This window comes from Caulobacter sp. GW821-FHT11A05, from assembly GCF_058809015.1.
The window spans coordinates 1-219,713 of record NZ_JBXASF010000008.1 but is presented as its reverse complement, the minus strand read 5'-3'; the positions used below and the strand labels follow the sequence as shown (position 1 = coordinate 219,713).

At 68.9% G+C, this 219,713-nt stretch carries 229 protein-coding genes, 4 tRNA genes and 1 pseudogene (1 of these 234 running past the window's edge); 127 read left to right on the top strand and 107 right to left on the bottom strand.

Translation table 11 applies throughout. The features are described 5' to 3' along the window. From AC1RSK_RS13685 to rodA, 10 genes are all read left to right on the top strand, one after another. Positions 1–148 carry the final stretch of a glutathione S-transferase family protein gene (locus AC1RSK_RS13685; RefSeq protein ID WP_492908111.1) on the top strand. 470 nt of this gene lie to the left of the window's left edge, so the window shows 148 of its 618 coding nt (coding positions 471–618); the start codon falls outside the window, past its left edge; the stop codon is at positions 146–148. Between the two features lie 209 nt (positions 149–357). After that, positions 358–1,920, top strand: a complete 1,563-nt coding sequence (locus AC1RSK_RS13680) for a 2-isopropylmalate synthase (RefSeq protein ID WP_492908110.1) — start codon at positions 358–360, stop codon at positions 1,918–1,920. A 196-nt stretch (positions 1,921–2,116) separates the two neighbouring features. Then, positions 2,117–2,695 (top strand): O-methyltransferase, encoded by a 579-nt coding sequence (locus tag AC1RSK_RS13675; RefSeq protein ID WP_492908108.1) that lies wholly within the window; start codon positions 2,117–2,119, stop codon positions 2,693–2,695. A gap of 1 nt (position 2,696) precedes the next feature. Next, positions 2,697–3,575: a DMT family transporter gene (locus AC1RSK_RS13670; RefSeq protein ID WP_492908107.1), complete on the top strand. Its 879-nt coding sequence runs from the start codon at positions 2,697–2,699 to the stop codon at positions 3,573–3,575. Between the two features lie 78 nt (positions 3,576–3,653). Beyond that, a complete protein-coding gene (locus tag AC1RSK_RS13665; RefSeq protein ID WP_492908106.1) occupies positions 3,654–4,655 on the top strand; it encodes a hypothetical protein in 1,002 nt (333 codons plus the stop codon). 213 nt (positions 4,656–4,868) lie between these two features. Continuing rightward, positions 4,869–5,909 carry a rod shape-determining protein gene (locus AC1RSK_RS13660; protein ID WP_492908105.1) on the top strand — a complete coding sequence of 347 codons (1,041 nt, stop codon included), beginning with the start codon at positions 4,869–4,871 and terminating at the stop codon, positions 5,907–5,909. A 42-nt stretch (positions 5,910–5,951) separates the two neighbouring features. Further along, the gene (mreC, locus tag AC1RSK_RS13655) at positions 5,952–7,085 is read left to right on the top strand and encodes a rod shape-determining protein MreC (RefSeq protein WP_492908104.1); all 1,134 of its coding nucleotides are present in this window, start codon (positions 5,952–5,954) and stop codon (positions 7,083–7,085) included. Then, positions 7,082–7,597: a hypothetical protein gene (locus AC1RSK_RS13650; protein WP_492908103.1), complete on the top strand. Its 516-nt coding sequence runs from the start codon at positions 7,082–7,084 to the stop codon at positions 7,595–7,597. The genes mreC and AC1RSK_RS13650 overlap by 4 nt, the downstream gene beginning before the upstream one ends. Then, the gene (mrdA, locus tag AC1RSK_RS13645) at positions 7,594–9,654 is read left to right on the top strand and encodes a penicillin-binding protein 2 (RefSeq protein ID WP_492908102.1); all 2,061 of its coding nucleotides are present in this window, start codon (positions 7,594–7,596) and stop codon (positions 9,652–9,654) included. The genes AC1RSK_RS13650 and mrdA overlap by 4 nt, the downstream gene beginning before the upstream one ends. Next, a complete protein-coding gene (gene rodA / locus AC1RSK_RS13640; protein ID WP_492908101.1) occupies positions 9,651–10,805 on the top strand; it encodes a rod shape-determining protein RodA in 1,155 nt (384 codons plus the stop codon). Before mrdA ends, rodA begins: the two co-directional genes overlap by 4 nt. 27 nt (positions 10,806–10,832) lie before the next feature. On the opposite strand, the gene AC1RSK_RS13635 is transcribed toward rodA, so the two are convergent. Beyond that, entirely contained in the window at positions 10,833–11,291 is a 459-nt protein-coding gene (locus tag AC1RSK_RS13635; RefSeq protein WP_492908100.1) for an anthrone oxygenase family protein, read from the bottom strand. A gap of 133 nt (positions 11,292–11,424) precedes the next feature. After that, positions 11,425–12,645, bottom strand: coding sequence for a nucleotidyl cyclase domain-containing protein (locus AC1RSK_RS13630; protein WP_492908099.1), 1,221 nt, complete (start codon positions 12,643–12,645; stop codon positions 11,425–11,427). Between the two features lie 174 nt (positions 12,646–12,819). Here AC1RSK_RS13630 and crcB point away from each other — a divergent pair, with 174 nt between their 5' ends. From crcB to AC1RSK_RS13615, 3 genes are read left to right on the top strand one after another with little or no spacing between them, the layout of a single operon-like run. Continuing rightward, positions 12,820–13,197, top strand: coding sequence for a fluoride efflux transporter CrcB (gene crcB, locus AC1RSK_RS13625; protein ID WP_492908098.1), 378 nt, complete (start codon positions 12,820–12,822; stop codon positions 13,195–13,197). Continuing rightward, positions 13,194–14,177, top strand: a complete 984-nt coding sequence (locus tag AC1RSK_RS13620) for an RluA family pseudouridine synthase (RefSeq protein WP_492908097.1) — start codon at positions 13,194–13,196, stop codon at positions 14,175–14,177. The genes crcB and AC1RSK_RS13620 overlap by 4 nt, the downstream gene beginning before the upstream one ends. After that, on the top strand, positions 14,174–15,985 hold the full coding sequence (locus tag AC1RSK_RS13615) for a putative 2OG-Fe(II) oxygenase (RefSeq protein ID WP_492908096.1): 1,812 nt from the start codon (positions 14,174–14,176) through the stop codon (positions 15,983–15,985). Before AC1RSK_RS13620 ends, AC1RSK_RS13615 begins: the two co-directional genes overlap by 4 nt. On the opposite strand, the gene AC1RSK_RS13610 is transcribed toward AC1RSK_RS13615, so the two are convergent. After that, positions 15,982–17,205, bottom strand: coding sequence for a DUF1501 domain-containing protein (locus tag AC1RSK_RS13610; RefSeq protein WP_492908095.1), 1,224 nt, complete (start codon positions 17,203–17,205; stop codon positions 15,982–15,984). The two genes, AC1RSK_RS13615 and AC1RSK_RS13610, sit on opposite strands and share 4 nt — an antisense overlap. Next, entirely contained in the window at positions 17,202–18,635 is a 1,434-nt protein-coding gene (locus tag AC1RSK_RS13605; protein WP_492908094.1) for a DUF1800 domain-containing protein, read from the bottom strand. The genes AC1RSK_RS13610 and AC1RSK_RS13605 overlap by 4 nt, the downstream gene beginning before the upstream one ends. Positions 18,636–18,718: 83 nt before the next feature. On the opposite strand from AC1RSK_RS13605, the gene AC1RSK_RS13600 reads away from it, so the two are divergent. The 4 genes from AC1RSK_RS13600 to AC1RSK_RS13585 all read left to right on the top strand — a co-directional run bounded on the left by AC1RSK_RS13600 (position 18,719) and on the right by AC1RSK_RS13585 (position 21,784). Beyond that, the gene (locus AC1RSK_RS13600; protein WP_492908092.1) at positions 18,719–19,459 is read left to right on the top strand and encodes an ATP12 family chaperone protein; all 741 of its coding nucleotides are present in this window, start codon (positions 18,719–18,721) and stop codon (positions 19,457–19,459) included. A gap of 72 nt (positions 19,460–19,531) precedes the next feature. Next, positions 19,532–21,064 carry an acyl-CoA carboxylase subunit beta gene (locus tag AC1RSK_RS13595; protein ID WP_492908091.1) on the top strand — a complete coding sequence of 511 codons (1,533 nt, stop codon included), beginning with the start codon at positions 19,532–19,534 and terminating at the stop codon, positions 21,062–21,064. Between the two features lie 55 nt (positions 21,065–21,119). Next, positions 21,120–21,377: a type II toxin-antitoxin system VapB family antitoxin gene (locus AC1RSK_RS13590; protein ID WP_492908090.1), complete on the top strand. Its 258-nt coding sequence runs from the start codon at positions 21,120–21,122 to the stop codon at positions 21,375–21,377. After that, positions 21,374–21,784 (top strand): type II toxin-antitoxin system VapC family toxin, encoded by a 411-nt coding sequence (locus AC1RSK_RS13585; protein ID WP_492908089.1) that lies wholly within the window; start codon positions 21,374–21,376, stop codon positions 21,782–21,784. Before AC1RSK_RS13590 ends, AC1RSK_RS13585 begins: the two co-directional genes overlap by 4 nt. Here AC1RSK_RS13585 and AC1RSK_RS13580 read toward each other — a convergent pair. Continuing rightward, positions 21,757–22,008: a FliM/FliN family flagellar motor switch protein gene (locus tag AC1RSK_RS13580; protein ID WP_492908088.1), complete on the bottom strand. Its 252-nt coding sequence runs from the start codon at positions 22,006–22,008 to the stop codon at positions 21,757–21,759. The genes AC1RSK_RS13585 and AC1RSK_RS13580 overlap by 28 nt on opposite strands. Before the next feature lie 53 nt (positions 22,009–22,061). Between AC1RSK_RS13580 and lipB the strand changes: the two genes are divergently transcribed. Continuing rightward, positions 22,062–22,784 carry a lipoyl(octanoyl) transferase LipB gene (lipB, locus tag AC1RSK_RS13575; protein ID WP_492908087.1) on the top strand — a complete coding sequence of 241 codons (723 nt, stop codon included), beginning with the start codon at positions 22,062–22,064 and terminating at the stop codon, positions 22,782–22,784. A gap of 1 nt (position 22,785) precedes the next feature. Here the strand turns inward: lipB and AC1RSK_RS13570 are convergent, their stop codons facing one another. The 4 genes from AC1RSK_RS13570 to AC1RSK_RS13555 form a co-directional block, all read right to left on the bottom strand. Further along, the gene (locus tag AC1RSK_RS13570; protein ID WP_492908086.1) at positions 22,786–23,148 is read right to left on the bottom strand and encodes a hypothetical protein; all 363 of its coding nucleotides are present in this window, start codon (positions 23,146–23,148) and stop codon (positions 22,786–22,788) included. Positions 23,149–23,179: 31 nt separating this feature from the next. Beyond that, a complete protein-coding gene (locus AC1RSK_RS13565; protein ID WP_492908085.1) occupies positions 23,180–23,578 on the bottom strand; it encodes a DUF805 domain-containing protein in 399 nt (132 codons plus the stop codon). Between the two features lie 57 nt (positions 23,579–23,635). Continuing rightward, the gene (locus AC1RSK_RS13560) at positions 23,636–24,046 is read right to left on the bottom strand and encodes a DUF805 domain-containing protein (RefSeq protein ID WP_492908084.1); all 411 of its coding nucleotides are present in this window, start codon (positions 24,044–24,046) and stop codon (positions 23,636–23,638) included. Between the two features lie 175 nt (positions 24,047–24,221). Then, positions 24,222–26,198 (bottom strand): acetyl-CoA carboxylase biotin carboxylase subunit, encoded by a 1,977-nt coding sequence (locus tag AC1RSK_RS13555; RefSeq protein WP_492908083.1) that lies wholly within the window; start codon positions 26,196–26,198, stop codon positions 24,222–24,224. A 140-nt stretch (positions 26,199–26,338) separates the two neighbouring features. On the opposite strand from AC1RSK_RS13555, the gene AC1RSK_RS13550 reads away from it, so the two are divergent. Next, positions 26,339–27,049 (top strand): hypothetical protein, encoded by a 711-nt coding sequence (locus AC1RSK_RS13550; RefSeq protein ID WP_492908082.1) that lies wholly within the window; start codon positions 26,339–26,341, stop codon positions 27,047–27,049. On the opposite strand, the gene AC1RSK_RS13545 is transcribed toward AC1RSK_RS13550, so the two are convergent. Further along, entirely contained in the window at positions 27,046–27,366 is a 321-nt protein-coding gene (locus AC1RSK_RS13545) for a YbjQ family protein (RefSeq protein WP_492908081.1), read from the bottom strand. The two genes, AC1RSK_RS13550 and AC1RSK_RS13545, sit on opposite strands and share 4 nt — an antisense overlap. A 57-nt stretch (positions 27,367–27,423) precedes the next feature. Here AC1RSK_RS13545 and msrB point away from each other — a divergent pair, with 57 nt between their 5' ends. Further along, positions 27,424–27,903, top strand: a complete 480-nt coding sequence (gene msrB, locus AC1RSK_RS13540) for a peptide-methionine (R)-S-oxide reductase MsrB (protein ID WP_492908079.1) — start codon at positions 27,424–27,426, stop codon at positions 27,901–27,903. Positions 27,904–27,975: 72 nt separating this feature from the next. Beyond that, positions 27,976–28,536: a hypothetical protein gene (locus AC1RSK_RS13535; RefSeq protein WP_492908078.1), complete on the top strand. Its 561-nt coding sequence runs from the start codon at positions 27,976–27,978 to the stop codon at positions 28,534–28,536. A gap of 5 nt (positions 28,537–28,541) precedes the next feature. On the opposite strand, the gene AC1RSK_RS13530 is transcribed toward AC1RSK_RS13535, so the two are convergent. Further along, positions 28,542–29,426: a hypothetical protein gene (locus AC1RSK_RS13530; protein WP_492908077.1), complete on the bottom strand. Its 885-nt coding sequence runs from the start codon at positions 29,424–29,426 to the stop codon at positions 28,542–28,544. 142 nt (positions 29,427–29,568) lie between these two features. Here AC1RSK_RS13530 and AC1RSK_RS13525 point away from each other — a divergent pair. From AC1RSK_RS13525 to AC1RSK_RS13500, 6 genes are all read left to right on the top strand, one after another. Then, positions 29,569–29,653, top strand: a tRNA-Leu gene (locus AC1RSK_RS13525). A gap of 264 nt (positions 29,654–29,917) precedes the next feature. Beyond that, positions 29,918–31,339 carry a magnesium transporter gene (mgtE, locus tag AC1RSK_RS13520; protein ID WP_492908076.1) on the top strand — a complete coding sequence of 474 codons (1,422 nt, stop codon included), beginning with the start codon at positions 29,918–29,920 and terminating at the stop codon, positions 31,337–31,339. Between the two features lie 99 nt (positions 31,340–31,438). Next, positions 31,439–33,067 carry a lysozyme gene (locus AC1RSK_RS13515; protein ID WP_492908075.1) on the top strand — a complete coding sequence of 543 codons (1,629 nt, stop codon included), beginning with the start codon at positions 31,439–31,441 and terminating at the stop codon, positions 33,065–33,067. Positions 33,068–33,161: 94 nt separating this feature from the next. After that, positions 33,162–34,322: an isovaleryl-CoA dehydrogenase gene (locus AC1RSK_RS13510; protein ID WP_492908073.1), complete on the top strand. Its 1,161-nt coding sequence runs from the start codon at positions 33,162–33,164 to the stop codon at positions 34,320–34,322. Between the two features lie 39 nt (positions 34,323–34,361). Next, positions 34,362–34,595, top strand: a complete 234-nt coding sequence (locus tag AC1RSK_RS13505) for a hypothetical protein (RefSeq protein ID WP_492908072.1) — start codon at positions 34,362–34,364, stop codon at positions 34,593–34,595. A 312-nt stretch (positions 34,596–34,907) separates the two neighbouring features. Beyond that, positions 34,908–35,684, top strand: coding sequence for a methyltransferase domain-containing protein (locus tag AC1RSK_RS13500; protein ID WP_492908071.1), 777 nt, complete (start codon positions 34,908–34,910; stop codon positions 35,682–35,684). On the opposite strand, the gene AC1RSK_RS13495 is transcribed toward AC1RSK_RS13500, so the two are convergent. Both AC1RSK_RS13495 and AC1RSK_RS13490 read right to left on the bottom strand, forming a co-directional pair. Then, positions 35,681–35,905 (bottom strand): hypothetical protein, encoded by a 225-nt coding sequence (locus AC1RSK_RS13495; RefSeq protein ID WP_492908070.1) that lies wholly within the window; start codon positions 35,903–35,905, stop codon positions 35,681–35,683. The two genes, AC1RSK_RS13500 and AC1RSK_RS13495, sit on opposite strands and share 4 nt — an antisense overlap. A 33-nt stretch (positions 35,906–35,938) precedes the next feature. After that, complete coding sequence (locus AC1RSK_RS13490; protein ID WP_492908069.1) at positions 35,939–37,672, bottom strand: patatin-like phospholipase family protein; 1,734 nt, start codon at positions 37,670–37,672, stop codon at positions 35,939–35,941. 126 nt (positions 37,673–37,798) lie between these two features. On the opposite strand from AC1RSK_RS13490, the gene AC1RSK_RS13485 reads away from it, so the two are divergent. From AC1RSK_RS13485 to AC1RSK_RS13465, 5 genes are all read left to right on the top strand, one after another. Then, a complete protein-coding gene (locus AC1RSK_RS13485) occupies positions 37,799–39,406 on the top strand; it encodes a carboxyl transferase domain-containing protein (RefSeq protein WP_492908068.1) in 1,608 nt (535 codons plus the stop codon). 152 nt (positions 39,407–39,558) lie between these two features. After that, positions 39,559–40,398 carry an enoyl-CoA hydratase-related protein gene (locus AC1RSK_RS13480; protein WP_492908067.1) on the top strand — a complete coding sequence of 280 codons (840 nt, stop codon included), beginning with the start codon at positions 39,559–39,561 and terminating at the stop codon, positions 40,396–40,398. A gap of 2 nt (positions 40,399–40,400) precedes the next feature. Then, positions 40,401–41,453, top strand: a complete 1,053-nt coding sequence (locus AC1RSK_RS13475) for a DUF3667 domain-containing protein (protein ID WP_492908066.1) — start codon at positions 40,401–40,403, stop codon at positions 41,451–41,453. A gap of 6 nt (positions 41,454–41,459) precedes the next feature. After that, positions 41,460–43,355, top strand: coding sequence for an acetyl/propionyl/methylcrotonyl-CoA carboxylase subunit alpha (locus AC1RSK_RS13470; protein ID WP_492908065.1), 1,896 nt, complete (start codon positions 41,460–41,462; stop codon positions 43,353–43,355). A gap of 278 nt (positions 43,356–43,633) precedes the next feature. Continuing rightward, a complete protein-coding gene (locus AC1RSK_RS13465) occupies positions 43,634–44,041 on the top strand; it encodes a DUF1489 family protein (protein WP_492908064.1) in 408 nt (135 codons plus the stop codon). Between the two features lie 161 nt (positions 44,042–44,202). Here the strand turns inward: AC1RSK_RS13465 and panC are convergent, their stop codons facing one another. Continuing rightward, positions 44,203–45,057 carry a pantoate--beta-alanine ligase gene (panC, locus tag AC1RSK_RS13460; RefSeq protein ID WP_492908063.1) on the bottom strand — a complete coding sequence of 285 codons (855 nt, stop codon included), beginning with the start codon at positions 45,055–45,057 and terminating at the stop codon, positions 44,203–44,205. Positions 45,058–45,244: 187 nt separating this feature from the next. Here panC and mipZ point away from each other — a divergent pair, with 187 nt between their 5' ends. Both mipZ and AC1RSK_RS13450 read left to right on the top strand, forming a co-directional pair. Further along, on the top strand, positions 45,245–46,084 hold the full coding sequence (gene mipZ, locus AC1RSK_RS13455; protein ID WP_492908062.1) for a division plane-positioning ATPase MipZ: 840 nt from the start codon (positions 45,245–45,247) through the stop codon (positions 46,082–46,084). Positions 46,085–46,102: 18 nt separating this feature from the next. After that, a complete protein-coding gene (locus tag AC1RSK_RS13450; RefSeq protein ID WP_492908061.1) occupies positions 46,103–46,522 on the top strand; it encodes a J domain-containing protein in 420 nt (139 codons plus the stop codon). Here the strand turns inward: AC1RSK_RS13450 and AC1RSK_RS13445 are convergent. Next, positions 46,519–46,959 (bottom strand): hypothetical protein, encoded by a 441-nt coding sequence (locus AC1RSK_RS13445; protein ID WP_492908060.1) that lies wholly within the window; start codon positions 46,957–46,959, stop codon positions 46,519–46,521. The two genes, AC1RSK_RS13450 and AC1RSK_RS13445, sit on opposite strands and share 4 nt — an antisense overlap. Next, complete coding sequence (locus tag AC1RSK_RS13440) at positions 46,959–47,393, bottom strand: HIT family protein (RefSeq protein ID WP_492908059.1); 435 nt, start codon at positions 47,391–47,393, stop codon at positions 46,959–46,961. Before AC1RSK_RS13440 ends, AC1RSK_RS13445 begins: the two co-directional genes overlap by 1 nt. A 30-nt stretch (positions 47,394–47,423) precedes the next feature. Between AC1RSK_RS13440 and AC1RSK_RS13435 the strand changes: the two genes are divergently transcribed. Beyond that, on the top strand, positions 47,424–47,990 hold the full coding sequence (locus AC1RSK_RS13435; protein ID WP_492908058.1) for a DUF4287 domain-containing protein: 567 nt from the start codon (positions 47,424–47,426) through the stop codon (positions 47,988–47,990). Here the strand turns inward: AC1RSK_RS13435 and AC1RSK_RS13430 are convergent. The 4 genes from AC1RSK_RS13430 to AC1RSK_RS13415 all read right to left on the bottom strand — a co-directional run bounded on the left by AC1RSK_RS13430 (position 47,987) and on the right by AC1RSK_RS13415 (position 50,900). Next, a complete protein-coding gene (locus AC1RSK_RS13430; protein WP_492908057.1) occupies positions 47,987–49,135 on the bottom strand; it encodes a GNAT family N-acetyltransferase in 1,149 nt (382 codons plus the stop codon). The two genes, AC1RSK_RS13435 and AC1RSK_RS13430, sit on opposite strands and share 4 nt — an antisense overlap. Next, positions 49,132–49,905 (bottom strand): glycerophosphodiester phosphodiesterase, encoded by a 774-nt coding sequence (locus AC1RSK_RS13425; protein WP_492908056.1) that lies wholly within the window; start codon positions 49,903–49,905, stop codon positions 49,132–49,134. Before AC1RSK_RS13425 ends, AC1RSK_RS13430 begins: the two co-directional genes overlap by 4 nt. After that, positions 49,902–50,363 carry a RidA family protein gene (locus AC1RSK_RS13420; RefSeq protein ID WP_492908055.1) on the bottom strand — a complete coding sequence of 154 codons (462 nt, stop codon included), beginning with the start codon at positions 50,361–50,363 and terminating at the stop codon, positions 49,902–49,904. The genes AC1RSK_RS13425 and AC1RSK_RS13420 overlap by 4 nt, the downstream gene beginning before the upstream one ends. A gap of 102 nt (positions 50,364–50,465) precedes the next feature. Continuing rightward, on the bottom strand, positions 50,466–50,900 hold the full coding sequence (locus AC1RSK_RS13415) for a phasin family protein (RefSeq protein ID WP_492908054.1): 435 nt from the start codon (positions 50,898–50,900) through the stop codon (positions 50,466–50,468). A gap of 278 nt (positions 50,901–51,178) precedes the next feature. On the opposite strand from AC1RSK_RS13415, the gene AC1RSK_RS13410 reads away from it, so the two are divergent. The 5 genes from AC1RSK_RS13410 to AC1RSK_RS13390 all read left to right on the top strand — a co-directional run bounded on the left by AC1RSK_RS13410 (position 51,179) and on the right by AC1RSK_RS13390 (position 57,433). Beyond that, the gene (locus tag AC1RSK_RS13410) at positions 51,179–52,531 is read left to right on the top strand and encodes a D-alanyl-D-alanine carboxypeptidase (protein WP_492908053.1); all 1,353 of its coding nucleotides are present in this window, start codon (positions 51,179–51,181) and stop codon (positions 52,529–52,531) included. A gap of 130 nt (positions 52,532–52,661) precedes the next feature. After that, positions 52,662–54,956, top strand: a complete 2,295-nt coding sequence (locus AC1RSK_RS13405) for a PAS domain S-box protein (protein ID WP_492908052.1) — start codon at positions 52,662–52,664, stop codon at positions 54,954–54,956. Positions 54,957–55,004: 48 nt separating this feature from the next. After that, positions 55,005–55,247 carry a hypothetical protein gene (locus AC1RSK_RS13400; RefSeq protein ID WP_492908051.1) on the top strand — a complete coding sequence of 81 codons (243 nt, stop codon included), beginning with the start codon at positions 55,005–55,007 and terminating at the stop codon, positions 55,245–55,247. Between the two features lie 25 nt (positions 55,248–55,272). Further along, positions 55,273–56,124, top strand: coding sequence for a hypothetical protein (locus AC1RSK_RS13395; RefSeq protein WP_492908050.1), 852 nt, complete (start codon positions 55,273–55,275; stop codon positions 56,122–56,124). A gap of 55 nt (positions 56,125–56,179) precedes the next feature. After that, the gene (locus AC1RSK_RS13390; RefSeq protein ID WP_492908049.1) at positions 56,180–57,433 is read left to right on the top strand and encodes a NupC/NupG family nucleoside CNT transporter; all 1,254 of its coding nucleotides are present in this window, start codon (positions 56,180–56,182) and stop codon (positions 57,431–57,433) included. Here AC1RSK_RS13390 and AC1RSK_RS13385 read toward each other — a convergent pair. The 6 genes from AC1RSK_RS13385 to AC1RSK_RS13360 all read right to left on the bottom strand — a co-directional run bounded on the left by AC1RSK_RS13385 (position 57,430) and on the right by AC1RSK_RS13360 (position 63,381). Then, on the bottom strand, positions 57,430–58,278 hold the full coding sequence (locus AC1RSK_RS13385; protein ID WP_492908048.1) for an SDR family NAD(P)-dependent oxidoreductase: 849 nt from the start codon (positions 58,276–58,278) through the stop codon (positions 57,430–57,432). The genes AC1RSK_RS13390 and AC1RSK_RS13385 overlap by 4 nt on opposite strands. A 223-nt stretch (positions 58,279–58,501) precedes the next feature. Further along, positions 58,502–60,823: an ATP-dependent Clp protease ATP-binding subunit ClpA gene (gene clpA, locus AC1RSK_RS13380; protein WP_492908047.1), complete on the bottom strand. Its 2,322-nt coding sequence runs from the start codon at positions 60,821–60,823 to the stop codon at positions 58,502–58,504. An 11-nt stretch (positions 60,824–60,834) separates the two neighbouring features. After that, positions 60,835–61,167, bottom strand: a complete 333-nt coding sequence (gene clpS, locus AC1RSK_RS13375; protein WP_492908046.1) for an ATP-dependent Clp protease adapter ClpS — start codon at positions 61,165–61,167, stop codon at positions 60,835–60,837. A 124-nt stretch (positions 61,168–61,291) separates the two neighbouring features. Beyond that, complete coding sequence (locus tag AC1RSK_RS13370) at positions 61,292–61,648, bottom strand: DUF2332 family protein (RefSeq protein ID WP_492908045.1); 357 nt, start codon at positions 61,646–61,648, stop codon at positions 61,292–61,294. After that, the gene (locus AC1RSK_RS13365; RefSeq protein WP_492908044.1) at positions 61,602–62,108 is read right to left on the bottom strand and encodes a hypothetical protein; all 507 of its coding nucleotides are present in this window, start codon (positions 62,106–62,108) and stop codon (positions 61,602–61,604) included. The genes AC1RSK_RS13370 and AC1RSK_RS13365 overlap by 47 nt, the downstream gene beginning before the upstream one ends. Positions 62,109–62,121: 13 nt before the next feature. Next, a complete protein-coding gene (locus AC1RSK_RS13360; RefSeq protein WP_492908127.1) occupies positions 62,122–63,381 on the bottom strand; it encodes a DNA polymerase IV in 1,260 nt (419 codons plus the stop codon). Between the two features lie 116 nt (positions 63,382–63,497). Between AC1RSK_RS13360 and AC1RSK_RS13355 the strand changes: the two genes are divergently transcribed. Further along, positions 63,498–63,920 carry a DUF1801 domain-containing protein gene (locus AC1RSK_RS13355; protein ID WP_492908043.1) on the top strand — a complete coding sequence of 141 codons (423 nt, stop codon included), beginning with the start codon at positions 63,498–63,500 and terminating at the stop codon, positions 63,918–63,920. A gap of 8 nt (positions 63,921–63,928) precedes the next feature. Here AC1RSK_RS13355 and AC1RSK_RS13350 read toward each other — a convergent pair whose 3' ends face one another. Then, positions 63,929–64,831, bottom strand: a complete 903-nt coding sequence (locus AC1RSK_RS13350; protein WP_492908042.1) for an ROK family protein — start codon at positions 64,829–64,831, stop codon at positions 63,929–63,931. A gap of 97 nt (positions 64,832–64,928) precedes the next feature. On the opposite strand from AC1RSK_RS13350, the gene AC1RSK_RS13345 reads away from it, so the two are divergent. Both AC1RSK_RS13345 and AC1RSK_RS13340 read left to right on the top strand, forming a co-directional pair. Continuing rightward, positions 64,929–66,056, top strand: coding sequence for a CaiB/BaiF CoA transferase family protein (locus tag AC1RSK_RS13345; RefSeq protein WP_492908041.1), 1,128 nt, complete (start codon positions 64,929–64,931; stop codon positions 66,054–66,056). Between the two features lie 446 nt (positions 66,057–66,502). Continuing rightward, a complete protein-coding gene (locus AC1RSK_RS13340) occupies positions 66,503–67,393 on the top strand; it encodes a YihY/virulence factor BrkB family protein (RefSeq protein WP_492908040.1) in 891 nt (296 codons plus the stop codon). Between the two features lie 142 nt (positions 67,394–67,535). Here AC1RSK_RS13340 and AC1RSK_RS13335 read toward each other — a convergent pair whose 3' ends face one another. Beyond that, positions 67,536–67,763, bottom strand: a complete 228-nt coding sequence (locus AC1RSK_RS13335) for a sulfurtransferase TusA family protein (protein WP_492908039.1) — start codon at positions 67,761–67,763, stop codon at positions 67,536–67,538. 67 nt (positions 67,764–67,830) lie between these two features. Here AC1RSK_RS13335 and AC1RSK_RS13330 point away from each other — a divergent pair, with 67 nt between their 5' ends. From AC1RSK_RS13330 to AC1RSK_RS13320, 3 genes are read left to right on the top strand one after another with little or no spacing between them, the layout of a single operon-like run. Next, positions 67,831–71,082, top strand: coding sequence for an amidohydrolase family protein (locus AC1RSK_RS13330; RefSeq protein WP_492908038.1), 3,252 nt, complete (start codon positions 67,831–67,833; stop codon positions 71,080–71,082). Next, positions 71,075–71,392, top strand: coding sequence for a GNAT family N-acetyltransferase (locus tag AC1RSK_RS13325; RefSeq protein ID WP_492908037.1), 318 nt, complete (start codon positions 71,075–71,077; stop codon positions 71,390–71,392). The genes AC1RSK_RS13330 and AC1RSK_RS13325 overlap by 8 nt, the downstream gene beginning before the upstream one ends. 26 nt (positions 71,393–71,418) lie before the next feature. Next, complete coding sequence (locus AC1RSK_RS13320) at positions 71,419–72,396, top strand: NAD(P)H-dependent flavin oxidoreductase (protein WP_492908036.1); 978 nt, start codon at positions 71,419–71,421, stop codon at positions 72,394–72,396. Here the strand turns inward: AC1RSK_RS13320 and AC1RSK_RS13315 are convergent. The 16 genes from AC1RSK_RS13315 to AC1RSK_RS13240 all read right to left on the bottom strand — a co-directional run bounded on the left by AC1RSK_RS13315 (position 72,393) and on the right by AC1RSK_RS13240 (position 85,139). Further along, the gene (locus AC1RSK_RS13315; RefSeq protein ID WP_492908035.1) at positions 72,393–72,866 is read right to left on the bottom strand and encodes a hypothetical protein; all 474 of its coding nucleotides are present in this window, start codon (positions 72,864–72,866) and stop codon (positions 72,393–72,395) included. The two genes, AC1RSK_RS13320 and AC1RSK_RS13315, sit on opposite strands and share 4 nt — an antisense overlap. After that, on the bottom strand, positions 72,863–73,567 hold the full coding sequence (gene gspN / locus AC1RSK_RS13310; RefSeq protein ID WP_492908034.1) for a type II secretion system protein N: 705 nt from the start codon (positions 73,565–73,567) through the stop codon (positions 72,863–72,865). The genes AC1RSK_RS13315 and gspN overlap by 4 nt, the downstream gene beginning before the upstream one ends. Beyond that, positions 73,564–74,031: a type II secretion system protein GspM gene (gene gspM, locus AC1RSK_RS13305; RefSeq protein WP_492908033.1), complete on the bottom strand. Its 468-nt coding sequence runs from the start codon at positions 74,029–74,031 to the stop codon at positions 73,564–73,566. Before gspM ends, gspN begins: the two co-directional genes overlap by 4 nt. Beyond that, complete coding sequence (gene gspL, locus AC1RSK_RS13300) at positions 74,028–75,116, bottom strand: type II secretion system protein GspL (protein ID WP_492908032.1); 1,089 nt, start codon at positions 75,114–75,116, stop codon at positions 74,028–74,030. The genes gspM and gspL overlap by 4 nt, the downstream gene beginning before the upstream one ends. Continuing rightward, the gene (gene gspK / locus AC1RSK_RS13295) at positions 75,113–76,096 is read right to left on the bottom strand and encodes a type II secretion system minor pseudopilin GspK (protein ID WP_492908031.1); all 984 of its coding nucleotides are present in this window, start codon (positions 76,094–76,096) and stop codon (positions 75,113–75,115) included. Before gspK ends, gspL begins: the two co-directional genes overlap by 4 nt. Beyond that, positions 76,093–76,692, bottom strand: coding sequence for a type II secretion system minor pseudopilin GspJ (gspJ, locus tag AC1RSK_RS13290; protein ID WP_492908030.1), 600 nt, complete (start codon positions 76,690–76,692; stop codon positions 76,093–76,095). The genes gspK and gspJ overlap by 4 nt, the downstream gene beginning before the upstream one ends. Further along, positions 76,689–77,051, bottom strand: coding sequence for a type II secretion system minor pseudopilin GspI (gene gspI, locus AC1RSK_RS13285; protein ID WP_492908029.1), 363 nt, complete (start codon positions 77,049–77,051; stop codon positions 76,689–76,691). The genes gspJ and gspI overlap by 4 nt, the downstream gene beginning before the upstream one ends. Then, a complete protein-coding gene (locus AC1RSK_RS13280) occupies positions 77,041–77,478 on the bottom strand; it encodes a GspH/FimT family pseudopilin (RefSeq protein WP_492908028.1) in 438 nt (145 codons plus the stop codon). The genes gspI and AC1RSK_RS13280 overlap by 11 nt, the downstream gene beginning before the upstream one ends. 4 nt (positions 77,479–77,482) lie before the next feature. Then, complete coding sequence (gspG, locus tag AC1RSK_RS13275) at positions 77,483–77,923, bottom strand: type II secretion system major pseudopilin GspG (protein WP_492908027.1); 441 nt, start codon at positions 77,921–77,923, stop codon at positions 77,483–77,485. A 4-nt stretch (positions 77,924–77,927) separates the two neighbouring features. Then, positions 77,928–79,133, bottom strand: a complete 1,206-nt coding sequence (gene gspF, locus AC1RSK_RS13270) for a type II secretion system inner membrane protein GspF (RefSeq protein ID WP_492908026.1) — start codon at positions 79,131–79,133, stop codon at positions 77,928–77,930. Further along, the gene (gene gspE, locus AC1RSK_RS13265; RefSeq protein WP_492908025.1) at positions 79,120–80,607 is read right to left on the bottom strand and encodes a type II secretion system ATPase GspE; all 1,488 of its coding nucleotides are present in this window, start codon (positions 80,605–80,607) and stop codon (positions 79,120–79,122) included. Before gspE ends, gspF begins: the two co-directional genes overlap by 14 nt. Beyond that, a complete protein-coding gene (gene gspD, locus AC1RSK_RS13260; protein WP_492908024.1) occupies positions 80,604–82,625 on the bottom strand; it encodes a type II secretion system secretin GspD in 2,022 nt (673 codons plus the stop codon). The genes gspE and gspD overlap by 4 nt, the downstream gene beginning before the upstream one ends. Continuing rightward, positions 82,622–82,987, bottom strand: a complete 366-nt coding sequence (locus AC1RSK_RS13255; protein WP_492908023.1) for a type II secretion system protein N — start codon at positions 82,985–82,987, stop codon at positions 82,622–82,624. The genes gspD and AC1RSK_RS13255 overlap by 4 nt, the downstream gene beginning before the upstream one ends. A 223-nt stretch (positions 82,988–83,210) precedes the next feature. Next, positions 83,211–83,969, bottom strand: coding sequence for a prepilin peptidase (locus AC1RSK_RS13250; RefSeq protein ID WP_492908022.1), 759 nt, complete (start codon positions 83,967–83,969; stop codon positions 83,211–83,213). Further along, complete coding sequence (locus AC1RSK_RS13245; RefSeq protein ID WP_492908021.1) at positions 83,966–84,487, bottom strand: DinB family protein; 522 nt, start codon at positions 84,485–84,487, stop codon at positions 83,966–83,968. Before AC1RSK_RS13245 ends, AC1RSK_RS13250 begins: the two co-directional genes overlap by 4 nt. A gap of 1 nt (position 84,488) precedes the next feature. Beyond that, on the bottom strand, positions 84,489–85,139 hold the full coding sequence (locus tag AC1RSK_RS13240; RefSeq protein WP_492908020.1) for an FABP family protein: 651 nt from the start codon (positions 85,137–85,139) through the stop codon (positions 84,489–84,491). Between the two features lie 189 nt (positions 85,140–85,328). Here AC1RSK_RS13240 and AC1RSK_RS13235 point away from each other — a divergent pair, with 189 nt between their 5' ends. Next, a complete protein-coding gene (locus tag AC1RSK_RS13235; RefSeq protein WP_492908019.1) occupies positions 85,329–86,741 on the top strand; it encodes an ankyrin repeat domain-containing protein in 1,413 nt (470 codons plus the stop codon). Here AC1RSK_RS13235 and AC1RSK_RS13230 read toward each other — a convergent pair. The 3 genes from AC1RSK_RS13230 to AC1RSK_RS13220 form a co-directional block, all read right to left on the bottom strand. Next, positions 86,723–87,631: a hotdog family protein gene (locus tag AC1RSK_RS13230; protein ID WP_492908018.1), complete on the bottom strand. Its 909-nt coding sequence runs from the start codon at positions 87,629–87,631 to the stop codon at positions 86,723–86,725. The two genes, AC1RSK_RS13235 and AC1RSK_RS13230, sit on opposite strands and share 19 nt — an antisense overlap. A 124-nt stretch (positions 87,632–87,755) precedes the next feature. After that, a complete protein-coding gene (locus AC1RSK_RS13225) occupies positions 87,756–89,807 on the bottom strand; it encodes an alkaline phosphatase D family protein (protein ID WP_492908017.1) in 2,052 nt (683 codons plus the stop codon). Between the two features lie 77 nt (positions 89,808–89,884). Further along, positions 89,885–89,974: transfer RNA gene (locus tag AC1RSK_RS13220), tRNA-Ser, on the bottom strand. A gap of 121 nt (positions 89,975–90,095) precedes the next feature. Between AC1RSK_RS13220 and AC1RSK_RS13215 the strand changes: the two genes are divergently transcribed. The 6 genes from AC1RSK_RS13215 to AC1RSK_RS13190 are packed head-to-tail and all read left to right on the top strand — an operon-like array spanning position 90,096 to position 94,447. Further along, positions 90,096–90,911: a septal ring lytic transglycosylase RlpA family protein gene (locus AC1RSK_RS13215; RefSeq protein ID WP_492908016.1), complete on the top strand. Its 816-nt coding sequence runs from the start codon at positions 90,096–90,098 to the stop codon at positions 90,909–90,911. 34 nt (positions 90,912–90,945) lie between these two features. Further along, positions 90,946–91,584, top strand: coding sequence for a dTMP kinase (gene tmk, locus AC1RSK_RS13210; protein WP_492908015.1), 639 nt, complete (start codon positions 90,946–90,948; stop codon positions 91,582–91,584). Beyond that, on the top strand, positions 91,577–92,575 hold the full coding sequence (locus tag AC1RSK_RS13205; RefSeq protein ID WP_492908014.1) for a DNA polymerase III subunit delta': 999 nt from the start codon (positions 91,577–91,579) through the stop codon (positions 92,573–92,575). The genes tmk and AC1RSK_RS13205 overlap by 8 nt, the downstream gene beginning before the upstream one ends. Continuing rightward, the gene (locus AC1RSK_RS13200) at positions 92,575–93,357 is read left to right on the top strand and encodes a TatD family hydrolase (protein ID WP_492908013.1); all 783 of its coding nucleotides are present in this window, start codon (positions 92,575–92,577) and stop codon (positions 93,355–93,357) included. Before AC1RSK_RS13205 ends, AC1RSK_RS13200 begins: the two co-directional genes overlap by 1 nt. Beyond that, positions 93,354–94,163 (top strand): MBL fold metallo-hydrolase, encoded by an 810-nt coding sequence (locus AC1RSK_RS13195; RefSeq protein WP_492908012.1) that lies wholly within the window; start codon positions 93,354–93,356, stop codon positions 94,161–94,163. Before AC1RSK_RS13200 ends, AC1RSK_RS13195 begins: the two co-directional genes overlap by 4 nt. Further along, entirely contained in the window at positions 94,160–94,447 is a 288-nt protein-coding gene (locus tag AC1RSK_RS13190; RefSeq protein WP_492908011.1) for a DUF1330 domain-containing protein, read from the top strand. Before AC1RSK_RS13195 ends, AC1RSK_RS13190 begins: the two co-directional genes overlap by 4 nt. Before the next feature lie 64 nt (positions 94,448–94,511). On the opposite strand, the gene AC1RSK_RS13185 is transcribed toward AC1RSK_RS13190, so the two are convergent. After that, positions 94,512–95,276: a carbon-nitrogen hydrolase family protein gene (locus tag AC1RSK_RS13185; RefSeq protein ID WP_492908010.1), complete on the bottom strand. Its 765-nt coding sequence runs from the start codon at positions 95,274–95,276 to the stop codon at positions 94,512–94,514. Positions 95,277–95,383: 107 nt separating this feature from the next. Between AC1RSK_RS13185 and AC1RSK_RS13180 the strand changes: the two genes are divergently transcribed. After that, complete coding sequence (locus AC1RSK_RS13180; RefSeq protein ID WP_492908009.1) at positions 95,384–96,001, top strand: TetR/AcrR family transcriptional regulator; 618 nt, start codon at positions 95,384–95,386, stop codon at positions 95,999–96,001. Positions 96,002–96,034: 33 nt separating this feature from the next. Continuing rightward, a complete protein-coding gene (fabA, locus tag AC1RSK_RS13175; RefSeq protein WP_492908008.1) occupies positions 96,035–96,565 on the top strand; it encodes a bifunctional 3-hydroxydecanoyl-ACP dehydratase/trans-2-decenoyl-ACP isomerase in 531 nt (176 codons plus the stop codon). A gap of 15 nt (positions 96,566–96,580) precedes the next feature. On the opposite strand, the gene AC1RSK_RS13170 is transcribed toward fabA, so the two are convergent. The 3 genes from AC1RSK_RS13170 to AC1RSK_RS13160 all read right to left on the bottom strand — a co-directional run bounded on the left by AC1RSK_RS13170 (position 96,581) and on the right by AC1RSK_RS13160 (position 98,669). Then, positions 96,581–96,859 (bottom strand): hypothetical protein, encoded by a 279-nt coding sequence (locus tag AC1RSK_RS13170; RefSeq protein WP_492908007.1) that lies wholly within the window; start codon positions 96,857–96,859, stop codon positions 96,581–96,583. A 38-nt stretch (positions 96,860–96,897) separates the two neighbouring features. Continuing rightward, complete coding sequence (locus tag AC1RSK_RS13165; protein WP_492908006.1) at positions 96,898–98,274, bottom strand: amidase family protein; 1,377 nt, start codon at positions 98,272–98,274, stop codon at positions 96,898–96,900. A 122-nt stretch (positions 98,275–98,396) separates the two neighbouring features. Continuing rightward, entirely contained in the window at positions 98,397–98,669 is a 273-nt protein-coding gene (locus tag AC1RSK_RS13160) for an HU family DNA-binding protein (RefSeq protein ID WP_492908005.1), read from the bottom strand. 139 nt (positions 98,670–98,808) lie between these two features. Between AC1RSK_RS13160 and AC1RSK_RS13155 the strand changes: the two genes are divergently transcribed. The 3 genes from AC1RSK_RS13155 (at position 98,809) to mazG (ending at position 101,617) form a co-directional block, all read left to right on the top strand. Next, entirely contained in the window at positions 98,809–99,294 is a 486-nt protein-coding gene (locus tag AC1RSK_RS13155; RefSeq protein ID WP_492908004.1) for a hypothetical protein, read from the top strand. A 123-nt stretch (positions 99,295–99,417) separates the two neighbouring features. Beyond that, positions 99,418–100,833, top strand: coding sequence for an MFS transporter (locus tag AC1RSK_RS13150; protein WP_492908003.1), 1,416 nt, complete (start codon positions 99,418–99,420; stop codon positions 100,831–100,833). Continuing rightward, on the top strand, positions 100,808–101,617 hold the full coding sequence (mazG, locus tag AC1RSK_RS13145) for a nucleoside triphosphate pyrophosphohydrolase (protein ID WP_492908002.1): 810 nt from the start codon (positions 100,808–100,810) through the stop codon (positions 101,615–101,617). Before AC1RSK_RS13150 ends, mazG begins: the two co-directional genes overlap by 26 nt. 151 nt (positions 101,618–101,768) lie before the next feature. Here the strand turns inward: mazG and AC1RSK_RS13140 are convergent, their stop codons facing one another. The 5 genes from AC1RSK_RS13140 to AC1RSK_RS13120 all read right to left on the bottom strand — a co-directional run bounded on the left by AC1RSK_RS13140 (position 101,769) and on the right by AC1RSK_RS13120 (position 106,202). Further along, positions 101,769–102,113: a hypothetical protein gene (locus tag AC1RSK_RS13140; RefSeq protein ID WP_492908001.1), complete on the bottom strand. Its 345-nt coding sequence runs from the start codon at positions 102,111–102,113 to the stop codon at positions 101,769–101,771. Beyond that, positions 102,113–103,639, bottom strand: coding sequence for a GMC oxidoreductase (locus tag AC1RSK_RS13135; protein WP_492908000.1), 1,527 nt, complete (start codon positions 103,637–103,639; stop codon positions 102,113–102,115). The genes AC1RSK_RS13140 and AC1RSK_RS13135 overlap by 1 nt, the downstream gene beginning before the upstream one ends. A 60-nt stretch (positions 103,640–103,699) precedes the next feature. After that, positions 103,700–105,178: a M56 family metallopeptidase gene (locus AC1RSK_RS13130; protein WP_492907999.1), complete on the bottom strand. Its 1,479-nt coding sequence runs from the start codon at positions 105,176–105,178 to the stop codon at positions 103,700–103,702. Continuing rightward, positions 105,168–105,536 (bottom strand): BlaI/MecI/CopY family transcriptional regulator, encoded by a 369-nt coding sequence (locus AC1RSK_RS13125; RefSeq protein ID WP_492907998.1) that lies wholly within the window; start codon positions 105,534–105,536, stop codon positions 105,168–105,170. The genes AC1RSK_RS13130 and AC1RSK_RS13125 overlap by 11 nt, the downstream gene beginning before the upstream one ends. A gap of 276 nt (positions 105,537–105,812) precedes the next feature. Next, complete coding sequence (locus AC1RSK_RS13120; RefSeq protein WP_492907997.1) at positions 105,813–106,202, bottom strand: hypothetical protein; 390 nt, start codon at positions 106,200–106,202, stop codon at positions 105,813–105,815. A 305-nt stretch (positions 106,203–106,507) separates the two neighbouring features. Between AC1RSK_RS13120 and AC1RSK_RS13115 the strand changes: the two genes are divergently transcribed. Both AC1RSK_RS13115 and AC1RSK_RS13110 read left to right on the top strand, forming a co-directional pair. After that, a complete protein-coding gene (locus tag AC1RSK_RS13115) occupies positions 106,508–106,996 on the top strand; it encodes an Hsp20 family protein (RefSeq protein ID WP_492907996.1) in 489 nt (162 codons plus the stop codon). Positions 106,997–107,080: 84 nt separating this feature from the next. Next, positions 107,081–107,446, top strand: a complete 366-nt coding sequence (locus AC1RSK_RS13110) for a hypothetical protein (protein WP_492907995.1) — start codon at positions 107,081–107,083, stop codon at positions 107,444–107,446. A 118-nt stretch (positions 107,447–107,564) separates the two neighbouring features. On the opposite strand, the gene AC1RSK_RS13105 is transcribed toward AC1RSK_RS13110, so the two are convergent. The 12 genes from AC1RSK_RS13105 to AC1RSK_RS13050 all read right to left on the bottom strand — a co-directional run bounded on the left by AC1RSK_RS13105 (position 107,565) and on the right by AC1RSK_RS13050 (position 121,607). After that, positions 107,565–109,010, bottom strand: coding sequence for a B12-binding domain-containing radical SAM protein (locus tag AC1RSK_RS13105; RefSeq protein WP_492907994.1), 1,446 nt, complete (start codon positions 109,008–109,010; stop codon positions 107,565–107,567). Positions 109,011–109,350: 340 nt separating this feature from the next. Further along, on the bottom strand, positions 109,351–109,749 hold the full coding sequence (locus tag AC1RSK_RS13100; protein ID WP_492907993.1) for a hypothetical protein: 399 nt from the start codon (positions 109,747–109,749) through the stop codon (positions 109,351–109,353). 67 nt (positions 109,750–109,816) lie between these two features. Then, complete coding sequence (locus AC1RSK_RS13095) at positions 109,817–110,350, bottom strand: GNAT family N-acetyltransferase (RefSeq protein ID WP_492907992.1); 534 nt, start codon at positions 110,348–110,350, stop codon at positions 109,817–109,819. Beyond that, entirely contained in the window at positions 110,347–111,663 is a 1,317-nt protein-coding gene (gene hflX, locus AC1RSK_RS13090) for a GTPase HflX (protein WP_492907991.1), read from the bottom strand. Before hflX ends, AC1RSK_RS13095 begins: the two co-directional genes overlap by 4 nt. Beyond that, positions 111,660–111,905: an RNA chaperone Hfq gene (hfq, locus tag AC1RSK_RS13085; protein ID WP_166576241.1), complete on the bottom strand. Its 246-nt coding sequence runs from the start codon at positions 111,903–111,905 to the stop codon at positions 111,660–111,662. Before hfq ends, hflX begins: the two co-directional genes overlap by 4 nt. A 110-nt stretch (positions 111,906–112,015) precedes the next feature. Further along, the gene (locus tag AC1RSK_RS13080) at positions 112,016–112,879 is read right to left on the bottom strand and encodes a D-amino-acid transaminase (protein WP_492907989.1); all 864 of its coding nucleotides are present in this window, start codon (positions 112,877–112,879) and stop codon (positions 112,016–112,018) included. Next, on the bottom strand, positions 112,879–114,270 hold the full coding sequence (gene ntrX / locus AC1RSK_RS13075) for a nitrogen assimilation response regulator NtrX (protein WP_492907988.1): 1,392 nt from the start codon (positions 114,268–114,270) through the stop codon (positions 112,879–112,881). Before ntrX ends, AC1RSK_RS13080 begins: the two co-directional genes overlap by 1 nt. Further along, positions 114,260–116,515, bottom strand: a complete 2,256-nt coding sequence (locus AC1RSK_RS13070) for a sensor histidine kinase NtrY-like (RefSeq protein ID WP_492907986.1) — start codon at positions 116,513–116,515, stop codon at positions 114,260–114,262. The genes ntrX and AC1RSK_RS13070 overlap by 11 nt, the downstream gene beginning before the upstream one ends. Positions 116,516–116,606: 91 nt before the next feature. Then, entirely contained in the window at positions 116,607–118,028 is a 1,422-nt protein-coding gene (locus AC1RSK_RS13065; RefSeq protein ID WP_492907985.1) for a sigma 54-interacting transcriptional regulator, read from the bottom strand. Continuing rightward, positions 118,025–119,134 (bottom strand): two-component system sensor histidine kinase NtrB, encoded by a 1,110-nt coding sequence (locus AC1RSK_RS13060; protein WP_492907984.1) that lies wholly within the window; start codon positions 119,132–119,134, stop codon positions 118,025–118,027. The genes AC1RSK_RS13065 and AC1RSK_RS13060 overlap by 4 nt, the downstream gene beginning before the upstream one ends. Further along, positions 119,131–120,135, bottom strand: coding sequence for a tRNA dihydrouridine synthase DusB (gene dusB, locus AC1RSK_RS13055; protein WP_492907983.1), 1,005 nt, complete (start codon positions 120,133–120,135; stop codon positions 119,131–119,133). The genes AC1RSK_RS13060 and dusB overlap by 4 nt, the downstream gene beginning before the upstream one ends. A 62-nt stretch (positions 120,136–120,197) precedes the next feature. Further along, positions 120,198–121,607: a LytR/AlgR family response regulator transcription factor gene (locus tag AC1RSK_RS13050; protein WP_492907982.1), complete on the bottom strand. Its 1,410-nt coding sequence runs from the start codon at positions 121,605–121,607 to the stop codon at positions 120,198–120,200. Between the two features lie 110 nt (positions 121,608–121,717). On the opposite strand from AC1RSK_RS13050, the gene AC1RSK_RS13045 reads away from it, so the two are divergent. Beyond that, positions 121,718–123,148: an alpha/beta fold hydrolase gene (locus AC1RSK_RS13045; RefSeq protein ID WP_492907981.1), complete on the top strand. Its 1,431-nt coding sequence runs from the start codon at positions 121,718–121,720 to the stop codon at positions 123,146–123,148. Between the two features lie 23 nt (positions 123,149–123,171). Here AC1RSK_RS13045 and AC1RSK_RS13040 read toward each other — a convergent pair whose 3' ends face one another. Beyond that, complete coding sequence (locus AC1RSK_RS13040) at positions 123,172–123,948, bottom strand: helix-turn-helix domain-containing protein (protein WP_492907980.1); 777 nt, start codon at positions 123,946–123,948, stop codon at positions 123,172–123,174. A gap of 222 nt (positions 123,949–124,170) precedes the next feature. On the opposite strand from AC1RSK_RS13040, the gene AC1RSK_RS13035 reads away from it, so the two are divergent. Continuing rightward, positions 124,171–125,382 (top strand): alpha/beta hydrolase family protein, encoded by a 1,212-nt coding sequence (locus AC1RSK_RS13035; protein WP_492907979.1) that lies wholly within the window; start codon positions 124,171–124,173, stop codon positions 125,380–125,382. Between the two features lie 54 nt (positions 125,383–125,436). After that, positions 125,437–126,582 (top strand): bifunctional 2-C-methyl-D-erythritol 4-phosphate cytidylyltransferase/2-C-methyl-D-erythritol 2,4-cyclodiphosphate synthase, encoded by a 1,146-nt coding sequence (locus AC1RSK_RS13030; protein ID WP_492907978.1) that lies wholly within the window; start codon positions 125,437–125,439, stop codon positions 126,580–126,582. Here the strand turns inward: AC1RSK_RS13030 and AC1RSK_RS13025 are convergent. Further along, positions 126,521–129,328, bottom strand: coding sequence for a fused MFS/spermidine synthase (locus AC1RSK_RS13025; protein WP_492907977.1), 2,808 nt, complete (start codon positions 129,326–129,328; stop codon positions 126,521–126,523). The genes AC1RSK_RS13030 and AC1RSK_RS13025 overlap by 62 nt on opposite strands. Before the next feature lie 83 nt (positions 129,329–129,411). Here AC1RSK_RS13025 and AC1RSK_RS13020 point away from each other — a divergent pair, with 83 nt between their 5' ends. The 4 genes from AC1RSK_RS13020 to AC1RSK_RS13005 all read left to right on the top strand — a co-directional run bounded on the left by AC1RSK_RS13020 (position 129,412) and on the right by AC1RSK_RS13005 (position 133,353). Continuing rightward, positions 129,412–129,900, top strand: a complete 489-nt coding sequence (locus AC1RSK_RS13020; protein ID WP_492907976.1) for a CinA family protein — start codon at positions 129,412–129,414, stop codon at positions 129,898–129,900. 12 nt (positions 129,901–129,912) lie between these two features. Next, a complete protein-coding gene (locus tag AC1RSK_RS13015; protein ID WP_492907975.1) occupies positions 129,913–130,308 on the top strand; it encodes a VOC family protein in 396 nt (131 codons plus the stop codon). 55 nt (positions 130,309–130,363) lie between these two features. Continuing rightward, positions 130,364–131,401, top strand: coding sequence for a ThuA domain-containing protein (locus AC1RSK_RS13010; protein ID WP_492907974.1), 1,038 nt, complete (start codon positions 130,364–130,366; stop codon positions 131,399–131,401). 125 nt (positions 131,402–131,526) lie between these two features. Beyond that, positions 131,527–133,353, top strand: a complete 1,827-nt coding sequence (locus AC1RSK_RS13005) for an ABC transporter ATP-binding protein (protein ID WP_492907973.1) — start codon at positions 131,527–131,529, stop codon at positions 133,351–133,353. Here AC1RSK_RS13005 and AC1RSK_RS13000 read toward each other — a convergent pair. After that, positions 133,350–135,569, bottom strand: a complete 2,220-nt coding sequence (locus AC1RSK_RS13000; protein WP_492907972.1) for a glycoside hydrolase family 3 C-terminal domain-containing protein — start codon at positions 135,567–135,569, stop codon at positions 133,350–133,352. The genes AC1RSK_RS13005 and AC1RSK_RS13000 overlap by 4 nt on opposite strands. A 181-nt stretch (positions 135,570–135,750) precedes the next feature. Here AC1RSK_RS13000 and AC1RSK_RS12995 point away from each other — a divergent pair, with 181 nt between their 5' ends. The 6 genes from AC1RSK_RS12995 to AC1RSK_RS12970 are packed head-to-tail and all read left to right on the top strand — an operon-like array spanning position 135,751 to position 141,985. After that, complete coding sequence (locus AC1RSK_RS12995) at positions 135,751–136,752, top strand: 3-oxoacyl-[acyl-carrier-protein] synthase III C-terminal domain-containing protein (RefSeq protein ID WP_492907971.1); 1,002 nt, start codon at positions 135,751–135,753, stop codon at positions 136,750–136,752. 4 nt (positions 136,753–136,756) lie between these two features. Then, positions 136,757–137,746: an NAD-dependent epimerase/dehydratase family protein gene (locus AC1RSK_RS12990; protein WP_492907970.1), complete on the top strand. Its 990-nt coding sequence runs from the start codon at positions 136,757–136,759 to the stop codon at positions 137,744–137,746. After that, positions 137,743–138,591, top strand: coding sequence for an MBL fold metallo-hydrolase (locus AC1RSK_RS12985; protein WP_492907969.1), 849 nt, complete (start codon positions 137,743–137,745; stop codon positions 138,589–138,591). Before AC1RSK_RS12990 ends, AC1RSK_RS12985 begins: the two co-directional genes overlap by 4 nt. Beyond that, on the top strand, positions 138,581–139,834 hold the full coding sequence (locus AC1RSK_RS12980; protein ID WP_492907968.1) for a cell division protein FtsA: 1,254 nt from the start codon (positions 138,581–138,583) through the stop codon (positions 139,832–139,834). The genes AC1RSK_RS12985 and AC1RSK_RS12980 overlap by 11 nt, the downstream gene beginning before the upstream one ends. Continuing rightward, complete coding sequence (locus AC1RSK_RS12975; protein ID WP_492907967.1) at positions 139,827–140,972, top strand: ATP-grasp domain-containing protein; 1,146 nt, start codon at positions 139,827–139,829, stop codon at positions 140,970–140,972. Before AC1RSK_RS12980 ends, AC1RSK_RS12975 begins: the two co-directional genes overlap by 8 nt. Then, positions 140,969–141,985 carry a Rieske 2Fe-2S domain-containing protein gene (locus AC1RSK_RS12970; RefSeq protein WP_492907966.1) on the top strand — a complete coding sequence of 339 codons (1,017 nt, stop codon included), beginning with the start codon at positions 140,969–140,971 and terminating at the stop codon, positions 141,983–141,985. The genes AC1RSK_RS12975 and AC1RSK_RS12970 overlap by 4 nt, the downstream gene beginning before the upstream one ends. On the opposite strand, the gene eno is transcribed toward AC1RSK_RS12970, so the two are convergent. Continuing rightward, positions 141,982–143,262: a phosphopyruvate hydratase gene (eno, locus tag AC1RSK_RS12965; protein ID WP_492907965.1), complete on the bottom strand. Its 1,281-nt coding sequence runs from the start codon at positions 143,260–143,262 to the stop codon at positions 141,982–141,984. The genes AC1RSK_RS12970 and eno overlap by 4 nt on opposite strands. Before the next feature lie 80 nt (positions 143,263–143,342). Further along, positions 143,343–143,834: a hypothetical protein gene (locus tag AC1RSK_RS12960; protein WP_492907964.1), complete on the bottom strand. Its 492-nt coding sequence runs from the start codon at positions 143,832–143,834 to the stop codon at positions 143,343–143,345. An 87-nt stretch (positions 143,835–143,921) separates the two neighbouring features. Here AC1RSK_RS12960 and AC1RSK_RS12955 point away from each other — a divergent pair, with 87 nt between their 5' ends. Further along, positions 143,922–144,692, top strand: coding sequence for an enoyl-CoA hydratase (locus tag AC1RSK_RS12955; RefSeq protein ID WP_492907963.1), 771 nt, complete (start codon positions 143,922–143,924; stop codon positions 144,690–144,692). A 160-nt stretch (positions 144,693–144,852) separates the two neighbouring features. On the opposite strand, the gene rpmF is transcribed toward AC1RSK_RS12955, so the two are convergent. Both rpmF and AC1RSK_RS12945 read right to left on the bottom strand, forming a co-directional pair. Then, entirely contained in the window at positions 144,853–145,035 is a 183-nt protein-coding gene (gene rpmF / locus AC1RSK_RS12950; RefSeq protein WP_271065044.1) for a 50S ribosomal protein L32, read from the bottom strand. Positions 145,036–145,113: 78 nt separating this feature from the next. Then, positions 145,114–145,341 (bottom strand): hypothetical protein, encoded by a 228-nt coding sequence (locus AC1RSK_RS12945; protein ID WP_492907962.1) that lies wholly within the window; start codon positions 145,339–145,341, stop codon positions 145,114–145,116. A gap of 131 nt (positions 145,342–145,472) precedes the next feature. On the opposite strand from AC1RSK_RS12945, the gene AC1RSK_RS12940 reads away from it, so the two are divergent. Further along, entirely contained in the window at positions 145,473–145,913 is a 441-nt protein-coding gene (locus tag AC1RSK_RS12940; RefSeq protein ID WP_492907961.1) for an STY0301 family protein, read from the top strand. Here the strand turns inward: AC1RSK_RS12940 and AC1RSK_RS12935 are convergent, their stop codons facing one another. The 3 genes from AC1RSK_RS12935 to secG all read right to left on the bottom strand — a co-directional run bounded on the left by AC1RSK_RS12935 (position 145,914) and on the right by secG (position 148,613). Next, positions 145,914–146,441 carry a YkgJ family cysteine cluster protein gene (locus AC1RSK_RS12935; protein WP_492907960.1) on the bottom strand — a complete coding sequence of 176 codons (528 nt, stop codon included), beginning with the start codon at positions 146,439–146,441 and terminating at the stop codon, positions 145,914–145,916. It abuts the gene before it with no gap. A gap of 15 nt (positions 146,442–146,456) precedes the next feature. Then, the gene (pyrG, locus tag AC1RSK_RS12930) at positions 146,457–148,106 is read right to left on the bottom strand and encodes a CTP synthase (RefSeq protein ID WP_492907959.1); all 1,650 of its coding nucleotides are present in this window, start codon (positions 148,104–148,106) and stop codon (positions 146,457–146,459) included. Between the two features lie 69 nt (positions 148,107–148,175). Further along, complete coding sequence (secG, locus tag AC1RSK_RS12925) at positions 148,176–148,613, bottom strand: preprotein translocase subunit SecG (protein WP_492907958.1); 438 nt, start codon at positions 148,611–148,613, stop codon at positions 148,176–148,178. Between the two features lie 121 nt (positions 148,614–148,734). On the opposite strand from secG, the gene AC1RSK_RS12920 reads away from it, so the two are divergent. The 3 genes from AC1RSK_RS12920 (at position 148,735) to AC1RSK_RS12910 (ending at position 151,356) form a co-directional block, all read left to right on the top strand. Beyond that, complete coding sequence (locus AC1RSK_RS12920) at positions 148,735–149,250, top strand: GNAT family N-acetyltransferase (protein WP_492907957.1); 516 nt, start codon at positions 148,735–148,737, stop codon at positions 149,248–149,250. Positions 149,251–149,377: 127 nt separating this feature from the next. Beyond that, positions 149,378–150,703: a diguanylate cyclase domain-containing protein gene (locus AC1RSK_RS12915; RefSeq protein WP_492907956.1), complete on the top strand. Its 1,326-nt coding sequence runs from the start codon at positions 149,378–149,380 to the stop codon at positions 150,701–150,703. Then, entirely contained in the window at positions 150,700–151,356 is a 657-nt protein-coding gene (locus tag AC1RSK_RS12910) for a DsbA family oxidoreductase (protein ID WP_492907955.1), read from the top strand. The genes AC1RSK_RS12915 and AC1RSK_RS12910 overlap by 4 nt, the downstream gene beginning before the upstream one ends. A gap of 27 nt (positions 151,357–151,383) precedes the next feature. Here the strand turns inward: AC1RSK_RS12910 and tpiA are convergent, their stop codons facing one another. Next, positions 151,384–152,133 (bottom strand): triose-phosphate isomerase, encoded by a 750-nt coding sequence (gene tpiA, locus AC1RSK_RS12905; RefSeq protein WP_492907954.1) that lies wholly within the window; start codon positions 152,131–152,133, stop codon positions 151,384–151,386. A gap of 167 nt (positions 152,134–152,300) precedes the next feature. Between tpiA and AC1RSK_RS12900 the strand changes: the two genes are divergently transcribed. Together AC1RSK_RS12900 and trpE are read left to right on the top strand one after the other, a co-directional pair. Beyond that, entirely contained in the window at positions 152,301–154,295 is a 1,995-nt protein-coding gene (locus tag AC1RSK_RS12900) for a peptidyl-prolyl cis-trans isomerase (RefSeq protein ID WP_492907953.1), read from the top strand. After that, on the top strand, positions 154,292–155,839 hold the full coding sequence (gene trpE / locus AC1RSK_RS12895; RefSeq protein ID WP_492907952.1) for an anthranilate synthase component I: 1,548 nt from the start codon (positions 154,292–154,294) through the stop codon (positions 155,837–155,839). Before AC1RSK_RS12900 ends, trpE begins: the two co-directional genes overlap by 4 nt. A gap of 163 nt (positions 155,840–156,002) precedes the next feature. Here trpE and metG read toward each other — a convergent pair whose 3' ends face one another. After that, positions 156,003–157,715: a methionine--tRNA ligase gene (gene metG / locus AC1RSK_RS12890; protein ID WP_492907950.1), complete on the bottom strand. Its 1,713-nt coding sequence runs from the start codon at positions 157,713–157,715 to the stop codon at positions 156,003–156,005. Positions 157,716–157,831: 116 nt separating this feature from the next. Here metG and AC1RSK_RS12885 point away from each other — a divergent pair, with 116 nt between their 5' ends. Genes AC1RSK_RS12885 through AC1RSK_RS12870 form a run of 4 tightly spaced genes read left to right on the top strand, consistent with a single transcriptional unit; the run spans position 157,832 to position 161,830 of the window. Then, entirely contained in the window at positions 157,832–158,944 is a 1,113-nt protein-coding gene (locus AC1RSK_RS12885) for a polyamine ABC transporter substrate-binding protein (protein ID WP_492907949.1), read from the top strand. Next, a complete protein-coding gene (locus AC1RSK_RS12880; RefSeq protein ID WP_492907947.1) occupies positions 158,941–160,131 on the top strand; it encodes an ABC transporter ATP-binding protein in 1,191 nt (396 codons plus the stop codon). Before AC1RSK_RS12885 ends, AC1RSK_RS12880 begins: the two co-directional genes overlap by 4 nt. Further along, positions 160,128–161,036 (top strand): ABC transporter permease, encoded by a 909-nt coding sequence (locus AC1RSK_RS12875; protein WP_492907946.1) that lies wholly within the window; start codon positions 160,128–160,130, stop codon positions 161,034–161,036. Before AC1RSK_RS12880 ends, AC1RSK_RS12875 begins: the two co-directional genes overlap by 4 nt. Beyond that, positions 161,033–161,830: an ABC transporter permease gene (locus AC1RSK_RS12870; protein ID WP_492907945.1), complete on the top strand. Its 798-nt coding sequence runs from the start codon at positions 161,033–161,035 to the stop codon at positions 161,828–161,830. Before AC1RSK_RS12875 ends, AC1RSK_RS12870 begins: the two co-directional genes overlap by 4 nt. Here AC1RSK_RS12870 and AC1RSK_RS12865 read toward each other — a convergent pair. After that, positions 161,827–162,657, bottom strand: coding sequence for a hypothetical protein (locus AC1RSK_RS12865; protein ID WP_492907944.1), 831 nt, complete (start codon positions 162,655–162,657; stop codon positions 161,827–161,829). The genes AC1RSK_RS12870 and AC1RSK_RS12865 overlap by 4 nt on opposite strands. A 101-nt stretch (positions 162,658–162,758) precedes the next feature. After that, on the bottom strand, positions 162,759–163,067 hold the full coding sequence (locus tag AC1RSK_RS12860; protein WP_492907943.1) for a polyhydroxyalkanoic acid system family protein: 309 nt from the start codon (positions 163,065–163,067) through the stop codon (positions 162,759–162,761). 74 nt (positions 163,068–163,141) lie between these two features. On the opposite strand from AC1RSK_RS12860, the gene AC1RSK_RS12855 reads away from it, so the two are divergent. The 8 genes from AC1RSK_RS12855 to AC1RSK_RS12820 all read left to right on the top strand — a co-directional run bounded on the left by AC1RSK_RS12855 (position 163,142) and on the right by AC1RSK_RS12820 (position 166,664). After that, a tRNA-Thr gene (locus tag AC1RSK_RS12855) sits at positions 163,142–163,217 on the top strand. Positions 163,218–163,393: 176 nt separating this feature from the next. After that, a complete protein-coding gene (locus AC1RSK_RS12850) occupies positions 163,394–163,897 on the top strand; it encodes a YaiI/YqxD family protein (RefSeq protein WP_492907942.1) in 504 nt (167 codons plus the stop codon). 52 nt (positions 163,898–163,949) lie between these two features. Continuing rightward, entirely contained in the window at positions 163,950–164,372 is a 423-nt protein-coding gene (locus tag AC1RSK_RS12845) for a DUF805 domain-containing protein (protein ID WP_492907941.1), read from the top strand. Between the two features lie 92 nt (positions 164,373–164,464). Further along, positions 164,465–164,863: a DUF805 domain-containing protein gene (locus AC1RSK_RS12840; protein ID WP_492907940.1), complete on the top strand. Its 399-nt coding sequence runs from the start codon at positions 164,465–164,467 to the stop codon at positions 164,861–164,863. Positions 164,864–164,905: 42 nt separating this feature from the next. Further along, positions 164,906–165,331 (top strand): alternative ribosome rescue aminoacyl-tRNA hydrolase ArfB, encoded by a 426-nt coding sequence (arfB, locus tag AC1RSK_RS12835; RefSeq protein ID WP_492907939.1) that lies wholly within the window; start codon positions 164,906–164,908, stop codon positions 165,329–165,331. A 79-nt stretch (positions 165,332–165,410) separates the two neighbouring features. Further along, complete coding sequence (locus AC1RSK_RS12830) at positions 165,411–165,926, top strand: c-type cytochrome (protein ID WP_492907938.1); 516 nt, start codon at positions 165,411–165,413, stop codon at positions 165,924–165,926. Between the two features lie 10 nt (positions 165,927–165,936). Next, positions 165,937–166,287: a nuclear transport factor 2 family protein gene (locus AC1RSK_RS12825; protein ID WP_492907937.1), complete on the top strand. Its 351-nt coding sequence runs from the start codon at positions 165,937–165,939 to the stop codon at positions 166,285–166,287. 29 nt (positions 166,288–166,316) lie between these two features. Next, positions 166,317–166,664: a nuclear transport factor 2 family protein gene (locus tag AC1RSK_RS12820; RefSeq protein WP_492907936.1), complete on the top strand. Its 348-nt coding sequence runs from the start codon at positions 166,317–166,319 to the stop codon at positions 166,662–166,664. Here AC1RSK_RS12820 and AC1RSK_RS12815 read toward each other — a convergent pair. Continuing rightward, positions 166,661–169,015, bottom strand: a complete 2,355-nt coding sequence (locus tag AC1RSK_RS12815; RefSeq protein WP_492907935.1) for a thiamine pyrophosphate-binding protein — start codon at positions 169,013–169,015, stop codon at positions 166,661–166,663. The genes AC1RSK_RS12820 and AC1RSK_RS12815 overlap by 4 nt on opposite strands. Positions 169,016–169,242: 227 nt before the next feature. Between AC1RSK_RS12815 and AC1RSK_RS12810 the strand changes: the two genes are divergently transcribed. The 5 genes from AC1RSK_RS12810 to AC1RSK_RS12790 all read left to right on the top strand — a co-directional run bounded on the left by AC1RSK_RS12810 (position 169,243) and on the right by AC1RSK_RS12790 (position 174,521). Then, entirely contained in the window at positions 169,243–170,712 is a 1,470-nt protein-coding gene (locus AC1RSK_RS12810; protein WP_492907934.1) for an Eco57I restriction-modification methylase domain-containing protein, read from the top strand. After that, on the top strand, positions 170,696–171,622 hold the full coding sequence (locus tag AC1RSK_RS12805; RefSeq protein WP_492907933.1) for a hypothetical protein: 927 nt from the start codon (positions 170,696–170,698) through the stop codon (positions 171,620–171,622). The genes AC1RSK_RS12810 and AC1RSK_RS12805 overlap by 17 nt, the downstream gene beginning before the upstream one ends. A gap of 87 nt (positions 171,623–171,709) precedes the next feature. Further along, a complete protein-coding gene (locus tag AC1RSK_RS12800; RefSeq protein ID WP_492907932.1) occupies positions 171,710–172,453 on the top strand; it encodes an ABC transporter ATP-binding protein in 744 nt (247 codons plus the stop codon). After that, positions 172,450–173,985 carry a hypothetical protein gene (locus AC1RSK_RS12795; RefSeq protein ID WP_492907931.1) on the top strand — a complete coding sequence of 512 codons (1,536 nt, stop codon included), beginning with the start codon at positions 172,450–172,452 and terminating at the stop codon, positions 173,983–173,985. Before AC1RSK_RS12800 ends, AC1RSK_RS12795 begins: the two co-directional genes overlap by 4 nt. Positions 173,986–174,146: 161 nt before the next feature. Next, positions 174,147–174,521 (top strand): helix-turn-helix domain-containing protein, encoded by a 375-nt coding sequence (locus AC1RSK_RS12790; protein ID WP_492907930.1) that lies wholly within the window; start codon positions 174,147–174,149, stop codon positions 174,519–174,521. A gap of 6 nt (positions 174,522–174,527) precedes the next feature. Here the strand turns inward: AC1RSK_RS12790 and AC1RSK_RS12785 are convergent, their stop codons facing one another. The 4 genes from AC1RSK_RS12785 to glpK form a co-directional block, all read right to left on the bottom strand. Then, complete coding sequence (locus AC1RSK_RS12785; RefSeq protein ID WP_492907929.1) at positions 174,528–177,764, bottom strand: efflux RND transporter permease subunit; 3,237 nt, start codon at positions 177,762–177,764, stop codon at positions 174,528–174,530. After that, complete coding sequence (locus AC1RSK_RS12780; protein ID WP_492907928.1) at positions 177,764–178,879, bottom strand: efflux RND transporter periplasmic adaptor subunit; 1,116 nt, start codon at positions 178,877–178,879, stop codon at positions 177,764–177,766. The genes AC1RSK_RS12785 and AC1RSK_RS12780 overlap by 1 nt, the downstream gene beginning before the upstream one ends. A 263-nt stretch (positions 178,880–179,142) precedes the next feature. Beyond that, a complete protein-coding gene (locus AC1RSK_RS12775; RefSeq protein ID WP_492907927.1) occupies positions 179,143–179,919 on the bottom strand; it encodes a class II aldolase/adducin family protein in 777 nt (258 codons plus the stop codon). A 228-nt stretch (positions 179,920–180,147) separates the two neighbouring features. Continuing rightward, positions 180,148–181,644 (bottom strand): glycerol kinase GlpK, encoded by a 1,497-nt coding sequence (glpK, locus tag AC1RSK_RS12770; protein WP_492907926.1) that lies wholly within the window; start codon positions 181,642–181,644, stop codon positions 180,148–180,150. A 106-nt stretch (positions 181,645–181,750) separates the two neighbouring features. Here glpK and AC1RSK_RS12765 point away from each other — a divergent pair, with 106 nt between their 5' ends. After that, the gene (locus tag AC1RSK_RS12765; RefSeq protein ID WP_492907925.1) at positions 181,751–182,863 is read left to right on the top strand and encodes a DUF2336 domain-containing protein; all 1,113 of its coding nucleotides are present in this window, start codon (positions 181,751–181,753) and stop codon (positions 182,861–182,863) included. A 34-nt stretch (positions 182,864–182,897) separates the two neighbouring features. Further along, the gene (locus AC1RSK_RS12760) at positions 182,898–183,680 is read left to right on the top strand and encodes an NAD kinase (RefSeq protein WP_492907924.1); all 783 of its coding nucleotides are present in this window, start codon (positions 182,898–182,900) and stop codon (positions 183,678–183,680) included. A gap of 207 nt (positions 183,681–183,887) precedes the next feature. On the opposite strand, the gene AC1RSK_RS12755 is transcribed toward AC1RSK_RS12760, so the two are convergent. From AC1RSK_RS12755 to AC1RSK_RS12740, 4 genes are all read right to left on the bottom strand, one after another. Further along, the gene (locus AC1RSK_RS12755) at positions 183,888–184,736 is read right to left on the bottom strand and encodes a phytanoyl-CoA dioxygenase family protein (protein WP_492907923.1); all 849 of its coding nucleotides are present in this window, start codon (positions 184,734–184,736) and stop codon (positions 183,888–183,890) included. 1 nt (position 184,737) lies between these two features. Continuing rightward, positions 184,738–185,157, bottom strand: a complete 420-nt coding sequence (locus AC1RSK_RS12750) for a DoxX family protein (protein WP_492907922.1) — start codon at positions 185,155–185,157, stop codon at positions 184,738–184,740. Positions 185,158–185,183: 26 nt separating this feature from the next. Then, positions 185,184–186,740, bottom strand: coding sequence for an AMP-binding protein (locus AC1RSK_RS12745; RefSeq protein ID WP_492907921.1), 1,557 nt, complete (start codon positions 186,738–186,740; stop codon positions 185,184–185,186). A 72-nt stretch (positions 186,741–186,812) separates the two neighbouring features. Next, positions 186,813–187,859 carry an alpha/beta hydrolase gene (locus AC1RSK_RS12740; protein WP_492907920.1) on the bottom strand — a complete coding sequence of 349 codons (1,047 nt, stop codon included), beginning with the start codon at positions 187,857–187,859 and terminating at the stop codon, positions 186,813–186,815. A 274-nt stretch (positions 187,860–188,133) separates the two neighbouring features. Between AC1RSK_RS12740 and lipA the strand changes: the two genes are divergently transcribed. Together lipA and AC1RSK_RS12730 are read left to right on the top strand one after the other, a co-directional pair. Further along, a complete protein-coding gene (lipA, locus tag AC1RSK_RS12735; RefSeq protein WP_492907919.1) occupies positions 188,134–189,090 on the top strand; it encodes a lipoyl synthase in 957 nt (318 codons plus the stop codon). A 1-nt stretch (position 189,091) separates the two neighbouring features. Beyond that, entirely contained in the window at positions 189,092–189,541 is a 450-nt protein-coding gene (locus AC1RSK_RS12730; RefSeq protein ID WP_492907918.1) for a type II toxin-antitoxin system RatA family toxin, read from the top strand. 182 nt (positions 189,542–189,723) lie between these two features. Here the strand turns inward: AC1RSK_RS12730 and AC1RSK_RS12725 are convergent, their stop codons facing one another. Further along, entirely contained in the window at positions 189,724–190,266 is a 543-nt protein-coding gene (locus tag AC1RSK_RS12725) for an outer membrane protein assembly factor BamE (RefSeq protein WP_492907917.1), read from the bottom strand. A 97-nt stretch (positions 190,267–190,363) separates the two neighbouring features. Here AC1RSK_RS12725 and AC1RSK_RS12720 point away from each other — a divergent pair, with 97 nt between their 5' ends. The 7 genes from AC1RSK_RS12720 to AC1RSK_RS12690 all read left to right on the top strand — a co-directional run bounded on the left by AC1RSK_RS12720 (position 190,364) and on the right by AC1RSK_RS12690 (position 194,906). Then, positions 190,364–190,891, top strand: a complete 528-nt coding sequence (locus tag AC1RSK_RS12720; protein WP_492907916.1) for a ubiquinol-cytochrome C chaperone family protein — start codon at positions 190,364–190,366, stop codon at positions 190,889–190,891. Then, positions 190,891–191,418: a YceD family protein gene (locus AC1RSK_RS12715; RefSeq protein WP_492907915.1), complete on the top strand. Its 528-nt coding sequence runs from the start codon at positions 190,891–190,893 to the stop codon at positions 191,416–191,418. The genes AC1RSK_RS12720 and AC1RSK_RS12715 overlap by 1 nt, the downstream gene beginning before the upstream one ends. 143 nt (positions 191,419–191,561) lie before the next feature. Further along, the gene (gene plsX / locus AC1RSK_RS12710) at positions 191,562–192,584 is read left to right on the top strand and encodes a phosphate acyltransferase PlsX (RefSeq protein ID WP_492908126.1); all 1,023 of its coding nucleotides are present in this window, start codon (positions 191,562–191,564) and stop codon (positions 192,582–192,584) included. 5 nt (positions 192,585–192,589) lie between these two features. Next, positions 192,590–193,561, top strand: a complete 972-nt coding sequence (locus AC1RSK_RS12705) for a beta-ketoacyl-ACP synthase III (RefSeq protein WP_492907914.1) — start codon at positions 192,590–192,592, stop codon at positions 193,559–193,561. Positions 193,562–193,849: 288 nt separating this feature from the next. Then, positions 193,850–194,152, top strand: coding sequence for an integration host factor subunit alpha (locus tag AC1RSK_RS12700; protein ID WP_166574719.1), 303 nt, complete (start codon positions 193,850–193,852; stop codon positions 194,150–194,152). 7 nt (positions 194,153–194,159) lie between these two features. Then, entirely contained in the window at positions 194,160–194,573 is a 414-nt protein-coding gene (locus AC1RSK_RS12695) for a MerR family transcriptional regulator (protein WP_492907913.1), read from the top strand. A gap of 256 nt (positions 194,574–194,829) precedes the next feature. Continuing rightward, a tRNA-Pro gene (locus AC1RSK_RS12690) sits at positions 194,830–194,906 on the top strand. 25 nt (positions 194,907–194,931) lie between these two features. On the opposite strand, the gene AC1RSK_RS12685 is transcribed toward AC1RSK_RS12690, so the two are convergent. The 3 genes from AC1RSK_RS12685 to AC1RSK_RS12675 all read right to left on the bottom strand — a co-directional run bounded on the left by AC1RSK_RS12685 (position 194,932) and on the right by AC1RSK_RS12675 (position 195,782). Continuing rightward, positions 194,932–195,144 carry a DUF2842 domain-containing protein gene (locus AC1RSK_RS12685; protein WP_492907912.1) on the bottom strand — a complete coding sequence of 71 codons (213 nt, stop codon included), beginning with the start codon at positions 195,142–195,144 and terminating at the stop codon, positions 194,932–194,934. Between the two features lie 60 nt (positions 195,145–195,204). Then, positions 195,205–195,459 (bottom strand): GlsB/YeaQ/YmgE family stress response membrane protein, encoded by a 255-nt coding sequence (locus AC1RSK_RS12680; protein ID WP_492907911.1) that lies wholly within the window; start codon positions 195,457–195,459, stop codon positions 195,205–195,207. 74 nt (positions 195,460–195,533) lie between these two features. After that, positions 195,534–195,782: a hypothetical protein gene (locus tag AC1RSK_RS12675; RefSeq protein WP_492907910.1), complete on the bottom strand. Its 249-nt coding sequence runs from the start codon at positions 195,780–195,782 to the stop codon at positions 195,534–195,536. Positions 195,783–196,053: 271 nt separating this feature from the next. On the opposite strand from AC1RSK_RS12675, the gene AC1RSK_RS12670 reads away from it, so the two are divergent. Continuing rightward, positions 196,054–197,085 (top strand): COX15/CtaA family protein, encoded by a 1,032-nt coding sequence (locus tag AC1RSK_RS12670; RefSeq protein WP_492907909.1) that lies wholly within the window; start codon positions 196,054–196,056, stop codon positions 197,083–197,085. A gap of 171 nt (positions 197,086–197,256) precedes the next feature. Here the strand turns inward: AC1RSK_RS12670 and AC1RSK_RS12665 are convergent, their stop codons facing one another. Next, positions 197,257–197,631: a putative quinol monooxygenase gene (locus tag AC1RSK_RS12665; RefSeq protein WP_492907908.1), complete on the bottom strand. Its 375-nt coding sequence runs from the start codon at positions 197,629–197,631 to the stop codon at positions 197,257–197,259. Between the two features lie 204 nt (positions 197,632–197,835). Between AC1RSK_RS12665 and rplM the strand changes: the two genes are divergently transcribed. The 4 genes from rplM to AC1RSK_RS12645 all read left to right on the top strand — a co-directional run bounded on the left by rplM (position 197,836) and on the right by AC1RSK_RS12645 (position 200,191). Continuing rightward, on the top strand, positions 197,836–198,309 hold the full coding sequence (gene rplM, locus AC1RSK_RS12660; protein WP_492907907.1) for a 50S ribosomal protein L13: 474 nt from the start codon (positions 197,836–197,838) through the stop codon (positions 198,307–198,309). Then, complete coding sequence (gene rpsI / locus AC1RSK_RS12655; RefSeq protein WP_271065215.1) at positions 198,309–198,773, top strand: 30S ribosomal protein S9; 465 nt, start codon at positions 198,309–198,311, stop codon at positions 198,771–198,773. The genes rplM and rpsI overlap by 1 nt, the downstream gene beginning before the upstream one ends. Positions 198,774–198,854: 81 nt before the next feature. Next, entirely contained in the window at positions 198,855–199,769 is a 915-nt protein-coding gene (gene argC / locus AC1RSK_RS12650) for an N-acetyl-gamma-glutamyl-phosphate reductase (RefSeq protein WP_492907906.1), read from the top strand. Then, positions 199,766–200,191, top strand: a complete 426-nt coding sequence (locus AC1RSK_RS12645) for a GNAT family N-acetyltransferase (RefSeq protein WP_492907905.1) — start codon at positions 199,766–199,768, stop codon at positions 200,189–200,191. Before argC ends, AC1RSK_RS12645 begins: the two co-directional genes overlap by 4 nt. A gap of 193 nt (positions 200,192–200,384) precedes the next feature. Here AC1RSK_RS12645 and AC1RSK_RS12640 read toward each other — a convergent pair whose 3' ends face one another. Beyond that, positions 200,385–200,984 (bottom strand): nuclear transport factor 2 family protein, encoded by a 600-nt coding sequence (locus AC1RSK_RS12640; protein ID WP_492907904.1) that lies wholly within the window; start codon positions 200,982–200,984, stop codon positions 200,385–200,387. 51 nt (positions 200,985–201,035) lie between these two features. Here AC1RSK_RS12640 and AC1RSK_RS12635 point away from each other — a divergent pair, with 51 nt between their 5' ends. Continuing rightward, positions 201,036–201,674, top strand: a complete 639-nt coding sequence (locus AC1RSK_RS12635) for a class I SAM-dependent methyltransferase (RefSeq protein WP_492907903.1) — start codon at positions 201,036–201,038, stop codon at positions 201,672–201,674. Between the two features lie 52 nt (positions 201,675–201,726). Here AC1RSK_RS12635 and AC1RSK_RS12630 read toward each other — a convergent pair whose 3' ends face one another. The 4 genes from AC1RSK_RS12630 to tyrS form a co-directional block, all read right to left on the bottom strand. Next, the gene (locus tag AC1RSK_RS12630) at positions 201,727–202,242 is read right to left on the bottom strand and encodes a bactofilin family protein (RefSeq protein WP_492907902.1); all 516 of its coding nucleotides are present in this window, start codon (positions 202,240–202,242) and stop codon (positions 201,727–201,729) included. Then, positions 202,223–203,374: a M23 family metallopeptidase gene (locus AC1RSK_RS12625; RefSeq protein WP_492907901.1), complete on the bottom strand. Its 1,152-nt coding sequence runs from the start codon at positions 203,372–203,374 to the stop codon at positions 202,223–202,225. Before AC1RSK_RS12625 ends, AC1RSK_RS12630 begins: the two co-directional genes overlap by 20 nt. A gap of 270 nt (positions 203,375–203,644) precedes the next feature. Next, on the bottom strand, positions 203,645–204,112 hold the full coding sequence (locus tag AC1RSK_RS12620) for a peroxiredoxin (RefSeq protein WP_492907900.1): 468 nt from the start codon (positions 204,110–204,112) through the stop codon (positions 203,645–203,647). 65 nt (positions 204,113–204,177) lie between these two features. Continuing rightward, the gene (gene tyrS / locus AC1RSK_RS12615) at positions 204,178–205,485 is read right to left on the bottom strand and encodes a tyrosine--tRNA ligase (protein ID WP_492907899.1); all 1,308 of its coding nucleotides are present in this window, start codon (positions 205,483–205,485) and stop codon (positions 204,178–204,180) included. Positions 205,486–205,685: 200 nt separating this feature from the next. On the opposite strand from tyrS, the gene AC1RSK_RS12610 reads away from it, so the two are divergent. The 3 genes from AC1RSK_RS12610 to AC1RSK_RS12600 are packed head-to-tail and all read left to right on the top strand — an operon-like array spanning position 205,686 to position 207,945. Then, positions 205,686–206,360 (top strand): DOMON-like domain-containing protein, encoded by a 675-nt coding sequence (locus AC1RSK_RS12610; protein WP_492907898.1) that lies wholly within the window; start codon positions 205,686–205,688, stop codon positions 206,358–206,360. After that, entirely contained in the window at positions 206,357–207,559 is a 1,203-nt protein-coding gene (locus AC1RSK_RS12605) for an exo-beta-N-acetylmuramidase NamZ family protein (protein ID WP_492907897.1), read from the top strand. Before AC1RSK_RS12610 ends, AC1RSK_RS12605 begins: the two co-directional genes overlap by 4 nt. Then, on the top strand, positions 207,559–207,945 hold the full coding sequence (locus AC1RSK_RS12600) for a VOC family protein (RefSeq protein ID WP_492907896.1): 387 nt from the start codon (positions 207,559–207,561) through the stop codon (positions 207,943–207,945). Before AC1RSK_RS12605 ends, AC1RSK_RS12600 begins: the two co-directional genes overlap by 1 nt. A 55-nt stretch (positions 207,946–208,000) precedes the next feature. Here the strand turns inward: AC1RSK_RS12600 and ppa are convergent, their stop codons facing one another. Both ppa and AC1RSK_RS12590 read right to left on the bottom strand, forming a co-directional pair. Further along, the gene (ppa, locus tag AC1RSK_RS12595; RefSeq protein WP_492907895.1) at positions 208,001–208,540 is read right to left on the bottom strand and encodes an inorganic diphosphatase; all 540 of its coding nucleotides are present in this window, start codon (positions 208,538–208,540) and stop codon (positions 208,001–208,003) included. After that, complete coding sequence (locus AC1RSK_RS12590; protein WP_492907894.1) at positions 208,540–209,190, bottom strand: alpha/beta hydrolase; 651 nt, start codon at positions 209,188–209,190, stop codon at positions 208,540–208,542. The genes ppa and AC1RSK_RS12590 overlap by 1 nt, the downstream gene beginning before the upstream one ends. Positions 209,191–209,331: 141 nt before the next feature. Here AC1RSK_RS12590 and AC1RSK_RS12585 point away from each other — a divergent pair, with 141 nt between their 5' ends. From AC1RSK_RS12585 to AC1RSK_RS12545, 9 genes are read left to right on the top strand one after another with little or no spacing between them, the layout of a single operon-like run. Then, on the top strand, positions 209,332–209,778 hold the full coding sequence (locus AC1RSK_RS12585; RefSeq protein WP_492907893.1) for an Rrf2 family transcriptional regulator: 447 nt from the start codon (positions 209,332–209,334) through the stop codon (positions 209,776–209,778). Continuing rightward, positions 209,775–210,902, top strand: coding sequence for a cysteine desulfurase family protein (locus AC1RSK_RS12580; RefSeq protein WP_492907892.1), 1,128 nt, complete (start codon positions 209,775–209,777; stop codon positions 210,900–210,902). Before AC1RSK_RS12585 ends, AC1RSK_RS12580 begins: the two co-directional genes overlap by 4 nt. A 3-nt stretch (positions 210,903–210,905) precedes the next feature. Next, on the top strand, positions 210,906–212,378 hold the full coding sequence (gene sufB, locus AC1RSK_RS12575; protein WP_492907891.1) for a Fe-S cluster assembly protein SufB: 1,473 nt from the start codon (positions 210,906–210,908) through the stop codon (positions 212,376–212,378). Next, positions 212,378–212,749, top strand: a complete 372-nt coding sequence (locus tag AC1RSK_RS12570) for a VOC family protein (protein ID WP_492907890.1) — start codon at positions 212,378–212,380, stop codon at positions 212,747–212,749. Before sufB ends, AC1RSK_RS12570 begins: the two co-directional genes overlap by 1 nt. Beyond that, complete coding sequence (sufC, locus tag AC1RSK_RS12565) at positions 212,750–213,496, top strand: Fe-S cluster assembly ATPase SufC (protein WP_492907889.1); 747 nt, start codon at positions 212,750–212,752, stop codon at positions 213,494–213,496. It abuts the gene before it with no gap. Further along, on the top strand, positions 213,493–214,527 hold the full coding sequence (gene sufD, locus AC1RSK_RS12560) for a Fe-S cluster assembly protein SufD (protein WP_492907888.1): 1,035 nt from the start codon (positions 213,493–213,495) through the stop codon (positions 214,525–214,527). The genes sufC and sufD overlap by 4 nt, the downstream gene beginning before the upstream one ends. Continuing rightward, positions 214,527–215,741 carry an aminotransferase class V-fold PLP-dependent enzyme gene (locus AC1RSK_RS12555; protein ID WP_492907887.1) on the top strand — a complete coding sequence of 405 codons (1,215 nt, stop codon included), beginning with the start codon at positions 214,527–214,529 and terminating at the stop codon, positions 215,739–215,741. The genes sufD and AC1RSK_RS12555 overlap by 1 nt, the downstream gene beginning before the upstream one ends. A gap of 6 nt (positions 215,742–215,747) precedes the next feature. Beyond that, a complete protein-coding gene (locus AC1RSK_RS12550) occupies positions 215,748–216,092 on the top strand; it encodes an SUF system Fe-S cluster assembly protein (RefSeq protein ID WP_492907886.1) in 345 nt (114 codons plus the stop codon). A 2-nt stretch (positions 216,093–216,094) separates the two neighbouring features. Beyond that, positions 216,095–216,484 carry a HesB/IscA family protein gene (locus tag AC1RSK_RS12545; protein ID WP_492907885.1) on the top strand — a complete coding sequence of 130 codons (390 nt, stop codon included), beginning with the start codon at positions 216,095–216,097 and terminating at the stop codon, positions 216,482–216,484. Between the two features lie 174 nt (positions 216,485–216,658). On the opposite strand, the gene AC1RSK_RS12540 is transcribed toward AC1RSK_RS12545, so the two are convergent. Together AC1RSK_RS12540 and AC1RSK_RS12535 are read right to left on the bottom strand one after the other, a co-directional pair. Then, the gene (locus AC1RSK_RS12540; protein WP_492907884.1) at positions 216,659–217,450 is read right to left on the bottom strand and encodes a lysophospholipid acyltransferase family protein; all 792 of its coding nucleotides are present in this window, start codon (positions 217,448–217,450) and stop codon (positions 216,659–216,661) included. Positions 217,451–217,474: 24 nt separating this feature from the next. Continuing rightward, on the bottom strand, positions 217,475–218,035 hold the full coding sequence (locus AC1RSK_RS12535; protein WP_492907883.1) for a TetR/AcrR family transcriptional regulator: 561 nt from the start codon (positions 218,033–218,035) through the stop codon (positions 217,475–217,477). Positions 218,036–218,117: 82 nt separating this feature from the next. On the opposite strand from AC1RSK_RS12535, the gene AC1RSK_RS12530 reads away from it, so the two are divergent. Next, on the top strand, positions 218,118–218,492 hold the full coding sequence (locus AC1RSK_RS12530) for a TfoX/Sxy family protein (protein ID WP_492907882.1): 375 nt from the start codon (positions 218,118–218,120) through the stop codon (positions 218,490–218,492). Between the two features lie 141 nt (positions 218,493–218,633). Here AC1RSK_RS12530 and AC1RSK_RS12525 read toward each other — a convergent pair whose 3' ends face one another. Next, complete coding sequence (locus AC1RSK_RS12525; RefSeq protein WP_492907881.1) at positions 218,634–219,437, bottom strand: enoyl-CoA hydratase/isomerase; 804 nt, start codon at positions 219,435–219,437, stop codon at positions 218,634–218,636. Between the two features lie 123 nt (positions 219,438–219,560). Then, a pseudogene (locus AC1RSK_RS12520) lies at positions 219,561–219,713 on the bottom strand (IS481 family transposase); the annotation flags it as partial.

The following is a 219,713-nucleotide window of genomic DNA, read 5'->3' as shown; positions in this document are numbered from 1 at the left end:
CGTCTGCGACCTCTACCTGTTCGCCATGGCCGACTGGCTGGAGGGCGACGGGGTGGACTGCCGGCGGTTCCCGAAAGTCTACGAACACCGCGAGCGGGTGAGGGCGCGGCCGGCGGTGCGGAAGGTTCTTGCTCAGCAGGCGGCGTAACGGCGCATCAGGCGCAAAACTCTTGCGCGATTCACCCCGATTGGGTACATCGACGGCATGGATCGTCAGCGCGACACCCTGCGTCTTCTTCGGCTCCTCGGGCTTAGCAGCCCCTGGATGACCGTCTAGCTGCGCATACGTCGCGGCGGGTCGCCCAGGGGCAAAATGCTCCACCCGCCCAAGCCACTCGCGACGAAAGATTTTACCCCATGAGTACCATCGTATCCGGCGCCCAGCGCGTCATCGTTTTCGACACCACCATGCGCGACGGCGAGCAGTCGCCCGGCGCCTCGATGAGCTTCGATGAGAAGCTGGAGCTGGCCAAGATCCTCGAGGAGATGGGGGTCGACGTCATCGAGGCCGGCTTCCCGATCGCCTCGAACGGCGACTTCGAAGCCGTCCGGGCCATCGCCAAGATCGTCACCGAAAGCACGGTCTGCGGCCTGGCCCGCGCCGCCGCCGCCGACATCGACCGCTGCGCCGAGGCCATCAAGCCGGCGGCGCGCGGCCGCATCCACACCTTCCTGTCGACCAGCCCGGTCCACATGAAGTGGAAGCTGCAGATGGAGCCCGAGCAGGTGCTGGAGGCGGTCAGCGCCTCGGTCAGCCACGCCCGCAACCTGTGCGGCGACGTCGAATGGTCGGCGGAAGACGCCACACGGACGGAGCGCGAGTTCCTGTACCGCTGCGTCGAGGCGGCCATCAAGGCGGGCGCCACGACGATCAATCTGCCCGACACCGTCGGCTACACCTATCCCGAGGAATACGCCCAGCTGTTCCGCGACGTGATCGCCACGGTCCCGGGCGCCGACAACGTCATCTTCTCGGCCCACTGCCACAACGACCTGGGCCTGGCGGTGGCCAACAGCCTGGCTGCCGTGCAGGGCGGGGCGCGCCAGGTGGAATGCGCCGTCAACGGCATCGGCGAGCGGGCCGGCAACGCGGCGCTGGAAGAGATCGTCATGGCCATGCGAGTACGGGGCGAGACCCTGGGCTTCGACAGCGCCGTCGATCCGCAGCACATCACCCGGGCCAGCCGCTACGTCTCGGCAATCACCGGCTTCCCGGTGCAGTTCAACAAGGCCATCGTCGGCAAGAACGCCTTCGCCCACGAGGCCGGCATCCACCAGGACGGGATGCTGAAGAACGCCGAGACCTACGAGATCATGAAGCCCGAGGATGTCGGCCAGGGCGCCAGCAACCTGGTGATGGGCAAGCATTCGGGCCGCCACGCCTTCCGCGAGAAGCTCAAGGCCCTGGGCTACGAGCTGGGCCAGAACGCCCTGAACGAAGCCTTCGTGCGGTTCAAGGAACTGGCCGACAAGAAGAAGCACGTCTTCGACGACGATATCATCGCCCTGGTCGACGACGCCCTGGCGCGCGGCTCGGAGAAGATCCGGGTGGCCCGCCTGCGGGTCGTGGCCGGCACCGACGGCCAGTCGGCCGAACTGACCCTGGATGTCGACGGAGTCGAGCGGACGGCGGAAGCCACCGGCGACGGGCCGGTCGACGCGGTGTTCAACGCCATCCACATGATCGTACCGCACGCCGCCGCCCTGCGCCTGTTCCAGGTGCATGCGGTGACCGAGGGGACAGACGCCCAGGCTCAGGTCTCGGTGCGTCTGGAGGAGGACGGCCGTATCGCCACTGGACAGGCGGCCGACACCGACACCCTGACGGCCAGCGCCAAGGCCTATGTCAACGCCCTCAACAACCTCTTCTCCCGCAAGGAAAAGAGCCGGCCGGAAACGGCCATCGCCAGCGGGTTCTGACGCTACCCAGTCGTCATCCACCACCGTCATCCTCGGGCTTGTCCCGAGGACCCATTCGTCCGCTTGCACGAACGCCCGCCCATAGGTCGGCGGTCGGCGCGGCCGCGCTCGCGCCTTGCCCAACGATGGGTCCTCGGGACAAGCCCGAGGATGACGGACGTGGGGGCGGGGGCGGGGCGCCAGGATCGGAGATCCGATGCACATCGACATCACGACGCCCGCCGGCTGGTCGACACTGGTCCAACGCACGGCCGAGATCGGCTTCGACATGCCCTCCGACCCGGCGGGCGGCGCCTTGCTGCGCATGCTGGCCGGCAGCAAGCCTGGTGGGCGCCTGCTGGAGCTGGGCACCGGCACGGGCCTGGCGACAGCCTGGCTGCTCGACGGCATGGACGCGGCCGCGCGCCTGGTCAGCATCGACAACGATGCCGCCGTTCAGGGCGAGGCGCGGGTCGTACTCGGTGATGACCCCCGCGTGGACTTTGTCACCGGCGACGGCCTGGCCTATATCCGCGGCCTGCCGCCGGGTTCGGTCGACCTGATCTTCGCCGACGCCTGGCCGGGAAAATACGAGGGGCTGGAGGACGCCCTGGCGCTGCTGGCGCCGGGCGGCCTCTACATCGGAGACGACATGCTGCCACAGCCCAACTGGCCGCCCGGCCATCAGGCCCGGGTCGATGAACTGCTGACCCGGCTGGCCGGGGACGGGCGGCTCGCCGTCCAGGCGCTGGGCTGGGGTTCGGGGTTCGTGATCGCCGCGCGCCGCGCCGCCTGACATGCTGTGGATCCCCGTCACCGTCGCCGCGGCCGCCTTCCAGGTGGCCCGCAACGCCGCCCAGCGCAGCCTGATGACCGGCTCCGGGCCGTGGGGCGCGACCCTGGTGCGGTTCCTGTTCGGCCTGCCCTTCGCCTGCGCCTTCGCCAGCGTCGCGCTGGCGGTCGCGTCGCATGCGCTCAGCTTCACGCCGGCCTTCTTCGGCTGGGCGACGCTCGGAGCTTTCGCGCAGATCGGGGCGACCGCGGCGCTGCTGGTCGCCATGCATCGCTCCAGCTTCGCGCTGGGCACCGCCTTCCAGCAGAGCGGCCTGCCGTTCGCGGCCCTGATCGGCTTTTTCGCGTTCGGCGACCACCTGAGCCCGGCGGCCTGGGGCGGCATCCTGCTGGCCACGGCCGGGCTGACGGCGCTGAGCTGGCCGCGCAGGATCGAGGGGCCGCGCGACTGGAGCGCCGCAGTCCTGGGCACCGTGTCGGGGGCCAGCTTCGCGGTCAGCGCCAACGCCTTTCGCCAGGCCAGCCATGCCCTGGACCTCAGCCATCCGATCCCCGCCGCCCTGGTGACCGTGGCGGTGGTGCAGGCCATCCAGTCGCTGGCCCTGGGCAGCTGGATGGCGCTGTTCGCCCGCCACAGCCTGATGTCGGTGCTGCGGTCCTGGCGGGTGTCGCTGGGGGCGGGGCTGTTCGGGGCCCTGGCCTCGGCCGGCTGGTTCGTGGCTCTGGCCATGGCGCCGGCGGGCTTGGTGCGGGCCGTCGGAGTGGTGGAGATGCCGATCGCCGCCCTGGCCGGCAAGCGGCTGTTCGCCGAGCACATCAGCCGCTGGCAGTGGCTGTTCGGCGGGGCGACGGCGGTCGGGGTGCTGCTGGCGGCGCTTGCCTGATCTGGGGCCTGATCCCCCAGTTTCTGGGGATGCGGCGCGGGACCCATGTCCCCATGGTGGGCATGAAGGAGACCGTGTATGCGCGCCGTCTGGCTAGCTCTCGCCCTGATGCTGTCGGCCCCGGCCGCCATGGCCGCGGAACCGACGTTCATCGAGGCGTTGGCCGCCCGGGGACCGCAGGAGCTGCGGGTCGCCGAGGGTCTCGGCCCGGTCCTGCCTGACGCCCGGGCGAGAGTGTCCGTCGAGCTCGGCGTGATGGTTATCGAGATCCGGCGCGGCAAGGACACGCCGCCCGAGGTCTTCCGATATGACGGCAAGGGCATCGATCACAGCAATCTGTGGACGGACGGTTACGCGGAACTCGACTTCAACGCCCTGTGCAACGGAGGCGGCACGGCCGACCGCTTCGAGATCCAGTGCTTCAGCCGCTCGGCGCTGAGGAGCCGGGCGCTGCGGCCGCCGCATACGATCTGGACGTTGCGACTGTCCGCCGACGGCCTGCGCGTGGTGCAGGATGGCTTTGGGCCGCGCCTGACGCTGACGCCGCTCAATCCGGCCCCGAAGGGCGCGGCCTGGCTCGAGGCCGGCGTGCCGGCCAACCTCGGTGATGCGTTGTCGCAGTTGGCGGCCCATGAGAAGGGCTATCTGTTCGGCGGATCCAGCGGCGGCGGTGACTGGTACGCCTCCGACCTGTGGCTGCGGGAGGTGAGGGGGCTCGACTTCAAGCTCGAGCGTACGGTCTGGCCCGATCGCGGCGGCCGCTCCGATCAGGTGCCGGCGACCTGGTCCTTCGACTACCAGGGGACGAACGGGAAGGACCCGTCGGTGCTGACCTGGCGCATGGTCCGCAACCGCAAGGGTGTCCGGGAGGCGGACTTCTGGTGCGTCAGCAAGCCCGTTTCGATCAGCGTCGAGGTCGCCTGCCACAAGGGCGGCAGGCCCTCCGACGTGCAGGGAAAGCCCGACATCGCCTTCAGGCTGGAGCCCTTTCCCGAGTGGAAAATCTATGTCGACGATGGCCCCGACAATCCCTTTGACTCGGTGGGAACCTCACGCCTCGAACCACTGCCGTTCCCATAACCCGGGTCCGGCGAACGAACGTTCCGTGAGTTGGTGAAACGGCGCTCAGTTTAGACCTTGAAATCAACACGTTCGCGGGGCAAACGCGTCACGTTCCGCAACGCTTTGGACCAATTTGCGAATCTGGGGGCCCCGGGGGCTAGGTTCGTGTGGTGCAGGGCTTGCAGGGCAGACCTCGCCCGTCCCGATTTGCTCCTGATACTAAGGCCCTGAATGTTCGGCTCCTTCTTCGGCGTATCCAACGATATCGCCATCGACCTCGGCACCGCCAACACCCTGATCTATCAGAAGGGCAAGGGCATCGTGTTGAACGAGCCCTCGGTTGTGGCTCTGCGCAACGTCGGCGGCCGCAAGAGCGTCCACGCCGTCGGCATCGAGGCCAAGCAGATGCTGGGTCGCACGCCGGGCCACATGGAGGCCATCCGTCCGATGCGCGACGGGGTCATCGCCGACTTCGAAGTCGCCGAGGAGATGATCAAGTACTTCATCCGCAAGGTTCACAACCGCAAGGGCTTCGTGAACCCCAAAGTCATCGTCTGTGTGCCGTCCGGCGCCACCGCCGTCGAACGCCGCGCCATCAATGACAGCTGCCTGAACGCCGGCGCCCGCCGCGTTGGCCTGATCGACGAGCCGATGGCCGCCGCAATCGGCGCCGGTCTGCCGATCCATGAGCCGACCGGCTCGATGGTCGTCGACATCGGCGGCGGCACCACCGAGGTGGCCGTCCTGTCTCTGTCGGGCATCGTCTATTCGCGCAGCGTGCGGGTCGGCGGCGACAAGATGGACGAAGCCATCATCAGCTACATGCGCCGCCACCATAACCTGCTGATCGGCGAAACCACCGCCGAGCGCATCAAGAAGGAAATCGGCACCGCCCGCTCGCCGGCCGACGGCGAAGGCCTGTCGATCGACGTCAAGGGCCGCGACCTCATGCAGGGCGTGCCGCGCGAAGTGCGCATCAGCGAGAAGCAGGCCGCCGACGCCCTGGCCGAACCGGTCAACCAGATCGTCGAGGCCGTAAAGGTCGCCCTGGAAGCGACGCCGCCTGAGCTGGCCAGCGACATCGCCGACAAGGGCATCATGCTGACCGGCGGCGGCGCCCTGCTGCGCGGCCTGGACGCCGAGATCCGCGACCACACCGGCCTGCCGGTCACGGTGGCCGATGATCCGCTGTCTTGCGTGGCCCTTGGCTGTGGCAAGGTTCTTGAACACCCCAAGTGGATGAAGGGCGTTCTGGAGAGCACGCTCGTCTAAACTTCTCGAATCGGGACCAATGGTTCCAATCGGAGTACTCGGGTGGCGTTTCGCCAGGACACGTTCGGCGATCTGAAGGTGCCCCTTGCCTGGACGGCCGGGGTCGCCCTGGTCGTCTGCGTGGTCATCGGCATCGCCCTGATGCTGTCGGACCGTCGCGGCACGGTCGAGAACACCGCCCAGCAGGCCACACAGAGCGCCGTCGACAATGTCGTGGCCCCGGTCGGCGACGTCGTCGCCCAGCCTGGCCGCTGGATCAGCGGCGGCTTTGCCTGGCTGGGCAGCTATGTCGACGCCGCCGGCGAGAACCGTCGCCTGAAAAAACAGCTGCAGGAAGCTCGCCGCATCGAGGACCGCGCCACCGCGCTGGCTCTGGAGAACGCCCGCCTGCGGACGATGCTGGACGTGCGCACCGAGCCGGCCATGCCGATGGTCACCGCCCGGGTGGTGTTTGACGGCCGCGGACCGTTCCGCCGGGCCCAGCTGGCCAACGCCGGGACCGACAAGGGCGTCGCCATCGGCTACCCCGTCATCAGCGAGCGTGGCGTCGTCGGCCGGGTGATCGGCGTCTCCTCCAACGCCAGCCGCATCCTGCTGCTCAAGGACGTTTCCTCCCGCACCCCGGTGATGATCGCCCGCAGCAACGCCCGCGCCATCCTGACCGGAGACGGCGGCGACAACCCGCGGCTCGGCAACCTGCGCGGTCCCGATCCGGTCAAGCCGGGCGACCGGGTGCTGACCAGCGGCGACGGTGGCGTCTTTCCGCGCGGCCTGCCGGTCGGGCGGGCGGTCAAGGGTCTGGACGGCAAGTGGCGGGTGGCGCTGGACAGCGACGCCACGGCGCTCGACTGGGTGCGGATCATCCAGTTCAAGGACTTCTCACAACTGACCGACGACAAGGCGCTGAGCTCCGGCGTCATGCCGGGCATCAAGACCGAGGACCCGGCGGCCCTGGCGGCCAAGACCATCCTGGCGCCGACGGTTCCCAAGCCCGCGGCGGCGGCCGGCTCGCCGACCGTCCCGCCGGCTGCGAAAACCCAGACCCCGCCCGCCGCCAAGCCGGCGGCGCAACCGGCGCCGAAGGCCGCGGCGCCGTCGACGCTGCCCAGGTCGGCCCCGCCGCCGGCCAAGACGCCCGCCCAGAAGCCGGCGACAGCCCCCGGGGGCATGCCGTGAGCCTGCAGGCCGCCCGGCCGCTCGACCCCTGGCGCTGGATGGGCGCGCCGGCGCTGATCTGCCTGGCCGCCACCCTGCTCCTGGGCCTGCCGTTCCGGCTGTTCGGGCTGCAGCTGCCCGAGCCGGTGTTTCCGATGATCTGCGCCTTCTCCTGGGCGGTGATCCGGCCCTCGATCCTGTCGCCGGTGGTCATCCTGCTGATGGGTCTCGTGCTGGACCTGCTGTGGGGCGCGCCGTTCGGTCTGTGGGGCCTGTCCATGCTGGTCGGCTATGGCCTGACCCTGGCCATGCGGGCGATGATGACCGGCCAGAGCCGGATGATGATGTGGGCCTGGTTTGTCGGCGTCAGCGCCGTGGTGCTGATCGCCGGCTTCCTGTTCATTATGCTGCATTCGGGCGCGACGCCGAACCTGATCGGCCTGGTCTGGCAACTTCTCGCCACAAGCCTGCTGTATCCGTTCGCTCACCGCCTGATCGACCGCTTCGACGACGCGGATGTGAGGTTCCGGTGAGCGAGCCGTCCATCTTCTTCAGCGAGGTCAATCGCCGCCAGGGCGACTTCAACCGGCGCGCCTTCCTGATCGGCGGCCTGACAGGGCTGGGCCTGACGGCGCTCGGCACGCGGCTGGCCTATCTGCAGGTGGTCGAGGCCCAGCGCTACCAGATGCTGGCCAGCTCCAACCAGTTCAACTTCATCATGGTGCCGCCGCCGCGCGGCCGGGTGCTGGACCGCAACGGCGTGGTGCTGGCCTCCAACCGCCCCAACTTCCGGCTGACCATCTATCGGGACGAGGACACCGACGTCGAACAGGTGGTCCATAACTTGGCCCAGCTGGTGCCGATCGACCCCGCGAAGGTTCCCAGGCTGATCAAGGACATCAAGCGGGCGCCCAAGAAGGCGCCGGTGCCGGTGATGGAGGACCTGACCTGGGAACAGTTCAGCCGCATCAACGTCCGGGCGCCGGAGCTGCCTGGCGTCTCGGCCGACATGGCCGAGGTGCGGGTCTATCCCTACGGCGGGGCCTTCGCCCACGTCATCGGCTATGTCGCCAAGGTCAACGACAAGGACATCAAGAAGGTCCGGGCGGCCGGGCAGACGCCGGATCCGCTGCTGTTCAATCCCGGCTTTCGGATCGGCCGCCAAGGGGTCGAGAAGGCCTTCGACCTGGAGCTGCGCGGCAAGGCTGGCGGCAAGAAGGTCGAGGTCGACGCCAAGGGCCGGGTGGTGGCCGAGGACCCCGGCGGCGACCTGCCGCCGATCCCCGGCGAAGAGATCAGGCTGACCCTCGATGTCGACGTGCAGCGCCGGGCGCTGGAGGTGTTCGGCGAGGAGAGCGGCGCGGCGGTGCTGATGGACTGCCGGACGGGCGATATCCTCTGCATGATGTCGGCCCCGGCCTTCGACGCCAACGGTTTCGTGCGCGGACTGTCGGGACCCGAATACCGGGCATTGGCCCAATACGAGCGCAATCCGCTGCTCGACAAGGCGCTGTCTGGGACCTATCCGGCCGGTTCGACCTTCAAGCCGACAACGGCGCTGGCGCTGCTGGCGGCCGGGGTCGACCCCAAGGAGCGGGTCGTCTGTACGGGTGGCTACCACTATGGCAACCGCACCTTCCGGTGCTGGAAAGCCGGCGGCCATGGCGCGCAGGACATGCACGACGCCATCAAGAACAGTTGCGACGTCTACTTCTACCATCTGTGCAACCGCGCCGGCATCGACCTGATCGCCGAGACCGCCAAGAAGCTGGGCTTCCAGCAGGTCTTCGACATCGGCATCCCGGGGCAGTCCCGGGGCCTGATCCCGAACAAGGCCTGGAAGAAGGAAGCCTTCAGGAAGGCCGAAAACCCCGACGCCAGGGTCTGGCATCTTGGCGAAACCCTGTCGGTGGCGATCGGGCAGGGGGCGGTGATCGTCAACGCCCTGCAGCTCTGTGTCGCCACGGCCCGCATCGCCAACAGCCGCAAGGCGCTTGAGCCCCGGCTGATCAAGTCGGTGGGCGGCAAGGACTTGCCGTCGGGGGCCGCCGTGCCCGACCTGCCGATCCCCAAGGAACACCTGGACATCGTCCGCAACGCGATGGCGGCGGTGGCCAACGACACCACGGGCGGCGCCTATCGGCAGAGCCAGCTGGGCCTCGGCGACGTGCTGATGGCCGGCAAGACCGGCACCGCCCAGTCACGGGACTACAAGCCCGGGGAGTCGCGCAAGAACGCCGGGCTGGAGTGGTCGAAGAAGGACCACAACCTCTTCATCGCCTTCGCGCCGGTGGACAATCCGCGTTACGCCCTGTCGGTCATCGTCCAGCACGGTGGCGTCAGCGGCTCCCTGGCGGCTGCGCCTCGCGCCCGTGAGATCATGCGCACGGCGCTGCTCAAGGACCCGGAAATCCGGGCGCGGATCGAAAAGCCGTTGCCGTTGCCCGAGCTCGATCCCAACGCTGATGTCGAGGGCGCGCAGCCGGCGCTGCCGACGGACGGGCTGGCGCCGCTGGCGCCGGCGCCGCAGGGCGCCCCGACCCCGACCCCCGCTCCGGCCGCCGTGCCGCCCGGAGGACCGGGCCGATGAGTGTTTCCGCCCTCTCGCGGCCCGGCGAGCGCGACCGGCCGCTGATCAAGTTCCTGGAGATCGACTGGGTCTTCTGCCTGCTGCTGTGCCTGATCGCCGGGGCGGGATCGCTGATCATGTACTACGTCGCCGGGGCGAGCTGGACGCCCTGGGCGGCGGCGCACCTGATGCGATACGGCATCTTCTTCGTGGCCATGATCGTGCTGGCCATGCTGCCGCTGCGGGTGTGGTTCGAGGTCGCCTATCCGGTCTATATCGTCGGGCTTGGCCTGCTGGTCGCCGTTGAGCTGGTGGGGGACGTTTCCAAGGGGGCCCAGCGGTGGCTGGACCTCGGTCCGGTGCGTTTCCAGCCATCCGAGATCATGAAGATCGGCATCGTGCTGGCGCTGGCCCGCTTCTATCACGGGGTCTCGGCCGAGAGCGCCCGGTTCAGCTGGTGGCTGCTGATCCCGCTGGTGCTGATCGCCCTGCCGACCCTGCTGGTCGCCCACCAGCCCGACCTCGGCACCGCCATCCTGATCGGGGCCACCGGCGTGGCCATCATGGTGCTGGCGGGGCTGGACTGGAAGCTGATCGCCGGCGGCGTGGTCGCGACCCTGGCCGCCCTGCCGCCCTTCATCTTCTTCGTGCTGCAGGACTACCAGCGGAAGCGGATCCTGACGTTCCTGGACCCCGAGTCCGACAAGATGGGCGACGGCTATCACATCCTGCAGTCGAAGATCGCCCTGGGCTCAGGCGGTTTCCTCGGCAAGGGGCTGGGCCTGGGCAGCCAGAGCCAGCTCGACTACCTGCCCGAGAAGCACACCGACTTCATCTTCTCCGCCCTGTCCGAACAGCTGGGCTTCCTGGGCGCCGCCGCGGTGCTGCTGCTCTATGCGGGCGTCATCTTCATGGCCCTGCGCATCGCCTCGACCAGCCACAGCCACTTCGGCCGCCTCGGCTCGGCCGGAGTGACGGCGACCTTCGCCCTCTATGTGCTGATCAACGGGGCGATGGTCATGGGCATGGCCCCGGTCGTCGGCGTGCCGATGCCACTGCTCAGCTACGGCGGCACGGTCATGATGACGGTGATGATCGGCTTTGGCCTGGTGCTGTCGACCCGCGTGCACCGCTACAGCGAGGTGACCAGCGGCCGGGGGAGCCTGCTGTAAACGGGGGTGGAGGCCGTCTGTTCTCGGTCAGGCCGCCAGGGCCAAAAGCGACAGGGCGAACGCCGCCAAACAGATCAACACGCGCGCCCGATGCCAGCCAGCCCAGCGCGCAAGCACCGCCGGCAGATCCTCAGCCGACACCGCGTGCCGCGCGAAGGCATCGTTCGCCGACTTGAAATAGACCATGTAGATGGCGACCAGACTCAACGCCAGGACAGCCGCGGCAATCGCCGCGGTGGTGGCCGGCCGGAGCCCGTCGGACTGCAGCACGATCTGTATCGCAGCCAGCACGGCGGCGATTGGCGCAGCCGCGGTCAGCGGCGCAAAGAAGCGGTACAGGCGCGGCCCATAGCTTGGGTGCAGCGCGTAGAACGCGTCCGCGGACAGCGTGCGCCAGTAAGGCAGCAGCAGCCTGTCTTCGGCCAGCAACGCACCAGCGAGAAGGCCAAGGCTGGCGGCCGCCATGAAAGGAAGCAGTTGGTTCACCAACCCGGTCAAACGTTTGGCCCCCAATTGAGACGGTCTCGAGGGACGGTATCGGCGGGCTGACGCAGGCTCAAGGCTTCATGGCGGGTGGTTTCGCGGAGGCGTAGCCTGCGCCCGACCGGAATCGCCGCCTCTAGGCCGCCTTGGTCATCGTCAGGCTGGGACCGCGCACCGCCGCGTGGGTCATACCGGCCACTTCCGCCACCGCGAAATAGTCGTCCGACGGAAGGCCCTGGACGGCCAGGGCCGGGGCCAGGCCGCGCGCCTGGCGACCGAATTCCAGCAGGCTGGCCGCCAGTCTGGAGGCGTCGCCGGTCAGCTCCGAGACGTCCATAGTCACGCCTGCCAGCCGGGCGCCGCGCAGCGGCTCCAGGGAGTCCTTGGCCATGCCGCCGCGCACGAAGACGCCGCGGGTGAGGGTGCGCAGCAGGCCGACGACCTCGATCAGCCGGCCCGGCGGTGTACCACGAACCACGTCGTTCAGCTCGACCAGCAGGCCGGTGCGGGCCAGGTCCGGGGCCTGGCCGGCGGCGGCGATCAGCATGCCGCGCCCCTTGCGGGCCATCATGGTGCGGAAGGAGGCCGGCAGGATCAGCGGCGTGCGGGCCCGGTCCTGGTCGGCGGGCAGGAACAGGGCGCCGTAGCTCATGGTCGCCTGGTCGATCTGTTCCAGCTCATCGTCGCTGAGCTTGAGCAGGTGGCGGGCGGCGATGATCCGGCCGCTGGCCTCGTCGGTGACGGTGGGCTCGACGCGCAGGGCGGCGGTGACGTGGTGGCGCAGGCTGACCAGGTGCTCGAGCGCGAAATCGACCCGCAGACGGGCGCCGCTGGCGGTGACGAAGGAGGCCGGGTTGCGGCGGGCCTCCTCTCGCGGATCGATGCCCATGCGGTGCGGCGAGTCCGGCGCGTCCTCGGTGCGGCGGGCGACGGCGATGACGCGGGGGTCCAGCTCAACGCAGCGTAGTTCGTCGCCGGTGACGTCGGTGACGGTGCGGATCTTCAGCTGCCAGGGTTTGGCTTCGCCGAGGAAGTGGACCAGCACCTCCTCCAGGATGCGCAGGGCGACGGCCTGGGCGGCGGCCCCGTGCTCACTGGTCATGGCGATCATGAAGTCGGTGTCGCCGATGCGCTGGAACAGGTCGCCCGGCTGCAGGTGTTCGGCCATGCGGCGCTGGACATAGGCCCAGACGGCGGCCCGGTTGCGGGCCCAACGCTCGCCGACCTTGTCGCGCACCGCCTCGACGCTGATGACGGTGATCCCACCGCGCGCGGCGAGGTCCGCGCCGGCCACGCGTTCGAGAACGGCGGCGACATCGGCGGCTGCGATGCGGTCGAGGGGCGGGGTCGTCGTCACTATGCGTCAATCTGGCGCGGGCGCGCTTAACGGGTCGTGTATGTCCCCACAATGAGGGGCAATATCGCTGTGGAGGACTATGGGCATAACCGGGGTCGCATCCTTCACGATGATCGGCGGCGGGAGGCGGAGTCTGGGGGGTGCGCGACCGGCGCACTTCGCTATAAGGCCGTGATGGACAAGCTGCTTCTGGTGGCCGCCGGCGGGGCGGCCGGTTCGGTGGCCCGGTATCTCACCGGGACGTTGACCGCGCGCTGGGGCGGCTGGCCCTGGGGTACGCTGACCGTCAACATTCTGGGCGGCCTCTTGATGGGCCTCTTGATCGGAACCCTGGCCCTGCGCGGCGGAGCCGAGCAGGAGCGCATCCGGCTGCTGGCCGGGGTTGGCTTCCTGGGTGGCTTTACCACCTTCTCGGCCTTCTCACTGGAGGTGGCCAATATGATCGAGCGCCGTGAAATGGCCGGCGCGGCCGGCTACAGCCTGGTCTCGGTGGTCGCCTCGGTGGCGGCGGTGTTCGTTGGGCTCATCCTGGCCCGGAGGGTTTTCGCGTGAGAGAGGTCAAGTCGCTGGTGGTCGCCGACGGCGAGGACGGCAGCCGCCTGGACCGCTGGCTGCGCCGCCGCTGGCCGCACCTGGGCCAGATCCAGATCCAGAAGCTGGCCCGTACCGGCCAACTTCGCGTGGATGGGGCCAGGGCCAAGCCCGACACCCGCCTGGCCGCCGGCCAGATCGTGCGCGTGCCGCCGCTGCCCGACGCCCCGCCGGCCGACGAAAGGAAGCGGATCAGCGACCGCGACGCGTCCTACGTCCGCTCGCTGGTGCTCTACGAGGACGACGAGGTTATCGCCCTCAACAAGCCGGCCGGACTGGCCGTGCAGGGCGGCACCAAGACGCCGCACCACATCGACCGGCTGCTGTCGGCCTGGGGCGAGGGGCTGGAGCGGCCGCGTCTGGTGCACCGCCTCGACCGTGACACCTCCGGTGTGCTGATCCTCGGCAAGAGCCCGGGCGCGGCGGCCAAGCTGTCCGGCGCGTTCGCCCGGCGCAAGGCCAAGAAGACCTACTGGGCGGTGGTGTCGGGCAACCCCAAGCCGGCCGAGGGGGTCATCGAACTGCCGCTGGTGAAGACCGGCGTCGGCGACCGCGAACTGGTGGTGGCGGCCGATCCGAAGGACCCGCGCGGCGATCCCGCCGAGACCGAGTACGTCACCCTCTCCCGCGCCGCCCACCGCGCCGCCTGGATGGCCCTGCGTCCGCACACCGGCCGCACCCACCAGCTGCGCGCCCATATGCAGGCCATCGGCCACCCGATCCTGGGCGATCCCAAATATTCCAACGACAAGAGCGCCGAGCTCAGCGGCGGCATCAAGCTGCAACTCCACGCCCGCCGCCTGGTCTGTCCGCACCCCAGCGGCGGCCTTATCGACGTGACCGCGCCGATCAGCCCCGAACTGCGGGCCGGTTTCGAGCGCTTCGGCTTCCATGAATCGGAAGTCGACGAAGACCCCTTTACCCGGAGATCCAAGCGTTGAGCCCCGAACAGGCCCGTCTGATGGCCACCGTCGAATATCACCTGCAGGGCGGCCGGCCGGCCCAGGCGCAGCAGGTGCTGGCCCAGGTCGAGGGCGTGCTGCCCAAGGAGCCCCGCGTCTGGTGGGCCAGGGCCACCCTGGCCCAGATGGGCGGTGATCTGGCCGGCGTCGAAAAGGCTCTCAAACGTGTCGGCGAGCTGGACAAGGACGGTCCGTTCGGCCCCGCCGCGCTGGGCGAGTTCCTCTACGAACACGGCCGGGGCGAGGAGGCCGCCAAGGCCTGGCGCGAGGCCCACAGGCGCGATCCGCGCTTTGTCTCTGGCACACTGAGCCTCGCCCAGTACCTGATCGCCACCGGCGACGCCGCCGGGGCCGTCAAGGTGCTGGACAAGAGTCTGAGTGGCGGGCCGGATCCTTCCTTCCTGACCCTCCGGGCCAGCGCCCATGGCCATCTCGGCGACACCGAGGCTGAGCTGAAGGACTACGAAGCGGCCGTCGTCGCCTCCAACACCGACCCGCTGGCGCTGCAGAACCTCGCCATGGCCCTGGGCGTGGCCGGCCGCATTGCCGATGCCGAGGCTACCATCCGCAAGGCCCTGGCCCTGCAACCCCAGTCCGGCGTCCTGACGCAGGTGCTGGGCCAGAGCCTGTTGGCGCGCGACGCCTTCGACGAGGCCCAGGCGGCCTTTGAAGAGGCGGTTCGGCTCGACCCGGCCAACCCCGGCATCCACCGCGACCTGTCACAGCTGATCTGGATGCGCACCGGCGATGTGGCGGCCGCCGCGGTCCATCTCGACGAGGCGCTGGCCGGCCTGGCCGGAAGCGACGCCGCGCCGCTGCTGGTGGTGAAGGGCAAGCTGCTGGAATACGCCGGCGACTGGGACGGCGCCCGCGCCGTGCTGGTCCCGCCCGCCGACAAGCCAGGCGCGCCCAACTACCTGCTGTGCGCCGCCTCGCAGGTGCTGCTGCCGACCGATCCGATCAAGGCGGCCATCCTGGCCGCCCAGGCGATCGCCAGGGCCCCGAACGACGCTTTCGGCCTGGCCACCCTGGTCCAGGCGCAGCTGGCGGCCGGCGACCTCGACGGGGCCGAAGCCACCGCCCAGCGCATCCGCCAGGTCGACGCCAACGACCAGCACGGCATCGCCTTGCTGGCCACCGCCTGGCGGCTGAAGGGCGATGAGCGCTACCGCCAGCTCTATGACTACCAGGCCCTCGTCTCGGCCGGCGTCGTCGAGACGCCCGAAGGTTGGGCGAGCCTGGAGGCCTGGCTGAGTGACCTGGCGGCGGCCCTGGAGCGGCTGCACGGCCTCAAGGCCCATCCGATCGGCCAGACCCTGCGCGGCGGCACCCAGACCAACGTCCGCCTCGACCGGAGCGATGACCCCGCCATCCTGGCCTTCTTCAAGGCCATCGACGCGCCGATCCGCGCCTATATCGCCCGGCTGGGTCAGGGCGACGACGCCATGCGCGGCCGGCCGCATGGCCAGGACTATCGGCTCAGCGGCAGCTGGTCTGTGCGGCTCCTGCCCGGCGGTCACCACGTCGACCACCTGCATCAGAGCGGCTGGATCTCCTCGGCCTTCTACGTCGCCCTGCCGCCCAGCGTGCGGGCCGAGGGCGACGAGGGCTCGCTGCGCTTTGGCCATCCGGGGACGGATACCAAGCCGCCGGTGGACGCGGAGTTCAGGGTCAAGCCTGAGCCGGGCCTGCTGGTGCTGTTCCCCAGCTACATGTGGCACGGCACGGAAGCCTTCAGCGGCGACGAGCCCCGCCTGACGATCGCCTTCGACGTGATCCCGGCCTAGACGAGGCCGGAGACCGGCGCCACGCCGGCGCTATCGGGGAAGACCGTCGTGTCCAGGGCGCGGCGGTCGACGCCCATGTGGTCGCGCAGCAGGCCCTTGAACAGAGCCCGGCTGTCGACTGTCGGGCGGGTGTCGCGGCCTTCGAACAGGGCGTTCTCCTTCAGGGTCGGCCAGTCGCCGATGATGCCGCCCCTCTTCAGGCCGCCGCCGAGCAGGATGGCGGTCGAGGCGGTGCCGTGGTCGGTGCCGCCGGTGCCGTTGATGCGGGCGGTGCGGCCGAACTCGGTGGCGAACACCACCACCGTCTTCGACCAGTCGGCGCCCAGGCCTTCGCGCAGGCCCTCGGCCAGGGAGTCGAGGTAGAGGAGGCGGTTGGCCAGCTGGCCCTGGGCCGCGCCCTGGTTGGCGTGGGTGTCGAAACCCTCGGCCGACAGGGCGACCAGCTGCGGGCCGCCCGGCTGGACCATGAAGCCGGCCACCGTCTGACCGATGCGTTTGGCCGAGGCCTGGCCCTGCCGCTGCAGCCCCGGCAGGCCACCGCCCGCGTAGCCGGGCGCCGGGCCCTTGGCCATGCCGACCATGGCGGTCTTGGCCATCGCCTCGGTCTCCAGGCCCTGGGCGAAGGCGGGGCCGAGCAGGGGATCGCCGGCATAGAGGTCCATCAACAGGCTGGGCAGGCGCGGGTTCTTGTCGCTGCTGCGGCCGGCCGACCAGGCGCCGGTCTGCACCGGACCGCGCAGGATCAGCGGCGAGGTGGCGCCGACCGACAGGGCAGGGACCTTGCGGTCGCCCATGGCGCTCAGGGTCCGGTTCAGCCAGCCGCTGTCGGTGGCGTAGACGCCGGCGGCGCCGGTCTCCAGCACGTCCTGGGCCTCGAAGTGGCTGCGGGCGCGGTCGGGGCTGGCCAGAGCCGGGACGATGCGGGCCTCGCCCTGTTTGGCCATGGCGTGGATGGCCGCGAGCGAGGGGTGCAGCGCGAAGGTCCCGTCCAGGCGCAGGGCGGCGTCCGGCGGGATGGCGATGCCTCGGCGCAGACCGGCGTACTCGGGATCGCCGATCGGCGGGGAGACGCTGAGGCCGTCCATGCCGCCCCGGCAGACCACCACGATCATCTTGCGCCCGGCCAGGGCGTCGTCGGCGGAGGCGTTGGCGCCCATGAAGGTGACCGACAGGCCGGCCCCGGCGACCAGCAGCGAACGGCGGGTGAGAAGGGCGGTCATCGGCGCTGGAACTCCGGGGACATCAGAAGCAGGGAAAGCGCTTCGGGTCGCGACTCGGCCCGGGCCACGGCCTTGCCGGTGCGTTCGGACAGGCGGGCGCCCAGGGCGGTGTGGGCGATGGCGCCGGGATCGCGTTCGGGGGCGACCTGGGCGGAGAAGGACTCGGCCCAGGCCATGCGCTTGATCAGGGCGTCGGGCGTCGCCCAGTAGGCGGCCTCGTCCGGCCAGCCCTTGGGCGAGGGCGGCGAATAGGCCTTCTGGCCGAGGCCGTTGAGGGTAGGGGCCAGGTGCTCGATGGCCCCGGGCTGGCCGCCGATGGCGCGGTAGGAGGAGACCAGGAACTCGTAAGGCGTCTTGAACTTGGTCGGCTCAGGGGCCCAGGCATGCGGCGAGGCGATCAGCGTCTTGGCGACCTCTCCCAGATGCCCGCCGGTGCTCAGCCAGGTCTTCTCGAGGTCGGCGACCAGGGCCGGGGAGGGGGCGTCGGCGACGAATTGGCGGGCGAGCTTGGTGCAGACGAAGCGGGCGGTCTTGGGGCTGGCGGCCAGGTCCTTCATCACCGCCGCCGCCTGGTCGACGCCGCCGTCCTTGTAGCGTTTGCCCAGCACGGTGCGATCGCCCGGTTCGTGGGCGGCCTCGCGGAAGACGAACTGGCCGAACCTGTCGGGCTCGCGCTGGTTGCCCACGCCCCAGCCGGTCATGCAGCGGGCGAACTCGGTGACATCGGCCTGGGTGTAGCCGCCCTCGATGCCGACGGTGTGCAGCTCGAGGATCTCGCGGGCCAGATTCTCGTTGAGGCCGCCGGCCCGGTTGCGGGCGTTCGGGCGCTTCGCCAGGGCCATGCCAATGCGGCTGCCGGGGCCGGTGGATTGGGCCTGGTCGAGGTAGAGCAGCATGGCGGGATGGGCACTGGAGGCGATCAACAGGTCCTCGAAGCGGCCGAACACCCGCGGCCGGATGGCCTCCTGCTCGAAGGGGCCGACCGTGACAGCGGTGAGCAGCTTGATGCCCGAGACGGTGAAGTGGTTGCACCAGAACAGCGCCCAGCGCTCGCGGAAGGAGGCGTCGGTGCTGGCGCCCAGGCGGGCGCGGACGAGGAAATCCTCGGCGGCGCCTTCGCGGATCATGGCGCGGGCGACCTGGACCGGATCCTTCTCCGCAGGCGCCTCGTCCGGCTTCATGCCTTCCTGCATCTCAGTGGCGTCGCGCCGCTGGTCGCGGCGGTCGGCGCGGAAGTTCTGGAAACCGGCGATGCGCTGGGCGCTCAGCTCATAGGTGGCGACACCGAGGTCGGCGCCGCGCCCGACGATCTGGCGGGTGAGCCAGCCTTGCGGGTCGGCGCGGGCGGCGTCGATCTCGCCCGGGCGGGCGCCGAGGCCGAACCTCGTTGCGGCGATCGACGCCATCAGGTCTTTCGAGGGCAGGGCCAAGTCACGCTCCCTTGCAACAATCGCCGGCTTGCCCCACTTCCACGGCCGCGCGACGCGCTTCCGTCGCCAGCAGGAAATGAGAGATGGCGCTCAAAGGTCCGGACGACACCGTGCAGACGGCGCGGCGGTTCTACAAGGCGGTGACCGTGGAGCCTGTCGATGGCGGATTTGCGGTCCGGCTGGACGGTCGTTCGCCGAAAAGCCCTGGCGGCCTGCCGATGGTCCTGCCGGCCCAGGCCCTGGCGCAGCTGGTCGCCGAGGAATGGGACAGCCAGAAGGAGTTCATCCTGATGGCCCGGATGCCGGCCACCCGGCTGGCCTTCACCGCCCTGGAGAAGACCGCCCCCTCGCGCGCCGCCCTGGCCGACGAGTTCGCCCGCTACGCCGGCAGCGACGCCCTCTGCTACTTCGCCGACCAGCCCAATGACCTGATCGCCCGCCAGACGGCGGCCTGGGAGCCGGTGCTGCAGTGGGCCGAGGGGGAACATAAGTTGGCCTTCGAACGCGCCGCCGGCGTGGTCCATCGTCCGCAGCCGGTCCAGACCCTGGAACAGGCCAAGGCCCTGGCCCTGGCCATGGATGACTTCAGCCTGATCGCCCTGCTCAGCGCCACCAGCCTGTTCGGCTCGGCCCTGCTGGCCCTGGCCGTCCAGCGCGGCCGGCTGACGGGGGAGGAGGCCCACCACATCGCCCGCGTCGACGAGGCCTTCCAGGAGGAGCGCTGGGGCATCGACGAGGAAGCCGCCGACCGCACGGCCAACCGGCTGGGCGAAGCGCGCATGCTGGGGGCCTGGTTCGAGGCCTTGAGATCGGCTGGGCGCTGACCTAGCGGGACGCTTGCGCCGCCCCGCCCGGCCCGTTAACCCGTCCCCTGATCATTGAGTGGGAGCAGGCGCGTGAAAGATATCCTCGCAGAGCTTGAACGTCGGCGCGAACAGGCCCGGGCCGGCGGCGGCGAGCGCCGTATCGCCAGCCAGCACGCCAAGGGCAAGCTGACCGCCCGCGAGCGCATCGACCTGCTGCTCGACGAGGACAGCTTCGAGGAGTTCGACATGTTCGTCGAACATCGCAGCCATGATTTCGGCATGCAGGACCAGCGGATCAGCGGCGATGGCGTCGTGACCGGCTGGGGCACCATCAACGGCAAGGTGGTCTTCGTCTTCTCCAAGGACTTCACCGTCTTCGGCGGCAGCCTGTCGGGCGCCCACGCGGCCAAGATCGTCAAGGTGCAGCGCCAGGCGGCCAAGGTCGGGGCCCCGATCATCGGCCTGTTCGACGCCGGCGGCGCCCGCATCCAGGAGGGGGTCGACAGCCTGGCCGGCTATGCCGACATCTTCCTTGAGAACGTGCTGTCCAGCGGCGTGGTCCCGCAGATCAGCGTCATCATGGGCCCCTGCGCCGGCGGCGACGTCTACTCGCCGGCCATGACCGACTTCATCTTCATGGTGAAGGACACGAGCTACATGTACGTGACCGGCCCGGACGTGGTGAAGACGGTCACCAACGAGGAGGTCAGCCACGAGGACCTCGGCGGGGCCCGCGTCCACGCCGCCAAGTCCGGCGTCGCCGAAGGGGCGTTCGACAACGACCTGGAAGCCCTGACCCAGGTGCGCCGCCTGATCGACTTCCTGCCCTCGTCCAACCGCGAGAAGCCGCCGGTGCGCGAGAGCTTCGACCCGGGCGACCGCGCCGAGCCCAGCCTCGACACCCTGATCCCGGCCAACGCCAACAAGCCCTACGACATGAAGGAGCTGATCCTCAAGATCGTCGACGAGGCGGATTTCTTCGAGATTTCAAGCGAATGGGCCAAGAACATCGTCTGCGGCTTCGCCCGCATGGACGGTGAGAGCGTCGGCATCGTCGCCAACCAACCGCAGGTGCTGGCCGGGGTGCTGGACATCGACAGCAGCCGCAAGGCCGCCCGCTTCGTGCGCTTCTGCGACGCCTTCAACATCCCGCTGCTGACCCTGGTCGACGTCCCGGGCTTCATGCCGGGCACCAAGCAGGAGTACGGCGGCCTGATCAAACACGGCGCCAAGCTGCTGTTCGCCTACGCCGAGGCCACCGTGCCGAAAGTCACCCTGATCACCCGCAAGGCCTACGGCGGCGCCTACGACGTGATGAGTTCCAAGCACCTGCGCGGCGACGTCAACTACGCCTGGCCGACGGCGGAGATCGCGGTGATGGGCTCGAAGGGGGCGGTGGAGATCATCTTCCGCGCCGACATCGGCGACCCGGAAAAGATCGCTGAGAAGGAAGCGGACTATAAGGCGCGGTTCGCGAACCCGTTCGTGGCGGCCAGCCGCGGCTACATCGACGACGTGATCATGCCGCATGGCACGCGGCGGCGGCTGGTTCGGGCGTTCAAGAGCCTGCGCGGGAAGGAGTTGTCGAACCCGTGGAAAAAGCACGACAACATCCCACTCTAGCCGATCGAGGTTGTTGCTGCTATTTGTATGACTTCGAATGTTACGGAGTCATACGATGACGCTGAGCATCAGGGACCGCGAGACGGATCGTCTGGCCCGCGAACTCGCGATCCGTCATGGCAAGGCCATTACCGAAGTGGTGCGAGAGGCCCTTGAGGAATTTGCAGCCAAGCCATCGAAGGCAGAGTTGGCGTCGCGAGCGGGTCGCCTGAGCGAAGTCTTCGCGCGGATTAACGCCCGCGAAGTTCCTCCGGGACCTTCAGCCAAGGACATCATGGATAGCCTGTATGATGAGGACGGTCTTCCGGCGTGATTGTCGTGGACGCATCGGCCCTCTGTGCAATCTGCCTTCGGGAGCCGGAGGCTGAGGTCTTCCAGGCATTCCTGTTGGCCAATCCTGATACGGCCATCTCCGTGGTGAATTTGTGGGAGGCGAGAGTCACCTTGGCTCGCCGAGACCCGAGCGCGCTATCAAGCCTGACCGCTATTGTGGAAGCGAGCGACATGGTGGTGGCGGCCATCGGGCCGAACGAACTGGAACTGGCCTGGAACGCCTGGCGGCAGTTTGGCAAAGGCCGGCATCCCGCCGCACTGAACATGGGCGACTGCTTCGCCTATGCGACAGCCAAAACGTTCAATGGCCCATTGCTCTACAAGGGCAACGACTTTGCCCACACCGACATCGAAGCGGCTCAGCTGCCCCCAGCCATGAAGTCATAAACATCCGCCGCCCGGGTCACGGCGATGCTGATCTTGTCGTCGTTGATCTGGATTTCGCCGCGGGCGACAGGGTGGTTGTTGGCCAGGATCCAGACTTCGTCGGTGGCCTTGGCGTCGAGCGGGATGACCGCGCCGCGGCCCATGCGCAGCAGCTGCGCCATGGGCAGCTGGGAGCGGCCCAGGACCACGGAAATCTCGACGTTGACCGACTTGACCTGGCTCACTTAGTGGCATGCCCCTCGCGCAATAACCGCGCAGGGCCCACATTGCCGGTAACATGCTTGACCACCTGTTAAACCCCGAGGCTTCCGAGCCGCTTTTCGGCCGCCAGGACGCAATTGCCGCAGGCTGGGCGGTGTCGCGCGAGCCGGTGGCCTATCGCGACGCCGTGGCGGCCATGGAGCAGCGGGCCGCCGACATCGCCGAGGGGCGGGCGGGGGAGCTGGTCTGGCTGCTGGAGCATCCGCCGCTCTACACCGCCGGGGTGTCGGCCAAGGCTGGCGATCTCAAGGACAGCACGCGGTTCCCGGTGTTCGAGAGCGGCCGGGGCGGGCAGTACACCTATCACGGGCCGGGCCAGCGGGTGGCCTATGTGATGCTCGACCTGACCAAGCGCGGCCGCGACGTGCGGGCCTTCGTCACCGCCCTGGAGGCCTGGGTGATCGGGGCGCTTGGCGTGTTCAATGTGGTCGGCGAGCTGCGCGAGGGCCGGGTCGGGGTCTGGGTCGAGCGCAAGGGGCCGGGCTGGTCGCGGGAGGACAAGATCGCGGCGGTGGGGGTGAAGCTGCGCCGCTGGGTCAGCTTCCACGGCGTCAGCCTGAACGTCGAGCCGGACCTGGCGCATTTCGACGGTATCGTGCCCTGCGGCGTCACCGAGCACGGGGTGACCAGCCTGGTTGACCTCGGCCTGCCGGTGACGATGGATGAGGCCGACGCGGCCTTGAAACGCAGCTTCGAGCGGGTGTTCGGCGCCGTCAGCGAAGCCGCGGCGCCGATCTAGGCTACTTCCCCGACTGGCAGGCCTTCCACAGCTGGAACGCCTTGCGGTCGCCGCCGCCGCGCAGGATCTTTTCGCCCCAGCCGAAGACGCTCTCGGCTTCCTGCGCGCCTTCGTTCAGCCACAGGGTCTGGTTGGACGGATCGACGATGAACTCCATGTCGGTGTCTGCCCCGACGCTGACCTTGCCGCAGACCTTGCCGTCGGCCCCGACCTTGACCTTGCGGAATTTCACCTTGTCGGTCTTGGCGTACTGCTTGGCGATGTCGACGCCCGCCTGGGCCTCGGGGCTGAGGGCTTCCTCGGCGGCCAGGGCGGCGCCGGCCGACAGGGCGAGGGCCAGAACGGCGGCGGTGACGATACGCATGTCCAACAACTCCGATATCAAGCAGGTTTAGTCAGGCAGTCTTCAGGGGGCTCTGCCCGAAACGGTTGGCCCCGGCCTCGCCGGGCATGACGCCCAGCTCGACGACGGCCCAGATGACGATGGCCGAGAAGACGAAATCGAAAAAGCCCTGCGGCCAGGGGAACACGGCGATGACCGCCAGGATGATCAGCCCGGCCCACCAGCCCGACCGGCCCCGGTCGTGCAGCCGCTTGGCCAGCAGGCAGCAGCCGCTGATCAGCAGCACCGGATAGACCACCCAGCCGGTCAGCCACTGCACCGGCCCGGGCGTGACCCAGTAGTAGAGGAAGGCGACCCCGAACAGCAGGGCGCTGGCGATCAGGAAGGGGGTGCGCGCCAACCGTCCCGTCGAGGAGAAGAAAAGCTCCGCCCAGTCCGTTTGGCCGTTCATTCGCCTTGCCTGCTCCGACTCATCGTAAGGCCCGCGGGGGCCTTTGTCGGACCCTATCTAGGCGAGGGCGGCGTCCGGGGAAAGCGCGTCGCTCGTCCGCGCCGGGCCGTAGGCATTGTTCTTGCTCTCACCGGGCCCGGTGACCAGGCTGAGCACAAGCCAGAGCTGGCCGATGACCGGCGGCATGGCGAACAGCAGCATCAGGCCGGACAGGCCCCGGTCGTGGCAGCGCTTCACCGCCGCCGCCAGGGCAATCCACACCGCATGGGCGGCCGCGACCCAGGCTGCGAAGTCGACCATCGCCTCCCAGACGCCGCGCACGCCGGTCTGGCTGGCATAGCCGGCCCCGCCGATGACGATCAGCAGGAAGGTCGCGAAATACCAGGAAACGAAGACGCCGATCAGCGTCAGCGCAAACTCGCGCCGGCCGATACGCCCTTGAAGGCTGTAGAGATGCGGAACGCCCATGTCCGTTGCACCCGTCCTGAACGGAAGCATAACGCCGAACGGCGGCGAATCGATGCGCAAATCACCAATTTGGGCGCCGAGTTGCGCCAGTCTGTCGCAGGCCTGCAACAGGTTGCGTCGGGCGGTCGACGCAACTTCGACCTAGGCGCGAGACGCCGCGAGCGTTACCCTCGCGTCAGGCGAACTCGACCAGCACCTCGTCGGCGGCGACGCTGTCGCCGGACTTGGCCGACACCGTCTTGACCACCCCGTCGCGCTCGGCCCGGATGATGTTCTGCATCTTCATCGCCTCGATGACGCAGACGATCTCGCCCTCGCGGACCTGCTGGCCCAGTTCGACGTCCATCGAGACGACCAGGCCCGGCATCGGGCTGATGATCATCTTGGAGGTGTCGGCGGCCTTTCGTTCCGGCAGCTTGGTGTGCAGGTCGGCCGAACGCGGGGTCAGCACCAGCACCTTCAGGCGGGTGGCGCGGTGGCGGATGGTGAAGCCCTCGGCCGCCGGAGCGACGGTGACGCTGAAGGCCTTGCCGTCGAGCTTCGCCTTCAGGAGGGGCTGGCCCGGACGCCACTGGATGTCGGTCAGTTCCAGGGCGCGGGCCTGCTCTGTCAGCCGGATGCTGACCGTGTCGCCGCCGCCCGAGAGGGTGACCGGAATCTGGCGGTGGCCGATGACCACGATCCAGTCGTTGCGCTTGTTCTCGCCCACCCGTTGCTGCTGCACCAGGTGCATGGCGCAGCCGGCGGCGGTCATGATGTCGAGGGCGGCGTCGCTGGGCGGCGCGCCGTGGAAGCCGTCGGGGTATTCCTCGGCGATGAAGCTGGTGGCCAGCTTGCCCGACTGGAACACCGGATGGTCCATGACCGCCGACAGGAAGGGGATGTTGTGCCCCAGGCCCTCGATGTGGAAGTCCTCCAGCGCCCGGCCCATGCCGGCGATGGCCGCCTCCCGCGTCTTGCCCCAGGTGCAGAGCTTGGAGATCATCGGGTCGTAGAACATCGAGATCTCGTCGCCCTCACGGACGCCGGCGTCGTTGCGCACGGTGTAGCCGTCCTCGAGGCCTTCCTTGGGCGGGTCGTAGCGGACCAGCCGGCCGATCGAGGGCAGGAACTTGCGGTAGGGGTCCTCGGCGTAGATGCGGCTTTCCATCGCCCAGCCGTTGATCTTCAGGTCCTTCTGCTCGAAGGCCAGCGTCTCGCCATAGGCCGAGCGGATCATCTGCTCGACCAGGTCCAGGCCGGTGATCAGCTCGGTGACCGGGTGCTCGACCTGCAGCCGGGTGTTCATTTCCAGGAAGTAGAAGCTCTTGTCCTGGCCGGCGACGAACTCGACGGTGCCGGCGCTGTCGTAATTCACGGCCTTGGCCAGGGCCACGGCCTGGGCGCCCATGGCCTCACGGGTGGCCGGGTCGAGCAGCGGGGAGGGGGCCTCCTCGATGACCTTCTGGTTGCGGCGCTGGATCGAGCATTCGCGCTCGAACAGGTGGACGACGTGGCCGTGCTTGTCGCCCAGCACCTGGATCTCGATGTGGCGCGGGTCGACGATGAATTTCTCGATGAAGATGCGGTCGTCGCCGAACGCGCCCTTGGCCTCGGCGCGGACGGCCGGGAAGCCCTCCTCGACGTCCTTTTCGTTCCAGGCCACCCGGATACCCTTGCCGCCGCCGCCGGCCGACGCCTTGATCATCACCGGATAGCCGATCTCCTCGGAGATCTTGATGGCGTGGGCGGTGTCGTCGATCTCGCCGATATGGCCGGGCACGCAGGAGACGCCGGCCGCCTGGGCAAACTTCTTGCTCTCGATCTTGTCGCCCATGGCGCTGATGGCGCCCGGATTGGGGCCAATGAAGACGATGCCCTCGTCGGCGCAGAGTTGAGCGAATTCAGCCTTCTCCGACAGGAAGCCAAAGCCGGGGTGGACGGCTTGAGCGCCGGTGTCCTTGCAGGCCTTGATGATCTTCTCGGCCACCAGATAGGACTGATTGGCCGGCGGCGGACCGATGAACACGCTCTCGTCGGCCAGCTCGACCGCCATGCTGTCGGCGTCGGCCTCGGAATAGACCACCACCGTCTTGATGCCCATGCGGCGGCAGGTCTTGATGACCCGGACGGCGATCTCGCCGCGGTTGGCGATCAGTATCTTCGAGAACATCGACCAGGCAGCCTCTTGCACGGGGTTCTTGCGCGATGCGGGTTAGACCGCCCACGCACCGTTGGCAACGGCGACGCTAGGTCACCATCTGTGGCGCCATGGCGCTTGCAGTCCCGTCGCGAATTCGTCATCCACGGGTCATGAGCCTGTCCTTCAGCCGCCGCCTGCCGGTCTACCTCCTGATCGCCACCGCCGTGCTTTCGGCCCTCCTGTTCCCATGGACCAAGGTGGCGCGGGTCTGGCTGTCGGGCGAGACCGGCCTGGTCGAGCTGGCGACGGTCGGTCTGGCGCTTTGGGGCGCCGTTACGGCCGGCCAGATCGTGGCCGACTATCGGCGCCTGCCCCACCGGATTCTGATCCCCTGGTTCGCGCTATTCATCGTCGGGCTGATCTTCTTCGCCGGCGAAGAGGCGAGCTGGGGCCAGAGCTGGTTCCACTGGGCGACGCCGACCGACTACGCGGCGATCAACCGCCAGGGCGAGACCAACCTGCACAATCTGAGCTCCTTCACCGAGGAGGCGCCCAAAACCGCCCTGCTGCTCGCCGCCCTGCTGGGCGGCATCGTCTGGCCGATCTGGGCCAGCGTGAAGAAGACCGGCCCCTACCTCGGGAGCGGCTGGTTCAGCTGGATCTGGCCCAGCAGCCTGATCTGGCCGGCGGCGGCCCTGGCCTGGGTGATGCGGATCGCCGAGCGGGTGCTGGTCAACACCGACCTCGAGGACGCCTACATGTTCGGCCACGCCGTGCGACCGCTCTACATCGCCACGCGCGAATCGATCGAGCTCTACGCGGTGGCCTTCATCCTGGCCTATCTGTGGGACGTGCGGCGCCGGATGAAGGCGGCCGGCTAGCCCAGCCTGACCGCCGTGCCGCTGGCGGTGACCATCATCATGCCGTTGTCAGCGCCGAGCGTCTCGTAGTCGAGATCGACGCCGATCACCGCCTCGCCGCCGCGCGCCTTGGCCTCGTCGCACATCTCCTGCAGGGCGATGTCGCGCGCTTGGCGCAGGGCCTTCTCATAGCCGCCGGCCCGGCCGCCGATGATGTTGGTGATGCCGGCGAAGAAGTCGCGGAAGATGTGGGCCCCGATGATCGCTTCGCCGCTGACGACGCCCAGGCTCTCGACGACCTCGCGGCCGGGGACGGTGGGGGTGGTGGAGGTGATCACGACGGCTTGCCCTTTCAGATGATTGCGGATCGGCCCGCCCGCCTTAGATTGGTAGCCATGACCGACACCGCCACCCGTTCCGCCACCGGTTACGACCTCAGCCCGCCCAGCGAGGCCGAACGCCAGATCCTCGAAGCAGACCTCAACCAGGAGGAACGCGACGTCCTGCTGCATCACGGCACCGAGGCGCCGTTCTGCGGCGGCCTGCTCGGCGAAAAACGGCCGGGGGCCTACTGCTGCCGGCTGTGCGGCCTGCCGCTGTTCCGGTTCGAGACCAAGTTCGAGAGCGGCACCGGCTGGCCCAGCTTCTATGCGCCGATCGATCCGGCCCATGTGAAGGGCATCGAGGATCGCAGCTACGGCATGCGCCGGGTCGAGACCCGCTGCGCCCGCTGCGACAGCCACCAGGGCCACGTCTTCCCTGACGGCCCGCCGCCGACCGGTCTGCGCTACTGCATCAATTCGGTGTCGCTGGAGTTCGTCGGGGCAGGGGAGCCGTTGCGCGACCCGCTGGGGCGCGGCGACGGGGTGGCCTGAAGACCCCCCATTCCGAGGACGCGGCGCGTCGCCACGCCGTGCAGAGTCTTCCGACAAACTCGGGAGACCGCCATGCACCGTCGCGCCTTCATTCTGACCTCGGCCGCCGCCGCCCTGGCCGGCCCGGCCTTCGCCGCCAAGACGCTTGTTCCACCCTTCGGCGCCACCGCCAACGGCGCGGCCGCCGCGCTGGAGGTGCAGACCGCCAAGTTCAAGCAGCAGCTCAAGGCGATGGGCTATGGCGGCGCCGACGTCTTCTATGAGCTGAAGGGAGCGGCCAGCAGCACGCGGTTCAAGGCCGCCGATGCGCTGGTCTTCACCAGTGGCGAGCCCGCCGACGTCGACCCGCAGCAGCGCTTTGGCCTGTTCCGCCTGGCCCCGGTGAAGAACACCCGCCGACTAACCACCGGCAAGGTGAACCCCTTTGGCTACGGCACGCGCAATGTGAAGAACCAGGCGGCGGTGGCTTTCACCGCCACGCGAAGCGACGCCGGCTGGACCATCCTGCCGGCCGAGCCGCTCGAGGCCGGCGAGTACGCCCTGACCAACGCGCCGAGGCTCGGCACGGGCGGCTGGGGCTGGGGCGGCGTCGGCGGGAGCCCGCAGGTGGTCGCGGCGTTTGGGGTGGACTAGTTGGCCTACGGCGTCGGTGTGGCCGGGTTGGGGGTGCTGGGGGTCGCCTTGCTGACCAGATAGCCCGCATGGCTGATGCCCAGCAGCCAGACGAAGGTCGCGCTCAGGGGCGGCATCGAGACGAGGAAGGTCTTGTCGGCGGGAATCGGAACCGAGGTCCGACAGGTCGACAGGCCAGACATGCACGCGTCGGACCCGAAGAATACCCACAGGGCCCCGGCATAGATGGCCAGCAGCGTCACGGTGATCAGGAACTGCTGGATCTTGCTGAGGTCCGCCGTCCCGCCGTCGGTGACTTCCTCGCCCCGGAACATGTCGAGCCACTGGGCATCGGTGACATCGCTCCAGCCGAGCACGTTGCCGGACGCCGCCGCGTTGGCAGGGTCTCGTCCGGTCTTCACCGCGGCGTCTGCCGCGGCCAGAGTCTGTTCCGATGTCGCGGCGCCCGCCGTCGGCTGCGTCTGCGACGACCGCACGCTCAGCACGATCGGCGCGGCCGCCAGACTCGCGGCGGAGATGCCCATGGCCGCGAGCAGAGCATCGGGAATGGTGATCGCCATCGGGCCGTCCACGCCCTCATGGGCGCGCCAGGCCGCCAGGGCGATCAGGGCGGAAATCACCGTGATGGACCAACTGAGCGCCTGGAAGCGGGCGAGGCTGACCCGATTGCGCGGATCGATCAGGATGCCGGCCCCTCGGCCCCGGATCGCGTATCCGACCAGGCCGACGAAAACGATCAGCAGCGCGGCTGTCGAGGCCCAGATCCAGGGCGTTGGGATGTCGCGGTAGAACAGGCCCTGCGAAGCGTTCATCAGCCAGATGACAGCCAGCACGACCAGGCAGCCGGCCCCCGCCAGCACGACCCGTCTCCGGACTTTCGCGGTCTCCATACTGCGTTCCTCCCCTTTGAGTTCAGGTTAACAGGGAATTTCGCAGGAGCACAACTTCTGGCCGTTAGATCGATTTCGACGGCGCGCCGCTTTCTGCTTCCCATCGCGCGCAGCTTTTGCTACCCCCCGCGCCTCACTACGAGCGGTCGTGGCGGAATTGGTAGACGCGCAGCGTTGAGGTCGCTGTGGGGCAACCCGTGGAAGTTCGAGTCTTCTCGACCGCACCATCCTGCTTCGCCCTACGGGCTTCGCAGGATTGATCTGGTGAGTGGAGGCGAAGCAGGATGCCCTGCGTAGCCTTGGCGTAGCAGGGCCGCCCGATTGGGGGCCCTGGTGCACCCCATCTACCGACGGGAAGGCCTCGCAAACGCTTGCATCTATTCAGGATGTGCCGCTATGACGCGGCTCGCTGGAGCGTCTCGACCGCGCCAGTGAATCAGGGAACTAACAGAGCGCCGATCTGACGCATCCACTTCAGCCAGGAGGCCCCCATGATCCGGGACGAAGCCGACCTGACCGACGTGCATGAAGCGCCCACCCCCGAGGACCTCGAAGACCTCGCGCTTGGCGACGACTACGCCCTCAACGCCGAATACGTCGAACTGGTGATCGACGCCGCCGATCGCGGCGACGACGAGCGGCTGCGCGAACTGGTCGGCGCCCTGCGCTCCGAAGACGTCGCCGACCTGATGGGCTTCCTGACCGCCGACTACCGCGAGCAGGTGATTCCCCAGCTGGACGCCGAGACCCTCGGCGAGGTGCTGTCCGAACTCGACACCAACCTGCGCGAAGAGGTCATGGACTCGGTGCCCAGCACCACCCTGGCCCGCGCCCTGGAGGAGATGGACAGCGACGACGCCGTCGACCTGGTCGAGGACCTGGAAGACGACCGCCGCGCCCAGGTCCTGGCCGCCATGGACCAGGAGGACCGCGACGCCATCGTCACGGCCCTGAAGTACGGCGACGAGACCGCCGGCCGGCTGATGCAGCGCGACCTGATGGCCGCGCCCAGCTTCTGGACCGTCGGCCAAGCCATCGACCACATCCGCAGCCACAGCGACGACCTGCCGGAGCTGTTCTTCGACGTCTATGTCATCGACCCCTCGCACAAGCCGACCGGGGCCGTGCCGGTCAGCATGCTGCTGCGCGCCCAGCGCGACCAGCACCTGGCCGAGATCATGGAGCCGGTCACCGAGATCGACGTCGATATGGACCAGGAAGAGGTCGCCTACATCTTCGACAAGTACCACCTGATCAGCGCCCCGGTGATCGACAGCGGCGGCCGGCTGGTCGGCCAGATCACCGTCGACGACATCGTCGGGGTCATCCAGGAAGAGACGGAAGAAGACATCCTGGCCCTGGCCGGGGTCAGCGACGCCGGCCGTGACGCCACCATCTGGGGCATCGCCCGCTCGCGCCTGCCGTGGCTGGTGGTCAACACCCTGACCGCCGCCGTCGCCGCCAGCGTCATCGGGGCGTTCCAGAACGAGATCAGCAAGATCCTCACCCTGGCCATCCTGATGCCGATCGTCGCCTCGCTGGGCGGCAACGCCGGCACCCAGACCCTGGCCGTCGCCGTGCGGGCCCTGGCCAGCCGCGAGCTGAACGCCTCCAACGCCATGCGGATCGTCTGGCGCGAGCTGGGCGTCGGCCTGCTGAACGGGGCCGTGCTGGCCTCGATCATGGCTCTGGCCGTCTTCCTGTTCTTCCGCGACCCGATGTTGTGCCTGACCATCGGCCTGGCGCTGGTCATCAACCTGTTCATCGCCGCCCTGGCCGGCATCCTGGTGCCGCTGGCGCTAGACCGGCTGGGACGCGATCCGGCGGTGTCCTCTTCGGTCTTTGTCACGTTCCTGACCGATTTCATGGGCTTTCTGTCCTTCCTGGGACTGGCGGCGTTGATTCTCCTGTAGGCTGAAGCTCTCAGTTAAGCGCTCGCGCAAACCGGCCCCTATCTTGCCCGGGGGAGGGGGAACGCATCGGCGCTCGTATCAATTTGGGTCAAAATGGGCATGACACCCCGACATCAGGTTTCGAAAGCCGCCGTCGAACTGATCAAGAAGTTCGAAGGCTACCGCTCGAAAGCGGCCCAGCTGCCCGACGGCCGCTGGACGATCGGCTTTGGCCACACCCTGACCGCCCGTGAAGGCGCCCAGGTCTCGGAACAGGACGCCGAGGCGTTGCTGCTCTACGACCTGATCGCCATCGCCCACGCGGTGAACGAGCAGACCTTCACGCCGCTGACGCAGAACCAGTTCGACGCCCTCTGCTGCTTTGCCTTCAACGTCGGGATCGACAACTTCAAGCGCTCCTCGGTGCTGCGCCGGGTCAATGAAGGCAGCCTGCTGCAGGCCGCCTGCGCCATGGAGATGTGGCGCAAGGCCGATTTCGAGGGCGAGCGCATCGTCGTCGACGCCCTGGTCCGCCGCCGCTCGGCCGAGAAGACCCTGTTCCTGACGCCGGCGGGCGGCTGGGTGCCGGCCCCGTCGCCGATCGTGCGGCCCAAGGTCGACTACGACGCCGTCAACTTCGTGCCGCGCCAGACGCCGACCGCCCTGAAGACCGACCTCACCGCCGACAAGGCCGTGGCCGAGCGGGAGGAGCCGCTGCCGGCGCCGCACGCTCCGCCATCCCAATCGAATCTTGGGATGACCGCCACGATGACGGCCGCCGCCGCCGTCACCTCGCGGCTGGCCGAGATGGTGCCCGAGCCGATCGTCGTGCCGGAACCTGTCGCAGCGCTGGAGCCGGTCGCCGAGCCGGTGGTTTCCGCGCCGGTCGCCGACGAGTCCCAGATCGCGGCGGCGCCCGAGCCTCAAGCCGAAGAGGTCGTCGCCTCGCAGACCGCCGACGAAAGCCTGGCTTGGTCGCCCACGCCCAGCGAAATGGCTCCCGTCGAGGTCGCCACCGCCGAGGAGCAGGCCGCCGAGGCCTACGATCCCTGCGACTTCGCCGACGCCGAGGCCAGCGACGCCGACCCGGTGCTGGAAATCTCCCGCACCTCGGCCGAGCCGACTCCGGTCCCGGCCGCCGACGCCCTGGCCTTCCCGCCGCCGCCGGCCCCGGTCGAGGCGCTGCCCGAGCAGCCGGAGAGCTACACCCCGTATCCGGCGACGCCGGTGCTGGCCGTCGGCAACGGCGACCGCGCCTTCGTCCTGACCCCGGCGCCCGAGCATGAAGTGGCCCACGCCGCCGACGCGGCCGATCCCTTCCGCTTCGAGGCGGCCAACGAGTCCGAGCCCGGCCTGTTCGACATCTCCAGCCAGCCGTTCGAGCCGGAAGCGACCCCAGTCCGCAGCCAGCCGCTGCTCAGCGAGGACCATGTCCGCCGGCTGGTGGAGGAGGACGAGCGCGTCCTGGCCGCCAACTTCGACCCGGCCTTCGACGCGACCCCGCTGGAACAGCCGCGCATCGCCGGTCTGCCCTGGCTGGGCGGGGCGGTGGCCGGCCTGGTGGTCTGTGGCGGCGGCATCGCCTGGGGGCTGGTCGACGGCACCGGCGACACCACGGTCAAGGTGGCGGCCTGGTCGATGGCCCTGGGCGGCGGCGGCGTGCTGCTGTTCTCGGCCTGGCGCTGGCTGTCGGCCTTCGGCCTGCCGCCGATGGACGAGGACGAGGAACAGGATCAGCCCGCCGAGTAAGGCCGAGGCTGTAGGGGGCAGTAAGCGTACAGTGGCGTTGCGTAGGCGCCCCGTGGGTCTCCCGATCCGCGGGGCGTCGTGCTATCTCGCGCCCATGACTCATTCTCCCCAGATGGACTTTGGCCTTGGCGAGACCGCCGAGGCGATCCGCGAAACCACCGCCCGCTTCGCCGCCGACCGCATCGCCCCGATGGCGGCGATGATCGACGCCGACAACCACTTCCCCCGCGAGCTGTGGCCCGAGATGGGCGAGCTTGGCCTGCACGGCATCACCGTCGAGGAGGAGTTCGGCGGCCTGGGCCTGGGCTACCTCGAGCATGTCATCGCGATGGAGGAGGTCTCCAGGGCCTCCGCCAGCATCGGCCTGTCCTACGGCGCCCACTCCAACCTCTGCGTCAACCAGATCCGCCGCTGGGCCACCCCCGAACAGAAGCGCCGCTACCTGCCCAAGCTGATCAGCGGCGAGCATGTCGGCTCCCTGGCGATGAGCGAGGCCGGCTCCGGCTCGGACGTCGTCTCGATGAAACTGCGCGCCGACCAGCGCGGCGACCGCTACGTCCTGAACGGCACGAAGTTCTGGATCACCAACGCCCCCCACGCCGACACCCTGGTGGTCTACGCCAAGACCGCGCCGGAGGAGTCGAGCCGCGGCATCACCGCCTTCCTGATCGAGAAGGGCATGAAGGGCTTCAGCGTCTCCAAGAAGCTCGACAAGATGGGCATGCGCGGCTCCGACACCGCCGAGCTGGTGTTCGAGGACTGCGAAGTCCCGGAAGAGAACATCATGGGCCCGCTGAACGGCGGCGTCGGCGTCCTGATGAGCGGCCTCGACTACGAGCGCGCCGTCCTCTCCGCGGGGCCGCTGGGCATCATGCAGGCCTGCCTCGATGTCGTCCTGCCCTATGTCCGCGACCGCAAGCAGTTCGGCAAGGCCATCGGGTCCTTCCAGCTGATGCAGGGCAAGGTCGCCGACATGTACGTCGCCCTCAACAGCGCCCGCGCCTACGTCTATGCGGTGGCCCGGGCCTGCGACGCCGGCAAGACCACCCGTTTCGACGCTGCCGGCGCCATCCTGATGGCGAGCGAGAATGCGGTGAAGGTCGCGGGTGAGGCCATCCAGGCCCTCGGCGGCGCCGGCTACACCAAGGAATGGCCGGTCGAGCGCTACCTGCGCGACGCCAAGCTGTACGACATTGGGGCAGGCACCAACGAGATTCGCCGCTTCCTGATCGGGCGGGAGCTGGTGGGCGGGTAACCGCTTGGCCTGATCGCCGGTCGGCGCTAGACCCTCGTCATGGCCCGTGAAGACGACAAGATCATCAGCCTCGAACAGCGCCGTGAGCAGGAGGCTGATCGCAAGCGCGCCAAGGCCATGGCCGATCGCGACGCGATCCGTCGCCGCCAGCTGGCGGAGCGCGGCCCGATGGCGGTGCGCAGCGGCCGGCTGGTCGGCCGGATCCTGGTCGGCCTGGTGGCGGCGACCCTGCTGGCGGCGGTGGTCTACTGGGTGTCGGGCTTTTTCGGCTAGGCCCTGAATTGGAAAGGGCCGGCCCCCTTACGAGAGCCGGCCCCACACCAAACGACGGTTGAACCGCGTCGTCAGACGACGTCACAGGTCAAAGGAGGGAAAGAACCCCGCAACCCTTCGATCCGTGAGCGGTTGCCGTGTGTTTTTGGTGAGACACTGGATCACCTCCTTTCAGCTGTTGAGAACAGGACCTCCAGGATATGGGCGCCCCGCCGTCCATTGCAAAGGAGATCACGGGCTGGATGCGCAAATGTCGCGGCCTGTGGATAACTTGCAACGACCCCCCAATCCGAAAGGGTGTAGGCCTGACCCATGCCGACCTGGGATGTCTCCGTCTACGAACGCTACAAGGCCTACCGCGACCGGCCGGCCCTCGACCTGCTGCTGCAGATTCCCGCCGACCTGAACCCGCGCGTCATCTGGGACCTCGGCTGCGGCGCGGGGGAGCAGGCGGCGCTGCTGGCGCGCCGACACCCGGCCGCCAAGGTGTTCGGCCTCGATTCCAGCCCCGACATGCTGGCCAAGGCCCGCGCCCGCCCGGAGGCGGTGACCTGGCTGCAGGGCGACATCGCCGCCTTCGACCCGCCCCAGGCGCCGGACCTGATCTTCACCAACGCCGCCCTGCAGTGGCTGCCGGACCATGGCGCCCTGTTCCCCAGGCTGGCCCAGGCCCTGGCGCCGGGCGGCGTCTTCGCCTGCCAGATGCCCACCGCCTTCGAGACCCGGCACCACCAGATCCTGCGCCGCACGGCCGACGAGGGACCCTGGGCGGCCCGCACGGCGCCGGCCCGGCTGATCGCCCCGACCCCGTCGTTCGACGACTACTACGGCTGGCTGGCGGAGCGCTGCGGCGTGGTCGACATCTGGACCACGACCTACCTGCATGTGCTGGAAGGCGAGGACCCGGTGGTCGACTGGATGATGGGCACGGCCCTGCGCCCCTACATTGACGCCCTGACCGACGCCGCCGAGCGCGACGCCTTCCTGGCCGAGTTCACCGCCCGCATCGCAAAGGCCTTCCCGCCGCGCGCCGACGGCGTCACCCTGTTCCCGTTCCCGCGCCTGTTCCTGGTGGCGCGGCGGGCTTAAGCGAACACCTCGGCGGTGTCCTCCTCAGTCCCGCTGGCGGGACCCCATCGCAGTTCGTGGTAGAGCGAGGCTGAACCAAACCCGAGGATGATGATGTTCGCCGCATTGGCCAGCGGCGTCAGGACGAAGGTCAGCATCCAGAACAGCCCGGGCGGCGCGGTCTGGTACAGCAGGGTGGGCAGAAAGGCCGCGCACAGCACCACGATGCCAGCAGCGGGCATCCTGGCCCTGCCTCGCGGCAAAGCTCAATCGGCTCAGGCCTTGGCCCGCCTTAAATCGACCACCGCCCGTTCCAGGGTCGCCAGCACTGCTTGCGTCGCCCGGAAACCCGCCCCGGCGGCGTCCTCGAAGGCCTTCCAGTCGCGGATGTCGATATGGTCGACGTCGGGCAACACCAGCACGTCGGTGGCGTCTCGCGCCGCCAGCACCTCGCGGTTGGTCGACAGGGTGGCCGAGCGCATCAAGAGGGCGACGATCGGCGGCCCCTTGCGCCACTCACCGGACAGAATCCACTTCAACAGCGACGGCATGACGATGTCGGCGGTGCTGATGCTGCGGCCGCGGGTGACGTCGACCCCGACCACCGGCCCGCGCTGGACCGAACGCATGATGTCGGCCGGGAAGTTCTTCATCACCGCCCCGTCGACCAGCACTTCGCCGGCCAGGGTCGAGGGCGGCATGACGCCGGGCAGGGCGATGGAGGCGCGCAGGGCGTGGCGCAGCACGCCGCGCTGGTGCAGCTCGTAGCTGCCCTTGGTCAGATTTGACGAGATACAGAAGAAGGGTAGCCAGAGGTCGGGAATCTCGACCTCGCCGAAGTGTTCGGCCAGCCGGTGGTTGACCTTGCGCCCGTGGGTCAGGGCGATCAGCGGCAGGGCGACATCGTCCAGCGGGCTGGTGTCGACGAAGGCCTGGCGGATGCGGCGCTCCAGCTCCGGCTCTTCCCAGCCCATCGCCACGCTGGCGCAGATGATGGCGCCCATCGAGGCGCCGCCGACAAAGTCGATCGGCACGCCCGCCTGCCGCAGCGCGCGCAGGGCGCCGATGTGGGCGTAGGCCCGCGCCCCGCCGCCCGACAGCACCAGCCCCACCGACCGTCCCGTCAACAGCCGCGCCATCCGCGCCGCGCAGGGGTCGGAATCGGCCCGCACATGGAAGAGGCGGGCCGCGCCGGTCGCGTCCATCCAGGCCCCCGAGCCCTTCGGCTGCACCAGGTTGGCCGGCTGGATGAGGATCAGGTCGACCAGCTTGTAGGCTTCCAGCGTCTCGGAGGCCTTGCCGTTGATGTCCGGCGGCGGGCGGTCGCCGCGCCCGACCCGGAACAATCGGTCGACCTGCCGGCCGACCAGGCCGCCCCAGGCGGTCTCGCCGGCCTCGGCGACGTAGAGGACGAACTCGTGATCGGCCTCGACATTGGAGAACCACTCGGTCGGGGCGCTGGCCGCCTCGGAGCCGACGACGGTGATCGAATGGCCCATCTCCGCCACGGCCCGGGCGATCTTGCCGACCAGCGGCCGGATCTTGCCGGTCTTCTCGGCCGCCACGAAGCCGAACACGCAAGGGTCGCCTGTCGAGATCCGGGTGCTGGCGTAGCGGGCCCGGTTGAGCACCAGCCTGGCGATCTCCAGCATCACATGCGGATCGCGGTCGGCGGCCTCGAAGAAGTCCTCGCCGTCGAGGGCCAGCACCTCGGAATCGCGCAGGGCGACGACCCGGGCGGTGTGGGCGGTGCCGCCGACCAGGGCCATCTCGCCGGCCGGTTCTCCGGGCCGGATGACGCCGACGAACTGCCGCTCCAGGCCCTCCTCCTTGCGGAAGGCGCCCAGCTTGCCGGCGTGGACCAGGAAGATCTGGTTGGATCGCTCGCCCGACTCGAACAGCGTCGCCCCGCCGGGCAGCGAGAACCAGCGCGCCGCGCCGGCCTCCCACTCCCGCTCGAAGAGACGGGTGAGGGCGGTGTCGTTGCGATAGGTGAAGGGCCCGGCCACGGCGTCAGGTTAGCACGAGTCTGCGCCGGCCAATCCTCCCCCAATTCGGGGTCAAACCGGGAGGAGGGCGCTCGGGTTGGATTTGCCCGGCTTCCCCGCCTCGGCGGGACAGGCTATCCCTCAGCCATGCCGAAACTGAGCACGACCGTCGACAAATCCAGCGAGGCCTTCGCCCGCAACGCCGCCGTCAACAAGGGTCTGGCCGAGGAACTGCGCGAGCGGGTCGCCAAGGCGGCGCTCGGCGGCCCCGAGACCGCCCGCCAGCGCCACGCCAGCCGCGGCAAGCTGCTGCCCCGCGAGCGCGTCGAACGGCTGCTCGACCCCGGCTCGCCCTTCCTGGAGATCGGCCAGCTGGCCGCCTTCGACCTCTACGACGGCGAGATCGCCGGGGCCGGGCTGATCTGCGGCATCGGCCGGGTCTCGGGCCGCGAGGTGATGATCGTCGCCAACGACGCCACCGTGAAGGGCGGGACCTACTACCCGATGACGGTCAAGAAGCACCTGCGCGCCCAGGAGATCGCCCAGCAGAACCGGCTGCCCTGCATCTATCTGGTCGACAGCGGCGGGGCGAACCTGCCTCACCAGGCGGAGGTCTTCCCCGACCGCGACCACTTCGGCCGCATCTTCTTCAACCAGGCCCGGATGAGCGCCGAGAACATCCCGCAGATCGCCTGCGTCATGGGGTCGTGCACGGCTGGCGGCGCCTATGTGCCGGCGATGAGCGACGAGACGGTGATCGTCCGCGGTACGGGCGAGCAGAGCCAGGGCACCATCTTCCTGGCCGGCCCGCCGCTGGTGAAGGCCGCCACCGGCGAGGTGATTAGCGCCACCGATCTGGGCGGCGCCGACGTCCATGGCCGCCGCTCGGGCGTCGTCGACCATGTCGCCGCCAACGACGAGCACGCCCTGGAGATCGTCCGCAACATCGTCGCGGGCTTGAACACTCTCAAGCCCGCCGAGATGGACGTCCGTGAACCGAGGCCCCCGGCCTTCGACCCGGCCGAACTCTACGGCATCGTCCCCTCCGACGTCCGCGCCCCCTACGACGTGAAAGAGGTCATCGCCCGCATCGTCGACGGCAGCGACTTCGACGAGTTCAAGGCCCTCTACGGGACCAGCCTGGTCTGCGGTTTCGCCCGCATCTGGGGCTACCCGGTCGCCATCCTGGCCAACAACGGCGTGCTGTTCAGCGAGAGCGCCCAGAAGGCGGCCCACTTCATCGAACTGGCCTGCAAGCGGAAGATCCCGCTGGTCTTCCTGCAGAACATCTCCGGTTTCATGGTCGGCGGCAAATACGAGGCCGGCGGCATCGCCAAGGACGGGGCCAAGATGGTCACCGCCGTCGCCTCGGCCAACGTGCCCAAGTTCACCGTCCTGATCGGCGGCAGCTTCGGGGCCGGCAACTACGGCATGTGCGGCCGCGCCTATTCGCCGAGGTTCCTGTTCACCTGGCCTAACAGCCGCATCAGCGTCATGGGCGGCGAACAGGCGGCCAGCGTGCTGGCCACCGTCCACCGCGATGCCGACAAATGGTCCAAGGAGGAGGAAGAAGCCTTCAAGGCCCCGGTCCGCCAGAAGTACGAAGACGAGGGCAACCCCTACCACGCCACCTCCCGCCTCTGGGACGACGGCGTCATCGACCCGGCCCAGACACGTGACGTCCTCGGTCTCGCCATCTCCGCCAGTCTGAACGCCCCGATCCCCGAGACCCCGTTCGGCGTGTTCCGGATGTAACCCCCTGCCGTCGGAGGCGTAATCCGGGGACACTATATAGATTTTCGACCCGGTGGCGGCCGGAAGCGGAGCGAAAATCTATATAGTGTCCCCGGATTACGGCCGGCACGGTCGGACTTCACCGACCTCTCAATCGGACCTAGAACCATCCCATGACCAACCCCATCGCCGACCCCCTCGTCGAAATCCCCGACACCGACACCCTCAGCGACCTCGTCCTCATCGAGGCCACGCAGGACGGTGTCGCCACCGTCACCCTCAACCGCGCCGACAAGCGCAACGCCTTCAACGCCGAGGTCATCGCCGCCCTGCACCAGGCCTTCGAGACCCTGCGCGACGCCGACGGCGTGCGGCTGGTGTTCCTGACCGGGGCGGGGACGTCGTTCAGCGCCGGGGCCGACCTGGAATGGATGAAGGCCGCGGTCGAATGGTCGGAGTCGGAGAACCGTGAAGACGCCATGGCCCTGGCGACCATGCTCAAGGCGCTGCACGACCTGCCGCAGCTGACCGTCGCCCTGGTCGACGGCCCGGCCTTCGGCGGCGGCGCGGGCCTGGCGGCGGCCTGCGACATGGCGGTGGCCACGGAGCGTTCGACCTTCGCCTTCTCGGAAGTGAAGCTGGGCCTCACCCCGGCGACCATCAGCCCCTATGTCATCCGCGCCATCGGGGCCCGCAACGCCAAGGTCCTGTTCGCCACCGGCCAGATGTTCAACGCAGCCGAGGCGCAAGGCTATGGCCTGGTCCAGCAGGTCGTCGCCGACGCCGCCGGCTTCGAGGCCGTCCGCGCCTCGTTGAGCACGGCCATCAAGGCCTGCGCTCCGGGCGCCGTCGCCGACGCCAAAACCCTGGTCAACGACATCGAAGGCGCCGAGATCGACCGCGGCGTCATGGAAGAGACCGCCAAACGCATCGCCGCCCGCCGGGTCAGCGAAGAGGGCAGGGAAGGCGTTGCGGCCTTCCTCGAGAAGCGCAAGCCGGGCTGGGCGGAGTAGGCATGACCGAGGGGGCGAAACCGAAGAAGCCGGCGGCCGCCAAGCCGCGCAAGCCCCGCGCGCCGAAAGCCAAAGCCGCGCCAGAGGCCGCCATGGCCACCGCCGAGGCGGCCGGGCCAACCATCGACCTGGAACACCCCAAGCCCGGACAGCCGGCGGCCCCGACCGATCCCGGGAAGACCTGCGCCAACTGCGGCACGCCGCTGCTTGGAAACTACTGCCATGAGTGCGGCCAGCAGGGGCATCTGCACAACAAGCTCGGCCATCTGCTGCACGAATTCGTCGAGGGCATCGCCCACTTCGACGGCCGCCTGTGGCGCACCCTGCCGATCATGATCCTGCGCCCGGGCCGGCTGAGCCGGGACTGGATCGAGGGCAAGCGCGCCCGCTATGTGGCGCCGCTGCACATCTTCCTGTTCGCCATGTTCCTGGTCTTCACCATTCCCAGCGTCCTGCACGCCTTCACGCCGCCCGGCGCGCACAAGGAGGAGGTGGTCTTCAAGTTCGATGGCGCGCCGATGAATCCGGCTGAACGCGAGGCCTACTTCAAGGCGCAGAGGGCCAGGATCCAGGAAGAGCTGAAGAATCCCGACAAGCAGTCGCCGTCCGACCAGTTCGCCATGAAGACGGCCCAGGCGGCGACCGAGTTCTTCGCGCCCAAGATCGGCAACAGCGAATACTACGGCTACAAGATCAAGACCCTGGCCTACAAGCTCAGCTTCCTGCTGGCCCCGATGGCGATGGGCATCCTGTGGCTGTTGCTGCTCTACAAGCGGGGTTACAGCCTCTACGACCACGGGACCGTCGCCCTCTATGGTCTGGGCTTCCTGGCGCTGGCCATCGCCGTCGGCGAATTGATGCCGTCGGGCGTGGCCGGGCTGTGGTGGCTGATCCTGATGGTGTTCGCCCCCGTCCACGCGGTCCGCCACCTCAAGGTCGCCTACGCGATGAGCTGGCCAGGCGCGATCGTCGTCGGAACGGTCATGGGCGTGCTCACCGCCCTGGCTCTGCTGCTTTTCACGATCGGCGTGTTTGCGCTCGGGTTCACAGGTTAGACCGCCATGCTTGAAAGCGTCCTCATCGCCAACCGTGGCGAGATCGCCCGGCGCATCATCCGCACCGCCCGCAAACTCGGCGTGCGCACCATCGCTGTCTATTCCGACGCCGATGCCGAGGCCCCCCACGTCCTCGAGGCCGACGAGGCCGTGCACATCGGTCCCTCGCCGGCCCGCGAGAGCTATCTGGTTCCCGAGAAAATCCTCGCCGCCGCCAAACAGACGGGCGCCGCCGCCATCCACCCCGGCTACGGCTTCCTGTCCGAGAACGCCGCCTTCGCCCAGGCCGTCATCGACGCCGGCCTGGTCTGGGTCGGCCCGCCGCCGGCTGCGATCGACGCCATGGGCCTGAAGGACGCCGCCAAGAAGCGGATGGCCGAGGCCGGCGTGCCGGTCACCCCGGGCTATCTGGGCGACGACCAGTCGGGCGAACGGCTGCAGAAGGAGGCCGACGCCATCGGCTACCCGGTGCTGATCAAGGCCGTGGCCGGCGGTGGCGGCAAGGGCATGCGCAAGGTGCTCGAGGCCGGCGAGTTCGCCGCCGCCCTGGCCAGCTGCCAGCGCGAGGCGTCGGCCAGCTTCGGCGACCAGAAGGTGCTGATCGAGAAATACGTCACCCGCCCGCGCCACATCGAGGTGCAGGTGTTCGGCGACAGCCACGGCAATGTCGTCCACCTGTTCGAGCGCGACTGCAGCCTGCAGCGCCGCCACCAGAAGGTCATCGAGGAAGCCCCGGCCCCCGGCATGGACGCGGCCACCCGCGCCGTCGTCTGCGAGGCCGCCGTCAAGGCCGCCAAGGCCGTGAACTACGAGGGCGCCGGCACCGTCGAGTTCATCGCCGACGCCTCCGAAGGCCTGAAGGCCGACCGCATCTGGTTCATGGAGATGAACACCCGGCTGCAGGTCGAGCACCCGGTGACGGAGATGATCACCGGCCAGGACCTGGTGGAGTGGCAACTGCGCGTGGCGAGCGGCGAGCCGCTGCCGCTGAAGCAGGACGAGCTGACGATCGACGGCTGGGCCATGGAGGCGCGGCTGTACGCCGAAAACCCGGCGACGGGCTTTCTGCCCAGCACCGGCCGCTTGGAGCACTTCCGGGTAAAGGAACATTACAGCCGCGTCGACAGCGCCGTGGAAGAGGACGGCGAGGTGTCGCCCTTCTACGACCCGATGATCGCCAAGATCATTGTCGGCGGGGTGAACCGCAAGGACGCGGCCGAGAATCTGGCCCTGGCCTGCAGCAAAGTGGAAGTCTGGCCTGTCCGCACCAACGCCGGTTTCCTCACCCGGTGCGCGCGCCATCCGGACTTCATCACCGGCGACGTCGATACGGGCTTCATCGGAGATCGCCTGGACGCCTTGGTCGGCCATCCCGAGCCGAGCAGCATCCTCCTGCAGGAGGCGGCCTACTGCGCGATCGACCACATGCCGCAGAATCGGGATGAGGAATCCAGCTGGTCGGCCAAATGGGGCGCGACCGGCTTCCGGTTGAATGCGCCCAGCAGATCCGAGATCAGCCTCTGGCATGCCGGCGTCGAGTATTCCGCCAAGCCTTCGTCGTTTCAGAATTACCGGCGCTCGACCCACTGGGAGGGCAAGACCGTCGTCGGGTTCGAAGACGGCGAAGTCTTCGAATTCGAGACCCGCAAACCCGTGGCCCTGGGCGACGGCGCCGCCGCCTCCGACGGCTCGATCCTCTCCCCCATGCCCGGCAAGGTCGTCTCCATCTCGGTCAAGGCCGGCGACACGGTGACCAAGGGCCAGACCCTGCTGGTCCTCGAAGCCATGAAGATGGAGCACGCCCTGGCCGCTCCCTTCGATGGCGTCGTCGCCGAGTTGTCCGCCGTCGCCGGCGGCCAGGTCAGCGAAGGGATCGTGCTGGCGAGGCTGGAGGCGGCGTAGTCCCCAAACCAACATGAATATGTCTAGACATATTGAAATCGACCCGTTTCGGGCGGCTCGCCGCCGCCGGGCAAACGTAGGTCGCGGCGGGCTTCCGTCGGCCAACATTGCCGGCCGGTCGGCCAACCTGCCGACCTACGCCCCAGGCTACATCCGCTGCGCCTCGGCCAACCCGAAAGTGACGCGATAACAATGAGCTAGACAAAATGGCCTGCGGTATAATGGTTTGCCGCTTCGATAGCCCTTTCATCCGTGGCCACATCGCTTAAATCCGCCCCATGCCGCTCCACATCATCAAGCTCTGCGTCGGCGTCGAGAGCCTGCAGGAACTGCGCGACTGGCGGGCCCAGCGCGCGGCGCAGGGCCACCCCTCCTACTGCCCGACCCGCATGGCCCCCAAACGCGCCGCGGAGATCCTCGACGGCGGCTCGCTCTACTGGGTGATCAAGGGCAACATCCTGGCCCGCCAGGTCATCACCGAGATCAAGACCGATGCGCCCGGCCACCAGCCCGTCCGCTTCATGCTCGCGCCTGAGCTGATCGAAACCGCTCCCCAGCCGCGCCGCGCCTTCCAGGGCTGGCGCTACCTCGCCCCCGCCGACGCCCCGCCGGACCTGGCCACGGCGGCCGGGGAGGCGATGGACCAGGCGCTGGCCAAGCAGCTGCGGGAGCTCGGGGCCTGGTGAAGTAGTTCCTCCCCCTCTCGGGGGAGGGGGACCGCCGCCGAAGGCGGTGGTGGAGGGGGTTCCCACCGGCGGCGGCAACAGCCGGTTTACCCGCGGACGATTGCGGTAACCCCCTCCGTCAGCCGCTGCGCGGCTGCCACCTCCCCCGGGAGGGGGAGGAACTACACCGCCCAGTTGTCGATCAGCCGGGTCTTGCCCAGCCAGGCCGCCACGAACAGCCGCGCCCCGGCCGCCACCGACCCGGGCCCCAGCCGCTCCATCGTCTCGCCATCATGCGCCTGCACATAGTCCACCGGCCCAAACCCCGCCGCCTCCAGCCGCGCCACAGCGGCGGCCTCGACCTCACGGGCCGGCACACCCTGGCGCAGGCGTTCGACCGCCTCGGCCATCGCCGCCGGGACCACGGCCGCCGTCTGGCGCTCCTCGGCCGACAGGTAGGCGTTGCGCGAGGACATGGCCAAACCGTCGGCCTCCCGCACTGTCGGCCCGCCGACGATCTCCACCGGCAGGTCCAGGTCCCGCGCCATGCGCTTGATGACCAGCAGCTGCTGGTAGTCCTTCTCGCCGAACAGGGCGACGTCGGGCCCGCACTGGATCAGCAGCTTGGCGACCACCGTGGCCACCCCGCCGAAGAACTGCGGCCGCTTCTCGCCCTCCAGCGGCCCGGAGACGCCGTCGACCAGCACCCGGGTGGCGAATCCCTCCGGGTACATGTCCTTGACCCCCGGCGCGAAGATCAGCTCGCAGCCGGCCTTGCCCAGCAACTGGGCGTCGCGGCCCTCGCCGCGCGGATAGGCGTCGAAGTCCTCGTGCGGGGCGAACTGGGCCGGGTTGACGAAGATCGAGGCGACCACATGGTCAGCCTTCTCCAGCCCCAGCTTGACCAGCGACAGGTGGCCCTCATGCAGGGCGCCCATGGTCGGGACCATGGCGATGCGCTCTCCGGCGGCGCGCCAGGCCGCGACCTGAGCGCGCAGGTCGGCGACGGTTCGGACGATGCGGGGGGCCGACGACATCGGGCGTCCTCCTTGTGGCGTAAGGGGTTTGGCTTATGACGCGCCGCCCTGGCCCAAGTCCAGACGAACCGTCGGTATCCCATCGGATGTGGACAATGGAGGCGTCCGCGTTGACCAGGGTTAACCAGGGGTGAATCGTGGACCGCCCGCGACCGGTGAGTCGCGGCCACCGGCGAAGGAGACCGCCATGCTACAGCCCCGCATCATCGTCGTGGGCAACGAGAAGGGTGGGGCGGGCAAGTCGACCATCGCCATCCACCTGACCGCCGCCCTGCTGCACGGCGGCGCCAAGGTGGCGATCATGGATCTCGACCTGCGCCAGTCCTCGCTCGCCAAGTTCTACCGCAACCGCCACATCTGGCTGGCGTCCAACCCCGACGCCGGCCTGCCCGAACCCCTGATGCGCAACCCGGCCGAGGACGGCGTCGCCCTGGCCAGGGCCGATGTCGCCGAGCAGATGGCCGCTTTCGAAACGGCCTTCGCCGCCGGCCACCAGGACGCCGACTTCCTGATCATCGACACCCCCGGGGGCGACACGGCGCTCAGCCGCGCCGCCCACGCCCGCGCCGACCTCATCGTCACCCCGATGAACGACAGCTTCGTCGACTTCGACATGCTGGGCTCGGTGAACCCGGTGACCCTGGAACTGGAAAAGCCCAGCCTCTATTCCGAGACCGTCTGGGAGGCCCGCAAGCAGCGCGCCCTGGCCGGCCAGCGCCAGGCCCTGGACTGGGTGGTGCTGCGCAACCGCCTGGCCTCGGTGGACGCCCGCAACCGCAAACGGGTCGACGACCGGCTGATGGCCCTGGCCAAGCGGGTCGGGTTCCGCACCGGGCCCGGCCTGCGCGACCGGGTCATCTACCGCGAGCTCTTCCCCTTCGGCCTGACCATCGCCGACCTGTCGGCCAAGGTGCGGCCGATCCCGGTGGCGCTCAGCCATGTGGCGGCGCGTCAGGAGCTGCGGGCCCTGATGCATTCGCTTGGTCTTTCGGCCTTCTCGGGTGATGTGTTGCTCGCCGCCGAGTAGGGCGGCGGAGCGCTTTCGATGATCTACCTCGTGACGGCCGGCGTGGTCGGGCTGCTCCTCTGGACCAGCCGGCGCAGCCTGATGAAGCTGCTGCGAATCCGCGACTGGCGCGTGGCCAGCGGGGCGCTGGGCGCCCTGGCCTTCCTGGGCGGCATCGCCGCGGCCATGCGGGGCAGCATGGTGCTGGGCGGCGGCCTGCTGGTCGTCGGCATCGGCCTGGCCTTCGGGGCGCGCACGCGCCTGCCTCCGAAGCCGACCCTGCCGAGCACCAGCGACACCCAGGCCCGCGCCATCCTCGGCGTCCCCGAGGGCGCCGACGAGGCCGAGATCCAGGCCGCCTACAACCGCCTGATCCGCATGGCCCATCCCGACAAGGGCGGCACCGCCGGCCTGGCGGCCCAGCTCAACGCCGCCCGCGACCAGCTGCTCAAGCGCTAGTTCGGGATTCTCAAGCCCGCCAGCCGCCGGTCCATCACCTCCCGGACGCTGTCGCCGGGGGCCAGCGGCATCGGCACGCCGTCGCAGATATGGGCCGCCACCCGGGCCATCTGGCTGCCTTCAGTGGGTTTCCAGTCGGTCGGCATCTCATGGGTCTCGACGGGGCTGAGCTGGGCGTCCAGCCCCCGCGCCAGCCCGTTGGCCCGAAACTGCCGCCGGCCGCAGCTCAGCTGCATCGGCATCATCGCCACCTGCACCGCCCCGTCGGCGTCGCCGTAGATCAGCACCAGCTCGAAGGTCTGGAAGCCGCCGACCATGACGATGCCGTCGAGGTCGACCACCCCCAGCCCCTCGCGGTCGTCGGCGAAGATGCGGAAATCGGCTGCCGCCGCCGGCGTGGCGACAAGCGCCGCCATCAGGGCGAGGACCGCGCGCATCAGTCCAGGGCGGCGGCGATCTGCGCCGCCAGCGCCTGCAGTTCGGCAGGATCGGCCATGCCGCCGCCGTGCCGGCCCAGCGGCTGGCCCTCCCAGCGCGGGATGACGTGGAAATGCAGGTGGAAGATGGTCTGGCCGGCCGGCGCGCCGTTGAACTGGGTGACCACCAGCCCATCGGGCTTCAGCGCCTTGGCGGCGGCGCGGGTCAGCCGCTGCACGGCGGCCATGACCTTGATCAGCACGTCCGGCTCGACGTCGAGCAGGTTGCGGGCCTTCGAGGTCTTGGAGATGACCAGGCAGTGGCCCTTGGCCTGCGGAAAGGCGTCCATGAAGGCCAGGACGTCTTCGTCCTCGAATATCTTGGCGCTGGGGATTTCGCCCCGAACGATCTTCGCAAAGATGTTGGCGTCGTCGTAGGTTCCGTCCAGACTCATCAAACTTGCTCCAACAGGGACTTGCAGACGATGGCCGAACACCTCACCGAGCGCCAGAAGAAGTGGTTCGCCTCGGTCCAGGCCAGCCTCGAGCGCGACACCGGCAAGACCCTGGCCGAATGGGTGGCCATCGCCAGGACCTGCCCGGAGACCACGCCCGGCAAGCGCACCGAATGGCTGCGCGAGCACCATGGCCTGGGCGTCAACCGCATCGCCCATATCCTGTCCGAGGCCTTCCCCTCCGACATCAGCTGGGACGATGGCCCGGCCCTGCGCGCCGCCTTGTGGAAGGACCCGGCCTCGACCGCCATCTTTGAGGCCATCGAAGCCAAGGTGAAGGACTATCCCGGCCTCGTCACCGGCCAGCGCAAGGGCTTCTCGGCCTGGTCCAAGGAGTTCCAGTTCGCCTCGGTGCGGCCCGTGAAGGGCGGCAAGGCGCGCCTGGGCCTGGCGGTCCTGCCCGAGGCTGACCCCCGTTTGGAGCCCTATAGGAACGAAGGCTGGTCCGAACGCCTGAAATCGGCCCTGACCCTGTCATCGCCGGACGAGGTCGACAGCATCGCCGACCTGCTGAAACAGGCCTGGGAGCGCTCCTAGCCCTGCCTGAACGGCGAGTACTCCTCGGCCAGCCAGTCCATCTCGCCCTGCACATTGGCCCGTTCCTGGTCGAGGTAGCGGGCGACCGGTTCGCGCAGCATGGGGTCGGCGATCCAGTGGGCGGAATAGACCGGCGAGGGCAGGTAGCCGCGGGCGATCTTGTGCTGGCCCTGGGCGCCGGCCTCGACCCGTTGCAGGCCCAGCCGGATGGCGTGCTCGATGGCCTGGTAGTAGCAGAGCTCGAAATGCAGGAACGGCCGCTCTTCCAGCGCGCCCCAGTTGCGGCCGTAGAGGCAGTCGTCGCCGATCAGGTTGAGCGCCCCGGCAATCCACTGGCCTTCCCGGCGAGCCATGACCAGCAGCACCCGGTCGGCCATCCGCTCGCCGAGCAGCGAGAAGAACCGTCGGTTCAGATAGGGGCTGCCCCATTTGCGCGAGCCGGTGTCCATGTAGAAGGCGAAGAAGGCGTCCCAGTGCTCTTCGGTCAGCTCCGCGCCGGTCAGGGCGACGATCTCGATCCCGGCCTGGGCGTCGCGCCGCTCGCGCCGGATAGTCTTGCGCCGGCCCGAGGAGAGGGCGGCCAGGAAGTCATCGAAGGTGGCGTAGCCGGCGTTGGTCCAGTGGTACTGCTGGTCCTGCCGGGCCAGCAGGCCGGCCGCGGTCAGGAACCGCCAGTCGCGTTCCTCCGGGAAGGTGACGTGCAGGCCGGACGCGCCCAGTTTCTCGGCGACCGTCAGCGCCCCACCGAGGAGCATGTTCCGGCCCTCGACCTGGTCGATGTCCGGCCTCACCAGCAGCCGCGGCCCGGTCACCGGCGAGAAGGGCGAGGCGCACTGGAGCTTGGGATAGTAGCGCCCGCCGGCCCGCTCATAGGCGTCCGCCCAGGACCAGTCGAAGACATACTCTCCCTGGCTGTGGCTCTTCAGGTAGAGCGGCATGACCGCCCCGATCTCGCCCGCCTCGTCTTCGATCGACAGGTGGTGCGGCGCCCAGCCGGTGCGGTCGGTGGCGCAGCCGCTTTCCTCAGCGATATCGAGGAAGTCGTAGGCGACGAAGGGATTGCCCTCGCCGGCGCAGGCGCTCCAGGCGGCCTTCCCGATCTCGGCAATTCGGCGGTGGATACGAACCGCCGGCTTCAAGCTCACGCGCGGAAGCCCTCGAAGATGACGTTGTCGCAGTAGGGCTCCAGCCGCTCGCCGTCCTCCAGGGTCCGCACCGTCCAGGCGATGATCGGCATGCCGCGGCTGCGGAACAGCTCGGCCCGCGGGCAGGGCAGCATCTTCGTATCGAGGGCCAGAAAGTCGGGCCGGGCGATCTCGACATGCTCCAGGTTGGCGAAGCTCTTGCGCATCTCCGGGGCCAGCTTCATCGCCGCCTCGTCGTTCCAGGCATAGCTGTCGAGTCCGCGCAGGATCTGCGGATGATGGTCGGCGAACCAGGCGTGGCTGTAGGGGTTAAAGCCGATGACGCAGGTTGGGCCGTGATGGTCGAGCAGCACCTCGCTGACCCGCTTCTCCAGGGCCCCGACCTCGCCGAACGGGGTCTTCAGCTCGATCTGCACCAGGGCCCGGTTGCCGACCTCGACCAGCGCCTCGGCCAGGGTCGGGATGGTCTCGTCGGTGCCCCCCAGGCGCAGCTCGCGCAGGTCCGCCAGGCTGCGGTCCTTCAGCTTGCCGGGGGCGCCGCACATGCGGTCCAGCGAGTAATCATGGAACACCACGGCCTCGCCATCGGCGGTCAGGTGGACGTCCAGCTCGATGCCATAGCCGGCGGCGCAGGCGGCCTGGAAGGCGCCCAGGCTGTTCTCCGGCGGCCCGTCGGGCGACCACAGGCCGCGGTGCGCGACCGGCGGGTTGAACAACAGCTCCCAGGCCTGGCCGAACGCCTCGGGCGCGGGTCGCGGGTGATGTTTCATGGCGCCAGCTCCACCACCGCATCCACCTCGACGGCGAAGTTGCGCGGCAGGCGATAGACGCCGACCGCCGAGCGGGCGTGCCGACCGGCCTCGCCGAACACCTCGACCATCAGGTCCGAGGCGCCGTTGATGATGGTTGGAATGTCGAAGAAGTCGGGCCCGGCCTGCACGAAGCCGCCGAGCTTGACGATGCGGACCACCTTGTCGAGATCGCCGGTCGCCGCTTTCATCTGGGCGATGAGGTTGATGCCGCATAGGCGGGCCGCCGCGATGGCGTCGGGAACATTGATGTCCTCGCCGACGATGCCGGTGACGCCGCCCGACGCATCCAGCGAAACCTGCCCCGAGATGTGCAGCAGATTGCCCGACCGGACGAAGGGCACGTAGTTGGCGATCGGGGCGACCGGGGCGGGCAGGGTGATGCCGGCGGCTGCCAGGCGGTGTTCGGCGTTGGACATGGCCGATAACTAGCGCCTCAAACCCCGCGCCGGAAACGGAAAAGGCCCGGATCGTCGCCGATCCGGGCCCTCACGTGTTGGTGAAGTACTGGGGGGAGAGGGCTACTTCACCGACTGCAGCTTCTCGACGGTCGCGGTGACGCGTTCGTTGAGCGGCTTCATGCTGTCCTTGACGGCGGCGGCGACGGTTTCACCCATCTTGCCGACTTCGGCCATGTAGAGCTCCATGGCGCTCTTGGCCCAGCTCGTCTGCATTTCCACGGCTTCCTGCACGCTCTTGGCGCCCGACAGGGCCTTGGCGGCGGCGACCTGGTTTTCCACGGCCGTCTTCGAATAGGCCATGTACTGCGCGCCCAGCGACTCGGCGCCCTTGGTGGCGGCGGTCACCGAAGCAACGACGGCTTCGAGGTTCTTCTTGGAGTGGGCGTTCAGCTCGTTCAGGCCGGCGAGGTTCTTCTCAACCTGGTCCTTGAAGGCTTGGTTGCCGGCGGCGGTGAACTGTTCGACGGAGGCTTTGATGGTTTCGGCGGCGGCCATGGAGAGGCTCCTTGAGGGCTTTGGCTGGAATTTGGATCGCCGGGCGTGGGAGGTTTCGGCGCACCGTCGTTTTCTCATGCTGCACTGCAGCAGTCAACGATTTATTGTGCAGTGCACAATGACACTCCTGTGAACGAAAAACGCCGTCATTTCAGGCGCCTGCGGCAAACTCGCTCAAGAGGTGTTTACTTTGGCGTAAGGCGTGGTCGTGCATGTTATGGTGCATGTCGCCGCCGAAGGGGGGTGGCGCAACCCATTGATTCATCGACGGACGCCGCATGTACCAGCCCGCCGCCCGCCGCGTAGTGTTCGCAGCTTTCGCCGCCGCCGCGATGGTTTTCGCGCCGATCGTTAACGGCTTGGCGGTCGCTCAGGTTCCCTACGCCCAGCTTCAGTCGGCCCCGCGGGCCAATCCCGCCGCCCAGCCCAAGTATGCGGCCGTCGTTGTCGACGCCAATTCGGGCGAGGTGCTCTACGCCAAGCGCGCCGACAGCCCGCGCTATCCGGCTTCGATCACCAAGGTGATGACCCTCTATCTGGCCTTCGAGGCGATCAACGAGGGCCGGCTGAAGCCCACCGACCTGATCACCGTCTCGGCCAAGGCCGCCGCCCAGCCGCCGACCAAGCTCGGCCTCACGGCCGGCGACGTGATCACCGTCGATGACGCCATGAAGGCGCTGGCGGTAAAGTCGGCCAACGACATGGCCGTCGCCCTGGCCGAGCATATGGCCAATGGCTCGGAAGCCAAGTTCGCCGCCCTGATGACCCTGCGGGCCCAGGAGCTGGGCATGCTCAACACCCGCTTCGTCAACGCCTCGGGCCTGCCCGACAGCCGTCAGGTCTCCAGCGCCCGCGACATCGCCATCCTGTCGCGCGCCGTGATGCGCGACTATCCGCAGTACTACAGCCTGTTCAACCTGCGCACCTTCACCTACCGGGGCGTCAGCATGAACAATCACAACCGGCTGCTGTTCCGCATGCCGGGCGTGGACGGGCTGAAGACCGGCTACACCAACGCCTCGGGCTACAACCTCGCCGCCTCGGGCGTGCAGAACGGCCGCCGGCTGATCGTCGTCATGCTCGGCGGCACCTCCAACGCCGCCCGTGACAACCATGTGCAGGAACTCTTGACCACCGGCTTCGACGTCCTGCGCCGCCGCGACGCCGGCGAGCGGATCATGGTCGCCCAGAGCCTGTTCGAGCCGCCGCCGCCGCCCGCGCCGCTGCAGTACGACACCGCCCAGGGCGACACAGACATGCCCCGCGCCTACTTCACCGCCGGCCCCGACGCCGGTCCGGTCGAGGTGGTCAAGAGCATGAAGGCCATCCCCGATCCGGCCGTGAAGAAGGTCTCCACGGCCAAGAAGGCCCCGCCGCCCAAGAAGCCGAAGGGCCAGTGGGTCGTCCAGGCCGGCGCTTTCAAGAGCAAGGACCAGGCGAAGACCCAGATGGGCGCCATCAAGAAGCGCTTCAGCAAGGTCCTCGACGACGCCGAGGGTGACATCGGCGGCAAGGTCGGCGGCTTCTTCCGGGTGCGCTTCACTGGCCTGACCGCCGAGGACGCCCGCGCCGCCTGCAAGGCGCTCAGCGCCAAGAAGCAGACCTGCATGGTCGTCGCCCCGGGCCGTTGATCTGGCGCCCGCGACAAAGGGCTCCTGAATCCGGCCGCCAATTGGTGCATTATCCTCCCAGGGGACAGGGCAGGGGGCCCTGGCCCGCAGCGGGTACGCCTTGCCGGACGATCAGTCGCCTTCGAAGCCGATGACGGGCGCCTTTCCACAGGCCACCGGCGCGATGGCCGAGCGCCTGCGCCGGTTCGACTGGTCGGCTACGTCCCTTGGCCCGATGGACCAGTGGCGCCAGAGCCTGCGCACCGCTGTCACCCTGATGCTCAATGCCCGCCAGCCCATGTTCCTGCTGTGGGGGCCTGAGCGGACCTACCTCTATAACGACGCCTATTCGCGCATCCTCGGCCTGCGAGACGCCAACGCCATGGGCCAGCCGGTCGCCAGGGTATGGCCGGAAATCTATGACGACGCCCGCCAGCTGATCGATCCAGCCTACATCGGCCAGCCGACCTGGGCCGAGAACGTGCGGCGGGTGGTCTCGCCCAACGGCTATCCGCAGGAGGGCTGGTACACCCTGTCCTACACGCCGGTGCATGACGAGGACGGCGTGGTGGCGGGCGTGTTCGCCACGGTCACCGAAACCACCGACCATGTCCGCACCCAGCTGCGGCTCAGTTTCCTCCTGCAGCTGTCCGAGCGCCTGAGGGCCACCTCCGACCCGGTGGAGATCACCGCCATCGCCGCCCGCGAACTGGCGCTCCACCTCGGGGTCTCCCGCGCCGGCTATGGCGAGGTCGATGCGGCGGGCGAGACGATGACCGTGCCCAGCGATTGGACCGCCGACGGCGTCGCCAGCCTCGCCGGCCGCGCCTTCCGGCTCGACAACTTCGGGGCCGAGGTGATGGATGAGCTGCGCGCCGGCCAGGCCCTGCGCATCGACGACGCCCAGAGCGATCCGCGCACCCTGCCTTACGCCGAGGCCTATCGCCGGGGCGACATCGCCGCCCAGCTCAGCGTCGGCCTGATCCGCGACGGCCGGTTCAACGCCATCTTCTTCCTGCATTCGACCCACCCGCGGGTCTGGACCGAGACCGAGGCCGCCCTCGTCGAGGACGTCGCCGCCCGCACCTGGTCGGCCCTGACCCGGGCCCGCGCCGAGGCCGCCCTGCACGAGAGCGAGAGCCGTTTCCGGGCCATGGCCGACCAGGCCCCGGCCCCGATCTGGATGACCGGCGCCGCGGGCGACCTGGAGTTCGCCAACCAGGCCTTCGGCGAATACGCCGGCGCGCCCAGCCAGAACCTGCTGGGCAATGTCTGGATCGAGATGCTGCATCCCGACGACCTGGCCGGGGTGCTCGGCGCCCGGGCCTCGGCGCGGCTGCACAACGAGCCCTACAGTTTCGAGGCCCGGTTCAAGCGTTCGGACGGCGCCTGGCGCACCATGCTGGCCAGCGCCAAGCCGCGGATGACCCCCGACGGCGTCTTCCAGGGCTATGTCGGCCTGGCCATCGACCTGACCGAGATGCGGGCCGCCGAGGCGGCCATGCGCGAGAGCGAGGCCCGCTTCCGGCTGCTGGCCGAGAGCGCGCCGGTCATGCTGTGGATGGGCGACGACCAGGGTCGATGCGTCTACCTCAACCGCAGCCTCCGCGACTTCTGGGGCGTGCCGGAGGACCTGGCCGGCTTCACCTGGGCCCAGACGCTGCTGGACGAAGACGCGCCGTCGCTGTTCGAGACCTTCGGCGCCGCCATGGACCGGCAAGCGGCCTTCGAGGTCGAGGCTCGTTATCTTCGCGCCGACGGCCAGATCCGCACCCTGTTCACCCGCGCCGAACCCCGCCACGACGCCGAGGGCCGGTTCATCGGCATGATCGGCGTCAACGTCGACGTCACCGAGGCGCGGCGGGCGCAGCAGCACCAGCAGCTCCTGATCAATGAGCTGAACCACCGGGTGAAGAACACCCTGGCCAGCGTGCAGTCGATCGCCCACCAGACCCTGCGCGCCGGCTCGGCCACCCGCGAGGCCCGCGACCTGCTCACCGCCCGCCTGCTGGCCCTGTCGGCCGCCCACGACGTCCTGACCCGCGAGAGCTGGGAGGGCGCTGACCTCGCCGAGGTGGTGGCCGCCGCCCTGCGCCCCTTCGAGGCCGGCCGTCACGGCGCCGAGGGGCCGCCCCACCGGTTGGGTCCGCGCGCCGCCCTGGCCATGGGCATGGCCCTGCACGAACTGGCCACCAACGCCCTGAAGTACGGCGCTCTGTCGGGAACCGAGGGCCATGTCCACATCGACTGGACGCCGGCCCTGGACGGCGGCCTGACCCTGACCTGGCGGGAGGCGGGCGGCCCGCCGGTCGTCCCGCCGACCCGCGCCGGCTTCGGCAGTCGCCTGCTGCGCCAGGGACTGATGGCGGAACTGGGCGGCGCCGCCGAACTGCGCTTCGAGCCGGACGGCCTGGTCTGCGTCATCCAGGTCAAGGTCCTCGACTAGCAACCTCGACACCGGCCCCGCGTTGCCGCTTTCAGACAGGAGACGAGCATGCCGGCGCAATGGCGAGTTCAGGTGTGGTTGGGCGACGACGACGCCCCCCGGTCCTGCATCCGGGATGAGACGATCACCGCCGACAGCGAGGCCGAGGCCTTGGCCATCGCCGCCCGCCGCGCCGCGGAAGACGCCGGCGGTGAGATGCTGACGGACGGCCAGGAAGAGGTCTTCTCCCGCACGGAGGTGACCACCGGGGCCGTCGAGCACGGCTCGACAGCAGGCGATTCACGAGCCTAGTCTGCCTCGTTGGGGGAGGCGCGCGTTGGGCGATATCTGGAAATTCCTCGGCCACGAGCCGGCCGTCATCGCCGGCCTGGTGCTGCTCGTCGGCGTTGTCCTGCCGGTCACGGTCATCGCCTTCAGGAGCCGACCGAGCGAGCCGCCGGCTCTGCTCCGGGACTGGGGTCAGGCGGCGGCCCTGGCCTGGGGGCTGCTGGGCCTGGGGGGCGTGATCGCCTTCCTGGGTCTGCCCTGGTACGTGATTGCCGGCGCCGTCGTCTGGCTGGCGGCCCTGCTGGCCGTTCCCGGCCAGGTCCGCGGCCGCCGCCTGACGGGCGGCGGCGCGCGCCTCGCCCTGATGGCGCCCAGCCTTGTGCTGGCCCTGATCTGCCTGCCGGCCAGCGTCGCGCTGGCGCACGGCAGCTGGAGCTTCTGGCAATTCGAACGCGAGATGGAGGCCCGGGCGGCGACGCCCGCGGTCGAGACCGGCCAATGGTTCGGCTTTCCGGCCAGCATCGAAAACATCCAGGCCCGGGTCCGCCGCGTGGAGCATGCCGGCCCGTCTCAGGTGTGGATTGTGAACCCTGGTCGCCGGCCGTGCTCCACGCTTGATCTGCCGGACCGGTCCTGGCGGGCCTGTTCAAACAAGGATGGCTTTGTTGAGCGTCTCGTGGTCGAGCCCCGGTCCAGGCCGGCGACGCGGGACCGGCAAGCCGTCAATTTCGGCAATGCCCGCCGACTCCTCTGGGTCATGACCAACGATCCCCACGACGCCGACGCCGCCAAGATCGCCAAGGATGGCAAGGCGACCGTCGAGGGTTACGACGTCGCCGTCGACGAACACGTCTCCCGGACCGGCGCGATCATCGCCACGCCGCAGCTGCAGTTCCAATAGCGGCCTTTCCCCCCGCCGACCCGATGGGCTACTCATCGGCGTCGGGGAACCACGCATGCAACAGATCCTGATCGGCCTTGGCGGCATCCTTCTGATCCTGGGCGTGGCCTTCGCCCTGTCGCGCGGTCGCCGCCGCATCAACCTGCGTATCGTCGGCAGCGCCTTCGCCCTGCAGGCGGCGATCGCCGTCTTCGTCCTCTACCTGCCGGCCGGCCGCGCCGCCATGGCGGCGGCGGCGCACGGGGTGGAGGGCCTGCTTGGCTACAGCAAGGTCGGCATCGAGATGGTGTTCGGTGGCCTGACCCAGGTCAACGGCGTCGCCAGTTTCGCCATCAACATCCTGCCCATCATCGTCTTTTTCTCGGCCCTGGTCTCGATCCTCTACTACCTGGGGATCATGCAGCTGGTGGTGAAGTGGGGTGGCGGGGCCCTGCGCTGGCTGCTTGGCGTCGACAAGGTCGAGGGCCTCTACGCCGCCGCCAACGTGCTGGTCGGCCAGTCGGAGTCGCCGCTGGTCGTGCGCGGCTACCTGCGCAGCCTGACCGACGCCCAGATCTTCGCCCTGATGGTCACCGGCATGGCCGGGGTGGCCGGCTCCATCCTGGCCGCCTATGCCCAGATGGGCGTGCGCATCGAATACCTGCTGGCCGCCGCCTTCATGTCCGCCCCCGGCGGCCTGCTGATGGCCAAGATCATCATGCCCGACGAAAAGGCGCCGCCTCCGGCCGAGGCCGACGAAGAGGTCCAGGCCATCGCCGCCATCACGCCCGCGGAGCACGAGGAAGAGCGCCCGGCCAATATCATCATGGCCGCCTTCAACGGCGCCTCGGACGGCGTTCAGCTGGCCGTCGCGGTCGGCGCCATGCTGATCGTCTTCGTGGCCCTGATCGCCATGGCCAACGGCATCCTCGGCGGCATCGGCGGCCTGTTCGGCTACCCCGACCTCAGCTTCCAGCAGATCCTAGGCTACGTCTTCGCCCCGGTGATGTTCATGCTCAACGTCCCCTGGGGCGAGGCCCAGAAGGCCGGCGAGCTGTTTGGCGAAAAGCTGATCCTCAACGAGTTCGTCGCCTACCTGCACTACAGCGAGGCGAAAGCGACCCTGTCGCCCCACACCCAGGCGGTGGTCACCTTCGCCCTCTGCGGCTTCGCCAACATCAGCTCCATCGCCATCCAGATGGGCGTGCTCGGCGGCCTGATCCCGGAAAAGCGCCCGACCATCGCGCGGCTGGGCCTGCTGGCCGTGCTGGCCGGGTCCCTGGCCAACCTGATGAGCGCGGCGATGGCGGGGCTGTTGCTGGCGGGTTAGGGGAGCAACCCCAGCCGCTTGCCGAGAATCCGGTCCATCGTCCGGCGCGGCATGACCTCGGTCAGCAGCACCTCGAACGGCGTCGGCGACACCACGTACCGCACCTTCGGCTTGGCCGTCGTCAGCGCCTTGTGGATCGCCTCGCCGATGGCTTCCGGCGGCAGGCCGTTCTTGCCCAGGGTCAGCATATAGGCCTTGATCCGGTCGAGCGCCGGGGCGAACACCGTGCCGGCATAGAGGCTGGTGTCGACCTCGTCGGCCTTGTCCCAGATCGGCGTCGCCACCGCGCCAGGCGCGACCACGACCACGTCCACCCCGTGGATCAACATCTCGCGGCGCAGACTCTCCGACAGCCCCTCCAACGCGAACTTCGAGGCGCTGTATGGCCCCATGAACGGCGCGGCGTTGCGCCCGCCGACCGAGCTGATGTTGACGATGCGGCCCTTGGGACCGGTCAGTCCGGCCTCGGCGCCCAGCAGCGGCGCGAAGGCCTGGGTGGCGATGACCACGCCGGTGACGTTGACCTCCAGCTGCTTGCGGAACTCATCGACCGGCAGGTGGAGCAGGGGGCCGGCCACGGCGATCCCAGCATTGTTGACCAGCCCCGCGAGCGTCTGGCCGTTCAGCGCCTTGCGCACCGTATCGGCGGCGGCGTTGGCGCCTTTGGCGTCAGTGACATCGAAGATCAGCGGCGTGAAGCTGTCGCCGAATTCCTGCTTCAGGCGGTCGGCGTCGGCCTGTTTGCGGACGCTGCCGAAGACGTGGAAGCCCTGGGCCGTGAGCACCTTGACGGCGCCCCAGCCGATGCCGGTGGAGACGCCGGTGACGACGACGCTGCGTTTCATGATGCTGCCCCTCAAGTGAACCCTGATCACTCAATTGGGTCAGGCGGGCTCGCATGGCAAGGCCCGGGATCATCCCTCCCCTTTATGGGGAGGGTGGCCCGAAGGGCCGGGTGGGGAAGTCGAATGCCGCCAATCCCTATTTACAGGAGACGCCGCCCACTTCCCCACCCTGATCGCTGCGCGGTCTGTCCCTCCCCATGAAGGGGAGGGAGGAATACCGTCTCTACTCCGCCAACGCCGGCTCTTCGATTTCCGGCGCGCCCGGTTCTCTCGGCTTGGGCGTGTCGATCTCGAACTCGAAGGCGATCTTGCCGTCCTTGAGCACGACCTTGACGTGGCCGCCCTTGGACAGCTTGCCGAACAGGATGTCGTCGGCCAGCGGCTTCTTGATGTGCTCCTGGATGACCCGGGCCAGCGGCCGCGCCCCATAGAGTTCGTCGAAGCCGTTCTTGGCCAGCCAGTCGGCCGCCTCGTCGGTGGTCTCGATGGTGATGTTGCGGTCGGCCAGCTGGGCTTCCAGCTGCAGAACGAACTTCTGCACCACCTGGCGGATGATGTCCTGGGTCAGCGGCTTGAAGGCCACCACGGCGTCCAGACGGTTGCGGAACTCCGGCGTGAACAGGCGCTTGAGCGCCTCTTCCTGCTCGCCGTCGTTGCGCCCGCGGCCGAAGCCGATGGTGTTTTTCTGGGCGTCGGAGGCCCCCGCGTTGGTGGTCATGATCAGGACCACGTTGCGGAAATCGACCTTCTTGCCGTTGCTGTCGGTCAGCGTGCCGTTGTCCATCACCTGCAAGAGGATGTTGTAGACGTCCTGGTGCGCCTTCTCGATCTCGTCGAGCAGGACCACGGCATGCGGATGCTGGTCGACCGCGTCGGTCAGCTGGCCGCCCTGATCGTAGCCGACATAGCCGGGAGGAGCCCCGATCAGCCGGCTGACGGTGTGGCGTTCCATGTACTCCGACATGTCGAAACGCAGGAGTTCGATCCCCAGTGTCGAGGCCAGCTGCCGGGCGGCTTCGGTCTTGCCGACGCCGGTCGGGCCGCTGAACAGGTAGCTGCCGATCGGCTTGTTGCCGTCGCGCAGGCCGGCCCGGGCCATCTTCATGGCCGAACTGAGCTGCTTGATCGCTTCTTCCTGGCCGAACACCGCTCGCGTCAGATCCGTTTCCAGCTCCTTCAGCGCCTCGGTATCCGTCTTCGACACCGACTTCGGCGGAATGCGGGCGATCTTGGCGACGACGGCCTCGATCTCCTTCACCCCGATGGTCTTCTTGCGCTTGCCCTCGGGCAGCAGCATCTGGCCGGCGCCGGCTTCGTCGATGACGTCGATCGCCTTGTCCGGCAGCTTGCGGTCGGTGATGTACTTGGCCGACAGGTCCACCGCCGTCTTGATGGCCTCGTTGGTGTACTTCAGCTTGTGGAATTCCTCGTAGTAGACCTTCAGGCCCTTGAGGATCTTGATGGTGTCGTCGATCGTCGGCTCGTTGACGTCGATCTTCTGGAAGCGCCGGACCAGGGCCCGATCCTTCTCGAAGTGCTGACGGAACTCCTTGTAGGTCGTCGAGCCCATGCAGCGCAGGGTGCCCGAGGCCAGGGCGGGTTTCAGAAGGTTGGAGGCGTCCATCGCCCCGCCGCTGGTCGCGCCGGCGCCGATCACCGTATGGATCTCGTCGACGAACAGGATGGCGTTGGGGTGGTTCTCCAGCTCCTTGATGACCTGCTTGATCCGCTCCTCGAAGTCGCCGCGATAGCGTGTGCCGGCCAGCAGCGCGCCCATGTCGAGCGAGAAGATGGTGGCGCCTTCCAGCACCTCCGGCACTTCGTGGTTGATGATCTTGCGGGCCAGGCCCTCGGCGATGGCCGTCTTGCCGACGCCCGGATCGCCGACCAGCAGCGGGTTGTTCTTGGTCCGCCGGCAGAGAATCTGGATGCAGCGGTCGACCTCGGCCAGCCGCCCGATCAGCGGGTCGACCTTGCCCTGCCGCGCCTTCTCGTTGAGGTCGACGCAATAGGCCTCGAGGGCCTCGCCGCCGGTCTTGGCGTTCGGCTTGCCGCCTTCCTCTTCGTCGGTGGCGCCCTTGACGGTCTTGGGCTCGGAAGCCCCGGCCTTCTTGGCGATGCCGTGGGCGATGTAGTTGACCGCGTCGTACCGCGTCATGTCCTGCTCCTGCAGGAAGTAGGCGGCATGGCTCTCGCGCTCGCTGAACACGGCGACCAGCACATTGGCCCCGGTCACGTCATCGCGGCCGGAGGATTGCACATGGATCACCGCGCGCTGGATGACGCGCTGGAAGCCGGCGGTCGGCTTGGCCTCCTCGCCGTCATCGACGATGAGGGCGCGGAGTTCGGTGTCGATGTAGTTGACCAGGGTCTTCTTCAGCTCGGCCAGATCGACATCGCAGGCCTTCATCACCCCGGCGGCGTCCTCGTCGTCGGCGAGGCTGAGCAGGAGGTGCTCCAGGGTGGCGTATTCGTGCTTACGCTGGTTGGCGTAGGCGACCGCGCGGTGGAGGGTTTCTTCGAGATTGCGCGAAAACGAGGGCAAATGGGGCTCCTCTAATCCTTTTCCATGGTGCACTGCAGCGGGTGCTGATGCCGTCTGGCTGCGTCGATCACCTGAGCGACCTTCGTCTCGGCGACTTCGTAGGTGAAGACGCCGCAAACCCCGACACCGTTCTGGTGCACGTGAAGCATGATCCTGGTCGCATCTTCGCGCGATTTGTTGAAAAAACGCTCAAGCACGTAAACCACGAATTCCATCGGGGTGTAGTCGTCGTTTAGAATCAGGACGCGATACAGCGAGGGCTTGGCGGTCTTGGCCTTGGTCTGTGTGACCACCGCCGTTCCCGAGCCGCCCTGGCCTGCTCCGCCTGACTTCCGTTCAGCCATACCGACCTTCGACACTCCTCGGGCGACCGCGACGCGACCGCCATTGTTGATGATTAGATATGGAAACATCGGCCGTTTGAAAGGGGCCAGATGCGACCTGCGACGCTTTGGGAGAGCGTGTGACCTAACCGCGCACCCAACGCACCCAGGCGCCGTGCGGATGCACGTCGGCGAGGTGAAGGCTGCGTCCGTCCGGCCATATGGTAAGCCGCACGGCCATTGGGAAGCCCTCCCGCGAAGGATCGGGCTCCATGCTCAGGTGGGCGAGCGGCGCGGTGCGGGTGGCTTTGGCGGCTGCGGCGGCGATGGCTTCGCCCACGGCGTTTTGAGTGCAGTGCGGCATGGATTGGCGCGTGACCGGGGGAAACAGCGCCGTCGCGATCGTTTCGAAGCGGAGAGATTCGCCGCCATGCGCATCGACGGACCCATCGCTTCTACAGCGCGGCGTTCTCCGCAATGTACTCGTCAAACTGCAGCGCATAGTCCGCCGGGATCGGAAACATCTCCTTGAACAGCGAACCGGTCCGGGGAAGGTCGATCTCCGCCCAGGTTTCCGTGATCGACAGCGCCAGCTTGAAGGCCTCCGAGTCTACGAAGCGAGAGGTCTGCGTCAGCATCCATTTGCAGTGATATCGCAGGTACCGGACGTTCGCCGGCCGGAGTTGCAGGGGGTTCTTCGGATCCGCCATCTGCTCCAGCGCCGACGCGCAGGCGTAATAGGCCGGCGCCATCCGCTCGAGACGGACGTTCAAGTCCGCAAACAGGATGTTGGCCAGCAAGGGCGCATCCGGGGACGGCCCGTCCTCGGTTGGCGGCTCAAACCGGCGCGACAGTCCGTCGAGCGCGTCCTGATAGCGCTGCTCGGCCCGAACGGCCACGGCAGCCGGTAGCCAGTCGATTGACCGCAGAGCTACCAGCATATTCCTCAACCAGCGGATCATGGCGCCACGCCCCTCACTCCTTCGCCACCTTCAGCGCCCGCCCGGTCACGAGCGCCCCCTTGCCGAACTTCTCCGCCAGCCGGTCCATCGCCGTCTCATGCTTCAGCGCCCGCGTCTCGTCCCCCGCGAAGAAGTCCTCCCCCGACGCCCCGGCGATCTCGAAATCCGACAGCCCCGCGCCGATCAGCCGGTACAGCGTCCCGTCCGTCTCCGCTGCCAGCAGCTCGCGCACCGCGTTGAACAGCGTCCGCGCCGTCTGCGTCGGGGCCGGCAGGGTGCGCCGCCGGGTGATGATCTTGAAGTCGGTCTTGCGCAGTTTCAGTACCGCCACCCGGCCGGTGATGCCCTCCTTGCGCAGCTGCCGCGCCACCTTCTCGCACAAGGGCCAGAGGATGTTCTCCAGGGTCTCGCGGTCCGAATAGTCCTCGTTGAAGGTGGTCTCGGCGCTGATCGTCTTGCGGCCCTGGCCGGGATTGACCAACCGGGCGTCCTGGCCGTGGGCCAGCTTATGCAGGCTCATCCCATGGCTGCCGAACTGTTCGGCCAGCTCCTTGAGCTCGGCCCGCGCCAGGTCGCCAACCGTGCGATAGCCGGCCTTCTCCAGGGTGGCGGCGAACACCGGCCCGACACCGGGCAGGATGCTGGCCGGCTTGGGCGCCAGCACCGAGGCCGCCTCCGAGCCCAGCACCGAAAAGCCGCGCGGCTTGTCGAGCTCCGAGGCGACCTTGGCCAGGAACTTGTTGGGCGCCAGGCCGATGGAGACGGTCAGCCCGACCTCCGCCTCGATCCGCGCCTGCAGCCGCGCCAGGGTCAGGGCCGGCGGCATGCCGTGCAGCCGCTCGGTGCCCGACAGGTCGATCCAGCACTCGTCCAGCGACAGGGTCTGCACCAGGGGCGTCAGGTCCCGGATCATGGCCATGATCCGCTTGCTCTCGTGGACGTACTTGGCGAAGTCGGGCTTGAGGATCGTCGCCTGCGGGCACAGCTTGCGGGCCCTGAACATCGGCATCGCGGACCGCACCCCGCTCATCCGGGCGATGTAGCAGCAGGTCGTCACCACCCCCCGCACCCCACCGCCGACGATCAGCGGTACATCCCGCAACTCCGGCCGATCGCGCTTCTCCACCGAGGCGTAGAAGGCGTCGCAGTCCATGTGGGCGATGCTGAGACTGGCCAGTTCCGCGTGCGCCACCATGCGCGGCGAGCCGCAGGCCGGACAGCGGCGCGGCGCCTCGTTCCCGGTCCAGAAGCAGTCGCGGCAGAAGGCCTTCACACTCGTTCGCCTGGCTGTGTCGATCTTGCCATGGGCGGCGCGGCCGACCATCGTGGCCTTCAGTATCGAGGATTGGCGGGCGATATCCCAAAGCTTTTGGCGGCGGACAATTTCATATGACCGTGCAGGAACAGATCGCGGGCTACATCGCCAGCCAACCCGAGCCGAAACGCGGCGACCTGCAGTCGTTGCATGACCTCATTCTGCAAGCGATGCCGGGATGCAGGCTGTGGTTCCTGGACGGCAAGAACGATGAGGGTAAGGTCGTCTCCAACCCCAATATCGGATACGGGTTCCAGACCATAAAATACGCCGACGGCAAGACGAGAGACTTCTATCAGATTGGCGTCAGCGCGAACACGGCCGGCATCTCGGTCTATATTATGGGCATCGAAGACAAGGCATATTTGAGGGCGGCCTATGGCGAGAGGCTCGGCAAGGCCAGCGTCACCGGCTACTGCATCAAGTTCAAAGGCCTGAAAGACATCGACCTGGATACCTTGCGGGAAGCCGTTCGCGATGGGGCAGGGCTGAAGTAGGCGTCGTCTCAGTCCAGCGGCCAGAGCCAGGCCGCGCCGCGAACACCCGAGGAATCCCCGTGCGCCGCCTTGCGGATCGGCGTCTCGAAGGTGTCCGAGAACACATGATGCGCGATCAGGGCCGGCAGCCGCTCGTACAGCTCGTCGATGTTCGACATGCCGCCGCCGAGCACGATGACGTCCGGATCGAGGATATCGCAGACCACGGCCAGGCCGCGCGCCAGGCGGTCGATATAGCGGTCCAGCACGCCGCGAGCGATCGGCTCGCCCAGCCGCGCCTGGTTGACGATATGGGCGCCGTCGAGGGGGTGGCCTGCGCTCTTGGCGAAATCCTCCAGAAAGGCGCTGCCGCTGATCCAGGTTTCAAGACAGCCCACGCGGCCGCACCAACAGCTGTGGGCGCCGGCTTCCTCCGCCGTCGGCCAGGGCAGGGGCGTGTGGCCGAACTCGCCCGAGAAGCCCGAGGCCCCCGGCCAGTCGGCGCCGCCCAGCCACAGCCCGCCGCCGCAACCGGTGCCGATGATCACCCCGAACGCCGCCTTGGCCCCTACAGCCGCCCCGTCCGCCGCCTCGGAGATGATCAGGCAGTCGGCGTCGTTGCGCAGGCGCACCGGGCGGCCCAGGGCCCGTTCCATGTCGGCCGCCAGCCGCCGGTCGTTGAGCCAGTAGCTGTTGGCGTTGCGGATCAGCCCGGTCCGCGGCGAGATCGAGCCCGGGATGCCGATCCCGACCCGTTCGAACCGTTGCCCGACCTCCTGCTCGACCGCCTCGACCACCTGGCGGGTGACCTCCAGCGAGGCCTCGTAGACGCGGGGATTGGGCAGGCGGATGCGGGAGACGAAGCGGCCTTCGCCGTCGAGGGCCGCCGCCTCGATCTTGGTGCCGCCGAAGTCCACGCCGATCCTGAGCATGTGGCGATATCGCCCCGCCGGCGGCCCTCACGCAAGGCTTGCCTGACGGTGCGGCAGTGCTTCTAGATCGCCGCAAACACCCAGTGGAGATACGCCGATGGCCCAGGGGCCCCTGTCCGGTCTGAAGATCGTCGAGTTCGCCGGAATCGGTCCGGGCCCCTTCTGCGGCATGCTGCTGTCGGACCTCGGGGCCGACGTGGTGCGCATCGACCGCAAGGGCGCCGGCCGCGGCTCGCCGTCCGATATCACCGGCCGTGGCCGGCGTTCGGTGGCCCTGGACCTCAAGAACCCCGAGGCCATCGAGACCTGCCTGAAGCTGATGGAAGAGGCCGACGGCATCATCGAAGGCTTCCGGCCCGGGGTCATGGAGCGCCTCGGCCTCGGCCCCGACGTAGCCCTGAAGCGCAATCCCAAGCTGGTCTACGGCCGCATGACCGGCTGGGGCCAGTTCGGCCCGTACGCCAAGGCGGCCGGCCACGACATGAACTACATCGCCATCACCGGCGCCCTGCACGCCATCGGCACGGACGACAAGCCGATCCCGCCGCTCAACCTGGTCGGCGACTTCGGCGGCGGCGCCCTCTACCTGGCCTTCGGCCTGCTGGCCGGGGTCATCCATGCCCGCGCCACCGGGGAGGGCCAGGTCATCGACTGCGCCATGAGCGACGGCGCGGCCTCGCTGATGGCCATGTTCTACGGCTTTAAGGCCGCCGGCATCTGGCAGGAGAAGCGCCGCTCCAACCTGCTCGACGGCGGCGCCCACTTCTACGACACCTACCAGTGCGCCGACGGCAAATGGATCTCGATCGGCTCCATCGAGCCGCAGTTCTACGCCCTGCTGCTGGAGAAGACCGGCATCACCGACCCGGCCTTCCAGGCCCAGATGGACCGCGACGCCTGGCCGGAGCTCACAGAAAAGCTGGCGGAGGTCCTCAAGACCAAGACCCAGGCCGAGTGGTGCGCCATCATGGACGCCACCGACATCTGCTTCGCCCCCATCCTCGACCTCGACGAGGCCCCGAAGCATCCGCACAACGTCGCCCGCGAAACCTTCGTCACCCTGGGCGGCGTCGTCCAGCCGGCCCCGGCCCCGCGATTCTCCGCCACGCCCGGCCAGATCCAGGGGCCGCCACCCAAGATTGGGGCCGACAACGAGGCCGCCCTCCGCGACTGGGGATTCTCCGCGGAGGCCATCAAGCAGTTGCAGGACTCGGGCGCGCTCTAAACCCGTCCACCGATCATCCTCGCGAAGGCGAGGATCCATGCATGGCCGGCGCCGCCAAAGGCGTTTCCGGCCTAGCCGCCTCGGCCAGCGCGTATCTCAACCCACGCATGGATCCTCGCCTACGCGAGGATGGTCGGGGCGAGGGGACGAGCACGCGCCAACATTTCACCCACGCAAGATTCCTGACGTCGAACCGCCTCGTTCCATTCAGCCCCGGTTCAGCCACCGGTTTGTAATTTGGCATCGTGACTGGAGGCGCCGCGCTCTCCCGTCCCTCGAAAGCGGCGCCAAAGGGCATACAGGACGAAGGCAAGGTCATCCTGGAGGCGCGCCGCTCGGTAACACGGGCGGCGCGCCGTCTTGTATTGCGCCCCGCCACTCTTGCTAAGGAGGGGGGTTGCAGGCAGGTTCCCGCGATGTCCGATACCCGCGGCCGGTTCGCGCTCATGAGTCACTGGCGAGACCTCGATCCGGCCCACTGGGCGCGGCTGACCCTCAGCGTGGCGGGCAAGTCGCTGTCGCGGCTGTGGGGGCGGGACGTCATGCTCTATGTCGGCGGGGTCAGCTTCTGGGCCATGCTGGCGGCCTTTCCGGCCATCGCCATCGGCATGGGGCTGTTCGGCCTGCTGGCCGATCCCGACCAGATCGCCCGCCGCGCCGAGTCGCTCACAGGCCTGATGCCGCCCGGCGCCCAGGCCCTGTTCGAGAGCGAGCTTGTCCGCCTGGCCCACGCCCCGCTGCAGGCCGTCTCGGCCCAGAGCGCCCTGGCCATCATCATCGGCGGCTACGCGGCCCACCGGGGCTTCAAGGCCCTGCTGGCGGGCCTGTCCTTCATCCATGACGAAGAGAACCAGCGCGGCTTCTTCAGCTTCAACTTCATGGCCCTGATCGTGCTGATCTGCGCCTTCGTGCTGATGGGGGTGGTTTCGGCCATGTTCCTGATGCTGCGGCTGATGGGCTCGGCCCTGAACATCAAGCCGCTGGCCGGCACCTTCTTCCTCAGCGAATGGACCTGGACCAGCATCGGCATCACCTTGGCGATGACCCTGATCTATCGCTACGCCATGAGCCGGGAGCCGGTCGTCTGGCGCGCCTCGATCATCGGCGGCATGGCGGCCGCGGCCCTGGCGGTCGGCGCCAGCTGGGCGTCGGCCTTCTACGTCGAACAGATCGCCCACCTGGGCGCCACCTACGGCTCGGTCTCGGCCGTGGTGGTGTTCCTCATCTGGCTCAGCTGGAACGTCAACGTCGTCTTCCTCGGCGGGGCCATCGCCACCGAGGTGGAGCTGGCTATCGCCCAGCCGACGCTGGATTTCGAGGACGCGCCGCTGCTTTGAAATGCCCTGTCATCCTCCGGGCCCGCGGAGCGGGAACCGGGGGACCCAAGCCTGGGCTGGATAGACTCCCATGAGTCTTCACGCGGAAAGTTGGGTTCCCCGGTCCGCTCCGCGGCCGGAGAATGACAGTTGAGAGAGGCGGCTAGCCCTTGCGGATAACGAAGCTCACCGCCCCGTCCGCCTCGACCTGCTCGAGCACCTCATGCCCCCCCTGGCTGGCGAAATGCGGCACGTCCACCTTGGCCATCGGATCGTCGGCGATCAGCCGAACCAACGCCCCAGGCTCGAGCCCTCCCAGCGCCCGCCGCAGCTTCAGGGTCGGCACCGGACAGCGGTGGCCGCGGGCGTCCAGAGTGAGAACAGCGCTCATCCTGTTCCGATAGCGCGCCGTGGAATCTGCCGCTAGGGTCCCGCCTCAAACTTGTGCAGGGGGCGTCATGCTTCGGGGTCTGGTAGCCGCGCTGGTCAGCGCTTCCTTCGTCGTCGGCCCGGCCTTCGCGGCCCCCAAGAAGGCCGAACCGCCCAAGTGGGACGTCAATGCCCCGCCCGGTCCGTCCAAGGACGCGGTGATCGACACCACCACCGGCACCTGGATGAGCGTCGATGTCAGCCCCGACGGCAAGGAGGTCATGTTTGACCTCCTGGGCGACCTCTACACCGTGCCGATCGGCGGCGGCGAGGCCAAGAGCCTGACCAGCGGCGTCGCCTGGGACATGCAGGCCCGCTATTCGCCCAACGGCCGCTGGATCGCCTTCACCTCCGACCGCGGCGGCGGCGACAACATCTGGGTCATGGACCGCGACGGCGGCAACATGCACGCCGTCTCCAAGGAGACCTTCCGCCTGCTCAGCCAGCCGGCCTGGTCGCCCGACAGTGAGTACGTCGTCGGCCGCAAGCACTTCACCTCCGGCCGCTCGCTCGGGGCCGGCGAGATGTGGCTCTACCACCGGGCCGGCGGCGACGGCCTGCAGCTGACCAAGAAGCGCACCGAACAGAAGGACACCGGCGAGCCGGCCTTCAGCCCCGATGGCCGCTACCTCTACTTCAGCGACGACGCCACGCCCGGCGGCCAGTTCGAGTACAGCAAGGATCCCAACACCCAGATCTATGTGATCCAGCGCCTCGACCGGAAGACCGGCGAGACCGGCCAATACGTCACCGGCCCCGGCGGCTCGATCCGCCCCACGCCCTCGCCGGACGGCAAGAGCTTGGCCTTCGTCCGCCGCGTTCGCTACAAATCCACCCTCTTCATCCGCGACCTGGAAAGCGGCAAGGAGACCCCGGTCTACGACGGTCTCGACCGCGACATGCAGGAGACCTGGGCCATCCATGGGGTCTACCCCAACATGGCCTGGACCCCGGACAACAAGGCCGTGGTGCTGTGGGCCGGCGGCAAGATCCGCAAGGTCGACGCCGCCACCGGCGCGGTCGCCGACATCCCCTTCCGTGTGAAGACCACCCGCCGAGTCACCCAGGCGGTCCGCGCCAAGGTCGACGTCGCGCCGAAATCCTTCGATGTGAAGATGGTCCGCTGGGCCGAGGTCTCGCCGCGCGGCGACAAGGTCGTCTTCGAGGCGCTCGGCAAGCTGTGGCTGCGTGACGTCGCCGGCGGCGCGCCCAAACGCCTGACCGCCCAGAGCGACCATTTCGAGCTCTATCCGGCCTGGTCGCGCGACGGCGCCTCCATCGTCTACACCACCTGGTCGGACGACAATTTCGGCACGATCCGCGTCGCCCCCGCCGCTGGCGGCGAGGGCAGGGTGGTTTCGAAAAAACCCGGCCACTACGTCGAGCCGACCTTCAGCCCCGACGGCCGCACCATCGTCTACCGCACCGTCCAGGACGGCTACCTGACCAGCGCCCTGTGGGGCGGTGAGACGGGGCTGTGGAGCGTGCCGGCGGCCGGCGGCGAGCCAAAAGAGATCACCGCCAACGGCGTCCTGCCGCAGTTCGGCGCCGCGTCCGACCGCGTCTACTTCATGAGCTACGAGGCCGAGGGCAAGCGCGCCCTGAAGTCGGCCCACCTCGACGGCGGCGACGAGAAGACCCACCTGATCAGCGCCAACGCCTCCGAATACGCCATCGCCCCCGACGAAAAGTGGGTGGCCTGGACCGAGCGCTTCAACGCCTACGTCGCCCCCCTGGTGTTTACCGGCAAGCCGGTCGAGATCGGCCCCGACAACAAGGCCCTGCCGGTCACCCGCGTGACCCGCGACGCCGGCGAATGGCTGCACTGGTCGGGCGATTCCAAGCGCCTCTGGTGGTCGCTCGGACCGGAGCTCTATAGCCGTGACCTGAAGGAGGCCTTCGCCTTCGTCGACGGCGCGCCCAAGGAGCTGCCCAAGGCCCCGGAAAGCGGCATCAAGCTGGGCTTTTCCCAGGCCTACGACGCCCCCACAGGCCGTATCGCCCTGGTCGGCGCCCGCATCGTCACCATGAAGGGCGACGAGGTCATCGAGGACGGCGTCATCGTCCTCAACGGCAACCGCATCGAGGCCATCGGCAAGCGCGGCGCGGTCAATGCGCCGGCCGACGCCAAGGTCGTCGACGTCGCCGGCAAGACCATCATCCCCGGCCTGATCGACGCCCACTGGCACGGCTCGATGGGTTCGGACGAGATCATCCCGCAACAGAGCTGGATCAACTACGCCGCCCTGGCCTTCGGGGTGACGACGATCCACGACCCCTCGAACGACACCAGCGAGATCTTCGCCCACAGTGAGCTGGAGAAGGCCGGCGAGGTCATAGGGCCGCGCATCTTCTCGACCGGGACCATCCTCTACGGCGCCACCACCCCCTTCACCGCCAAGGTCGAAAGCCCCGAGGACGCCCTCAGCCACCTGCGCCGCATGAAGGCGGCCGGGGCGTTCAGCGTGAAGAGCTACAACCAGCCCCGCCGCGACCAGCGCCAGCAGATCATCGCCGCCGCCCGGACCCTGGACATGTCGGTGGTGCCCGAAGGCGGCTCGCTGTTCGAGCACAACATGACCATGCTGATCGATGGCCACACCACCATCGAACACTCCATCCCGGTCGCCGCCATCTACGACGACGTCAAGCAGCTGTGGCCGCAGACCGGCACCGCCTACACCCCGACCCTGGTCGTCGCCTATGGCGGGGCCTGGGGCGAGCACTACTGGTATGAGACAACCAATGTCTGGGAGGACCCGATCCTCACCAAGTACGTGCCGCGCCGCATCCTCGACGCCCGCTCGCGCCGGCCCTTCAAGATCCCGCCGGAAGAGCTGAACCACATCCGCATCGCCACCGTGGCCCGCGAACTCAACGACCTGGGCGTCTCGGTCCAGGCCGGCGCCCACGGCCAGCGCGAGGACCTCGGTCTGCACTGGGAGATCTGGATGATGGCCCAGGGCGGCATGAGCCCGCTGCAGGCCCTGCGCACCGCCACCCTGAACGGGGCCCAGGCGCTGGGCATGGACCGCGACATCGGCTCGCTGGAGGTCGGCAAGCTGGCCGACCTGGTGATCCTCGACGCCAACCCGCTGGAGAACATCCGCAACACCCGGCAGGTCCGCTTCACCATGGTCAACGGCCGGCTGTTCGACAGCGACATGAACGAGGTCGGCACGCGCCAGCGGGCTCGCAAGCCGTTCTGGCACCAGCAGGCCGGCGGCGAAACCTGGGGCGGGGTGACCACCAGCGAAGCAGCGAGCCACACCGATGACTGACGCCAAACCAACCTTCGAGGTGGTCGACAACGCCGAGGGCGGGCGCTTTGAGGTGCATCTGGACGGCGAGACGGCCTTCGCCGAATACCGCCTGCTCGAAAGCGGCATCCTGTTCCCTCATACCGTCGTGCCGCCCGCCTTCGAGGGGCGGGGTGTCGGCGGCGCCCTGGTGCGTCACGCCATGGCCTATGCCCGGGAGAAGGGCATGAAGGTCATCCCGGTCTGCACCTTCTTCGCCGGCTACATCGCCAAGCACCCCGAATTCCACGACCTGGTTCACCCCGACTATCGCAAGGCGCTGGGCATCTAAAGCCCGCCCACCAACAGGAAACATCCATGAAGACCCGCATCACCGAACTCTTCGGCATCGAGCACCCGATCATCCAGGGCGGCATGCACTTCGTCGGCTTCGCCGAGCTGGCGGCGGCGGTGTCCAACGCCGGGGGGCTGGGCATCATCACCGGCCTGACCCAGCGCACGCCCGAGGACCTCTCCAAGGAGATCGCCAAGTGCCGGGAGATGACCGACAAGCCGTTCGGCGTGAACCTGACCTTCCTGCCGAGCGTCAACCAGCCGGACTATCCCGGCTATGTGAAAGCCATCCTCGACGGCGGGGTGAAGGCGGTTGAGACGGCCGGCAATAACCCGGCCAAGTGGCTGCCGCCGCTGCAGGAGGCGGGCGTCAAGGTGATCCACAAATGCACCTCGGTCCGCCACAGCCTCAAAGCCGAGGCGATCGGCTGTGACGCCGTCAGCGTCGACGGCTTCGAGTGCGGCGGTCACCCGGGCGAGGACGACGTGCCCAACATGATCCTGCTGCCGCGCGCCGCCGAGGAGCTGAAGATCCCCTTCGTCGCCTCCGGCGGCATGGCCGACGCCCGCTCGCTGGTCGCCGCCCTGGCCATGGGCGCCGAGGGCATGAACATGGGCACCCGCTTCATCGCCACCCAGGAAGCGCCGGTGCATGAGAATGTGAAGCGGGCCATCGTCGCCGCCAGCGAGCTGGATACCCGCCTGGTCATGCGCCCGCTGCGCAACACCGAGCGCGTGCTGACCAACGAAGCGGTCGAGCGGCTGCTGCAGAAGGAAAAGGACCTCGGACCGAACATCAAGTTCGAGGATATTTTCGCCGAAGTAGCGGGGGTTTATCCGCGTATCATGATCAATGGTGAGATGGAGGCTGGGGCCTGGTCCTGCGGCATGGTTGCCGGGCTGATCAACGACATCCCGACCTGCAAGGAACTGATCGACCGGATCATGAGCGAGGCCGAGCAGATCATCCGCGGGCGGCTGGAAGGGTTCCTGGCGGCCTAACTGGTCGGCTGGCAGGCGATCATCCCCGCCGCCGGCACGACGGTTTCCCAGCCGGCGGCGTCCTTCAGTTCGACCGAGCCCTCACGGGCGACGACGCCGCCGACCAGCCCCTTGGGAGCCTCGGCGCGGAAGCGGACGGTGAGGGTCAGGCCGCCGCCGGTGAAAGTCTGCTGCTCATACAGGCCCATCACCTGTTCACCGTCCCAGCCGGTCAGCGGCAGGTCGAGGGTCTTGCCCTTCATGACAACCCGGGCCGAGGCCGGGTTCAGGGTGGCCATCAGGATGCGGCGGGCCGGGTTGGTCTTGGCCCACAGGAACAGGGCGCACTGGCCGGGGGCCAGCTTTTGCTGCGCCAGCTCGCCGAACGGCACGCCGCCGTCGTTGGGGGCTGGGGCGTTCTGGGTTTTCGGCGCGGCGAGGGCGCCGGTGGCCGTCAGAACCACGGCGGCAAAGGTCAGCAGGCGGATCATGGACGTCCTTCCGATGCGCGGCGCCAACGGTCGCCGTCCTGAGTGAAGCCGGCAGCGGTGAGAGCCTGCCCTAAAGCCGGGTCGGTGGGAATGAGGATCAGTTCGGAACGCCAGGCGCCGTCGCCCGTCAGGCTCAGCCGCGCCTCGATCCGCAACCCCTGCGCCTCGCCGGCCATGGGCAGCACCCAGCGCCCGGCGCTGCACACCGGGACGCCGGTCAGGGTGACGGGCTGGGCGATGGGTCCCGTCCCGCCGAGTTGCGCCGTCGCCTTGCCCGTCGCCTGACGGCACTGGCCGCGCTGGAAGACGGCGGCGACCTTTTCTAGCCTGAGAACGCCGCCCACCGGGCCCGCGAACCCCAGGCGATCCAGCCCCAGCAGGCCGGTGATCTGGTCGGCGCCTGTGTGCTGGCCGGCGACCAGCAGCCGCCCCTTGCCGGTGAAGGCGCCGCCCCGCGCGTTGGCCTCCAGGCGAACCGCGCCGGTCAGCAGCGGCAGGATCTGGGTGCGGGTCTTCACCACGCCAAGCGACAGGCCGGAGAGCTGCGCGCCCTCGAGACGGCCGCGCCACAGCGTGCCCTCGGCCTTCTCGGCCGTCAGCCGGCCCTTGGCGGCCCCCAACGCGATCGACAGCGGCGCAAAGGCGACCAGGGCCAGCCCGAAGGCGACAAGAAACAGGATCAGGAGCCGCGGCGTCCTCATGGCGCCGGCCGCGCCAGGGTGATCTGCGCCTCCAGCAGCCCGCCGTCGGTGCGCGAGGCGGTCATCTCGCTGACGGCGATCCCCTGGGCGCGGGCCAGGCTGGTCAGCCAGGTCATCATCAGGCCGGGATCAGCCCCGGTCAGCCAGACGGTCAGCCGCCCGTCGGCCTCCTCGCGGCGCCGGTCGATGGTCAGGCCGGCGGCCTGGGCGCTGGCGTCGACGACGGCGCCGAGCGGCTGGCCCGAGGCCGTGGGCAGGCCGCCGGTCCTGGCGGCCCCGTCCAGCTGGGTGAAACGGTCGGCGGCCTTGCGCAGCCGGGCCTCTGATCCGGCGACGGCGCCGTTCAGGGGCGCCAGCACGGCGAACCAGCCGAGCACGACGACGACCACAAGAGCCATCACCGCCAGCATGATCTGTTCGCGGCGGGAGCGGGCCTCCCAGGCGACGCGCAGGGAGGCGATCATCGGGCGCTCCGGACGATCAGGTCGGTGCTGATGCGGCCGCCCTCGGTGACGGTGGAGTCCTCGGTGAGGTCGAGGCCGGCCTGGGCGGCGGCGGCCTTCAGGCTGTCGAGGTCGGAATAGTTGGCGTAGGCGACGCTGACCCTCACGGCCCCGTCCTCGCCATAGACCAGCGTCTCCATCCGCACCGGGCCGCTGGCCTGGATGACCTGGAAGGTGGCGGCCGACAGCGCGAGGAACTGGTCGGCGGCGCGGCGGGCCTCCAGCCGGGCCAGGGCCTGGCCGGCCGGGTTCTTCTGGCCGCGCAGGGAGGGAACCATGGCCACGGCCCGGCGGTCGGCGCGGTCCTCGAGGCTCAGCGCCGCGCCGGTGTTGCGGGCGATCTGGGCGCCGGCGATGAGCAGCGGCGAGATCAGCACCAGGGCGGCGAGGACGGCGGCGCGCTTCCAGCTGCCGCCCTCGCTCCGCTCGCCGCCAGGGGCGAAGGCGCCCTGCAGCAGGTTGATGGCCGGGGCCTCGGCGCCGCGGGCCAGCAGCGCGGCGGCGTCGAGGGGGGTGGCCGGGGTGGGGGCGCGCATCCCGAGCACGGCGGCCAGCAGCTCCGGCTCGCCGGAGAGGGCCAGGTCATGGCCTCGCACCGACAACAGGCCCCCGAAGCTGACCCCGACCAGCCGGTCGTCTTCCGGCGGCAGGATCAGGTGGTCGGGGGTGACGATGTCGGGCGTCACGCCCAGCGCGGCGGCGCGGTCCAGCCAGCCCCGCAGGCGCGGGGCGTCGACCACGGTGGTCAGCCGGGGCCCGTCGCCGCGCGGGCCGACGGCGATGTGCTGGCGCTCCGGGGCGGCGGCGAGGCTCTCCTCCAGCATGAAGCCGGCGGCGGAGCGGGCCTGGGCGTCGCTGGCGGCCGGCAGGTCCAGCCAGCGGGCGACGACCTCGGCCCCGGGCACGACCAGGATGGTGCGGGCAGGGGCCCAATCCTCAGCCTCGCCCTCGCGCAGGACGCCGTGGCGCAGCACCTCACCGCCCTCGGCTTCCAGCATCTCGGGCGGTCGTTCCGGATCGGCGAACAGGATGATCAGGCGGTTCATTCGTCGTGCGTCCAGCGGCGGGCGACCAGGCGGACGCCGCCGGGCGAGGGGGCTTCGAAAAGCGAGCTCAGGGTGACATCGCCGCCGGCGAAGGTCACCTCCGCGTCGAGGGTAAAATAGCGCGAGCGCAGGTCGACCTGGTTGCGCACCCCGGCGTCGGCCGGCAGCTGGGCGAAGGCCGGATGGGCCCAGAAGGCGGCGAGATCGGTGAAGCCGCCGGCCGGGCGCTGGGCCAGCACGCTGCGCGCGGCGCTGACCGAAACGCCGCCCTCGGTCAGAGCCGTGAGCACGACGGCGCGTTCGACGCCCAGGGTGTTGATGTTGACCGGCGACAGGTCGGTGGTCGGCAGGGCGCAGACATAGGGCCGGATGGCGGCGTAGACGGCCGGGGTGAAGCCGTGGACGGCGCGCAGCTCGCTCACCTCGGCCAGGGGCGCGGAAGCGGTGCGGTAGGGAGTTGGGCCCTTGAGGTAGCCGTCGTCCTCCGCGCCCGGTGCGCCGAGGCTGTTGCTGTCCATCCAGTCGGCCAGGGCGTCCGACAGCGCTTCCGGTCGCGGCTGGTTCAGGGCGGTCAGCAGGGCGGTGAACTGGCGCACGCCCTGTTCGCGCCGCACGAAGGGCTCGCCGCCGCCGGCCAGCACCAGGCTGTTCAAGTTGAAGCAGGCCGTGCCGTCGGTGACCCTGGCCAGGATCTGGCCGTTCTCGATCGGGAAGGCGATGGGGCGGCCATTCCAGCCGCCCTCCAGCGAGGTACGGGTGGCGTCGCGCTCGAGCAGGCGGGCGATGCGGGCCCGGGCCAGCTGCTCGGCGCCGATGGCGAAATACTGGCCCTGGGTCGCCGTGGCGGCGTTGAAGGTCCGACGCAGGCCGAACCGGATATCGTCCAGCACCCCGACGGCGATGGCCGACATCACCGCCACCATCAGGAGGACGGTGAGCAGGGCGACGCCTCTTTCGTGCGGCTTGCCGGGATGGGTCATTGACCGTCCCCCAGGGTCAGGAACAGCTGGGTGATCGGACCGATGCCCTGGACGGTCAGGTCGAGGCGCACCGCGCTGGGCAGTTCGACCCCCGATTGCCCCTTCCACGAAGACTGCCAGGCCCCCTGGTGCAGGAAGGCGACCTGGCCCCGGTCGACGCCATCGAGCAGCACCTGGGCCGGCCCCAGCGCCGTGCCGTCGAGGGCGGCGCGGACCCGGCGCTCGATCCGGCCACCCGACAGCCGGTACTCGACATACTGCAGGGAGGGGCGTGGGGCTTGGTCTGGGTTTTCCCAACCCCGGCGAACGACCACGAACAGGCGCTCGCTGTTGTCGCCCCAGGGATCGCCGCCGACGAAGGCGATGCCGGCCGGCGTTCCGGTGGTGTCGCGGGTCCGGCGAGGGGCGGCCTGGGCGAGGTCGGCCCGCAGGGTGGCGCGCAGGCGCTGGAAGTCGGCGAAACGCTCGACCCGGCTCTTCACCGCCGCCTGGCTGGTCAGGGTAGAGCCCATCACCGCCGCCCCGGCCGCCGCCAGCAGGCCGAAGACGAACAGCGCCACCAGCATTTCCACCAGGGTAAATCCGCCGCGCCTCATTTGACGCTCCGGAACACGGTCAGCATGCCCGTCGGTCGTGGCGTGGCGGGATCGAGCACGACGATGTCGATGCGCAGGATGTCCGGATCGGCGGTGGCCATGACCTTGCGATTCCAACGCCAGGTACGCCCACCCGCCTGTTCGGCGCCGTTGGTCACGCCGATGGCCGGCGGCCGTTCGCTGGTCAGCACCTCGACGGCGCGGTTCTCGGCGACCACGGCGGCCAGGGCCTTGGTCTCGATGCGGCCGGCGGCGCGGGTGTTCTCGCCCGACAGGTTGATCAGCGCCATGGCGGCCAGGCTGAACACCGTCAGCGCCACCAACAGCTCCACCAACGTGAACCCGGCCCTATTGCGCATCGACCCTCACATTGCCGGCCTGGTCGACGAGCACCTCGACGGCCTTGCCGCCGCGGCGGAGGGTGAAATGCGACGGCGTGGACACGCCGGTCGGGTCGAAGGTCACGCGGCGGACGTCTTTTTCGGCGGCGACGGCCGTGCCGGGCAGCCAGGACTCGGCCTCGAATGGGCCGTCGTCGAGCGGCTGCCAGGCGCCGGCCTTGCGGACGCGGAACGCGTAGCCGTCGTCGGTCATCGCCACCTCCACCGGCCGGTTCACCAGCACCGCCTCCTCCTGCGCCCGCTTCAGCCGGGCGGCGAAGCGCTCTCCCTCGGCAGCCAGGGTCATGGCGCCATCGGGAATGGCCACGACCACCACGGCCGCCATCAGCCCCAGCACCGCCAGCACCACCATCAGCTCGACCAGGGTGAAGCCGTTGCGCTTCAAGGACTTATTTCCAGTTGCCGATGTCCGCGTCATCGCCTTCGCCGCCCTCCTGGCCGTCGGCGCCATAGCTGTAGATGTCGAAGGGGCCGTGCTTGCCCGGGTAGCGGTACTGATAAGGGTGGCCCCAGGGATCGTCGGGCAGCCGCTTGATGTAGCCGCCCTCGCGGTAGCGGCTAGCGGCGACCCCGGCCGGCACGGTGGTCAAGGCCTGCAGCCCGGCCTCGCCGCGCGGGAAGACGAAGGTGTCGAGCCGGTAGCTCTCCACCGCCTGCTCGAGGGTGGCGACGTCGGCGCGGGCCTTTTCCCGCATCGCCCGGCCCTGGGCCGGCAGCACATTGATGATCACCACCGTGGCCAGCAGGCCAAGGATGACCACCACCACCATCATCTCGACGAGGGTGAAGCCGGATCGAGCAGGGCGTTTCTTTTCAACGTCTTGTGGCATCATTCTAACCAATGGCCAGGGTGTTGATCTGCAGGATGGGCAGCAGGATGGAGAGGACGATGGCGGCGACCACCACTCCCATGACGATGATGATGGCCGGCTCCAGCAGGGCGAGCGCGGCGCTGGTGAAGGTGTTGAACTCGCGCTCCAGATAGTCGGCGGCGCGCGACAGCATCATCTCCAGCTTGCCGGAGGCCTCGCCGCTGGCGGCCATGTAGAGCAGCACCGGCGGGAAGACGCCGGCCTTGCGCAGGGCCGCCGACAGGCCGCCGCCTTCGCGGATGGAGACGGTCATGTCCTCGGTGGCGCGGCGCAGGACGCTGTTGCCGACCGTGCGGGCGGTCAGGGTCAGGCCCTCGAGGATCGGCAGGCCGCTGGCCAGCATGGTCGATAGGGTGCGGGCCAGGCGGGCGGCGTTGGCTTCGCGTTGCAGCCGGCCGATCAGCGGCAGGCGCAGCAGGGCGCCGTCGACAGCCAGGCGGAAGGGCGGGCTGCGCAGGCCCTGGGCGAAGGCGATGGCGCCGACGACCAGCAGGATGGCGGCGATCCAGCCGTAGGCCTGCGTGGCGTTCGACAGGCCGATGATGACGCGGGTCAGCAGGGGCAGGGTCTGGCCCATGCTGTCGAACTGGTCGACCACCTTCGGCACCACGAACGTCATCAAGGCGATGACCACCAGGATGGCGGTGGCGGCCAGGGCCAGGGGATAGACCAGCGCCGTCGTCAGCTTGGCGCGGACGGCCTGTTCCTGTTCGAGCAGGTCGGCGAGGCGGTCGAGGATGGCGGGCAGGGACCCTGAGGCTTCGCCGGCCGCGACCATGGCCCGATAGAGCGGCGGGAAGCTGGCCGGGCGCCTGCCCATGGCCTCGGACAGGCGGAAGCCTTCGCGGATACCGCCGTGGACCTCGCCGAGGATGGCGCGGACGTGTCGCTGTTCGCTGTTCTGGGCGATGGCGCGCAGGGCCTCTTCCAGCGGGCTGACCGAAACCAGGGTCGAGAGCTGGCGGGTGATCAGCGACAGGTCCCTGGACGACAGCTTCTCGCGAAACAGGCTGAGGCCAGGGCCGGCGTCGTTGGCGGCGGTCAGCCGTACGGGGGCCAGCCGGCGCTTCTGCAGGATGGCCCGCGCGGCCCCTTCGTCGGCGGCGCTGATCACGCCGTTGCGGGCGGTCCCTTGCGCGTCGAGGGCCAGGTATTCAAACGCCGCCATGGCCCTCGGCTCCCTGGCGGGTGACGCGCAGCATCTCTTCCAGTGTGGTGACGCCGGCCAGCACCAGCTCGCGGGCGGCGGCGGCGAGGTCGCCGGCCTCCGAGAGGCCGGCGCCGAGCGCCTGCTCATCGGCGCTGGCCGCGATCAGGCCGCGCACATGGTCGTCGATGCGGATGGCTTCATAGACGCCGATGCGGCCCTGGTAGCCGCTCTGGCCGCAGTGCGCGCAGCCCTTGGCGCGGAACAGGGTCTGGCCCTCGGCGACGCCGAGGCGGCGGGCGGTAGCGGCGTCGGCGGGATGCGGCTCGCGGCAGGTCTCGCACAGCCGCCGCACCAGCCGCTGAGCCAGCACGGTGCGCAGGGTCGAGGCCAGCAGGAAGGGCTCGACCCCCATGTCGCGCAGGCGGGTGACCGCGCCGGCGGCGTCGTTGGTGTGGACGGTGGACAGCACCAGGTGGCCGGTCAGGGCGGCCTGCACGGCGATCTGAGCCGTCTCGCTGTCGCGGATCTCGCCGACCATGACCACGTCCGGGTCCTGGCGCAGGATGGCCCGCAGACCGGCGGCGAAGGTCATGCCGACCTTGGCGTTGACCTGGGTCTGGCCGACGCCGTGCATGGCGTATTCGACCGGGTCCTCGATGGTCAGGATGTTGCGGCTGGCGTCGTTGAGCAAGGCGAGGCCGGCGTAGAGGGTCGTGGTCTTGCCCGAACCGGTCGGGCCGGTGACCAGGATGATGCCGTGCGGCTCCCGGACCGCGGATTCAAACAGGCGCAGCAGCGCCGGCGGCATGCCCAGCTGTTGCAGCTGCAGCCCGGCCTGGTCCTTGTCGAGGATGCGCAGCACCACCCGCTCGCCAACCCGGGCGGGCAGGGTGGAGACCCGCACGTCCAGCGCCTTGCCGCCGAGCGCCAGGGAGATGCGGCCGTCCTGCGGCAGGCGCTTCTCGGCGATGTCGAGCCGGGCCATGACCTTGATGCGTGAGACCAGCAGTGGGCCGATGCGTTGCGGCAGGCTCAGCACCTCCTTGAGCACGCCATCGACGCGGAACCGCACCGTCACCGCCCGCTCGAACGGCTCGATGTGGATGTCGGACGCGCCCAGCCGAGCCGCCTCGGCGATCAGGCCGTTGATCAGCCGGATGACCGGCGCCTCGTCCTGCGGGTCGAGCAGGTCGGCGGTGGCGGGGATGTCGTCAAGCAGGGCGTCGAGGCCGCCCGCCATCTCAACGCTGCCCGCGCTGGAGGCGGCAAGGCCCTCGCCGGCGTAGACCTCTGAGAACTGGCGGTCGAAGGCGGAGGCCGACAGGGTCTCGATGGACAGCGGCCGGCGGAGCACCCGGCGGGCCTCGACCAGAGCCGAAGGGTCAGCGCCCTCGCGCAGGCCAACGCGCGCCGTCTCGCCAAGCGACAGCAGCAACACCCCCGCCCGCTTGGCGAAACCGTAGGACAGGGTCGGGTCGGCCAGGGCAGTCATTTCGGCGGCGCGGCTACGGGCGGCGGCGGCACGTTCGGCGGCGCCGCGCCCAGCTGGTCGACGACCATGGTGTCGAGCGCGTTCGAACCGTCCTTGTTGTTCAGCGCCGGCTGCTGGCGCAGCAGCTCATAGCGCGGGCCGGTGACGGCGCGGGCCTCCTCGTCGTTGCGGATGATGCGGGGCCGCAGGAAGATCATCAGGTTGGTGCGCTTGCCCTCGCGGGCCCGGCTCTTGAACAACTCGCCGAGGATCGGCACGTCGCTGAGCAGCGGCGTGCGCTCCAGGCTGATGGTCTCGTCCTGCTGCAACAGGCCGCCGAGCACGACGATCTCGCCGTCGCCGATGACGGCCGTTGTCTCGACCACCCGCTTGTTGAGGATCAGCTCGGGATTGTTGGTCGTCACCGTGCCGGCGATGGCCGACACCTCCTGGCGCAGGTGCAGGGTGATGCCGCCGCCGGCGTTGATCTGCGGGGTGACGGTCAGCTTGATGCCGACATCCTGGCGCTGGACGGTGCGGAAGGGGTTGGAGTTGGCGTCGCCCAGCACCTCGCCGGTGGTGATCGGGATCTCCTGGCCGACCAGGATCGAGGCCTCGCGGTTGTCGAGGGTGAGGATGTGGGGCGTCGACAGCAGCTTGGACGAGCTGTCCTCGCGCACGGCGTTGATGATGAAGCCGAACATCGTGTCGCCGCTCAAGGTGCCGGTCACCGCCCCCAGCAGGCCGTTGGAGTTGACCAGCGAATTGACCGCCGCCTCCTGCAACTGGGCCAGTAGGGCGCTGTCCTCGGGCAGGTTGTTCTGGCCGACGATGGCGCCGGTCAGGGCCAGGATGTTGGGGCCGGTGTTGGAGTAGTTGGTGGCCGCGAAGGGCACATTGCCATTGCCGCCGCCGAGGATGGTCTGGACGCCCAGCCGCTGGGCCGTGCCGTCGGACACCTCGACCACGATGGCCTCGACCAGCACCTGCTCGCGGCGCACGTCGAGCTGGCGGATGACCTCAGCCAGCATGCGCTGGGTCTCGGGATCGGCGCTGATGATCAGGGCGTTGGCGCCGGGATAGCGGGCCAGGTTGGCGCGCCGCGAGCCTGGGGTCGGCGAGGCGGCGGGGGCGGCTTCGACGGTGGCCTTGCCACCCGACGGGGCAGAGGGCTGCTGGCCGATCAGCTGTTGCAGGACCGGCAGCATCTCCTCGGCGTTGGCGTGCTTGAGGAAGACCACCTGGATGTCGGCGTTCGACTGGGCCCGGCGGTCGAGGTCGGTGATGATCGGGATCAGCCTGCCGATGGCCTCGGCGTCACCGCGCAGGATGATGGAGTTGCTGCTCTCGACGGGCACGATGGAGACCGCGCCGCGGCCGGCCTTTCCGTCGGCCCCGGGGGCGGTGGTCAGGTCGTTCAGCACCTGGGCGATCTCGCGGGCGCTGCTGTATTTGAGGGTGACGGTCTGGACCGAGGCGCGGTCCTGGTCGATCTGACCGATCAGGCCCCGGATGCGGCGGACGTTGTCGGCGTAGTCGGCGACCACCACGGTATTGCCGCGCGGGTTGGCGGTGACCACGCCCTGCGGACCCACCAGCGGCTTGATCATCTCGGCGGCCCCGGCCGCGTCGATGGTGCGCAGGCGGAAGACCTCGGTGACGAAGCCGCTGCGGCCAGCTGACGGCGCCCGAGCGGCGTTCTCGGCCGGCTCGATGCGGTAGGAGGAGGGACCGGTTGGGATGGCGATGAAGCCGTTCGAGCGCAGGGTGGCCAGGAAGACCTCGAACAGCTCCGACTTGCTCAAGGGCCCGTCGCTGGCGACGCTGACCGTGCCCTTGACGCGCGGGTCGATGATGAAGGTCAGGCCCGTGCCGCGGGCGACGTCCTGAATGAAGGCGCGGATGTCGGCGTCCTGGATGTTGAGCACCTGACCCTGGGCCAGCACGGGGGTGGTTGGGCCGAGCGCGCCGACGGAGAGGGCGGCCGCGAGGGCGAGGGTCCGGATGGTGTTCCTCAAACGGGCGGCGTCCTTACTCATCGGGCGACTTCGGGAAAGGGCAGTTTTGTCGTCGCAGCGCCCCGCGCCAGGACGACGTGGCTGTCGTGCACGGCCTGCAAGATCACACCCGGCGCGACCGTCTCGCCGACGAGGTAGGAGGCCTGTTTGCCGTCGGGTGTGCCGATGATGGCAGAGCCACGGCCGGCGGTGTCGGCGCGTACGCCGTAGAGCCGCATCGGCTGGCCGGAGGCCTGGCTGCCGGCTGGCGTGTCGGCGCCGAGGAAGGGGTTGAAGCGGGCCAGGATGGTCAGGTCCGCCTGCTGGGCCTGCGCCGCCGGAGCCGGCGGGGCGGGGGCGGTGACGGCCCAGACCAGCCGGGCGGCCTGCGTCGCCAGCAGCACGACAAGGACCGCCTCGAGCGCAACGCGACCCGATGCGAAACCTGAGCCGCCCGACATGAGGCGCTGCCAAAAGCCCACTGACGATGTTCCCCGCTGCGAGCCGGCGGTGAGGCCGGATCGCGCCGGAGCAAAGTGTTACTTGGCGCCGGGGCGGATGACAAACGCATCCCCCCATTTGGGGCGGCAAAACCCTGCGGCCTCGCGTCGCCCGTGTGGCGCCGCGCTACAGTCCCAGCGGCCCCAGCACCCAGACCATCCAGCCGCCAATCGCCAGGAACACCCCGAACGGCAGCTTCATCTCCGCCGAAACGCCGCGCCGGCGCAGGACCATGGCCAGAACGACGCTCAGGCCCGCGACCCCGGCCCAGACCACCACGCTGGGCAGGCCCTGCCAGCCGACCCAGGCTCCAATGGCTCCCAGTAGGATCGGATCGCCGCCGCCCAGCCCCTCGCGACCGCGCAGCCGCCGATAGGCGAAGGCCACCAGCCACAGGGCGCCGAACCCCGCCGCCGCGCCGATCAGGTTGTGAATCCACCATCCTTGCTGGCCGAGCAGGTGGAAGGCCACAGCCTGGATCAGCCCAACCGCGCCGAGCGGCAGGGTCAGCCGGTCCGGCAACCAGAAATGTTCCCCATCGATGACCGCGATGACCAGCAGCCACCAGCCGAGCAGGGCGCTGACCAGCGCCATCGGCCCGTCGAAGGCGAAGGCCGACCAGACGCCCAGCGCCAGGCAGCCCAGCTCCATCAACAGGTAACGACGCGGAATGGCCCCGCCGCAGGTCCGGCAACGGCCGCGCAGGGCCAGGAAACTGAGGATGGGGACGAGATCGATCGGCGACAGGGTGCGGCCGCAGTGACCACAGGCGGAACGGCCCAATGCGATCTGGCGGTCGTCGGGCAGGCGCAGGCTGACCAGGCCCAGGAAGCTGCCGGCCACCGGACCCAGGAGGATGGCGGCGAGGTCCCAGAGCCAGGTCACTGGTCGCGCACCGCATAGAGGAAGCGCGCGTAGCCGATTTCCGAGGCGTTCTTGGTCAGCTCGACATTGGCCCAGGCGACGACATCGGCGAAGGGGCGGTCCTGGAACGGCCAGCGGGTCCGGGCCGTCGCAGCCAGGTCCTCTTCCGACAACGCCTCGACGCCGGCACGCCACTGCGCCTGCAGGTCCTCGATCCGCGCCACGGCGCTCGGCGCATCGCCGGGCCAGAGCACCGCCTCGCGGGTCAACCGGCCGTCGCCGAAGCCGTGGTCCAGCGCCATCGACCACCAGAAGGTCATATGCCAGGTCAGCCAGGCGATGCTCGGCGGACCCAGATCATAGCCCTCGTGATCGGGCCAGTCGGCCCGCCAGTGTCCCTGCGCGTCCTCCGCGACATGCAGGCCGATCGCCGCCGGCCGCCAGAGGCATGCCTCCGTCGTCAGCCCGTCCAGGTGATAGCTGGCCAGGGCCCAGGCCGTGTCGAGCTGGCGCAGCAGGAGGCGGCGGGTGTCTGACATCTCAGGCTTCCGGCGCCGCCCGCAGAATCCGCGCCCAGGGGTTCAGGTCCGGCTCGCCGACCTTGCTCAGGGTGTTGCGGTCGCGGTGCAGGAAGGACGCCTCCTGGCCCCGCACCTGCAGGGTGGTGTCGGAGATATAGCTCCAAGAGCCGTCGGCGTGGAAGGTGACCTCGATGCGATAGGCGTCGGTCCGGAAGGCCTGTTCGAGGAAGGTCGTCGAGCAGATGCCGTATTCGGTCTGGCCGCGCGCCGCCGTCAGCACCAGGGTCTCGGCGTGTGGTTCGGCATGTCCGGCGGCGATGGCGACCTGGCCCCGCGGGATCGATATGGTCTGCAGGATCAGGCCCGTGGCCGGCTCCCAAAGCCAGTAGCCGACCTGGTCATGGAAGGTGAGGGCCTCTTCGACCGTGTTGACGTGGACGTGGTAGCGCAGGCCGTAGAACAGCTGCGGCCCGTTGGCCTGCGGGTCGATCGGCTGCATCTCGATGCGTTCGTAGTATTCCCGCCGCTCCGGGCCATCGGCCTTGGGGTTCACATCGACGCCCCGGCGGCCTTCCCAGATGCCCGCCAGCCGATGCAACGGCCCGAGATTGGCCAGGGTCTCGGGATCGACGTCCTCGGGCTCGGTGAAGATGTCGTCCGGGATGTCCATGCCTGCCGCTCCTTGCTGGGCGCCGCCTCTTGTGCCGCCCACCTGTGCGGGCCTAGCATGAGTCACGGCCGGTAAGGCGGCCGCTCGTCCGCGGAAAGGGCTCAGCCCGCCTTCAGCCTGATCTGATCGGTGAGCTTCACCTTTCCTGCCCCGTCGGCGGACACCGGGGCGCGAAGGAAAGGCCATGCCATGTCCATGAATGACGGCGCCCGCCGCGCCCTGCCCGAAAACCCCTCCAGCGAACACCTGCGCAAACAGGCCAAGCGCCTGGCGAAGCAGTCCGGCGTCCGGCTCGCCCAGGCCCAGCGCCAGCTTGCCTGGGACTATGGCTTCGCCGACTGGGCGGCCTTGATGACCCATGTGCGCGGCCTGGAGCCGCAAGCGCCGCGTTCGCCCCTGGCCCAGGCAGCCCGGGGCGGCGATCTGGCCCTGGTGAAACAGCTGCTCGCCGCCGGCCACGATCCCAACGATGGCGGCCCAGGCACGAGTCCGGTCTGGGAGGCCTGTTCGTCGACCGCGCCGCCGGCCGTCCGACTGGCCATGGTCCGGGCGCTGATCGAGGCCGGCGCCAGTTCGCGCAAGGCCACGCCCGGCCAGCGGCCGCTTCACATCGTCGCCGAGCGCGGGCCCTTCGCCCTGGCCGAACTGCTGATCCGTCATGGGGCCATCGAATGGGAGCCCAACGAAAAGGGCCGCTCGGCCCTCGACATCGCCCGCCGCTCGCGCGCCAGGGACAAGGCGGCCATGGTCGAGCTGCTTGACCGCCCAGTGATCCGCGATCCGTCGTTCCGGGCAGCCGTCGGGGCCATCCACGCCGGCGATGTCGCGGTCCTGGACCGTCTGCTGGACGCCGAACCTCGCCTGATGACCGAGCGCATCCGCGAACCGGACTGCTACCGCGACTCCGGCCGTGAGCAATATTTCCTCGACCCCAAGCTCTTCTGGTTCGTCGCCAACAACCCGACGCTGATCGACAGGATGCCCGCCGCCATGCCGGCGGTCGCCCGCGCCATGATCGCCCGCGGCGTGCCGCGCGAGGACCTCGATTACACCCTCGGCCTGGCCATGACCTCCAGCAGCGCCCGCGAGAACGGCCTGCAGATTCCGCTGGTCGAAGTCCTCGTCGAGGCCGGCGCCCGGGCCAAACCCGAGGACATGGGCGGCATCCTGGGCTTCGGGGAGACCGAGATCGTCGAATATCTGCTGGCCAAAGGCATGCCGCTGACCGCGCCCATCGCCGCCGCCCTGGGCCGCCTGGAGGACTTGCCGGGCCTGCTGCGGGCCGCGTCGCAGGCGGACATCGACGCCGCCCTCGACCTGGCGGTGATCAACAGCCAGACGGAAGCCGTCAAGCTGGCGCTGGAGGCCGGCGCCACCGTCAACCGGCGGTCCTCGCAGCACCGCCACGGCAACCCGATCCATCAGGCGGCGCTGCACGACAACACCGCCATCCTCGACCTGCTGGCCGACCACGGCGCGGATCTGGAGGTGGTCGATGACCTCTGGGGCGGCGTGCCCTGGGGCTGGGCGATCCACGGCGGCCAGGCCGCCGCCATCGCCTGGTTCGAGCGGAAGCTGGGCGTTCAGCCGGCGTCGGCGTAGCCGGCGTAGCTGTGTTTCAGCGTCGCGTGGTTGAGCAGCATCTCGGCCACCTGCTTCTTGCCTGACGCGTCGAAGATGCGCGTGCGGACCCAGTAGGATTCCGTGCGCTTGCTCTCGGCCAGGGCGGCGATCTCGCGGCGCAGGACATAGTCCTCGCCGACGAACAGAGGCCCGTCGATCAGCCGGATCTCCTGGTCGGCGAACAGGCCGACGGCCGGCCCCTTCACCGGAAACTTCGCCTGGTGGCTGGAGTACTCGGCCAGCACGCTGATCATTTCCAGCGGGATGATCGGCCGCCCCCAGGGCGAGCCCTTGGAATACCAGTCGGAGGTCTCGGTGATACCGGCCAGCTTCTGGTTGAGGCTGAAGGGATAGAGGGCGCCCATGTGCTGGTCGGGGTCCATCCGCACGTGCTCCTCGGCGGCGCCGGTCATGCCGACCCTCAGGTCCTCGAGGATCAACAGCTTGCCGGGCGGCCGCAGGGCCGCCATCCGCTGCTCCAGCAGGGTGAGGCCGGCGTCCGGTCCCAGGCTTGCGCTGGCCTCCAACACCGGCGTGCCGTCCGCCTTCTCCGCCCACACGCGGGTCGTCTTGACGCCCTCGGCGGGGATCTCGGCAATGGCGCGGACCTCCTCGCCCTCGACCACCATGTTCAGATAGTGGGACGAGATGCAGCCCTGCTCGAACCAGGCCTTGCCCCAGATCTTCTCCATCAGCGGCGGAAACAGGCTGAAGTGGGTCGGCCCTTCGATCGGCCCGGCCCTGAAGCCCAGCTTCTCTGCCATCTCATCGTCGTGGATCGAGGCGTGGCCGCCGTACTCCTGATCGCCCAGCATCTGGCGAGGCTTGCGCAGGGGGCCGACGAGAGACAGGGGCGTGTCGAAGGTCACGGGCGACTCCTGGGGCGCGGGCGGGGAAGGGCCCCCTCGGACCGCTCATTCAAACGAATGTTTAAGTCAGCGATCCACGGCGAGCCAGCGCAAAATTCCGCCCGGCAGGCTGCTGGCCCGTCCTTCAGATCGCCAGGCCCGGATCGCCTTCGAGAATTTCCTGCCTGAGCAGGGGATGCTCTCCGGGCTTCCAGAGAGAAACCCGATGCGCCACGCGGTAGACGAGGGGGCCGCCGTCGTCCGTTTGGCTGCGTTCGAGCGGAATTGGGATGCAGACAAATTCGGTCTCGAGCTCATGCGCCGTGGCCCGCACCGTCGTGTAGCCGTGACCGGCGTAATCGACGAACTTGAGATGCGGCGCCAGTTCAGGGTTGCGCGCCGCCCGCGCCTTGGCCGGGTCTCTCGTTTCCTTGAGCAGCAACGAGGACTTCACCCCGTGCATCAGGGTCATGCCGAAGCTGCATTCCATCGCGCCGTTCGGCTTGTCGTCGATATAGAGGGCTCTCAAGGGCCGATCCTTGGGCATGGTGAGCGCCTGCACTTCGCCCATGGTCTGCGCCGAGATCGAGCCGGTGATGAATTCGACGCCAACCGGGTCGAAGGCGCGCGGCGGCAGGGTCTTGCTGGGATAGCCGGCCCAGAAGGCATGTCGGTCGCCGGCCACGATGGCGAACCCCGCGATCCCTTCCTCGCGGATCATGTCGAAGATTTCGCCGTGCTCGACGCCGTAGGCGCCGCTGGTCACGCCATATCCCGCGCCCTTCGGCCAGCGGTCCGCGAACGCCGCCGGCAGGTTCTGGGGATCGGTGCGCCCGGTCAGCGTGCCGAACGAATGGCCCCAGATCTTCCAAGGGGCCTTGGCGGCCCGAAGACGGTCCTTGAACCAGGCCATCTGCTCGAGGCCGAGATAGGCCTCAGGCGGCGCGTTCACATGCGGATTGGGAACCTCGACATCGCCGACGCGGATGGTGGCGGGGGGCGAGCCGCCGCCATAGGCCCGGGCCTGATCCAGAATCTCCAGCATCTGTTCGGGCATGGCCCCGAACTTGATCTCCGGCAGCCCGCTGTAGTCGCCGCCCGGTGATCCGAACGACCGGTTGTCCGTCAGGATCATGTCGATGTTCTTGCCGTACCGAAACGCCCGCTGGATCTGCAGCGCCTTGATCGCGGCGAGATTGTTTGGTTCCTGCCCGACCCCTCGGGCGTCCAGCGCCGTCAGCGGCTTGTTTTCCACCTTGGGCGCCTCGAAAGCATCCCCGCTCCCCGGCTTGCGGACCCGGGCGGGCTGATACTCGTACCAGGCCTGACTGGCCGCGATCTTGAGCGTCTGGGCCGGACGGACTTTGCCGTCGATGATCTGCTGGCTCTGGTAGGACCGCCAGTTGAATTCGTGGTTGTCCCACACCGGAACGAACGGCCACTGGGCCCGGGCGTCCTGCAGATCCGGATCGGACAGATAGCCGCGATAGGCCGTGCGGTAGTCGTCCAGATCGGCCGGGATATGGAATGTGCTGACCTTTTCGCCGTGCGGGTAACGCACGATGTCGCGCAGACGCCGGCCCCGCTCGACGCCGCCCGGCCGTTCCTCGGGATACCAGACCAGTTCGTAGATGAAGTCGCCCAGATGCAGGACGAAGCCCAGCTGTTCGGTGCGCGGCCTGCGGGCGTCCTCATGGAGCATGCGCCGGTAGGCGTTCATGGCGCCCTGGGTGACGTCCTGGCAGCTGACAAAGGCGAACCGGGCCGGCCGGTCGTCCTCGTCGGCCGGCGCCGTCAGCGTGCGGCCGACCCGGCTCGTGTTCCCCGCCTCGTCGATGAAACGATACCAGTATTCCCGCGCCGGCTTCAGGCCCGCCGCCAGGAAGCGGCAGGTCCAGTCCGTCGCCGCGGTGACCGCGACCTCGCCGCGCGCCACCCGCTTTGCAAACTTCGGATCGCCCGCCACCTCGACGGTCAACCGGTGTGAGGCGACGCCGCTGTCCGGGGCCCGCCGTGTCCACAGGATCACGCTGTCGGCGCGGGGGTCGCCCGAGGCGACGCCCTGCGGAAAGAGGTCGCGACGTTCGCCGCGCACGACGGGCCTCGCCTGTGCGGAGGCCGGTCCGAACGCAAGCGCCGCGCCGAGGGCGGCGGCCTGAGCGGCGAACGCTCGCCGCGACAGTGCAGGTTTGTCCATGCTCCATCCCTCCCGAACGGAAGGTTCACGGACGACTTTCGTCCTGAGGCCGCAAGTTAACTTTCGTTCAGGCCGGCTGGCGGACAGGGTGGGATTCGAACCCACGGTGGGCTCGCACCCACGGCGGTTTTCAAGACCGCTGCCTTAAACCGCTCGGCCACCTGTCCTGGGAGCGGACCGGCGCTATAGCAGGGGAGCCTGAGGCAAAACAGCCATTTGCATCGCGTTAACCGAAACGAAGACCGGCCCTGGCATCCTCGAGGCTGAGAACTTGCGGAGGGGGCGCCGATGGGGCGCTGGCACTGGCGAAGAGGAACGGCCTTTGGACTGGCGCTGATGGCGGCGGCCAGCTTGGCCGCCTGCGCCACGCCGCGCCTGTCGCCCCGTGTCGCTGAGACCAAGCCGCCGCCGCGCTCAGGCGGCCGCGTTCCCGGCACCATGCGGCCCTATCAGGTGGGTGGAACCTGGTACAGGCCGCGCGAACAGCCCAATTACAACGAGGTCGGCGTGGCCAGCTGGTACGGCCAGCAGTTCCACAACCGCCAGACCGCCAACGGCGAGATGTTCGACATGTGGGTGGTTTCGGCCGCCCACAAGACCCTGCCGCTGCCCTCGATCGTCGAGGTCACCAACCTGGACAACGGCAGGAAGATCAAGGTGCGGGTCAACGACCGCGGCCCCTTCGTCGACGGCCGCATCATCGACATGTCGCGGGCCGGCGCCGAGGCGCTGGGCTTCGCCGGCAAGGGCACCGCCCGGGTCCGCGTCCGCTATGTCGGCCCGGCCCCGATGAGCGGCAAGGACCGCACCCTGCAGTACGCTGGCCTGGCCAAGGATTCCGAGCCCAAAGCCCTGTCCGTCCCCCGCGGCGGCGACGACTGGGTGGTCCAGGCCGGAGCCTTCGCCGAGCGGGACAATGCCGAAAAGGCGGTCAATTCCCTGCGCGACATCGGCCGGGCCAGGATCGTGCCGCTGAAGCGTGACGGCCGCACCCTCTATCGCGTGGTGATCGAATCGGGCCGCGATGTCGTCGGCGCCGGCCGCCTGCGCGACCAGGTCGCCTCGCTGGGCTTTCCCGACGCGAAGTTGATCGCCGACCGCTAGACATAAAGACCGGTTCAGCCGATGGGTTGGGCCCATGTCCCGTGGATTCTTCATCACCTTCGAGGGCGGCGAGGGCGCCGGCAAATCGACCCAGATCCGGCGTCTGGCCGAGCGCCTCAAGGGCCTTGGCCATGACGTCGTGCTGACCCGTGAGCCCGGCGGATCGCCCGGCGCCGAGGCCATCCGCGACATCGTCCTGAACGGCCCGCCAGAGCGCTGGTCGGCCGTCACCGAGACCTTGCTGATGTACGCCTCGCGCCGCGATCACATCGAACGGGTCATCCGCCCGGCCCTGGAGGCCGGCAAGGTGGTGCTCTGCGACCGCTTCGCCGACTCCACCCGCGCCTACCAGGGGGCCGGCGGCCAGGTCGACACCCGGCTGATCGACACCCTCGAAGCCACCGTGCTCGAGGGCGTGCATCCCGACCTGACCCTGATCCTCGATCTGCCGGTCGATGAGGGCCTCTCCCGGGCCCTGAGCCGCGGCGGCGGCGAGGACCGTTTCGAGGCCAAGGGCGCTGCCTTCCACGAACGCCTGCGCCAGGCCTTCCTCGACATCGCCCGGGCCGAGCCGGACCGCTGTGTCGTACTGCGCGCCGACCGCAAGCCCGAGGCCGTCGAGGCCGACATCCGCGCCGCCGTCGAGCCGCGCCTGGAGCGGGTGCATGGGTGAGGGCCTGCGGCACCCGCGCGACACCCGCCGGCTGCTCGGCCACGAGGCCCAGGAAGCGGCCTTCGTCGCGGCGCTGGACAGCGGCCGACTGCACCACGCCTGGCTGCTGACCGGCCCCGAGGGCGTCGGCAAGGCCACCTTCGCCTACCACGCTGCGCGCCGCCTGCTCGGCGCGCCAAATGATGGGGCAGGAGGTCCGCTGTCCTCCAGCCCAGACCATGTCGCCAGCCGGCTGATGGCCGCCAAGAGCCACCCGGACTTCATCGTGCTGGAGCGGATGGGCGAGGACGGCAAGGCCCGCAAGGTGATCCCGGTCGACGAGGCCCGCCAGCTGCCGGAATTCTTCTCCAAGTCGCCGGCCCAGGCTCCCTATCGCGTGGCCATCATCGACGCCGCCGACGACCTCAACGTCAACGCCGCCAACGCCATCCTCAAGACCCTGGAGGAGCCGCCGCCGCGCGGCGTGCTGCTGCTGGTCAGCCATGCGCCGGGCCGGCTGCTGCCGACCATCCGCTCGCGCTGTCGCACCCTGGCCTTCCGCGTGCCCGACACCGACACCGCCGAGACCATCGTCCGCGAGCAGTCGGGCTTGGTGGCGCATGACGCCAATCGCCTCGTAAAGATGGCGAACGGCGCCCCCGGCCTGGCCCTGAAGATGGCCGACCTCAACGTCCTGGCCATCGACGACACCGCCCACGAGCTGCTCAACCATCTCAAGCATCCCGATCCGGCCCCGCTGCTGGCCATGGCCGACAGCTTCCGCGGCGCCGAGGGGGCCGAGCGTTTCCAGATGCTGTTCGAGCGGCTCAGCGACCGGGTCCACGACATGGCCGTCCAGCAGGCGCTGAGCGGGCAGGGCGACGACCTCGACCGCTGGGCCGACGTCTGGGAGGTGCTGGAGCGCCTGCCGCGCGAGGCCGAAGCCCTCAACCTCGACCGCGCCGACAGTTTCTGGACGGCCGTCCGGGCCCTGAGAGCCGCCGCCGCCTGATGCTCATCGACAGTCACGTCAACCTGCACGCCCCCCAGTTCGCCGACGACCAGGCGCAGGTGATCGACCGCGCCCGCGCCGCCGGCATTGGCCTGATGGTCACCATCTGCGACAAGGTCAGCAGCTTCGAGGCCGTCCACGCCATCGCCATGGCCCATGACGACATCTGGGCGACGGTCGGAACCCATCCGCACGATGCCAAGGAAAATCCGTCGCTTAAGGCCGAAGAGCTCATCGGCCTGGCCCAGCGCCCGAAGGTCATCGGCATCGGCGAATGCGGCCTCGACTTCCACTATGACCTGAGCCCCCGCGACGTGCAGGCCGCCGTCTTCCGCCAGCACGCCATCGCCGCCCGCGAGACCGGCCTGCCGCTGGTCGTCCACACCCGCGAGGCCGACGAGGTCATGGGCGACATCCTGGAAGAGGAATACGCCGCCGGCCCGTTCAAGCTCCTGATGCACTGCTACACCAGCGGCCCGGACCTGGCCCGCCGGGCGGCGGCGCTCGGCGCCTGGTTCTCGGTCTCCGGCATCGCCACCTTCAAGGCGGCCCAGGAGGTGCGTGACATCATCGCCGACATCATGCCGGCCGACCGCATCATCCTCGAGACCGATTGCCCCTACCTGGCGCCCGTGCCGATGCGCGGCCGCCGCAACGAGCCGGCCTATCTGCCTCATATCCTTGAGAAACTGGCCGACATCCGCGGCTGGAGGCGCGACGAGGCCGAGCAACGAACCGAAGACGCCTTCTTCGCCCTGTTCGACCGGATACCGCGGCCGTGAGCGACCGGCTGCGCCTGACCATCCTGGGCTCCGGCAGTTCCGGCGGCGTGCCGCGCGCCGATGGCAATTGGGGCGACTGCGACCCGGCCGAGCCGAAGAACCGCCGGCGGCGCTGTTCCCTGCTCGTGCAGAGATCGGGGCAGGGGGCTTCAACCACGGTTCTGGTGGACACCTCGCCCGACTTCCGTGAACAGGCGATTTCCGCAAAGATACAGCGACTTGACGGCATTCTCTTCAGCCACGACCACGCCGACCAGGCCCACGGCATCGACGACGTCCGCGCTTTCGCTCTGAACCAGCGGGCCCGTATCCCGACCTGGATGGAGCCGGTCACCTGGCGGACGTTGCACCAGCGGTTCGGCTACATCTTCCAGAGCACCGGCGGCTATCCGGCCATCTGCGACGCCCGCGAGATGCCGGGCCTGGGCGTGCGGTTCGAGATCGACGGCCCGTCGGGACCGATCCCGGTTGTGGCTTTCGACCAGGAGCATGGCGAGATCCGTTCCCTGGGTTTCCGTTTCGGATCCGTGGCTTACTCGCCGGACGTCAACGGCCTGCCGGACAGCGCCTTCGAGGCCCTGGAGGCTGTCGACACCTGGATCGTCGACGCGCTGCGCTACACGCCGCACCCGACCCACGCCAATCTCGAGCAGGCCCTGGCCTGGATCGAGCGCCTGAAGCCGCGCCGCGCCATTCTAACCAACATGCATATCGACATGGATTTCAACCGCTTGTCCGCGGAACTTCCGGTCGGCGTCGAGCCGGCCTACGACGGCCTGACCTTTGAAGCGAGCCTGAACCCATGACCCATTACGCCGTCGCCCAGATCAACATCCACGAACCGGAAGCCTACGGCCGCTACATGGACGGCTTCATGCCGGTCCTGGCTCAGTACGGCGGAACGCTTCTGGCGGCGGACAACGCGCCGGTCGTGGCCGAGGGCGATTGGCCTTACCAGAAGCTGGTGCTGATCGGTTTCGAGGATGCCGCCGCGCTGGGGCGCTGGGCGGGATCGCCCGAGTACCAGGCGATCGCCGTGGATCGCAAAGCCGGCGCCGCCGGGGTTTTCCTGATGGTCCAGGGCGTCTGACACCCACCGGCCCATCCATTATTTCCGATAATATATCTTAGGCGCAAAACGGATACCCGTCGCCTTACGCCCTGATCGGCATGTCGAACACCAGCAGCCCTGGCCGATCCAGCGGCAGCTGAGCGACGACGTCGCCGGCTGGACCGAGCACCGCTGTCGGCCCCCACCCGATCCTTGCGTCGCGCTCGCCGGTCACGTCCGCCGACACAAGCCACAGGCCCGTCTCGCGGCATCGCTCGCCGCGAATGCGGTTATGGGCCTCCTTCCAGTCCTCGGCCGCCTTGCGCCGCATCATGTTGTTGGCCGGACAGACGATCAGCGATGCCCCCTGGTCCGCCACCTGCCGCGCGGCCTCCGGAAAGTTGGTGTCGTTGCAGATGTTGAGCCCGAACCTCAGGCCGGCGACCTCGAAGATCGGTTTGTCGCGCCCAGGCTGGAACAGGCTCTCCCCGTCCATCAGATGCGCCTTGCGATAGCGGCCGACGAGCCTGCCGCCCTCGATCACGGCGGCGGTGTTGAACAGCCGCCCGCCGTCCGTCTCGATGAGCCCCATCACGATCATCGCCTGAAACCGGCCGAGCCGGCTCAGCACGTCGGCGAATTCGGGCGAAGCCAGATCCAGCGCGTTCGCCTGCGCCGACGGCTCATCGGTCAGGTAGCCCTGCAGGAAGCCCTCGGGAAAAACCACCAGCGCGGCGCCTACGCTATCAGCCTGCCCGACGGTCGTTTCCGCCCAGGCCAGGGCTGCCGGGACGTCTTGCCGAAACTCAGGCGTCTGGGCCGCAGCGATCCGCACGGTTCTCGGGCGAGCGGTGTCGACGATGTCCATGCCGGCCAGCCTAGGTCCGAATCGGACGCTGGCCACCCTCCCCTCGACGGCGCTTGCGCTTTCCCTGACGCCGGCTAAATTGAATTCAATTCAATTTTGGATCGCCCATGTCCCCGACCAAGATCGGTACGCCGGAACGGCTGATCCGCGCCGCCCAGGAAGAGCTGATCCACAGCCATGGCCTGTTGGAGATGCAGGCGGTCGCCAAGCGGGCCAAGGTTTCGGTCGGGCTGGCCTACCACCATTTCGGATCCAAGGCGGGGCTGATCGCGGCGGTGGTCGAGGCCTTCTACAACCGGCTGGAAGACGTCGCCTTCAGCCCCTCCAAGCTCGTCTCGCCCGATTGGGCCGGCCGCGAGAAGGAGCGGATCGCCGCCTACATCGCCTTCCATTACGACCACCCGTTCGCGCCGCTCGTCGTCGGGCCGTTGAGCCGCGCCGCCGAAGTCCTCGACGTGGAACAGGCCTTCACCAAGCGGCAGCTCGCCGCCGGGGCGCACAATCTGCGGGCCGGCCAGCGGGACGGCGTCATTCCCGCCGACCTTGATCCGCGCCTGACCATCGCCCTGCTGATCGGCGGCATCCGCCAGGCCCTCATCGGCGCCCTGACCAGCAGCCACCGGCCCGACCGCCATGCGCTGACCGACAAGATCTGGGTCTTCGTCGCCGCCGCCCTGCGCCTGCCGCCAACGGCGGTCGCGAATGCGGCCGATCGGGTCGCCTGACCGTCCCAGCAAGCCCGAAGGAACCGCAACGCCATGGCCGATCCGCACGCGTTTCACACGCCCAAGTCCCACTACACGAAGGACGACCTGATCCTGTCCGGCCGGGGCGGCTATTTCGGGCCCGGCAACGCCCAGCTCCCTGCCCCGCCCATGCTGATGATGGACCGGATCACCGACCTCAGCCTCGACGGCGGCGAGTTCGGCAAAGGCCGCATTGTCGCCGAACTGGATATCACCCCGGACCTCTGGTTCTTCGACTGCCACTTTCCCGGCGACCCGGTCATGCCCGGCTGCCTGGGCCTGGACGCCATGTGGCAGATCCTCGGCTATTGGCTGGGCTGGTCGGGTTCGCCGGGCAAGGGCCGGGCCCTCGGCGTCGGCGAGGTGCGGTTTCGCGGCGACATCACGCCCGCCACCCGGATGGTGCGCTATGAGGTCAGCATCCGGCAGGCGCGGCGCGGCCAGCTGGCGCTGGGTGTCGCCAACGGCCGGCTGTTCGCGGACGACGTCTGCGTCTATGTCGCGACGGACCTGAGGGTCGGCATGATCAGGCCGACGGCCTGACACACGACGCTTGCGCTATTTCCCCTCGACGCCGTTGGGGACGATCACGGGCACGGGGCAGCCGAAGATTCTCCGATTGACGGCCAACTCCATCCGGGCCCGCGGCGCCTCGGTCAACTTCATCGGACCCTTGGGCACGTCCCGATGGACCGCCGGCTGAACCTGGTACTGACAGCGGGCCCGGAACTCGGCGATCTGTTTGGCGCGGGCCTGCTTGTCTGCTTCCGTCGGCGTGGCGGCCAAGGCCGGCGCGGCGAGACCGACGATGGCGACAACAACGAGGACAGATCTCATGGCGTGACTCCCTTTGCCGCAGCCTACCACGGCGAGCGCTAGTTGTATCCCGGCGGCGCCCTGAAGCCGCCGAAGGCCTCCTCGATCAGCCGGGCGAAATGGATGGTGGTGCGGTCCTCGAAGGCCGGGCCGATGATCTGGACGCCGATCGGCAGGCCGTCGCCGGCCAGCCCGATCGGCGCGGCGGTGGCCGGCAGGTTGGCCAGGGTGGCGATGCCGGGCCAGGCCAGCTGGTCGAAATAGGGCGTCTGCACGCCGTCGATCAGCAGCTTGCGCTCCGGGGCGTTCGGCGAGGCGTCATGCGGATAGGCGGTGCGGCCGAAGGCGGGGACGAGGATGACGTCGAAGTCCTCGAACAGCCGGGCGAAGGCGCGGCGGGTGACCAGCTGGCCGTCCTGCATGTCCATCCAGGCGTGGACGCTCAGCTGCGAGGGGCTGGGCGAGCCCCGGCTCATCACCGCGTTGAGGATGCCGCCATAGAGGTGATGCAGGCCGGCCAGGTCCGGCAGCAGGGCGCTCTCGCGGGCGACGCGGGCCCCTGCCCGCTCGACATTGCCCGCCAGAGTGTCGAGGGCGGCGCGGATCTCGCTGTCGGTGGCGGCCAGCGGGTGGCTGTCGATGACCAGCACCCGATAGTCGGCCAGGCTGGCCCCGCGCGCCGGCGGCAGGTCCAGGCGGTAGGCCTTGGCGAGGTCTTCGGTCGGGCCGGCGACGACGTCCAGGACCAGCTCCAGGTCGTCCGCCGTGCGGGCCAGCGGGCCGACGACGGCAAGCGGCACGCCCGAGCCATCGACGCCAGGCGGCTGGTGGCCGCGGCTGGGGACCAGGTCGTAGGTGGGCTTGTGGCCGAAGACGCCGCAGAAGGCGGCCGGCACGCGGATCGAGCCGCCGATGTCGGAGCCCAGCTCGATCGGGCTCATCCCGGCCGCCACCGCCGCCGCCGCGCCGCCGGAGGATCCGCCCGGCGAGCGCTCGAGGTTCCAGGGGTTCTGGGTGCGGCCGTAGATGGGGTTGTTCGACTGCCAGTCCGACAGGAAGGGCGGGATGTTGGTCTTGCCGAGGATGATGGCCCCGGCCGCCTTCAGCCGCGCGACGGCCACCGCATCGGTCGGCGCGGTCCAGTTCCCGAACAGCTCGACGCCCCAGCTGGTGCGCAGGCCGGCGACATTGTTGCTTTCCTTGACCGTCATCGGCACGCCGAGCAGCGGTCCGGTCTCGCCCCGGGCGATGGCGGCCTCGGCAGCCAGGGCGGCGTCGCGGGCCCGGTCGAAGTCGCGGACGACGACGGCGTTGAGGGCCGGGTCGCGCTCCTCGATGCGGGCGATGGCCGCCTCGGTCAGTTCCAGCGCCCCGATCCGGCGGGCGGCGAGGTCGGCGGCCAAGGCCGTGGCGGACTTGTCGAGGGGATGGGTCATAAGGCGAGGATAGCGAACGCGGTTTGCCCGGCGCCAGCCCCTTCGTCACCGACCTCCGGACAAGCGAACGCCCACGACGGTCAACCGCCGTGGGCGTCTTTAGCCTTGAAAGGCCGATACGCTTAGAGCGCGTCCTTCAGGGCCTTGGCGGCCTGGAAGGAAACCTTCTTGCTGGCGGCGATCTGGATCGTCGCGCCAGTCGAGGGGTTGCGGCCGGTGCGGGCCGGCTTGTTCTGCACCTTGAACTTGCCGAAGCCCGGGATCGAAACTTCCTCACCCTTCACAGCGGCATCTCGGATCGCGGCGAAGACGCCGTCCACGACGGCCTTGGCCTGAGCCTTGGTCAGCTTCTCGTCCTTCGACGCCACGGCGTCGATGATGTCAGCGGTATTCAATGGAATCTCTCCGTAAATCAGAATCAGCCCCAGACCCTGCCAAGGCTATGCAGCACTGTCACTAGGCAACAGCAGGCTGGCGGTTCCCTAGCGATACGCTATCTTCCTGTCGAGGGCGCGATTTGATGAGGAAGCCACCATGCGTTTCGTGATTTTGGCCGCCATGACCGTGCTGGGCGCGGCCGCTGTAACCGTCCCCGCCATCGCCGCGGAGCCCGACGTTACGGTCACCTACGGGCCCGGGATGGAGAAGAAAATCGAGGAATACGGGGCCCGCGACGTCGATCGCCTGGCCGCGGACCTGCGCAAATCGGTGCTCAAGGAAGCGGCCGGCAACCCGGCCCTGGACGGCGCCCGTATCGAGCTGGTGCTTGAGGATGTAGTGCCTAACCGCCCGACAATGCAGCAGATGTCCGACAAGCCCGGGCTCTCCTACGAAAGCTTCGGCGTCGGCGGCGCCGCGATCAGCGGCCGGGTGACCACGGCCGACGGCGCCAGCCGCCCGGTCAGCTACCGCTGGTACGAAACCGACATCCGCTGGGTCTGGCCGTCGAGCACCTGGAACGACGCCCAGCAGACCTTCAACCGCTTCGCCCGCAACCTGGCCCGGAACGGGGACCTGTAGTCCGGGCCCTGCTCAATTTGGCGTGACATGATGTCCGCCAATTCACTTGCCAGGGCCCGGCGAAGCGGATGAGATCGCCTGAACGGCGATAACATAAGCGCCGAGTTCAATTAGCGAGGCGACATGGCCGAGGGCCGACGTTCCACCTGGACCCTTGCGGCCTTCGCCGGGCCCTGCATTCCACTGGCGGCCTTCGGCCTGCCGCTGGTGATCACGCTTCCGCACTTCTACGCCAGCACCCTGAAACTCAGCCTCAGCGCCGTCGGCCTGGCCTTCATCCTGGTGCGACTGGTCGACATCATGTTCGACCCGCTGTTCGGGACGATCCTCGACCGCACCCGCTGGTCGTTCGGCCGCTTCAAGGGCTGGATGGCGATCTCTGCGCCGATCCTGATGGTGTCCATCTGGATGCTGTTCATGGCCAAGCCGGGGGTCGGCATCGGCTACCTCTGGTTCTGGCTGCTGGTGGTCTATTTCGGCTATTCGATCGCCGTGCTGTCGCACACCGCCTGGGCGGCGACCCTGTCCAAGCAGTACCATGAGCGGTCGCGAATCTACGCCTTCTGGCAGGGCGGCAACGTGCTGGGGATGATCTCCATCCTCGGCCTGCCGCTGATTCTCGCGCTTCTCCACCTGATCGACGCCAGGAACGAGACCGAGGTGGTCTCGGCCCAGGGCTGGTTCGTGGTCCTGCTGCTGCCGGTCACCATCGGCCTGGCCATCTGGCGGGTTCCGGAGACGGCGCCGAAGGAAATCATCCACGCCGAGCGCGCCACGCTGGGCGACTATGTCCGTCTGATCCGCCGGCCGACCGTGGTCCGCATCCTGGTGGCCGACCTGCTGACCGGCCTGGCCCCGGGCGTGGCCGGGACGCTGTATTTCTGGTTCTTCATGGTCGTCAAGAAGTTCAGCGGCCAGGAATCCCTGGCCCTGCTGATGATCTACTTCCTGTCGGCCATCGTCGGCGGCTTCATCTGGACCCGGCTGGCCAAGCGCACGGGCAAGGCCAAGGCGCTGATCATCGCCTGTATCGTCTACGCCGCCGTGCAGTTCGGCGTCGTCACCCTGCCGGCCGGCAACTTCCTGCTGGCCATCCCCTTCCTGATCGCCGCCGGCATCCCCTACTCGGCCGGCGCCCTGCTGCTGCGCTCGATGATGGCCGACTACGGCGACGAGGAGCGGCTGAGCTCGGGGCGCGACCGGACGGGCCTGCTCTACGCCATCCTCACCGGCACGGTGAAGGTCGGCAGCGCCCTGGCGGTGACCAGCACCATCATCCTGGCCAATCTCGGCTTCAACGCCGCCAACCCGGCGCTCAGCACCGATCTGTCGATGCAGGGGCTGATGGCGATGTATGCCGTGGTGCCCGGCGTCATCGGCCTGCTCGCCGCGGCCTGCCTGATCGGCTATCCCCTGAGCGAGGAACGCCACGCCGAGATTCTCCGCCAACTGGAGGAACGCGACGGGACGCAACCGCCCCCTCAGCCCGAAGACCTGGCCGCCATAGCTCCTGATGTCCTCCCCACCCCCGCCGAGTGACCCCAAACCCATAGATTGCCTGCTGGCCATCATGGCCGCCCTGCGGACCCCGGAGACGGGGTGCGCCTGGGACCTGGAGCAGACCTTCGCCACCATCGCCCCCTATACGGTTGAGGAGGCCTATGAGGTCGCCGACGCCATCGAGCGCGGCGATCGACAGGACCTCAAGGAGGAGCTGGGCGACCTGCTGTTCCAGGTGGTGTTCCACAGCCGCATGGCCGAGGAGGAAGGCGCCTTCGGCTTCGACGACGTCGCCGGGGCCATCGTCGATAAGATGGTCCGCCGCCATCCGCATGTGTTCGGCGAGGCCTCCGTGCGCTCGGCCCAGGAGCAGACCCAGGCCTGGGAGGTGATGAAGGCCGGCGAGCGGGCCGCCAAGGCCAAGACCGGCGTCCTGGCCGACGTGCCCACCGGCCTGCCGGGCCTGACCCGGGCGGTGAAGCTGACCAGGCGGGCGGCGCGGGTCGGCTTTGACTGGCCGACGCCGGACAAGGTCATCGAGAAGCTGCATGAGGAGCTCGACGAGCTGCGGGTCGAGATCGCGGCCGGCGACCGGGAGAAGATGCGCCAGGAACTGGGCGACCTGCTGTTCGTGGTCGCCAACCTGGCCCGCAAGCTGGACATTGAGCCGGAAGACGCCATCCGCGCCACCAACGCCAAGTTCGCCCGCCGCTTCGCCTTCATCGAAGCGCGGCTGGCCGAGGACGGCCGCACGCCCGATCAGTCGGATCTGGCCGAGATGGACGGGCTGTGGAACGACGCCAAGGCGGCCGAGAAGGGCTGAGGCTCAGGCCATCGATGTTCCCGCTGTGTTCCACGTGAAACAGCTTAGATAATCTGTTGTTTTCCTGACGAATTTCGACTGCATGACGTGGTGGTTACATGCGGTTCTCATAGGAATTTTGTTGGGGTGGCGTTGCGGTTTTGTGGGTGGGTCATGCGGGAATGAGGGTGGTCAGGGCGAACAGGGCGCCTTCGGTGTCGGAGAGGCGCCAGCCGCGGTAGCGGAACACCCTGCCCTGCCTGAAATCGGTGGCCACGCGAAGGCGGAGCTTCTCCAGCGTCGCCGGCGACCAGCCGTTCGGCGCCAGGCGTTTGTTGAGGGCGGCGGCGTTCGCGCCGGGATTCTCGGCCAGCCAGGCCTTGCCGATGCGCAGGGCGCCGGCCGGGACCGGTCCGCCCCATGCGCCGGTCGGCGTGGCGGCGTGAGCGGCGATCGGCGCCAGAGCGCCAAGGGCGGCCAGCGCCGTGAGCAGGTCTCGTCGAGCGATCGTGGTCATCAGGCGGCTCCCATCTGGTGCTTGAGGTGGTCCGACAGGCGCAGGGCCAGGGCCAGGATGGTCAGGGTCGGGTTGGCGATACCCGAGGTTGGAAAAACCGAGCTGCCGGCGATGTGCAGGTTGCCCAGGCCATGGACGCGGCCGTCGGGATCGACGACGCCCTGTTTGGGGTCGGCGTGCATCCGGGTCGTGCCCATGTGGTGGCGGGAGGCGCTGGAGAGGGCCACCAGATCCTTGCGCTCCGCCGGCCAGCAGAACCGCCCCTTGCCGCCGGCCCCCAGGGCGTCGCCGAAATGGGCGGCGGTGCGCTCCAGGCCATCGAGATCGGCGGCCGAATAGGTCCAGTCGAGGCGCGCCTTGGGCATGCCGAGGGCGTCGCGGTCGGCGGCCAGGGTGATGCGGCTGTCGGGGTTGGGGAAGTGCTCGGCCATCAGGAAGTGGCCGGCCAGCAGCGGCGCGCCCTCGTCCAGCCTGGCGGCGAGCTGGCCGACGGCGATGGTCTCCTCGCCCCTTGTACCGGCCTTCGGTCCCGGCGGCGCGGTCGGATAGAGGGTGACGGTGAAGTTGCCGCTCTTCAGTCTTTGCTGCGCCGGCAGGGCGGCGGCGAAAACGCTATGGGCGCCGCGCCGGTTGGGGTTGAGGTAGCGGCCCATCGGCTTGCCGGTTGTGAGGTAGAGGGCCGAGCCCTCGACCTCCGCGGTCTCGTCGACGGCGTAGGTCACATGGCCCTGGAAGAAGCGGCCGACCAGGTCATGGCGGTTGCCGACCCCCTCGGGCCGGACATCGTTGGAGGCTAGCAGCAGGCGGGCGTTCTCGATGCCGCCGGCCGCCAGGATGTAGCGCCCTGCCCGGGCGGTGTGGCGCGGACCGTCCAGGCAGGCGACGTCCAGCTGTTCGACCCGGTCGCCGGCCGGCGACAGGCCGATGCGGGTGACGTTGGCGTGCAGGTAGACGGTGATGTTGGGCGCGGCCGCGAACTCGGTGCGGAAGCGGTCGAAGGCCGCCTCGTCGACGCCGCCGGAGTATTTGGTGAACAGCACGGGGGCCGAGATGAAGTCGCCCTCCCCCACCTCCAGCACTGGCGCGTCGATGGGGTCGGTGTCGAAGCGCGGGATCTCCAGCAGGTCGCAGGCCCGGTCGTAGAAGGGCTGCAGCTGCTGGCGCGACATCGGCCAGCCGCTGTGCGGGATCCAGTCGCGTTTGGCGAAGTCGGCGGCGTCCAGCGGCCGGCACTTGCCGCCCCAGACCATGCCCGAGCCGCCCAGCACCCGGGCCCGCGAGCTGCGCGGATAGACGTCGAGGGGGCGGTCGGGGTTGTCCGGGGCCCGCACGGTGGCGGCGGCGTCGTAGAGGTCCTGGGTGGCGTCCTCGATCTGGCGGCCGCCGCTCTCGAGGATGGCGACCTTGACCGCCGAGCCTGCGAACTGGCGGGCGATGGCGATGCCGGCCATGCCGCCGCCGATGATGATCAGGTCGGCCTCTATGCGGCTGTCGGCAGGCAAGGTTCGGGCGTCGATGAAAGCCATGTCTTTCCTCGTGGGGGGGAGATCGGGAAGGGGAAGCGGCGGAGCCGCCGGGACGCGGCGCTAGGGCGTGGCGCCGCGGGAGATGAGGTAGGCGACCACATCGGCCCGGTTGAACCGCCGCGCCTCGCTGATCGGTGAGCGGATCACGTCGGCCTCGCGTCCCCATAGGCCGGCCTTGACGGCCAGGTTCACGTCGGCGCCCTGGTCGATGAGGTAGCCGACCACCTCGACCGACCCGCTGCGGGCGGCGTTGATCAGCGGGGTCTCGTCGAACATCACGAAGCCGTCGACCCGGGCCCCTGCCCCGACCAGCCGCTTGACGATGTCATACTGGCCGCCGGCCGCCGCGACGATCAGCGGATTGCCGTCGCCGCCCAGCGGCAGGTTGGGATCGGCGCCGGCGGCCAGCAGCAGGTCGACGAGGTCGAGGCGGCCCTGGCGGGCGGCCTCGATCAGCGGCGTACCGTCGCCAGGCAGGCGTTGGTTGACGTTGGCGCCCGAAGCGATCAGCCGGCGAACGGTGGCGTCGTCGCCGGCCCTGACGGCCTTGAACAGTTCGCGGCCGGCGGCCTTCTGGCTGGCGCTGACGGGGGGTGGATCGGCCGGGCGCGGCGGCTGGGCGGCCCAAGCGGCGACGGCGAGGCCAAGGCTGGCGGTGGCCACCGCGGCGGCGCCGGTCCAGCGGCGGACGGGGCCGCGTTGCGGGCTCTTCAACATGCCGATGCGCTCCTTGAGATGATTGACCTTGGCCGGCGGCCAGCGGCAGCCGAGCGGCAGGGCTTGCGGGGCCAGCTGGGTCTTGAGCATGACCTCGCCGTAGCGGCGGCGCTCGTTCGGGAAACGGGCGAGGACGGCGGCATCGCAGGCGATCTCCTGGTCGATGCGCAGCCGCGAGACGGCCAGATGGACCAGCGGATTGCACCAGAGCAGCCCCTGCAGCAGGGCGGCCAGGGCGTTGACCTGGGCGTCGCCCGAGGCCAGGTGGTTGCGCTCATGGGCCAGGATGACCCGGCGCTCGTCGGCGTCGAACTGCTCGGCGAAGTCGGCCGGCACGACGATGCGCGGGAACAGGGCCCCGACCACGGCGGGACCGACGCCGGGGCGTTCGGCCAGCCAGAGGCCGTCCTCCCTGACCCGGCGAAGGCTGCCCAGCGCCGCCACGAACCGCGCCTGGCGTCCGGCCAGCAGCAGCAGGGTGAAGACGGCGCCGGCCAGCCAGCCGGCGACCAGCACCCAGCGCAGGTCGGTCGGAACGGCGCCGACAACCGTCCGGCTGGTCGGAACCGCCAGCGCGCGGGGCGGATAGGCCGGCGCGGGCCGGGCGACTCGCGCCGCCGTCGCCGATTGCGGCTGGGCGGTCTCGACGGGGGCCGGCAGCATCACCGCGGCGCCGGCCAGCGGCACGGCGATCCACAGGGCGTAGGCCAGGCGGGCGCCGAACTGGCGGCGCACGAAGCGGCGCGAGACCAGCACCAGCAGGATGGCGGCGCTGACCGCCAGGTTCAGCTTGATCAGGATGGCGAGGAGTTCAGCGCCCATGGTCGAGATCCTCCACCAGCCGCTTCAGTTCGGCGATGTCCTCGTCGCTGAGCGCCTGGCGCTGCGACAGATGGCTGACCAGCGGGGCCAGGCGGCCGTCGAACAGCCGGTCCAGCAGGCCCTGGCTCTCGGACTGCAGATAGTCCTGGCGGCTGACGGTCGGGCGGTAAAGGAAGCGGCGGCCATCCTTCTCGGCGGCCACCGCGCCCTTCTTGAGCAGGCGGTTGAGCAGCGACTTCACCGTCGCCTCGGTCCAGCCCTGGGGCTGGGCGATTTCCTGGACGATGTCCTCGGCCGCGCAGGGGCTGCGCCGCCAGAGGGCTTCCATGACCTGACTTTCCGCGCCGCTGATCCGCACGCTGGGCATCCTTGTTGTGACGAGGCATCGATTACATGCGTGAACGGTGGCGTCAACGCGTGATTACGAGTGTGATCGATTTGTAATGCGGCAGCCCGACGGTGAGGCAAGCCCTCGCCCCCCGATCATGCTCGCGAAGGCGAGCATCCAAGCGGGAGTGGCGCGCCCAGCGACGGTCCAAGGCGCGCCGAAGCGTCAGGTTTCGGTGGATGTGGCCATCGCCGCATGGATGCTCGCCTTCGCGAGCATGGTCGGTGGACGGGGCCGGCGTGCGGCCTAAAGCTCCTTCGCACCGCCGACCGCGAAGGCGAACCGGACCCTGCGGCCGAGCACGGGCTGACCAGCCTTGTCCTTGCTGGCGGCCTGGTAGCGGCCGGCCAGTTCGGTGACCAGCTTGCCGAAGCCGCCGCCCTCCTCCTCGGCGACGACACAGGCCTTGGGCCGTCCGCCGGCCGTCAGGGTGCATTCGACCACGGCGTAGCCCTTGTGGACGCCATGGTCGGCGATGACCTTGCTGATCTGGAGGATGTCAGGCTTGACCACCCAGGTCAGGCCCGCGCCATCGTCGATGGCCTGCGGGACCGGCAGGCGTTGCGCCGCCTTCGATGCGCCAGGTGACAGACAGGCGATCGCTGCGACGGCCGAAACAATTGCAAATCGGCGCATCGCGCACTCTCCAAAGGCCGGTGGATCATGTTGAACCCCGAAGACTGGGGAACAACGTATCTCCATTTTCAGTCTGACGGCAGGATCATTCCCGCAGCTTAAGACTGCCGTGCCTGGGACCGTCTCATGCCCGTCGGTGACCTTGTCAGGCAGGGCGAAAAAATCTGCGGCCGGAGGTCTTGACGCCGTTTTCGGCCTTCCTAATTTTTTCGCCGTCGAGCGCCACAGGGCTCGACAACAGTCAGGGGGCGCCCGCGCTTCCGGGCGCCTCTCAGGTCCAACTTGCTCGTTCTGAGGAGATGGAAATGAGAACGGCATATGACTTCTCGCCCCTCTACCGGTCGATGATCGGCGTCGATCGCGTGGCGGACCTTATCGACAGCGCGATGAGGAGTGAGGGCGATCGCAGCTATCCGCCCTACGATGTCGAAAAGACCAGCGACGACGGCTACCGCATCACCCTGGCGGCGGCCGGCTTCGGCGCGCAGGAACTCGAAATCACCGCCCAGCCGAACCTGCTGATCGTCGCCGGCCGCAAGGCCAGGGAGGACGACGAGGGCGCGCGCACCTACCTGCATCGAGGCATCGCCGCGCGCAACTTCGAGCGCAGGTTCGAGCTGGCCGACTATGTGGTGGTCAAATCCGCCAGCTACGACAACGGCGTGCTGGCGATCGACCTGGCCCGCGAGGTTCCCGAGGCCCTGAAGCCCCGGCGAATCGAGATCGGCGGCGCCGAGGCGATCCCCAACGTTCGTCGCATCCACAAGGACCAGGCGGAGCATCGCGCCGCCTGACTTGCGCGGAGACCCACAAGCTGAAGTCCGGGGCGCCCGCGGGCGCTCCGGCGCACGTGACGAAAGGAGACCAGGGGAGAAACGATGATGCGACTGGCGACGACGGAACAGATTTTTGACCCGCAGGGTCGCGCGCCCTGCAGCCTCAGGACCGCCATCGAACGTGGCATTCGTCCTGCCGTTGGCTTTCAAAATCCGGATGACGTGGTGAAGGACCCCCACCTGACGTTCCGCGACAAGCGAGAGATTCTCTCATCTTGGGCGTCGGACGCCTCGGCGGTGCAGGACGAGCCGCGCCTGAGATGGCTGTTGGGCACGGTCGAGCCGGTGCCGTTGGATGAGGTGCGGGCGGCGATCAAGCGCCTGGACACGCTGGAAGCGATTCAAGCAACGACATGCGCACCGTCGGGCTTGGACCCCTCCCCCACGGCCGGACGGTTCGAAGCGTGAGCGACGAACCCGAAGGCAGGCCCGCCGGTGTTTGAAGGCTTGCACGGTTCCTGATCCGCCAGCGGCAGCGGTCGCACCTCAGCGCCGCCGGTGGAAGTCCCGCCTCCTGGTTTGTCGCTCACGCTCCAAACCTGTCCTCCGCCCCAAAGGCGGAGAGCCGGTTTTGGCGCGGAGGCCGGCCTGGATGCGACCCCGTCACCCGCGACAGCACCCCCTCCAGCAGCGGCGTCATCAGGTCCAGCCGCCGGGCCTTGATGACCAGGTCCCACAGGGGTTCGAACTTCTTCCAGCCGGCCGAATAGAAGAAATGCTTGGCGCGGTGTTTCATCGAGGGGTGGCTGGCCGCGCCCCTGGCGATGTTGTCCCAGTCGTAGAAGCGGCGATAGGCCCAGTCGTAGCCGGCCTTGAGGGTTTCGGGGCTCATGCCCAGCGGGCGGTAGACCACCTGGCGGGTGTCGTAGCGGTCCCAGTCGCTGGTGGTCAGCCGGCCCTCGGCGGCCATCTGCTTGTAGAGGGCTGTGCCGGGGTAAGGCGTCATGATGTGGAAGGTGGCGGTGGTGACGCCGTTGGCTACCGCCCAGTCGACCGTGCGGGCGAAGACGTCAGGGCCGTCGTCGTCCATGCCGAACACGAAACTGCCGTTGATCATGACCCCGAGGTCGCTGAGGCGGCGGGCGACGGCGGCGTAGTCGCGGGCCAGGTTCTGCTTCTTGTTGCTGGCCAGGAGGTTGGTCGGGCTGAAGGTCTCGAAGCCGACGAACAGGCTGCGCAGGCCGGCCTCGGCCGCCTTTTCGATCAGGTCGCCGCGCAGGACGGAGTCGACGGTGGCCGCCCCCTGGAACAGGCGGCCCATGCCCTTCATGCCCTCGAACAGGCCCTCGGCGAAGCGGCGGTCGCCCAGCAGGTGGTCGTCGAGGAAGTAGAGGTGGCGGCCGGGCAGCCGGTCGATCTCGGCCAGGGCGGCGTCGACGGCCTGGGTGTAGAAGCCGCGGCCACCCTCGAAGAAGGCGTCCTTGTAGCAGAAGTGGCAATGCTGCGGGCAGCCGCGGGTGACGACGATGGAGTTGGGCACCAGGTAGCGGTCGCGGGCGATCAGGTCGCGGCGGATCGGCGGCACGAGCTCCAGGGTGCGGCCGCCGGTCGAGACGTAGCGGGCCTTGGGCTCGCCGGCCCGGAGGTCGGCCAGGAATTGCGGGAAGGTCTGCTCGCCGGGGCCGAGGAAGATGGCGTTGGCGTGCGGGGCGGCCTCCTCCGGCAGGGCGGTGACATGCAGGCCGCCGAGAGCCACGAAGCAGCCCCTGGCGCGGTAGAGGTCGGCCAGGGCGTAGGCGCGGTAGGCGTTGGTGATGTAGACCTGAATGACCACCAGGTCGGGGGCGTCGTCGGTGGTCAGAACCTGGACGTGGTCGTCGACGATCTGGGCCTCGTCGTCGGGCGACAGGTAGGCGGCCAGGGTGGCCAGGCCCAGCGGCGGGAACAGCGAATACTTGATCGGCCGCCAGAACGGGCTCTTGGCCTCGGTCAGGGCGGGCAGGATGAACTTGACGCGCAGGGGTCGCGGCATGTCGGCCTCCGAGTCGGAGACTGCAGACTATGCCTGTAAACCGGGGGTGTGTGGCAGTCCCCTTCCGCATCCGGTGCAGATTGGGTGTGGATCGGCCTGATCGGTTCGCCCGTGCGGCCGCCAAGCTAGGCGCGGAGGGTCAGCCGCCGTGAGGGGGCCCTTCTCCCCTCGTGGGAGAAGGTGGCGCGAAGCGCCGGATGAGGGGGCCCCGGACTGGTGCAGCCGCGATGGGACGGTGGCGACAGGCTGTGTCGGAGGCCGGTGAGCCCCCTCATCCGAGCCCTTCGGGCCCACCTTCTCCCGCGAGGGGAGAAGGGAGACCAGAGGCGAACTCACCGAGTTAGGGATGCAGCGAGGCGCCGCCGAGGGCGTAGGTCAGGCGGACCTTGCGGCCGTCGGACGGCTTGCCGTCGGCGTCCTTGCTGGCCGCCTTGAAGGCGCCGGCCAGGTCGGTGACGAAGCGGCCGAAACCGTTGCCTTCGGCTTCGGTGACGACGCAGTCCTTCGGCCGGCCGGCGGCGTTGATGACACATTCGACGGTGGCGTGGCCGTGACGGGCGCCGTCGTCGTTGGCCAGGGCGCTGGTCTTGTCGGAGTCGGGACGGATGACCCAGGTCAGCTTGGCGCCGCCATCGATGGCCTTGGGCGTCGGGACCCTGGGCGGTGGGGCCGGGGCGGCGATGGCGCTGGTGGCGACCAGGACGGCGATGGAAGCGGCGGTTACGAAAAGGGTACGCATAAGGGTTCCTTTGAACGGTGGCGGACCCTGCGCCCTGCCGCAAAAACGGGCAAGCGCTCGTTGGCGGTCAGCGCCGCGCCAGCCACTCGGCGGCGGTGACGCCGTACTCGACCTCGCCTTCCTCGGCGCCGGCTATCGGTTCCTGGCCCGGCTCCTCGTAGGTGCGCAGGTGGCGCATGCCGAGCTTCTCCATGATCCGCCGGGAGCCGAGATTGACCGCCATGGTGTCGGCATGGATGGCCGGCAGGTCCAGAACCCGGAAGCCGTGATCGGCCAGCGCCGCGGCGCCTTCGACGCCGTAGCCCTGGCCCCAGGCGTGCTGGTGCAGCCGGTAGCCGAGACGGCCGATGCCCTGGTCATCGAGGCTGAGCGCGAACCAGCCGAGGAAGCGCCCGTCCTCGCGGGCCAGCGCCGCCCAGACATCGCGCTCCAGGCCGCGCGGCATGCGATAGAGCCTGGCGTCCTCCGGGCCTGGATGGCGCGGGGTCGGCTGGCCGCCATTGAGGTAGCGCATGACCACGGGGTCCTGCTCGAGGGCGTACAGGTCGTCGAGGTCGGCCGGCGTCACCAGGCGCAGCAACAGCCGCTCCGTGGTGATCACGGGGCGTCGACCCGCGCCGCCGGGAACAGCCGCTCGAACCGGCCCAGCGCCTGGCCGTCGAGCCGGGCGCGGATGCGCAGGGAGCCGTCCTCGCCGTCGTGACGGTCGGTGACCCGGCCGTGGCGATAGAGCCAGGCCAGGGCCTCGCCGGCGTTGGAATCGAGGTGGACGTCGATCTCCGGCGTCTCGTCGACCAGCAGGGCCAGGTGGTTGAGCAGGGCTTCGCAGCCCTCCCCTGTCACAGCCGAGACGGTCATGGCCCCCATCCGCCGGGCCGCGCCCTCGACGTCGGGGCGTTCGTCGGCCGGGACCAGGTCGAGCTTGTTCCAGATCTCGATGAGGACGCGGTCCTCGTCGTCCTTGCCGAGGCCGATCTCGCTCAGCACGTCTTCCACATCCGCCGCCTGGGCGTTGGAGTCGGGGCTGGAGATGTCGCGGACATGCAGGATGACGTTGGCTTCCTGCACCTCCTCGAGGGTGGCGCGGAAGGCCTCGACCAGTTCGTGCGGCAGGTCGGAGATGAAGCCGACGGTGTCGGACAGGATGGCCGGGCGGCCGCCGGGCAGCTTCACCGTCCGCAGCGTCGGGTCGAGGGTGGCGAACAGCATGTCCTGGGCCAGGACCTCGGCCTCGGTCAGGCGGTTGAACAGGGTCGACTTGCCGGCGTTGGTGTAGCCGACCAGGGCGATGGTCGGGTACGGCGCCTTCTGGCGGGCCGTGCGGTGCAGGGTGCGGGTGCGGCGCACCTCCTTCAGCTCGGCCTTCATCTTGACGATGCGGTCGGCGATGGCGCGGCGGTCGAGCTCGATCTGGGTCTCGCCCGGGCCGCCGGTGCGGCCAAAGCCGCCGCTCTGGCGTTCCAGGTGGGTCCAGGTGCGGACGAGGCGCGACTTCTCGTAGGCCAGGCGGGCCAGTTCGACCTGCAGCTTGCCTTCGCGGGTGCGGGCCCGGCGGCCGAAGATCTCCAGGATCATGCCGGTGCGGTCGATGACCTTGACGGCCCAGGCCTTCTCGAGATTGCGCTGCTGGACCGGGGTCAGCTGGTCGTCGACGACCGCGACGTCGATCTCCTCGACCTCGCAGAGCAGGCGCAGTTCCTCAACCTTGCCGCTGCCGAACAGGGTGGCGGGGGTGCGGCCGCGAAGCGGGCTGATCAGCGTCTCGGCGATTTCCAGGTCGAGCGCCATGGCGAGGCCGACGGCCTCTTCCAGACGGGTCTTGGGATCACGTGGCTGGGCGGTCCCTGACCTCACCGGATGGATGATCAGGGCCCGCTGGACCGGGACGGCGTGGTCTATCGATTTGTTGGTCAATCGTCCTGCTCGGGACCCGGCTCGTAGAGCTGAACGGGCTGGGCCGGCATGATGGTGGAAATGGCGTGCTTGTAGACCAGTTGGCTCTGACCATCCCGCCGCAGCAGGACGCAGAAATTGTCGAACCAGCTGACCACGCCCTGCAGCTTAACGCCGTTGACCAGGAAGATGGTCAGGGGCGTCTTGGACTTGCGCACGCTGTTGAGGAAGGTGTCCTGCAGATTCTGCTTCTTGTCGGTCATCGGGGGTTATCCCTCTTTCTTTGTTCGGTCGGCACAGCGCCGACCACACACGAGTTCAGTTCTAGGCCGCGCCGCTTCAACGCGGCAACGGGCCCCAAGGGTGCAAACGTTCAGATGCCTGCATTCTGGGCGTGCTGGATATAGAGGCCCCGGAGGCGAAGCGCCATCTCTCCCGGATGCCCATTTGCAACAGGCTTTCCGTCGATCGAGGTGACGGGGGTGACCAGGGTTCCGGCCCCGGTGATGAAGGCTTCCTGCGCCTCCATGGCCTCGGCCGGGGTGAAGGGCCGCTCCTCGACCTTGAGGCCGGCCTGGGCGATGACGTCGAGCAGGCTGTGGCGGGTGATGCCGCGCAGGATGTTGGCCCGGGTGTCGCGGGTGACCAGCACCCCGTCCTTGCGCAGAATCCAGGCGTTCGACGAGGCGCCTTCGGTGACGAAGCCGTCGGCATCGACGAACCAGGCCTCGGCGCAGCCCCGCTCCCGCGCCGCCTGCTTGGCCAGCACGTTGGGCAGCAGGCCGACGGTCTTGATGTCGCAGCGGCCCCAGCGGTTCTCCGGCAGGGTGATGACCCCTACCCCGGCCTCGGCCTTGGCGTTGGTGGCGGCGCGGTTCAGCGACTTGGCGGTGATCACCAGGCTGGGGGCGACGGGCTCGGTCGGAAAGGCGTGGTCGCGGCGGGCGACGCCTCTGGAGACCTGCAGGTAGAGCAGGCCTTCACGGACGCGGTTGCGGCGCAGGGTTTCCTTCAGCACCACCTCCAGGGCCTTGCGGCTCATCGGATGGGCAATGCGCAGTTCGTCAAGACTGCGCCACAGCCGGGCGAAGTGGCCCTCGGCGTCGCTGAGCTTGCCGCCGAAGACGGCCCATACCTCATAGACCCCGTCGGCCAGCTGATAGCCGCGATCCTCGATATGGACGGAGGCCTGTCCGTGGGGCACGAACTGGCCGTTTACATAGGCTTGCCTGGACATCAGGCCTCTTCTTCCTCGACCACCCGGGCGCTGGTCAAGCCGAGGGATTTGAGTTTCCGGTGCAGGGCCGAGCGCTCCATGCCGATGAAGGCGGCGGTGCGGCTGATGTTGCCGCCGAACCGCAGGATCTGGGCGTTGAGATACTCCCGCTCGAACAGTTCGCGCGCTTCCCGCAGCGGCAGGGCGATGATCCGCTCGGGGCCGATGGTGCCGGCCTGGCCGGCGGAGGAGACTTCCGACGGCAGCATCTCGGCGGTGATCTCGTCGGCGGGGTCGCCGCTGGCCAGGATCAGCATGCGTTCGACGTTGTTGCGCAGCTGGCGGACGTTGCCGGGCCAGTCGTGCACCTGCAGGGTGGCCAGGGCGTCGGGGGCCAGCTTGCGGCGTGGCAATCCCGTCGTGTCGGCGATGCGGTCGATGAAGTAGTCGATCAGCTCGGGCACATCATCGCGGCGCTCGGACAGGCCCGGCACCCGGATCGGCACGACGTTGAGGCGGTGGAACAGGTCCTCGCGGAACCGTCCGGCCGAAATCTCCTCGCGCAGGTCGCGGCTGGAGGAGGAGATGACCCGCACATCGACCTGCACGTCCTGGTCGCCGCCGACCCGGCGGAAGCGCTGCTCGACCAGCACGCGGAGAATCCGGCTCTGGGTCTCGCGCGGCATCTCGGCCACCTCGTCGAGGTAGAGGGTGCCGCCGTGGGCGTGTTCGAACACCCCGATCTTGCGCGGGCGGCCGCCCTCCCCCTCCTCGCCGAACAGTTCCAGGTCCATGCGTTCGGGGGCCATGCCGGCGGCGCTGATGGCCACGAACTCGCCCTTGCCGCGCGGGCTGGCGCCATGGATCAAGCGGGCGACCAACTCCTTGCCGGAGCCGGGCGGGCCGGCGATCAGCACCCGGCTGTTGGCCGGGGAGACCTTGGCGATCATCTGGCGCAGCTGCTGGGCGGCGCTGGAGCGGCCGATGAGGCCGTCGGGCGTCAGGCTCTGGGCGCGCAGGCGGCGGTTTTCGCGCTTCAGGTTGGCGGACTCGAGGGCCCGCTCGACGACCATCAACAGCCGGTCGGACTTGAACGGCTTTTCGAGGAACTCGTAGGCGCCGCGCTTGATGGCGCTGACCGCCGTCTCGATGTTGCCATGGCCGCTGATCATGACGACGGGCAGGTCGGCGTCGAGCGACTTGACCATGTCGAGCAGCTCCAGCCCGTCCATGCCGCCGCCCTGCATCCAGATGTCGAGCACCAGCAGCGCCGGCTTTCGGGCGCGGATGGCGGCCAGCGCCTGGTCGGAATCGGCGGCTGTGCGCACGCCGTGGCCCTCATCGGTCAGGATGCCGGCCACCAGCTCGCGGATATCGGCCTCGTCGTCGACCACCAGAATGTCAGACGCCATCGGTCACCTTTTTTGATCTCTTCGGCTTCGCGGAGGCTTGCTCCACGGGCGGAAACTTGAGGACGACGCGAGCCCCGCTCAGGGTCACCGCATCGGAAAGCAGCAGTTCGCCGCCGTGTTCTTCGGCAATGCGTTTGACGATCGCGAGGCCGAGGCCGGTGCCCTTCTCGCGGTTCGTCACATAGGGCTCCGTCAGGCGGTCGCGGTCGCGGGTCGGCAGGCCGACGCCGTTGTCCTCGATGACGAAGCAGAGCGCCGTCTCATCGGCCACAAGGCTGGCCAGAATGCGGCCCTTGTCGTGGGCCCCGATGCGGCCGGCTATGGCCTCGGCGGCGTTCTTCAGCACATTGATCAAGGCCTGGCCGACCATGCGGTCGTCGCAGGTGAAGGTCAGACCCTCCGGCGGCTCGGCCATCTCGACGGCGATGTCGGGGCTGGCCACGCGCTGGGCGAAGACGGCGGCGCGCAGCATCTCGGCCGGGTCGTGGCTGCCGAACTTCGGGGTCGGCATGCGGGCGAAGGCGCTGAACTCGTCGACCATGCGGCCGATGTCGCCGACCTGACGGATGATGGTGTCGGTGCAGCGGTCGAAGGTTTCCAAGTCGCCGGTGATCTCGTGCCGGTACTTGCGGCGCAGGCGCTCGGCCGACAGCTGGATCGGGGTCAGCGGGTTCTTGATCTCGTGGGCGATGCGGCGGGCGACATCGCGCCAGGCGGCGTTGCGCTGGGCGGTGATAAGCCTGGTGATGTCGTCGAAGGTCAGCACCACCCCGTCGTCGCCGGCCACCCCGGCCCTCACCCGCAGGCGCAGGGTCTCGCCGTGGCGGACGATATCGACCTCGGTCTCGGCCTCGATACGGCTGGCCAGGGCGTCGGCGACGACCTGCGACAGCTCCGGCGCGACCTCGGCGAGGCGGCGGCCGTGAAGGCTGTCGGATTCCAGTTCCAGGAGCCGGATGGCCTGGCGGTTGGCGGTGGAGATGCGGCCGTCGGCGTCGACGCCCAGCACCCCGGCGCTGACGCCCAGCAGCACGGTCTCGATGAAGTTGCGGCGGGATTCGGCGTCCAGGCTGGCCGCGGTCAGGGCCGTCTGCTGGTCCTGAAGATCTCCAGCCATACTATTGAATGCCTTTGACAATACGGCGATATCTTCAGGCTCGTTACCGATCTCGACCCGGGCCCGCAGATTGCCGCCGGCCACCTGTCCCGCCGCCTGCACGACCCGCGCGATCGGCACGGCGATCGAGTTGGCGACGGTGATCGCCACCCAGACGGCGGCGATCAGCACCAGCAGGCCGGTTTCCAGGAAACTGAGGGCAAAGGCGGTCTTGACCATGCCCCGCCGCTTGGCGGAGTCGCGGTAGGCGATCAGCGAGGACTCGGCGTTGCGCAGATGGGCGAGCATGCCCTTGTCCACCGGCCGGACGACATAGAGGTAGGCGCCGTCCTCGAACCCCTCGAGCCGGTCGAAGCCCTTGAGCCGGTAAAGCCCGCGGTAGAGGTCCTCGGACTCGAAGGATTTCAGGAAGACTTCCTGGTCGGTCCCCGCGAAGGCGTCGTCCGGCGGAGCCAGGAAGGGCGGCGGATCCTCAATCTCGGCGCGGGCCAGGATGCGGCCCTGGCGATCGATGATGTAGGCGGCCGGGAAGGCGCGGTAGGAGGCCAGGGTGGCCAGGAAGTGGGCGAACGCCACCGGCTTGCTTCGGATGAAGGGCGCGGCGTTGTTCAGGTCGCCGGCCATCTTGCCCATGTCCTCGCCGATATCGGCCTTCTGGCCGTCGACGTAGGAGCGGGCCACGGTGGCCGAGTTCTCGACCACGGTCCGCACCCGCGGACTGAACCAGGCCTCAACGCCGCCGGTGACCAGGGCGCCGGAGAAGCCGGCGACCACCACGGCCGGAGCGACGGCGGCGGCCGCGAACAGCAGCAGAAAGCGGCGATGGAGCCGGGCGCCGGCGTCGGCCTGCCCTTCGCTGATGACCTGCGCCACCCGGCGGCCGATCAGCACGGCGATGCCGAGAATCAGCACCAGGTTGACGCCGAGGACGATGAGCACGGTCTGGCTGGCCGGTCCGACCAGTTCGCCGGCCGGCGGCGAGGTGGCGAGGTAGGCGCCGACGCCGGTCAGGACGGTGGCGACCGCATAGGCGCCGCCGAGGAAGTAACGCGACCCGAGGACACGCCGCCAGACGGCGAGCCAGCCCGGTCCGCCGCGCGGCTCGACGATGGACGCGCTTTCACTCATAGGCTCACCGTACGGCGAGATGTGCCAAAAATTCAACACCTATGTGGCGCGAATGCGTCATCTGCGTTTGCCCCGAAAAGGGGGACCCGCGTTATCGCTTCCCACGGGTCAATTCGACCCCGAGATCGACGATCTTCTTCCTTAGAGTGTTGCGGTTCAGGCCAAGGATATCGGCGGCCCGCACCTGATTGCCACGGGTGGCGGCCAGGGTCAGGCGGATCAGCGGCCGTTCGACCTCTTCCAGGATGCGGTCGTAGAGGCCGGGGGGCGGCACGCCGTCCGGCTGGTCGGCGAAGTGGCTGGCCAGGTGGCGCTCGATCAGGACCCCGAGCGTGACCGGCCCCTCCTCGCCCATCACGGCCGGGGCCTGTTCCTGCAGCTCACGCTCGACGATGCGGGCGCTGATCAGCTCCTCGGTATAGAGGGCGCAGATGCGGCGGATCAGGTTCTCCAGCTCGCGGACGTTGCCGGGCCAGGGGTGGGTCTTGAGGCGCTCGAGGGCGGCCTGGTCGATGGTCTTCGACGGCAGGCCTTCGCGGGCGGCGCGGAGCAGGAAACTACGGGCCAGGTCAGGGATGTCCTCGGTGCGGTCGCGCAGCGGCGGCAGGCGCAAGGGCGCGACGTTGAGGCGGAAGAACAGGTCCTCCCGGAACAGCCCCTGGCGGATCAGGCCGCGCAGGTCGCGGTTGGTGGCGGCGATCAGGCGGACGTTGGGGCGGCGGTTGGTCTTCGGGTTCAGCGCCGGCTCGGCCCCGTCGATGACGCGTAAGAGGCGGCTCTGGGCGTCGAGCGGCATGTCGCCGATCTCGTCGAGGAACAGGGTGCCGCCGTCAGCCTCGACCAGCTTTCCCAGATCGCCGTCGCCACGGCCGAACAGCTCGGTCTCGACCCGTTCGCGGGGCACGGCGGCCAGGTTGATGACGACGAACTTGCCGTCCCGCCGGCGGCCAAGGTCATGCAGCGCCCGCGCCACCAGTTCCTTGCCCGAGCCGCTCTCGCCGGTAATCAGCACCGTCAGGTCGGCGCCGACCAGGCGGGCGATGGTGCGATAGACATCCTGCATCGGGGCCGAGCGGCCGATCAGCGGCAGGCGCTCGTCCTTCATGGCCCTGGCCTGGGCCTTGCTCGCCTCGGCGTCTGCCGGGCGCGACAGGGCGCGGCGGGCGGCGGCGGTGACCTCATCGAGGTCGAAGGGCTTGGAGACGTATTCGAAGGCCCCGCCCTCCGAGGCGTTGACCGCCGTCAGCAGGGTGTTCTGGGCGCTCATCACGATGACCGGCAGCTTGGGCCGATCCTTGCGGATGCGCGGCAGAACATTGAAGATGTTCTCGTCGGGCATCACCACGTCGGTGACGACCAGATCGCCCTCCCCGTCCTGGATCCATTTCATCAGGGTGGTGACATTGCCCGTCGCCCGCACCTGATAGCCGAGGCGCGTAAAGGCCTGGCTGAGCACCAGACGCACCGAGCTGTCGTCGTCGGCGATCAGGATCTTCTTGTTGGCGGGGTTCATGGGGTCTCCGACGCGACGGGAAGCAGGACACGGAACACGGTGCGACCGGGCTCCGATTCGAAATCGATCAGGCCGCCATGGCCGGCGACCAGCTTGGCGACGAGCGGCAGGCCGAGGCCCGCGCCGCTGGCCTTGGAGGTGACGAAGGGCTGGAACAGGTGGTCGCGCACCGAGGCGGCGATACCGAGGCCATTGTCCTGCACCCGGATCTCGATCGGCGCGGCCTTCTGGATGCGGCCGTCGGCCCCGCGCACCTTCACGCCCGGACGCCAGGCGGTGGAGATGGCCAGCTCGCCGCGGCCGTCGCGGCGGCCATGGGCGGCCTCGGCGGCGTTCTTCACCAGGTTGAGGAAGATCTGGATCAGGTGGTCCTCGTCGCCGCTGACCGGCGGCAGCGAGGGGTCGTAGTTCTCCTTGATGGTCAGGCCGTCGGCGACGCCGTTGGCGACCAGGGCGCGGACGCGGTCCAGCACCTCATGGATGTTGACGGCCGTCTGGGTCGGCAGGGCGTCGTCGCTGAAGGCCTCCATGCGGTCGACGAGGCGGCGGATACGCTCGGTCTCGTCGACGATCAGCTGGGCCAGCGGGGCGTCCTCGATCGCGGCGCCGGTCTTGAGCAGCTGGGCGGCGCCGCGGATGCCGGCCAGCGGGTTCTTGATCTCATGGGCCAGCATCTGGCCAAGCCCGACGACCGAGCGCAGGCCAGACGGATCGGCGGCCCGCTCGAAGCTCATCGCCCCGCCGCGGATATGCAGGGTCAGCAGCACCGAACCGTCGCCCAGCGGCGTGGCCGCCCCATCGGCCAGGAAGGGCGGCTGGCCGAACAGGCCAATCTGAACCCCGTGCTCGCGCACCCGGGCGCCCTCCTCCAGGGCCCGGTCGAGCAGGCGGGTGAGCGGCGAGTCCTCGGGCAGCACGGCGCGGAAATGGCCGCGCGCCAGCAGGGCCAGGCCCTGGCCGAACAGGCCCTCGGCCGCCTCGTTGACCGAGGCCAGGCCGCCGTCGGCGTCGATGACCAGGGCCGGGTCGGGGCTCATCTCGAAGGCGGCGGCGCGCAGGGCTTCGACGGCGCGGGCGCTCTTGATCGGTTTGCCGTTGGTGGTCATGCGGCCAGCCTCCGCTCAGTCAGCCACAGGTGGGTCAGAGCCGCCTCAACCTCGGCCGGGGTTTCCAGCCGGCAGAGCTCGGCGCGGGCGGCGCGGCGGGCTTCCGGGCTGACGGGAACGGGCGCGGCCTCGATGTAGGAGGCCAGGTGCTTGCGAAACATCTTCAGGCCGAGGCGTTCGCCATAGAAGCCCAGCGCGTCACGGAAGTGGTCGAGGGCGATGGCCAGGCGGGTCTCCATGTCGGGATCGGCCAGGTCGCGGCCCTCGAGGCCGGCGTCGATCTGGGCGGCGATCCACGGGCGACCGTAGGCGCCGCGGCCGATCATCACCCCGTCGGCGCCGCTGGCCTGCAGGGCGGCGCGGGCCGAGGCGAGGTCGACGATATCGCCGTTGACGATCAGCGGCAGGTCGATCTCGCGCTTCACCGCCGCGACAGCCGACCAGTCGGCCTCGCCCTTGTAGAACTGGCAGCGGGTGCGGCCGTGCACGGTGATGGCCCTGGCCCCAACAGCCTGGGCGCGGGCGGCGAATTCGGGGGCGTTGCGGCTGGCGTCGTCCCAGCCCAGGCGCATCTTGACGGTCACGGGCAGGTCGACCGCGTCGACGGCGGCGGCGACCAGGCTTTCCGCCAGGTCGAGGTCGCGCATCAGGGCCGAGCCGGACTGCACGCCGGTGACCTCCTTGGCCGGGCAGCCGAAGTTGAGGTCGATGATCTCGGCCCCGGCTGCTGCGGCCATCTTCGCGCCGGCCGCCATCATCGCCGGGTCGCGGCCGACCAGCTGCACGACCATCAGCGGCAAGCCCTCGCCGACGGCGGCGCGGCGCACGACGTCCGGCCGGCCCTTGGCGAACTCGGCGCAGGCGACCATCTCGGTGGCGACATAGGCGGCGCCCAGACGCGCGGCGGCGCGGCGGAACGGCAGGTCGGAGACGCCTGTCATCGGCGCCAACCAGACCCGGCTCTTCACCACCTTATCCCCGACTGTGAGCTGATTGCTCATTTCTTGTTCAACCCCATCGCCGCCTTTTTAGGCATATTGTGCGGCGCAGTAAAGGGCGGCGTTCACTCCAGCGCCTCGCGGACGGTCGAAAGCCGCGACCGGCTGACGGGCAACGGCGCCCCCTCCTCCATCACCAGCCGCCAGCGGCCGCCATCTCGCTCCAGGCTTCTGACCCGGGCCAGGTTCCCGATGGCGGAGCGGTGAATGCGCAGGAAGCCGGCCGGCAGCTGGGTCTCGAGCTGGTCCAGGCGGGCGGCGTGCAGAAGGCTGCGGCCGCCGGTCAGGCGCAGCTCGGCATAGTCGTCGGCCCCGACAATGGCCAGGATGTCGGCGATGGGAACCCGCTCCACCCCGCGCGCCGAGGCCACCGTGAGCCTGTCGGGCCGGCTGGCGGCGCGGGTCAGGGCGGCTTCGCGCTGCTGGTCGTCACGGCTGAGGCGCACCACCTCGGCCATCAGCAGGGGCAGGACCAGGATGGCGACGAGCAGGACATAGGAGAGGTCGACCAGCCATTCGGGGAAAACGACCCCGAGCACCAGGAACAGCGCCAGCCAGGCCAGGCTGGGCGCGGCGCCAGACCGGCGCGCGCGGATCGTCGCCGCCCCCGCCACGCCGAGGGCCAGGGCCACCCCGACCAGCAGCGCCATCCCGGTCTTCAGGTCGAAGCCCGGCAGCAGCCAGGTGGCGGCGACGGCGGCCAGCGCGATCCCCACCACCCAGCGCCGGGCAGGCGGCAGGAAACGGCCGGCGACATAGGCGACGAGCAGAACCGAAAAGGCGGCGGCCAGAACCCAGATCGCGGCCAGCCGCCAGCCGTGGAACGGGTAGGCGTAGGACATCAGGGGGCGAAGGCTCTCGACCACGGCCTGCAGCGCCGTGACGCCGGCCATGGCCGCCAGAAGCAGGCTGGAGCCGGTGCGGCGCAGGAGGTGGATCACGCCAAACCCGAAGGCGGCGGCGAGCAGACTGCCGGCCGCCACCAGCGTCACCGCCAGCAGGGGCGCGCGGGACGGATAGGGATAGGCGCTCACCGCGATCATCGGCATCGGCCGGGCAAGGCGCAGACCGCCGTGGAAGGACGACAGGCGAAGCGCGATCTCGTTGCGGCCGGTCCGCCAGGCGGTGTCCGGAATCGGGAAGGCTGCCTCATACCGCCCTGGGACTTCCAGGCGGGCGCTTGCGCCGGGACGTCCGTTGCGCCCCAGCGGCCGGCCGTTGAGCCAGGCCTCGGACGAGGCGACGCCCACGACATAGAGGGCTCGGGGCCGGACATCGCCGGGCGCGGCGGCGGCGAAGCGGAGCCACAGCTCGCGCCCCTGCGGATCGATGACGGCCGGGGCAGGCGCACAGCGGCTGAGAATCGGACCGTCCGGACCTGGCGCCCCCTGGCAGATCTGCCAGCGGGCCTCTTCGGCGCGAACGACGGTGGCCAGGCTCACGAGGAGGCCGGCGATGAACAGAATCCGCCACATGGACGCCTTATAGGGCGCCGTTCGCCGGAGGGGGTGACCGTTGACCGATCCTGGCGCGCCGTTGACCGAAGCGGCCGGACAGGGCCGGCCAGCGCCGACCAGATGGGCGCATGACCAACACCGCCCTGCACCGCCGCGCCGTGCTCGCCGCCGGCCTCGCCCTGCCCTCGCTCGCCTTTGCCCAGCCGGCGGCCGAGCCATTCCGCTTCAAGAGTTCGCGTGGGGTGGAGACCGACGCCGAAAAGGGTTGGTTCGAAGTTCCCGAGGATCGACGCGATCCAGGTTCGCGGCGAATTCGGCTCACCTATGTGCGCTTTCGCTCGACGGCCGCCCGTCCCGGACCGCCGATCGTCTATCTGGCGGGCGGTCCCGGCGGCACGGCGACCGGGGCGGCGGCCGGGCGGCGGTTTCCGATCTTCATGGCGCTGCGCGAGGTGGCCGACGTCATCGCCTTCGACCAGCGGGGAACCGGGGCCTCGAACCATATTCCCAAGCGTCCGCCGAGCTCGGCCCCCTTGCCGGCCTTCACCCGCGCGGGGCTGACGGCGGACGTCCGGAGAGAGTTCAAGCGGGCCTGGGCCGAATGGACCGCGGCCGGCGTGTCGATGGGCGGCTACAACACCGCCCAGAGCGCCGATGACGTCGATGACCTGCGCCGCCACCTGGGCGCAGCCCAGATCGACCTCTGGGGCATCAGCTACGGCTCGCACCTGGCGCTGTCGGTGCTGCGGCGGCATGGCGACCGGGTCCGCCGGGTGGCGCTGGCCAGCCTGGAAGGACAGGACCAAACGGTGAAGCGGCCGGGCCATATCGACGCCTACCTGCGCCGGGTCGACAGCCTGCTGGGCGCCGACCCGGCCCTGCGGACCGCGGTCCCCGACCTGCTCCAGCTGATGCGCCGGGTGCACGCCCGGCTCGAGGCGGCGCCGGCGCAGCTGACCGTTCCGGTGCGCGGCGTCCCGACGGAGGTGACGGTGGGCGGATTCGCCGTGCAGCTGATCGCCGGCAGCCTGATCGCCAATCCCGAAACGCTGGTCCTGCTGCCGGGACTCTATCTGGCGCTCGACGCCGGCCAGACCTCGGCCCTGACCCCCTTCGTGACCGAGATGGCCGGCCTGCCCGGGGTGAGCGGCATGCCCGAGGCGATGGACCTGGCGTCGGGGATATCGCCGCGCCGGCTGGCGCTGGTCCGGCGCGAGGCGCGGACGGCGGTGCTGGGGGACGCCTTGAATTTCCCCATGCCGCATCTCCTGGGCGCCGTGCCCGGCGTCGACCTGGGGGCGGGCTTCCGCGCGCCGATGCGGATCGATCACCCGGCCCTGCTGGTGTCAGGCACGCTGGACGGCCGCACGCCGCTCGAGGAGCAGGCCGGGGTGGCGGCGCAGTTCCGGCGCGCCTCGCGGGTGATCGTCGAGCACGCCGGGCACAATGTGTTCGAGGCCCACCCGGAGGTTCAGGGCCTGCTGGTCCGGTTCTTCGGCGGCGACGCCGTGCCCGACACCCGTCTCAGCCTGCCGGCCCCGGTCTTCCGCCTGGGGTAGGCCGACAATCCGGTGGCGGCGCCTTAGGCCGGCGTTCCGACGCCTTGCCTCATCCAGGCCGCGTCGGCCCTGACGGCGGAGGGCAGACGCCCGGTCAACCGACGAAAGGTGCGGATCATGTGGCTCTGATCGCAGAAGCCGGCCTCGAGCGCGATGAGGGCCGGCGCCTGGTCCGTCTCGCGCAGCAGGTGGGCCGCCCGCTCGACGCGGAATCGCGCGGCGGCCTCGGACGGCGCCTCGCCGGTGGCGGCGCGATAGGCCGACGCCAGCCAGACCGGGTGACGACCGATCTCGCCCGCAAGGTCCCGTACGCTGAGGCCTGGGGTGGCGCGCAGCCGTTGCTCGGCCTCGCGCGTCCATTCGGGCCGGGGGATCGTCGGCTGCCAGCCGGCCCCGCCGACAAAGGTCTGGAGGATGTCCCGCAGCTCGGCCGGGTCCGAGACCGCAAGGCAGGCCCTGGCCAGGCCACGCACCCGGTCACCGGCCCAGCCGCAGAGCCACCGCGAGACCGGCCTCGCCGGCAACAGTGATCCGCCCAGCCAATCGGGATCGAACTCGATTTCGATCTGTTCGAAGCCCAATGGCCCGATGCGGTTCCGATGCGCGGCGCCGGCCCGGTACAGCATGGCTGAGGGGCCGGCGATGCCGACCTCCCCCAGTTCCGTTTGGTTGCTGTAGCCGCCGAGAACGAAGAGCGAGAGGACCGGCCAGTCGTGCGCGTGCTCGGCGACCAGGCCATGGCTGTGATCGACCACGCGGCGGACACGAACGCCGCTGAAGCTGTGCAGGACTTGACCCATCGCCCGGCAGGATACCAGCGAGGCGGTCGCAGGACGAGTTAAGCTCCTTTCATCCGTCCAATCGCACCGGGCGGAGATCCAGTACGACAGGGGCAGAACAGCACCCTGGGTGAAATGATGATCCGAGCCTTGGCCCCACTGGCGGCGACCGCCCTGCTCCTTGTCCTGGCCACGCCGGGCGGCGCCGCGGAGCCGGCGACCTGTCCCGTGGGGAGTTACGCCATGGCGGACGGCGATGTCGTCGTCGTCGGACCGACGAGCGGCGGCCTGCGCTGGCGGCGGCTCAGCGGCGAGACCGGCAAGCTGACGGGCACAGCGGAAGGCTGGCGGCACACCGTGGGATGGACCGAACGCCCCGACCCGCGAGACATCGCCTTCGGCCCCTGCGCCTCCGGAACCCTGAGCCTCGGCAAGGAGACCGGCCGACGGATTGCGCTGCGGACCCAGGAGACGACCTTCGTCTCCCACGACGTCCGGCTGGTCGGGCGACTGATTCTGCCACCTGAGGACGGGCCGGTCCCGATCGTCGTCCTGCTGCACGGCTCCGAGCGCGACTCGGCCCGGGAGTTCGACGCGCTGCAGCGCCTGCTGCCCGCCATGGGCGTCGGCGCCTTCGTCTACGACAAGCGCGGGACCGGGGCGTCGGGGGGGACCTACACCCAGGACTTCTGGCTGTTGGCCGACGACGCCGTCGCGGCCCTGAAGGAGGCCCGGCGGCTGGCCGGCGGCCGTGTGCGCAGGATCGGTTTCCAGGGGCCGAGCCAGGGTGGTTGGGTGGCGCCGATCGCCGCCAGCAAGTCCGATGCGGACTTCGTCATCGTCAGCTTCGGCCTGGCGGTCTCGGTCATCGACGAGGACCAGGAGGCCATCGCCTTCGAGATGGGCCTCAAGGGCCATGGCCCCGAAGAGATCGCCAAGGGGCTGGAGGTCGGCCGGGCGGCCGAGGCCCTGTTCGAAAGCGGCTTCACCGAGGGCTTCGAGGCTTTCGACGCGGTCCGCGACAGGTACCGCAACGCGCCCTGGTACAGGGACGTGCGTGGCAATTTCACCCACTTCATCCTGCCGATGAGCGCCGAGGACATCCGCAAGGCCGCCCCGGCCTTCCGATTCGGCACGCCATGGCGCTATGACCCGATGCCCACGCTGGAGCGGCTCGACACGCCGCAGCTGTGGGTTCTCGGAGGCAAGGACCTCGATGCGCCCAGCGGTGAAACCGCCCGGCGCCTGGCAGGATTGATGGCCAGGGGGCGGCCGATCACCCTGGCCGTCTATCCAGACGCCGAGCACGGGATGACGGAGTTCGAGGTCGCCGCCGACGGTTCGCGGGTCTCGACCCGCTATTCGGACGGCTACTACCGTCTGATGCGCGATTTCGCGCGCGGCGATGGCCTGACCCCGCCCTACGGCGCGGCGCGCATCCAGAGTCCCAGGTAGCGAAGAGAAACAAACCGGTTTCCGCCGGGGGCGGCGGCGCTCTAAGACACACCCATGACCTTCGCCGCCATCATCGTCGCCGCCGGCAGCGGCACAAGGGCCGGGCCGGGAGCCGCCAAGCAGTGGCGCGACCTGGCCGGCAAGCCGGTGCTGCGCTGGTCGGCTGAGGCGCTGCTCAGCGCCGGCGCCGAAGCCCTGGTCGTCGTCGTCGTCGAGGACGCTCAGGCCCAGGCGGCCGAGGTTCTCGCCGGCCTGACCGGCTGGACCCTGGCGACCGGCGGCGCCACCCGCGCCCTGTCGGTGCAGGCCGGTCTGGCCGCCCTCGCCGTCGATTCCGAAACACCGGTGCTGGTGCACGACGCCGCCCGCCCCCTCGTCACCGCCGCCCACGTCCGCGACCTCCTCGATGCCCTGAAGGACGCCGACGCCGCCCTGCCCGCCCTGCCCGTGGCGGACACCCTGCGGCGCGTCGCCGAGGGGCGGACCGAAACCGTCTCCCGCGACGGCCTGTTCCGCGCCCAGACCCCGCAAGCCGCCCGCGCCGGCCGGCTGGCCCAGGCCTATCGCAACTGGGCCGGGCCGGGTGAGCCGACCGACGACGCGGCCGTGGTCGAGGCCGATGGCGGCCGGGTGGTGCTGACCGCCGGTGATCCGGCCCTGATGAAACTGACCTATCCGGAGGACTTCCAGATGGCCGAGATGCTGGCCGGGGCCACGAAGATCACCCGCATCGGCCAGGGTTTCGACGCCCATCGCTGGGGCCCCGGCGAGGCGGTGTGGCTGTGCGGCGTGCGCATCGACCACGACCAGACCCTGATCGGCCACTCCGACGCCGACGCCGGGCTGCACGCCCTGACCGACGCCATCCTCGGGGCCATCGGCGAGGGCGACATCGGCGACCACTTCCCGCCGACCGACCCGCAGTGGAAGGGCGCGTCGTCGGACCTGTTCCTCAAGCACGCCGCCGAGCTGGTCACCCGGCGGGGTGGCCGCATCCTCAACGTCGACCTCACGCTCATCTGCGAGCGGCCGAAGATCAAACCGCACCGGGCGGCCATGCGGGCCCGGCTGGCCGAGCTGCTCGGGCTTTCCCTCGATCGGGTCAGCGTCAAGGCGACGACGACCGAGGGAATGGGCTTTACCGGCCGCCAGGAGGGGCTGGCGGCGCAGGCGGTGGCGCTGGTGGAGACGCCCGCCTGACCTCGGCCTCGGCCTGCCAGGCCCAGCGGCGACGCGGCGGACCCCAGGGCAGCTCGACGCTGGCCATCATCGCTCCGATCAGGTTGGTGTAATCGTCGGTCCAGGCGCGCACCCTGGCCGGCGGCGGGGGCAACCATTGCGGCTCGGCGGCGTAGGGCGCCAGCACGGCCGGGTCCTTGGCGACGATCATCACATCCTCCGAGGACTCCCAGTAGCTGGGCATGTTCTCGGCCGCCGAATGGCCCTGGAACAGCGCGTGGCCGCCCGCCGCGTGGACCACCGAAGCGGCCGGGAAGATCAGCTCCAGGTGGCGGTTGGACAGGTGGAGGATGACGATGCCGTCCGGCTTCACCCGGTCGAGATAGCCCCTCATGGCCTCGACGGTCAGCAGGTGGGCGGGAATGGCGTCGGAGGAGAAGGCGTCGATCAGCAGAATGTCGTACTTGCCGGCTGGCTGCTTCTCCAGGGTCAGGCGGGCGTCGCCCAGCACGTAATCGACCGGACCCTTGGCGCATTGGGTGGTGTAGCTGAAGACCTTGGGGTCGCTGGAGGTGGCGACGACCTGGGGGTCGATCTCGAAGAAGGTCATCTGGTCGGTCGGCCGCACATAGGCGGCGACCGCGCCGGTCCCCAGGCCGACCGCGCCGACGGTGACGGCGCTCTTGCTCTTCTGAACCTTGGTGAACACCTGGCCGATCGGCGTTTCCGGCGCGTAGTAGACCAGCGGCCGGCACTGGTAGCGCGGGTCCTGCGCCTGGGCCCCATGCAGGGTGGTGCCGTGCGAGAAGACGCGCACCTTGCCGCCGAGCCCCGGCACGTCGGCCATGGAGAAGTGGACGACGCCGAAGAAGCTGCGCCGGCTCTGGTAGTAGTCGGTGTGCGGATCGATGGTGTAGGCCGAATAGGCCAGCAGCGAGATGGCCGCGAAGAACAGCAGGGCCCGCTCACGCACCGTCACGGCGCAGACGGCGATGGCCACCACCCCCACGGCGCCCGCCACCCGCACCGTCAGCACCGCCGGAATGGCCGCCGTTGTGAACTGGTTGGCCAGGGTCAGGAGGGCGAGATCGGCGCCGATGACCGCCAGGGCGATGACCAGCCACTCGAGCGGCCTGGGCTCGACGGCGAGATCGGGGCGCAGGCGGAACAGCACGATGGCGCCGCCGACCGCCAGGCCGCTGATCGCCACCAGAACCAGGACCAGGTCGATCAGGGTCATCCCCTGGATGGGCCGCAGGCCCTGGCCTGGCGTCAGGCCGGCGACCAGGGTCAAGGCCCAGGCCGCGGCGGCGATGCCGAGGAAAACCCATTCCAGCCGACGGGGCGGCGCGTCCGACTGGCGCCGGGCGTTGGCCATGACGGCGAGGCCGGCGACGGCGGCGAGGCCCAGTCCGGCCAGGATCCGCAGGACGGTCAGGGAGGAGAAGGCGTTCTTGTCGGCGACGAGGAAGTACCAGAACCGGTCGGTCACCGAGACCAGGGCGATGACGAAACCGGTCACGGCGATGACGCAGATGACCAGCTCGCGCCGGGTCGGCATCAGCTGTCCGAACGGACGCGCCAGGGCGCAGAGGCAGAGGACGATGCTGTACTCAGCCACCGTCTCGAAGATCAGCGGCGCGACGAACGCGTTGAAGGCCCCGCCGACCACGCCGCCGATCGACATGCAGAGGTAGAAGTCGGTCAGCCGGCTCGGATCGGGCCGCCGCGCCACCAGGGCCTGATGGCAGACCAGGGCGCAGAGGAAGAAGGTGACGAGGTGGATGCCAAGCGTGAACAGCACGTTGGGCGAGCCGAACGGCATGGTGGCGACCGTGACGATCAGGGCCGTCGACATCAGGATCAGCGCCAGCCTGGGCGGGATCATCGGCCGGGTCTGGAAGGCGATGATGAAGGTCAAGAGGTAGAGCGACAGCGGCAGCACCCACAGGAAGGGCGCGCTGGCCACGTCGGTGGTCAGGTGGGCGGTGACGCCGAGCATGAGGCTGGACGGCAAAGCGGCCAGGGCAATCCAGGTCAGCCGCTGGCGCCAGGTCACCGGCGCGGCCTGGGCCGGGGTCTGCTCGGCGACGGTGGGCGCCGCGGCGGTGTCGTGTTTGCGGACGTTGAGGGCCAGGACGATCATGATGCCGACGAAGGCGACGTAGAGGCCGCTCCAGCCATAGCGCTGGTCGTGCAGCAGCAGGGCCGGCTCCATGATGGCCGGATAGGCCAGCAAAGCCAGCAGGCTGCCCAGGTTGCTGGCGGCGTAGAGGGCCCAGGGCTCGGGGCCCCCTTCCCGGCCGTGCACCTTGGCGTGCCAGGCCTGGACCAGCGGGGCGGTGGCCGACAGGGCGGCGAACGGCGCGCCGATGGAGATGGCCAGCACCCCCAGCAGCCAGAGGGCCGGCGGCGTCGCGCCGGGATCGCCCAAGAGGGTGGTGATGCGCAGCGGCAGCAGGGTGGCGGCCAGGACCATGACGCAGAGGTGGATCAGCACCTGGGTGCGGGCCCGGGGGATTTTCTGCAGGAAGTGGGCGTAGCCGTAACCGACCAGCAGCGCCCCCTGGAAGAAGGCCATGGAGGTGTTCCACACCTGCGGCGAGCCGCCCAGTTGCGGCAGCACCAGCTTGGCGACCATCGGCTGGACCATGAAGACCATGGAGGCGCCGCAGAACACCGCCAGGACGTAGATCCAGGGGATCCGCTCCTTGGCGATCGGATCGCTCGGTTCGGCGGGAACGGGCACGGCGTCGGTCGCGGTCATGGATTTTCCGAATCGTCTTGAACAGCCAGCCGGGCGATGTTGGGCTGTCCCAGCCATTTGACCAGCCCGGAGCGCGCGCCCTCATGTTTCCCCTGGAGATCCAGACCCTGGCGCGCCTCCTGCTGGAGGAGTGCCGCGACCAGCGTCTGCGGATCGTCACCGCCGAAAGCTGCACCGGCGGCCTGGTCTCCGGCGCCCTGTGCAGCATCCCCGGGGCCTCGGACGTGCTGGAGCGCGGCTTCGTGACCTATTCCAACCGCGCCAAGCAGGAGATGCTGGGCGTGCCGGGCGACCTGCTGGCCGACCACGGGGCGGTGTCCGAGCCGGTGGTGCGGATGATGGCCGAGGGGGCGCTGGAGCACTCCAACGCCCATCTGGCGGTGGCCGTTACCGGTGTGGCGGGCCCCGGCGGCGGCACGCCGATGAAGCCGGTCGGCACCGTCCACTTCGCCACCGCGCGCAGCAATCACGGCATCCGTCACGCGGTCGAGCGGTTCGATGGGCCGGACAGGATCGACGTGCAGATCGCCAGCGTCATCATGGCGCTGACCATGCTGCGCGAGGCCATCTAGGGGAGAGGAACCATGGAATTCACCAAACCGCCGGCCGTGGCGACCGGCGTCTATCCCTATCTCACCGTCAAGGGTGGAGCCGCCGCCGTGTCCTTCTACGAGGCGGCCTTCGGGGCCAGGGAGCTGTTCCGCAACCTCGGCCAGGACGGCGTGCGAATCATGCACAGCCGGCTGGAGATCAACGGCGACATCGTCATGCTGTCCGACGACTTCAGCGACGCCGGCGCCCCGGACCCGGCCGCCGTCACCCTCCACCTGCAGGTTGACGACGCCCGCGCCTGGTTCGACCGGGCCGTGGCAGCGGGCGCGACGGTCCGCATGCCGCTGGACGATATGTTCTGGGGGGATCGGTACGGACAGCTGACCGACCCGTTCGGGCACAGCTGGTCGATCGGGCAGACGCTGTAGGGCTCACGCATCGCGGCGTGACAAGCGGCGCGGCGCCTTGCACAACGACCGGACCATGATCCGCCTCCTCGCCCTGTTGGCCGCCGTCGCGGCCCTCGTCGCCCTCGCCTCTCCGGCCGCCGCCAGGCCGCTGCGGGTGCTCTATCTCGACCAGTCCGTTGGCTGGCGACATGCGCCGGTGATCCGGCCTGAGGGCGGCGGGTTGGCGCCGTCCGAAACGGCCATCATCGCCATCGGCCGGGAGTCCGGCGCCTTCACCGCCCAGGTCACCCAGGACGCCCGCGAGATCACGCCCGAGCGGCTGGCCAGCGTCGATGTGCTGGTCTTCTACACCACCGGGGCGCTGCCGATCTCGGCCGAGGCCTGGGCGGCGGTGCAAGGGCGGGTGGCGGCGGGGCGGCTGGGGTTCGTGGGGCTGCACAGCGCCGCTGATACCGGCTGGACCTATGAAGGGCCAGGCGAGCCCTACGCGCGGTTCATCGGCGGCCAGTTCGCTGGCCATCCCTGGACGCAGGGAACGAGCGTGCGGATCGAGACGCTCGATCCCGACTTTCCGGCCACGGCCATGTGGCCGGTCAGCTTCGACTATGCCGAGGAGATCTACCAGTATTCCGGGTTCGAGCCGGGGCGGGTGCGGGTGTTGCAGACGCTGGATTTCAGCGGCACGGCGCTGAAGCGGCCCTATGCCGTGCCGGTCGCCTGGGCCCGGCAGGTGGGCAGGGGGCGACTGTTCTTCAGCAACCTCGGCCATACGCCTTCGACCTGGGACGACCCGCGCTTCCGCCGCCAGCTGGCCGAGGCGGTGAAGTGGACAGGGCGGCGCACGCGGGGCTCGGCGACGCCGGACGTCGAGCGCCAGGCGATGTGGCAGCTGCGGGCGTTGCTGGCCTATGAGCCGGTCGCCGGCCGGGACGACGCGGCCATCCTGGCGCGACTGGCGAAGGCGGACCTGGCCTGGAAGACGGCGACGGCGGAGCGCATCGCTGGCCTGCGGCAGGTCTATCCGGGCAAGCCGGACAGCGACCGGGGGCCGTTCGAGGCCGCCTATCGCGCGCTGCTGGGCGAGGCGCTGGCCAAGGGCGGGGCGCGGTAGCGGCCCCTATTGCGCCCTGCCCGGCTCCGGCCGATAGTCCCGCCACGCCAAGCGGGAGAGCGAAATGAAAACCGTCATGTCCAACGCGAAAGGAGCCCTTCCCGAAAACCAGGACATGACGCTGTATGCCTACGCAAACCCAGGACGGACTGGCCGAACCAGACGTTCGCGCTGACGCTTTTCGACTTTTCACGACCTTCGGCGGCCTTCTGGCCCGGCCGCGGGTCCGCAAATTCCTCTCCTATTATCGACCCCATCTGCCGTTGCTGGCGGCGGATGTCGGCTGCGCGCTGATCGTCGCGGCGACCGCGCTGCTGCTGCCGCTGTGCGCCAACCATGTGACCCGGCGGCTGGTCGCGCTGGGCGACGCTCCCGAGGCGCTGGGCCAGATCTGGGCGGTCGGCGGGCTGATGCTGGCCCTGCTGGCGACGCAGGCGGCCTCCACCCTGTTCGTCGACTACCAGGGCCACGTGATGGGGGCCAAGATGGAGGGCGCCCTGCGCCAGGAAGTGTTCGACCACTGCCAGAAGCTGTCGTTCAGCTTCTACGACCGCCAGCGGGTCGGCCAGCTGATGAGCCGGATCACCAACGACCTGCATTCGCTGGGCGAGCTCTACCATCATGGCCCCGAGGACCTGGCCATCGCCGTGCTCAAGTTCGTCGGGGCCGTGGCCATCCTGGCCTGGCTGGACTGGCCGCTGGCCCTGCTGATCCTGGCCGCCTTCCCCTTCGCCCTGCTCTACACCCTGCATTTCAACCGGCTGATGCGCGAGGCCGTGACCCGCAGCAAACGGCAGATCGCGGCGGTCAATGAACGGGTCGAGGACTCCCTGGCCGGCATCCGGGTGGTCAAGGCGTTCGGCGGCGAGGCGCTGGAGAGCCGGCGGTTCGCGGTCGAGAACCAGCTATTCCTCGACAGCCGGCGGGACGGCTATCGCGGCGAGGCCTGGCTGTCGGTGGGAACGACGAGCTTTCCGCAACTGCTGACCGTGCTGGTCATCGTGGTCGGGGCGGTGCGGGTCGTACAGGCGGGGCTGACCGTCGCCGATCTGGTGACCTTCCTGCTCTGCGTGGCGGTGCTGGTCGATCCGGTGCAGCGGCTGAGCAACTTCGTGCGGCTCTGGCAGCAGGGTTACACGGGCTTCGCGCGGGTCATGGAGATCCTCGAGACGGCGCCGGACATCGCCGATCGGCCTGGCGCCAGGGTGCTGCCCATGGTTGGCGGCGCCCTCGCCTTTCGCGACGTGGGTTTCCGCTATCAGGCCGAGGCGAGACCGGTGCTGCGCGGGCTGTCGCTCGACATCGCGCCGGGGGAGTTCGTCGCCTTGGTCGGGACCTCCGGGGTCGGCAAGAGCACCCTCTGCGCCCTGGTCCCGCGGTTCTACGAGGTCGGCGAAGGGGCGATCCTGGTCGACGGACAGGACATCCGCGATGTCACCCTGGAGTCGCTGAGGCGCAACATCGGGGTGGTGCAGCAGGACGTCTATCTGTTCGCCGGCTCGGTGGCGGAGAACCTGCTGTACGGGCGGCCCGGCGCGTCGCCGGACGAGGTCGTGGCGGCGGCGAAGGCGGCGCATGCGCACGACTTCATCATGGCCCTGCCGCACGGCTACGACACCGACATCGGCCAGCGGGGGGTGCGGCTGTCGGGCGGCCAGAAGCAGCGGCTGACTATCGCCCGCGCCTTCCTCAAGGACCCGCCGATCCTGATCTTCGACGAGGCGACCAGCGCCCTCGACAACGAGAGCGAACGGGCGGTGCAGGGGGCGCTGCTGGACCTGGCGCGGGATCGCACCACGCTGGTCATCGCCCACCGGCTGTCGACGGTGCGCCACGCCGACCGCATCCTGGTGCTGACCGAGGATGGGATCGTCGAGCAGGGCGGCCATGAGGCGCTGATGGCGGCCGGCGGGGCCTATGCCAGGCTCTACCGGATGCAGGCGAGCATCTAGGGGGCGAGGGTCTGTCGTCCGGTGACCTGCAGGCTGGCGGTGACGCCCGCGACCGGGGCGAGGCCGGGCCGGGCATTCGGCTGGCCGCCGCCGATCCACAGGTCGACCCGGCCGGGTTCGACGTGGCGGCCGCCCGCCACGTCGACCTGGCTGAGGGCGCGGGCGTCGAGGACGAAACGGACCTCGCGGGTCTCGCCGGCCTTCAGGCTGATGCGCTGGAAGCCCTGCAGGGCGCGGATCGGGCCGCCGGGCCGGGAGACGTAGAGCTGGACGACCTCGGCGCCGTCGCGCGTCCCGACGTTGCTGACCTTGACGGTCACGACGGCGTCCTCGCCGGCCTTCACCTGGCTCCGCGCGACCACCGGGGTGGCGTAGGCGAAGCGGGTGTAGCTGAGGCCGTGGCCGAACGGATAGAGGGCCTCGCCCTTGAAGTAGCGGTAGGTGCGGCCGGCCATGCGGTAGTCGCTGAAGGCCGGCAGCTGGTCGGCCGAGCGATAGAAGGTCACCGGCAGGCGGCCCGAGGGGCTGAAGTCGCCGGCGATCAGGCCGGCGACGGCGTGGCCGCCCTCCCCGCCCGGATACCAAGCCTCGATGATGGCCGGCAGGTTCCGGTCGGCCCAGTTGACGCTGAGGGCGCTGCCGCTGGTCAGCACCAGGATGACGGGCTTGCCCTGGGCGTGCAGAGCCTCGAGCAGCCTCCCCTGCGGGGCCGGCAGGTCGAGGCTGGTGCGGTCGCCGCCGGCGAAGCCCTCGGCCTGGACCCGCATCTCCTCGCCCTCGAGCCGGGCGGTCAGGCCGCCCACGAAGACCACCAGGTCGGCGTCGCGGGCGGCGGCCAGGGCCGCGTCTGCGCCTTTGCCGGCCTGACTCTCGCCGACCAGGCCGGAGCCTTCGACGAAGGTGACCTGAGCGTCGGGGAAGCGGGCCTTGAGGCCGGCCAGCACGGTGACCGGCTTCGAGGGCTTGCCGTTGTAGTTGCCGACCAGGGCGTCGAGGCTGTCTGCGTTAGGGCCGATGACGGCGATGCGTTTCGGCGCGGTCTTCAGCGGCAGCAGGCCGTCGTTCTTGAGCAGCACCAGCGAGGCCTGGGCCGTCTCCAGGGCCAGAGCGCGGTGGGCCGAGGTGTCGTTCTGGGCGGCGGTGATGCCGCTGTAGGGCGAGGCGGCGTCGAACAGGCCGAGGCGGAAGCGAGCCTCGAACAGCCGGCGCACGGCCTGGTCGACGACGGCTTCCCCGAGCTTGCCATCACGGACAGCGCTGATGATCGGCTGGGGATCGGCGCTCTTGCCGGGGCCGAACTCGCCGCAGATCAGGTCCATGCCGGCCCCGAAGGCGGCGGCGACCGCCTCCTCCGGCGTTCCCGCGTAGCGGTGGGCGTCGGGGCGAAAGATATCGGAGACCGCGCCGCAGTCGGAGACCACATGGCCCTTGAAGCCCCAGGTCTTGCGCAGCCGGTCCTCGAGCAGGGCCCGGCTGGCGCAGGCCGGCACGTCGTCGACGGCGTTGTAGGCGCACATCACCGCCTGGGCCCTGCCCTCGATGACGCTGGCCCGGAAGGCTGGCAGGTAGGTGTCTTCCAGGTCGTAGGGCGAAGGGTGGATGTCGTCGCGGTGCCGACCGGCTTCCGGGCCGCTGTGGACGGCGAAATGCTTGGCGGTGGCCAGGGTCTTGAGGTGTTCGGGATCGTCCCCCTGCAGGCCGTGGATGAAGGCCACGCCAAGCCTGGACGTCAGGTAGGGATCCTCGCCCCAGGTCTCCTGGCCGCGGCCCCAGCGGGGGTCGCGGAAGATGTTGATGTTGGGCGACCAGACGGTCAGGCCGCGATAGCGGTCCGAGCCGCCCTCGGCGTCGAGGCGCTCGACGTACTTGGCGCGGAATTCAGTACTGATGACGTCGGCGACCTGACGGATCAGCGGCGCGTCCCAGGTGGCGGCCATGGCGATGGCTTGCGGAAACACCGTCGCCTCGCCGGCCCTGGCCACGCCATGTAGCCCCTCGTTCCACCAATTGTAGCGCGGGACGCCGAGACGCGGGATGGCGGGCGCCACGTCGCGCAGCTGGCCGGCCTTCTCCTCGAGGGTCATCCGCGAGACGATATCCGCCGCCCGGACCTCTGCGCTGAGGCCGGGGTCACGGTAGGGCTCGGCAGCGGTCGCGCCAAAGGCCAACATGCTGGCGGTCAGCCAGGCGAAAAACGCCCATCCTCGTCCCGTCATCAACCCTCCCGTCACGATCTGCGCGTCACTTGGGCGGGAGATAACCACCGTCGCCGGGGAAGGAGAAGGAAAATGTTAGCGGTAACATTTCTGGTCTGCACCAATCCTCGGCCCAGCGCGCAAACGGTTGTCGAGAAACCGCCGCATCTTAAGGTTCCATCCTGCTAGGCTACAGACCGTGGTGAGAGACGACAGACGCATGATCGCCTTCGAGATCGCCGGTTGGGGCGCGTATCGGCCGCTGAGCCAGTTGCCTTCGACGGCCCTGGACGCGCGCCTGGGCAAGCCGGTGGGCTGGGTGGAGCAGGAGTTCGGAATCATTTCCCGGGGCGTGGCGTCGGACGCGGAGACCAGCTCGATGATGGCCGCCGAGGCGGCGCGCCGGGCGCTGGCCATGGCCGGCTGGGACCAGGGCGGCTTTGAGGTGCTGATCGGCGGCTGCGGGGTAATGGAGCAGCCCATCCCCTCGACCGCCATCCTGGTGCAGGACCGGCTGGGGCTGGGGCGGTCGGGGATTCCGGTGTTCGATGTCAACCAGACCTGCCTGTCGTTCCTGTCGGCGCTGGACGTGGCGGCGATGGGGATCGCCGTCGGGCGCTGGCGGCGGGCCGTGGTGTTCGCCAGCGACATCGCCTCGGCAGGCCTGGATCCGGCCAATCCCAAGACCCTGGCCATCTTCGGCGACGGGGCGGCGGCGGTGGCCATCGAGGCCCGCGACGGGCCCGCCGGCCTGCTGTCGGCGCGGTTCGAGAGCTATGGCGAGGGCCATGCGCTGGCCACCCTGAAGGCCGGCGGCACGCGGTTGCGGGTCGAAGAGGGCTATGAGGCGCTGGTGACCGGATCGCGCTTCCAGATGGACGCTTTTGGCATCTTCAAGGCGGCGGCGAAGCGGCTGCCCAAGGTCATCGACCAGGCGCTGGCCGAGGCCGGCGTCGCCAGATCCGACCTGAAGGCGGTGATCTGTCACCAGGCCAGCGCCCCGGGCGTCGCCCATGTGAAGCGGTTGTTCGCCGGCGTGCCGGTGATCGACATCTTCGCCACCACCGGCAACCAGATCGCCGCCTCCCTGCCCACGGTGCTGGCCCACGCCCTCGACCAGCGGCTTGTCGCCCGCGGCGACACGGTGATGATGCTGGGCACCGCGGCCGGCATCAGCGCCGGCGCCATGGTCCTGAGGCTCTGACGGCATGGGGCGCAGACTGCTCATCACCGGGGCGACGGGCGGGCTTGGGCTCGGACTGGTCGAGGCAGCGCGGGCCCAGGGCCATGAGGTGATCGCGACCGGACGCTCGCTGACGCCGTTGGCGCGGATCCGGACTGCCGGGGCGGCGTTCATTTCGACCGACCTGGCGGATCAGAAAACCGACTTCCGCTCGCTGGTCCGCGGTTGCGATACGGTGATCCACGCCGCCGCCCTGTCGGCCAGCTGGGGACCGAAAGAAGCGTTCGAGCGCATCAACGTCACGGCGACGGCGGCGCTGCTGGCGGCGGCGCGGGCCGAGGGCTGCGACAGGTTCGTCTTCATCTCCTCACCGTCGATCTTCGCTTCCTTCCGGGATCGCCTCGGCATCCGCGCGGACGACGCCCCGGCCCAGCCGCCCCTGAACGACTACGCCCGGACCAAGCTGGCCGCCGAGGCCCTGGTGCTGGCGGCCAACGGACCGTCCCTGGCGACGACGGCGGTGCGGCCGCGGGCCATCGTCGGGCCGGACGACCAGGTGCTGCTGCCCAGGCTGGCGGAGCTGGCGCGGCGACGGTGGATGCCGATGCTGCGGCGCGGCCAGGCGCTGATCGAACTGACGGACGTGCGGGACGCGGCGGCGGCGATCCTGTTGGCCGAGGCGGGGATCGACCGGGTCGCCGGCCGAGCCGTCAACGTCTCCGGCGGCCGGCCAAGGACCGTGCGGGAGGTGGCCGGCGCGCTGAGCGCCGCACTGGGTCGCAAGCCATGGATGATCGACCTGCCCGTGGCCGTGGGCCATGTCCTGGCGGCCCTGTCCGAGGGGCTGGCGCGCAGGACGGGCCGGCGGACTGAGCCCCGCCTGACCCGCTACAGCCTGGCCACTCTCGCCTATTCTCAGACCTTCGACCTGGAGGAGACCGCCGAGCGGATCGGCTTTCGGCCACAACATGACGGCCTGGCGGCCCTGCTGGCGGCGGCGGGAGGCCGGCGATGAAGCGGGTCGGGTTCGACTGGATCGCCCGGGGAAGCACGCGCCATCCGGAGATCATGACGTTGAGCGGCGGCTCGCTGTGCCCGGCGGCCTTTCCGGCCATGGTCGGGGTGATCCGCCATCCGGACGTCGGGGTGCTGCTGTTCGACACCGGCTACGATGCGGCCTTCCTGATGGCGACGCAGCCCTGGCCCGAGCGGCTGTACCGTATCGCGACGCCGGTGGATTTGGGCGGGACCGAGGACTGGCCGGCCTGGCTGGCGGCCAATGGCGTGGCGGCCGGCGACATCGGCGGGGTCATCCTTTCCCACTTCCACGGCGACCACGTCGCCGGACTGCACCAGGTTCCGGATGTGCCGATCCATTGCGCCCGGGCCGGGCTGGAGACTCTCCGCCAGGGCAGTCGTCTGCGCCGGGTCACCCAGGGCTTGCTGGGCGCACTGGCGCCGCCCGACACCGAGGCCCGGGCGCGGTTCTTCGAGGAGGCGCCGGCCATCGCCCTGCCCAGCGCCTTCGCGCCGCTGGCCGAGGGGCGAGACATTCTCGGCGACGGGTCGCTGATCGCCGTCGAGCTGCCGGGTCACTGCAAGGGTCACTGGGGGCTGGCGCTGCGCAATCAGAAGGACCGGCATGTGCTGCTGGCCGCCGACGCGGTGTGGTCCGGCAAGGCGATCACCCAATGCCGGCCGCCGCCGCGCATCACCACCGCCCTGCTAGGCGAGACGCGGGTCTATCGCCAGACCCTGATGCAGCTGCACCGGGCCCAGGCCAACAACGCCGACCTGGCCATCCTGCCGTCCCATTGCGCGGTCAGCGCCGCCGCCTTCCGCGACGACGATGTCGCCTAGGGCCATCGTCGCCTCCTGGCTGGCCACGCGGATGGCCATGGGCCGGTCGGCGGCGGGACTGGCGCGGCGGCGCGGGCGGCTGTGGTCGGCGCTGCGGCCGGCCTTGCGGCGGACCCCTGCCCTCGCAGCCTTCGCGGATGGGCCGCTGGATCAGGTTCCGATCACCGAGGTGGCGGCCTTGCGGGCCGACTACGGCCGCTGGAACAGCCTCGGCTGCAGCCACGCGGAAATCCACGCCGCCGCCCTGGACGCCGAGCGCGGCGGAACCGGCGAGGTGGGACCGGGCGTCGTGGCCGGCTATTCGACCGGCAGCAGCGGTCAGCGCGGCGTGTTCCTGGCCAGCGCCGCCGAGCGGGCCGACTACATCGGCCAGATCCTGGCCCGGGTGCTGCCGCTCGGGACCTTGCTGGCGCCGATGCGGCTGGCGCTGATGCTGCGCGCCAACAGCAGCCTCTACAGCGACAGCGCCAGCCGGCGGCGGACCTTCCTGCATCTGCCGCTGGATTTGCGGCAGGACGAGGTTGCGGCCAAGCTCGACGCCTTCTCGCCGACCGTGCTGATCGCGCCGGCCTCGCGGCTGGTGTGGATGGCCGGCGAGGTCGCGGCCGGACGGCTGGCCCTGCCCGCTCTCAGCCGTCTGTTCTACGGGGCCGAGCCGATGGGCGCGGCCGAGCGGATCTGGGTCGGCGAGGCGCTCGGCGTGCGGCCCGATCCGATCTACCAGGCGACGGAGGGCTTCATCGCCGCCGCCTGCCCGCGCGGCGCCCTGCACCTCAACGAGCACAGCCTGGAGATCGAACTGGAGCCGGTCGCTGGGACGGAGGGGTTCCGGCCGGTGGTGACCGACCTTCGGCGCACCAGCCAGCCGATCGTGCGGGTGCGCACCGATGACTATATCGAGCTCGATCCGGCCGGCTGTGGCTGTGGCTACGCTGGCCGGGTGATCCGGCCGGTGATGGGACGGGTCACCGACATCTGGCGCTTCCCCGGCCTGGCGGTGACGCCGACGCAGCTGAGTGAGGCGGTCGAGGCGCTGCTGCCGCCGCCGGCCCAATGGCTGGCCATCGCGACGGCGGACCAGGTCGAACTGCGGGTCGGCTATGGGGCGTACGCCGCCGATCTCGGCGTCCGGCTGCGGGAGCGGCTGGCCCTGCCGGTTCCGGTGCTGGTCAGCGACACCCCGCCCGATCCGCCCTCGCCCAAGCGGGTCCGTAGTCTCGCCTTCGGGCTGGCCGATGGTTGAGCGCGTCCTGGTCACCGGAGCCCGGGCGGCGGCGGCGCTGGATATCGCCCGCGACTTCGCCCAGGCGGGCTATGAGGTTCACATGGCCGACTGCGTGACGGCGCGGCTGGCCCGGTGGTCGCGAGCGGTGGCGCGGGTGCACCGCTATCCCTCGCCGGTCCGCGATCCCGCCGGGTTCCGCAGCCGGGTGACGGCGCTGGTCGACGAGCTCGATCCGGTGCTGGTCGTGCCGGCCTGCGAGGAGGTGTTCCATCTGGCGGCCCTGCCGCTGGGCCAGCGCCTGTTCCAGCCGCCGGCGGCGATGCTGCGGACGCTGCACGACAAGGCCCTGTTCGCCGAGCTCTGCCGTGAGATCGGCCTGCCCTCGCCGCAGACGCATCGTCTCGACAGCGCCGCCGATCTCGACCCCTTCCGCGAAGCTTCCCGGGATTGGGTGTTCAAGGCGCGCTACAGCCGGTTCGGCGGTGGAACCCTGGTCGGGCCGGCGCCGGAACAGTTGGCCGCCACCGCGCCGACGTCGGGCTGGATCGCCCAGCGACGGATCGAGGGCCGGGAGGTCAGCTTCTACGCCGTCGCCCGGGCCGGAGAGGTCACGGCCTTCGCGGCCTATGGCAGCGCCTGGCGCCTGGACGGCGGGGCCAGCCTGACCTTCGATCCGCTGGCGCCGGGTCTGGCCGGGACGATCCTTGAGCAGGCCCGCGCCCTGGCGGCGGCGGGCGGCCTGACGGGCCAGTTCGCCTGCGACCTGATCGTCGACGCGGCGGGCAAGCCCTGGCTGATCGAGTGCAATCCGCGAGCGACCAGCGGGGCGCACCTGCTGGTCGGCGACGGGCGGCTGGCGCGGGCCATGCTGGCGACGCCGCCGGAGCCCGTCCTGCCCCAAGGTGGCGGCCAGCACCTGCTGCCGGCCTTCCTGACCTTCGGGCTGGAGATGGCGATCCGTCGCGGGCGGCTCGGGGAATGGCGCGGGCAGCTGCGCGCCCGCCGCGATGTGGCCGGCCGGCCGGGAGATCGCCTGCCAATGGCTGGCGCCGTCATCGACGGGCTGGCTTTCATGCTGGCCGGCGTCAGGATGGGAATCAGCACGACGGCGGCGACGACCATCGACATCGAGTGGAACGGAGAGACCCTGCCATGACCGACCTGCCGCCGGCGGTGAAGAACGCCTGGCACCTGGTCGCGCTGTCGAAGGCGGTCCGGCGCGGCGGCCGGCTTGGCGTCGTCGTGGCCGGGCGGTCGGTGGTGCTGTTCCGCGGCGAGCAGGGTCTGGGCGCCCTGATCGACCGCTGCCCGCACCGCAACTATCCCCTGTCGCTCGGACGGGTCGATGGCGGGGCCATCGAATGCCCCTATCACGGCTGGAAGTTCGATCCCTCGGGTCAGTGCGTGGCGGTGCCGGGGTGCGAACTGCCGGCCGCCGGGGCCGGGAAGCTGGCCGCGACGCCGGTGCGGGTGGCCGAGCGGCATGGCGGCGTCTTCGTCTGCCTGTCGGCCGAGGGGCCGGCCGAGCCGCCGCTGCCGCCGACCCTGGGCGATCCGGGGCTGGACCATTTCTGGTGGCGGCAGGGAACCTGGAAGGGCCGCGCCTACGACGCCATCGAGAACGTCCTCGACCCCTTCCACACCAACCATCTGCACGACGGTTTCATCCGCCGAAGCGACCGGCGCCTGCCGGTCAACCTGAAGGTCAACAGCTTCGAAGACGGCATCGAGATGATCATCGAGCAGACCAAGCCGGACCTTGGCCTGATGTCCCGCTTCCTCGAGCGCGACCGCACCCGCAGCGCCACCCGCTACTACCCGCCAACCATCGTGCAGGCGCGGTGGGACGGCAAACAGGGGCTGACCCTGTGCGTGACCGCCTTCTTCACCCCCTCCACCGACGACAGCTTCACGCCGTTCGCCTGTTTCACCACCCGCAGGGGGATGGCCCCCGCCTGGCTGAAGGAGGCCGCCATCCGCACCTTCCTGCGCCCCGTGGTCGCCCAGGACCGCAAGGCGCTGGCCGCCCAGGCGGCGGTGATGGCCGAGTTCGGCCGGCCCCACTTCACCGAAGGGCCGGGCGACATCCTGGGCAACCGGCTGCACCGGCTGTGGATCGGTGAAAGCCTCGAGCCCGGCAGCGACGAGACGGTTGAGGCCCTGCTTTAGCGCTGCTTGATCGCCGAGCGGCCCAGGTAGATGGCCTGGTCGTCCAGCTGTTCCTCGATGCGCAGCAGCTGGTTGTACTTGGCGGTGCGGTCCGAGCGGGCCAGGGAGCCGGTCTTGATCTGACCGCAGTTGGTGGCGACGGCGAGGTCGGCGATGGTCGAGTCCTCGGTCTCGCCCGAGCGGTGGCTCATGACGGCGGTGTAGCCGGCGCGGTGAGCCATATCGACGGCGTCCAGCGTCTCGGACAGGGTGCCGATCTGGTTGACTTTGACCAGGATGGAGTTGCCCAGGCCCTTGTCGATGCCGACAGACAGCCGGGCCGGGTTGGTGACGAACAGGTCGTCGCCGACCAGCTGGACCTTCTTGCCGAGCGCGTCGGTGAGCAGCTTCCAGCCCTCGAAATCGTCCTCGGCGCAGCCGTCCTCGATGGAGATGATCGGGAACTTGGCGACCAGGCCCTCGAGGTAGCCGACCATGCCGGCCGGGTCGAAGGACTTGCCCTCCCCTTCCAGCTCGTACTTGCCGTTCTTGAAGAACTCGGTCGAGGCGACGTCGAGGCCGAGCAGGAAGTCGTCGCCCGCCCGGTAGCCGGCGCCTTCGGCCGCCTTCATGATGAAGGCCAGGGCCTCTTCGGCGGTGGCCAGGTTGGGGGCGAAGCCGCCCTCGTCGCCGACATTGGTGTTGTGGCCGGCGTCTTTCAGGGCCTTCTTCAGGCCGTGGAAGATCTCGGCGCCCATGCGCAGGCCTTCGCGGAAGGACTGGGCGCCGGTCGGCAGGATCATGAACTCCTGAATGTCGATCGGATTGTCGGCGTGCATGCCCCCATTAATAATATTCATCATGGGCACCGGCAGGACGCGGGCCGAGACGCCGCCGACGTATTTGTAGAGCGGCAGGTCGGCGCTGATGGCGGCGGCCTTGGCGGTGGCGAGCGAGACGCCGAGGATGGCGTTGGCGCCCAGGCGAGCCTTGTTCGGGGTGCCGTCGAGGCCGATCAGCAGGGTGTCGATGCGGCGCTGGTCGCCGGCTTCCATCCCCGAGAGGGCGTCGAAGATCTCGCCGTTGACGGCCTCGACCGCCTTCTCGACGCCCTTGCCGAGGTAGCGGGACTTGTCGCCGTCGCGCAGCTCGACCGCCTCATGGGCGCCGGTGGAGGCGCCGGACGGCACGGCGGCGCGGCCGAACGAGCCGTCTTCCAGGACCACATCGACTTCGACCGTCGGGTTGCCCCGGCTGTCGAGGATTTCGCGGGCGATGATGTCGATGATCTCGGCCATGGGGCTCCCTTTGCGCAGGCTGGCGGGTGCTTAGCCGCCGGGGGGCGCCATAGCAAGATTTGGCGGGCAAGGTTTGGGGGCTAGAGACAGCCCTCCATCAGCCGGATGCTCTCTGATCCCGCATGGATGGCGGTGATCTTGTGGTCGGCGGTCTCGAACCGGTAGCCGCGGTCGGGAGTGAGCCAGACGTAGAGGTCCTCGTCCGGCGCCTCGCCGTAGGGCGCCGGCTCGTGGACGACCTTCTTGCCGTAAAGCTTCAGCACCTTGTCGGCGGGGTCGCCGACTTGGATGCCGTCGGCGGTCATCGGGCCGGGCTCGTAGGTGGAGACCCGGCTGACCCACATTTCCGTGGTCATGTAGACGACGTTGGTGTCGCCGATCAGGTATTGCTCGCAGACCGAGGGATCGTCGCTGCCGCCCGCCTTGAGCGGCACAGGGGCGGCGGCCTTGGCCTCGTCGTCGCTCATGCCGAGCCTGAGCCAGCCGTAGCCCTCGGGCGTGATGACCGGCGGGGCCGCCGCCATCGTCAGAACGGCGGCGGCGAGGACGAGCGGGATCAGAAGAGTGCGCATGCGATGGATGACACCACCGGTCGATGACAGCCGCAAGCTTGACTAACCTTGGGACGGCGCCGTTTCGGTGTGGCAACGGAGAACACCATGCTGCTGGTCGAAAAGAAGGACGGCATCGCCGTCGTCACCCTGAACCGCCCTGAGGCGATGAATGCGCTCTCCAAGGCGCTGCGGTCGGAGCTCTACCAAGCGATGGTCGACATCGACGGCGATCCGGAGGTTTCGGTGGTGGTGCTGACCGGGGCCGGAACACGGGCCTTCACGGCCGGGCTGGACCTCAAGGAGCTGGGCTCCGACGCCAAGGCCATGGGGGCGGCCAATTCGGAAGGGGCCGACGAGAACCCGGTCAAGGCCATCGAGCTGTGCACGAAGCCGGTGATCGGGGCGATCAACGGCGTGGCGATCACCGGCGGTTTCGAGGTGGCGCTGGCCTGCGACGTGCTGATCGCCTCGGAAAACGCCCGCTTCGCCGACACCCACGCGCGGGTCGGGATCATGCCGGGCTGGGGGCTGTCGCAGAAGCTGTCGCGGCTGATCGGCGTCTATCGGGCCAAGGAACTGAGCCTGACGGGGAACTTCCTGGATGCGAAGACGGCGGCCGACTGGGGGCTGGTCAACCGGGTGGTGCCGGCCGAGGAGCTGATGCCGGCGGCGCTGAAGCTGGCGGCCGACATGGCGACGATCGCGGTCGAGACGCTGAGCTTCTACAAGCGGCTGATCGACGACGGCTACGCGCGCAGCTTCGAGGACGGCATGGCGCTGGAGCACAAGCGGTCCAGCAAGCACAACCGGAAGGTCAAGCCGGAAGCGGTCGAGTCGCGGCGGGCGGGGATTCAGGCGCGGGGGCGCGGGCAGTAGGCGTCCGCTGACAGAGCGCACGACCGCCGGTGGAAGTCCCGCCTCCTGGTTTGTCGCTCACGCTCCAAACCTGTCCTCCGCCCCAAGGGCGGAGAGCGAACGCAAAACGCCGCCGGCTCGGCTGAGCGGGCGGCGTTCGGCAACCTTGCGGTTGGAAAGACTAGTCTTCCTTCGGCGTCATGATCTGACGACCGTTGTACATGCCGGTCTTCAGGTCGACGTGGTGCGGACGGCGCATCTCGCCGGTGTCCTTGTCCTCGACGAAGGAGTTGGCGCCCAGGGCGTGGTGCGAACGACGCATGTTGCGCTTGGAGGGCGAGGTTTTGCGTTTAGGAACGGCCATCGAACTATCTCTGCTCGCTGAGCATGAAACGGGTACGGCGGCCGTGGGGCCGCCGCGTGAGCGGGGGTGTATGCCCGATCAGGCCTTCGGATGCAAGTCCGGGCTCTCAGCCGCCTCAACGGCCTTTTCGCGGGCGGTTCGAAGGTCTTCCAAACCGTCGTCCTGGCCCAGCACGGGGTAGGCGGCATGGTAGTCGCTGAGCGCCTGCCGCGCCCGTTCCACCTGCCTGGACAGGTTCTCACTGACGGTTTCGGCCTCGGCAAAGGTTCGGGCCTCGTCGGGCCCTATGTCGGGTACGCCACTCATCCCGCCCAAACCGGGGCAAAGGGATTTGGTTCCATCGCGCGGTTAACTTTATGCGCGGGGCCGTCGCTGATCCGAATCGCCCCCTCGGCCGAACCTGTGTCATCCTGGCGGGACGGGATGGAGGACAGTCGATGGCCGGCATGCGTTTGGGATTGGTTTCGGCGGCGATCTGCGCCCTGATGGCGCCGGCGGCGGTGGTCGCGGCGACGGACAACGTCGCGCCGCTCTGTCCGGCCCGGATCAAGACCCAGCAGTCCGGGACGCCGCCGGCCGGCTGGACCGCCCAGCGGCTCGATATCTACCAGGGCGCGCTGATGACCGTCCTGCTGTCCGACGGGCCGCCTTCGGACAAGGTCTACCTGGCGCCAGACCAGTCCACGACCGAGGGCAGCCGGACCAGCAATGTCTGGGTCCTGGGCCGCCAGATGAAGAACGTCTGGCTGACCTGTCAGTACGACGGCACCGACGTGGTGCTGACCCGCAAACTGCCGGCCGACATCATCGAATGCGAGGCGGTCTATGACGACAATATGGGGACCGACAGCTTCCAGGACTTCAACTGCCACCGCTGATCAGCGCCGCGCCTGGCCGATCCATTCCCGCGCCACCGCCTCGCCGTCGAGCAGCCTGACCAGCGGTCGCCGCGCGCCCTCACGCCGGATGTAGCCGACCTGCAGGGTCGGGCGGGCGCCGACGGGGCCCAGGGTGATGTCTTCCTCGGGGAAGACGACAGTGACGTGCCCGCCCTCGAAGACCAGCACGCAGCCGGACTGGTCATGCGCTATCCGCGACCAGACCTTGATCTGCGCCAGGTACGGCGCCCGCCGCCAGGCGCCCGCCCGGTCCGGCGCGACATCGATGCAGAGATAGCCCTCGGCCCGCTCGTCGCGGATCAGGAAGCCGGCCACGTCCGGCCGCCAGGCCTCGCCGAGCGCCTCGATGGCCAGCCAGCCGCAGGTGAAGACGCGGCAGGGCGTCGGGCGATCCGGATAGATGCCGCAGCCGCCGCGCAGGTGGATGCAGGGCGTTCCGGCCGGCTTGGCGAGCTCCGGGATGTCCAGGACGGTGCAGCAGAGGGTGCAGGGGCCACAGACCTTCATCCCCTGCCCCCTGCCCTACACCAGCCGGCTCTGGGTCTTGGCGGCGGCGATGAAGCTGGCGAACAGCGGGTGCGGCGCGAAGGGGCGGCTTTTCAGTTCGGGGTGGAACTGCACGCCGATGAACCAGGGATGGTCCTGGCGTTCGACGATCTCGGGCAGCACGCCATCGGGCGAGGCGCCGGTCATCTTCAGACCCGCGTCCTCGAAGGCCTGGCGATAGCCGATGTTGACCTCGTAGCGGTGCCGGTGGCGCTCGCTGATCTCGTCGGAGCCATAGATCTCCGCCACCTTCGAACCCGGCGTCAGGCGGGCCTCATAGGCTCCCAGCCGCATGGTGCCGCCCAGGTCGTCGCCCTCGCGGCGCTCGACCCGCTGGTTGCCCTGCGTCCACTCGGTCATCAGGCCGACGGCCGGCTGGTCGGTGGGGCCGAACTCGGTCGAGGAGGCGTTTGGAACGCCGCCGCAGTTCCGCAGAGCCTCGATCACCGCCATCTGCATGCCGAAGCAGATTCCAAAATAGGGTACGTTGCGCTCGCGGGCGAACTCGGCGGCCAGGATCTTGCCCTCGGCCCCCCGCTCGCCAAAGCCGCCGGGCACCAGGATGCCGTGCACCCCCTCCAGGCGCGAGGCGGCCGCGCCGTCCTCATTCTCGAAGGTCTCACTCTCAACCCAGTCCAGCTTGACCTTGACCCGGTTGGCGACGCCGCCGTGGGCCAGGGCCTCGATGAGGCTTTTGTAGGCGTCCTTCAGCACCGTGTACTTGCCGACCACGGCGATGGTCACCTCGCCGTCGGGGCTGGTGATCACATTGTCGATGCTCTCCCAGCGGCTGAGGTCGGGCTTGGGCGCGTCGTGCAGGCCAAAGACGGCCAGCACCTCGGCGTCGAGGCCCTCGCGGTGATAGTCCAGCGGCACCGCATAGATGCTGGCGCTGTCCATGGCGGTGACCACGGCGCTGGAGCGGACGTTGCAGAACAGGCCGATCTTGCGCTTCTCCTCGGCCGGGATCGGCTGTTCGCAGCGGCACAGCAGGATGTCGGGCTGGATGCCGATCGAGCGCAGCTCCTTGACCGAGTGCTGCGTCGGCTTGGTCTTCATCTCGCCGGCCGTCTTGATGAACGGCAGCAGGGTCAGGTGCACGAAGCAGCTCATGCCGCGCGGCAGTTCCTGGCCGAGCTGCCGGATGGCCTCGAAGAAGGGCAGGCCCTCGATGTCGCCGACCGTGCCGCCGATCTCGACCAGGATGAAATCGGCCTCGTCGCCGTTCTCATCGACGGCAGGAGACAGGACGAAGTCCTTGATCTCGTTGGTGACGTGCGGAATCACCTGGACCGTCGCGCCGAGATAGTCGCCGCGGCGTTCCTTCTCGATGATGGTCTTGTAGATCTGGCCGGTGGTGATGTTGTCGGCGCGGGTGGCGTTGACCCCCGTGAACCGCTCGTAGTGGCCAAGGTCGAGGTCCGTCTCCGCCCCGTCGTCGGTCACGAAGACCTCGCCGTGCTGATAGGGGGACATCGTCCCCGGATCGACGTTGAGATAAGGATCCAGCTTGCGCAGACGGACCTTGTAACCGCGTGCTTGCAGCAACGCGCCGAGGGCGGCGGACGCCAGACCTTTTCCGAGGGAAGAGACCACGCCGCCGGTGATGAAAATGTACCGGGCCATGGGAGGTCAGATATAGGCGAGATTCGCGGGGAGCGCCTCCCCGCGATCCTCAGAACCTGTTGATGAACGCTATTTCTTTTCCGGCTCGGCCGGAGCCGGGGCCGGGGTGGCGCTCGGCAGCAGGCCGTTGCCGCTGTCCGGAGCCGCCGGGGCGGGCGCGCCGCCGATGTTGGGGTTGAAGGTCCCGGTCTTGCTGTCGGCGGGCGGCGTCGTGGCCTTGGGCCGCAGCAGTTCGCTGGGATCGACCTTGATGTTGCTGCCCGCCGGCTTTTCGCGATTGGCGGCGGCCAGCAGGGTCAGGGTGATGGAGATGACCAGGAAGACGCCGAACAGGATCCAGGTGATCCGCGTCAGAAGGTCGCCGGTGCCCCGGGCGCTCATGAAGTTCGACGGCCCGCCGCCCATGCCCAAGGCCCCGCCTTCGGACTTCTGGAGCAGCACCGCGCCGATCAGCAGGGCGGCGACGACGATGTTGATGCACAGCAGGGCGATAGTGATGAATTGCACGGCGGCTCGGTCTCTGATCGGGGCGGGCCGAACAGGGGCCCACGAAATGAAGTTGGCCCCTCTAGCACCACGCAGGCGGGCACGCCATAGCTGGGGCCTCACAGCCTGGAGTGCAACGTCCGTGATTCTGGAGACCGAGCGCCTGACCCTGACGCCCCTCACCGAGGCGGACGGGCCGCTGGTCCATCCGATCATGGCCGACCCGGAGGTGATGGCCCACTGGGACGTCAGCGAGATCGACGATCCGGACGTCATCGAGCAGATGCTGGCCGGCCAGATGGACGCCATGGCCGGCGACAAGGCCTTCTACTGGGCCATGCGGCTGACCGCCGACGGCGGCTTCCTGGGGCTTTGCGAACTTTCGGACATCGACTGGCGCCACCATCGGGCCGAGGTCGGCTTCATCCTTGGCAAGGACAGCTGGGGCCGGGGCTATGCCTATGAGGCCATGCAGGCGGTGATGAACTTCGCGGCCACGCTGGGCATCCAGCGCGTCTGGGCCCGCACCCAGGTCGGCAACGAGGCCTCCGAGAAGCTGCTCGCGAAGCTGGGATTCGAGCAGGAGGGCTATCTGCGCGGTCATGTCGACCGCGAGGGCGAGCGCCGTGACTGCCGGTTGTGGGGCATGCTGTTGTGACCGCTCCCGTCCGCGGGGAGGTCGAACTGTTATGTCACGCTATCCCCCCGCCCCGGCTTTGCTATTGTGCTCGCTTATGTGACGAATCTGGACGGCCGTGCGGGTGCGTCGGATCGAGGGTGGCAGGTTGACGGTTCAGGCCCGGATTTTGATCGTGGCGCGCGACGACGCGCTGGCCGGGCCGTTGGCCGAGGGGCTGGACCGGCTTGGCTGGCGGACCATCACGGCGCGTGGGCCCTATGCGGCCCTGGCCGCGCTCGGCGACCTGCAGATCGAGGCCGCCATCGTCGACACCGCCAGCGGCGGGGCCGACGCCCTGACCCTGGCCCGCCGCCTGAAGGCCGCCTGCGCCCCGCGCCGCCTGCCGGTCATTGCCATCGGCGATCCCGACCCGCAGCTGGACAGCTTCGCCTTCGACCTGACCCTGGCCCCGCCCCTGCATCCGGCCCAGGCCGTGCTGCGGCTGGAAAGCCTGGTGCGGATGGCCATCGCCGAGGAGGAGTTCGAGCTGCGCCTCGAGACCTTCGCCGACAAGGGCCGCCGCCTCGAACTGCCCGAGCAGTCGCCCGGCCCCTATCGCATCCTGGCGGTCGGCGAACCGGCCCCGCAATTCCTGGCCCTCAGCAACGCGCTGGCCCGTAGCGGGGCCGACGTAGTCGGGGCCTTCACCGCCTTCACCGCCTTCGACTACCTGCATGAGCGGGCCTTCGATTCGGTGGTGCTGTGGGCCGGCGACAACCAGGCCGAGGCCCTGTCGATCGCCGCCGGCATGCGGCGCAACACCCGCCTCTACCACATCCCCGCCCTGCTCTATCTGGCGGCCGATTCCTACGTCACCACCTCCGAGGCCTTCCACCGCGGCGTCTCCGACGTCGCCTCGCCGGAAACACCGGAGACCGAGACGGCCAAGCGGGTCATCGAGCTGGCCCGCAGCTATCGCCGCCAGACCGCCATCCGCCGGGCGCTGGAAAAGGCCCGCTCGTCCGGCCTGATGGACGCCGCCACCGGCCTGTTCACCCGCGACCTGTTCGCCGCCCACCTGGTGCGGCTGACGCAAGCCGCCCGTACCCGCAACCGGCCGATGAGCGTCTGCGTCCTGCGCCTGTCCGAACGGGCCGAGGTCAGTTCGGCCAGGGCCGGCGGCTGGCTGGACCGGGCCATTCCGCAGATCGGCTCGATGATCGGCCGCCTGGTTCGCGCAGAGGACACCGCCGCCCGCCTGGGTCCCGAGGTCTTCGCCCTGGCCCTGCCGGGCACGCCGCAGAGCGCCGCCCGCTCGGCCGCCGAACGCATCGCCGCCGTCATCGCCTGCACCGCCTTCGAAGCCGGCGAGGGAAAAACCCCCTTCACCGTTGATTTCGACATCGGCGTCGCCCAGATCGAGCGGGGCGAGAACGCCGCCGCCGCCCTGGAGCGGGCCGCCGCCCGGGCGCTGCAGAGAGAAGCCGGATGACAGACAACGCCCAGCCCGAGCCCCTGAAGATCGACTTCATCGCCGATGTGGTCTGTCCCTGGTGCTACATCGGCTGGGAGCGTCTGAAACAGGCCCTGGCCATGCGGCCGGACGTGCCGACCCAAGTTCTCTGGCGGCCGTTCCAGCTGGACCCGGCCATCCCCGAGGAAGGCGTCGACCGGGCCAAGTACATGGCCGCCAAGTTCCCCGACCCCGAGCGCCGCGCCGCTGCGCTTGAGGTACTGGACCGGGAAGCCGCCAGCGTCGGCCTGAAGCTGAACCTCACGGACATCCCGGTCGCGCCCAACACCAACGCCGCCCACCGCCTGATCCGCTGGGCCCAGACCGTAGGCCTGCAACAACCGGCGCTGGAGGCGATCATGCGGGCCTATTTCGTCGAGCTGCGCGACATCGGCGATCCGCTCGTCCTGGCCGAGATCGCGCAGGCCATCGGCATGGAAAAACACGTCGTCCTTCAGGCGCTCGCCGAAGGGACCGACAAGGATGCCGTCACCCGCGAACACATCCAGGCCCACCAGGCCGGAGTCAGCGGCGTGCCCTTCACCATCTTCGGCGGCAAGGTCGCCATCTCCGGAGCCGACGTGCCCGAACGGCTGTGCAAGGCGATCGATCGAGCGTTGGAAGCGGCTTGAGGTTCCTCCCCCGATGGGGGAGGAACTCTAAGCCGCTGTCACGATCCCCAGGAAGTCCGCCGCCTTCAGCGAGGCGCCGCCGACCAGCGCGCCGCCGACTTCCCGCGCCTTCAGGATCTCCGCCGCGTTCGACGGCTTCACCGAGCCGCCGTAGAGGATCGGCGGAACCTTGCCCGCCTCGCCGAACACCGCGACCAGGGTCTCGCGGATGGCGACATGCACCGCCTCGATCTGCTCCAGGGTCGGGGTCAGGCCGGTGCCGATGGCCCAGACCGGCTCATAGGCCACCGCGAACGCCTTGCCGGCCAGCGCGCCGGGCAGGCTGCCGCGGACCTGGCCGGTGACGACGCTGAGGGTCTCGCCGGCTTCGCGCTGCTGCAGGGTCTCGCCGACACAGACGATGGGTTCCAGGCCGGCGCGCAGGGCGGCCTCCGCCTTGGCGGCCACCAGCGCGTCGGTCTCGCCATAGCCGGCGCGGCGCTCGGAGTGGCCGAGGATGACCAGCTGGGCGCCGGCGTCGGCCAGCATCTCGGCCGAGATATCGCCCGTGAAGGCCCCGTTCTCTTCGGCCCGGCAGTCCTGGCCACCGACCTCGACGCCCGTGCCGTTCAGCAGCTCAGCCATCCGCTGGACCAGTGTCGCCGGCGGGCAGAGCGCCACGCGGCAGGCCGGCGGATGGGCGTCGACGGCGGCCGAGACAGCCCGCGCTTCGTCCAGCGACAGGGCCAAGCCGTTCATCTTCCAGTTTCCGGCGACCAGCGGGCGGGCGGCAGTCATGCGCGGACAAGCTCCTCGAAATTCGATGGTCGCAACTAGCGGTCCGGCGCCGCGATGTCACGCCAACAATCCGCCGCGCTTGCCTGCTCTGGGACGGGCCGACTATACCCGCCGTTCACGGCCTCGCACGCCGCCCGTATCAAAGGTTCGAAGACCCGATGCTCGCCATGTTCAAAAAGCTCATGAAGTCCTGGTTCGCCGCCGGGATCCTGGGCTTGCTCGTCATCTGCATGGCCTTCCTGGGCCTGGGCTCCGACCCGTTCGGCGCCTTGGGCGCCAGCACCGGCAACTGGGTGATCAAGGCCGGCTCCAACGAGGTCAGCCCCACCGAGTTCAAGACCATCTTCGATCGCATGAAGAAGGCCGCCGAGCAGCAGTACCAGACCCAGATCACCTATGAGGACGCGGTCAAGAACGGCCTGGACAAACAGGCCCTCGAAGAGCTGATGAACGCCGAGTCGGTCAACGCCATGTTCACCAAGCTGGGCCTGCGCGCGCCCGACGCCCTGGTCGACGAGGCGATGAAGCAGCAGATCATCGGGCTCAACCAGCAATACCCCGGCATGATCGACGAGATCACGGGCGAGGTGAACCTTCAGGGCTTCGGCCAGCTGCTTCAGGACAACGGCCTGACGCTCGAAAACTACCGCAAGGGTCTGCGGGACCAGATCGTCGAGGCCCAGTTCTTCGGCGCCATGACCGCCGGCTTCAAGGCCCCGCGCATCTATTCGGCCCTGCAGGGGGCCTTCGCCCTCGAAGAGCGCGACGTCGACTACTTCATCGTCACACCGCAGAGCGTCGGGGCCATCCCGGCCCCGACCGACGCCGAGATGCAGGCCTTCCTGAAGGAAAACGCCGCCCAGCTGATGCGCCCAGAGATGCGCGTCCTGCAGATCGTCCGGTTCAGCGCCGCCGACTACGCGGGCAAGGTCACCGCCGATCCGGCCGAGGTCCAGAAGCGCTTCGATTTCCGCAAGGACTCGCTGTCGGCCCCCGAGACGCGCAGCTTCGCGCAGATTCCGGTCAAGAACGCCGGCCAGGCCGCCACCGTCGCCGACCGCCTCAAGAAGGGCGAGGACCCGGCCGTGGTCGCCAAGTCGGTCGGCGCCACCGTCATCGCCAACACCGACAAGCCCAAATCGGCCCTGTTCGACAAGGCCGTGGCCGATGCGGCCTTCAGCCTGCCGGCCGGCGGCGTCAGCGGCGCCTTGAAGGGCGAGCTGGGCCAGTCGGTGATCAAGGTCACCAAGATCACCCCGGCCCGCGTCGCCAACCTCGAAGAGCACCGCGCCGAGCTGGAAGCCGATGTCCTCAAGTCGGCGGCCGCCAACAAGGCCTATGAGCAGGCCATGGCCTACGACGAGGCCCATGGGACCGGCGCCAGCCTGACCCAGGCCGCCGCCAAGGTCGGGGCCACGGTCGTCACCATCGGCCCGGTCACCGCCCAGGGGACCGACGTCCTCAACCGGCCGGTTCCCGGTGTCAGCAAGGAACTGCTCGAAACCGCCTTCGGCCTGCCGGCCGGATCGGACAGCCCGCTGATCGAGGTCTCGGCCGGCGACCAGTTCGCCGTCCGCATCGAGAAGGTCATCCCCCCGGCCCCGCCGGCCCTCGACGAGGTCCGCGAGCAGCTGTCCCGGGCCCTGATGGCCCGCAAGCAGGCCCAGCTGATGCAGGCCCGGGCCAAGGCCCTGTCCGACCGCGCCCGCAAGGGCGAGAGCATGGAAGCCATCGCCGCCTCCAGCGGCTACCGGCTGGTCAAGCTGCCGAAGATGACCCGCCAGGGCGCCCAGGCGCAGCAGGCGCTCGGCAACGAGATGCTGGCGACCATCTTCAACGGCGCCACCGGCCAGGTGTTCAGCGTCGGCGTCCAGGGCCAGGGTCTGGCGGTCGGCAAGATCGGCGCGATCCGTTCCGGCGAGGTCGCCCAGGTCGCCCAGGCCACCGAGATGGGCCGCCAGACCTTCACCCGCGGCATCTTCCAGGACATCGACGGCGCCACCCGCACCTTCGCCAAGGACACCATCAAACCGAAATCCAACCGCGACCGCGCCATCAAGGCCCTCGGCCTCGATCCCAAGGCCTATGCCGAGAAGAAGGACGAGGCCAAGGACGGCAAGGACAAGGCCAAGGCTGCGCCGAAGGACAGCAAGGCCAAGTGACCCAGCAGGCCGCCCCCGAACCCTCCTTCGAAGCGTTTGCGGCGGCCTGGGACGGCGGACGGCCGCAGGTCGTCTGGACCCGGCTGATCGACGACCTCGAGACGCCCGTCTCGGCCTATCTGAAGATCGCCCGCGCCCGTCCCTACGCCTTCCTGTTCGAAAGCGTCGAGGGCGGCGCCTGGCGGGGCCGCTATTCCATCGTCGCCATGAAGCCGGACCTGGTCTGGCGCTGTCGCGGCGACCAGGCCGAGATCGCCCAGGGCGACGACATCGAGGCCGGCCGCTTCACGCCCCAGGACGGCGGCGCGCTGGACAGCCTGCGCGATCTGGTCGCCGCCTCGCGCATCGACCTGCCGGCCGGCCTGCCGCCGCCCAGCGCCGGTGTGTTCGGGGCCATCGGCTACGACATGGTGCGGCTGGTCGAGCGACTGCCCAACGTCAATCCCGACCCGCTGGACCTGCCTGACGGGGTGATGATCCGGCCCTCGGTGGTCGCCGTCTTCGACGCCATCGCCCAGGAGATCCTGCTGGTCGCCCCGGCCCGGCCCCGCGCCGGCGTCACCGCCAGGCAGGCCTGGGACGAGGTTCAGGCGCGGCTTGCCGAGGTGCTCGCCGACCTGGAAGGCCCGATGCCGGCCCCCGGCCCCGCCATGGCCGCCGGCGAGGTCGCCTTCGACCCGGGCGTCAGCCGCGCCGACTATGCGACGATCGTCGACCGCTGCCGCGACTACATCGAGGCCGGCGACATCTTCCAGGTGGTGCCCAGCCACCGGTTCAGCGCGCCCTACACGGGCTCGCCCTTCGCCCTCTACCGGTCGCTGCGGCGGACCAACCCCTCGCCCTTCCTGTTCTATCTGAACTTCGGGCCCTTCCAGCTGGTCGGCTCCAGCCCGGAGATCCTGGTCCGCTTACGCGACAACAGGATCACCATCCGCCCGATCGCCGGCACCCGTCCGCGCGGCGCGACGCCCGAAGAGGACGCCGCCCTGGAGGCCGAGCTGCTGGCCGATCCCAAGGAGCGGGCCGAGCACCTGATGCTCCTGGACCTGGGCCGCAACGACGTCGGCCGCGTCGCCCGCCTGCGCGAGGATGGCCGCAACGACCTCGAGCTGACCGGCAAGGGCCCGGCGGTGCGGGTCACCCAGAGCTTCTTCATCGAGCGCTACAGCCACGTCATGCACATCGTCTCCAACGTCGAGGGCGATGCGCCGGATGGCCTGGACCCGGTCGATGTGCTGATGGCCGCCCTCCCCGCCGGCACCCTGTCTGGGGCGCCGAAGGTGCGGGCGATGGAGATCATCGACGAGATGGAGCTGGTCAAGCGCGGCCTGACCTACGCCGGCGCGGTCGGCTATTTCGGGGCCGACGGCTCGGTCGACACCTGCATCGTGCTGCGCACGGGGCTGGTCAAGGACGGCATGCTGTACGTCCAGGCCGGCGGTGGCGTGGTGGCCGACAGCGATGCGGACGCCGAATACGATGAGACCCTGCACAAGAGCCGGGCGCTAAGGCGGGCGGCGGAAGAGGCTTGGCGGTTTAGATGAAGCCGCGCCCTTCTCCCGCTTGTCGGGAGAAGGTGGCCCCGAAGGGGTCGGATGAGGGCAGCGCCAGCCTTTTAAGATCGTGCGAGGGCCAGTCACCGCCTGCCGGTGCTGCCCTCATCCGTCGGCTTCGCCGCCACCTTCTCCCGACAAGCGGGAGAAGGAATTAGCTCGAGGCCCCGCCGAACCGCTCCGTCCACTCGGCGACCTGCTCGTCCTCGATCTTCTTGAACAGCACCTCCGGCGCGCGGATCGTCTGGCCGACCGGCAGCCGGTCCAGCTCCGCCGCCGCGCCTTCCGACGGCCAGGCCAGCGGCCAGCCCTGGTTGAAGGCCTCGGCGATCTTCTCGGCCGCGAACGGGATGAAGGGGGCCGACAGCCGCGCGTACAACGCCGCCAGGTTCAGGGCCGTGCGCACGACCACAGCCGCCCGCGCCGGGTCGGTCTTGATCGCCGTCCAGGGCGCCGCGACCTGCAGGTACTCGTTGCCCAGCACCCACAGCGCGCGCAGCGCCTGGGCCGCCTTGCGGACCTCGATGGCCTGCAGCTGCGCCGTCAGGTCGGCGATGCCGGCGTCGAGGTCGGCATACAGCTTGGCTTCCAGCTCGCCCGGCTCACCGCCCTCGGGCACGACGCCCTCGAACTTGCTCTCGGCGAACTTGGCGATACGGTTGACGAAGTTGCCCAGCACATCGGCCAGGTCCTTGTTCACCGCCGACTGGAACTGCTCCCAGGTAAAGGCGGTGTCGCTGCCCTCCGGCGCGTTGGCCGTCAGATACCAGCGCCACAGGTCCGGCGGCAGCAGCTCCAGCGCCGTGTCCATGAACACGCCGCGCTTCTCGCTGGTCGAGAACTTGCCGCCGTACCAGTTGAGCCAGTTGAAGGCCTTCAGCCGGTCGACCGTCTTCCACGGCTCCTCGGAACCGAGGATCGTGGCCGGGAAGCTGACGGTGTGGAAGGCGACGTTGTCCTTGCCCATGAACTGGACGTACTCGGTGTCGTCGGCGCCCTTGTCGGTCCGCCACCAGCGTTCCCAGTCGGTACCTTCGGACTCGGCCCATTCGACGGTGGCGCCGATGTATTCGATCGGCGCGTCGAACCAGACGTAGAAGACCTTGTCCTCAAAGCCCGGGCGCGGCAGGCCGTCCTTGACCACTGGAATGCCCCATTCGAGATCGCGGGTGATGCCGCGGTCGATCAGCCCCTCGTCCAGGTGCTTGTAAGCGATGGACTTGGTCAGCAGCGGCCAGTTCGCCGAATTGGCGTCGACCCAGGCGCGGATGCGGCTCTCCAGCTTGGTCTGCTGCAGATACAGGTGGTTGGTGTCGCGGACCTCGATGTTCCGCGAGCCGCTGATCTTGCTGTAGGGATTGATCAGGTCGACCGGGTCCAGCAGGTTGCCGCAGTTGTCGCACTGGTCGCCCCGCGCCTTCTCGAAGCCGCAGTGCGGGCAGGTCCCCTCGACATAGCGGTCGGGCAGGAAGCGGCGGTCGTCGACCGAGTAGACCATCTTGTCGGTCCGCTCCTCGATCAGCCCCTTGGCTTCCAGGACTTCCGCGAAATGCTGCGTCAGCCGGTGGTTGGGCGGATTGGAGCTGCGGCCGAACCAGTCGAACGACAGGCCGAACGACCGGCTGATGTCGTGCTGCAGCTGGTGCTGCTCGTCGCAGTAGGTGCGGACGTCCTGGCCGGCCTCGGCGGCGGCCAGCTCGGCCGGCGTGCCGTGTTCGTCGGTGGCGCAGATGTAGAGCACCTCGGCCCCTTGCGCCCGCTTGAAGCGCGCGAAGACGTCGGCCGGCAGCATCGAGCCGGCCAGGTTGCCCAGGTGCTTGATCCCGTTGATGTACGGCAGGGCGGAGGTGATCAGAACGCGCGTCATGGGGCGCGGATATAGGCGAGGTCGCGGGCGAATGACAGCCACCCGGCAAAACCGCTTAACTTGTCGGCCCTCGCGCCTGTAAACATTGCGCCAGGGACGATTTTGCGGAGGGCGCGATGCTTGGGACGATGACGCGGCGGCTGGCCGTGGCCATGGTTGCGGTGGCGGTTCTGGGTCTGGCGGCCTGCGAGGCCGGCAAGAGCAAGAACGACACGCTGAAGATCTACAACTGGTCGGACTACATCGACCCCAAGCTGCTCGAGGAATTCACCGCCGAGACCGGCATCAAGGTGGTCTACGACACCTTCGATTCCAACGAGGTGCTGGAGACCAAGGTCCTGACCGGCGGCACCGGCTACGACATCGTCACCCCGTCAAACCACAACCTGCCGCGCTACATCACCGCCAAGGCCATCCAGCCCTTGGATTTCGCCAAGCTGCCGAACCGCAAGAATCTGTGGCCCGACCTGATGGCCCGCATGGAGCCCTTCGATCCGGGCGCCAAGTACAACATCCCCTACATGTGGGGCACCATGGGCGTCGGCTACAACAAGGCCGAGGTGGCCAAACGCCTGCCAGGCGTACCGCTCGACAGCTGGGCGGTGGTCTTCGATCCCAAGAACCTGGCCAAGCTGAAGGACTGCGGGGTCTACTTCCTGGACGCCTCGGAGGACATGTACGCGGTCGCCCTGCACTACCTGGGCAAGGACCCCAACTCCAAGAATCCGGCCGACTATGAGGCGGCCACGCAGCTGCTGCTCAAGCTGCGGCCCTATGTCCGCAAGTTCCACAGCAGCGAATACATCGAGGCCCTGGCCAACGGCGACGCCTGCGTGGTGATCGGCTACAGCGGCGACATCCTGCAGGCCCGCGACCGCGCCGACGAGGCCAAGAAGGGCGTCGAGGTCGGCTATTTCATTCCCAAGGAAGGCAGCCAGGTCTGGTTCGACGTCTTCACCATTCCGGCCGACGCGCCGAACCCTGAGGCCGCCTACAAGTTCCTCGACTTCATGCTGCGGCCGGAGATCATCGCCCGGGCCTCCAACTCGACCAACTACGCCAACGCCAACCTGCCGGCGACCCAGCTGGTCAAGGCCGAGGTGCGGGACGATCCGAACGTCTATCCGACGCCGGAGGTCTTCCAGCGCCTGTTCGTGACGACCACCAAGGACCAGGCGCTGGTCAAGGTCGTCAACCGCGAATGGACCAAGGTGACCACCGGCCAATGACGACCGGGAGCAAGGGCCGGCCGGCAAAGGGGGCTGGCAAGCGACTGAACATCGGGGCTGTGCGCTCGACCTTCGCCCCCTGGAACGATCCGGCCGCGACGCCGCTGGTCCGCTTCCAGGGCGTGACCAAGCGGTTCGGCGACCAGACGGCGGTGAACGACGTCTCGCTGGACATCTATCCGGGGGAGTTCTTCGCCCTGCTCGGTCCCTCGGGCTGTGGCAAGACCACCCTGATGCGGATGCTCGCCGGCTTCGAGACGCCGAACGCCGGGAGCATCACCCTGGCCGGGCAAGACCTGGCCGGCATCCCGCCGCACCAGCGGCCGGTCAACATGATGTTTCAGTCCTACGCCCTGTTCCCGCACCTGACGGTCGAGCAGAACATCGCCTTCGGGCTCAAGCAGGAGGGCCTGCCCAAGACCGAGATCGCCGCCCGCGTCGTTGAGATGCTGGAGCTGGTCAAGCTGAAGCCCTTCGCCCGTCGCAAGCCCGACCAGCTGTCCGGCGGCCAGAAGCAGCGTGTGGCGCTGGCCCGGGCCGTTGCCCGCAAGCCCCAGATGCTGCTGCTCGACGAGCCGCTGGGCGCGCTGGACAAGAAGCTGCGCGAGGAGACCCAGTTCGAGCTGATGGACCTGCAGGTCGAGCTCGGCATGACCTTCCTGATCGTCACCCATGACCAGGAGGAGGCCATGGTCATGGCCGACCGCATTGCCGTCATGCGCGAGGGCGAGATTGCCCAGATCGGCCGTCCCGAAGAGGTCTACGAGACCCCCGCCAGCCGCTACGTGGCCGAATTCCTCGGCGACGTGAACCTGTTCGACGCCTCCGTCTCGGCCATCGAGCATCCCATGGCCCGGCTCAGCGCCGCCGGCGCTCCCGACGGCTTTTACGTCCTCGACGACGACTGCCCACCGGCCGGCTCGGCGGTGAACCTCGCCGTCCGCCCCGAGAAGATGCGCATCAGCCTGGAGCCGCCGCCGGCCGGGACTCACAATGTGCTGGCCGGCGAGATCTGGGACATCGGCTACACCGGCGACTGGACCAACTACATCGTCGAACTGCCGGGCGAGAAGCTGATCCGCGTCGCCAAGGCCAACGCCAGCCGCATCGTCGAGCGTCCCATCGGCTGGGACGACAAGGTCTGGGTCAGCTTCGCCGACGACGCCGGCGTGGTGCTGACCCAATGACCGGCGCGCGGGTGAAGAAGCCCTGGCCGAAGCTGTCGGCGCTGATCCCCTATGCCTGGCTGCTGGTCTTCTTCGCCCTGCCCTTCCTGCTGGTCTTCCGGCTGTCGCTATCCGACAGCGCCCTGTCGATCCCGCCCTATGCGCCGCAGATCGACTGGAGCCGCGGCCTGGATGGCATCAAGGCCTTCTTCGCCGCCCTCGACTTCGACACCTACAGGCAGCTGGGCAGCGACAGCCTCTACGCCAAGTCCTACGTCTCCAGCCTGCGGTTCGCCGCCGAGGGCACGGTCCTGGCCCTGCTGGTCGGCTATCCGATGGCCTACGGCATGGCCCGCTGCAAACCCTCGACCCGCGGCCTGCTCTTGATGCTGGTCATCCTTCCGTTCTGGACCAGCTTCCTGATCCGGGTCTACGCCTGGGTCGGCATCCTCAAGCCCGAGGGGCTGCTCAACGCCGGCCTTGGCCTGCTCGGCATCCCACCGACCGACCTCCTCTACACCCCGGCCGCCGTGCAGATCGGCCTGGTCTACAGCTACCTGCCCTTCATGGTGCTGCCGCTCTACGCCGTGCTGGAAAAGATGGACCACACCCTGCTGGAGGCCGCCGCCGACCTCGGCTCGCCGCCCTGGAAGAGCTTCTGGCAGGTGACCTTCCCGCTCTCCATCCCGGGCGTCGTCGCCGGCTCCCTGCTCTGCTTCATCCCCATGGTCGGCGAGTTCGTCATCCCCGACCTGCTCGGCGGGCCCGGCTCGCTGATGATCGGCCGCTCGATCTGGATGGAGTTCTTCGCCAACCGCGACTGGCCGTTCGCCTCGGCCGTCGCCGTGGTCCTGCTGCTGACCCTGGTCGTGCCCATCGTCCTCTACCAGCGCCAGCAGGTGAAGGCCCTGGAGGCGGGCCGATGAGACGCGGGCCCTCCGCCTTCAACCTGGTCAGCCTGACGGTCGGCTTCGCCTTCCTCTACCTGCCGATCCTGCTGCTGGTCGCCTGGTCGTTCAACGCCAGCAAGATGGTCACCGTCTGGGGCGGCTTCTCGACCAAATGGTACGGCACGCTGCTGCACAACGACCAGCTGATGGCCGCCGCCTGGGTCACCCTGCGGGTCGGCCTGATCAGCGCCACCCTGGCCACCCTGCTCGGAACCCTGGCCGCCGTCGCCCTGACCCGTCACGGCGCCTTCAGGGGCCGCACCCTGTTCTCAGGCATGAGCTACGCGCCGCTGGTCATGCCCGAGGTCATCATGGGCCTCAGCCTGCTGCTGCTGTTCGTCGCCCTGAAGATCGACCGCGGCTTTCTGACCGTGACCCTGGCCCACACCACCCTGACCATGGCCTATGTCGCCGTGGTCGTGCAGTCGCGCCTGGCCACCTTCGACCGCGCCCTCGAAGAGGCGGCCCAGGACCTCGGCGCGACCCCGACCCGGGCCTTCTGGCAGGTCACCCTGCCCAATATTTTCCCAGCGATTCTGGCCGGTTGGATGCTGGCCTTCACGCTCTCGCTCGATGACCTGGTCATCGCCAGCTTCACCAGCGGCCCGGGCTCGACCACCCTGCCGATGCGCATCTACAGCCAGGTGCGGCTGGGCGTCTCGCCGGAGATCAACGCCGTCTGCACCCTGCTGATCGGGGTGGTGGCCGTCGGGGTGATCTGCTGGTCGATCGGCGCGAAATGGCGGGCCCGGGCAACTGCCATCGCCTAGGCCAAACTCAACTCCACGGCGTCTGGGGCCTTCAGCGCCTCAAGCAGTCGCGCGCGATTGTTCATCCAGGCGACGACTTCCTCGAATTCTTCCGCGTCCTTGGCAAGTAGCCAGCATGGCGCAAAATGACCCTCAAGCTGCGAGGCCTCTTCATCCCAAAGCACGCCACCGAGAAGCACGTGATTCCTGCCAATCCTAAAAAAATACTCGGAAGGAAGCTGATCATAGTAGGTAATCGAAATGGAGATGCGATCCGGCCAGCTATCTGTATGACCTATATCTTGTAGAACTGCTTCAGTATGCTTCGCCGCTGCACCGTTTCTGGCAAGTTGTTTTTCCGCGGGGAGATTACCTGGAAGCACCATCTTTGAAGTGAATTCAGGATTCATAGCGAAGATGCGAATGTGCGTTCGCCCCTGTACCTTTACCTCGAATGATCTCTGCCGGACCTCGCGAAGGATGTCGCCGATAGACCGAAAGCGGGTGCCAAGAATTATTATGTCATCGCTTCGCCCGTTTGCGATTTCCTCAATGAGAAATCTGACCAAAATCGAGCGCGCGTCGTTCATTGACGAGTAGACAACTCGGCCTCTGGTCGCCCGGCCACCTTCGAGTGCTAGCCTGATATCGTAAAGTGTGGCGACGATTGCAGCCACGCCAACCAGCGCGATCGCTCCTTCTTGTCCCGGAAGGATTACTTTCAGGCCAGACAGCGCAAATAAGATGATGCAAATTGCCGCCGTTACCGGCAGCGAATAGCGTTTGACCAAGCGAATGAGGCGCTCAAGGGAAACCGAAGTTCGTTCTTGTGCGTTCTTTGCCGGCATTGAAGAGTCCCCCCAGACGTCCTCGCATTACGCCAACTCTCGCGATGCGTGTCTAGTGTGTCGCGCAACCCCAATCGGCAATCGTTCGGACTGGAGACCAGTCACTTCAGCAGCAGCTGGCCTTGCTCCCGCACCTTGTCCTTCACCTTGCCGGCGAACATCGACAGGAAGCCGGGCAGGACGATGTCGATCCTGATCTCGTCCTCCAGCACATGCAGCGCGCCGGTGATCGTCTGGCCCATGGCCAGGGCGGTGAAAGTCATGGTGTCGCCGGTCCAGCTCTTGTCGACCTTAGCCTGGCCGCCGCCGGCAAGCTGCTGCTCGATCTTGCCAAAGCCCTCCTCGATCCGCCGGCGGGCCTCGGCCTGGCCCAGCTGGTGGGCGACGGTGATGGTCAGAGGCTTGGCCATGAGACGGGCCTTTCAGGCTGGACGAAACGCGTGGTTTATCGCATGTGGGCGCCCTCGCTTGGGCCCACAAGCACGCCGGCTTAGCTCAGATGGTAGAGCAGCGGTTTTGTAAACCGAAGGTCGCGGGTTCGATTCCTGCAGCCGGCACCACTTCAATGACGGGGTTGGGGCCCGGGACCCAGGTTCCAGATCATCGCGTCGATGTTGGCGAGCAGTCGCTTGAAAAACCTGCGCATGGCGACCCTCCACGACCCCGATGCGGGGCGGTCGAAGGTCAAACGTTAACGGCGAACATTGGTTTCATCCGCCCACCACCTGACAAACGGATGGCTGACAAAGCGGGGGCGGCCTGCTTTACGAAGGCCATGACCACGCCCATCCGCTTCTTCATCGACGCCGACGCCTGTCCGGTGAAGGACGAGACCTACAAGGTCGCCAGCCGCTACGGCCTGAAGACCTTCGTCGTCGCCAACAGCTTCATGCTGGTCCCGCAGTCGCCGCTGATCGAGGGGGTCATCGTCGACGCCGGCCCGGACGTCGCCGACGCCTGGATCGCTGAGCGCTGCGGCCCGCGCGACATCGTCATCACCAACGACATTCCCCTGGCCGACCTCTGCCTCAAGGCCGGCGCCCAGGTGCTGAAACCCAACGGCCGGCCGTTCACAACCGACAGCATCGGCTCGGCCCTGGCCACACGGTCGATCATGGAACACATCCGCTCGACCGGCGAGATCACCGGCGGCCCGCCGCCCTTCGGCCGCGACGACCGCTCCCGCTTCCTGCAGGCCCTCGACGAAGCCGTGAACAAGGCCAAACGCCGTCCGGGTTGAAGCCGGCCCGGCAGCCGCTAAGCTGGCGCCCCATCGGATGGAGGGCAGGCCCATGGACATGATGCTCGCGCCGCTGCGCAAATACGCTGACTTCTACGGCCGCGCCACGCGCACCGAGTACTGGATGTTCTTCCTGTTCCGCGTGCTGCTGTTCGTCGCCTTCTTCATTCCGTTCGCGATCCTGGCCGGCTTCAGCAACGGCGAGGTCAACAACGATCCGATTGGCCTGATCGCCGGCATCTGGCTGATTCTCGCCGGCCTGGCCTATCTGGCGCTGATCATCCCCGAACTGGCGGTCACCGTCCGCCGGTTGCATGACCAGGATCTCTCAGGCTGGCTGGTGCTGCTGGGCCTGGTGCCCATGGGCGGCTTCGTGATCTTCATCTTCATGCTGCTCAAGGGAACCGACGGCACCAACCGCCACGGCCCCGATCCCCGCGCCCTGACCGCTCACACGGCCAGCGTGTTCACCTGAAGAACGGTGGTTGCCTGTCAGGCGAATGCGGGGCAGGCTCACACCATTGTCCCGCGTTGTGTTGGGACCAACAGGGTTGAAAGGGGCTGCTCATGGATCTGATGTTCGCGCCGTTGCGCAAATACGCCGACTTCAACGGTCGGGCCCGTCGCTCGGAATACTGGCTGTTCTGGCTGTTCACCTTCGTGGTGTCGGTTGTCCTCAATATCATCGGTAGCATGGTCATGGGCGCGCCGGACGCCGGCAATCCGTTCAGCGGCGGCGGCCTGCTGGGCCTGCTGTGGTTCCTGGCCATCCTGGTTCCGTCCCTCGCGGTCGGCGTCCGCCGCCTGCATGACACCGACCGCTCCGGCTGGTGGCTGCTGATCGCCTTGGTCCCGCTGGTCGGCGCCATCGTGCTGATCATCTTCTATGTGCTCGACGGGACGCCCGGTCCCAACAAGTTCGGCCCCGACCCCAAGGGTCGCGGCGCGGCTGAAACCTTCAGCTGAGTCCCTGGCGGATCATGGCGGCGCGGGCTATCTGACGCCGCCATGATCCCCGTCACTTCCGCCATCAGCCTGGACGACGGCGAGGTTGAGCTCAGCTTCATCCGCGCCTCGGGGCCTGGCGGCCAGAACGTCAACAAGGTCGCCACCGCCGTCCAGCTGCGGTTCGACGTGCGCAACTCGCCGTCGTTCAATGACTACGTCCGCGAGCGGCTCGAGAAGCTGGCCGGTTCGCGCCTGACCAACGACGGCGAGATCGTGCTGACCGCCAACCGCTTCCGCACCCAGGAGCGCAACCGGGCCGACGCCATCGACCGGCTGGTCGCCCTGATCGCCAAGGCGGCCGAGCCGCCACCGCCCAAACGTCGGCCGACTCGCCCTACCAAGGCCTCCAAGGAGCGTCGGCTGTCGGCCAAATCGCGGCGCGGAACCATCAAGACCGGGCGCGGGCGGCCGACCGGCGACGAATAGCCTCACTCGGATAACAATGTCATGCCGTTGAAAGCGACGCCTTCACGGCCTATCTCAATCATGGACCAGGGGATTTCGCATGCGTTCAGCTGTTGTCGTGTCAGGGATTGCGGTCCTCGCGGGTCTTCTCGCCGCCTGTGGGCCCACCGCGCCGGAGTCCGGCAAGACCGAGTCGAGCACTCCTGACGCCTCGGCCACGCCGCCGCCACCGGCCCTGACCGACGCCGAGAAGCAGGCCGCCCTGGCCAGCCTGCCGGCCCCCTACAACACCGGCAACCTGGCCAACGGCAAGACCACCTTCGCCCTCTGCCGCTCCTGCCACACCATCGTCCCGGGCGGTCCCAACTCGACCGGCCCCAACCTCTACGGCGTCTTCGGCCGGACGGCCGGCACGCACGAGGGCTTCAAATACTCCGACGCGGTCAAGGGCGCCGGTTTCAAATGGGACGCCGAGAAACTCGACGCCTGGCTGGCCGACCCCAAGGGCTTCCTGCCCGGCAACCGCATGACCTTCGTCGGCCTCAAGGACGCCGAGAAACGCCGCGATCTGATCGCCTATCTGAAAGTCGAAACAGGCTACAAGCCGGGAGAATAGCGACACCACCATGGACGCGCGGAGAACCCTCCTGCTGCGGTTCCACAAGGCCCTCGACAACAAGGATGTCGCGGGGATCGCGGCTATGCTGCACCCCGACGTCGAGGTCCCCGACCAGCTCAACGGCGGCCACGTGGCCGGCGCCGCCGCCGTGCTCGACTACTATGCGAGCGCCTTCGCCCTGCTCGAGAGCGAGAGCACGCCAACCGCCTTCCATGCCCGTCCTGACGGGGCGATGGAGGTGCGGGTTCATCACCATGTGACCAGTCTGGCCGGCGCCCTGTGGCATGATGGGCCGGTCGATTACAGTTTCAGGTTCCGTGACGGCCTGATCGTGCGGATGGACCGCCTGGGTGAGTAGTGCCTGAGCGAGCGTAGGGGAGGAGCAGGATGCAGCCGCGCCAGGCGATCCTCGAAGCGGTCTACGAGGCCTATAACCGTCGCGATGTGCCGACCATGGTCGCGGCCCTCGATCCGCAGGTCGAATGGTCGGACATGCTGACTGGCCAGCCCCTGAAGGGCCGCGAGGCCGTCGGCGCCTACTGGACCGAACAGTTCCAGGTGATGAGCATCGAGGCCACGCCGGTCGCCTTCGACGAACTGCCCGACGGCCGCATGGTGGTCACCGTCGCCCAGACCATGAGGAAGCCGGACGGCCAGCTGTGGAGCCACGACCGGGTCACCCATGTCATCACCTTCGGTCCCGACGACCTGATCCGCCGGATGGACCCGAGCTAGACCAGCAGGTCCGCGCACGCATCCACGATGGCCTCGGCATCCAGCCGGTACTTCGCATAGAGGTCCGGCAAATCCCCCGACTGGCCAAAGCTCTCCATGCCCAGCGCCCGGACCCGCTGGCCGCGCACCGAGCCGAGCCAGGACAGCGCCGCCGGCGAGCCGTCCAGCACCGTCACCAGCACCGCGTCGGCGCTGAGCGGTTTGAGCAGCCGCTCGGCCGTGGCCGTCCGCGCCTCGCCGCCCGTCCAGCGGGCCCGGCCGGCGGCGGTCCAGTCGGCGTGCAGCACGTCCGGCGAGGTAACCGCAAGCAGACCGGCCTCGGGCAGGTCCTCGAGGATGGCCTCGAAGGCGGCCAGGGCTTCCGGCGCGATGGCGCCGCTGTAGACCAGGGCCATGCGCGCGCCGCGCGCCGGCGGCTTCATCCAGTAGGCGCCCTCGACGACTCCGGCGCGCCAGGCGTCGTCGGTCCGGTTCGGCTGCGCCAGGCTGCGCGTCGACAGCCGCAGATAGGTCGAGCCGCCGTCCTCGCGCTGGATGCGGTCGAAGGCGTGGGCCATCAGGACCGCCGTCTCGTCGGCGAAGGCCGGCTCGTAGCTGTCCAGACCCGGCTGGCTCATGCCGATCAGCGGCGTGCCGATCGACTGGTGGGCCCCACCCTCCGGCGCCAGGGTCAGGCCGCTGGGCGTCGCCACCAGCAGGAAGCGGGCGTCCTGGTAGCAGGCGTAGTTCAGGGCATCGAGCCCGCGGGCGATGAAGGGATCGTACAGGGTGCCGACCGGGAACAGCCGCTCGCCGAACACCGAGGCACTGAGGCCCAGCCCCGCCAGGGCGATGAACAGGTTGTTCTCGGCGATGCCCAGCTCGATGTGCTGGCCGGTGTCGGCCATGGCCCAGACCTGGGCCGAGGGGATGCGCCGGTTCTTGAAAACGTCCTCATGCGCCCGCCGGTGGAACACGCCGCGCCGGTTCACGAAGCCGCCGAGGTTGGTCGACACCGTCACGTCCGGCGAGGTGGTCACCACCCGGCCCGCGAAGTCGTCGGTCCGCTTGGCGATCTCGAACATCACCTTGCCGAAGGCCGCCTGGGTCGACTGCTCGCCGCCGCCCTCCACGGCCAACAACAGCTCGTCGGCCGTCGGAACGGCGACGGTCGCCGCGACTTTGCGCCCGTCCTTGCGGGCGGCGAACGGGGCGGTCTCGACGGTATGGCGCAAGGCCGCCCGTTCGTTGTCGCCCAGGCCCGAGAAGATGTCCCACTCCTCGCCCTCGACAACACCCAGGCGGCCGCGCAGCTCGGCGATCTGGGTCGGGGTCATCAGGCCCGAATGGTTGTCCTTGTGGCCCTGGAACGGCAGCCGCCAGCCCTTGACGGTATAGGCGATGAAAAACCGCGGCTCGTCGTCCTCGGCCGCCCGATCGAAGGCCTCCAGAATGGTCTCCAGGCAGTGGCCGCCCAGCTCGGTCATCACCATGGCCAGGTCGTCGTCGCTGTAGCTTTCGATCAGCTTCAGGGCCCGCTTGTCGGCGGCCAGATCAGCGCTCAGCCGCTCGCGCCAGGCCTTGCCGCCCTGATAGGTCAGGGCCGAGTAGAGATCGTTCGGCGCCGTCTCGATCCAGCCCTTCAGCGCCTCGCCGCCGGGCCGGGCGAAGGCGGTGAGCTGGCGCTTGGACCACTTCAGCGTCTCGACCCGCCAGCCGGCGGCCTCGAAGATCTCGCCATAGCGGGTGAACATCCGGTCCGAGGTCGTCGCGTCCAGGCTCTGGCGGTTGTAGTCGACGATCCACCAGGTGTTGCGCAGGTCGTGTTTGCAGGCCTCGATCAGGCATTCGTAGATGTTGCCCTCGTCCAGCTCCGCATCGCCCAGCAGCGAGATCATCCGCCCCATGGCGTCCGGCTTGATCGCCCCGCGCGCCGCCAGATAGTCCTGCGTCAGGCTGGCGAAGGCGGTCATCGCCACGCCGAGCCCCACCGAGCCGGTGGAGAAGTCGACGTCGTCGATGTCCTTGGTCCGCGAGGGATAGGACTGCGCCCCGCCGAGGCTGCGGAAACGCTGCAGCTGGTCAATGGTCTGGCGGCCGAACAGGTGCTGGATGGCGTGGAACACCGGGCTGGCGTGCGGCTTCACCGCCACCCGGTCCTGCGGCCGCAGGCTGCGGAAATAGAGGGCCGTCATCAGGGTGGTCATCGAGGCGCAGGACGCCTGGTGGCCGCCGACCTTCAGCCCGTCGCGACTCTCACGCAGGTGGTTGGCGTTATGGATCGTCCAGCTGGCCAGCCAGAGCACCCGTTCCTCCAGCCGGCGCAACAGCGCGATATCCTGCCGCTCCACCGCCGTCGCTCCGTCATCCATGCTCAAACACCGTTCCAGGTCGCAATATTCGGCCCTGTTTAGGCGTGGAAGCGGAGAAACACCATCGCCCCCGAACCTGACGCTTTCCGGGCGATCGCCGAAGGCGCAACGGAACGTAAAGGGAACGGTGACAAACAGGCTTTCATGCCGCATGATCGCCGAACGATTCAGGGCTCCCAGGCGGAGCGCATAGCAGCGCATTCGCTCTGCCAGGAAAGGGATTGGTAGTGGGGCTCGCCGCGCCGACACGTCAAAAACTTTCGGGCGCATACTTCACGCCGGCCGAGGTGGTCAGCTCCCTGGTGATGTGGGCAGTCAGGAGCGAGGACGACCGGCTGCTGGATCCGTCCTGCGGCGATGGCCGGTTCATCGCCGCCCACCCCAACAGCACGGGCATCGAGCGGGACCGCGAGACCGCGGCGCTGGCCAGCCAGGCCGCGCCCGGCGCGACCGTCCTGGTGGAGGACTTCTTCGACTGGGCGATGAGAACCCACGAGCGTTTCGACTGCGTCGCCGGCAATCCTCCCTTCATCCGCTATCAGTCGTTCAGCGGCCCCACCCGCGCCCGCGCCCTGGCCCATTGCAAGAAGCTTGGCGCCCAGTTCACCGGGCTCACCTCGTCCTGGGCGCCGTTTGTCGTCGCCGCCACCGGCCTGCTGAAGCTTGGCGGCCGGATGGCGTTCGTGGTCCCGGCCGAGATTGGCCACGCCCCCTACGCCGCGCCGGTGCTGGAGCATCTGACCGCCCATTTCCGGACCGTCCACGTCGTGGCGATCCGGGAGAAGCTGTTTCCGGACCTGTCGGAGGACTGCTGGCTGCTCTTCGCCGACGGCTTCGGCGGCGCGACGACGGAGATTCGTTTCACCGCCCTCGATCGCTTCTTTCCCATTCCCGTTCCACCCAACGCCTTCGAGCGGATTGACGTCGCCGAGTGGCGTACGGCCTGGAAACGGCGGCTTCGCCCCTACCTCATGCCGCAGGGCGCGAGGGACCTGTACCTGGAGGCCGCGGGCCGGTCGCAACGGCTGTCCGATGTCGCCTCGGTCGGCATCGGCTACATCAGCGGGGCCAACGACTTCTTCCATCTGCGGCCGTCCGAGGCGGCGCGGCTGAAGATTCCCGGGCAGTATCTGCGCCCGACGGTTCGCAACGGCCGGGCGCTGAAGAGCAAGGCGGTCAATGCGGCGACCCTGGAGGCCTGGCGCGGCAAGGACGATCCCTACCTGCTGCTCAATCTTCCGAAGACGGCGGACCTGCCCAAGGCGGTCCTGCGCTACCTGTCGACGGAAAGGGCGCGGGTGGCTCAAACGGCCTACAAATGCCGCGTCCGGAACCCCTGGTGGTCGGTTCCGGATGTCCGGGTCCCCAGCTATTTCCTCAGCTACATGTCCGGCGCCTCGCCCAGCCTGGTCCGCAACGACGCAGGGGCCTCCTGCACAAACTCCGTCCACGCCGTGACCGCCAAATGCGCCGAAGGCCTGCAGCGGCTGGCGTCGCAGTGGTCGACGCCGCTCGTTCAGCTGAGCTGCGAACTGGAGGGCCACCCCCTGGGCGGCGGCATGCTCAAGCTGGAGCCTCGCGAAGCCGGCCAGCTGCTCGTTCCGGCCAGCCGGCCGGTCTCGGCGTCCGAGGATGCGACCCTTCGCTCAGCCCTCAATCTGCTGCGGCTGTGGAGGCATAATGCCGCCACCGCCTGACGAGGAGCCGAGCCGGGTCTGCGCCTGGGTTGGACAGGCCGAAGCCCTGCGCCGGTTCGCGACCCATCAGGGCGCGACGCAGGGCCAGCAGCACATCAAGCCGCTGCATTGGTACGTCGCCTGCCGCCTGGTGCTCGAGGGCGGCTTCCTTCCCGAAGACATCACCCCGCGTCCGCCCTTTGTCGCCATCCGCACAAAGCGCGGCATGCAGCTGGTGTTTGACCCGGCCGTGGCGACCGGCGGCGAGGCCACCATCCTTGGCGGGCTGAAGACCAAGAATGTCGATGTGGTGGTCAACAAGCCCGGGCTGGGTCCGGTCCTCGCCGTCTCCTGCAAGGGCATGACCGGGGCCTTTCGGAACCTGACCAACCGCATGGAGGAGACGATCGGTGAGTGCACCAACCTGCACATCACCTATCCGGCCATGGTTTTCGGCTACCTCTTCGTGATCCGCGCCAACCAGCTGGCCCAGGCGGCGATCGCCGAGACCGAGCCCGAATCGGCCTCGCCCACGCGGCAGCTGCTCGCCAATGACATCGCGATCCGGGCGGGCGGAGAGCCGGTCGAGACCATCATCCGGTTCCACACGGCCCTGCGTGAACTCACCGGCAGGCGCGGCATCCGCGACGACGTCAGCCGGTATGAGGCGGTGTCGATCGCCATGGTCAACATGCAGCCCGAGCTGGCCGGCCAGGTGCTCGACAGCTTCCCGCCGCCCGACAGCCCGCTGCGGCTCGAGCAGTTCTTCAACGCCCTCTACCTTCGCTATGACGAACGCTACGTGTTCAGCGCGCCGGACCTGGCCAGCGTCACGCGCAGGCAGCCCTGGCTGGGCGATTCCCCGGCCTTCGCGCTCCTGGACAGCCCGATCGACTATCCCCTGCGCCTTGCCGAGAATGCCGCCGAGTAGAGCGCGATGCGCCATCGCTCCGTTGAGTGTGGCCGCCGGCCCTGCAATAACAACCCCTGCTGATCCTCACCCCAGGCGCCCCTTCCCATGACCGACGCCCTCGTGCTGAGCCGCCTGAACAAGACCTTCGGCGGCAAGGCGGCCGTCGCCGACCTCGACCTGACGGTGCGATCCGGCGAGCTCTACGCCCTGCTCGGCCCCAACGGGGCCGGCAAGACCACGACGCTGCGGATGGTCGCCGGCCTCTTGGCCCCGACCAGCGGCTCGATCAGCGTCTTCGGCATCGACGCCCTGCGCGATCCAGCCGCCGCCAAGGCGATTACCGCCTGGGCCCCGGACGAGCCGATGCTCTACGACCGGCTCAATCCGATGGAGTATCTGGAATTCGTCGCCGGCCTCTGGGGCGTCGACGGCAAGACCGCCCGCGGCAAGGCCGAGGAACTGCTCAAATGGCTCGGCCTCTGGGAGGAGCGGGCCCAGCGCTGCGAGGGTTTCTCCCGCGGGATGAAACAGAAGACCGCCCTGGCCGGCGCCCTGATCCACGATCCCAAGCTGCTGATGCTCGACGAGCCGCTGACCGGCCTCGACGCCGCCATGGCCCGCCAGGTCAAGGACGTGCTGACCCAGCGGGTGCGCCAGGGCGGCACCGTCATCCTGACCACCCACATCCTCGAGGTCGCCGAGCGCATGGCCGACCGCATCGGCATCATCCAGGGCGGCCGCATGCGCGCCGAGGGCAGCCTCAGCGAACTGCGCGCTCTCGGCGGATCGGGCGACGCCACCCTCGAAGACATGTTCCTGCAGCTGACCGAGCCGGCGGCCGCCCAGTGAAGCCTGGTTCCATTCCCTGGCTGATCGGCCACGAGCTGCGCCTGCTGTGGCGCGAGAGCCGCCGCGACAAGGCGCGGGTGATCCAGCTGGTCGCCCTCGCCGTCGTGCTTATCGCCCTGATCGGCGTCGGCATCCCCATCGGCCTGGCGGTGCGCGAGATGGGCTTTGTGCTGACCCCGCCGATCGCCCTGGCGGTCGACATGGTCATCGCCCTGATCTTCACCCTGATGGTCTCCTCGACCCTGGCCCGCGCCGCCCAGGTGCTCTACGTGCGCGGCGACCTCGACCTCCTGTTTTCCTCGCCCCTGCCGCCGCGCACCCTGCTGACCGTCCGCTTCGCCGGCATCGCCTTTTCGGCCACCATCTTCTGGCTGGTCCTCGGGGTGGGCCTGCTGGTCCCCATCGCCCTGACCGGCACGCCGCAGTGGCTGGGGGCGATCGCCGTACTGCTGGCCCTCGGCCTGCTGGCCAGCGCCACAGGCCTGCTGTTGACCACCTTCCTGTTCCGCCTGCTCGGCCCCCGCCGCACCCGCACCTTCGCCCAGGTGCTGGCCGCCGTGGTCGGCGCCAGCCTGTTCCTGGCCTTCCAGCTGCCGCAGATGATGCGCGGCTCCAGCAGCTACAGCCGCTGGGGCTGGATCGGCCGCTACTTCACCGGCGAGACCACCCTGGCCCTGCCGCCCGGCGCCGACATCCCGGCCCGCGCCGCCGTCGGCGAACCGATCCCGCTGCTGATCATGGTCGGCGCCTGCCTGATTGTCTTCCTGCTGGTCAACCAGGGCCTTGGCCGCCGCTTCGCCCGCGACGCCGCCTCGGCGATCGGGGCCGACACCTCCAAGCGCCGGGCCGGCCGCGCCGGGGCCTTCGCCGGCGGGGCCTTCAGCGCCACCCTGCGCAAGGAGCTGCGCCTGCTGCTGCGCGACATCGCCCTGTTCAGCCAGGTGCTGCTGCGCGTCCTCTACCTGATCCCCCTGGCCTTCGTGCTGCTGCGCAACGCCGGCGAGGGCAAGACCATGCTGCTGCCGGCCGGCGCCGCCGCCCTGGCGGTGGTCGCCGGCCAGCTGGCCGCCAGCTTCACCTGGATCACCGTCTCGGCCGAGGACGCCCCCGACCTGCTGGTCGCCGCCCCTGCCCCGTTCAGCGTCGTGAACCGCGCCAAGCTCTGGGCCGGACTGATTCCCACCGGCGCCTTGCTGGGGCTGCCGCTGGCCGGCCTGATCGTCCTGGCCCCGGTCGCCGGCATCGCCGCCACGCTGGGCTGCGCCGCCTCGGCCTGGTCGGCCGGCATGATCAGCCTGTGGCATCAGAAGCCGGGCAGGCGCGCCGACTTCCGCCGCCGGGGCAACGTCCATTGGCTGATCGCCCTGGCCATCTTCGGCGTCGGCGGCCTGATCGGCCTGGCCACCTTCCTGGCCGCGACCGTGGCCTACCTGCCCTGGGCGATCGTCCCCGCTGTCCTGGCCGCTGTCCTGACCCTGGCCCTGCGCCGCAGCGACGCCAAGATCCTCGAGACCCTGCGCTCGGAAAGCTGACCGATCAGGCCAACCTGGTCTGAAATCGTCGAATTGGCCTGCACTGTCGTAAGACTGTCGTTACGTTGTCAGCTGATCGTCGCCCTCGCGTCGGCGGGACGTCGTAGCGCTGTCCGCCAGGGCGGCGGAACCTCCGGACATCAACCGGTCAAGGACAGTCGATGAAGATCAACACGGCGTCGGTGCTCAAGGCGAGACGGCAGAGATCCTGGTCCCAGGAAGAGCTGGCGATCGCCTCCGGGCTCAACCTGCGGACCATCCAGCGCATAGAAAGCGATGGGTCGGCGTCACTTCAGTCGAGGAAAGCGCTCGCCGCCGCCCTCGACGTCGATGTCCAGGACCTCGAATGCGAGGAAGAAACGATGTTGCAGAAATGGGAATACAAAGTCGTCGACACCAAGGATCGCAAGGTCCTTCAGTCGGAACTGGACAAGGCCGGCGCCGATGGCTGGGAGCTGGTCTCCACGACCTCGATGTTCAACCCGATGATGACGAACGTCGTGCACACGATGTTCTTCAAGCGGCCGCGAGCCTAGCGCGCGCTACTCCGCCGCCTTCTTGAGGTTTTCCTCTTCCGCCTCGAAGGCCTCGATCTGCTTGGCGGTGTACTCCGGCGACTTCGTGAACCGGGCCAAGAGGTTGTAGAACACCGGCACGATGAACAGGGTCAGCATGGTCGAGACCATGACCCCGAAGAAGATGACCACCCCGATGGTCTTGCGGCTCTCGGCGCCGGCCCCCTGCCAGAGGATCAGCGGCAGCGCCCCGAACCCGGCCGAGATGCTGGTCATGATGATCGGCCGCAGCCGCAGGCTCGCCGCCTCGATCACCGCCTCGCGGATACTTCGGCCCTGGTCGCGCATCTGGTTGGCGAACTCGACGATCAGGATGCCGTTCTTGGCGGCGATGCCGATCAGGATGACCAACCCGATCTGACTGTAGGTGTTGATCGTCGAGCCGGTGATCAGCAGCCCGAACAGCCCGCCCAGCGCCGCCAGCGGCACGGTCAGCATGATTACCGCCGGATGGATCCAGCTCTCGAACTGCGCCGCCAGCACCAGGAAGACCAGCAGCAGCGCCAGGCCGAACGCCAGCCCAACGGCGCCCGAGGCCTCCAGGAAGTCCCGCGCCTGGCCGCCCCAGGCCACGGTCACCGCGGAGCTCTGCTGCTTGGCGGCCTCGGCCCTCAGGAAGTCGATGGCGTCGGCCACGGTGTAGCCGGGGTTGAGCTGGGTGGTCAGGGTGATGGCCCGCAGGCGGTCGACCCGTGGCCGGTCAGGGATGTCACCCCGCACCTTGGTGTCGACCACGCTGGACAGCGGCACCAGCGCCCCCGACCCCGACCGCACATACAGGCTGTTGAGGTCGTCGATGGTCCGCCGCCGCTCCAGCTCGGTCTGGACGACGACGTTATACTCCTGGCCGTTCTTGATGTAGGTGCCGACCCGCCGCGAGCCGAACATGGTCTCCAGCACCCGGCCCACCGACTGGGCTGAGACGCCGACGGCGGCGGCCTTGTCGCGGTCGATGTCGACCGACAGCCGCGGGGCGTTGGGCTCATAGTCGATGCGCGGCCGCGCGAAGCCCGGATTGTTCTGGGCGGCTTCCAGCAAGGGCTGGAGCCAGCGGTTGATCTCGGCGTAGTCGTTGCCCAGCGCGATCAGGTCGACATTGCTGCCGCCACCTCCCCCGCCGCCGCCACCACCCCGCTGGAACGGCCCGCGCACGCTGGCCACGGCCCGCACCCCGGTGATGCCGCTCAGCGACTTGTTGAGCTCCGCCGCCACCTCGTCGGAGGTCTTCTTGCGGTCGCCCCAGTCTTTCATGACCAGCACGCCGTTGCCGGTGTTGAACTGGCTCTGGCCGAAGCGCGGCACGCTGACGACATAGCGCTCGGCCTCGCCCTCGTCGTAGTAGCGCTTGAGCTGTTTCTCGACGGCATAGGCGGCTTTCAGGGTGTATTCGTAGCCGGCCCCTTCCGGGCCGTTGATGCTGACATCGACGCGGCCCCGGTCCTCGTTGGGCACCAGCTCCTGCGGGATGGTGGTGAACAGCAGCGCCGCCAGCCCCATCAGCACCACCACCAGCACCCCCGCCCCGATGCTGGCCGCCCGCCAGCCCAGCAGCATGTCGAGGCTGTCGTGATAGCTGGTCCGCAGCCGGGTCATGCCGGCGTCGACCTTGCGGGCCAGCCAGCCCTCGCTGTGGGCCGGCCGCAGCAGCTTGGAGGCCATCATCGGCGACAGGCTGAGGGCCAGCAGGGCCGAGAAGGCCACGGCCGAGGCAATGGCCACCGCCAGCTCGACGAACAGCCGGCCGATGTAGCCGGGCAGGAACATCAGCGGCGCGAACACGCTGATCAGAACGATGGTCGTCGCCACCACGGCGAAGAACACCTGACGCGCCCCGCGCATGGACGCCACCGCCGGCGGTTCGCCGTCGTCGACCCGCCGCTGGATGTTCTCGACCACGACGATGGCGTCGTCGACCACCAGGCCGATGCTCAAGACCAGGGCCAGCAGGGTCAGCAGGTTCAGCGAAAAGCCCAGCGGGGCCAGGACGATGAAGGTCGACATCAGGCAGATCGGGGCCACCACCGAGGGGATGACCGCCGCCCGCCAGCTGCCCAGGAAGACGAAGTTGACCAGCGCCACCAGGAACAGGGCGATGCCCATGGTGATCCACACCTCGCGGATCGCCTCGGCGGTGAACTCCGAACTGTCGACGGCGACGATCAGCTTTGTGCCGGCCGGCAGATTCTCGTTGATCTTGGCCACCTCGGCCTTGGCGAGGTCGGCGATCTTCAGGTCGTTGGCCTGCGACTGGCGGGTCAGGGCGATGCCGATCTGCAGGACGCCGTTGCCCCGGAACAGCTTGCGCCGCTCGTCCGGCCCTTCCTCGATGCGGGCGATGTCGCCCAGGCGGGTGACATAGGCGGGGTTGTCGATGCCGGCGCTCTGCACCTGGCCATTGTTGGAACTGGTCGCGGTGGCGCCGGCCACCCCCGTCGCAGCCGTGGTGGTCTGACTGCCGCTGGTCGCCGCCTTGACCGGCAGCTTGGCGAAGTCCTCGGGCCGCGAGTAGCCGCGGTTGACCCGGATCGTGAAGTCCTTGCTCTGGCTCTCCAGCGAGCCAGCCGGCAGCTCGACGTTCTGGCTGTTCAGCGCCGTCTCGACGTCGTCGACGGTCAGGCCCCGCGCCGCCATGGCGTCGGCGTCCAGCCAGATGCGCATGGTGTAGAGCGGCGCCCCGGCCAGGCCGACGGTGGCGACGCCCGGAATGGTCGACAGCCGCTCGACCAGGTTGCGGTCGGCGTAGTCGGCCATCTCGATCGGCGTCTGCGTCGTCGAGGTCATGTTGAGGATGATGATCGGCGAGCCGTCAGCCGTGGCCTTGGCGATCTGCGGCGGATCGGCCTGGTCAGGCAGGTTGGCCGTCACCCGGCTGACGGCGTCGCGGACGTCGTTGGCGGCGGTCTCCAGGTTGGTGTCCAGGGTGAAGGTGATGTTGACCCGGCTGACCCCGTCGCGGCTGGAGCTGTTGACCCGGTCGATGCCCTGCACGCCCGACACCTGGCGCTCGATCACCTGGGTGATCCGCTCCTCGATGACTTCAGCGGAAGCCCCGCGATAGGTGGTCGAGATCGACACCACCGGCGGGTCGACATTGGGCAGCTCGCGGATCGGCAGGGCGGCGAAGGCCGCCAGACCGATGACGCAGAGGATGATGGCCGCGACGGCGGCGAAGATCGGCCGGCGGACGGAAAGGTCGGAGAGCATCAGTTCCCGCCCTTGGACCGCGTCCCGCCCTTGCCCTGGCCGCCTCTTTGGCCCGGCAGCCGCACCTGCTGGCCGTCCTGCAGGCGGTTGAGGCCATCGGCCACCACCTTGTCGCCGGCCTTGACGCCGTCGATCAGCTCGACGAAGCCGCCTTCGTTGACACCGGGCGTGACCAGCACCTTGCGCGCCACGGCGCCCTCGCCGCGCGGGGTGATGATGTAGACGAAGGCCTGGTCGCCCTCGTTCTGGATGGCGCTTTCCGGAACCGACAGCGCCGTGCGCTGGCCGTGCTCGACGTTCACCCGCATCATCATGCCGGGCTTGATGCGGCCGCCGGCGTTGGCGAACTCGGCCCGGGCGGTGATGGCCCGGGTGGCGGTGTCGATGCGGGTGTCGATCTGGGCGATGCGGCCGGTGAAGCTCTGGTCGGGATAGGCGTCCGGCGTCGCCACGATCGGCGAGCCCTGGCGCAGCACGGAGAGATAGCGGTCCGGCACGTCGAAATCGACGCGGATCAGGCCCAGGTCATCGAGGCTGACGATCGGCGACCCGGGGCTGATCAGGGCCCCCGGGGCGATGTCGCTGAGGCCCACGACGCCGGCGAACGGCGCCCGGATCACCCGGTCACCCCGGCGGGCGCGAGCCGCGCCGGTGCTCGCCCGGGCGGTTTCCAGCGCCGCCAGATACTGCTCGGCCGTCGCCTTCGGCGCGATGCCCTTGTCGGCAAGGGTCTTCCAGCGAGCGTAGTCCCGCTCCGCCTGGTTCTCGCGGGCCTGCGCCTCGGCGACACCCGCGTCCTGTTCCGTAGCCTTCAGCGTGACCAGGACCTGACCGCGCGACACCGCCTCGCCGTCGCGGAAATGCACGGCGGTGACCAGCTCGGCAGTGTCGGAGGTGATCGTCACCGACTGGCGGCCCTTGGCGACGCCCAGCACGGAGATCTTGTCGGCGAACGGCCGCTCGGCGACCACCACCGGCGCGACGCTGGCCGCCCGGCCGCCGCCGCCCTTGCCCTTCATGTCCTCGCCGCCGGTCGCCATCTTCAGGCCGCCGAGCACCACCATCAGCAGCAACACCGCGCCGGCGGCGATCAGGAAGAAATGACGACGGACCACAAAACACTCCCGGGCGCTCAAGGCTGAGCGGTCGTTGAACGCGCTATCTGGATCAAGGGCTGCCTCTGTAAAGCCGCTCCCCGTTCCGCTACCGTGTCAGGCCTGTTGCAACGCTGAAACAATGGCCTTCGAATGCCCTGCCACCGCTCGCTTTTCAACGCCGCGAGCCGCAAAGCCCTGCAACAAATTTTCCTTACGACAAAGGCGCCCGCCCAGAGGGCAGACGCCTTCGCCGAATACGTTCACCGACCGACGGTGCGCAATTATGCGTCGTAGCCCGGCGATCCGCGATCCAGCTGCCGAAGGCAGCCGGGCCAGGCCAGGTTGCCGATCGGCCCCATGCCATTGCCCATCTGCCCGCGCACCTCGGCCTGCGCGCCTTCCGGGGCCAGCAGCACATTCTCGCGGCCGCCGCTCAGCGCCATCACCTGCTGGGCGCAGGCCCGCTCGAGGTAGAACATCCCCAGCCAACACTCCGCCGCCGTCGCGCCTACGGCCAGGGTGCCGTGGTTGCGCAGCATCATCAGCCGCTTGGTCGGCCCCAGGTCCGCCACCAGCCGCTCGCGCTCGTCGAGGTTCAGGGCGATGCCTTCGTAGTCGTGATAGGCCAGCTGTGGGATGACGATCAGCGCATGCTGGCTGAGCGGCAGCACCCCTTCCTTCTGGGCCGCCACCGCGACGCCCTGGTCCGAATGCAGGTGCATGACGAACTGAGCGTCCTCGCGGGCCGCGTGCACGGCCGAGTGGATGGTGAAGCCCGCCGGATTGATGAAGTAGGGCGTCTCCTGCTGCACCACGCCGTTGAGGTCGATCTTCACGAGCGAAGAAGCGGTGATCTCGTCGAAGAACATGCCGTAGGGATTGATCAGGAAGTGGTGCTCGGGCCCCGGGATGCGGGCCGAGATGTGGGTGAAGATCATGTCGTCCCACCCGTGCAGCGCCACCAGGCGGTACAGCGCCGCCAGATCGACCCGCGCCTTCCACTCCTCGGCGGAGACCTTGTCCTTCAGCGACGACGCTGGCGTGGACCCATCGGCCATGACGGTGTTCCTTCCCGATTTGAAACTGTTGTTTGGAAAGTCGCGCCGGGCGCTTGTCACGTCAAGCAAAGGCTTTACCCGCGCCCTATCCCAAAATTCCGATTATCCCGACGAAAGTCGGGACCCAGCTGGCAATCTGCATGTGGGTTCAGCTCTGAAGAGCGCCAGCGCCTGTTCCGCTGGTGGACACTGGGTCCCGACTTTCGTCGGGATAATCGGATGTGGGGGTTACGTCCCCCTCACCTGCGCCACCGCATCCAGCCAGCGCGCGTATGCACTCTCCCGCGCGTGGTCATCGATGGCGCTCCTCAGCAGCTCCCCATCCGGCCGCGCCTTCGCCGCCTCCTCCACGCTCGCGAACACCCCCGCCCCGACCCCAGCGAACAACGCCGCCCCCAGCGCTGTCGTCTCCTCATAGTTCACCCGAAACACCGGCAGGTTCGTCAGATCCGCCAGCCGCTGCGAAAACCAGGCGCTCCGCGACATCCCCCCGTCGATCCGCAGCTCCGCCGCCTCGCCGAACGCCTCGGCCGCGTCGGCCTGCATCGCCTCGATCAGGTCCCGCGTCTGCAGGGCGCAGGCGTCGAACGTCGCCGCCGCGATCTCCGCCAGCCCGGCGTCCCGCGTCAGCCCGAAGATCGCTCCCCGCGCCTCGGCGTCCCACCAGGGCGCGCCAAGACCCGTGAAGGCCGGCACCACCACCACCCCGCTCCCCGGTTTCGCCGTCCGCGCCAGGGCCTCGGCCGCCCGCGGTCCGCCGGTCATCCCCAGCCCCTCGCCCAGCCACTGGATCGCCGCCCCGGCCACGAAGATCGAGCCTTCGAGCGCATAGGTCACCCGCCCGCCGACCCGCGCCGCCACCGTCGTCAGCAGCCGCGAGCGCGACACCGGCCGCGCCTCGCCGGTGTTGAGCAGCATGAAACAGCCCGTCCCATAGGTGGCCTTCATCTCCCCGGCCCGGATACAGCCCTGCCCCATCAGCGCCGCCTGCTGGTCGCCGGCCACGCCGCGGATCGGCACCGCCGCCCCCAGCAGCTCCGCCGTCGTCTCCCCATAGTTGTCGGCGCAGTCGAGCACCTTCGGCAGCAGGGCCGACGGAACCTCGAACATCTCCAGCATCTCGTCCGACCAGGCCTGCGCCTCGATGTCGAACAGCAGGGTCCGCGAGGCGTTGGTCGCGTCGGTGGCATGCACCGCCCCGCCGGTCAGTTTCCAGATGCACCAGGTATCCATCGTCCCGGCCAAGAGCTCGCCGGCCTCGGCCCGGGCCCGGGCCCCGGGAACCTTGTCCAGCAGCCAGGCGATCTTGGTCGCCGAGAAATAGGGATCCAGCAGCAGCCCGGTGACCTCCGTCACCCGCGGCTCGACCCCGGCCCGCACCAGCGCCTCGCAGACATCGGCCGTCCGCCGATCCTGCCAGACGATGGCCGGATGGATCGGCCGCCCGGTCTTTTTGTCCCAGATCACCACCGTCTCGCGCTGGTTGGTGATGCCGATGGCCGCCACATCGCCCGCCGCCCGCCCGGAGCTGGCCAGCGCCTCGCGCAACACCGCCTGGGCCGCCGTCCAGATCTCGTCGGCGTCATGCTCCACCCAGCCATCGGCCGGATAGCTCTGGCGCAGCGGCCGCGTCGCGTCGGCCAGCGGCTTGCCCGCCGTGTCGAAGACGATCGCCCGGGTGCTGGTCGTGCCCTGGTCCAGCGCGAGGATCACCTTGGCAGCCATGCGACATTTCTCCCTGTCCGAGTTCTGAAGACTCGCTCTCGGTTTTAAGCATGTTTTCACGCCCGGCCGTCAGGTTGAAGATCACCGCATCGATTCGGGGATGCCCGTGGCGTTGGCCGCCCAGACTGCCGATCTTCTCGACCTGGCCCGCAACCGCGCGCCCGCCGCTCGCGAACGCCTGCTCGAGAGCATCATCGGCCTCTGCAACGCCGCCTCCGACGTCATCGACACCGACAGCGTCCAGGGCCTGCTCGGCTCCATCTTCATGCAGCTGGTGGCCGAGGCCGAGCGCGACATCCGCATCCGCCTGTCCGAAAAGCTGTCCACGGCCAGCTGGGCCCCGCCGGCCCTGATCAACGTCCTGGCGCTGGACGACATCGCCGTCGCCGCCCCGATCATCGCCAACAGCCCGGTGCTGCGCGACCACGACCTGATCCGCGTCCTGGTCGAGGCCACCCTCGACCATCAGATCGCCGTCGCCCGCCGCGGCAAGATCACCTCCACCGTCGTCGAGGCCATCCTGGCCACCGACGAGCCGGCCGTGCTGACCGCCCTGGCCGCCAACGACAGCGCCGCCGTCAGCGACGAGGGCATGGCCCGGCTGGTCGAGATCAGCCGCCGCCACGCCGCCCTGCGCAGCCCCCTGGCCCGCCACCCCCGCCTGTCGTCGGACCTGGCCCTGCGCCTCTACCTCTGGGTCGGCCAGTCGCTGCGCGGCGCGCTGACCGACCGCTTCCGGCTCGAGCCCGGCGTCATCGACGCGGTGCTGGCCGATTCGGTGCGCGAGGCCCATTCGAGCCCCAGCGCCGGCCAGACCCTGAACAACATGGCCTGGCAGGACGAAGCCGAGAACGAACGCCGCCTGGTCGGCAAGCTGCACGAGGCCGGCCAACTGCGCCCCGGCTTCCTGGTGCGCATGCTGCGTGAGCGGAAGCTCAACATCTTCGTCACAGCCCTGGCCACCCTCGGCGGCTTCCAACCCGACCACATTCGCCGCGCCATCGACAGCGACCGGCCGGAACTGCTGGCCCTGGCCTGCGTGGCGGTCGGCATCGACAAGGGCGCCTTCGCCGACATCCTCGAGCAGGTCCGCGAGCTGAACAACGGCCTGCCGGGCGGCGGGACCGAGGGCACGCGCCGCGCCATCGGCGCCTTTGGCCCCTCGTACGATAAGGACATCGCCGGCATGGCCTTCCGTCAGGCCGTCGCGATCGTTTGACAACCGCCGATCGGTCGGGCCTTTCTGCCCCCCGATGTTCGACGCCAAGCCCGCCCTCACCCGCATCGCCTTCGCCGCCAGCGACCGGCCCGAAGCGCAGGAGGCCATGGAGGCCCTGGGCGCCCGCTATGGCGCCGTGCCCGAGGCCGAGGCCCAGGTCATCGTCGCCCTCGGCGGCGACGGCTTCATGCTGGAAACCCTGCACCGCACCATGAAGCTGGCGAAGCCCATCTACGGCATGAACCGCGGCTCGGTCGGCTTCCTGATGAACGAGTACAGCGAGGAGGGCCTGATCGAGCGGGTCAACGCCGCCGAGCGCGCCGTCATCCACCCCCTGACCATGGTCGCCATCGACAGCCACCGGCGCCAGCACCGCGCCCTGGCCATCAACGAGGTGTCGATGCTGCGCCAGACGCGCCAGACCGCCAAGCTGCGCATCTCCATCGACGGCAAGGTGCGGATGGGCGAGCTGGTCTGCGACGGCGTCCTGGTCGCCACCCCGGCCGGCTCGACCGCCTACAACCTCTCCGCCTATGGCCCTATCGTCCCCATCGACGCCAAGGTCCTGGCCCTGACCCCGATCAGCGCCTTCCGCCCCCGGCGCTGGCGCGGCGCCCTCCTGTCCCACACCGCCCGGGTGACCATCGAGGTCCTGGAGGCCGACAAGCGCCCGGTCAGCGCCGTGGCCGACAACTTCGAGGTCCGCGACATCGTCGAGGTCCACGTCGGCGAGGACCGCAGCGTCAGCATGGCGATGATGTTCGACGCCGGCCGGAGTTTGGAAGAGCGCGTGCTGGCGGAACAGTTCAGCGGGTAGGGATTTCGCGCTCCACCCGCCCCCACCAACCACCGTCATCCTAGGCCTTGTGCCTAGGACCCACGCGTCCGCCGCACTCACGGTGGTGTGGAGGCGCGGCCGCGCCTCCAAGGCAGAAGATCGCGGCGGCCGAGCCGTGGGTCCTAGGCACAAGGCCTAGGATGACGGGCGGTGGGGGGGGCTGGCGGGAACCTCCAGCCGTCGGAGTCACTGCGCCAGCAACCGCTTCGGATGCACCCCGTCCACATAGCCCATGAACGGCGGGTGGATCGAATAGCCGAGGAGTTCCCGCGCTCGCTCCGGCAACGTCGCCGCCACGTCCGGTGGTACGGCCAGGGTCATGTTCTCCAGCTGCCGCGCCCAGCCGGCGCAGTACTGCGGGGTGATGATCAGCCGGGCCTTGTCCGAGCGGTTGGCGCCACCGCGATGCAGCAGCGTGCCCTTGGCGATGGCCAGGGAGCCGGCCGGCATGACCAGCTTGACCGCATCGGCCCGCGCGCCGGGGTCGCTGTCGTCCGGCCGGTAGGCGCCGGTCTGGAAGCTGGCGGGCGCGGCGCTGCCCTCGATCATCGTCTCGCCCCACAGGTGGCTGCCGGGGATCACCTCGGTCGCGCCATTGAGCTCCGTCGTCTCATCGATGGCCCAGAAGCAGCTGACGCCCCAGGCCCTGCGCGGGCGCGGCGCCTGGATGCCGCCGTCGTCGGTGTGCCAGGGCTGCACCGTCTCGCCGGGATGCAGGTTGATCGCCAGGCAGGCCGACAGCAGGCAGGTAGGCCCCAGCTCCGCCTCGGCGAAGGCCAGCGCCAGAGGATGCGTCGCCAGGTCGGCGAACACCCGGCCCTTGGCCAGCAGGGCGTAGACGCGGTTGGTCCGCTCGCCCTCGAAGTCGTTGCGCCCGAACTTCGTGAAATTCGGTTCGAGCGCCGCCCGCAGGTCGGCCAGCGCCGCCTCGTCCAGCACGCGTTCGAAGATGACGAAGCCGCGTTCGTCGTACTCGGCCTTGGCGTCGGTGAACGACCGGCCGCCAAGCCAGGGCAGGGCGGCCGTCTCGCTCATGTCACGGCCGCTTGCGGACGATGCTGTCCAGGCTCCACGGTCCGCCGCCGGCGCATGCCAGGTAGAGGAAGATGAAGCAGAACAGCAGGGCCGGCTCGCCGTGGTTCAGGGCCGGATAGAAGCCCTGGGCCGGCGGCAGGGCGAATTTCCAGTGGGCCATGATGTAGGCCACCGCCATCATTCCCGAGAGCACGAAGGCCACCGGCCGGGTGAACAGGCCCAGCGCCAGCAGGCCACCGCCGACGATCTCAAGCCAGCCGGCGACCAGCAGCATGGTCGGCAACGGATCGGGCGCGCCTTCCTGCGGCACGGGGAAGTGGAAGATCTTCATCAGGCCGTGGGCCATGAAGGCCAAGGCGGCGACGATGCGCAGCAGGCTGAGCACCCTGCCGGCCTGCGGAGCCAGGAACGTGAAATCCATCGGTAACCCCTCCCTCTAGAGCTTGCCTACGCGGCCTTGGCCTGCGCATCCGCCATCCGTTGGATGGCGACATAGTCGGTCTTGCCGGTGCCCAGCACCGGCACTTCCTGAACCTTGAGGATCTTGCGCGGCACCGCCAGCTCCGGCGCGCCGATCGACTGGGCGTGCTGCAGCAGCGCGTCCACCGCCGCGTCGCGCCGGTCGGTGACCAGCAACAGCTTCTCGCCCTTCTTGGGGTCGGGCATGGAGATCACCGCGTGCCGCTCGTTGGGCCACACCGCCGCCGCCAGATCCTCGGCGGCGGTCAGGCTGACCATCTCGCCGCCGATCTTGGCGAACCGCTTCACCCGGCCCTTGATGGTGATCCAGGTCCCGTTGTCGTCGATGGAGACCACATCGCCGGTGTCGTGCCAGCCGCCGGGCGGCGCATCGATGCCGCCGTCCTCGCGCAGATAGCCGGCCATGATGTTCGGCCCCCGGATCAGCAGCCTGCCGCCGCCGGGAATGCCCTCCACCGGCTCGACCCGGTATTCCATGCCCGGCAGCAGGCCGCCGACCGTGCCCCGGCGATTGTCGTCCGGCTTGTTGACCGCCACCACGGGCGCCGCCTCGGTGGCGCCATAGCCCTCCAGCACCGGCACGCCGCCAAAGCGGTCGCGGATCAGGTTGTGGGTCTCGTCGCGCACCTTCTCGGCCCCGCAGACGATGAACTCCAGGTCCGACAGCTCGCCAGGCTCCGCCGACCGCGCGTACTGGTTCACGAAGGTGTCGGTGGCCAGCAGGATCGAGGCCCCGCAGTCCTTGATCAGCGGCGGAATCTGCTTGGTGTGCAGCGGCGAGGGGTACTGGAAGGCCTTCATGCCGGTCAGGATCGGCAGGATCACCCCGCCGGTCAGCCCGAAGCAGTGGAAGGTCGGCAGCGGGTTGAACATCACCCAATGCGGCTGCAGGTCGATGTGGGCCGCCACCTGCACGGCGTTGGCGATCAGGTTGGCCTGGGTCAGCACCACCCCGCGCGGCGCTCCGAAGCTGCCGGAGGTGAACAGGATGACGCCCGGATCGTCCGGCTTGGTCTTGGCGGCGAACAGCCGCGGCGCCAGGCCGGCGGCGGCGGCGAAGGCCTTGTCGGCAAGGCCGATCTTCTCACGGACCTCCTCCAGGTAGACGATCTTGGCGTTGACCTCCAAGGCGTCGATCAGGTCGTGCAGCTTGCCCTGTTCGATGAAGGCATGGGCCGTCAGCACCGTCTTCACCCCGGCCAGCTTGCAGGCGGCCCGCAGGTTCCGCAGGCCCGAGGTGAAGTTCAGCATGGTCGGCACGCGCCCGAAGGCGTGCAGCCCGAAGAAGGTCACCACCACCCCGGCGCTCGACGGCAGCAGCACCCCGACCCGTTCGCCGGGCTCGGTGATCTGGGCGATCTTGCGGCCCAGCGCGAAGCTGGCCCGGATCAGCCCGGTGTAGCTGAGGGGCGTGCGGTTCTGGTCTTCCAGAATTGATTTCTTGGCGCCGTGGGCGTCCCGGGCGTCGATCAGGGCCGTAAAGAGCGACCGTTCGACTTCCCGCGCATCAAAAGCACGCGGCATAGGAGCTCCGAACTGTTTCCCACCGTTATTAAGGCTGAGCGTATAGAGCGCATCACGCGTTGAAAAGGTCCGTTACAGGCCGTGATCCGGGGCAAGCCCTTGCGCGGCAAGCCGTGCAGCGCGCCGTTGCGCGACAATTCCGTCCACGGACGCCATCCAGGCGGCCCGCACAGAATCGGCTTCCAGCTGCAGATAGGGTCCCTGAGCCCCGGCCGGCGCCGCCTGATCGGCGCAGTCGGCGGCCCGCGCACAGGCGGCCGCCAGCGACCGTGGCGCCCCGATCATCAGCACCGGCTCCTTCAAGGCCGGCAGGGCGGCCATCGCCTGGTCCCAGCCCCGGGCCATCGTCAGCCGCCCGCCCAGGCTCGGCCCACCCATGCGCAGGTCCGGGTTCACCCTCTGCCACAGCTGCTGCACGCCAGCCCGGTAGCGGTCGCCGCTCGGTGGGGGCGGCGCCTCGCGCGTCCAGCCCGCCGCCCAGGGCTCGCGCAGGCCGCCCAGGCCGACACGGTTGAACAGCTCATCGTGCGGTCCGGCCCCGGCAGGCTTCCAGGGCGCCAGCAGCACCAGGGCGTCGCCGCCGAACCCCCGCTGCGCCGCCAGGATGGCGACCACCGCCCCCGACCGCTCGCCGAGCAGGATCACCGGCTTGCCGTCCTCCGGAATGACCATCCGCAAAAGGGCCTTCACCGCCAGCAGGTCCGGCTCCATGTCGGGGATGTGGCCGACGTCACGGGCCGGGGTGAACCGCCCCGAACCGCCCTGGCCAGCGCCTTCCAGCACCCAGACGGTGTAGCTCCTGGCATTGAAGTCAGCCGCCGTCTCGAACCAGGCCTCGGCGCTCTCGCCATAACCCGGCAGGATCACGACATGGGCCAGCGGCCCCGTCGAGGGCGACGACACTCCATATCTCTGGGCCGGATAGTCCCCCGCCTGCACCAGCCCCCAGGCCCAACCCTCGGGCGGCAGGAAGCGCGGCGAGATCACCGGCGGCGTGCGGCTTTCGGTGAACGGCTCCCGCCCGCCGTCCTGCCCGCAGGCCGTCAGCAGCAGCGCCAGGCAGAGGATCAGACCGCGATACATCCGGCCGAGTGTTGCGTTGGAGGGGAGGGGCCGCAAGGGCTCTCCCGCAACACCGTTCCCTTCTCCCGCTTGTCGGGAGAAGGTGGCCCCCGAAGGGGGTCGGATGAGGGCAGCGCCAGCCTTTGGAATCGGCCCGCGTTATGGCGCGGCAGGGGCTGCATCCCGATGAGCCGGCGCTGCCCTCATCCGGCCGCGAAGTCTATCCTCGGGCGCGCCTCGCGCGACCCGGGGGCGTCCACCTTCTCCCGACAAGCGGGAGAAGGGCGAGCCAAGGGTTGATCCGGCGCGCTGGAAAGCCGATTTAGGCCTCATGGTCACCGTGATCGACACCCTCAAGGCCCGCCCCCGCCACCCGGAGAAGCAGGCCCGTCCGGACTCGCCCGTGCTGCGCAAGCCCGAGTGGCTGCGCGTCCGCGCCCCCGGCAGCGCCGGCTACAACGAAACGCGCGACATCGTCCGCCAGCATGGCCTGACCACCGTCTGCGAAGAGGCGGCCTGCCCCAACATCGGCGAGTGCTGGACCCAGAAGCACGCCACCATGATGATCATGGGCGAGATCTGCACCCGCGCCTGCGCCTTCTGCAACGTCGCCACCGGCAAGCCCAACCCGCTCGACCCCACCGAACCGGCCCGTGTCGCCGAGGCCGTCGCCAAGATGGGCCTCAAGCACGTCGTCATCACCTCGGTCGACCGCGACGACCTCGCCGACGGCGGGGCCCAGCATTTCGCCGACGTGGTGCTGGCCATCCGCGCCGCCGCCCCGGGCACGACCATCGAGATCCTCACCCCCGACTTCCTGCGCAAGGATGGGGCCGAGCGGGTGGTCATCGACGCCGCCCCCGACGTCTTCAACCACAACCTCGAGACCGTGCCGCGCCTCTACCTGACCATCCGTCCGGGGGCCCGCTACTACAACTCCCTGCGCCTGCTGGAGCGGGTCAAGGAACGCGACCCGACCCGTTTCACCAAGTCCGGCCTGATGGTCGGCCTGGGCGAGGCCAAGGAGGAGGTCATGCAGGTGATGGACGACATGCGCTCGGCCGGCGTCGACTTCCTGACCATCGGCCAGTATCTGCAGCCGACCCGCAAGCACGCCCCCGTCGACCGCTTCGTGACGCCGGACGAGTTCGCCGCCTATGAACAGATCGCCCGCGCCAAGGGCTTCCTGATGGTCTCGGCCAGCCCTCTGACCCGCTCCTCGCACCACGCCGGCGAGGACTTCGAGCGGCTGAAGGCGGCCCGGCTCGCCAAAGAAGCGGCCGCCTGAGTTGCGCCACGCGCTGACGCGCATCCTTCCCTACAGTCCCGACCTGCTGTTCCAGCTGGTCGGCGACGTCGAGCAGTATCCGAAGTTCGTGCCCTGGGTGACTGGCATGCGGGTCTGGAACCGGCGTGAGCCCGAGCCCGGCCTGGTGACCCTCGACGCCGAGGCCGCCGTCGCCTTCACCTTCCTGCGCGAGAAGTTCGCCACCCGCGTCCGCCAGGATGCGAACGCCGGGGTCATCGAGGTGAACCTGCTCTACGGCCCGTTCCGCCGCCTGTGGAACCGCTGGCGATTCGTCCCCCACGCCGACGGCTGCGAGGTCACCTTCGAGATCGAGTTCGAATTCAAGGTCGCCATGCTCGACCGCGTCCTGGCGTCGAACTTCGACCTGGCCGTGGCCAGGCTGATGAAATGCTTCGAGGACCGGGCGGCGGTGTTGAGCAGACAAACCTGATCCTTCTCCCGCTTGTCGGGAGAAGGTGGCCCGCGAAGCGGGTCGGATGAGGGCAGCGCCGGTCCAGGAGAATCGAGGCACGAAAAAAGGCAGGCCAGCCTTCCGGCTTCAGCGCTGCCCTCATCCGTCGGCCTACGGCCGCCACCTTCTCCCGACAAGCGGGAGAAGGAACCCCAATATTCCTACTGCCGATCGCCCGGGCGGCTGCCCGGCAGGCCTTCGCTGTCGTCGCGGGGCAGCATGCCGCCGTTGCCGACGTTGCCCAGCAGCTGTTCGAGAATGCTGATCTCGCGGCCGCGGGTCGGGGTCTTCCTGCCATTGAACGACACCACCTTGCCGTCTTCCAGCTTGTAGGTGTTGACCGCCATGACCTGCTCGCTGCCCGGGTCGAACGACACGGCGACGACGTCGCGCTTGGCCACCCGCGGCTTGTAGAAGGCCACCCGGTCGGTGACCTGAGTCATGTAGAACCACAGGTTGGAGTCGCGGGCCGAGACCGTCTTGATCTCCTGGCCGGCCACGGCGCCGTTGCTTTCGGTCAGCGAGGTGGCCGAGGGCGAGCCCAGCTTGGTCATCACCGTCGACTTGGTGTCTTCGCCGACCTTGACGTCGGCTGGGTTGGCCTCGACGACCTGGAAGCCGGAATAGCTGGTCATCGGCGTACAGGCGCCGGTGGCCAGAACGGCGGCGCCGATGAACAGCGCGATAGCGGACTTGCGGATCAAAGCTCGGACTCCGGTGTGTAATCTTTGACCTATCGCCCGCGGGGGCTTAGTTCAATGCCCCGCTTTAGCCAGAAGGCGGGGCGAAATCGAGGCGGATATGTTCTTCAAACGGTTCAGGAAGCCCAGGCCGGCCGTCATCGCGGGCGAGGCCCTCTACGCCGCCGCCGTCGCCCAGGCCCGCCGGCCGGGGCTCTACACCACCTATGGCGTTCCCGACACCCGCGAGGGCCGGTTCGAACTCTACAGCCTGCACGTCATCCTGCTGCTCGATCGCCTCAAGGGCGGTGACGAACATAGCGGCGAAACGAAGCAGGCCCTGGTCGACCGTTTCACCCGCGGCCTCGACGACGCCTTCCGCGAGCTGGGCGTCGGCGACGTCGCCGTGCCCAAGCGGATCAAGAAGCTGGGCGAGGCGTTCTACGGGCGGGCCCGTTCGGCCGACCAGGCCTTCGCCGGCCTGCCGGACACCCGCACCCTGCAGGCCCTGCTGGCCCGCACCCTCTACGACGGCGATGACGCCAAGGCGGCCGCCATGACCGACTATATCGTCCGGGCCCGTGAAGACCTGGCCGCCCAGCCCGCCGAGGCGCTGCTGGCCGGCGAGGCCCAATGGCCGGAGGTGTGATGGATACCCCGCTCTGGTCCCACACCGTCACCCTCGCCGACATCGGCCGGGGTCTGGCGCCGGTCGACCTGACCGCCGACGCCGCCACCCGGGTCGCCATCGCCCGCGAACTGGGCCTCGAACGCCTCGATTCCCTGACCGCCCGCGTCCGCGCCAGGCCCTGGCTCGACGGGGCCGAGATTCACGGTTCCCTCTCGGCCGAGGTGACCCAGATCTGCAGCCTGTCCGGCGAGCCCTTCGAACAGACCCTGACCTGCGACTTCACCGTCCGCGCCGTGCCGGCCGGCAGCGACGCCGCCCCGAAGTCCGAATCGCTGGAGGTCGACATCGACCCCGAGGGCGAGGACCCGCCCGACGTCCTCACCGCTGAAAAGGTCGACCTCGCCGCCTATGTGGTCGAGCACCTGGCCCTGGAGGTCGATCCCTTCCCCCGCAAGCCGGGCGCGGTCTACGAGCCGCCGCCGGAAGACAGTTCCGCCTCGCCCTTCGCCGTCCTGACCCAGCTGCGCAAGGACAAGGACGCTTAAATGAGCGGCCCCTTGCATCCCGCCCGCCCGGCGCTATCGTCCGGCCGCTTCGCCCACCGGCCCCGTTCGGCCGGTCCCACCAAGGCGTCTCCGGGAGCCAAAGGCCCGTCTTGTCGAAACCGCTGATCCTTTCCGTCGACGCCATGGGCGGCGACCACGGCCCGTCCGTGGTGATCCCCGCTCTTGGTATCGCCTCTGGCCAACTGGGCCCGGGAGTCCGCTTTCTCATCCATGGCGATGAGGCCAGGATCGGTCCCGAACTGGCGAAGCTGCCCGCCGTGGCCGCCGTCAGCGAGGTGCGCCACACCGAAAAGTTCATCGCCATGGACGAAAAGCCCGCCCAGGCCATGCGCCGCGGCAAGGGCTCCAGCCTGTGGAACGCCGTGCAGGCGGTGAAGGACGGCCAGGCCGTCGCCGCCGTCTCGGCCGGCAACACCGGCGCCCTGATGGCGGTCTCCATGCTGATCCTGCGGATGGGTCCGGACATCAACCGTCCGGCCCTGACCGCCAGCTGGCCGACGGCCGGCGGCATCACCACCGTGCTCGACGTCGGCGCCAATGTCAGCGCCGACGCCGAACAGCTGGTCGAATTCGCCATCATGGGCGCGGCCTTCCACCACGCCATCCAGGGCGGCGGCCGCCCCACGGTGGGTCTGCTCAACGTCGGTTCCGAAGACCAGAAGGGCCATGAAGAGGTCCGCGAGGCCCACGCCCTGCTCAAGGCCACGGCCTTCGAGTTCGACTACCAGGGCTTCGTCGAGGGCGACGACATCGCCAAGGGCACGGTCAATGTCGTCGTCACCGACGGCTTCACCGGCAACATCCTCTTGAAGACCGCCGAGGGCGTTGTCCGCTTCATCGCCAGCGAGCTGCGCGCCGCCCTGAAGTCCAGCCCGATCAACATGCTGGGCGCCCTGTTGGCCACCAGCGGCCTCAACAGCCTGAAGTTCAAGCTCGATCCGGGCGCCGTCAACGGCGCCCCGCTGCTGGGCCTCAACGGCATCGTCATCAAGAGCCACGGCTCGGCCGACGCCAAGAGCTACGCCGCCGCCGTCGTGGTCGCCGCCGATCTCGCCAGAAGTGATTTCGCCGCCGAGATCGACCGCAGCGTCAAACAGCTGTCGGCCGCGCTGGCCAAGCCGTCTCCGGAGCCTGAAGTAAAGTGACCCAAGTGCTGCGTAGCGCGATCACCGGCGTCGGCGCCTATCTGCCGCCCGACATTGTCACCAACGAAGCCCTGTCGAAGATCGTCGACACCACCGACGAGTGGATTCGCGAGCGCACCGGCATCCGCCAGCGCCACCGGGCCGGCGACGACCAGGCCGTCTCCGACCTCGCCGTCGAGGCCGCCAGGAAGGCCCTTGAAGCGGCCGGCAAGACCCCGGCCGACATCGATCTGATCGTGGTGGCCACCACCACCGCCGACCTGACCTTCCCGGCCACCGCCGCCATCATCCAGCGCAAGCTGGGCTGTCCGGTCGGCATCGCCTTCGACGTCCAGGCCGTCTGCTCGGGCTTCGTCTACGCCCTGACCGTCGCCGACGGTTTCGTGGGCCGGGGCAACAGCCAGTGCGCCCTGGTCATCGGGGCCGAGACCATGACCCGGCTGATGGACTGGACCGACCGCGGCACCTGCGTGCTGTTCGGCGACGGGGCCGGCGCCGTGGTGCTGGAGCCGGTGATGGGGACTGGCGCCAACACCGACCGCGGCCTGGTCAGCTGGGCCCTGCGCTGCGACGGGACCAAGCAGGACCTGCTCTATGTCGACGGCGGCCCCTCGACGACGGGCACTGTCGGCAAGCTGCGGATGGCCGGCAACCTGGTGTTCAAGCACGCGGTCGTCAACATTTCCGAATCGATCGAGGCGGCGCTGGAGAAGGCGAACCTGACCATCGCCGACGTCGACTGGTTCATCCCCCACCAGGCCAACGAGCGCATCCTGCACGGCGTCGCCAAGCGCCTGGGCCTCGATGAGCACAAGGTCGTCCAGACCGTCGCCGACCACGCCAACACCTCGGCCGCCTCCATCCCGCTGGCCCTGTCCACGGCCATCGACGACGGCCGCATCAAGAAGGGCGACCTGCTCCTGATGGAAGCCATGGGCGGCGGCCTGACCTGGGGCGCGTGTTTGGTTCGGCTGTAGATTTCCTTCTCCCGCTCGTCGGGAGAAGGTGGCCCCCGAAGGGGGTCGGATGAGGGCAGCGCCAGCCTGTCCCAATCGTCCACGTTCTGGCGCCGTTCAGCACCCTCGCACCCTTCAAGGGCCGGCGCTGCCCTCATCCGACGGCTTCGCCGCCACCTTCTCCCGACGAGCGGGAGAAGGAACCGATGTCGTCACTGACCCTACGTATGCAGGCATGCGCGGAACCCTTTGACGGCACGACGTTTTCGCGTCATGGATGGCGTTAAGACATTGGCTGGGAGGGGTCCCATGAAGGGCGCGACACTCACGCGCGCGGAACTGTGCGAAGCGGTCCACGAGGAAGTGGGCCTGACGCGGCAGGACTGCTCCGAACTGGTCGAACGCACGCTCGACCTGATGGCCGAGGCGCTGGAGCGTGACGAACAGGTCAAGCTGTCGGGCTTTGGCGTCTTCCAGGTCCGGGCCAAGCGGGCCCGCATGGGCCGCAATCCCAAGACCGGCGAGCCGGCCGAGATCGAGCCCCGCCGGGTCATCGGTTTCCGGGCCAGCCAGGTGATGAAGGCGCGAATCGATCGCGCTTTGGAAGGCTAGGGCCGGTTTGGCGAAGGGCCCCCACGCCTTCCGCACCATCTCGGAAGCGGCCGACGAGCTCGGCGCGCCACAGCACGTCCTGCGTTTCTGGGAAACCAAGTTCACCTTCATCAGCCCGATGAAGCGGGCCGGCGGCCGCCGGTTCTACCGCCCGCAGGACATCGAGGTCCTGCGCGCCGTCCAGACCCTGCTGCACAGCGAGGGCTACACCATCAAGGGCGTGCAGAAGCTGCACAAGGACGGCGGCGTCAAACGCATCCTGGCCGTGGCCCGCGGCGAGGAAGGCCCCTCGCAAACCGACTCCGGCGACCTCGACCCGCCCAGCGGCGAGATGAGCGACGACGCCCGCCTGCGCCTGACCGACACGCTCAGCGAGCTGGAAGCGATCAAGGCCCGGCTGGATGGGTTGTTGAGGCGGTAGCCTCTACCGTGTCCCTTCTCCCGCTTGTCGGGAGAAGGTGGCGGCCGTAGGCCGACGGATGAGGGCGGCACCGGCCACGGCCCATTCATCCGCGTTCTGGCGCGATCAGCGCTGTCGTATTTCGGTTCCTTTTGACCCTCCGGCGCTGCCCTCATCCGACCCCCTTCGGGGGCCACCTTCTCCCGACAAGCGGGAGAAGGAAAATGGGCGTTGCCCGCGCCGGACCTCATCCCTATAAGGGCGCTCCTCCCTGTTTCGGAGCGTGGCGCAGCTTGGTAGCGCACTTGACTGGGGGTCAAGGGGTCGCAGGTTCAAATCCTGTCGCTCCGACCAGGGAGGCTTTCTTACATCGGGTAGATCAGGTCCGCGGCCCGCCCGGTTCCTTGTTCATCCAGGCCAGCAGCGGAAACAGCGGCAGGCCCCAGGCCGTGCCGGCGATGGCGAAGAACACCAGTTCGAGCAGGAAGTTCTTCGGCAGCATGCCGTGCAGGCTGACCATGCCCATGGCGTAGAGCGCCAGGAAGACCAGGATCAGGACCGTCCCGATCATCTTCTTCAGTTTCGGATCCACGCAAAAACTCCCGCCGCTCGGCTAAGCGACGGGAGCCTTAGACGTTTGCGGGGCCGCGCTCTAGCGTTTGCGGAAAATCAGGCCCCAGACGAACAGCACCAGCACGGCGCCGACGATGGCGGCGATGGCGCTGGAAACCCAGCCCATGTAGTGGAAGCCGAGCAGATCGACGATCAGCCACTTGCCGACCAGGCCGCCGACCAGGCCGGCCGCCAGGTTCATGAGAAGCCCGTCGTTGCGGCGCAGAATCTTCTCGGCCACCCAGCCGGCGAAGATCCCGATGAGAATAGCGACAATCCAGTTCACGCCGACCATGAAAGCTCTCTCCAGATGAGTCCCTGGCGTTAACTCCAGGTTGGGGCGGAGGTTCCTCTGTTGTCGACCACAGGTCAACGGCGCGGCAGTAGAGAGGCAAGTCCCGTCAAAAGCAGAGCCGAAACGGCCGCCGCGCCCAGCACCATCCAGAACGACAGCACCGGCCAGCCGACCATGCCGGCGATCCACGGCGCCGCCAGCCCGCCGGCCAGCGCCGCCGCCATGCCGGTAAAGGCCGACCGCCGACGCCCCGTCGCCAACGCCGCCAGGGCGCCGAGGACAAAGCTGATCAGCACGAGGCCGAAGAGGCCGGGCAGGGGCATGGGGGGATGATGTACCAGCCAGAGGTTCCCGTCATCCCACACGCCTCACCGCCCCCTGCTACCGTCATCCTAGGGCTTGTCCCTAGGATCCCGCTATCCGCTTGCTCTCACGGTGGGGTGGAGGCGCGGCCGCGCCTCCAGAGCATGGGCTTGCTGCGGCTGAACCCGGGATCCTGGGCACAAGGCCCAGGATGACGGTAGCAGGGAAGAGCGAACACCGGTGTGCAACGGCGTCTGGACCCTTCATCCGCTCAGGCGTAGGACGCCGACCATGACGTCGTTCCTGCGTTCCGACCGCTCCACCGCCGTGGCCGTCTGGCTGGCGGTGGTGGCGCTGTTCATCCTGGCCATGGTGGTCGTCGGCGGGGCCACCCGGCTGACCGGCTCGGGCCTGTCGATCACCGAGTGGAAGCCGATCATGGGCGCCCTGCCGCCAATGGGCGACGCCGCCTGGGCCGAGGCCTTCCACAAATACCAGCAGATTCCCCAGTTCAAGCTGGTCAACGCCGACATGACCTTGGCGCAGTTCAAGGGCATCTTCTGGTGGGAGTGGGGCCACCGGCTGCTCGGCCGCCTGGTCGGCCTGGTCTTCGCCATCCCCTTCGTCGTGTTCCTGATCCGCCGCCAGATTCCCAAACGCCTGATCTGGCGCTGCGCCGGCCTGTTCATGCTCGGCGGCCTGCAGGGGCTGGCCGGCTGGTGGATGGTGGCCAGCGGCCTCTCCGAGCGCGTCTCGGTCGCGCCCGAGCGCCTCAGCCTGCACCTGGGCCTCGCCCTGATCCTGTTCGTCGCCGTCGTCTGGACGGCGCTGGACGCCGCCGCCGGCCAGCCGCGCCAGGCCAGCGTCACCCGCTGGCGGACCGGCGCCCTGGTCTTCCTCGGCGCCGTCTTCCTCCAATGCCTGCTCGGCGCCCTGGTGGCCGGCACGGACGCCGGCTTCGTCTACAACGACTGGCCGTTGATGAACGGCCACGCCTGGCCTCAGGACTACCCCGGCAGCGGCCTCTGGCAGACGTTTGCCCACAACCAGGCCTCGGTGCAGCTGCACCATCGCCTGGGCGCCTACGCCATCGCCCTGGCCACGGCCGTCATCGTCCTGCTCGCTGGCCGCGACCGTACCCTGAATTCAAATTCGAAGCAGGCGGCCTTCATTCTGGGCGGCGTTGTCCTGCTGCAGATCGCCCTGGGGGTCGCCGCCCTGATGCTGGTCGTGCCGCTCTGGCTCGGCTTGCTGCACCAGGCCGGCGCCGTGCTGCTGCTGGCGGCGGCGACCCTGTTCGCCTGGCGGGTGCGCCGGCTCTAGAGTCTGCCGGAAATCCCCATGCGGCGCCCATGCTTTTGTCGGCCGATCCCAAGGCAATCCCGACACCACCCCGATGGAACCGCTAACCGATGTCTATGAAAAAATCGAAATAAAACAAATAGATAGGAGTGGGTCGAAGGGGCGTTCCGTGCTAGTATTTCCTTCGGCCGCCTACAGCCCGATCCCGCCGACCGGCTCGGTCTCGAAATACGGCCCCATGTCCTTGATCAGCGGACGCCCCTTGGCGATCGCCGCCTGCACCGCCGGGAGTTTCAGCGACCCCTGATGATCCGCCTGGCTCTTCCACACCTCCGTCACCCACAGCGCGTCCGCCTCCTTGGCGTCGCGGGCCACGATGTAGCTCAGGCAGCCGGGCATGCCGCCGGTCTCTTCGGTCAGGATGGCGATCAGGGCGTCGCGCTGTCCCGGGTGGGCGGTCATCTTGCCGATCAGGCCGTACATCTGGGTCTCCTCAGCCACGGCGCCGCCGGCCAGCGCGACGGCGCTGACCGATCCGGCGACAAAGGCGCGTCGATTGGGGCTCATCGGGCGAGATTAGGCCGCAAACAGCGGGCAGGGGAGGTGGAAATGTCGCGGTATTATGATACCGCACGACGAAAGGTGAGTGTTTTCAGTGCCTTCACCCTATTTCGACGTCATCACTACGGTTGACATCACGGCCGGGGCCCCGTACTAGCCCGCCCTCACGTCGGGGGCCGCTTGCTCCCGCCTGCAACGGAATACGAACCCATGATGAAGACCACGGCTTCGCTGAAGCCCGCCGAGGTCGAGAAGAAGTGGATCGTGATCGATGCCGAGAACGCCGTCGTCGGCCGTCTCGCCTCGTTCATCGCCATGCGTCTTCGCGGCAAGCATCGTCCTGACTACACCCCGCACGTCGATTGCGGCGACTACGTCGTCGTCCTCAACGCCGACAAGGTGAAGTTCACCGGCCGCAAGCTGGACCAGAAGATCTACTACCGCCACACCGGCCACCCGGGCGGCATCAAGCAGATCACCGCCGGCAAGCAGCTGAACGGCCGCTTCCCCGAGCGCGTCCTGGAAAAGGCCGTCGAGCGCATGCTGCCCAAGGAAAGCCCCCTGGCCCGCGCCCAGATGACCCACCTGCGCATCTACAACGGCGGTGAGCATCCGCACGAAGCGCAGAACCCTGAAACTGTCGCGTTCAAAGAGATGAACGCCAAGAACGTGCGGAGCGCCTGATGGCCGAAGGTCTCGAAGCCCTGCAAGCCCTGTCCTCGTCGCCTGAAGCGGCGCCGGCGGAGCCCAAGATCGACAAGTTCGGCCGCGCCTACGCGACCGGCAAGCGCAAGAACGCCATCGCCCGCGTCTGGATCAAGCCCGGCAAGGGTTCGATCACCATCAACGGTCGCGACCAGGAAGTGTACTTCGCTCGCCCGGTGCTGCGCATGATGCTGGCCCAGCCGTTCGAAGTCTGCGACCGCGTCGGCCAGTTCGACGTCGTCGTCACCGTTGAAGGCTCCGGCCTGTCCGGCCAGGCCGGCGCGGTGCGTCACGGCGTCTCCAAGGCCCTGACCTACTACGAGCCGGGCCTGCGCACGCTCCTGAAGCCGCACGGCTTCCTGACCCGCGACAGCCGCGTCGTCGAGCGCAAGAAGTACGGCAAGGCCAAGGCCCGCCGTAGCTTCCAGTTCTCGAAGCGCTAGCGCGCGAGGGTTCATACCTTTGCGAAAGGGCGCTTCGGGCAACCGAGGCGCCCTTTTTCTTTGTCTGATAGGATTTCCATGATGGCCCCGAAGATCTTCATCGATGGCGAAGCCGGCACCACCGGCCTGCAGATCCGCGAACGGCTGGAAGGCCGCCGCGACATCCAGCTCGTCTCGATCGATCCGGCCCGCCGCAAGGATGCCGAGGCGCGGGCCGAACTGCTCAATGGCGCCGACCTGGTGGTGCTCTGCCTGCCGGACGACGCGGCGCGCGAGGCGGTCGGCCTGATCAGCAGCAACAGCGTCAAGGTCATCGACGCCTCGACGGCCCATCGGGTCGCCGACGGCTGGACCTATGGCATGGCCGAACTGCCCGGCCAGCGCGCCGCCATCGCCGCCTCGACGCGGGTCAGCAATCCCGGCTGCTACCCGACCGGCGCCATCGCCCTGATCCGGCCCCTGATCGACGCCGGCATCCTGCCGGCCGACTACCCGGTCAGCGTCAACGCCGTCAGCGGCTACACAGGCGGCGGCAAGTCGATGATCGCCGAGTTCGAGGGCGAGGGGGCCGAGGCCTTCCGCATCTATGGCCTGACCCAGAAGCACAAGCACGTCCCCGAGCTGCAGAAGAACACCGGCCTCACGGTGCGGCCCTTCTTCGCCCCCAGCGTCGGCCGCTATGCCCAGGGCATGATCGTCGAGGTCCCGCTGTTCCTGGACCGGCTGAACGGCGCCCCGAGCCTGGCCGACCTCCATGCCTGCCTGAAGGCCGCCTACGCCGGCGAGCCCTTCGTCACCGTCGAGGACACGGCCGGGATCACCGGCCTGGAGCCGGAGGCCCTCAACAACACCAACCGCATGCAGCTGTTCGTCTTCGGCGGCGACGGCCAGGCCCGCCTGGTCGCCCGCCTCGACAACCTCGGCAAGGGCGCCTCGGGCGCGGCGGTGCAGAACATGAACCTGATGCTCGGCCTGCCGGAAGGCGCCGGGCTGTGACCCTGCGACGGGCCGTCCTCGCCGACGCCCCGGCCATCGCGGCCCTCTACCGCCTGAGCGCCTGGCACCCGCACATCCATACCCCGGACGAGGACCTGGCCTTCTTCTCAGGGACAATGCTGCCGGGCCAGACCGTCTGGGTGATCGAGGACGGGCAGGGCGGTCTGGCGGCCTATGCGGCCGGCGTGGACGGGCGGCTGAACCACCTGTTCGTGCACCCGGGGGCGCAGGGGCGGGGACATGGCTCGCGGCTGCTGGAGGTCTTCCAGGCGGGGGTTGAGACGCTGGACCTGTGGACCTTCCAGGGCAACGTCCGGGCGCGGGCCTTCTATGAGCGGAAGGGCTTCGCCGCCGTCGAGTTCACGGACGGCGAGGGCAATGAGGAGAAGCTTCCCGACGTCCGCTACGCGTGGCGGCGCTGAAGGCGGGAGCGCCGTCCCTCCCCGAATTGGGGAGGGCAGGCGGGCGAAGCCCGCCGGGTGGGGAAGTGGCGAGCGCCACAGATACCGAACCTTCCCAGGCGCTGATCCAGCCCACTCGTCCTCGTTCAAACCGACTTCCCCACCCGACGTGCGTACCGCGCGTCTGCCCTCCCCAATTCGGGGAGGGAGGGGTCTAGGCGCCGTTCAGCCAAGCCTGTTCAGCGTCCAGCATGGCCTCCACGAGATCCGGCCGATCAATCCCCGCCAGATCGGCCCGAGGCGTCTTGCCGCCTTCCTCCAGCAGGTACGACAGGAACCGCAAGCTCGGCCGATACCCCGCCAGCCGCGCGGCATCCAGCACCGGCGTCTCGCCCGGAATCCGCGCCGCCATGGCGTCCTCGAAATACACCGCGCCCAGCCGCGCGATCCGCCACACCCCGTCCCGCCGCTCGACCCGGGCATGCATCCGCGCATGGCTGGTGACCATGACCTCGACCCCGCCAACCCGCCCACCGAGCAGGATCGCCGCCCCGCTCTCGGCCAGGGCCCGGTCGCCGTTCAGGGTGACCAGGGTCGGGGCCATCTGGTGCAGGTGCCGCATGCCCGCCGCGAAGGCCTTCTCCGAGGCGGCCACGAACGCCGGCCCGCTGGTCTCGATCCAGCTGATGCTGACCACGCTGTCGGGATGGAAGCAGGCCGCCATCCGCGCCCATTGGCCCTGGTCGCGCGCCGCCCGTTCGGTCTGAACCACCTCGGCGACAGCCAGCTTGTCGAGTTCCAGCACGGGGGCCACCTTGTTCTGCCGGCTTGACCCTATCCCAGATTCCACGCGACAGGCCCACCGATGACCGACCTGCCGGACGAGCACGATACCGAAGACGCCGCCACCCTGGCCTTCTACGAGCAGAAGGCGGCGGCCTACGCCGCCCGCCGCCAGCCGGGCCGCAACCCGGCCCTCGACCGCTTCATCCAACGGCTGGGCCCCGGCGCCTCCGTGCTGGAACTGGGATGCGGCGGCGGCCAGGACGCGCTGGTGATGCTGGAGGCCGGCCTGCGGGTCACCGCCACCGATGGCTCGCCGGCCCTGGCGGCGCAAGCCGCCGCCCGCCTGGGGCGGCCGGTGAGGGTGATGACCTTCGTCCAGCTGCGCGAGGAGCGGCGCTATGACGGCGTCTGGGCCAACGCCAGCCTGCTGCACGCGCCGGCCGACGCCTTGCCCGACATCCTCGGCCGCATCTGGCGGGCGTTGAAGCCCGGCGGCCTGCTGTTCGCCAGCTTCAAGGCCGGCGAGGGTCCCGGCCGCGACAGTCTCGGCCGCTACTACAATTTCCCGAGCCGCGAGGGCCTGGAGGGCGCCTTTCGCCAGGCCGCGCCCTGGGCGGACCTGACCATCGAGACCCAGGCCGGCGGCGGCTACGACGGCGTTGAGCGGACCTGGCTCCTGGCCTGGGCCGTCGCGGCGCCGGCAGACCCCCAAGCATAGAAAAAGCCCGGCGGCGAACCCCCGGGCTCATTCAATCGGTCTGTCCAGTCGCTCAGACGGTCGGCTTGGGCACGTCCAGGCCGGTCGGGGCCGGGTTCGCCACCGGGGTCGGCTGCGGCGCGGGGACTGGAGCCGGGGTGGCCGGACGCTGGAACTTCAGGCTGCGGCCCTGGAAGAAGGCGCCGGTTTCCATGGCCAGCTGCTCATGGGTGATGTCGCCGTCGATGTAGCTGGTGCCGTAGAGGCGGACCTGCTTGGCGGTCACCGAGCCGACGATGCGGCCGCGGACCTCGGTGGCCTCGGCATAGACGCTGCCCTCAATGTGGCCGGTCTCGCCGACGGTCAGGCGGCCGACGCGGACGTCGCCGCGCACCACGCCGTCGATCTGCAGCTCGCCATCGCCGGTGACGCCGCCCTCGATGGTAATGCCGCTGGAGATCAGCGAGGCGACCTTCGGCTTGGGCTTGGGCGCATCCAGGGCCGAGGCGGTCGTCGGCGCAGCGACAGGCTCGGGCGTGGCCGACTTGACGGGCGTCGGGGCAGGCTTGTTAGCGGGCTTGCTGAACATATTCACCGGCTTTCAGATAACGGTTGGGGTTCTGGGGGCGACCCGCCACCCAAATCTCGTAGTGCAGGTGCGGACCCGTCGAACGGCCGGTGGAGCCCATGGCCCCGATCCGCTGCCCGACGCCGACCCGCTGGCCCACCGACACCGAGATGCCTTGCAGGTGGGCGTAGCGCGTCTTGAAGCCGCCACCATGGTCTACTTCGATGGTGTTGCCATAGCCTGAACGAACGCCGGTAAACGAGACGACGCCCGGCGCCGTGGCGAAGATCGGCGTGAAGAAGCCGCCCGGGAAGTCGAGGCCCGAGTGGAAGGCCGGCCGCCGGGTGAAGGGGTCGAGGCGCACGCCGTAGCTGGACGACACCGCCGCAGCGCCGGTCGGGCGGAAGAAGGGCAGGGACTGGGCCGCCTCGGTCAGGCCGCGCATGTCGCTCATGTTGGTGCTGGCCCGCTGGATGCGGCGGGCGAAGTCCTCGTCGACGTCGAGGACGGCGGCCAGGGCGCGCGGGTCCTTGGAGTCGATCAGTGGCCCGCCCAGCGAGCTGCCGCGGCCGGTGTAGCCCTCGGGCGTCAGGCCGGCCAGGCGGAAGGCGGCGCGCAGGCGCTCGGCCCGGGTCTTGGCGAAGTTGTCGGCGGCGTCGATCAGCCGCTCCTGGTCCATGCGGGTGTAGGTCACCCGCTCGACCGGATTGCTCGACATCAGGCGGGGCTTGGTCGGGGCCAGGGCCTGGGCGGCGCCGGGCACGCCCTTGAATTCCTGGAACAGCTGGGCCAGCGCCGCGTGGCGCTTTTCGACCGACACGGCCATCTCGGCGAAGCTGCCGTTGTTGGCGTTGAGCTGGGCCATGGCGCTGTTGAGGCGCGCCTGGCGGTCGGCGTTGACGCGTTCGTAGTAGGCCTTCTGGCGGACCAGCTCCTGGTCCGAGGCCCCGGCCGACAGGGCGTTGACCATCATGGCGGCGGTGGAAATCCCCAGCCACAGCGACAGCAGGGCGACGACGCCGGCCCCAGCCATCTGCTTGGCGGTGGACAGCACGTAGCCGCGCATCTCGCCGCCCGAGCGGACGTAGAGATGCCGTTCAGGAAAGAGCTCTTCCAGAGCCCTGCGAACTCGCCGCAAGCGTGTTGACGCCATAGCCCCCGAGACCCGGTTTGTGTCCGAGCGCGATATGCCGCTATGTCGAGAAATGACGCAAGGGCCTTCGCGTGTCGCGGGTGAGCCCGGCGCGCGGAAAGCCTTTGTCGCTCAACGGTTAACCAAACCGTGACAGCCACGCCAGCGTCTTGGGCTGTTTGAGTGAATTCCTGACTATATTGGTTAACGCCCGCGACGAAATCGCCACAGTTACTGACGGGTCAGTTTCGTGCTCAAAATGGGGCGTCATACCGTCGCACGGCGGACGGTTCAGAGCTCCTGGACGGCCTTCAGCACCTCGGCCGCGTGACCGCCGACCTTCACCTTGCGCCAGACGCGGCGGATGACGCCCTCGCCGTCGATCAGCCAGGTCGAGCGGTCGATGCCCATATACTCGCGGCCGTAGAGCTTCTTTTCGACCCAGGCGCCGTAGCGCTCGATGACGTCGCTCTCTGCGTCGGAGCCGAGCTCGACCTTGAGGTCGTGCTTGGCGCGGAACTTTCCGTGCTTGGCGGCGGTGTCCTTGGAAACGCCGATGACGGTGGCGCCGGCCTTGGCGAACTCAGTGGCCAAGGCGCTGAAGTCCTTGCCCTCCGTCGTGCAGCCGGGGGTGTCGTCCTTGGGGTAGAAGTAGAGGACCACCGTCCGGCCCTTGAGCGCCGCCAGGCTGACCCGGCCGCTGTCGCTGGGCAGGTCGAAGTCGGGGGCCTTGTCGCCGGGTTTGAGTTCCGTGGTCATTTCGTTCGCTCCGGAAGAGGGGACACATTGAATTCGCAGAATTCAATGTGTCCCCGTTTCGCTTGCTAGACCGGCCGGACCAGGACGATCTTCTTCTTGCCCTGGGACAGCTTGACGACCCCGTCGACCAGATCGGCCTGCGTGATCAGCTTCATCCCGTCCATTTCCTGCACGTCGTTGACCCGCAGACCGCCGCCCTGGGCAAGGCGGCGAGCCTCGCCGCGTGAGGTCGAGAGACCGGCGTCGACGGCCAGCGCCGCCAGCATGATACCTTCCGCCAGACTGGCGGCCGGGATCTCGATGGTCGGCAGGTCGTCCGACAGGGCGCCCTTCTCGAAGGCCTGGGTGGCGGCGTCACGGGCGGCGCGGGCGGCCTCCTCGCCATGCAGCATCCGCGTCGCCTCGTCGGCCAGCACCTTCTTGGCGTCGTTGATACCGGCCCCGGGCAGGGCCTCCAGCCGGGCGATCTCGTCCAGCGGCAGGTCGGTGAACAGCCGCAGGAACTTGCCGACGTCGGCGTCCTCGGTGTTCCGCCAGAACTGCCAGTAGTCGTACGGCGACCGCATGTCGGCGTTCAGCCACACCGCCCCTGCCGCCGTCTTGCCCATCTTGGCCCCCGACGAGGTCGAGAGCAGGGGGGTGGTCAGGCCGAAGGCCGGCTTCTGGTCGACGCGGCGGATCAGCTCGACGCCGTTGAGGATGTTGCCCCACTGGTCCGAGCCGCCCATCTGCAGGGTGCAGCCGAAACGACGGTTGAGCTCCAGGAAGTCCGTGGCCTGCATCAGCATGTAGTTGAACTCGAGGAAGGTCATCGGCTGCTCGCGCTCAAGCCGCAGCTTCACCGAGTCGAACGCCAGCATGCGGTTGACCGTGAAATGGACGCCGAACTCGCGCAGGAAGTCGATGTAGCCGAGCTTGGAGAGCCATTCGTCATTGTTGACGATGACCGCGTCGGTCGGGCCGTCGCCGAAGGTCAGGAATTTGGCGAACACACCGCGGATGGAGTCGATGTTGGCCTGGATGTCGGCTTCGCTGAGCAGCTTGCGCGACTCGTCCTTGCCGGTCGGATCGCCAACCTTGGTCGTCCCGCCGCCCATCAGCACGATCGGCTTGTGGCCGGCCTGCTGCAGCCGGCGCAGCAGCATGATCTGGATCAGGCTGCCGACGTGCAGCGAAGGGGCGGTGGCGTCGAAGCCGATGTAGCCGGTGACGATCCCGCCGGACGCGGCTTCGTCGAGCTCGGCGGGATGGGTGATCTGATGGATGAAGCCGCGGTCCCGCATGGTCTGCAGGAAGGCGGACTTGAACTCAGCGGTCTCGGTCATGATGGCCGCCTGTATCATGGGCGGGCGGTCGTGCAAGGCGATAGACATCGATAGCTCCTGATTGAGGGGCCGGCGACGCTGTCAGGTCTTTGGGATTGGACATGCCGCCGGGGTTGGGCGGCATGCGATCGCAACGCCGCTCGTCAGAACGAGCGGGCGTAATAGAGGGCGGCGAGGGCGGCCTTGGCGATCATGGGTCGCGGATTAGCGTGGGGCATTGACCGCCGTCAACGGGTCGCTATCCAAAGATGATGCTGCTGTCCTTGGCGCCACATCCCGATACGCCGTGCCCGGCGATCCGTGAGATCGCGGTCGAGGCGGCGCGGTCGGGCGCGAGCCTCTCGCTGAGCTTTGTCGTGAGCGGTGACATCAGCCAGGTCGTTCTTCCGGAACACAAGCGTCGAGGCCGCGCCGACGAACTCTGGAAACACACCTGCCTCGAAGCCTTTGTTCGGCCCGCCACCCAAATCCGATCACCCCGACGAAAGTCGGGGCCCAGTGTCCACGATCTCTCAGAAGGCAGCGCTGATCAGAGCCAAATGGTCCAAGTTGAGCGGCCTCTGGGCCCCGACTTTCGTCGGGGTGATCGGGTAGAGAGGGGGGGGTACGCCGAGATCAATCTCTCTCCGTCTGGCCAGTGGGCCGCCTATGGTTTTGACGGCTATCGAACCGGAATGGCGGAGAGAGCGGGATTCGAACTGATCTCCCTCGCCGAGGAGCGTTCCGACAGCCGATACCAACTGACCGCGGCCCTCGAGCTGACCGATTTGCCAGGCGACAGCGACTGGTCGGTTGGGCTATCGGCCGTGATCGAACTGGCGGACGGCCGCCGTTGCTTCTGGGCCCTGGCCCATGCACCGGGCCAGCCCGACTTCCACCATCCCGACGCTTTCACCGCCACCCTGCCTCCGGAGTCCCCATGAAGTTCGGCCTCGACCGCCTCCTCGCCGATCCGGAGCTGCGCCGCGAGCTGTCGGGCCGTCGCGTGGCGCTGCTGGCCCATCCGGCCTCGGTGACCGCAGACCTGACCCACAGCCTCGACGCTCTGGCCGCCTGTCCGGAGATCAAGCTGACCGCCGCCTTCGGGCCGCAGCACGGCATGCGCGGTGACAAGCAGGACAACATGATGGAGTCGCCGGACTTCACCGATCCGGTGCACGGCATCCCGGTGTTCAGCCTCTACGGCGAGGTGCGCCGCCCGACCGGCCAGTCGATGGGCACGTTCGACGTCATCCTGATCGACATGCAGGACCTCGGCTGCCGCATCTACACCTTCATCACCACCCTGCTCTATGTGATGGAAGCCGCCGCCGAGCACGGCAAGGCCGTCTGGGTGCTCGACCGTCCCAACCCCGCCGGCCGGCCCGTCGAGGGCCTGACCCTGCTGCCCGGCTGGGAGAGCTTCGTCGGCGCCGGCCCGCTGCCTATGCGCCATGGCCTGACGCTTGGCGAACTCGGCCACTGGTTCATCGACCACTACAGGCTGGACCTCGACTACCGGGTCATCTCCATGGAGGGCTACGTTCCCGACGCCGCCCCCGGCCACGGCTGGCCCCTGGGGGAGCGGACCTGGGTCAACCCCAGCCCCAACGCCCCCAACCTGTGGATGGCCCGCGCCTACGCCGGCACCGTGATGCTGGAGGGGACGACGCTGTCAGAGGGCAGGGGCACCACCCGGCCGCTGGAACTGTTCGGCGCGCCGGACATCGACGGCCGGGCGGTGATCGCCGAGATGCGCAAGCTGGCGCCGCAGTGGCTGCAGGGCTGCACCCTGCGCGACATCGCCTTCGAGCCGACGTTCCACAAGCATGTGAAGGCCCTCTGCAGCGGCGTGCAGATCCACACTGAGGGACCGGAATACGACCATGCCGCCTTCAAGCCCTGGCGGCTGCAGGCGCTCGGCTTCAAGGCCATCCGCCGGCTCTATCCGGACTACGACCTGTGGCGCGACTTCCCCTACGAGTACGTGCTCGACAAGCTCGCCATTGACGTCATCAATGGCGGTCCGGGCCTGCGCGAATGGGTCGATGATCCGGCCGCCACGCCGGGCGACCTCGACGCCCTGACCACGCCCGACGAAACCAACTGGGAGGAGGTGCGCCGGCCGCACCTGATCTATTGATGGCGATCCCCACCGGCACGGAAGCGGCGCGGCCCTTCGTTCCCGCCAAGGACTTCGAGGTCAGCAAGGCCTTCTACAAGGCGCTGGGGTTCGAGGTGCTGAGCGAGGGCCAGGTGGCCATCTTCGGCATCGGCGCGAGCGCCTTCATCCTCCAGAACTACTTCCAGAAGGACTGGGCCGAGAACTTCATGATGCAGCTGATGGTCGATGACCTGGACAGCTGGTGGGACCACATTCAGGCGCTCGACCTGCCGGGCCGCTTCGGCGTGCCGCCGCCCAAACCCCCGGCCTTGCAGCCGTGGGGCCTGCGCCTCGCCTATGTCTGCGATCCGTCCGGTGTGCTGTGGCACGTGACTCAGCGCCGGGAGGGCAAGGCCTCCGACTGAGTCGAAGGCAGAGGGGACACATTGAATTCTGCGAATTCAATGTGTCCCCGTTTCTTCAGCCGGCCTTGGAGGCCTTGTGGCGTTCGATGCCTTCCAGGACCATCCGCCGGGCCTCGGCGGCGTCGCCCCAGCCCTTCACCTTCGTCCACTTGCCGGGCTCGAGGTCCTTGTAGTGGACGAAGAAGTGCTCGACCTGGTCCAGAGTGATCTGCGGCAGGTCGGTGTAGTTTTTGACGCTGTCATAGCGCGCCGTCAGGTGCGACGAGGGCACGGCGATCAGCTTCTCGTCGATGCCGGCCTGGTCCTCCATGAACAGCACCCCGACCACGCGGCAGCTCATCACCGCGCCCGGCGCGATGGCGCGGGTGTTCATGCAGATGACGTCCACGGGGTCGCCGTCACCCGACAGGGTGTGGGGGATGAAGCCGTAATTCCCCGGGTAGCGCATCGAGGTGTAGAGGAAGCGGTCGACGAACAGCACGCCGGCTTCCTTGTCCATCTCGTACTTGATCGGCTCGCCCCCCAGCGGCACCTCGATGATCACATTCACATCCTCGGGCGGATTCTTCCCGATGGAGAGGGCGTCGATATTCATCAGGCGGGCTCGGCTTCCAGGCGTTTGTCGAGGTAGTCGCCGACGTGGCGTTCCACGTCCGGCAGGTTTTCGGCCCAGAAGTGGGTGGCGCCCTCGATCAGGTCGTAATCGATGACGATGCCCTTCTGGCTGCGCAGCTTGGTCACGACCCGCTCGACCTCGACCGGCGGCGTCACCGTGTCGTTGCTGCCGTGCAGGAACAGGCCGGAGGCCGGGCAGGGGGCCAGGAAGCTGAAGTCGTACATGTTGGCCGGCGGCGAGACGCTGATGAAGCCATCGGTCTCGGGGCGGCGCATGAGGAGCTGCATGGAAACCCAGGCGCCGAAGCTGTAGCCGGCGACCCAGCACTGGCTGGCGGTCGGGTTGGTCGACTGCAGCCAGTCGAGCGCCGTGGCCGCGTCGGCCAGTTCGCCGATGCCGCCGTCGAATTCGCCCTGGCTGCGACCGACGCCGCGGAAATTGAACCGCAGGGTCGAGAAGCCGCGCTTCATGAACAGGTGGTACATCTGAACCGCCACCGGGTGGTTCATGTGCCCGCCGGCGCGCGGATGGGGGTGCAGGATCAGGGCGATCGGGGCGTTTTCACGCTTGCCGGGGGAATACCGGCCTTCGATCCGGCCTGCCGCGCCGGTCAGAACCACTTCGGGCATATGAACTCATCTCCTCTTGTGCGGCGCCGAATACTTGACCGCTGCGCTTGGTCTTCCTAGATCAGGCGCTCCGCAGCGGCCCGGCCGATGCGCGGCGCGGGCTTTAGCACAGGGCCCCTGCCGGATGCCAAGGAATCCGCCATGCGTCTGTCCACAAAAGGCCGCTACGCCGTCATGGCCATGACCGACCTGGCTGGCCGTCAGGACGCGGAAGGCTCGCGCGCGGTGTCATTGGCCGAGATCGCCGCCCGTCAGGAAATCTCCCTGAGCTACCTGGAACAGCTGTTCGCGCGCCTGCGCCGGCGCGGCCTGGTCAAGAGTCTGCGCGGCCCTGGCGGCGGCTATCGCCTGGCCCGGCCGGCCACCGAGACTCACATCGCCGAGATCGTGCTGGCGGTGGATGAGCCGCTTCGGGCTACCCGCTGTGGCCATGCCACCGGCAAGGGCTGCATGAAGGCCGGGGTGCGCTGCTCGACCCACGACCTCTGGGAGGAAATGGGTCGCCAGCTGCACAGCTATCTGGCGTCGGTCTCCCTGGCCGACGTGCTGGAAGGGCGCCTGACCCCTGATTCCAAGGCCGCCGCATGACGAGCGTCTACCTCGACTTCAACGCCACCGCCCCGGTGCGGCCGCAGGCGAGAGCGGCCTTGAACGCCGTGCTCGATCGCGTCGGCAACCCGTCGTCGGTGCATGCCGCCGGCCGCGCCGCCCGCGCCGACCTGGAGCGGGCCCGTGAGGCTGTCGCCGCCTTGGTCGGCGTCGTGCCGGGCTCGGTCACCTTCACCAGCGGCGGCACCGAAGCCAGCGCCCTGGCCATCGAGAGCGCCGTCGCCGCGAAGTTCGAGCGCATCCTGCTCGGCGCCACCGAACATGACGCCGTCTGGGAAGCCGCCCACGTCGCCGGCCTTCCCGTAGAGATCTGGCCGGTCGATGAGAACGGCGTCGCCGATCTCGCCTGGCTCGACGAAGCCTTGGCCCGGCCGGGCAGGGCGCTGGTCTGCCTGATGCTGGCCAACAACGAGACGGGTGTCATCCAGCCGGTCGCCGAGGCTGGCGCGAAGGTCCGCGCCGCCGACGGCTGGCTGCACGTCGATGCGGTTCAGGCGGCCGGCAAGATCGCCATCGATTTCAGCGCTTTGCAGCCTGATACGCTGTCGCTGTCGGCCCACAAGATCGGCGGCCCGCAGGGCGTCGGCGCCCTGGTCGCCGGCACCCGCGCCACGCTCGCTCGCCGCCAGCACGGCGGCGGCCAGGAACGCGGCCGCCGCGCCGGCACCGAAAACCTGCCCGGCATCGCCGCCTTCGGCGCGGCCGCCCGTGAGGCCTTGGCCGGCGTCGAGCCGCTCGCGGCTCAGTCCGCCTGGCGCGACGCCCTGCAGGCCAAGCTGGAAACCGCCGGCGCCACCGTCCTCGGCAAGGATGCGGCCCGCCTGCCTCAGACCCTCTGCGTCGCTTCCGAAGATTGGCCCGCTGAAACCCAGGTGATGATCATGGACCTCGGCGGGGTGATGATCAGCGCCGGGGCCGCCTGTTCCTCCGGCAAGGTCAAGCCGAGCCGCACGGTCGAGGCCATGGGCCGGCCCGACCTCGCCCCCTATTCCATCCGCATCAGCGGCGGCTGGTCGAGCACTGAAGCCGACTGGATCCGCGCCGGCGATGTCTGGCTGGAGGCGCTGGCGCGCCGCCGGCCCAAGATCAAGGAAGTTGCCTAAGTCATGGCCGCCGTTAAGGAAACTGTCGATCAGGTCGGGGCGCTGGAAGCCTACAAGCACGGCTTCGTCACCGACATCGAACAGGACTTCGCCCCCAAGGGCCTGAGCGCCGACACCGTCCGCTTCATCTCCGCCAAAAAGGAGGAGCCGGAGTGGATGCTGCAGTGGCGGCTGGAAGCCTATGAGCGCTGGCTGGCGCTGGAAGAGCCCGACTGGGCCAAGGTCAGCTTCCCCAAGATCGACTACCAGGACTCGTACTACTATGCCGCGCCGAAGGATCCGGCCTCCGGTCCCCTGAGCCTGGACGAGGTCGATCCCGAGATCCTGGCCACCTACGCCAAGCTCGGCATCCCCTTGAAGGAACAGGAAGTTCTGGCCGGCGTCGTCGGCGCGCCGCGCTACGCGGTCGACGCGGTGTTCGACAGCGTCAGCGTGGTGACCACCTTCAAGAAGGAACTGGCTGCCGTCGGCGTCATCTTCTGCTCGATGAGCGAGGCGATCCGCGAGCACCCGGAACTCGTCCGCAAGTACCTGGGCTCGGTGGTGCCGGTCAGCGACAACTATTTCGCCTGCCTGAACAGCGCCGTCTTCAGCGACGGCTCCTTCGTCTATGTGCCGCCGGGCGTGAAGTGCCCGATGGAACTCTCGACCTATTTCCGCATCAACGCCGCCGAGTCCGGCCAGTTCGAGCGCACCCTGATCATCGTCGACAAGGGCGCCCAGGTTTCCTACCTGGAGGGCTGCACCGCCCCGATGCGCGACATCAACCAGCTGCACGCCGCCGTGGTCGAGCTGGTGGCGCTGGAAGACGCGACGATCAAATACTCCACCGTCCAGAACTGGTATCCGGGCGACCCCGTGACCGGCAAAGGCGGCATCTACAACTTCGTCACCAAGCGGGCCGACTGCCGCGGCGACCGCTCCAAGGTGTCGTGGACCCAGGTCGAGACCGGCTCGGCCATCACCTGGAAATACCCCTCCTGCGTCCTGCGCGGCGAGGGCAGCGTCGGTGAGTTCTATTCCATCGCCATCACCAACGGCCGCCAGCAGGCCGACACCGGCACCAAGATGATCCACCTGGGCGCCAACACCCGCTCGCGGATCATCTCCAAGGGCATCAGCGCCGGCAAGTCGTCCAACACCTATCGCGGCCTGGTCTCGGCCCACCCGAAAGCCAAGGGCGCCCGCAACTTCACCCAGTGCGACAGCCTGCTGATCGGCAAGGAATGCGCCGCCCACACCGTGCCCTACATCGAGGCCCGCAACGGCCAGGCGGTGTTCGAGCACGAGGCCACCACCACCCGCCTGTCGGAGGACCAGCTGTTCTACGCCATGCAGCGGGGCCTGGGGCAGGAAGAGGCCGTCCAGCTGCTGGTCAACGGCTTCGTCAAGGACGTGCTGCAGGAACTGCCGATGGAGTTCGCCGTCGAGGCCCAGAAGCTGGTGGCGATCAGCCTGGAGGGCTCGGTCGGCTGATGCTGCGCGCCATCGACCACGTCCAGATCGCCATTCCGCCGGGCGGCGAAGAGCGCGCCCGGCCGTTCTATCGCGACCTCTTGGGCCTGAGCGAAGTGCCCAAGCCCGAGCCGCTGGCCTCGCGCGGCGGCTGCTGGTTCGAGGCCGGGGCCATCAAGGTGCATCTCGGCGTCGAACAGGATTTCCGCGCCAACACCAAGGCCCATGTCGCTTTCCTGGTCGACGATGTGGCGAGGCTGACCGGCCGCGCCATGGCTGCCGGCTATGCGATCAAACCCGACGACGAACTCGGCGATGTCGAGCGCGTCTTCATCTACGACCCCTTCGGCAACAGGCTCGAATTCCTGAAGCCCATTTCGCAAGTGAATTGAATGCTCTCGATCAAGAACCTCCACGCCACGGTCGCCGATAAGCCGATCATCAAGGGCCTGACCCTCGATGTCCCGGCTGGGGAGGTGCACGCCATCATGGGGCCGAACGGGGCCGGCAAGTCGACGCTGTCCTACGTGCTCACGGGGCGCGAGGGCTATGAGGTCACGGAAGGGTCGGCCACCCTCGACGGCGAGGACCTGCTGAGCCTCGATCCCAACGAGCGGGCGGCGCGGGGTGTCTTCCTGTCGTTCCAATATCCGCTGGAAATTCCAGGGGTTCCGGCCCTGACCTTCATCCGCGCCGCCCTCAACGCCCAGCGCAAGGCGCGCGGCGAACCGGAAGTCGCGGCGCCGGCCTTCCTCAAGCAGGCGCGGGAGACCGCCGCTTCGCTGAAGATCGACTTCGACATGCTCAAGCGCAGCCTGAATGTCGGCTTCTCGGGCGGCGAGAAGAAGCGGATGGAGATCTTCCAGATGGCGATGCTGTCGCCGCGCTTCCTGATCCTCGACGAGACCGACAGCGGCCTGGACATCGACGCCCTGAAGATCGTCGCCGGCGGCGTCAACGCCATGCGCAGCCCCGACCGCGCCATGCTGGTCATCACCCACTACCAGCGCCTGCTGGACTACATCAAACCCGACCGCGTCCACGTCCTCTCGGCCGGCCGCATCGTCGCCTCCGGCGGGCCCGAACTGGCCCACGAGCTGGAAGCCGAAGGCTACGACAAGTATGGGAAGGCCGCGTGAGCCTCTCCACCGCCCTCCGTACCGGCGACCTTGCCGAGCTGCCGTCGCGCCGCGACGAGGACTGGCGCTGGACCGACCTGCGCGGTCTGATCCGCCAGCTGCCGGCAGCCTCGCCTGAGGCCGCCATCGCCGCCGGCGGTCCGTTCGCCGGTCTCGGCGAGGAACTGGCCGTGGTCAACGGCCGCGCCCTCGGCTTCCCCGGCCTGATCGCCGAGGGGGAGGGTGACCACGTCGCTTCGCTGCGCTTCGTCTCCACCACCGCCGGCACCGGCCACCACGCCCGCATCCAGGTCGAGGTGGAGGCCGGCGCGAAGCTGACCCTGCTGGAAAGCTATGAGGGCCAGGCGGCCGGCTACATCGCCAGCACCGAACTGGAGATCACCCTCGGCGAAGGCGCGCGGCTGGAGCGCATCGTCCTGGCCGCCGACGACGCCGAGGCCATCAACGTCTCGACCGCCACCGTCACCCTCGCGGCCGGCGCCAGTTTCAACCAGACCGTCCTGACCACCGGCGCCCGCCGCCAGCGCCTGGAGACCCGGCTCGCCCATCCCGGCGCCGGGGCCAGCGTCCGCCTGGACGGCGCCTATCTGCTCGAAGGCCAGCGCCACGCCGACCTGACCACCGTCGTCACCCACGGCGGCGTCGACGGGACCACGGCCCAGCTGACCAAGGGTGTCGTCCGCGACCAGGCGCGCGGCGTCTTCCAGGGCCGCATCGTCGTCGAGCCCGGCGCCGACCGCACCGACGCCCGCATGCGCCATCAGGCGCTGATCCTCTCCGAACGGGCCGAGGTCGACGCCAAGCCCGAGCTGCTGATCTTCGCCGACGACGTGCAGTGCGCCCACGGCAACACGGTCGGCGCCCTGGACGAGGACGCCATCTTCTACGCCATGCAGCGGGGCCTGCCCGCCGACCGGGCCCGCGCCATGCTGACCGCCGCCTTCGTCGGCGAGGTCATCGACCGCATCGAGCACGAGGGCGCCCGCGCCGTCGCCCTGGCCTGGGCCGAGCAGCAGCTGGGGACGCTCTGATGGCCTTCGACGTGGAAGCCGCCCGCGCCCAGTTCCCGATCCTGTCGCGCCAGATCAACGGCAAGCCGTTGGTCTATCTGGACAACGCCGCCAGCGCTCAGAAGCCGCGCGCCGTCATCGAGGCCATCACCGGCGTCATGGAAGGCAGCTATGCCAACGTCCACCGCGGCCTGCACACCCTCGCCAACGAAACCACCGATGCCTATGAAAAGGCTCGCAAATCGGTCACCCGCTTCCTGAACGCGGACGAAGGCGAGATCGTCTTCACCAAGGGCGGCACCGAGGCCATCAACCTGGTCGCAAACACCCTGGGCCAGTCGCTGGGGGAGGGGGACGAGATCCTCGTCACCCAGATGGAGCACCACTCCAACATCGTCCCCTGGCACCTGCTGCGCGAGCGCAAGGGCGTTGTCCTGCGCTTCGCCCCGGTGACCGAGAGCGGCGAGCTGGACATGGCCGCGACGCTGAAACTGATCGGCGCCCGCACCAAGCTGGTCGCCGTCACCCACATGTCCAACGTCCTGGGCACGATCAATCCGGTGAAGGCCATCACCGACGCCGCCCACGCCGCCGGCGCCCTGGTGCTGATCGACGGCTGCCAGGGCGCGGTTCACACCATCGTCGATGTGAAGGCGTTGGACTGCGACTTCTACGTCGCAACCGGCCACAAGCTGTACGGTCCGACCGGCATCGGCATCCTCTATGGCAAGGCCGAGCGCCTGGCCGCGTTGCCCCCCTACCAGGGCGGCGGCGAGATGATCGGCACGGTCACGGAAGAGGCCATCACCTATGCCGACCCGCCCATGCGCTTCGAGGCCGGCACCCCGCCGATCATCGAGGCCATTGGCCTGGGCGCCGCCGTCGACTGGCTGATGGCCTTCGACCGCGAAGCCATCGCCCGCCACGAACGCGCCCTCTACGACCGGGTCATCGAGCGCCTGGACGGAGCCAATTGGCTGCGCATCCTCGGCACGGGGGCCGACAAGGGGGCCATCCTGGCCTTCACCGTCGAGGGCGCCCACGCCCACGACATCGCCCAGATATTGGACAAGCAGGGGGTGGCGGTGCGCGCCGGCACCCACTGCGCCGAGCCTTTGATGGCCCGGTTCGGCGTCACGGCGAGCGCGCGCGCCTCCTTCGCCCTATATAACACCCTGGACGAGGCCGACGCGTTCGCCGACGCGCTGGTCAAAGCCCGCAGCTTCTTCGCCTGAGAGATCATGACCGAGACCGCCATCACTCCCCTGAGCCAGGCCGAACTGGACGTGCTGACCGACAAGCTGGTCGAGCAGTTGAAGACGGTGTTCGACCCGGAGATCCCGGTCGACATCTATGAGCTCGGCCTGATCTACAAGGTCGACGTCTCCGACGACAAACACGTCGCCATCGACATGACCCTGACCGCCCCGGGCTGTCCGGTGGCTGGCGAGATGCCGGGCTGGGTCGAGGACGCCATCATGGAACTGCCGGACATCAAGTCCTGTGTCGTCGAGCTGGTCTTCGATCCGCCGTGGGATCCGTCCCGGATGTCGGACGAGGCCAAGCTGCAGCTGAACATGTTCTGACCATGGAAACCGTAACCCCCCGCGCCCGCCGCCCCCGCCCCAAGGTCGTCACCCTCAGTGACAGCGCCGCGATGCGGGTGAAGGAGATCATGGCCAAGGCGGAGAAGCCCTATGCCGGCCTGCGCGTGGGCGTGAAGAACGGTGGCTGCGCCGGCCAGGAGTACGTCCTCGAATACGCCGAGACGGCTGGCCCGCTCGACGAGGTGGTCGAGGACAAGGATGTGCGCATCCTCATCGACCCCAAGGCGGTGTTGTTCCTGATCGGCACCACCATCGACTACGAGGTCAGCCGGCTGTCCTCGAAGTTCGTCTTCCGCAATCCGAACGAGACGGACGCGTGCGGCTGCGGGGAAAGCGTGACGATCATCCCGGCGTCTGCCGACCAGAACTGACCCTTCTCCCGCTTGTCGGGAGAAGGTGGCCGCGAAGCGGTCGGATGAGGGCAGCACCGGCATTGGCCGAGCTGCCCTTTGTTATGTTTGGAAGACTGCTTGAAGGGCTGGCGCTGCCCTCATCCGACCCCCTTCGGGGGCCACCTTCTCCCGACAAGCGGGAGAAGGGAGAGGCTAGGCGGCTTCCGCCCGTTCCCGCGCTGCCATCTTCTTCACCTCATCCGGCGTCGGCACCAGAACCGAGGGTTCTAGCGGTTGGCCGGTGGCTTCGGCGATCAGTTCCTGGCTGCGGTTCTCGACGACATCTCGCAGGCGCTTGAGGAAGGCGTTCTTGTCGGGCCCGACCTCCATCGGCTCCAGGAACTCGACCGTGCACTGGCCTGGCGTCTTCTTGAAGTCCTGCTGCCGCCAGAACAGCCCCAGGTTCGTCGCCACCGGCACCACCGGCAGGCCAAAATCGCGGGCCATGAAGTAGACGCCCGAGCGGTAGCGGAAGTGCTCGCCGGGTCTCGCCAGGTTGCCTTCCGGGAAGATCAGGATGCGGCGGCCTTCCTTGTGGGCCAGGGCCGAGCTTTCGGTCAGCGCCTTGCGGGCTTCAGGCCCGCCGCAGTTGTCGACGACGATGGCCCCCAGCTTCTTCAGGATGCCGCCGACCAGCGGGAACTTCTCCATATGGTCGCCGGTCACGAAGGTCAGGTTCGGCACCGACGAATAGAGCACGAAGCCGTCGCCCCAGCTGTGGTGCTTGGCGGCGGCGATGAAGGCGCCCTCGGGCAGCCGCTCCTTGCCCTTCACGGTGACGTCGATGCCGGCGATGGCCCGCATGCCCCACATCATCCGGTGGGTGTAGAGCTTGATCGCGCCCGCCGTCGGCCGGCGGCCGGGCAGGATCGACAGCAGGACGGCGCTCAGGGCGTAGAACACCGTGGCGGCCCAGTAGTAGCAGGCGAAAAGGATCGAGCGCATGGACGCGATGATTCCCTAAAAGCGTTAGCGGGCGAACAACACAGCCTGGACGGCGGCGGTCATCATCGGGGCGTGGGCCGACAGGCTGTCGTCGCCGAGGCGGCCGTAGGCCTTGTTCTGGGCGGTCTGGGTGATCACCCCGATGGCCATGGCGGCCAGCAGCCGGGGGTCGGCCGGCGGCAGTTCGGAGTTGATCATCGCCTGTTTGATGATGGTCTCGGTGATGGTCACCGGGTCGCGGCCGTCCTCCTGGTAGAGGGGGATGAAGCGGTGCAGCTGGGTCAGGTGGAAGGCGAAGGTCAGCCAGTCCTCGTCGGCCACTTCGCAGTAGGCGCGGACGATGGCGGCGGCCTTCTCGCGGATGCCGCCGGCCCGCATGGCGCTTTCTTCGATCAGCGAGGAGAGGCGGCGATGGACGGTCATGAACAGGCTGACGGCCAGTTCGTCCTTGCTGCGATAATGGCGGTAGAGGGCGCCTTCGGAGACCCCGGCCTCCATGGCGATGGCGCGGGTGGTGGCTCCGTCGACGCCTTCGCGAACAAAGACTTCAAGGGCGGCGCGTTCGATGCGAGGCTTGGCGGACATGATTTCCCTCTCCGATGTGAACAGATGCTCACATTTCGAAGGAGATCGCAAGTGATCAATCACTCACATTTTGGAATTGTCGATGGCCGACCACCTTGAAGACCTGTTCGAACCGCTCGGCGAGGTCGTCGTGAAGCGGATGTTCGGCGGCAAGGGCGTCTGGCTGGACGGGATGATGTTCGCCCTGGTGTTCGGCGAGACCGTCTATCTGAAGGTCGACGACCAGACCCGCGAGACCTTCGTCGCCGCCGGTTCGCAGCCCTTCGTCTATCACCAGCGCAAACGCGACCGCCAGGCCAGCCTGCCGTACTTCAGCCTGCCGGAAGAGGCGCAGGACGATCCGGTCGAGGCCTCACGTTGGGCGCGGCTGGCGCTGGAGGCGGTGCTGCGGAGCAAGGCGCCGAAAAAGGGCAAAAAGGCCCGGGCCGATATCGGACCCGGGCCTTGGGATGGCTAGTTCCTCCCCCATCGGGGGGTGAGGCGCATGCGCCGAACGACCGCCGCCGAAGGCGGTGGTGGAGGGGGTCCGCTCCCGACGGTGGGGACCCCCTCAGTCACCCGCTTCGCGGCTGCCAGCTCCCCCGAAGGGGGAGCAACTTTAGGCGCCTTTGAACGCCGCCGGCCGCTTCTGCAGGAAGGCGCTGACGCCCTCGACGAAATCGTCCGTCTTGCCGGCGATCTTCTGGGCCTGACGTTCGGCCGCCAGCTGTTCGGACCAGCTGTTGTCCTGGCTGTCCCAGATCAGCTGGCGGATCTGGCCCAGCGAGGCGGGGCCATTGGCGAGCTCCTTGGCCACCGCGATGGCCGCGCCCAGCAGGTCTGCGTCCGGCACGACGCGGTTGCACAGGCCCCACTCCAGCGCCTTGGCGGCCCCGATCTTGTCGCCCATCAGGGCCATTTCCATGGCCCGGGCCCGGCCGATCATGCGCGGCAGCAGATAGGTGGAGCCGCCGTCCGGCACCAGGCCGATGCGGCGGAAGGCCTGCAGGAAGTAGCCGCTCTCGCCGACCAGGATGTAGTCGCCCAGCAGGCCGAAAGAGCAGCCGATGCCGGCCGCCGCGCCGTTGACGGCGGTGACCAGCGGCACGGGGAGGTTCCTGATCACATCGACGAGGGGATTGTAGACCGTCTCCAGCCCCCGGCCGGCGTCCGGCTTGCCGTCGACGTCCAGCTCGCGGCCGGCCGCGCCACCGCCCGACAGGTTGGCGCCCGAGCAGAAGCCGCGGCCCTCGCCGGTCAGCACGATGGCGCGGGCCTTCACCTGGCCGGCGGCGATGCTGCTGAAGGCGTGATTGAGTTCGCTGGCCAGGTCGATACCGGCGGCGTTCATGGTCGCCGGATCGGCCATCGTCACCACGGCCACGCCGTCGACGACCTCGACCTTGATCTTCTTGTAGTCCATGCCGGACCTCCCTGATGCTTTGGCGGGAGGTTGGGCCCAATAACGCCGGGGAACGCCAGCCCTTTTTTGGGATGGGGGCTGGTTCCACGCCGACCGCGCGTCCGTCATCCTAGGGCTTGTTGTTCAGCCCGGGGACATAGCGGACACCTGTTCGGGGACATGGCTGACACTTTGCGAGCGGGTCAAGTCGATGCTTGCAACCCGGTGGCTAGCGAAGAAGACGCCGTAGAGGCCGTCGGTGTTGAGGGGTCGGATGGCGAGGCGCTCGCCGCAGAA

Bases quoted from the DNA above. Each gene is read 5' to 3' on its own strand.
- AC1RSK_RS13680 (WP_492908110.1), top strand. From the start codon at position 358: ATGAGTACCATCGTATCCGGCGCCCAGCGCGTCATCGTTTTCGACACC.
- AC1RSK_RS13675 (WP_492908108.1), top strand. From the start codon at position 2,117: ATGCACATCGACATCACGACGCCCGCCGGCTGGTCGACACTGGTCCAA.
- AC1RSK_RS13670 (WP_492908107.1), top strand. From the start codon at position 2,697: ATGCTGTGGATCCCCGTCACCGTCGCCGCGGCCGCCTTCCAGGTGGCC.
- AC1RSK_RS13665 (WP_492908106.1), top strand. From the start codon at position 3,654: ATGCGCGCCGTCTGGCTAGCTCTCGCCCTGATGCTGTCGGCCCCGGCC.
- AC1RSK_RS13660 (WP_492908105.1), top strand. From the start codon at position 4,869: ATGTTCGGCTCCTTCTTCGGCGTATCCAACGATATCGCCATCGACCTC.
- rodA (WP_492908101.1), top strand. From the start codon at position 9,651: ATGAGTGTTTCCGCCCTCTCGCGGCCCGGCGAGCGCGACCGGCCGCTG.
- crcB (WP_492908098.1), top strand. From the start codon at position 12,820: ATGGACAAGCTGCTTCTGGTGGCCGCCGGCGGGGCGGCCGGTTCGGTG.
- AC1RSK_RS13610 (WP_492908095.1), bottom strand. From the start codon at position 17,205: ATGACCGCCCTTCTCACCCGCCGTTCGCTGCTGGTCGCCGGGGCCGGC.
- AC1RSK_RS13600 (WP_492908092.1), top strand. From the start codon at position 18,719: ATGGCGCTCAAAGGTCCGGACGACACCGTGCAGACGGCGCGGCGGTTC.
- AC1RSK_RS13590 (WP_492908090.1), top strand. From the start codon at position 21,120: ATGACGCTGAGCATCAGGGACCGCGAGACGGATCGTCTGGCCCGCGAA.
- lipB (WP_492908087.1), top strand. From the start codon at position 22,062: ATGCTTGACCACCTGTTAAACCCCGAGGCTTCCGAGCCGCTTTTCGGC.
- AC1RSK_RS13570 (WP_492908086.1), bottom strand. From the start codon at position 23,148: ATGCGTATCGTCACCGCCGCCGTTCTGGCCCTCGCCCTGTCGGCCGGC.
- AC1RSK_RS13565 (WP_492908085.1), bottom strand. From the start codon at position 23,578: ATGAACGGCCAAACGGACTGGGCGGAGCTTTTCTTCTCCTCGACGGGA.
- AC1RSK_RS13560 (WP_492908084.1), bottom strand. From the start codon at position 24,046: ATGGGCGTTCCGCATCTCTACAGCCTTCAAGGGCGTATCGGCCGGCGC.
- AC1RSK_RS13555 (WP_492908083.1), bottom strand. From the start codon at position 26,198: ATGTTCTCGAAGATACTGATCGCCAACCGCGGCGAGATCGCCGTCCGG.
- AC1RSK_RS13550 (WP_492908082.1), top strand. From the start codon at position 26,339: ATGAGCCTGTCCTTCAGCCGCCGCCTGCCGGTCTACCTCCTGATCGCC.
- msrB (WP_492908079.1), top strand. From the start codon at position 27,424: ATGACCGACACCGCCACCCGTTCCGCCACCGGTTACGACCTCAGCCCG.
- AC1RSK_RS13535 (WP_492908078.1), top strand. From the start codon at position 27,976: ATGCACCGTCGCGCCTTCATTCTGACCTCGGCCGCCGCCGCCCTGGCC.
- AC1RSK_RS13530 (WP_492908077.1), bottom strand. From the start codon at position 29,426: ATGGAGACCGCGAAAGTCCGGAGACGGGTCGTGCTGGCGGGGGCCGGC.
- mgtE (WP_492908076.1), top strand. From the start codon at position 29,918: ATGATCCGGGACGAAGCCGACCTGACCGACGTGCATGAAGCGCCCACC.
- AC1RSK_RS13515 (WP_492908075.1), top strand. From the start codon at position 31,439: ATGACACCCCGACATCAGGTTTCGAAAGCCGCCGTCGAACTGATCAAG.
- AC1RSK_RS13510 (WP_492908073.1), top strand. From the start codon at position 33,162: ATGACTCATTCTCCCCAGATGGACTTTGGCCTTGGCGAGACCGCCGAG.
- AC1RSK_RS13505 (WP_492908072.1), top strand. From the start codon at position 34,362: ATGGCCCGTGAAGACGACAAGATCATCAGCCTCGAACAGCGCCGTGAG.
- AC1RSK_RS13500 (WP_492908071.1), top strand. From the start codon at position 34,908: ATGCCGACCTGGGATGTCTCCGTCTACGAACGCTACAAGGCCTACCGC.
- AC1RSK_RS13495 (WP_492908070.1), bottom strand. From the start codon at position 35,905: ATGCCCGCTGCTGGCATCGTGGTGCTGTGCGCGGCCTTTCTGCCCACC.
- AC1RSK_RS13485 (WP_492908068.1), top strand. From the start codon at position 37,799: ATGCCGAAACTGAGCACGACCGTCGACAAATCCAGCGAGGCCTTCGCC.
- AC1RSK_RS13480 (WP_492908067.1), top strand. From the start codon at position 39,559: ATGACCAACCCCATCGCCGACCCCCTCGTCGAAATCCCCGACACCGAC.
- AC1RSK_RS13475 (WP_492908066.1), top strand. From the start codon at position 40,401: ATGACCGAGGGGGCGAAACCGAAGAAGCCGGCGGCCGCCAAGCCGCGC.
- AC1RSK_RS13470 (WP_492908065.1), top strand. From the start codon at position 41,460: ATGCTTGAAAGCGTCCTCATCGCCAACCGTGGCGAGATCGCCCGGCGC.
- AC1RSK_RS13465 (WP_492908064.1), top strand. From the start codon at position 43,634: ATGCCGCTCCACATCATCAAGCTCTGCGTCGGCGTCGAGAGCCTGCAG.
- panC (WP_492908063.1), bottom strand. From the start codon at position 45,057: ATGTCGTCGGCCCCCCGCATCGTCCGAACCGTCGCCGACCTGCGCGCT.
- mipZ (WP_492908062.1), top strand. From the start codon at position 45,245: ATGCTACAGCCCCGCATCATCGTCGTGGGCAACGAGAAGGGTGGGGCG.
- AC1RSK_RS13450 (WP_492908061.1), top strand. From the start codon at position 46,103: ATGATCTACCTCGTGACGGCCGGCGTGGTCGGGCTGCTCCTCTGGACC.
- AC1RSK_RS13445 (WP_492908060.1), bottom strand. From the start codon at position 46,959: ATGCGCGCGGTCCTCGCCCTGATGGCGGCGCTTGTCGCCACGCCGGCG.
- AC1RSK_RS13440 (WP_492908059.1), bottom strand. From the start codon at position 47,393: ATGAGTCTGGACGGAACCTACGACGACGCCAACATCTTTGCGAAGATC.
- AC1RSK_RS13435 (WP_492908058.1), top strand. From the start codon at position 47,424: ATGGCCGAACACCTCACCGAGCGCCAGAAGAAGTGGTTCGCCTCGGTC.
- AC1RSK_RS13425 (WP_492908056.1), bottom strand. From the start codon at position 49,905: ATGAAACATCACCCGCGACCCGCGCCCGAGGCGTTCGGCCAGGCCTGG.
- AC1RSK_RS13420 (WP_492908055.1), bottom strand. From the start codon at position 50,363: ATGTCCAACGCCGAACACCGCCTGGCAGCCGCCGGCATCACCCTGCCC.
- AC1RSK_RS13415 (WP_492908054.1), bottom strand. From the start codon at position 50,900: ATGGCCGCCGCCGAAACCATCAAAGCCTCCGTCGAACAGTTCACCGCC.
- AC1RSK_RS13410 (WP_492908053.1), top strand. From the start codon at position 51,179: ATGTACCAGCCCGCCGCCCGCCGCGTAGTGTTCGCAGCTTTCGCCGCC.
- AC1RSK_RS13405 (WP_492908052.1), top strand. From the start codon at position 52,662: ATGACGGGCGCCTTTCCACAGGCCACCGGCGCGATGGCCGAGCGCCTG.
- AC1RSK_RS13400 (WP_492908051.1), top strand. From the start codon at position 55,005: ATGCCGGCGCAATGGCGAGTTCAGGTGTGGTTGGGCGACGACGACGCC.
- AC1RSK_RS13390 (WP_492908049.1), top strand. From the start codon at position 56,180: ATGCAACAGATCCTGATCGGCCTTGGCGGCATCCTTCTGATCCTGGGC.
- AC1RSK_RS13385 (WP_492908048.1), bottom strand. From the start codon at position 58,278: ATGAAACGCAGCGTCGTCGTCACCGGCGTCTCCACCGGCATCGGCTGG.
- clpS (WP_492908046.1), bottom strand. From the start codon at position 61,167: ATGGCTGAACGGAAGTCAGGCGGAGCAGGCCAGGGCGGCTCGGGAACG.
- AC1RSK_RS13370 (WP_492908045.1), bottom strand. From the start codon at position 61,648: ATGCGCTGCAGTTTGACGAGTACATTGCGGAGAACGCCGCGCTGTAGA.
- AC1RSK_RS13365 (WP_492908044.1), bottom strand. From the start codon at position 62,108: ATGATCCGCTGGTTGAGGAATATGCTGGTAGCTCTGCGGTCAATCGAC.
- AC1RSK_RS13355 (WP_492908043.1), top strand. From the start codon at position 63,498: ATGACCGTGCAGGAACAGATCGCGGGCTACATCGCCAGCCAACCCGAG.
- AC1RSK_RS13350 (WP_492908042.1), bottom strand. From the start codon at position 64,831: ATGCTCAGGATCGGCGTGGACTTCGGCGGCACCAAGATCGAGGCGGCG.
- AC1RSK_RS13345 (WP_492908041.1), top strand. From the start codon at position 64,929: ATGGCCCAGGGGCCCCTGTCCGGTCTGAAGATCGTCGAGTTCGCCGGA.
- AC1RSK_RS13340 (WP_492908040.1), top strand. From the start codon at position 66,503: ATGAGTCACTGGCGAGACCTCGATCCGGCCCACTGGGCGCGGCTGACC.
- AC1RSK_RS13335 (WP_492908039.1), bottom strand. From the start codon at position 67,763: ATGAGCGCTGTTCTCACTCTGGACGCCCGCGGCCACCGCTGTCCGGTG.
- AC1RSK_RS13330 (WP_492908038.1), top strand. From the start codon at position 67,831: ATGCTTCGGGGTCTGGTAGCCGCGCTGGTCAGCGCTTCCTTCGTCGTC.
- AC1RSK_RS13325 (WP_492908037.1), top strand. From the start codon at position 71,075: ATGACTGACGCCAAACCAACCTTCGAGGTGGTCGACAACGCCGAGGGC.
- AC1RSK_RS13320 (WP_492908036.1), top strand. From the start codon at position 71,419: ATGAAGACCCGCATCACCGAACTCTTCGGCATCGAGCACCCGATCATC.
- AC1RSK_RS13315 (WP_492908035.1), bottom strand. From the start codon at position 72,866: ATGATCCGCCTGCTGACCTTTGCCGCCGTGGTTCTGACGGCCACCGGC.
- gspN (WP_492908034.1), bottom strand. From the start codon at position 73,567: ATGAGGACGCCGCGGCTCCTGATCCTGTTTCTTGTCGCCTTCGGGCTG.
- gspM (WP_492908033.1), bottom strand. From the start codon at position 74,031: ATGATCGCCTCCCTGCGCGTCGCCTGGGAGGCCCGCTCCCGCCGCGAA.
- gspL (WP_492908032.1), bottom strand. From the start codon at position 75,116: ATGAACCGCCTGATCATCCTGTTCGCCGATCCGGAACGACCGCCCGAG.
- gspK (WP_492908031.1), bottom strand. From the start codon at position 76,096: ATGACCCATCCCGGCAAGCCGCACGAAAGAGGCGTCGCCCTGCTCACC.
- gspJ (WP_492908030.1), bottom strand. From the start codon at position 76,692: ATGAGGCGCGGCGGATTTACCCTGGTGGAAATGCTGGTGGCGCTGTTC.
- gspI (WP_492908029.1), bottom strand. From the start codon at position 77,051: ATGCGCAATAGGGCCGGGTTCACGTTGGTGGAGCTGTTGGTGGCGCTG.
- gspG (WP_492908027.1), bottom strand. From the start codon at position 77,923: ATGCCACAAGACGTTGAAAAGAAACGCCCTGCTCGATCCGGCTTCACC.
- gspF (WP_492908026.1), bottom strand. From the start codon at position 79,133: ATGGCGGCGTTTGAATACCTGGCCCTCGACGCGCAAGGGACCGCCCGC.
- gspE (WP_492908025.1), bottom strand. From the start codon at position 80,607: ATGACTGCCCTGGCCGACCCGACCCTGTCCTACGGTTTCGCCAAGCGG.
- gspD (WP_492908024.1), bottom strand. From the start codon at position 82,625: ATGAGTAAGGACGCCGCCCGTTTGAGGAACACCATCCGGACCCTCGCC.
- AC1RSK_RS13245 (WP_492908021.1), bottom strand. From the start codon at position 84,487: ATGTCAGACACCCGCCGCCTCCTGCTGCGCCAGCTCGACACGGCCTGG.
- AC1RSK_RS13240 (WP_492908020.1), bottom strand. From the start codon at position 85,139: ATGGACATCCCGGACGACATCTTCACCGAGCCCGAGGACGTCGATCCC.
- AC1RSK_RS13235 (WP_492908019.1), top strand. From the start codon at position 85,329: ATGTCCATGAATGACGGCGCCCGCCGCGCCCTGCCCGAAAACCCCTCC.
- AC1RSK_RS13225 (WP_492908017.1), bottom strand. From the start codon at position 89,807: ATGGACAAACCTGCACTGTCGCGGCGAGCGTTCGCCGCTCAGGCCGCC.
- AC1RSK_RS13215 (WP_492908016.1), top strand. From the start codon at position 90,096: ATGGGGCGCTGGCACTGGCGAAGAGGAACGGCCTTTGGACTGGCGCTG.
- tmk (WP_492908015.1), top strand. From the start codon at position 90,946: ATGTCCCGTGGATTCTTCATCACCTTCGAGGGCGGCGAGGGCGCCGGC.
- AC1RSK_RS13205 (WP_492908014.1), top strand. From the start codon at position 91,577: ATGGGTGAGGGCCTGCGGCACCCGCGCGACACCCGCCGGCTGCTCGGC.
- AC1RSK_RS13200 (WP_492908013.1), top strand. From the start codon at position 92,575: ATGCTCATCGACAGTCACGTCAACCTGCACGCCCCCCAGTTCGCCGAC.
- AC1RSK_RS13190 (WP_492908011.1), top strand. From the start codon at position 94,160: ATGACCCATTACGCCGTCGCCCAGATCAACATCCACGAACCGGAAGCC.
- AC1RSK_RS13185 (WP_492908010.1), bottom strand. From the start codon at position 95,276: ATGGACATCGTCGACACCGCTCGCCCGAGAACCGTGCGGATCGCTGCG.
- AC1RSK_RS13180 (WP_492908009.1), top strand. From the start codon at position 95,384: ATGTCCCCGACCAAGATCGGTACGCCGGAACGGCTGATCCGCGCCGCC.
- fabA (WP_492908008.1), top strand. From the start codon at position 96,035: ATGGCCGATCCGCACGCGTTTCACACGCCCAAGTCCCACTACACGAAG.
- AC1RSK_RS13170 (WP_492908007.1), bottom strand. From the start codon at position 96,859: ATGAGATCTGTCCTCGTTGTTGTCGCCATCGTCGGTCTCGCCGCGCCG.
- AC1RSK_RS13165 (WP_492908006.1), bottom strand. From the start codon at position 98,274: ATGACCCATCCCCTCGACAAGTCCGCCACGGCCTTGGCCGCCGACCTC.
- AC1RSK_RS13155 (WP_492908004.1), top strand. From the start codon at position 98,809: ATGCGTTTCGTGATTTTGGCCGCCATGACCGTGCTGGGCGCGGCCGCT.
- AC1RSK_RS13150 (WP_492908003.1), top strand. From the start codon at position 99,418: ATGGCCGAGGGCCGACGTTCCACCTGGACCCTTGCGGCCTTCGCCGGG.
- mazG (WP_492908002.1), top strand. From the start codon at position 100,808: ATGTCCTCCCCACCCCCGCCGAGTGACCCCAAACCCATAGATTGCCTG.
- AC1RSK_RS13140 (WP_492908001.1), bottom strand. From the start codon at position 102,113: ATGACCACGATCGCTCGACGAGACCTGCTCACGGCGCTGGCCGCCCTT.
- AC1RSK_RS13135 (WP_492908000.1), bottom strand. From the start codon at position 103,639: ATGGCTTTCATCGACGCCCGAACCTTGCCTGCCGACAGCCGCATAGAG.
- AC1RSK_RS13130 (WP_492907999.1), bottom strand. From the start codon at position 105,178: ATGGGCGCTGAACTCCTCGCCATCCTGATCAAGCTGAACCTGGCGGTC.
- AC1RSK_RS13120 (WP_492907997.1), bottom strand. From the start codon at position 106,202: ATGCGCCGATTTGCAATTGTTTCGGCCGTCGCAGCGATCGCCTGTCTG.
- AC1RSK_RS13115 (WP_492907996.1), top strand. From the start codon at position 106,508: ATGAGAACGGCATATGACTTCTCGCCCCTCTACCGGTCGATGATCGGC.
- AC1RSK_RS13110 (WP_492907995.1), top strand. From the start codon at position 107,081: ATGATGCGACTGGCGACGACGGAACAGATTTTTGACCCGCAGGGTCGC.
- AC1RSK_RS13105 (WP_492907994.1), bottom strand. From the start codon at position 109,010: ATGCCGCGACCCCTGCGCGTCAAGTTCATCCTGCCCGCCCTGACCGAG.
- AC1RSK_RS13100 (WP_492907993.1), bottom strand. From the start codon at position 109,749: ATGCGTACCCTTTTCGTAACCGCCGCTTCCATCGCCGTCCTGGTCGCC.
- hfq (WP_166576241.1), bottom strand. From the start codon at position 111,905: ATGACCGACAAGAAGCAGAATCTGCAGGACACCTTCCTCAACAGCGTG.
- AC1RSK_RS13080 (WP_492907989.1), bottom strand. From the start codon at position 112,879: ATGTCCAGGCAAGCCTATGTAAACGGCCAGTTCGTGCCCCACGGACAG.
- ntrX (WP_492907988.1), bottom strand. From the start codon at position 114,270: ATGGCGTCTGACATTCTGGTGGTCGACGACGAGGCCGATATCCGCGAG.
- AC1RSK_RS13070 (WP_492907986.1), bottom strand. From the start codon at position 116,515: ATGAGTGAAAGCGCGTCCATCGTCGAGCCGCGCGGCGGACCGGGCTGG.
- AC1RSK_RS13065 (WP_492907985.1), bottom strand. From the start codon at position 118,028: ATGAACCCCGCCAACAAGAAGATCCTGATCGCCGACGACGACAGCTCG.
- AC1RSK_RS13060 (WP_492907984.1), bottom strand. From the start codon at position 119,134: ATGACCACCAACGGCAAACCGATCAAGAGCGCCCGCGCCGTCGAAGCC.
- dusB (WP_492907983.1), bottom strand. From the start codon at position 120,135: ATGAGCAATCAGCTCACAGTCGGGGATAAGGTGGTGAAGAGCCGGGTC.
- AC1RSK_RS13050 (WP_492907982.1), bottom strand. From the start codon at position 121,607: ATGTGGCGGATTCTGTTCATCGCCGGCCTCCTCGTGAGCCTGGCCACC.
- AC1RSK_RS13045 (WP_492907981.1), top strand. From the start codon at position 121,718: ATGACCAACACCGCCCTGCACCGCCGCGCCGTGCTCGCCGCCGGCCTC.
- AC1RSK_RS13040 (WP_492907980.1), bottom strand. From the start codon at position 123,948: ATGGGTCAAGTCCTGCACAGCTTCAGCGGCGTTCGTGTCCGCCGCGTG.
- AC1RSK_RS13035 (WP_492907979.1), top strand. From the start codon at position 124,171: ATGGCGGACGGCGATGTCGTCGTCGTCGGACCGACGAGCGGCGGCCTG.
- AC1RSK_RS13030 (WP_492907978.1), top strand. From the start codon at position 125,437: ATGACCTTCGCCGCCATCATCGTCGCCGCCGGCAGCGGCACAAGGGCC.
- AC1RSK_RS13025 (WP_492907977.1), bottom strand. From the start codon at position 129,328: ATGACCGCGACCGACGCCGTGCCCGTTCCCGCCGAACCGAGCGATCCG.
- AC1RSK_RS13020 (WP_492907976.1), top strand. From the start codon at position 129,412: ATGTTTCCCCTGGAGATCCAGACCCTGGCGCGCCTCCTGCTGGAGGAG.
- AC1RSK_RS13015 (WP_492907975.1), top strand. From the start codon at position 129,913: ATGGAATTCACCAAACCGCCGGCCGTGGCGACCGGCGTCTATCCCTAT.
- AC1RSK_RS13010 (WP_492907974.1), top strand. From the start codon at position 130,364: ATGATCCGCCTCCTCGCCCTGTTGGCCGCCGTCGCGGCCCTCGTCGCC.
- AC1RSK_RS13005 (WP_492907973.1), top strand. From the start codon at position 131,527: ATGCCTACGCAAACCCAGGACGGACTGGCCGAACCAGACGTTCGCGCT.
- AC1RSK_RS13000 (WP_492907972.1), bottom strand. From the start codon at position 135,569: ATGACGGGACGAGGATGGGCGTTTTTCGCCTGGCTGACCGCCAGCATG.
- AC1RSK_RS12990 (WP_492907970.1), top strand. From the start codon at position 136,757: ATGGGGCGCAGACTGCTCATCACCGGGGCGACGGGCGGGCTTGGGCTC.
- AC1RSK_RS12985 (WP_492907969.1), top strand. From the start codon at position 137,743: ATGAAGCGGGTCGGGTTCGACTGGATCGCCCGGGGAAGCACGCGCCAT.
- AC1RSK_RS12980 (WP_492907968.1), top strand. From the start codon at position 138,581: ATGTCGCCTAGGGCCATCGTCGCCTCCTGGCTGGCCACGCGGATGGCC.
- AC1RSK_RS12975 (WP_492907967.1), top strand. From the start codon at position 139,827: ATGGTTGAGCGCGTCCTGGTCACCGGAGCCCGGGCGGCGGCGGCGCTG.
- AC1RSK_RS12970 (WP_492907966.1), top strand. From the start codon at position 140,969: ATGACCGACCTGCCGCCGGCGGTGAAGAACGCCTGGCACCTGGTCGCG.
- eno (WP_492907965.1), bottom strand. From the start codon at position 143,262: ATGGCCGAGATCATCGACATCATCGCCCGCGAAATCCTCGACAGCCGG.
- AC1RSK_RS12960 (WP_492907964.1), bottom strand. From the start codon at position 143,834: ATGCGCACTCTTCTGATCCCGCTCGTCCTCGCCGCCGCCGTTCTGACG.
- AC1RSK_RS12955 (WP_492907963.1), top strand. From the start codon at position 143,922: ATGCTGCTGGTCGAAAAGAAGGACGGCATCGCCGTCGTCACCCTGAAC.
- rpmF (WP_271065044.1), bottom strand. From the start codon at position 145,035: ATGGCCGTTCCTAAACGCAAAACCTCGCCCTCCAAGCGCAACATGCGT.
- AC1RSK_RS12945 (WP_492907962.1), bottom strand. From the start codon at position 145,341: ATGAGTGGCGTACCCGACATAGGGCCCGACGAGGCCCGAACCTTTGCC.
- AC1RSK_RS12940 (WP_492907961.1), top strand. From the start codon at position 145,473: ATGGCCGGCATGCGTTTGGGATTGGTTTCGGCGGCGATCTGCGCCCTG.
- AC1RSK_RS12935 (WP_492907960.1), bottom strand. From the start codon at position 146,441: ATGAAGGTCTGTGGCCCCTGCACCCTCTGCTGCACCGTCCTGGACATC.
- pyrG (WP_492907959.1), bottom strand. From the start codon at position 148,106: ATGGCCCGGTACATTTTCATCACCGGCGGCGTGGTCTCTTCCCTCGGA.
- AC1RSK_RS12910 (WP_492907955.1), top strand. From the start codon at position 150,700: ATGACAGACAACGCCCAGCCCGAGCCCCTGAAGATCGACTTCATCGCC.
- tpiA (WP_492907954.1), bottom strand. From the start codon at position 152,133: ATGACTGCCGCCCGCCCGCTGGTCGCCGGAAACTGGAAGATGAACGGC.
- AC1RSK_RS12900 (WP_492907953.1), top strand. From the start codon at position 152,301: ATGTTCAAAAAGCTCATGAAGTCCTGGTTCGCCGCCGGGATCCTGGGC.
- metG (WP_492907950.1), bottom strand. From the start codon at position 157,715: ATGACGCGCGTTCTGATCACCTCCGCCCTGCCGTACATCAACGGGATC.
- AC1RSK_RS12885 (WP_492907949.1), top strand. From the start codon at position 157,832: ATGCTTGGGACGATGACGCGGCGGCTGGCCGTGGCCATGGTTGCGGTG.
- AC1RSK_RS12880 (WP_492907947.1), top strand. From the start codon at position 158,941: ATGACGACCGGGAGCAAGGGCCGGCCGGCAAAGGGGGCTGGCAAGCGA.
- AC1RSK_RS12875 (WP_492907946.1), top strand. From the start codon at position 160,128: ATGACCGGCGCGCGGGTGAAGAAGCCCTGGCCGAAGCTGTCGGCGCTG.
- AC1RSK_RS12870 (WP_492907945.1), top strand. From the start codon at position 161,033: ATGAGACGCGGGCCCTCCGCCTTCAACCTGGTCAGCCTGACGGTCGGC.
- AC1RSK_RS12865 (WP_492907944.1), bottom strand. From the start codon at position 162,657: ATGCCGGCAAAGAACGCACAAGAACGAACTTCGGTTTCCCTTGAGCGC.
- AC1RSK_RS12860 (WP_492907943.1), bottom strand. From the start codon at position 163,067: ATGGCCAAGCCTCTGACCATCACCGTCGCCCACCAGCTGGGCCAGGCC.
- AC1RSK_RS12850 (WP_492907942.1), top strand. From the start codon at position 163,394: ATGGCTGACAAAGCGGGGGCGGCCTGCTTTACGAAGGCCATGACCACG.
- AC1RSK_RS12845 (WP_492907941.1), top strand. From the start codon at position 163,950: ATGGACATGATGCTCGCGCCGCTGCGCAAATACGCTGACTTCTACGGC.
- AC1RSK_RS12840 (WP_492907940.1), top strand. From the start codon at position 164,465: ATGGATCTGATGTTCGCGCCGTTGCGCAAATACGCCGACTTCAACGGT.
- arfB (WP_492907939.1), top strand. From the start codon at position 164,906: ATGATCCCCGTCACTTCCGCCATCAGCCTGGACGACGGCGAGGTTGAG.
- AC1RSK_RS12830 (WP_492907938.1), top strand. From the start codon at position 165,411: ATGCGTTCAGCTGTTGTCGTGTCAGGGATTGCGGTCCTCGCGGGTCTT.
- AC1RSK_RS12825 (WP_492907937.1), top strand. From the start codon at position 165,937: ATGGACGCGCGGAGAACCCTCCTGCTGCGGTTCCACAAGGCCCTCGAC.
- AC1RSK_RS12820 (WP_492907936.1), top strand. From the start codon at position 166,317: ATGCAGCCGCGCCAGGCGATCCTCGAAGCGGTCTACGAGGCCTATAAC.
- AC1RSK_RS12815 (WP_492907935.1), bottom strand. From the start codon at position 169,015: ATGGATGACGGAGCGACGGCGGTGGAGCGGCAGGATATCGCGCTGTTG.
- AC1RSK_RS12805 (WP_492907933.1), top strand. From the start codon at position 170,696: ATGCCGCCACCGCCTGACGAGGAGCCGAGCCGGGTCTGCGCCTGGGTT.
- AC1RSK_RS12800 (WP_492907932.1), top strand. From the start codon at position 171,710: ATGACCGACGCCCTCGTGCTGAGCCGCCTGAACAAGACCTTCGGCGGC.
- AC1RSK_RS12790 (WP_492907930.1), top strand. From the start codon at position 174,147: ATGAAGATCAACACGGCGTCGGTGCTCAAGGCGAGACGGCAGAGATCC.
- AC1RSK_RS12785 (WP_492907929.1), bottom strand. From the start codon at position 177,764: ATGCTCTCCGACCTTTCCGTCCGCCGGCCGATCTTCGCCGCCGTCGCG.
- AC1RSK_RS12775 (WP_492907927.1), bottom strand. From the start codon at position 179,919: ATGGCCGATGGGTCCACGCCAGCGTCGTCGCTGAAGGACAAGGTCTCC.
- glpK (WP_492907926.1), bottom strand. From the start codon at position 181,644: ATGGCTGCCAAGGTGATCCTCGCGCTGGACCAGGGCACGACCAGCACC.
- AC1RSK_RS12760 (WP_492907924.1), top strand. From the start codon at position 182,898: ATGTTCGACGCCAAGCCCGCCCTCACCCGCATCGCCTTCGCCGCCAGC.
- AC1RSK_RS12755 (WP_492907923.1), bottom strand. From the start codon at position 184,736: ATGAGCGAGACGGCCGCCCTGCCCTGGCTTGGCGGCCGGTCGTTCACC.
- AC1RSK_RS12750 (WP_492907922.1), bottom strand. From the start codon at position 185,157: ATGGATTTCACGTTCCTGGCTCCGCAGGCCGGCAGGGTGCTCAGCCTG.
- AC1RSK_RS12745 (WP_492907921.1), bottom strand. From the start codon at position 186,740: ATGCCGCGTGCTTTTGATGCGCGGGAAGTCGAACGGTCGCTCTTTACG.
- lipA (WP_492907919.1), top strand. From the start codon at position 188,134: ATGGTCACCGTGATCGACACCCTCAAGGCCCGCCCCCGCCACCCGGAG.
- AC1RSK_RS12720 (WP_492907916.1), top strand. From the start codon at position 190,364: ATGTTCTTCAAACGGTTCAGGAAGCCCAGGCCGGCCGTCATCGCGGGC.
- AC1RSK_RS12715 (WP_492907915.1), top strand. From the start codon at position 190,891: ATGGATACCCCGCTCTGGTCCCACACCGTCACCCTCGCCGACATCGGC.
- plsX (WP_492908126.1), top strand. From the start codon at position 191,562: ATGGGCGGCGACCACGGCCCGTCCGTGGTGATCCCCGCTCTTGGTATC.
- AC1RSK_RS12700 (WP_166574719.1), top strand. From the start codon at position 193,850: ATGAAGGGCGCGACACTCACGCGCGCGGAACTGTGCGAAGCGGTCCAC.
- AC1RSK_RS12680 (WP_492907911.1), bottom strand. From the start codon at position 195,459: ATGGTCGGCGTGAACTGGATTGTCGCTATTCTCATCGGGATCTTCGCC.
- AC1RSK_RS12675 (WP_492907910.1), bottom strand. From the start codon at position 195,782: ATGCCCCTGCCCGGCCTCTTCGGCCTCGTGCTGATCAGCTTTGTCCTC.
- AC1RSK_RS12670 (WP_492907909.1), top strand. From the start codon at position 196,054: ATGACGTCGTTCCTGCGTTCCGACCGCTCCACCGCCGTGGCCGTCTGG.
- AC1RSK_RS12665 (WP_492907908.1), bottom strand. From the start codon at position 197,631: ATGAGCCCCAATCGACGCGCCTTTGTCGCCGGATCGGTCAGCGCCGTC.
- rplM (WP_492907907.1), top strand. From the start codon at position 197,836: ATGATGAAGACCACGGCTTCGCTGAAGCCCGCCGAGGTCGAGAAGAAG.
- rpsI (WP_271065215.1), top strand. From the start codon at position 198,309: ATGGCCGAAGGTCTCGAAGCCCTGCAAGCCCTGTCCTCGTCGCCTGAA.
- argC (WP_492907906.1), top strand. From the start codon at position 198,855: ATGGCCCCGAAGATCTTCATCGATGGCGAAGCCGGCACCACCGGCCTG.
- AC1RSK_RS12635 (WP_492907903.1), top strand. From the start codon at position 201,036: ATGACCGACCTGCCGGACGAGCACGATACCGAAGACGCCGCCACCCTG.
- AC1RSK_RS12630 (WP_492907902.1), bottom strand. From the start codon at position 202,242: ATGTTCAGCAAGCCCGCTAACAAGCCTGCCCCGACGCCCGTCAAGTCG.
- AC1RSK_RS12625 (WP_492907901.1), bottom strand. From the start codon at position 203,374: ATGGCGTCAACACGCTTGCGGCGAGTTCGCAGGGCTCTGGAAGAGCTC.
- AC1RSK_RS12620 (WP_492907900.1), bottom strand. From the start codon at position 204,112: ATGACCACGGAACTCAAACCCGGCGACAAGGCCCCCGACTTCGACCTG.
- tyrS (WP_492907899.1), bottom strand. From the start codon at position 205,485: ATGTCTATCGCCTTGCACGACCGCCCGCCCATGATACAGGCGGCCATC.
- AC1RSK_RS12610 (WP_492907898.1), top strand. From the start codon at position 205,686: ATGATGCTGCTGTCCTTGGCGCCACATCCCGATACGCCGTGCCCGGCG.
- AC1RSK_RS12605 (WP_492907897.1), top strand. From the start codon at position 206,357: ATGAAGTTCGGCCTCGACCGCCTCCTCGCCGATCCGGAGCTGCGCCGC.
- AC1RSK_RS12600 (WP_492907896.1), top strand. From the start codon at position 207,559: ATGGCGATCCCCACCGGCACGGAAGCGGCGCGGCCCTTCGTTCCCGCC.
- ppa (WP_492907895.1), bottom strand. From the start codon at position 208,540: ATGAATATCGACGCCCTCTCCATCGGGAAGAATCCGCCCGAGGATGTG.
- AC1RSK_RS12590 (WP_492907894.1), bottom strand. From the start codon at position 209,190: ATGCCCGAAGTGGTTCTGACCGGCGCGGCAGGCCGGATCGAAGGCCGG.
- AC1RSK_RS12585 (WP_492907893.1), top strand. From the start codon at position 209,332: ATGCGTCTGTCCACAAAAGGCCGCTACGCCGTCATGGCCATGACCGAC.
- AC1RSK_RS12580 (WP_492907892.1), top strand. From the start codon at position 209,775: ATGACGAGCGTCTACCTCGACTTCAACGCCACCGCCCCGGTGCGGCCG.
- sufB (WP_492907891.1), top strand. From the start codon at position 210,906: ATGGCCGCCGTTAAGGAAACTGTCGATCAGGTCGGGGCGCTGGAAGCC.
- AC1RSK_RS12570 (WP_492907890.1), top strand. From the start codon at position 212,378: ATGCTGCGCGCCATCGACCACGTCCAGATCGCCATTCCGCCGGGCGGC.
- sufC (WP_492907889.1), top strand. From the start codon at position 212,750: ATGCTCTCGATCAAGAACCTCCACGCCACGGTCGCCGATAAGCCGATC.
- AC1RSK_RS12555 (WP_492907887.1), top strand. From the start codon at position 214,527: ATGGCCTTCGACGTGGAAGCCGCCCGCGCCCAGTTCCCGATCCTGTCG.
- AC1RSK_RS12550 (WP_492907886.1), top strand. From the start codon at position 215,748: ATGACCGAGACCGCCATCACTCCCCTGAGCCAGGCCGAACTGGACGTG.
- AC1RSK_RS12545 (WP_492907885.1), top strand. From the start codon at position 216,095: ATGGAAACCGTAACCCCCCGCGCCCGCCGCCCCCGCCCCAAGGTCGTC.
- AC1RSK_RS12540 (WP_492907884.1), bottom strand. From the start codon at position 217,450: ATGCGCTCGATCCTTTTCGCCTGCTACTACTGGGCCGCCACGGTGTTC.
- AC1RSK_RS12535 (WP_492907883.1), bottom strand. From the start codon at position 218,035: ATGTCCGCCAAGCCTCGCATCGAACGCGCCGCCCTTGAAGTCTTTGTT.
- AC1RSK_RS12530 (WP_492907882.1), top strand. From the start codon at position 218,118: ATGGCCGACCACCTTGAAGACCTGTTCGAACCGCTCGGCGAGGTCGTC.
- AC1RSK_RS12525 (WP_492907881.1), bottom strand. From the start codon at position 219,437: ATGGACTACAAGAAGATCAAGGTCGAGGTCGTCGACGGCGTGGCCGTG.